The organism is Streptococcus sp. V869, assembly GCF_054353515.1.
In genome coordinates this window covers 688749-919434 of the sequence record NZ_JBTHHW010000001.1, presented here as the reverse complement: position 1 = coordinate 919434, position 230686 = coordinate 688749, and the positions used below count along the sequence as shown (strand labels likewise).

At 39.7% G+C, this 230686-nt stretch carries 214 protein-coding genes, 2 tRNA genes, 1 other RNA gene and 1 pseudogene (2 of these 218 only partly in view); 184 read left to right on the top strand and 34 right to left on the bottom strand.

Going from position 1 to position 230686, the window contains the following annotated elements; translation table 11 throughout:
• Positions 1 to 131, top strand: the 3' end of a protein-coding gene (locus ACXYSN_RS04485) for an undecaprenyl-diphosphate phosphatase (protein ID WP_441348519.1). 715 nt of this gene lie to the left of the window's left edge; the window shows 131 of its 846 coding nt (coding positions 716–846); the start codon falls outside the window, past its left edge; its stop codon occupies positions 129 to 131.
• A 35-nt stretch (positions 132 to 166) separates the two neighbouring features.
• Here ACXYSN_RS04485 and dinB read toward each other — a convergent pair whose 3' ends face one another.
• Positions 167 to 1228, bottom strand: coding sequence for a DNA polymerase IV (gene dinB, locus ACXYSN_RS04480; protein WP_458636302.1), 1062 nt, complete (start codon positions 1226 to 1228; stop codon positions 167 to 169).
• Positions 1229 to 1467: 239 nt separating this feature from the next.
• Between dinB and pflB the strand changes: the two genes are divergently transcribed.
• The gene (gene pflB, locus ACXYSN_RS04475) at positions 1468 to 3783 is read left to right on the top strand and encodes a formate C-acetyltransferase (protein ID WP_458636301.1); all 2316 of its coding nucleotides are present in this window, start codon (positions 1468 to 1470) and stop codon (positions 3781 to 3783) included.
• Positions 3784 to 4184: 401 nt separating this feature from the next.
• Positions 4185 to 6287, top strand: coding sequence for an AAA family ATPase (locus tag ACXYSN_RS04470; RefSeq protein WP_458636300.1), 2103 nt, complete (start codon positions 4185 to 4187; stop codon positions 6285 to 6287).
• A gap of 55 nt (positions 6288 to 6342) precedes the next feature.
• Here ACXYSN_RS04470 and ACXYSN_RS04465 read toward each other — a convergent pair whose 3' ends face one another.
• Complete coding sequence (locus ACXYSN_RS04465; RefSeq protein ID WP_235083837.1) at positions 6343 to 6825, bottom strand: S-ribosylhomocysteine lyase; 483 nt, start codon at positions 6823 to 6825, stop codon at positions 6343 to 6345.
• 201 nt (positions 6826 to 7026) lie between these two features.
• Between ACXYSN_RS04465 and ACXYSN_RS04460 the strand changes: the two genes are divergently transcribed.
• The gene (locus ACXYSN_RS04460; RefSeq protein WP_458636299.1) at positions 7027 to 9003 is read left to right on the top strand and encodes a peptide ABC transporter substrate-binding protein; all 1977 of its coding nucleotides are present in this window, start codon (positions 7027 to 7029) and stop codon (positions 9001 to 9003) included.
• Between the two features lie 76 nt (positions 9004 to 9079).
• On the opposite strand, the gene pbp1a is transcribed toward ACXYSN_RS04460, so the two are convergent.
• Positions 9080 to 11227: a penicillin-binding protein PBP1A gene (gene pbp1a / locus ACXYSN_RS04455; RefSeq protein WP_441348516.1), complete on the bottom strand. Its 2148-nt coding sequence runs from the start codon at positions 11225 to 11227 to the stop codon at positions 9080 to 9082.
• On the bottom strand, positions 11224 to 11820 hold the full coding sequence (gene recU, locus ACXYSN_RS04450) for a Holliday junction resolvase RecU (RefSeq protein WP_441348515.1): 597 nt from the start codon (positions 11818 to 11820) through the stop codon (positions 11224 to 11226). The genes pbp1a and recU overlap by 4 nt, the downstream gene beginning before the upstream one ends.
• 67 nt (positions 11821 to 11887) lie before the next feature.
• Here recU and ACXYSN_RS04445 point away from each other — a divergent pair, with 67 nt between their 5' ends.
• The 15 genes from ACXYSN_RS04445 to tig all read left to right on the top strand — a co-directional run bounded on the left by ACXYSN_RS04445 (position 11888) and on the right by tig (position 25942).
• Entirely contained in the window at positions 11888 to 12415 is a 528-nt protein-coding gene (locus tag ACXYSN_RS04445; protein WP_441348514.1) for an SLOG family protein, read from the top strand.
• Between the two features lie 69 nt (positions 12416 to 12484).
• Entirely contained in the window at positions 12485 to 12820 is a 336-nt protein-coding gene (gene gpsB / locus ACXYSN_RS04440; protein ID WP_441348513.1) for a cell division regulator GpsB, read from the top strand.
• A gap of 18 nt (positions 12821 to 12838) precedes the next feature.
• Positions 12839 to 13220, top strand: an RNA gene (rnpB, locus tag ACXYSN_RS04435) — RNase P RNA component class B.
• Positions 13221 to 13302: 82 nt separating this feature from the next.
• Entirely contained in the window at positions 13303 to 14481 is a 1179-nt protein-coding gene (locus ACXYSN_RS04430; protein ID WP_458636298.1) for a THUMP domain-containing class I SAM-dependent RNA methyltransferase, read from the top strand.
• Positions 14474 to 15913 carry a cell division site-positioning protein MapZ gene (mapZ, locus tag ACXYSN_RS04425; RefSeq protein ID WP_458636297.1) on the top strand — a complete coding sequence of 480 codons (1440 nt, stop codon included), beginning with the start codon at positions 14474 to 14476 and terminating at the stop codon, positions 15911 to 15913. Before ACXYSN_RS04430 ends, mapZ begins: the two co-directional genes overlap by 8 nt.
• Positions 15914 to 15989: 76 nt before the next feature.
• Positions 15990 to 17414, top strand: a complete 1425-nt coding sequence (gene gndA / locus ACXYSN_RS04420; protein ID WP_458625286.1) for an NADP-dependent phosphogluconate dehydrogenase — start codon at positions 15990 to 15992, stop codon at positions 17412 to 17414.
• Positions 17415 to 17425: 11 nt separating this feature from the next.
• A complete protein-coding gene (locus tag ACXYSN_RS04415; RefSeq protein ID WP_458625285.1) occupies positions 17426 to 18115 on the top strand; it encodes a response regulator transcription factor in 690 nt (229 codons plus the stop codon).
• 206 nt (positions 18116 to 18321) lie between these two features.
• Positions 18322 to 19200 carry a mevalonate kinase gene (mvk, locus tag ACXYSN_RS04410; protein WP_458625284.1) on the top strand — a complete coding sequence of 293 codons (879 nt, stop codon included), beginning with the start codon at positions 18322 to 18324 and terminating at the stop codon, positions 19198 to 19200.
• Complete coding sequence (mvaD, locus tag ACXYSN_RS04405; protein WP_458636296.1) at positions 19182 to 20135, top strand: diphosphomevalonate decarboxylase; 954 nt, start codon at positions 19182 to 19184, stop codon at positions 20133 to 20135. Before mvk ends, mvaD begins: the two co-directional genes overlap by 19 nt.
• Positions 20122 to 21135 carry a phosphomevalonate kinase gene (locus tag ACXYSN_RS04400; protein ID WP_458636295.1) on the top strand — a complete coding sequence of 338 codons (1014 nt, stop codon included), beginning with the start codon at positions 20122 to 20124 and terminating at the stop codon, positions 21133 to 21135. The genes mvaD and ACXYSN_RS04400 overlap by 14 nt, the downstream gene beginning before the upstream one ends.
• Positions 21113 to 22114, top strand: a complete 1002-nt coding sequence (gene fni, locus ACXYSN_RS04395; RefSeq protein WP_458636294.1) for a type 2 isopentenyl-diphosphate Delta-isomerase — start codon at positions 21113 to 21115, stop codon at positions 22112 to 22114. Before ACXYSN_RS04400 ends, fni begins: the two co-directional genes overlap by 23 nt.
• Before the next feature lie 94 nt (positions 22115 to 22208).
• The gene (gene liaF, locus ACXYSN_RS04390) at positions 22209 to 22907 is read left to right on the top strand and encodes a cell wall-active antibiotics response protein LiaF (protein WP_458636293.1); all 699 of its coding nucleotides are present in this window, start codon (positions 22209 to 22211) and stop codon (positions 22905 to 22907) included.
• The gene (locus ACXYSN_RS04385) at positions 22904 to 23902 is read left to right on the top strand and encodes an envelope stress sensor histidine kinase LiaS (protein WP_458636292.1); all 999 of its coding nucleotides are present in this window, start codon (positions 22904 to 22906) and stop codon (positions 23900 to 23902) included. Before liaF ends, ACXYSN_RS04385 begins: the two co-directional genes overlap by 4 nt.
• Positions 23903 to 23913: 11 nt before the next feature.
• Positions 23914 to 24546 (top strand): response regulator, encoded by a 633-nt coding sequence (locus ACXYSN_RS04380; protein WP_458636291.1) that lies wholly within the window; start codon positions 23914 to 23916, stop codon positions 24544 to 24546.
• 112 nt (positions 24547 to 24658) lie between these two features.
• A complete protein-coding gene (tig, locus tag ACXYSN_RS04375) occupies positions 24659 to 25942 on the top strand; it encodes a trigger factor (protein WP_458636290.1) in 1284 nt (427 codons plus the stop codon).
• Positions 25943 to 25988: 46 nt separating this feature from the next.
• Here tig and recD2 read toward each other — a convergent pair whose 3' ends face one another.
• The 3 genes from recD2 to rnhC form a co-directional block, all read right to left on the bottom strand.
• On the bottom strand, positions 25989 to 28355 hold the full coding sequence (gene recD2, locus ACXYSN_RS04370; RefSeq protein ID WP_458636289.1) for an SF1B family DNA helicase RecD2: 2367 nt from the start codon (positions 28353 to 28355) through the stop codon (positions 25989 to 25991).
• 89 nt (positions 28356 to 28444) lie between these two features.
• Complete coding sequence (lepB, locus tag ACXYSN_RS04365; RefSeq protein ID WP_025169989.1) at positions 28445 to 29059, bottom strand: signal peptidase I; 615 nt, start codon at positions 29057 to 29059, stop codon at positions 28445 to 28447.
• A 3-nt stretch (positions 29060 to 29062) separates the two neighbouring features.
• Positions 29063 to 29944 carry a ribonuclease HIII gene (rnhC, locus tag ACXYSN_RS04360; protein ID WP_458636288.1) on the bottom strand — a complete coding sequence of 294 codons (882 nt, stop codon included), beginning with the start codon at positions 29942 to 29944 and terminating at the stop codon, positions 29063 to 29065.
• An 86-nt stretch (positions 29945 to 30030) separates the two neighbouring features.
• Here rnhC and zapA point away from each other — a divergent pair, with 86 nt between their 5' ends.
• From zapA to ACXYSN_RS04335, 5 genes are all read left to right on the top strand, one after another.
• Positions 30031 to 30333, top strand: coding sequence for a cell division protein ZapA (zapA, locus tag ACXYSN_RS04355; protein WP_004252047.1), 303 nt, complete (start codon positions 30031 to 30033; stop codon positions 30331 to 30333).
• Complete coding sequence (locus ACXYSN_RS04350; protein ID WP_458636287.1) at positions 30330 to 30878, top strand: CvpA family protein; 549 nt, start codon at positions 30330 to 30332, stop codon at positions 30876 to 30878. Before zapA ends, ACXYSN_RS04350 begins: the two co-directional genes overlap by 4 nt.
• A gap of 109 nt (positions 30879 to 30987) precedes the next feature.
• Entirely contained in the window at positions 30988 to 33324 is a 2337-nt protein-coding gene (locus tag ACXYSN_RS04345) for an endonuclease MutS2 (RefSeq protein ID WP_458636286.1), read from the top strand.
• 198 nt (positions 33325 to 33522) lie between these two features.
• Positions 33523 to 34419 carry a TDT family transporter gene (locus ACXYSN_RS04340; protein WP_458636285.1) on the top strand — a complete coding sequence of 299 codons (897 nt, stop codon included), beginning with the start codon at positions 33523 to 33525 and terminating at the stop codon, positions 34417 to 34419.
• Between the two features lie 102 nt (positions 34420 to 34521).
• The gene (locus ACXYSN_RS04335) at positions 34522 to 35355 is read left to right on the top strand and encodes a metallophosphoesterase family protein (protein WP_458636284.1); all 834 of its coding nucleotides are present in this window, start codon (positions 34522 to 34524) and stop codon (positions 35353 to 35355) included.
• 63 nt (positions 35356 to 35418) lie between these two features.
• Here the strand turns inward: ACXYSN_RS04335 and ACXYSN_RS04330 are convergent, their stop codons facing one another.
• Entirely contained in the window at positions 35419 to 36228 is an 810-nt protein-coding gene (locus ACXYSN_RS04330; protein ID WP_458636283.1) for an amino acid ABC transporter substrate-binding protein, read from the bottom strand.
• 230 nt (positions 36229 to 36458) lie between these two features.
• Between ACXYSN_RS04330 and ACXYSN_RS04325 the strand changes: the two genes are divergently transcribed.
• From ACXYSN_RS04325 to brnQ, 5 genes are all read left to right on the top strand, one after another.
• Positions 36459 to 37064, top strand: a complete 606-nt coding sequence (locus tag ACXYSN_RS04325; protein ID WP_458636282.1) for a nitroreductase family protein — start codon at positions 36459 to 36461, stop codon at positions 37062 to 37064.
• Positions 37065 to 37073: 9 nt separating this feature from the next.
• Positions 37074 to 38480: a dipeptidase PepV gene (gene pepV, locus ACXYSN_RS04320; protein WP_458636281.1), complete on the top strand. Its 1407-nt coding sequence runs from the start codon at positions 37074 to 37076 to the stop codon at positions 38478 to 38480.
• Between the two features lie 52 nt (positions 38481 to 38532).
• A complete protein-coding gene (locus tag ACXYSN_RS04315) occupies positions 38533 to 39123 on the top strand; it encodes a uracil-DNA glycosylase family protein (RefSeq protein WP_254726407.1) in 591 nt (196 codons plus the stop codon).
• The gene (locus tag ACXYSN_RS04310; protein WP_458636280.1) at positions 39120 to 39401 is read left to right on the top strand and encodes a rhodanese-like domain-containing protein; all 282 of its coding nucleotides are present in this window, start codon (positions 39120 to 39122) and stop codon (positions 39399 to 39401) included. Before ACXYSN_RS04315 ends, ACXYSN_RS04310 begins: the two co-directional genes overlap by 4 nt.
• A gap of 162 nt (positions 39402 to 39563) precedes the next feature.
• Entirely contained in the window at positions 39564 to 40889 is a 1326-nt protein-coding gene (brnQ, locus tag ACXYSN_RS04305; RefSeq protein ID WP_458636279.1) for a branched-chain amino acid transport system II carrier protein, read from the top strand.
• 40 nt (positions 40890 to 40929) lie between these two features.
• Here brnQ and ACXYSN_RS04300 read toward each other — a convergent pair whose 3' ends face one another.
• Positions 40930 to 41469 carry a DUF1307 domain-containing protein gene (locus ACXYSN_RS04300; protein WP_235083865.1) on the bottom strand — a complete coding sequence of 180 codons (540 nt, stop codon included), beginning with the start codon at positions 41467 to 41469 and terminating at the stop codon, positions 40930 to 40932.
• 133 nt (positions 41470 to 41602) lie between these two features.
• On the opposite strand from ACXYSN_RS04300, the gene ACXYSN_RS04295 reads away from it, so the two are divergent.
• The 12 genes from ACXYSN_RS04295 to ACXYSN_RS04240 all read left to right on the top strand — a co-directional run bounded on the left by ACXYSN_RS04295 (position 41603) and on the right by ACXYSN_RS04240 (position 55364).
• The gene (locus ACXYSN_RS04295) at positions 41603 to 42640 is read left to right on the top strand and encodes a M42 family metallopeptidase (protein ID WP_458636278.1); all 1038 of its coding nucleotides are present in this window, start codon (positions 41603 to 41605) and stop codon (positions 42638 to 42640) included.
• A 1-nt stretch (position 42641) separates the two neighbouring features.
• The gene (locus ACXYSN_RS04290) at positions 42642 to 43103 is read left to right on the top strand and encodes an HIT family protein (protein ID WP_458636277.1); all 462 of its coding nucleotides are present in this window, start codon (positions 42642 to 42644) and stop codon (positions 43101 to 43103) included.
• An 11-nt stretch (positions 43104 to 43114) separates the two neighbouring features.
• The gene (ldcB, locus tag ACXYSN_RS04285; protein ID WP_303943459.1) at positions 43115 to 43831 is read left to right on the top strand and encodes an LD-carboxypeptidase LdcB/DacB; all 717 of its coding nucleotides are present in this window, start codon (positions 43115 to 43117) and stop codon (positions 43829 to 43831) included.
• A gap of 277 nt (positions 43832 to 44108) precedes the next feature.
• Complete coding sequence (gene pheS / locus ACXYSN_RS04280; RefSeq protein ID WP_006150230.1) at positions 44109 to 45155, top strand: phenylalanine--tRNA ligase subunit alpha; 1047 nt, start codon at positions 44109 to 44111, stop codon at positions 45153 to 45155.
• Positions 45155 to 45664 carry an N-acetyltransferase family protein gene (locus tag ACXYSN_RS04275; protein WP_458636276.1) on the top strand — a complete coding sequence of 170 codons (510 nt, stop codon included), beginning with the start codon at positions 45155 to 45157 and terminating at the stop codon, positions 45662 to 45664. The genes pheS and ACXYSN_RS04275 overlap by 1 nt, the downstream gene beginning before the upstream one ends.
• Before the next feature lie 77 nt (positions 45665 to 45741).
• Positions 45742 to 48147 carry a phenylalanine--tRNA ligase subunit beta gene (gene pheT, locus ACXYSN_RS04270; RefSeq protein WP_458636275.1) on the top strand — a complete coding sequence of 802 codons (2406 nt, stop codon included), beginning with the start codon at positions 45742 to 45744 and terminating at the stop codon, positions 48145 to 48147.
• 196 nt (positions 48148 to 48343) lie between these two features.
• Positions 48344 to 49237 carry an ABC transporter ATP-binding protein gene (locus ACXYSN_RS04265; RefSeq protein ID WP_458636274.1) on the top strand — a complete coding sequence of 298 codons (894 nt, stop codon included), beginning with the start codon at positions 48344 to 48346 and terminating at the stop codon, positions 49235 to 49237.
• Complete coding sequence (locus tag ACXYSN_RS04260) at positions 49234 to 50433, top strand: ABC transporter permease (protein WP_458636273.1); 1200 nt, start codon at positions 49234 to 49236, stop codon at positions 50431 to 50433. Before ACXYSN_RS04265 ends, ACXYSN_RS04260 begins: the two co-directional genes overlap by 4 nt.
• A gap of 177 nt (positions 50434 to 50610) precedes the next feature.
• Complete coding sequence (gene rpoE, locus ACXYSN_RS04255) at positions 50611 to 51186, top strand: DNA-directed RNA polymerase subunit delta (protein ID WP_458636272.1); 576 nt, start codon at positions 50611 to 50613, stop codon at positions 51184 to 51186.
• Between the two features lie 280 nt (positions 51187 to 51466).
• On the top strand, positions 51467 to 53074 hold the full coding sequence (locus ACXYSN_RS04250) for a CTP synthase (RefSeq protein WP_458636271.1): 1608 nt from the start codon (positions 51467 to 51469) through the stop codon (positions 53072 to 53074).
• A gap of 96 nt (positions 53075 to 53170) precedes the next feature.
• Positions 53171 to 54124, top strand: a complete 954-nt coding sequence (locus ACXYSN_RS04245; RefSeq protein ID WP_458636270.1) for a class I SAM-dependent methyltransferase — start codon at positions 53171 to 53173, stop codon at positions 54122 to 54124.
• A 49-nt stretch (positions 54125 to 54173) separates the two neighbouring features.
• On the top strand, positions 54174 to 55364 hold the full coding sequence (locus tag ACXYSN_RS04240) for an acetate kinase (protein ID WP_235083873.1): 1191 nt from the start codon (positions 54174 to 54176) through the stop codon (positions 55362 to 55364).
• A 60-nt stretch (positions 55365 to 55424) separates the two neighbouring features.
• Here the strand turns inward: ACXYSN_RS04240 and birA are convergent, their stop codons facing one another.
• Positions 55425 to 56360 (bottom strand): bifunctional biotin--[acetyl-CoA-carboxylase] ligase/biotin operon repressor BirA, encoded by a 936-nt coding sequence (gene birA, locus ACXYSN_RS04235; RefSeq protein WP_458636269.1) that lies wholly within the window; start codon positions 56358 to 56360, stop codon positions 55425 to 55427.
• A 214-nt stretch (positions 56361 to 56574) separates the two neighbouring features.
• Here birA and ACXYSN_RS04230 point away from each other — a divergent pair, with 214 nt between their 5' ends.
• Entirely contained in the window at positions 56575 to 57765 is a 1191-nt protein-coding gene (locus ACXYSN_RS04230) for an O-antigen ligase family protein (protein WP_458636268.1), read from the top strand.
• A 50-nt stretch (positions 57766 to 57815) separates the two neighbouring features.
• Here the strand turns inward: ACXYSN_RS04230 and ACXYSN_RS04225 are convergent, their stop codons facing one another.
• Positions 57816 to 58364, bottom strand: coding sequence for an NADPH-dependent FMN reductase (locus ACXYSN_RS04225; protein WP_458636267.1), 549 nt, complete (start codon positions 58362 to 58364; stop codon positions 57816 to 57818).
• 262 nt (positions 58365 to 58626) lie between these two features.
• Here ACXYSN_RS04225 and ACXYSN_RS04220 point away from each other — a divergent pair, with 262 nt between their 5' ends.
• The 5 genes from ACXYSN_RS04220 (at position 58627) to ACXYSN_RS04200 (ending at position 64043) form a co-directional block, all read left to right on the top strand.
• Positions 58627 to 59115, top strand: a complete 489-nt coding sequence (locus tag ACXYSN_RS04220) for a cell wall elongation regulator TseB-like domain-containing protein (RefSeq protein WP_458636266.1) — start codon at positions 58627 to 58629, stop codon at positions 59113 to 59115.
• Positions 59112 to 60290, top strand: coding sequence for a pyridoxal phosphate-dependent aminotransferase (locus ACXYSN_RS04215; protein WP_458636265.1), 1179 nt, complete (start codon positions 59112 to 59114; stop codon positions 60288 to 60290). The genes ACXYSN_RS04220 and ACXYSN_RS04215 overlap by 4 nt, the downstream gene beginning before the upstream one ends.
• 150 nt (positions 60291 to 60440) lie before the next feature.
• The gene (gene asnS, locus ACXYSN_RS04210) at positions 60441 to 61784 is read left to right on the top strand and encodes an asparagine--tRNA ligase (RefSeq protein ID WP_414259647.1); all 1344 of its coding nucleotides are present in this window, start codon (positions 60441 to 60443) and stop codon (positions 61782 to 61784) included.
• Between the two features lie 224 nt (positions 61785 to 62008).
• On the top strand, positions 62009 to 63208 hold the full coding sequence (locus ACXYSN_RS04205; protein ID WP_458636264.1) for an MFS transporter: 1200 nt from the start codon (positions 62009 to 62011) through the stop codon (positions 63206 to 63208).
• Positions 63209 to 63275: 67 nt separating this feature from the next.
• Complete coding sequence (locus tag ACXYSN_RS04200) at positions 63276 to 64043, top strand: epoxyqueuosine reductase QueH (RefSeq protein WP_254724449.1); 768 nt, start codon at positions 63276 to 63278, stop codon at positions 64041 to 64043.
• A 76-nt stretch (positions 64044 to 64119) separates the two neighbouring features.
• On the opposite strand, the gene ntdP is transcribed toward ACXYSN_RS04200, so the two are convergent.
• From ntdP to ACXYSN_RS04185, 3 genes are all read right to left on the bottom strand, one after another.
• The gene (gene ntdP / locus ACXYSN_RS04195) at positions 64120 to 64653 is read right to left on the bottom strand and encodes a nucleoside tri-diphosphate phosphatase (RefSeq protein WP_004252157.1); all 534 of its coding nucleotides are present in this window, start codon (positions 64651 to 64653) and stop codon (positions 64120 to 64122) included.
• Between the two features lie 87 nt (positions 64654 to 64740).
• Positions 64741 to 65517, bottom strand: coding sequence for a recombination regulator RecX (recX, locus tag ACXYSN_RS04190; RefSeq protein ID WP_458636263.1), 777 nt, complete (start codon positions 65515 to 65517; stop codon positions 64741 to 64743).
• A gap of 10 nt (positions 65518 to 65527) precedes the next feature.
• Entirely contained in the window at positions 65528 to 66304 is a 777-nt protein-coding gene (locus ACXYSN_RS04185) for an aminoglycoside 3'-phosphotransferase (protein ID WP_458636262.1), read from the bottom strand.
• A gap of 55 nt (positions 66305 to 66359) precedes the next feature.
• Between ACXYSN_RS04185 and rlmD the strand changes: the two genes are divergently transcribed.
• From rlmD to whiA, 13 genes are all read left to right on the top strand, one after another.
• Entirely contained in the window at positions 66360 to 67727 is a 1368-nt protein-coding gene (gene rlmD, locus ACXYSN_RS04180) for a 23S rRNA (uracil(1939)-C(5))-methyltransferase RlmD (RefSeq protein ID WP_458636261.1), read from the top strand.
• A 117-nt stretch (positions 67728 to 67844) separates the two neighbouring features.
• The gene (gene tpiA / locus ACXYSN_RS04175; RefSeq protein WP_006150433.1) at positions 67845 to 68603 is read left to right on the top strand and encodes a triose-phosphate isomerase; all 759 of its coding nucleotides are present in this window, start codon (positions 67845 to 67847) and stop codon (positions 68601 to 68603) included.
• A gap of 124 nt (positions 68604 to 68727) precedes the next feature.
• Positions 68728 to 70464 (top strand): ABC transporter ATP-binding protein, encoded by a 1737-nt coding sequence (locus tag ACXYSN_RS04170; RefSeq protein ID WP_458636260.1) that lies wholly within the window; start codon positions 68728 to 68730, stop codon positions 70462 to 70464.
• Positions 70465 to 70474: 10 nt separating this feature from the next.
• The gene (locus ACXYSN_RS04165; RefSeq protein WP_458636259.1) at positions 70475 to 72256 is read left to right on the top strand and encodes an ABC transporter ATP-binding protein; all 1782 of its coding nucleotides are present in this window, start codon (positions 70475 to 70477) and stop codon (positions 72254 to 72256) included.
• Positions 72257 to 72404: 148 nt separating this feature from the next.
• Complete coding sequence (locus ACXYSN_RS04160; protein WP_303943439.1) at positions 72405 to 72923, top strand: Dps family protein; 519 nt, start codon at positions 72405 to 72407, stop codon at positions 72921 to 72923.
• A gap of 127 nt (positions 72924 to 73050) precedes the next feature.
• On the top strand, positions 73051 to 73557 hold the full coding sequence (locus ACXYSN_RS04155) for a dihydrofolate reductase (RefSeq protein ID WP_458636258.1): 507 nt from the start codon (positions 73051 to 73053) through the stop codon (positions 73555 to 73557).
• Entirely contained in the window at positions 73557 to 73727 is a 171-nt protein-coding gene (locus ACXYSN_RS04150; protein WP_000442255.1) for a hypothetical protein, read from the top strand. Before ACXYSN_RS04155 ends, ACXYSN_RS04150 begins: the two co-directional genes overlap by 1 nt.
• Before the next feature lie 31 nt (positions 73728 to 73758).
• Entirely contained in the window at positions 73759 to 74991 is a 1233-nt protein-coding gene (gene clpX / locus ACXYSN_RS04145; RefSeq protein ID WP_006145154.1) for an ATP-dependent Clp protease ATP-binding subunit ClpX, read from the top strand.
• Positions 74992 to 74999: 8 nt separating this feature from the next.
• Entirely contained in the window at positions 75000 to 75587 is a 588-nt protein-coding gene (gene yihA / locus ACXYSN_RS04140; protein WP_006150399.1) for a ribosome biogenesis GTP-binding protein YihA/YsxC, read from the top strand.
• Positions 75588 to 75596: 9 nt separating this feature from the next.
• Complete coding sequence (locus ACXYSN_RS04135) at positions 75597 to 75977, top strand: RidA family protein (RefSeq protein WP_001140424.1); 381 nt, start codon at positions 75597 to 75599, stop codon at positions 75975 to 75977.
• Between the two features lie 51 nt (positions 75978 to 76028).
• Complete coding sequence (gene rapZ, locus ACXYSN_RS04130; RefSeq protein ID WP_458636257.1) at positions 76029 to 76919, top strand: RNase adapter RapZ; 891 nt, start codon at positions 76029 to 76031, stop codon at positions 76917 to 76919.
• Positions 76916 to 77893: a YvcK family protein gene (locus ACXYSN_RS04125; protein ID WP_458636256.1), complete on the top strand. Its 978-nt coding sequence runs from the start codon at positions 76916 to 76918 to the stop codon at positions 77891 to 77893. The genes rapZ and ACXYSN_RS04125 overlap by 4 nt, the downstream gene beginning before the upstream one ends.
• On the top strand, positions 77890 to 78801 hold the full coding sequence (gene whiA, locus ACXYSN_RS04120) for a DNA-binding protein WhiA (protein WP_006150403.1): 912 nt from the start codon (positions 77890 to 77892) through the stop codon (positions 78799 to 78801). The genes ACXYSN_RS04125 and whiA overlap by 4 nt, the downstream gene beginning before the upstream one ends.
• A gap of 31 nt (positions 78802 to 78832) precedes the next feature.
• On the opposite strand, the gene ACXYSN_RS04115 is transcribed toward whiA, so the two are convergent.
• Positions 78833 to 79801, bottom strand: coding sequence for an NAD(P)/FAD-dependent oxidoreductase (locus ACXYSN_RS04115; protein ID WP_006154695.1), 969 nt, complete (start codon positions 79799 to 79801; stop codon positions 78833 to 78835).
• 134 nt (positions 79802 to 79935) lie between these two features.
• Here ACXYSN_RS04115 and cdaA point away from each other — a divergent pair, with 134 nt between their 5' ends.
• From cdaA to ACXYSN_RS04055, 12 genes are all read left to right on the top strand, one after another.
• Positions 79936 to 80793 carry a diadenylate cyclase CdaA gene (gene cdaA / locus ACXYSN_RS04110; RefSeq protein ID WP_458636255.1) on the top strand — a complete coding sequence of 286 codons (858 nt, stop codon included), beginning with the start codon at positions 79936 to 79938 and terminating at the stop codon, positions 80791 to 80793.
• Positions 80780 to 81559 carry a CdaR family protein gene (locus ACXYSN_RS04105; protein WP_458636254.1) on the top strand — a complete coding sequence of 260 codons (780 nt, stop codon included), beginning with the start codon at positions 80780 to 80782 and terminating at the stop codon, positions 81557 to 81559. Before cdaA ends, ACXYSN_RS04105 begins: the two co-directional genes overlap by 14 nt.
• A 32-nt stretch (positions 81560 to 81591) precedes the next feature.
• Entirely contained in the window at positions 81592 to 82941 is a 1350-nt protein-coding gene (gene glmM, locus ACXYSN_RS04100) for a phosphoglucosamine mutase (RefSeq protein ID WP_458636253.1), read from the top strand.
• A 66-nt stretch (positions 82942 to 83007) separates the two neighbouring features.
• Positions 83008 to 83382: a DUF1149 family protein gene (locus tag ACXYSN_RS04095; protein ID WP_235083894.1), complete on the top strand. Its 375-nt coding sequence runs from the start codon at positions 83008 to 83010 to the stop codon at positions 83380 to 83382.
• Between the two features lie 3 nt (positions 83383 to 83385).
• The gene (locus ACXYSN_RS04090; protein ID WP_458636252.1) at positions 83386 to 84234 is read left to right on the top strand and encodes a DegV family protein; all 849 of its coding nucleotides are present in this window, start codon (positions 83386 to 83388) and stop codon (positions 84232 to 84234) included.
• Between the two features lie 262 nt (positions 84235 to 84496).
• Positions 84497 to 85264 carry a 4-hydroxy-tetrahydrodipicolinate reductase gene (gene dapB, locus ACXYSN_RS04085; protein ID WP_458636251.1) on the top strand — a complete coding sequence of 256 codons (768 nt, stop codon included), beginning with the start codon at positions 84497 to 84499 and terminating at the stop codon, positions 85262 to 85264.
• Positions 85261 to 86460 (top strand): CCA tRNA nucleotidyltransferase, encoded by a 1200-nt coding sequence (locus ACXYSN_RS04080; RefSeq protein ID WP_458636250.1) that lies wholly within the window; start codon positions 85261 to 85263, stop codon positions 86458 to 86460. Before dapB ends, ACXYSN_RS04080 begins: the two co-directional genes overlap by 4 nt.
• Positions 86457 to 88325: an ABC-F family ATP-binding cassette domain-containing protein gene (locus ACXYSN_RS04075; RefSeq protein WP_458636249.1), complete on the top strand. Its 1869-nt coding sequence runs from the start codon at positions 86457 to 86459 to the stop codon at positions 88323 to 88325. The genes ACXYSN_RS04080 and ACXYSN_RS04075 overlap by 4 nt, the downstream gene beginning before the upstream one ends.
• Entirely contained in the window at positions 88325 to 88918 is a 594-nt protein-coding gene (locus ACXYSN_RS04070) for a hypothetical protein (RefSeq protein ID WP_016466653.1), read from the top strand. The genes ACXYSN_RS04075 and ACXYSN_RS04070 overlap by 1 nt, the downstream gene beginning before the upstream one ends.
• 126 nt (positions 88919 to 89044) lie before the next feature.
• Entirely contained in the window at positions 89045 to 89557 is a 513-nt protein-coding gene (locus tag ACXYSN_RS04065; RefSeq protein ID WP_001049312.1) for an adenine phosphoribosyltransferase, read from the top strand.
• A 191-nt stretch (positions 89558 to 89748) separates the two neighbouring features.
• Complete coding sequence (gene metA / locus ACXYSN_RS04060) at positions 89749 to 90693, top strand: homoserine O-acetyltransferase MetA (protein WP_458636248.1); 945 nt, start codon at positions 89749 to 89751, stop codon at positions 90691 to 90693.
• An 8-nt stretch (positions 90694 to 90701) separates the two neighbouring features.
• Positions 90702 to 91376 (top strand): DnaD domain-containing protein, encoded by a 675-nt coding sequence (locus tag ACXYSN_RS04055; protein WP_458636247.1) that lies wholly within the window; start codon positions 90702 to 90704, stop codon positions 91374 to 91376.
• Between the two features lie 46 nt (positions 91377 to 91422).
• Here the strand turns inward: ACXYSN_RS04055 and ACXYSN_RS04050 are convergent, their stop codons facing one another.
• Positions 91423 to 92874: an alpha-amylase gene (locus ACXYSN_RS04050; RefSeq protein ID WP_458636246.1), complete on the bottom strand. Its 1452-nt coding sequence runs from the start codon at positions 92872 to 92874 to the stop codon at positions 91423 to 91425.
• Positions 92875 to 93134: 260 nt separating this feature from the next.
• On the opposite strand from ACXYSN_RS04050, the gene ACXYSN_RS04045 reads away from it, so the two are divergent.
• The 28 genes from ACXYSN_RS04045 to ACXYSN_RS03910 all read left to right on the top strand — a co-directional run bounded on the left by ACXYSN_RS04045 (position 93135) and on the right by ACXYSN_RS03910 (position 121144).
• Positions 93135 to 94298 carry a class I SAM-dependent rRNA methyltransferase gene (locus ACXYSN_RS04045; protein ID WP_458636245.1) on the top strand — a complete coding sequence of 388 codons (1164 nt, stop codon included), beginning with the start codon at positions 93135 to 93137 and terminating at the stop codon, positions 94296 to 94298.
• On the top strand, positions 94295 to 94972 hold the full coding sequence (gene aroD / locus ACXYSN_RS04040) for a type I 3-dehydroquinate dehydratase (RefSeq protein WP_006150082.1): 678 nt from the start codon (positions 94295 to 94297) through the stop codon (positions 94970 to 94972). Before ACXYSN_RS04045 ends, aroD begins: the two co-directional genes overlap by 4 nt.
• The gene (locus ACXYSN_RS04035; protein ID WP_458636244.1) at positions 94962 to 95816 is read left to right on the top strand and encodes a shikimate dehydrogenase; all 855 of its coding nucleotides are present in this window, start codon (positions 94962 to 94964) and stop codon (positions 95814 to 95816) included. The genes aroD and ACXYSN_RS04035 overlap by 11 nt, the downstream gene beginning before the upstream one ends.
• An 18-nt stretch (positions 95817 to 95834) precedes the next feature.
• Positions 95835 to 96902 carry a 3-dehydroquinate synthase gene (aroB, locus tag ACXYSN_RS04030; protein ID WP_458636243.1) on the top strand — a complete coding sequence of 356 codons (1068 nt, stop codon included), beginning with the start codon at positions 95835 to 95837 and terminating at the stop codon, positions 96900 to 96902.
• Positions 96903 to 96911: 9 nt separating this feature from the next.
• Positions 96912 to 98078, top strand: coding sequence for a chorismate synthase (gene aroC, locus ACXYSN_RS04025; RefSeq protein WP_458636242.1), 1167 nt, complete (start codon positions 96912 to 96914; stop codon positions 98076 to 98078).
• A 9-nt stretch (positions 98079 to 98087) separates the two neighbouring features.
• On the top strand, positions 98088 to 99191 hold the full coding sequence (locus ACXYSN_RS04020; RefSeq protein WP_458636241.1) for a prephenate dehydrogenase: 1104 nt from the start codon (positions 98088 to 98090) through the stop codon (positions 99189 to 99191).
• Between the two features lie 11 nt (positions 99192 to 99202).
• Positions 99203 to 99541, top strand: a complete 339-nt coding sequence (locus tag ACXYSN_RS04015; protein ID WP_458636240.1) for a YlbF/YmcA family competence regulator — start codon at positions 99203 to 99205, stop codon at positions 99539 to 99541.
• Positions 99542 to 99630: 89 nt separating this feature from the next.
• Positions 99631 to 100914, top strand: a complete 1284-nt coding sequence (gene aroA / locus ACXYSN_RS04010; RefSeq protein ID WP_458636239.1) for a 3-phosphoshikimate 1-carboxyvinyltransferase — start codon at positions 99631 to 99633, stop codon at positions 100912 to 100914.
• Positions 100907 to 101383 (top strand): shikimate kinase, encoded by a 477-nt coding sequence (locus ACXYSN_RS04005; protein ID WP_458636238.1) that lies wholly within the window; start codon positions 100907 to 100909, stop codon positions 101381 to 101383. The genes aroA and ACXYSN_RS04005 overlap by 8 nt, the downstream gene beginning before the upstream one ends.
• Positions 101380 to 102228, top strand: a complete 849-nt coding sequence (gene pheA / locus ACXYSN_RS04000; RefSeq protein WP_441348458.1) for a prephenate dehydratase — start codon at positions 101380 to 101382, stop codon at positions 102226 to 102228. Before ACXYSN_RS04005 ends, pheA begins: the two co-directional genes overlap by 4 nt.
• The gene (locus ACXYSN_RS03995; protein WP_458636237.1) at positions 102225 to 103553 is read left to right on the top strand and encodes an LCP family protein; all 1329 of its coding nucleotides are present in this window, start codon (positions 102225 to 102227) and stop codon (positions 103551 to 103553) included. The genes pheA and ACXYSN_RS03995 overlap by 4 nt, the downstream gene beginning before the upstream one ends.
• Before the next feature lie 142 nt (positions 103554 to 103695).
• A complete protein-coding gene (locus ACXYSN_RS03990) occupies positions 103696 to 104532 on the top strand; it encodes a LicD family protein (protein ID WP_458636236.1) in 837 nt (278 codons plus the stop codon).
• A complete protein-coding gene (locus ACXYSN_RS03985; protein ID WP_458636235.1) occupies positions 104522 to 105625 on the top strand; it encodes a glycosyltransferase in 1104 nt (367 codons plus the stop codon). The genes ACXYSN_RS03990 and ACXYSN_RS03985 overlap by 11 nt, the downstream gene beginning before the upstream one ends.
• 1 nt (position 105626) lies before the next feature.
• Positions 105627 to 106613: a glycosyltransferase family 2 protein gene (locus ACXYSN_RS03980; RefSeq protein WP_458636234.1), complete on the top strand. Its 987-nt coding sequence runs from the start codon at positions 105627 to 105629 to the stop codon at positions 106611 to 106613.
• Between the two features lie 15 nt (positions 106614 to 106628).
• Positions 106629 to 108095 carry an O-antigen polysaccharide polymerase Wzy family protein gene (locus ACXYSN_RS03975; RefSeq protein ID WP_458636233.1) on the top strand — a complete coding sequence of 489 codons (1467 nt, stop codon included), beginning with the start codon at positions 106629 to 106631 and terminating at the stop codon, positions 108093 to 108095.
• Complete coding sequence (gene tarQ / locus ACXYSN_RS03970; RefSeq protein ID WP_006150222.1) at positions 108088 to 109125, top strand: teichoic acid biosynthesis protein TarQ; 1038 nt, start codon at positions 108088 to 108090, stop codon at positions 109123 to 109125. The genes ACXYSN_RS03975 and tarQ overlap by 8 nt, the downstream gene beginning before the upstream one ends.
• A 153-nt stretch (positions 109126 to 109278) precedes the next feature.
• A complete protein-coding gene (locus ACXYSN_RS03965; protein WP_458636232.1) occupies positions 109279 to 110766 on the top strand; it encodes an oligosaccharide flippase family protein in 1488 nt (495 codons plus the stop codon).
• 9 nt (positions 110767 to 110775) lie between these two features.
• A complete protein-coding gene (locus ACXYSN_RS03960; RefSeq protein WP_254726312.1) occupies positions 110776 to 111579 on the top strand; it encodes a LicD family protein in 804 nt (267 codons plus the stop codon).
• Positions 111580 to 112386 carry a LicD family protein gene (locus tag ACXYSN_RS03955; RefSeq protein ID WP_195183746.1) on the top strand — a complete coding sequence of 269 codons (807 nt, stop codon included), beginning with the start codon at positions 111580 to 111582 and terminating at the stop codon, positions 112384 to 112386.
• 147 nt (positions 112387 to 112533) lie between these two features.
• The gene (gene mecA, locus ACXYSN_RS03950; RefSeq protein ID WP_006150176.1) at positions 112534 to 113271 is read left to right on the top strand and encodes an adaptor protein MecA; all 738 of its coding nucleotides are present in this window, start codon (positions 112534 to 112536) and stop codon (positions 113269 to 113271) included.
• A 146-nt stretch (positions 113272 to 113417) separates the two neighbouring features.
• Positions 113418 to 113981: a TIGR01440 family protein gene (locus ACXYSN_RS03945; RefSeq protein WP_458636231.1), complete on the top strand. Its 564-nt coding sequence runs from the start codon at positions 113418 to 113420 to the stop codon at positions 113979 to 113981.
• Between the two features lie 164 nt (positions 113982 to 114145).
• Positions 114146 to 114706 (top strand): TlpA family protein disulfide reductase, encoded by a 561-nt coding sequence (locus tag ACXYSN_RS03940; protein ID WP_458636230.1) that lies wholly within the window; start codon positions 114146 to 114148, stop codon positions 114704 to 114706.
• 9 nt (positions 114707 to 114715) lie between these two features.
• Positions 114716 to 115831 (top strand): peptide-methionine (R)-S-oxide reductase MsrB, encoded by a 1116-nt coding sequence (gene msrB, locus ACXYSN_RS03935; protein ID WP_458636229.1) that lies wholly within the window; start codon positions 114716 to 114718, stop codon positions 115829 to 115831.
• A gap of 72 nt (positions 115832 to 115903) precedes the next feature.
• The gene (gene pabB, locus ACXYSN_RS03930; RefSeq protein WP_458636228.1) at positions 115904 to 117625 is read left to right on the top strand and encodes an aminodeoxychorismate synthase component I; all 1722 of its coding nucleotides are present in this window, start codon (positions 115904 to 115906) and stop codon (positions 117623 to 117625) included.
• A complete protein-coding gene (locus ACXYSN_RS03925) occupies positions 117626 to 118249 on the top strand; it encodes an alpha/beta fold hydrolase (protein WP_458636227.1) in 624 nt (207 codons plus the stop codon).
• A 49-nt stretch (positions 118250 to 118298) separates the two neighbouring features.
• Positions 118299 to 119144, top strand: a complete 846-nt coding sequence (locus ACXYSN_RS03920) for an excalibur calcium-binding domain-containing protein (protein WP_458636226.1) — start codon at positions 118299 to 118301, stop codon at positions 119142 to 119144.
• Positions 119145 to 119246: 102 nt separating this feature from the next.
• Positions 119247 to 120206, top strand: a complete 960-nt coding sequence (locus tag ACXYSN_RS03915; protein ID WP_458636225.1) for an ROK family glucokinase — start codon at positions 119247 to 119249, stop codon at positions 120204 to 120206.
• A gap of 98 nt (positions 120207 to 120304) precedes the next feature.
• Positions 120305 to 121144, top strand: a complete 840-nt coding sequence (locus ACXYSN_RS03910; RefSeq protein ID WP_458636224.1) for a thymidylate synthase — start codon at positions 120305 to 120307, stop codon at positions 121142 to 121144.
• Positions 121145 to 121188: 44 nt separating this feature from the next.
• On the opposite strand, the gene ACXYSN_RS03905 is transcribed toward ACXYSN_RS03910, so the two are convergent.
• Positions 121189 to 121359, bottom strand: a complete 171-nt coding sequence (locus tag ACXYSN_RS03905) for a DUF3042 family protein (protein ID WP_001051780.1) — start codon at positions 121357 to 121359, stop codon at positions 121189 to 121191.
• Positions 121360 to 121481: 122 nt separating this feature from the next.
• Here ACXYSN_RS03905 and miaA point away from each other — a divergent pair, with 122 nt between their 5' ends.
• The 21 genes from miaA (at position 121482) to manA (ending at position 150006) form a co-directional block, all read left to right on the top strand.
• On the top strand, positions 121482 to 122366 hold the full coding sequence (miaA, locus tag ACXYSN_RS03900; RefSeq protein WP_458636223.1) for a tRNA (adenosine(37)-N6)-dimethylallyltransferase MiaA: 885 nt from the start codon (positions 121482 to 121484) through the stop codon (positions 122364 to 122366).
• Entirely contained in the window at positions 122359 to 123597 is a 1239-nt protein-coding gene (hflX, locus tag ACXYSN_RS03895; RefSeq protein WP_458636222.1) for a GTPase HflX, read from the top strand. The genes miaA and hflX overlap by 8 nt, the downstream gene beginning before the upstream one ends.
• Positions 123590 to 124213, top strand: a complete 624-nt coding sequence (locus ACXYSN_RS03890) for a cystathionine beta-lyase (protein WP_458636221.1) — start codon at positions 123590 to 123592, stop codon at positions 124211 to 124213. The genes hflX and ACXYSN_RS03890 overlap by 8 nt, the downstream gene beginning before the upstream one ends.
• A gap of 14 nt (positions 124214 to 124227) precedes the next feature.
• Positions 124228 to 125157 carry a ribonuclease Z gene (gene rnz, locus ACXYSN_RS03885; RefSeq protein WP_458636220.1) on the top strand — a complete coding sequence of 310 codons (930 nt, stop codon included), beginning with the start codon at positions 124228 to 124230 and terminating at the stop codon, positions 125155 to 125157.
• A 20-nt stretch (positions 125158 to 125177) separates the two neighbouring features.
• Positions 125178 to 125933 carry an SDR family NAD(P)-dependent oxidoreductase gene (locus ACXYSN_RS03880; protein ID WP_458636219.1) on the top strand — a complete coding sequence of 252 codons (756 nt, stop codon included), beginning with the start codon at positions 125178 to 125180 and terminating at the stop codon, positions 125931 to 125933.
• A gap of 157 nt (positions 125934 to 126090) precedes the next feature.
• Entirely contained in the window at positions 126091 to 127839 is a 1749-nt protein-coding gene (locus tag ACXYSN_RS03875) for a glycoside hydrolase family 13 protein (RefSeq protein WP_458636218.1), read from the top strand.
• A gap of 15 nt (positions 127840 to 127854) precedes the next feature.
• Positions 127855 to 128412 (top strand): SMI1/KNR4 family protein, encoded by a 558-nt coding sequence (locus ACXYSN_RS03870; RefSeq protein WP_458636217.1) that lies wholly within the window; start codon positions 127855 to 127857, stop codon positions 128410 to 128412.
• Positions 128413 to 128669: 257 nt separating this feature from the next.
• Complete coding sequence (gene bgaA / locus ACXYSN_RS03865) at positions 128670 to 135539, top strand: LPXTG-anchored adhesin/beta-galactosidase BgaA (RefSeq protein WP_458636216.1); 6870 nt, start codon at positions 128670 to 128672, stop codon at positions 135537 to 135539.
• A gap of 262 nt (positions 135540 to 135801) precedes the next feature.
• Complete coding sequence (gene murD / locus ACXYSN_RS03860; protein WP_458636215.1) at positions 135802 to 137154, top strand: UDP-N-acetylmuramoyl-L-alanine--D-glutamate ligase; 1353 nt, start codon at positions 135802 to 135804, stop codon at positions 137152 to 137154.
• A 1-nt stretch (position 137155) separates the two neighbouring features.
• Positions 137156 to 138214 carry a UDP-N-acetylglucosamine--N-acetylmuramyl-(pentapeptide) pyrophosphoryl-undecaprenol N-acetylglucosamine transferase gene (locus ACXYSN_RS03855; protein ID WP_368910251.1) on the top strand — a complete coding sequence of 353 codons (1059 nt, stop codon included), beginning with the start codon at positions 137156 to 137158 and terminating at the stop codon, positions 138212 to 138214.
• 9 nt (positions 138215 to 138223) lie between these two features.
• A complete protein-coding gene (locus ACXYSN_RS03850; protein WP_458636214.1) occupies positions 138224 to 139531 on the top strand; it encodes a cell division protein FtsQ/DivIB in 1308 nt (435 codons plus the stop codon).
• A 240-nt stretch (positions 139532 to 139771) separates the two neighbouring features.
• A complete protein-coding gene (gene pyrF / locus ACXYSN_RS03845; RefSeq protein ID WP_458636213.1) occupies positions 139772 to 140473 on the top strand; it encodes an orotidine-5'-phosphate decarboxylase in 702 nt (233 codons plus the stop codon).
• Between the two features lie 31 nt (positions 140474 to 140504).
• The gene (gene pyrE, locus ACXYSN_RS03840) at positions 140505 to 141137 is read left to right on the top strand and encodes an orotate phosphoribosyltransferase (RefSeq protein WP_458636212.1); all 633 of its coding nucleotides are present in this window, start codon (positions 140505 to 140507) and stop codon (positions 141135 to 141137) included.
• A gap of 243 nt (positions 141138 to 141380) precedes the next feature.
• Complete coding sequence (gene lctO, locus ACXYSN_RS03835; protein ID WP_235083939.1) at positions 141381 to 142517, top strand: L-lactate oxidase; 1137 nt, start codon at positions 141381 to 141383, stop codon at positions 142515 to 142517.
• Positions 142518 to 142735: 218 nt separating this feature from the next.
• The gene (locus tag ACXYSN_RS03830) at positions 142736 to 143131 is read left to right on the top strand and encodes a CopY/TcrY family copper transport repressor (protein WP_458636211.1); all 396 of its coding nucleotides are present in this window, start codon (positions 142736 to 142738) and stop codon (positions 143129 to 143131) included.
• Between the two features lie 10 nt (positions 143132 to 143141).
• Positions 143142 to 143513: a cupredoxin domain-containing protein gene (locus ACXYSN_RS03825; RefSeq protein WP_414289714.1), complete on the top strand. Its 372-nt coding sequence runs from the start codon at positions 143142 to 143144 to the stop codon at positions 143511 to 143513.
• Between the two features lie 9 nt (positions 143514 to 143522).
• Complete coding sequence (locus tag ACXYSN_RS03820) at positions 143523 to 145745, top strand: heavy metal translocating P-type ATPase (RefSeq protein WP_458636210.1); 2223 nt, start codon at positions 143523 to 143525, stop codon at positions 145743 to 145745.
• Between the two features lie 218 nt (positions 145746 to 145963).
• On the top strand, positions 145964 to 147739 hold the full coding sequence (gene spxB, locus ACXYSN_RS03815) for a pyruvate oxidase (RefSeq protein ID WP_458636209.1): 1776 nt from the start codon (positions 145964 to 145966) through the stop codon (positions 147737 to 147739).
• 109 nt (positions 147740 to 147848) lie between these two features.
• A complete protein-coding gene (locus ACXYSN_RS03810; protein WP_458636208.1) occupies positions 147849 to 148196 on the top strand; it encodes a VOC family protein in 348 nt (115 codons plus the stop codon).
• A gap of 147 nt (positions 148197 to 148343) precedes the next feature.
• Positions 148344 to 148922: a DUF3592 domain-containing protein gene (locus ACXYSN_RS03805; protein ID WP_458636207.1), complete on the top strand. Its 579-nt coding sequence runs from the start codon at positions 148344 to 148346 to the stop codon at positions 148920 to 148922.
• 139 nt (positions 148923 to 149061) lie between these two features.
• Complete coding sequence (gene manA, locus ACXYSN_RS03800; protein WP_458636206.1) at positions 149062 to 150006, top strand: mannose-6-phosphate isomerase, class I; 945 nt, start codon at positions 149062 to 149064, stop codon at positions 150004 to 150006.
• Between the two features lie 42 nt (positions 150007 to 150048).
• Here manA and ACXYSN_RS03795 read toward each other — a convergent pair.
• The 4 genes and pseudogenes from ACXYSN_RS03795 to ACXYSN_RS03780 form a co-directional block, all read right to left on the bottom strand.
• Positions 150049 to 151437: pseudogene (locus ACXYSN_RS03795) on the bottom strand (sodium-dependent transporter).
• Between the two features lie 221 nt (positions 151438 to 151658).
• Positions 151659 to 152114: an NUDIX domain-containing protein gene (locus ACXYSN_RS03790; protein WP_458636205.1), complete on the bottom strand. Its 456-nt coding sequence runs from the start codon at positions 152112 to 152114 to the stop codon at positions 151659 to 151661.
• 20 nt (positions 152115 to 152134) lie between these two features.
• Positions 152135 to 153310, bottom strand: a complete 1176-nt coding sequence (locus tag ACXYSN_RS03785) for a BaiN/RdsA family NAD(P)/FAD-dependent oxidoreductase (RefSeq protein ID WP_458636204.1) — start codon at positions 153308 to 153310, stop codon at positions 152135 to 152137.
• Between the two features lie 56 nt (positions 153311 to 153366).
• Positions 153367 to 154212 carry a DegV family protein gene (locus ACXYSN_RS03780; protein WP_458625184.1) on the bottom strand — a complete coding sequence of 282 codons (846 nt, stop codon included), beginning with the start codon at positions 154210 to 154212 and terminating at the stop codon, positions 153367 to 153369.
• A 124-nt stretch (positions 154213 to 154336) separates the two neighbouring features.
• Between ACXYSN_RS03780 and ACXYSN_RS03775 the strand changes: the two genes are divergently transcribed.
• The 26 genes from ACXYSN_RS03775 (at position 154337) to ACXYSN_RS03650 (ending at position 174865) form a co-directional block, all read left to right on the top strand.
• A complete protein-coding gene (locus ACXYSN_RS03775; RefSeq protein ID WP_004252362.1) occupies positions 154337 to 154894 on the top strand; it encodes a TetR/AcrR family transcriptional regulator in 558 nt (185 codons plus the stop codon).
• An 18-nt stretch (positions 154895 to 154912) separates the two neighbouring features.
• Positions 154913 to 155380, top strand: a complete 468-nt coding sequence (locus ACXYSN_RS03770; RefSeq protein WP_006150202.1) for a deoxycytidylate deaminase — start codon at positions 154913 to 154915, stop codon at positions 155378 to 155380.
• Between the two features lie 88 nt (positions 155381 to 155468).
• Positions 155469 to 156098 (top strand): uracil phosphoribosyltransferase, encoded by a 630-nt coding sequence (gene upp / locus ACXYSN_RS03765; RefSeq protein ID WP_006150334.1) that lies wholly within the window; start codon positions 155469 to 155471, stop codon positions 156096 to 156098.
• 137 nt (positions 156099 to 156235) lie between these two features.
• On the top strand, positions 156236 to 156862 hold the full coding sequence (gene clpP / locus ACXYSN_RS03760; RefSeq protein ID WP_255260882.1) for an ATP-dependent Clp protease proteolytic subunit ClpP: 627 nt from the start codon (positions 156236 to 156238) through the stop codon (positions 156860 to 156862).
• A gap of 75 nt (positions 156863 to 156937) precedes the next feature.
• Positions 156938 to 157207: a YlbG family protein gene (locus ACXYSN_RS03755; protein ID WP_006150148.1), complete on the top strand. Its 270-nt coding sequence runs from the start codon at positions 156938 to 156940 to the stop codon at positions 157205 to 157207.
• A gap of 88 nt (positions 157208 to 157295) precedes the next feature.
• Positions 157296 to 158456, top strand: a complete 1161-nt coding sequence (locus tag ACXYSN_RS03750) for an ABC transporter substrate-binding protein (protein WP_458636203.1) — start codon at positions 157296 to 157298, stop codon at positions 158454 to 158456.
• Between the two features lie 105 nt (positions 158457 to 158561).
• Entirely contained in the window at positions 158562 to 159431 is an 870-nt protein-coding gene (locus tag ACXYSN_RS03745; RefSeq protein ID WP_006150094.1) for a branched-chain amino acid ABC transporter permease, read from the top strand.
• Positions 159432 to 159434: 3 nt separating this feature from the next.
• A complete protein-coding gene (locus ACXYSN_RS03740; RefSeq protein ID WP_458636202.1) occupies positions 159435 to 160391 on the top strand; it encodes a branched-chain amino acid ABC transporter permease in 957 nt (318 codons plus the stop codon).
• A complete protein-coding gene (locus ACXYSN_RS03735) occupies positions 160391 to 161155 on the top strand; it encodes an ABC transporter ATP-binding protein (RefSeq protein WP_049503117.1) in 765 nt (254 codons plus the stop codon). The genes ACXYSN_RS03740 and ACXYSN_RS03735 overlap by 1 nt, the downstream gene beginning before the upstream one ends.
• The gene (locus tag ACXYSN_RS03730) at positions 161155 to 161865 is read left to right on the top strand and encodes an ABC transporter ATP-binding protein (RefSeq protein WP_000062228.1); all 711 of its coding nucleotides are present in this window, start codon (positions 161155 to 161157) and stop codon (positions 161863 to 161865) included. Before ACXYSN_RS03735 ends, ACXYSN_RS03730 begins: the two co-directional genes overlap by 1 nt.
• A gap of 315 nt (positions 161866 to 162180) precedes the next feature.
• On the top strand, positions 162181 to 162837 hold the full coding sequence (locus ACXYSN_RS03725) for a CBS domain-containing protein (RefSeq protein ID WP_458636201.1): 657 nt from the start codon (positions 162181 to 162183) through the stop codon (positions 162835 to 162837).
• Positions 162838 to 162965: 128 nt separating this feature from the next.
• Entirely contained in the window at positions 162966 to 163256 is a 291-nt protein-coding gene (gene rpsF / locus ACXYSN_RS03720) for a 30S ribosomal protein S6 (RefSeq protein ID WP_458636200.1), read from the top strand.
• A gap of 11 nt (positions 163257 to 163267) precedes the next feature.
• Positions 163268 to 163738: a single-stranded DNA-binding protein SsbA gene (ssbA, locus tag ACXYSN_RS03715; protein WP_178895252.1), complete on the top strand. Its 471-nt coding sequence runs from the start codon at positions 163268 to 163270 to the stop codon at positions 163736 to 163738.
• Between the two features lie 31 nt (positions 163739 to 163769).
• Positions 163770 to 164009: a 30S ribosomal protein S18 gene (gene rpsR / locus ACXYSN_RS03710; protein WP_000068664.1), complete on the top strand. Its 240-nt coding sequence runs from the start codon at positions 163770 to 163772 to the stop codon at positions 164007 to 164009.
• A gap of 287 nt (positions 164010 to 164296) precedes the next feature.
• A complete protein-coding gene (locus ACXYSN_RS03705) occupies positions 164297 to 164806 on the top strand; it encodes a GNAT family N-acetyltransferase (protein WP_458636199.1) in 510 nt (169 codons plus the stop codon).
• A 356-nt stretch (positions 164807 to 165162) separates the two neighbouring features.
• A complete protein-coding gene (gene wecB / locus ACXYSN_RS03700) occupies positions 165163 to 166317 on the top strand; it encodes a non-hydrolyzing UDP-N-acetylglucosamine 2-epimerase (RefSeq protein ID WP_458636198.1) in 1155 nt (384 codons plus the stop codon).
• Positions 166317 to 167093 carry a hypothetical protein gene (locus ACXYSN_RS03695; protein WP_458636197.1) on the top strand — a complete coding sequence of 259 codons (777 nt, stop codon included), beginning with the start codon at positions 166317 to 166319 and terminating at the stop codon, positions 167091 to 167093. Before wecB ends, ACXYSN_RS03695 begins: the two co-directional genes overlap by 1 nt.
• A 142-nt stretch (positions 167094 to 167235) precedes the next feature.
• Complete coding sequence (locus ACXYSN_RS03690) at positions 167236 to 168546, top strand: glycosyltransferase family 2 protein (protein ID WP_458636196.1); 1311 nt, start codon at positions 167236 to 167238, stop codon at positions 168544 to 168546.
• Between the two features lie 8 nt (positions 168547 to 168554).
• A complete protein-coding gene (locus ACXYSN_RS03685; RefSeq protein WP_458636195.1) occupies positions 168555 to 169658 on the top strand; it encodes a glycosyl hydrolase family 8 in 1104 nt (367 codons plus the stop codon).
• A gap of 141 nt (positions 169659 to 169799) precedes the next feature.
• Entirely contained in the window at positions 169800 to 171200 is a 1401-nt protein-coding gene (locus ACXYSN_RS03680; RefSeq protein WP_458636194.1) for a bifunctional Cof-type HAD-IIB family hydrolase/peptidylprolyl isomerase, read from the top strand.
• Position 171201: 1 nt separating this feature from the next.
• Entirely contained in the window at positions 171202 to 171564 is a 363-nt protein-coding gene (locus ACXYSN_RS03675) for a S1 RNA-binding domain-containing protein (protein WP_025169983.1), read from the top strand.
• 48 nt (positions 171565 to 171612) lie between these two features.
• Positions 171613 to 172362 carry a tRNA1(Val) (adenine(37)-N6)-methyltransferase gene (locus tag ACXYSN_RS03670; RefSeq protein ID WP_235083955.1) on the top strand — a complete coding sequence of 250 codons (750 nt, stop codon included), beginning with the start codon at positions 171613 to 171615 and terminating at the stop codon, positions 172360 to 172362.
• The gene (locus ACXYSN_RS03665) at positions 172352 to 172636 is read left to right on the top strand and encodes a GIY-YIG nuclease family protein (RefSeq protein WP_235083956.1); all 285 of its coding nucleotides are present in this window, start codon (positions 172352 to 172354) and stop codon (positions 172634 to 172636) included. Before ACXYSN_RS03670 ends, ACXYSN_RS03665 begins: the two co-directional genes overlap by 11 nt.
• Before the next feature lie 84 nt (positions 172637 to 172720).
• Complete coding sequence (locus tag ACXYSN_RS03660; protein WP_458636193.1) at positions 172721 to 173656, top strand: manganese-dependent inorganic pyrophosphatase; 936 nt, start codon at positions 172721 to 172723, stop codon at positions 173654 to 173656.
• 62 nt (positions 173657 to 173718) lie between these two features.
• Positions 173719 to 174231, top strand: coding sequence for a YiiX/YebB-like N1pC/P60 family cysteine hydrolase (locus ACXYSN_RS03655; RefSeq protein ID WP_458636192.1), 513 nt, complete (start codon positions 173719 to 173721; stop codon positions 174229 to 174231).
• Complete coding sequence (locus ACXYSN_RS03650) at positions 174215 to 174865, top strand: DUF1803 domain-containing protein (RefSeq protein ID WP_458636191.1); 651 nt, start codon at positions 174215 to 174217, stop codon at positions 174863 to 174865. The genes ACXYSN_RS03655 and ACXYSN_RS03650 overlap by 17 nt, the downstream gene beginning before the upstream one ends.
• Positions 174866 to 174899: 34 nt before the next feature.
• Here the strand turns inward: ACXYSN_RS03650 and ACXYSN_RS03645 are convergent, their stop codons facing one another.
• Positions 174900 to 176345 carry a UDP-N-acetylmuramoyl-L-alanyl-D-glutamate--L-lysine ligase gene (locus ACXYSN_RS03645; protein WP_458636190.1) on the bottom strand — a complete coding sequence of 482 codons (1446 nt, stop codon included), beginning with the start codon at positions 176343 to 176345 and terminating at the stop codon, positions 174900 to 174902.
• A gap of 105 nt (positions 176346 to 176450) precedes the next feature.
• Between ACXYSN_RS03645 and ACXYSN_RS03640 the strand changes: the two genes are divergently transcribed.
• From ACXYSN_RS03640 to nadE, 17 genes are all read left to right on the top strand, one after another.
• Entirely contained in the window at positions 176451 to 178073 is a 1623-nt protein-coding gene (locus ACXYSN_RS03640; protein WP_458636189.1) for a putative polysaccharide biosynthesis protein, read from the top strand.
• A gap of 188 nt (positions 178074 to 178261) precedes the next feature.
• Positions 178262 to 180220 (top strand): peptide ABC transporter substrate-binding protein, encoded by a 1959-nt coding sequence (locus ACXYSN_RS03635; RefSeq protein ID WP_458636188.1) that lies wholly within the window; start codon positions 178262 to 178264, stop codon positions 180218 to 180220.
• A gap of 142 nt (positions 180221 to 180362) precedes the next feature.
• On the top strand, positions 180363 to 181457 hold the full coding sequence (locus tag ACXYSN_RS03630; RefSeq protein WP_458636187.1) for a cystathionine gamma-synthase: 1095 nt from the start codon (positions 180363 to 180365) through the stop codon (positions 181455 to 181457).
• A gap of 7 nt (positions 181458 to 181464) precedes the next feature.
• Positions 181465 to 182631, top strand: a complete 1167-nt coding sequence (locus ACXYSN_RS03625) for a MalY/PatB family protein (RefSeq protein WP_458636186.1) — start codon at positions 181465 to 181467, stop codon at positions 182629 to 182631.
• A gap of 92 nt (positions 182632 to 182723) precedes the next feature.
• Positions 182724 to 185822: a DEAD/DEAH box helicase gene (locus tag ACXYSN_RS03620; RefSeq protein WP_458636185.1), complete on the top strand. Its 3099-nt coding sequence runs from the start codon at positions 182724 to 182726 to the stop codon at positions 185820 to 185822.
• Positions 185823 to 185868: 46 nt separating this feature from the next.
• The gene (locus tag ACXYSN_RS03615; RefSeq protein ID WP_458636184.1) at positions 185869 to 186462 is read left to right on the top strand and encodes a cystathionine gamma-synthase; all 594 of its coding nucleotides are present in this window, start codon (positions 185869 to 185871) and stop codon (positions 186460 to 186462) included.
• A gap of 11 nt (positions 186463 to 186473) precedes the next feature.
• The gene (gene murC / locus ACXYSN_RS03610) at positions 186474 to 187808 is read left to right on the top strand and encodes a UDP-N-acetylmuramate--L-alanine ligase (RefSeq protein ID WP_458636183.1); all 1335 of its coding nucleotides are present in this window, start codon (positions 186474 to 186476) and stop codon (positions 187806 to 187808) included.
• Between the two features lie 519 nt (positions 187809 to 188327).
• Complete coding sequence (locus ACXYSN_RS03605; protein ID WP_441348406.1) at positions 188328 to 188822, top strand: GNAT family N-acetyltransferase; 495 nt, start codon at positions 188328 to 188330, stop codon at positions 188820 to 188822.
• An 82-nt stretch (positions 188823 to 188904) separates the two neighbouring features.
• Complete coding sequence (gene mltG / locus ACXYSN_RS03600) at positions 188905 to 190542, top strand: endolytic transglycosylase MltG (protein WP_458636182.1); 1638 nt, start codon at positions 188905 to 188907, stop codon at positions 190540 to 190542.
• Positions 190543 to 190618: 76 nt separating this feature from the next.
• Positions 190619 to 191101, top strand: coding sequence for a transcription elongation factor GreA (gene greA / locus ACXYSN_RS03595; RefSeq protein ID WP_004252406.1), 483 nt, complete (start codon positions 190619 to 190621; stop codon positions 191099 to 191101).
• A gap of 82 nt (positions 191102 to 191183) precedes the next feature.
• Positions 191184 to 192557: an amino acid permease gene (locus ACXYSN_RS03590; RefSeq protein ID WP_458636181.1), complete on the top strand. Its 1374-nt coding sequence runs from the start codon at positions 191184 to 191186 to the stop codon at positions 192555 to 192557.
• 98 nt (positions 192558 to 192655) lie between these two features.
• Complete coding sequence (locus tag ACXYSN_RS03585; protein WP_458636180.1) at positions 192656 to 193066, top strand: GNAT family N-acetyltransferase; 411 nt, start codon at positions 192656 to 192658, stop codon at positions 193064 to 193066.
• A 52-nt stretch (positions 193067 to 193118) separates the two neighbouring features.
• A complete protein-coding gene (locus ACXYSN_RS03580; protein ID WP_458636179.1) occupies positions 193119 to 193715 on the top strand; it encodes an HAD family hydrolase in 597 nt (198 codons plus the stop codon).
• 148 nt (positions 193716 to 193863) lie between these two features.
• The gene (locus ACXYSN_RS03575) at positions 193864 to 194073 is read left to right on the top strand and encodes a helix-turn-helix transcriptional regulator (protein WP_006150074.1); all 210 of its coding nucleotides are present in this window, start codon (positions 193864 to 193866) and stop codon (positions 194071 to 194073) included.
• Positions 194063 to 194551 (top strand): DUF6773 family protein, encoded by a 489-nt coding sequence (locus tag ACXYSN_RS03570; protein WP_414353865.1) that lies wholly within the window; start codon positions 194063 to 194065, stop codon positions 194549 to 194551. Before ACXYSN_RS03575 ends, ACXYSN_RS03570 begins: the two co-directional genes overlap by 11 nt.
• A gap of 107 nt (positions 194552 to 194658) precedes the next feature.
• Complete coding sequence (locus tag ACXYSN_RS03565) at positions 194659 to 196119, top strand: nicotinate phosphoribosyltransferase (RefSeq protein ID WP_006150417.1); 1461 nt, start codon at positions 194659 to 194661, stop codon at positions 196117 to 196119.
• Positions 196116 to 196940 (top strand): ammonia-dependent NAD(+) synthetase, encoded by an 825-nt coding sequence (gene nadE / locus ACXYSN_RS03560; RefSeq protein ID WP_458625158.1) that lies wholly within the window; start codon positions 196116 to 196118, stop codon positions 196938 to 196940. The genes ACXYSN_RS03565 and nadE overlap by 4 nt, the downstream gene beginning before the upstream one ends.
• Positions 196941 to 197285: 345 nt before the next feature.
• Here nadE and ACXYSN_RS03555 read toward each other — a convergent pair whose 3' ends face one another.
• The 4 genes from ACXYSN_RS03555 to ACXYSN_RS03540 all read right to left on the bottom strand — a co-directional run bounded on the left by ACXYSN_RS03555 (position 197286) and on the right by ACXYSN_RS03540 (position 202118).
• Complete coding sequence (locus ACXYSN_RS03555; RefSeq protein ID WP_303942374.1) at positions 197286 to 198368, bottom strand: M24 family metallopeptidase; 1083 nt, start codon at positions 198366 to 198368, stop codon at positions 197286 to 197288.
• 115 nt (positions 198369 to 198483) lie between these two features.
• On the bottom strand, positions 198484 to 199266 hold the full coding sequence (gene gatD / locus ACXYSN_RS03550; RefSeq protein WP_458636178.1) for a lipid II isoglutaminyl synthase subunit GatD: 783 nt from the start codon (positions 199264 to 199266) through the stop codon (positions 198484 to 198486).
• Entirely contained in the window at positions 199266 to 200609 is a 1344-nt protein-coding gene (gene murT / locus ACXYSN_RS03545; RefSeq protein WP_458636177.1) for a lipid II isoglutaminyl synthase subunit MurT, read from the bottom strand. Before murT ends, gatD begins: the two co-directional genes overlap by 1 nt.
• Before the next feature lie 192 nt (positions 200610 to 200801).
• A complete protein-coding gene (locus tag ACXYSN_RS03540; protein WP_458636176.1) occupies positions 200802 to 202118 on the bottom strand; it encodes an FAD-containing oxidoreductase in 1317 nt (438 codons plus the stop codon).
• A 342-nt stretch (positions 202119 to 202460) separates the two neighbouring features.
• Between ACXYSN_RS03540 and ACXYSN_RS03535 the strand changes: the two genes are divergently transcribed.
• From ACXYSN_RS03535 to ACXYSN_RS03460, 16 genes are all read left to right on the top strand, one after another.
• Positions 202461 to 204035 (top strand): DEAD/DEAH box helicase, encoded by a 1575-nt coding sequence (locus tag ACXYSN_RS03535; protein WP_458636175.1) that lies wholly within the window; start codon positions 202461 to 202463, stop codon positions 204033 to 204035.
• A gap of 273 nt (positions 204036 to 204308) precedes the next feature.
• Positions 204309 to 205097 carry a GTP-sensing pleiotropic transcriptional regulator CodY gene (gene codY / locus ACXYSN_RS03530; RefSeq protein WP_458636174.1) on the top strand — a complete coding sequence of 263 codons (789 nt, stop codon included), beginning with the start codon at positions 204309 to 204311 and terminating at the stop codon, positions 205095 to 205097.
• The gene (locus ACXYSN_RS03525) at positions 205097 to 205672 is read left to right on the top strand and encodes a cysteine hydrolase family protein (protein ID WP_142557803.1); all 576 of its coding nucleotides are present in this window, start codon (positions 205097 to 205099) and stop codon (positions 205670 to 205672) included. The genes codY and ACXYSN_RS03525 overlap by 1 nt, the downstream gene beginning before the upstream one ends.
• 77 nt (positions 205673 to 205749) lie before the next feature.
• Positions 205750 to 205835: transfer RNA gene (locus ACXYSN_RS03520), tRNA-Leu, on the top strand.
• A gap of 136 nt (positions 205836 to 205971) precedes the next feature.
• Positions 205972 to 207249: an ABC transporter permease gene (locus ACXYSN_RS03515; RefSeq protein WP_458636173.1), complete on the top strand. Its 1278-nt coding sequence runs from the start codon at positions 205972 to 205974 to the stop codon at positions 207247 to 207249.
• Between the two features lie 13 nt (positions 207250 to 207262).
• A complete protein-coding gene (gene vex2, locus ACXYSN_RS03510) occupies positions 207263 to 207910 on the top strand; it encodes an ABC transporter ATP-binding subunit Vex2 (RefSeq protein ID WP_235083981.1) in 648 nt (215 codons plus the stop codon).
• Between the two features lie 45 nt (positions 207911 to 207955).
• Positions 207956 to 209335 (top strand): ABC transporter permease subunit Vex3, encoded by a 1380-nt coding sequence (vex3, locus tag ACXYSN_RS03505; RefSeq protein WP_458636172.1) that lies wholly within the window; start codon positions 207956 to 207958, stop codon positions 209333 to 209335.
• A gap of 70 nt (positions 209336 to 209405) precedes the next feature.
• Entirely contained in the window at positions 209406 to 210062 is a 657-nt protein-coding gene (locus ACXYSN_RS03500; RefSeq protein WP_458636171.1) for a response regulator transcription factor, read from the top strand.
• Positions 210059 to 211390 (top strand): sensor histidine kinase VncS, encoded by a 1332-nt coding sequence (gene vncS / locus ACXYSN_RS03495; RefSeq protein WP_458636170.1) that lies wholly within the window; start codon positions 210059 to 210061, stop codon positions 211388 to 211390. Before ACXYSN_RS03500 ends, vncS begins: the two co-directional genes overlap by 4 nt.
• 135 nt (positions 211391 to 211525) lie before the next feature.
• Positions 211526 to 212407 (top strand): class II fructose-bisphosphate aldolase, encoded by an 882-nt coding sequence (locus tag ACXYSN_RS03490; protein WP_001019005.1) that lies wholly within the window; start codon positions 211526 to 211528, stop codon positions 212405 to 212407.
• Positions 212408 to 212537: 130 nt separating this feature from the next.
• On the top strand, positions 212538 to 213470 hold the full coding sequence (locus ACXYSN_RS03485) for an alpha/beta hydrolase (RefSeq protein WP_458636169.1): 933 nt from the start codon (positions 212538 to 212540) through the stop codon (positions 213468 to 213470).
• Positions 213471 to 213770: 300 nt separating this feature from the next.
• On the top strand, positions 213771 to 214763 hold the full coding sequence (locus tag ACXYSN_RS03480; RefSeq protein ID WP_458636168.1) for an ABC transporter ATP-binding protein: 993 nt from the start codon (positions 213771 to 213773) through the stop codon (positions 214761 to 214763).
• A gap of 1 nt (position 214764) precedes the next feature.
• Positions 214765 to 215583 carry an ABC transporter permease gene (locus ACXYSN_RS03475; protein ID WP_045613968.1) on the top strand — a complete coding sequence of 273 codons (819 nt, stop codon included), beginning with the start codon at positions 214765 to 214767 and terminating at the stop codon, positions 215581 to 215583.
• A 1-nt stretch (position 215584) separates the two neighbouring features.
• Entirely contained in the window at positions 215585 to 216370 is a 786-nt protein-coding gene (locus ACXYSN_RS03470; RefSeq protein ID WP_458636167.1) for an ABC transporter permease, read from the top strand.
• A gap of 100 nt (positions 216371 to 216470) precedes the next feature.
• A tRNA-Thr gene (locus tag ACXYSN_RS03465) sits at positions 216471 to 216542 on the top strand.
• A 175-nt stretch (positions 216543 to 216717) separates the two neighbouring features.
• Positions 216718 to 217032 carry a hypothetical protein gene (locus tag ACXYSN_RS03460; protein ID WP_458636166.1) on the top strand — a complete coding sequence of 105 codons (315 nt, stop codon included), beginning with the start codon at positions 216718 to 216720 and terminating at the stop codon, positions 217030 to 217032.
• Between the two features lie 155 nt (positions 217033 to 217187).
• Here the strand turns inward: ACXYSN_RS03460 and ACXYSN_RS03455 are convergent, their stop codons facing one another.
• From ACXYSN_RS03455 to ACXYSN_RS03445, 3 genes are all read right to left on the bottom strand, one after another.
• Positions 217188 to 217802, bottom strand: coding sequence for a hypothetical protein (locus tag ACXYSN_RS03455; RefSeq protein ID WP_458636165.1), 615 nt, complete (start codon positions 217800 to 217802; stop codon positions 217188 to 217190).
• A gap of 165 nt (positions 217803 to 217967) precedes the next feature.
• Positions 217968 to 219638, bottom strand: coding sequence for an N-acetylmuramoyl-L-alanine amidase (locus ACXYSN_RS03450; RefSeq protein ID WP_458636164.1), 1671 nt, complete (start codon positions 219636 to 219638; stop codon positions 217968 to 217970).
• 118 nt (positions 219639 to 219756) lie between these two features.
• Positions 219757 to 220116 carry a DUF3397 domain-containing protein gene (locus ACXYSN_RS03445; protein ID WP_025170012.1) on the bottom strand — a complete coding sequence of 120 codons (360 nt, stop codon included), beginning with the start codon at positions 220114 to 220116 and terminating at the stop codon, positions 219757 to 219759.
• A 245-nt stretch (positions 220117 to 220361) separates the two neighbouring features.
• On the opposite strand from ACXYSN_RS03445, the gene ACXYSN_RS03440 reads away from it, so the two are divergent.
• Together ACXYSN_RS03440 and ACXYSN_RS03435 are read left to right on the top strand one after the other, a co-directional pair.
• The gene (locus ACXYSN_RS03440) at positions 220362 to 221612 is read left to right on the top strand and encodes a dicarboxylate/amino acid:cation symporter (RefSeq protein WP_458636163.1); all 1251 of its coding nucleotides are present in this window, start codon (positions 220362 to 220364) and stop codon (positions 221610 to 221612) included.
• A gap of 14 nt (positions 221613 to 221626) precedes the next feature.
• Positions 221627 to 222568 carry an ATP-grasp domain-containing protein gene (locus ACXYSN_RS03435; RefSeq protein WP_458636162.1) on the top strand — a complete coding sequence of 314 codons (942 nt, stop codon included), beginning with the start codon at positions 221627 to 221629 and terminating at the stop codon, positions 222566 to 222568.
• Between the two features lie 169 nt (positions 222569 to 222737).
• Here ACXYSN_RS03435 and ACXYSN_RS03430 read toward each other — a convergent pair whose 3' ends face one another.
• Genes ACXYSN_RS03430 through ACXYSN_RS03410 form a run of 5 tightly spaced genes read right to left on the bottom strand, consistent with a single transcriptional unit; the run spans position 222738 to position 227445 of the window.
• Positions 222738 to 223601 (bottom strand): YihY/virulence factor BrkB family protein, encoded by an 864-nt coding sequence (locus tag ACXYSN_RS03430; RefSeq protein ID WP_458636161.1) that lies wholly within the window; start codon positions 223599 to 223601, stop codon positions 222738 to 222740.
• A 42-nt stretch (positions 223602 to 223643) separates the two neighbouring features.
• Entirely contained in the window at positions 223644 to 225698 is a 2055-nt protein-coding gene (locus tag ACXYSN_RS03425) for a cation:proton antiporter (protein ID WP_458636160.1), read from the bottom strand.
• 11 nt (positions 225699 to 225709) lie between these two features.
• Positions 225710 to 225964: a hypothetical protein gene (locus tag ACXYSN_RS03420; RefSeq protein ID WP_006150587.1), complete on the bottom strand. Its 255-nt coding sequence runs from the start codon at positions 225962 to 225964 to the stop codon at positions 225710 to 225712.
• The gene (locus ACXYSN_RS03415) at positions 225957 to 226514 is read right to left on the bottom strand and encodes a tRNA (mnm(5)s(2)U34)-methyltransferase (protein ID WP_458636159.1); all 558 of its coding nucleotides are present in this window, start codon (positions 226512 to 226514) and stop codon (positions 225957 to 225959) included. The genes ACXYSN_RS03420 and ACXYSN_RS03415 overlap by 8 nt, the downstream gene beginning before the upstream one ends.
• Positions 226498 to 227445 (bottom strand): TIGR01212 family radical SAM protein, encoded by a 948-nt coding sequence (locus ACXYSN_RS03410; protein ID WP_006150582.1) that lies wholly within the window; start codon positions 227443 to 227445, stop codon positions 226498 to 226500. The genes ACXYSN_RS03415 and ACXYSN_RS03410 overlap by 17 nt, the downstream gene beginning before the upstream one ends.
• Positions 227446 to 227636: 191 nt before the next feature.
• Between ACXYSN_RS03410 and ACXYSN_RS03405 the strand changes: the two genes are divergently transcribed.
• Positions 227637 to 229823 carry a PTS transporter subunit IIBC gene (locus tag ACXYSN_RS03405; protein WP_458636158.1) on the top strand — a complete coding sequence of 729 codons (2187 nt, stop codon included), beginning with the start codon at positions 227637 to 227639 and terminating at the stop codon, positions 229821 to 229823.
• A 52-nt stretch (positions 229824 to 229875) separates the two neighbouring features.
• Positions 229876 to 230686, top strand: partial view of an endonuclease/exonuclease/phosphatase family protein gene (locus ACXYSN_RS03400; protein ID WP_458636157.1) — the 5' portion only. Its footprint extends 8 nt past the window's final position; the window shows 811 of its 819 coding nt (coding positions 1–811); the start codon lies at positions 229876 to 229878; the stop codon falls past the right edge of the window.

Here is a 230686-nt window from a genome sequence, read left to right as displayed (position 1 = left end):
CAGTCAGCATGGTTGCTATTCGTTTCTTAACCAGCTATGTCAAAAAACACGACTTTACAATGTTTGGTAAATACCGTATTGTTCTTGGTAGTGTCTTGCTGCTTTATAGCTTTGTTCGATTATTTGTGTAAGCAAAAAACCTTGAGGGAAGTTTCCTTCAAGGTTTTTAAAATCCAGTCACTGTGACTCCCAATAAACGGACTCCTTTATCCTTATCACTGAGTGTTTCGTAGAGTTGAATAGTGCATTGAGCGATTTGGTCTGAATCTTGTGTTTGCTGATCTAGGGTTTTTCGCTTAGTCAAAGTAGAAAAGTCAGCGTAGCGAATTTTTAAGATGACAATCTTACCACTTTTTTCATATTTTTGAAGACTAAGAGCGATTTTTTCCGAAAGGAGAGTTAGCTCTTTTTTGATATCTTCTTCCAGACTAAGAATTTTACTATAGGTTTTTTCTTTACCAATAGACTTACGAATACGGTCAGATTTAACGGGAGAATTATCAATCCCACGAGCTTTTCGGTAAAGGTCAAATCCAAGTCGTCCAAAACGATCAATAAGCGTAATTTCAGAGATTTCTAAGAGATCAGCTCCCGTGAATACACCCATTTGATGCAATTTCTCAACAGTTTTCTTGCCAACGCCGTGGAATTTAGCAATTTCCATTTGTTTGAGGAAATTTTCGGCTTCTTCAGGGAGAATAACCGTCAAACCACGAGGTTTTTGATAGTCACTAGCCATTTTAGCTAAAAACTTATTATAAGAAACCCCGGCAGAAGCGGTCAGATGGAGTTCTTGCCAAATATCCTGCTGAATTAAGCGAGCAATCTTAACGGCAGATTTGATACCGAGTTTGTTTTCAGTTACGTCTAGATAGGCTTCATCGATACTCATAGGCTCAATTTTATCTGTATATCGTTTGAAAATAGCTCGTATCTGTTGACCGACAGCAGTATATTTTTCGTAGTTTCCAGAAATGAAAACGGCTTGCGGACAACGCTCATAGGCCTCTTTGGAACTCATAGCTGAGTGGATGCCAAAGGCTCTCGCTTCATAACTACAAGTCGAAACAACTCCGCGACCTCCTGTTTTTCTTGGGTCGCTACCAATAACAACGGGTTTCCCTTTAAGCTTAGGATTGTCTCTAATTTCTACCGCAGCAAAAAAAGCATCCATGTCAATATGGATGATTTTACGAGATAAATCATTCATCAGTGGAAATATGAGCATGGACTGTCCTTTCTTTGGTAGAATTACTAGCTATATTATAACCTTTTTCAGAAAAAATAGAAAATAGGTAAATCTTTTTTCAAAACTATAATACAGTTGTTGCTAAAACAACAACTGTATTATAAAAGAAAGTGGAAAAAATTACTTATTTTAGTTGTTGAAATCGTTTACTGTGTGGTATACTGAATACATGAATGTAACAGATGGCTGTTACTAGAAAGATAAAAGAGGACATTAACATGGTTGTTAAGACAGTTGTTGAAGCACAGGACATTTTTGACAAAGCCTGGGAAGGCTTTAAAGGTGTTGACTGGAAAGAAAAAGCAAGTGTATCACGCTTTGTACAAGCTAACTACACACCTTATGATGGAGATGAAAGCTTCCTTGCAGGACCAACAGAGCGTTCACTTCACATCAAAAAAATCGTAGAAGAAACTAAAGCACACTACGAAGAAACTCGTTTCCCAATGGATACTCGTCCAACTTCTATTGCTGATATTCCAGCTGGATTTATCGACAAAGAAAACGAATTGATCTTCGGTATCCAAAATGATGAACTCTTCAAATTGAATTTTATGCCAAAAGGTGGTATCCGTATGGCTGAAACTACTTTGAGAGAAAACGGTTATGAGCCAGATCCAGCTGTTCACGAAATTTTCACTAAATACGTTACAACAGTAAACGATGGTATCTTCCGTGCATATACTTCTAACATTCTTCGTGCTCGTCACGCCCACACTGTAACTGGTCTTCCAGACTCATACTCACGTGGACGTATCATTGGTGTGTACGCACGTCTTGCTCTTTATGGAGCTGACTTCTTGATGCAAGAAAAATTGAATGATTGGAATGCTATCAAAGAAATCGATGAAGAGACAATCCGTCTTCGTGAAGAAATCAACCTTCAATATCAAGCATTACAAGAAGTTGTTCGTTTAGGTGACCTTTACGGAGTTGATGTTCGTAAACCAGCGATGAACGTTAAAGAAGCTATCCAATGGGTAAACATTGCCTTCATGGCTGTCTGCCGCGTTATCAACGGTGCAGCTACATCTCTAGGTCGTGTGCCAATCGTCTTGGATATCTTTGCTGAACGTGACCTTGCTCGTGGTACATTTACTGAATCAGAAATCCAAGAGTTTGTTGACGATTTCGTTATGAAACTTCGTACAGTTAAATTCGGTCGTACAAAAGCTTATGACCAATTGTACTCAGGTGACCCAACCTTCATCACAACTTCTATGGCTGGTATGGGTAACGACGGTCGTCACCGTGTTACTAAGATGGACTACCGTTTCTTGAACACTCTTGACAACATCGGTAACTCTCCAGAACCAAACTTGACAGTTCTTTGGACTGACAAATTGCCATACAACTTCCGTCGCTACTGTATGCACATGAGCCACAAACACTCTTCAATCCAATACGAAGGTGTTACAACAATGGCTAAAGATGGATACGGTGAAATGAGCTGTATCTCATGTTGTGTGTCTCCACTTGACCCAGAAAACGAAGAACAACGTCACAACATCCAGTACTTCGGTGCTCGCGTTAACGTTCTTAAAGCTCTTCTTACTGGTTTGAACGGTGGTTATGACGATGTTCATAAAGACTACAAAGTATTTGATATCGAACCAATCCGTGACGAAGTTCTTGAATTTGAATCAGTTAAAGCTAACTTCGAAAAATCTCTTGACTGGTTGACTGACACTTATGTAGATGCTTTGAACATCATCCACTACATGACTGACAAGTACAACTACGAAGCTGTTCAAATGGCCTTCTTGCCAACTAAACAACGTGCTAACATGGGATTCGGTATCTGTGGATTCGCCAACACTGTTGACACATTGTCAGCTATCAAGTACGCTACAGTTAAACCAATCCGTGACGAAAATGGCTATATCTACGATTATGAAACAATCGGTGAATACCCACGTTGGGGTGAAGATGACCCACGTTCAAACGAATTGGCAGAATGGTTGATCGAAGCTTACACAACTCGTCTACGTAGCCACAAACTTTACAAAGACGCAGAAGCTACTGTATCACTTTTGACAATCACATCTAACGTTGCTTACTCTAAACAAACTGGTAACTCACCAGTCCACAAAGGTGTATACCTCAACGAAGATGGTTCAGTGAACTTGTCTAAACTTGAATTCTTCTCACCAGGTGCTAACCCATCTAACAAAGCTAAAGGTGGATGGTTGCAAAACTTGAACTCACTTGCTAGCCTTGACTTTAGTTACGCAGCTGATGGTATCTCATTGACAACTCAAGTTTCACCACGTGCTCTTGGTAAGACTCGTGACGAACAAGTTGATAACTTGGTAACAATCCTTGATGGTTACTTCGAAAACGGTGGACAACACGTTAACTTGAACGTTATGGACTTGAACGATGTTTACGAAAAGATCATGTCAGGTGAAGACGTAATCGTTCGTATCTCTGGATACTGTGTAAACACTAAATACCTCACTCCAGAACAAAAAACTGAATTGACACAACGTGTCTTCCACGAAGTTCTTTCAATGGATGATGCATTGAGCTAAGATTCATAAATAGTAAATAAAAACCAGTCATTTTGACTGGTTTTTTGGTATAAAAAAATTTTTAAAAAAAATTAGTCAATTTTGGTCAAATCTCTTGACTAATACTGACCAAAGTGATATACTAAGAATATAAGGATGAGGAAATCCTTAGAAAACCTTGATTTTAAGGTGATTGTGTAATTTATCTTAAAATTAAAGTATGGGTAAAACCTAGAAAGAGGTGCAACCTATGTTTACCATTAGTATTTTAGAAAATCCAATTACAAAATCTGTATTGGATAAAGAGAAACCTGAAATTATACGTAGAGTAGCAAATTGCTAGTCTAAAATTTTTAAAACAAAGGTCAGAGAAAGTCAAATTAATTTGACTAACTAATTTTGAATTTAACGAGGTATGAAATATGAATAACAACTTTAATAACTTTAACAACATGGATGATTTGTTTAACCAATTGATGGGTGGTATGCGTGGATACAGTTCTGAAAATCGTCGTTATTTGATTAACGGTCGTGAAGTAACACCTGAAGAATTCGCGATTTACCGTCAAACAGGTAAACTTCCTAGCGAAGGAAGTGATCAAGCTCAGTACGTTCAAGGGAAAGGTATGAAACAAGACGGTATTCTTGCTAAACTTGGACGTAATTTAACTGCTGAAGCTCGTGAAGGGAAGCTAGATCCGGTTATTGGACGTAACAAGGAAATTCAAGAAACTTCTGAAATTCTTTCTCGTCGTACAAAAAACAATCCAGTTCTTGTCGGTGATGCTGGTGTTGGTAAAACTGCTGTAGTAGAAGGCCTTGCACAAGCTATTGTGAATGGTGATGTTCCAGCAGCAATCAAGAACAAAGAAATCATTTCAATTGATATTTCTGGACTTGAAGCTGGTACTCAATACCGTGGTAGCTTTGAAGAAAATATTCAAAACTTGGTAAACGAAGTCAAGGAAGCTGGGAATATTATCCTCTTCTTCGACGAAATTCACCAAATCCTTGGCGCAGGTAGCACAGGGGATGGTCAAGGATCTAAAGGACTTGCTGATATCTTGAAACCAGCTCTTTCACGTGGGGAATTGACCGTGATTGGTGCAACAACTCAAGATGAATATCGTAATACAATCTTGAAAAACGCTGCTCTTGCTCGTCGTTTCAACGAAGTAAAAGTTAATGCACCATCTGCTGAAGATACTTTCAAGATTCTCCAAGGGATTCGCGATCTTTATCAACAACACCACAATGTTATCTTGCCAGATGAAGTATTGAAAGCGGCTGTTGATTACTCTGTTCAATATATTCCACAACGTAGCTTGCCAGATAAGGCTATCGACCTTGTTGATGTGACAGCTGCTCACTTGGCAGCACAACACCCAGTGACAGATGTACATGCTGTGGAACATGAAATTGAAGAAGAAAAAGCTAAACAAGAAGCTGCAGCTGCTAAAGAAGATTATGAAGCGGCTTTAAATGCAAAAGTTCGTATCGAAGAACTTGAAAAGCAAATTGCTAACCATACAGAAGATCACAAGGTTACAGCGACTGTAAATGACGTAGCTGAGTCTGTAGAACGTATGACAGGTATTCCTGTTTCACAAATGGGTGCAACTGATATTGAACGTTTGAAAGATATGGGCCACCGTTTGCAAACTAAGGTTATCGGTCAAGACAAGGCTGTTGAAGCCGTTGCCAAAGCGATTCGTCGGAACCGTGCAGGTTTTGATGAAGGAAATCGCCCAATCGGTAGCTTCCTCTTTGTAGGACCTACTGGTGTTGGTAAAACAGAATTGGCTAAACAATTGGCACTTGATATGTTCGGTACTAAAGATGCCATCATTCGTTTGGACATGTCAGAATACAGTGACCGCACAGCCGTTTCTAAATTGATTGGTACAACAGCTGGTTATGTTGGTTATGATGACAACAACAATACTTTGACAGAACGTGTTCGCCGTAACCCATACTCAATCGTCCTTCTCGACGAAATTGAAAAGGCTGACCCTCAAGTCATCACTCTTCTTCTTCAAGTATTGGATGATGGTCGTTTGACAGATGGTCAAGGTAACACTGTAAACTTCAAGAATACGGTGATTATCGCAACTTCAAATGCAGGATTTGGCTATGAAGCGAACTTGACAGAAGATGCTGATAAACCAAAACTTATGGATCGTTTGAAACCTTACTTCCGTCCAGAATTCCTCAACCGTTTCAATGCTGTTATTGAATTCTCACATTTGAGTAAGGAAGATCTTTCTAAGATTGTTGATTTGATGTTGATTGATGTCAATAAGACTCTTTCTAAGAAAGAAATCGACTTGGCAGTGAGCGATGCAGCCAAAGAATACATGACTGAAGAAGGTTATGATGAAGTGATGGGTGTTCGTCCACTCCGTCGAGTAGTTGAACAACAAATCCGTGACAAAGTAACAGACTTCCATTTGGATAATCTTGATGCTAAACACCTTGAAGCTGACATGGAAGATGGTGTCTTGGTCATTCGTGAAAAAGCCTAAATCAATGTTTTGTGAATCAAAAAAGGAACCAGCTGAAAAGCTGGTTCTTTTTTTGTTAAATGACATGACGCTCAAAAGCATCGTCTGAAATTCCTTGTTCAAGAATCAATTTTGCCCACTCCTTAGCAGAGAAAAGGCTATGATCCTTGTAGTTACCACAAGACTCAATGGTTGTTCCAGGAACATCTTCCCAAGTTGTAGTCTCAGCGATTTCCTTTAGTGAATCCTTGATGACAGCAGCAATTTCAGCGCTAGTATGACGTCCCCACATAATCATATGGAAACCTGTACGACAACCAAATGGGGAACAATCAATCATGCCGTCAATGCGAGTACGGATAAGCTTAGCCAAGAGGTGCTCAATCGTATGGAGGCCGGCAGTAGGGATAGAGTCCTCATTTGGTTGAACCAAGCGGATATCAAAGTTAGAAATGATATCTCCTTTTGGACCTGTTTCTTCTCCGATTAAACGGACATAAGGTGCTTTAACAATGGTGTGGTCAAGTTCAAAACTTTCAACAATAACTTCTTTTGTCATAGTATTTCCTTTCAACTTTCTTCTTTCATTATATCATAAAGATTTATTTGATAATTGTCAAAAAAAGAACTTTGTATCAGATGTTTATTGAAAAGTTAGAAATAGGAAAAAATATTTTCAAATCAATTTGAAAAATTCAATTGTATTGACACTTGGCGAAAAAGGGACTATAATGTATAAAAAGTCATAAAGGAGTTTATTATGAAATTTTCAAAAGTAATGGCCCTAGCAGGAGTGACTCTGTTAGCGTCAGGTGTTTTGGCAGCTTGTTCAGGTTCGAGCGCAAAAGGTGAGAAAACTTTTTCTTACACGTATGAAACCGACCCAGACAACCTCAACTATTTGACAACTGGTAAAGCAGCAACTGCTAATATCACTAGTAACGTCATTGACGGTTTGATGGAAAATGACCGCTACGGAAACTTTGTGCCATCAATGGCAGAAGATTGGTCTGTATCTCAAGATGGTTTGACTTACACTTACACAATCCGTAAAGATGCTAAATGGTATACTTCTGAAGGTGAAGAGTACGCAGCTGTGAAAGCTCAAGACTTTGTAACAGGTCTTAAATATGCAGCTGACAATAAATCAGAAGCACTTTATCTCGTTCAAGATTCTATTAAGGGTCTTGATGCATATGTGAAAGGTGAAGTTAAAGACTTTTCTGAAGTTGGAATCAAGGCAATTGATGATCAGACAGTTCAATACACTTTGAACAAACCTGAAAGCTTCTGGAACTCTAAAACAACTATGGGTGTTCTTGCACCGGTCAATGAAGAATTCCTTACTTCACAAGGAAGTAACTTTGCCAAAGCAACTGATCCAAGTAGTATCCTTTATAACGGTCCGTACTTGTTGAAATCATTGGTAGCTAAATCTTCAGTAGAATTTGAAAAAAATCCAAACTACTGGGATAAGGACAATGTTCATATTGATAAAGTAAAACTCTCATTCTGGGATGGTCAAGATACAAACAAACCTGCAGAAACCTTTAAGTCTGGTGGTTTCTCAACGGCTCGTCTATTCCCAACAAGTGCAAGTTATCCTGAAACTGAAAAAGAGTTTAAAGACAATATCGTTTATACACCACAAGATTCTTCAACTTACTTAATTGGTACCAATATTGATCGTCAGTCTTATAAATATACTTCTAAGACTACAGATGAGCAAAAAACTTCAACTAAGAAAGCTCTCCTTAACAAAGACTTCCGTCAATCGATTGCCTTCGGTATTGATAGAACAGCTTATACTTCTCAAATCAATGGAGAAAGTGGAGCAACAAAACTTCTTCGTAACTTGTTTGTGCCACCAACATTTGTTCAAGCAGATGGTAAAAACTTTGGTGATTTAGTCAAAGAAAAATTGGTAACTTATGGTGATGAGTGGAAAGATGTTAATCTAGATGACGCTCAAGATGGTCTATACAGTCCAGAAAAAGCAAAAGCAGAATTTGCTAAAGCTAAGACAGCTCTCCAAGCAGAAGGTGTTCAATTCCCAATTCACTTGGATATGCCGGTTGACCAAACAAGTACTACAAAAGTACAACGTGTTCAATCATTGAAACAATCACTTGAAGCAACATTAGGAACTGATAACGTAGTCGTTGATATCCAACAACTTCCAAAAGATGAAGTTCTCAATGTCACTTACTTTGCAGAATCAGCTGCTGGGGAAGATTGGGACCTTTCAGATAACGTTGGTTGGACTCCAGACTTTGCAGACCCATCTACTTACCTTGATATCATCAAACCATCAGTCGGTGAAAACACTAAAACTTACCTAGGATTTGATGCAGGAACAAATAATGCTGCTGCCAAACAAGTTGGTTTGGAAGACTACGAAAAGATGGTTGTTGAAGCTGGAAATGAAAACACTGACGTTTCAAAACGTTATGACAAATATGCTGCAGCTCAAGCTTGGTTGACAGATAGCGCTTTGATTATTCCAACATCTTCTCAAACTGGACGTCCAATGTTGTCTAAGATGGTACCATTTACGCTTCCATTTGCTTACTCAGGTAACAAGGGAACAACTGAACCTCTCTTGTACAAATACCTTGAACTTCAAGATAAACCAGTAACTGCTGATGAATATCAAAAAGCTCAAGATAAATGGAAGAAAGAAAAAGAAGAATCCAATAAAAAAGCGCAAGAAGATCTTGCAAACCATGTAAAATAAAAGAAAGTGGAGTTAGTGATTAACTCCACCTTTTTTAAATACAAAAAACCTAGGAATAGTTTCCTAGGTTTTTTGATTATTGTTGTCCTCGAGGATTTTGATTTTGTCGAGGATTTTGTTGAGGAGGTTGATTCGTATTTGGTATCGAAGGATTTTGGGTGGTATTAGAGTTAGTAGCTTCAGTGACAGAGGTTTGGTTTTCTGTTGTTGCGTTTGAAATTTCTGTAATAGGCTGTTGAGGAGTTTGAGTTATCCAATTATTACGTGCACCATTCTTAAAGATGTAATCTCCACTTCTATAGAGTCCTTCTGGCATGGTCCAATCACCGGGATGGTCATCCTCGGCTAGATACTGCATCATTGAACGATAGATGCTAGTGGCAACAGTAAAGCCATCACCAACGATTGGAGTAAGGCGGTTTGAGTAACCGGTCCAGACTGCCATTGAATACTTACGGGTATAACCAACAAACATTTCATCAGGAGCGACATATTGATCGGTTTTGATATGATTCTCAATTTCAGCATCAGTATAGTTTGATGTACCAGTTTTACCGGCTTGAGGTAACCAAGAAATGTAAGCACCAGTACCGTTTCCATAATATAGTACTGTTTTCATCATCTCGGTCATCATATAAGCTGTTGTTTCTTTCATAGCACGAGTACCTTGATCAGAAAACTCTTTTGAACTACCGTCGCTAAAGACAATTTTATTGATATACATTGGTTTGTGATAGATACCACCGTTAGCAAATGCAGCATAGGCGGCAGCCATTTTTTCACTACTTGCACCGTACTGTTTACCTGATTCAGTCGTATTACTTGAAATTGCGTTTGCATATACCATGGTTGGATAATCAATGCCAAGTCCGTTTAAGAATTTTTTGGCTTTATCGAGTCCAACTCTATCGAGAGTTTCAACTGCTGGTACGTTACGAGATTGTTGGATAGCAGTTTGAAGAGTGATGTTACCATAATAGCCACGATCCCAGTTGTAGACTGGAGTGCTAGTACCTGGGAAGTTATATGGTACATCCTTAAGCATATAAGCAGTTGAGTCATAGATATCGTACTCAAGTGCAGGTGCATAGTCCGTAATTGGTTTCATAGTTGAACCCCAGTCACGGTTTGTTTCCACTGCTTGGTTAGTACCAAAGGATACATTGCTAGCTTGGTGACGAGATCCGAGTTGGGCAATAACTTTACCATTTGATACATCAATGATAGTAGAAGCTGCTTGGATATCATCATCAGGATAGTTTACGTATTGATCAGTATTATAGACGTCCCAAAGGTGTTTTTGTACCTCTTGGTCGACGTTTGTATAGACTTCCATACCTGTTGTTAATAGATTATAACCTGTCTCTTGTTCTACTTGGTCAATAACCTCTTTAAGATAGTTATCCATGTACTGTGGATAGCTATTAACAGATTTTAGACTTTGAAGTCCATCTGTGATTGGAGTATTGATGGCTGCTTCATATTGTTCGGCTGTAAGGTATCCTTGTCTTTGCATTTCTGACAAAACAAGGTTTCGTCTTTCAAGGGCAGCTTCAGGATGAGAATAAGGATCGTATTGATTTGGAGCCTGTGGCATACCTGCTAAGAGTGCTAGCTGAGGAATGGATAAGTCTTTGAGGTCCTTACCATAATAGTTTTCCGCAGCTGTCTGCATACCATAGTTACCGTTTGACATGTAGACCTTATTGATGTAATAGGTCAAGATCTCTTGCTTAGTCGCAGTTCGTTCTAGCTGGATAGCTAACCAAGCCTCTTGAACTTTACGGGATAGGGTTTGATCAGCTGTCGATGTTGAAAAGTAAGTTAATTTAATTAACTGCTGAGTCAAAGTTGATCCACCTTGAAGACCACTATTGCTTCGAAGGTTACGAAGGAATGCTCCTGCTATACGAATGCTATCAATTCCTCTGTGGTTAAAGAAACGGTGATCCTCGATAGAGACAATCGCATTGACAAGATCAGTAGGAATATCACTACTTTGAGCATTAACACGACGTTCCGAACCTAAATCTGCGATTAGTTCATTTTTGCTATCATAAATTTTACTTGATGTAGTTGCAACAAGTTTACTCTCGGAAAGTTCAGGAGCTTTGTTTGCATAGTAAAGAAATACACCACCACCAAGTAGGAAAGCTGCGATAAATAAGCTAATTACACCAATGCCAAGGTATTTAGCGATGCGTAAGATAGTTTGTTTGTTCATATTGTTTTACCACCTAGTAAATGTTGTTTGACTGTATCAAGGTAAGGAATTTGTGGAAAGGCAGACTGCTCAATCACATAACCGAATTCTTTGATATAGTCAAGCGGCATTGACTTTTTACCCATATCCTGATGATAAAAACGGATGAGGTCAAGTGCCGGCAATAAATACGTTTCTTGATAAGAAGAAAAATGAAGAAGGACAAAGCAAATCCCTTTTTGATCAAGGACTTGTTCCATATGCCGAATCTGATGAGGATGGAAGTTCTTCATCGGAATCGCATGTTTTTGCTTGGTTTCCTTGGCTTCGAAATCGATGTAAAACCCTTCATAAACTCCAGAATAATCGGTAGTTGATGCTTGTCTAAAATAAGCTTCAACAATCTTAGCACGACTACGCTGAGGATAGTCTACGCGGACAATCTGAACAGGAGTTGGTTTTTTATGGATGACAGCCAAACCGTGTGTCAGATAATACTCGTTTGTAGCATTGATCATCTTTTCAAAGGTCATCCCACGATTTGCGAAATTTTTAGTTTGTGAGGAGACTTGTTGTTTTTTTTTTGATGAAAGTTTATGAGGATAGTTGACCATAATTCTCCTTATTGGTACAATAACATCACTCTATTATACCATAAAGGTGCACAGAAAGGGTGAAAAAATGCATACAGCCTTGGTTTTAGGATACTCAGCTTTTGATTTAGGATTGTTAAATGAAAAGGATATTCGGTTAAAAATTATCAAAAAAGCCATTCGTAGAGATTTGGAAAGATTAGCTGAGGAAGGGTTAAAATGGCTAGTTTTCACAGGCTCTCTTGGTTTTGAACACTGGGTCTTAGAAGTAGCTAGAGACATGAAGGAGGCCTATGGATTTCAACTAGCGACTATTTTTGATTTTGAGACACATGGATCAAACTGGAATGAGGCTAACCAGGTCAAATTGAGTGATTTTAAACAGGTCGATTTTGTCAAATATGCCTATCCAACTTATGAGCACAAAGGCCAATTGAGAGATTATCAGATTTTTTTACTCGAAAATACGGATGGCGCCTATATTTTTTACGACGAAGATAACGAAACAAAAATGAGATTTTTTTACGAACTGATGAAAAAGAAAGACAACTATATGACAAAAAGATTAACATTTGAGGAATTAAACGAAATAGCCGAAAATTTTTCCGAAAATTGAGGCTTTGACCTTGCTTTTTGTTTGCCTTTTTTTATATAATAATACTAGTAACTGAGAATGGAGAGAGACATGGCAAGTATTATTTTTACAGCAAAGGATATTTTTGAGCAGGATTTTGGAAGAGAAGTACGTGGATACAGTAAAGCAGAGGTAGATGAATTCTTAGATGACGTTATCAAGGACTATGAAACCTATGCAGCGTTGGTTAAATCACTACGTTTGGAAGTCGCAGAATTGAAAGAGCAATTGGCGAACAAACCTCAGGCGGCACCTGTATCTGTAACGTCTGAACCTGCTGAGTTTGGAAGTACGACTTCTATGACTAATTTTGATATCCTGAAACGCTTGAATCGTCTTGAAAAAGAAGTATTTGGCAAACAAATTGTAGAAAATTCTGATTTCTAAGAATTATACAGTTGTGCAATTTTTGGATAATCGCGTGGAGAGTTTATCTTTTCATGAGGAAAGTCCATGCTAGCACAGGCTGTGATGCCTGTAGTGTTTGTGCTAGGCGAAACCATAAGCCTAGGGACGAGAAATCGTTACGGCGAGTGAATAGACTAAGTTTTCGGATATGTTTTAGTAGCTCTGAAAGTGCCACAGTGACGAAGTCTCTCTGGAAACAGAGAGAGTGGAACGCGGTAAACCCCTCAAGCTAGCAACCCAAATTTTGGTCGGGGCATGGAGTGCGCGGAAACGAACGTAGTACTCTGACTGCTAGCAGCTTCTAGCTGTTAGTGGTAGACAGATGATTATCGAAAGAAGTGGTCCTAGTCGCTTCTGGAACAAAACATGGCTTATAGAAAATTGCATATAGGTTGGGGCTGAGAAATTTTCTCAACCTCATTTTTTAAAGGTGAACAAGAGAAAGGTCTTTAAAGACTGACATGAAACAAACATTTAACTTAATAGCGACTGCTGCAGCAGGCTTAGAGGCTGTTGTAGGTCGTGAAGTGCGTGCACTTGGCTATGATTGTCAAGTTGAGAATGGTCGCGTTCGCTTTGAAGGAGATGTGAAGACAATTGTTGAAAGCAATCTGTGGCTACGAGCTACAGATAGGATCAAGATTGTTGTTGGGACTTTTCCCGCAAAAACATTTGAAGAGCTTTTTCAAGGAGTTTTTGCCTTAGATTGGGAAAACTATCTTCCACTCGGAGCACGTTTCCCAATCTCTAAGGCTAAGTGTGTCAAATCAAAACTTCATAACGAACCTAGTGTCCAGGCTATTTCTAAAAAGGCAGTTGTCAAGAAATTGCAGAAACATTATGCTCGACCAGAAGGTGTTCCGCTGATGGAAAATGGTCCAGAGTTTAAAATAGAGGTTTCAATTCTTAAAGATGTTGCGACTATCATGATTGACACAAGTGGCTCTAGTCTTTTCAAACGAGGTTATCGTACTGAAAAAGGTGGTGCTCCTATTAAAGAGAACATGGCAGCAGCAATTCTGCAATTATCAAACTGGTATCCTGATAAACCCTTGATTGATCCGACCTGCGGTTCAGGAACCTTCTGTATTGAGGCAGCTATGATTGCTCGTAATATGCCGCCAGGCTTACGCCGTTCCTTTGCTTTCGAGGATTGGAACTGGGTTAGCGACCGGTTAATTCAGCAAATTCGTACGGAAGCTAGCAAGAAGATTAATCGTGAAATTGAGCTAGACATCATGGGCTGTGATATCGATGGCCGCATGGTGGAAATTGCTAAGGCAAATGCTCAGGCTGCGGGAGTTTCTAAGGATATCCACTTTAAGCAGATGCGCGTGCAGGATTTGCGAACGGACAAGATCAATGGAGTTATTATTTCGAATCCACCGTATGGAGAACGCTTGTCAGATGATGCAGGAGTAACCAAGCTCTATGCTGAGATGGGAGAAGTATTTGCCCCCCTTAAAACATGGAGTAAATTTATCCTGACTAGTGATGAAGCTTTTGAAAGTAAATATGGTAGTCAGGCAGATAAAAAACGGAAACTCTATAACGGTACCTTGAAAGTTGATTTATATCAATATTTTGGTCAACGAGTGAAAAGACAAGATGTCAAATTAGAAAGGAATGCAAATGAGTAAGAAAAGACGTAACCACCATCATAAGGGTGAGCAAGAATCTAAATTTGAATTTGAAGAAGCGAAAGATTTAACGGTTGGTCAGGCCATTCGTAAGAACGAAGAAGTTGAGGCAGGTGTAACTCCAGAAGATACGGTCTTGGACAAATATATTAAACAACATCGTGAAGAAATCGAAGCTGATAAGTTTGAAAATTTACAAACAAAAAAAGACCAGCCTGCTCAAAGCTTGGATGATATGATTCAAGAAGTGAGAGAAACGACTGAAAAAGAAAATACATCAAGTTCAGAAGGGGAAACAATTGCAGATGCAGTAGCTGCAGAGACCACGGAGATTGTAGCTCAAGAAGTTGATGCTGAAGAAACAAAAGTTCTCGAGCAACCTTTTAAAGACGAATTGGATGCTGTTGAAATGGCTGAAGTTGCTAATTCGCAAGCTGCAGTAGTTGATGAAGAAACTGACGAACAACTGCAACCCTTGTCTCGTTCTGATCAGCCTATTGAGAAGCCAAAAAGTAAGAAAAAATTGGCAATCCTGTCAGTCATTATTTTAGTCTTCCTCTTAATTTTGGGAGGTTCATATTACGTTTATCGCCAAATTTCTCGTTCTTCTCAAGAAATTCAAACGAAAGCGGCAGATTCAGGTCTGGTAAGTAATCAGTCAGTTTTGGAACAATTTAATACTCTCTACGATACATTCTATACCGATGAAAACAAAACGGCTCTTAAAAATAGCCAGTTTAGTCAACTGAATCAATTGAAGGAGCTTCTGGATAAACTTGAGGGAGCGAGAGAATACACTCTTGCCAAATCAAAATATGATAGCTTGGAAACTCAGATAAAAGCAATTCAAGAAGTTAATTCTCAATTTGAAACTCCAGCTATTACAGATGGTGTCTTGGATACAAACGCAAAAATCAAAGCAGACGCGAAATTTACAGATATCAAAACTGGAAATACAGAAATTGATAAATTGCTAGATAAAGCAATCAGTCTTGGTAAGAGTCAACTAGCAAGTACGACGACAGATTCGACAACAGCAGCGAGCCAGGAAGTGTCAAGTCCAACTACAGAAAGCAGTCCCTCTACTTCAATAAGCGATTCTTCTGCATCTACTAATGGTGGCTTATCGAGTGAAGGCGTTAATTTGCAAAGAGGTGTGAGCCGAGTACCGTACAATCAATCAGCTGTTAATGACAGCAGTAACCCTGCTTGGACATTTGCAGATGGTGTCCTTGAAAGAATTCTTGAGACATCACGTGCGCGTGGATACATCACTGGAAACAAATATATCTTGGAACGTGTGAATATTGTTAATGGCAATGGTTACTACAATCTTTATAAACCAGATGGAACTTATCTCTTTACCCTTAACTGTAAGACAGGTTACTTTGTAGGGAATGGTTCTGGCCATGCTGATGATTTAGACTACTAGTTAAATTGTTATAAAATTCTTTCTTTTCACAGATAAACATGATAAAATAAAACATATTAAATAAGAGGAGTGTCACATGACAAAAGCTAACTTTGGTGTTGTTGGTATGGCCGTAATGGGTCGTAACCTTGCCCTTAATATCGAATCTCGTGGTTATACAGTTGCTATTTATAACCGTAGTAAAGAAAAAACTGAAGATGTGATTGCTTGCCATCCTGATAAAAACTTTGTGCCAAGCTATGATATCGAAAGCTTCGTAAACTCTATTGAAAAACCACGTCGTATTATGCTTATGGTTCAAGCAGGACCTGGTACAGATGCAACAATCCAAGCCCTTCTTCCACACTTGGATAAAGGTGATATCTTGATCGATGGAGGGAATACTTTCTATAAAGATACTATTCGTCGTAATGAAGAATTGGCGAACTCAGGTATCAACTTTATCGGTACAGGTGTTTCTGGTGGTGAAAAAGGTGCCCTTGAAGGTCCTTCTATCATGCCTGGGGGACAAAAAGAAGCTTATGACTTGGTAGCAGATGTTCTTGAAGAAATCTCTGCTAAAGCACCAGAAGATGGAAAACCATGTGTAACATACATCGGTCCTGATGGAGCTGGTCACTACGTGAAAATGGTCCACAATGGTATCGAGTACGGTGATATGCAATTGATCGCAGAAAGCTACGATCTTATGCAACACTTGCTTGGTCTTTCAGCAGAAGATATGGCTGAAATCTTCTCTGAGTGGAACAAGGGTGAATTGGACAGCTACTTGATTGAAATCACAGCTGATATCTTGAGCCGTAAAGATGATGAAGGTCATGAAGGACCAATTGTAGACTATATCCTTGATGCTGCAGGTAACAAGGGAACTGGTAAATGGACTAGCCAATCAGCACTTGACCTTGGTGTGCCATTGTCTCTTATCACTGAGTCAGTATTTGCGCGTTACATCTCTACTTACAAAGAAGAACGTGTTCATGCTAGTAAGGTTCTTCCAAAACCAGCTGCTTTCAAATTTGAGGGTGACAAGGCTGAGTTGATCGAAAAAATCCGCCAAGCTCTTTACTTCTCAAAAATCATTTCTTATGCACAAGGTTTTGCGCAATTGCGTGTAGCTTCTAAAGAGAATAACTGGAACTTACCATTTGCTGACATCGCTTCTATCTGGCGCGATGGATGTATCATCCGTTCTCGTTTCTTGCAAAAGATCACAGATGCATACAACCGTGATGCAGATCTTCCTAACCTTCTTTTGGATGAGTACTTCTTAGATGTCACTGCTAAGTACCAACAATCAGTTCGTGATATCGTAGCTCTTGCTGTTCAAGCTGGTGTACCAGTACCAACATTCTCAGCAGCCATTACTTACTTTGATAGCTACCGTTCAGCTGATCTTCCAGCGAACTTGATCCAGGCACAACGTGACTACTTTGGTGCCCACACTTACCAACGTAAGGATAAAGAAGGAACATTCCACTACTCTTGGTATGACGAAAAATAAGTAGGTCAGCCATGGGGAAACGGATTTTATTACTTGAGAAAGAAAGAAATCTAGCTCATTTTTTAAGTCTGGAACTCCAAAAAGAGCAATACCGAGTTGATCAGGTAGAAGAGGGGCAAAAAGCCCTTTCCATGGCTCTTCAGACAGACTATGACTTGATTTTACTGAATGCTCATCTAGGGGATATGACAGCCCAGGATTTTGCAGAACAGTTGAGTCGGACCAAGCCAGCCTCGGTTATCATGATTTTGGATCATCGAGAAGAATTGCAAGACCAACTTGAAACAATCCAGCGTTTCGCTGTTTCGTATATCTATAAACCAGTCATTATCGATGATTTGGTCAGTCGTATTGCAGCGATTTTCCGAGGTCGGGACTTCATTGATCAACATTGTAGTCAGATGAAGGTTCCTACATCCTATCGCAATCTGCGTATGGATTTAGAAAACCACACTGTCTATCGTGGCGATGAGATGATCGCTTTGACTCGGCGTGAGTATGATCTTTTAGCAACCCTTATGGGAAGCAAAAAGGTCTTAACTCGTGAGCAGTTGCTGGAAAGTGTTTGGAAGTATGAAAGTGCGACCGAAACCAATATTGTGGATGTTTATATCCGTTATTTACGTAGCAAGCTTGACGTAAAAGGTCAAAAGAGCTACATCAAAACTGTGCGTGGTGTTGGGTATACCATGCAAGAGTAGAAAAAGTAGTTGCAGTTATGTAACTGCTTTTTTAATATCTAAACAAGTTCAAACCGTTTTTTAAGTTAATCATTAAATATATTTCTTGCTCGGTGAAACTGAAAGGAAACAATCGCTTTTTTTGTGAAAATATAATAAAATAGAAAGGAATAAAGTTCTAAAATTTTATCTAGAAACAGACGCTTTTCGTCTGATAGTAGGATTAAATGACAAAAGAAGTTGGTGTCGGTCAGGCACATAGTAAAATTATTTTAATCGGAGAGCATGCAGTGGTTTATGGCTACCCAGCCATTTCTTTGCCTCTTTTAGAGGTTGAAGTGACTTGTCGAGTGGTACCAGCGGCGACACCATGGCGTCTGTTTGAAGAGGACACCTTGTCTATGGCTGTTTATGCGTCTCTCGAGTATTTAAATATCAAAGATGCTTGCATCCGTTGTCAAATCGACTCGGCTATTCCTGAAAAACGTGGGATGGGATCTTCAGCAGCCATAAGTATTGCAGCCATCCGTGCAGTATTTGATTATTACCAGGCAGAACTTCCGCATGATGTTTTAGAGATTTTGGTCAATCGGGCGGAGATGATTGCCCATATGAATCCTAGTGGTTTAGATGCTAAGACTTGTCTTAGTGACCAACCTATCCGTTTTATCAAGAATGTTGGTTTTGAAGAATTAGCTATGGATTTGTCAGCTTATCTGATCATTGCAGATACTGGAGTTTATGGAAATACTCGTGAAGCTATCCAAGTCGTAGAGAACAAAGGTAAGGAAGCTCTGCCTTTCTTGCATGCATTAGGAGAATTAACCCAAGAAGCAGAAGAAGCAATAAAAACAAAAGATGCCGTGAAGCTAGGAGAAATTCTAACCAAAGCTCATGGAAATTTAAAAGAAATTGGAGTTAGTAGCCCTGAGGCAGATGCCTTGGTTGAAACTGCCCTTGAACATGGTGCCCTAGGTGCCAAGATGAGTGGTGGTGGTCTAGGAGGTTGCATCATTGCTTTGGTTGCTAATGTAAGCCAAGCGCAAGAACTAGCAGAAAGATTAGAAGAGAAAGGAGCTGTTCAGACATGGATCGAAAGCCTGTAACAGTACGTTCCTATGCCAATATTGCTATTATCAAATATTGGGGTAAGAAAAAAGAAAAAGAGATGGTTCCCGCGACTAGCAGTATCTCTCTGACTTTAGAAAATATGTATACGGAGACGACACTTTCACCTTTGCCAGCAGATGCAAGCTCGGATGCTTTCTACATCAATGGTCAGTTGCAAAATGAAGCTGAACATAAAAAGATGCGTAAAATCATTGACCGCTACCGTCCTGAAGGAGCAGGTTTTGTTCGTATCGATACCAAGAACAATATGCCAACAGCAGCAGGCCTTTCTTCAAGTTCCAGTGGTTTGTCTGCTCTAGTCAAAGCTTGTAATGCCTATTTCCAACTTGGGCTGAACCGCATAGAATTGGCCTTGGAAGCTAAGTTTGCATCGGGTTCCTCATCTCGTAGTTTTTATGGCCCCTTGGCAGCCTGGGACAAGGATAGTGGAGAAATCTATCCTGTCGAAACTGACTTGAAATTAGCTATGATTATGTTGGTCTTGGAAGACCAGAAAAAACCAATTTCCAGTCGAGATGGGATGAAGCTCTGTGTGGAGACTTCGACAACTTTTGATGAGTGGATTCGTCAGTCTGAACAAGACTACAAGGATATGTTAGTCCATCTCAAGGAAAATGACTTTAAGAAAGTTGGAGAATTGACAGAGAAGAACGCGTTGGCTATGCATGCTACGACAAAAACTGCAAATCCGCCGTTCTCTTATCTGACAGATGCGAGTTATGAGGCTATGGATTTCGTTCGTCAGCTTAGAGAACAAGGTGAATCTTGTTACTTCACCATGGATGCGGGGCCTAATGTAAAGGTTCTTTGTTTAGAAAAAGACTTGGAACATCTATCAAAACTTTTAGGTCAACGCTATCGCTTAATCGTTTCAAAGACAAAGGATTTGAGCCAAGATGACGATTGTTAAAACTTGTGGGAAGCTCTATTGGGCTGGGGAGTATGCCATTTTAGAACCAGGACAGTTGGCGCTAATAAAAGCTATTCCCATCTATATGACAGCTGAGATTGAGTCCTCAGAAGTTTATCGACTTTACTCAGATATGTTTACTTATAGTGTAGATATGCGACCGGATTCTTCTTATGCCTTGATTCAAGAAACAGTAGCTTTGGTGGAGGAGTATTTGACTGCCCAAGGAGTTGACTTGCGTCCTTTTTCCATAGATATTCGCGGGAAAATGGAGCGTGAAGGTAAGAAGTTTGGTCTGGGTTCTAGTGGTAGCGTCGTTGTATTGGTTATCAAGGCTATGCTTGCTTTTTATGAAAGGCCAGCCGAAAGAGACCTTTTGTTTAAACTGGCGAGTGCTGTACTTCTCAAACGTGGAGACAATGGTTCCATGGGTGACATCGCCTGTATCGTTTCAGAAGCCCTGGTACTCTATCAGTCATTTGATCGGGAGAAAGTGGCACAATGGCTAGAAAAGGAAGACTTGCCAACTGTATTAGCACGTGATTGGGGCTTTTCTATTAGGAGTGTTGAACCGGCCTTGGACTTTGATTTTCTGGTAGGTTGGACCAAGGAAGTAGCGGTGTCTAGTCACATGGTTAAGCAAATCAAGAACAATATGAATGCTAGTTTTTTGCAGGCTTCAAAAGAAACTGTAGGCTCTTTTGTGCAGGCTTTGCATGAAGGCCAAGAAGAAAAGATAATGGAGCTACTAGAACAAGCTAGTCAACTCTTAGAAAACTTGAGTTCAGATATTTACACCCCTTCTCTCAGACAATTAAAAAATGCCAGTCATGACTTGAAAGCTGTTGCTAAAAGTAGTGGTGCTGGTGGTGGAGACTGCGGCATTGCCCTTAGTTTTGACCAAGATTCGACCACATTACTGAAAAAACGCTGGGCTGATCTAGGGATTGAGCTCTTATATCAAGAAAGGATAGGACATGACGATAAATCGGAAGGATGAGCACATCCGCTATGCCCTTGAACAAAAAAGTTCTTATAATAGTTTTGATGAGGTGGAGTTAATCCACTCCTCTCTACCCTTATATGACTTAGATGAAATTGATCTTTCGACAGAATTTGCAGGGCGTAAATGGGACTTTCCTTTTTATATTAACGCCATGACAGGTGGGAGTGATCGGGGCAGAGAAATCAATCAAAAATTAGCCCAGGTGGCAGAGGCCTGCGGGATTTTATTTGTGACAGGTTCTTACAGTGCTGCTCTTAAGGATCCATCGGACAATTCTTTCTCTGTCAAGTCAAATCACCCTGACCTTCTTTTCGGAACCAATATTGGTTTAGACAAGCCTGTAGAACTGGGGTTGCAGACGGTAAAAGAGATGAATCCCCTTCTCTTGCAAGTTCATGTCAATGTTATGCAGGAATTGCTCATGCCAGAAGGTGAGCGTCAATTTAGATTGTGGCAAAGTAATCTGAAAGATTATGCTGAACAAATCTCTGTGCCCCTTGTTTTAAAAGAGGTCGGCTTTGGCATGGATGTAAAGACCATTGCTAAGGCATACGAGATAGGCATACGTACGGTTGATTTGTCTGGCCGTGGGGGAACTAGTTTTGCCTATATCGAAAATCGTCGTAGTGGTCAACGGGACTACCTCAATGATTGGGGGCAATCGACCATGCAGGCTCTTATCAATGCCCAAGACTGGAAAGATAAGATGGAGCTTCTGGTAAGCGGAGGTGTTCGCAATCCACTAGACATCATCAAATGCTTGGTCTTTGGAGCCAAGGCTGTTGGACTCTCACGCACCATGTTAGAGCTGGTTGAGAATTACTCAGTTGATGTCGTTATTTCCATTGTTGAAGGTTGGAAGGAAGACCTACGCTTGATTATGTGTGTCCTTAATTGTGCAAGGATTGAGGATTTGCAAAAGGTCGACTATCTCCTTTATGGGAAATTAAAAGAAGCAAAAGATCAACTATAAGGAGGTCGGGATTTTGATCCCGGTCTTTTTATCATTCCTCAGACTGATGTGACATTTTGGTTTTGTGATACAATAAAATAGAGAGGACGGTTACATGAGAAAATTTCAAATTTTTCTATTTATTGAAGCTTGTTTATTGACAGGAGCTCTGATTATGATGGTATCAGAGCATTTTTCCCGTTTTCTGCTGATCTTGCTCTTGTTTTTACTGCTGATTCGATACTATATTGGAAGGCAGGGTAATAACTTCATTTTAGTAGCAGTGAGCATTCTATTTTTCTTTATCATCATGCTCAATCCCTTTGTCATTTTAGCCATCTTTGTAGCCTTGATTTACAGTCTGTTCTTACTTTATCCTATGATGAACCAGGAAAGAGAAGATACTAATCTGATTTTTGAAGAAGTAGTGACAGTAAAGAGGGAGAAAAATCGCTGGTTTGGAAATCTCCACCACTTCTCAAGCTACCAGACTTGCCGCTTTGATGATATCAATCTTTTTCGTCTCATGGGGAAGGATACCATTCATCTAGAGCACGTGATTTTGAGCAATCATGATAATGTCATCATCTTGAGAAAACTAGTCGGCACAACCAGAATTATTGTACCAGTGGATGTGGAAGTCAGCCTTAGTGTTAATTCTTTGTATGGAGATTTAACCTTCTTTGATCAACCTAAACGTGCTTTACGCAATGAACAATTCCACCAAGAAACCAGAGATTATCTCAAGAGTCCAAAGAGTGTTAAGATTCTTTTGACAACTATGGTTGGAGATGTTGAGGTGGTGCGAGGATGAAAAAACAGCCCTATATTTTAATTGGTATCACTTCATTCCTCTTTGTCGCCTTTCTATTTCGAAGCATTTTTAAGGTTCTGAATTTAGAGTGGAGCTCTCTCTTCCAAGATTTAGAAAAGACAGAAAAAGTCCTATTTCTGGCTTTGATGTTTAGTTTTGCCCTAGCCTTTTTGATTGTCCTATTCTGGACAATGGTTGACGAAATTTCAAGAAGAAGAATCCAATCAAATCTTAAACGTCTGCTAGCCGGTAAAGATATTAAAAGTCTTGGAGATGCAGATTTAGACACAAGTTTTAGAAACTTGTCAGGAAAGCTTGGCTTGTTGACAGAAGCTATCCAAAAAGCAGACAATCAGACCTTGGTCAAGGAAGAAGAAATTGTTGAAAAGGAGCGCAAGCGAATCGCGCGTGACTTGCATGATACGGTTAGTCAAGAAATTTTTGCTGCCCATATGATTTTATCAGGCCTCAGTCAACAAGCTTCCAAGTTAGACAGAGTGAAGATGCAGACACAACTCCAGAGTGTGACTGCTATTTTAGAGACAGCCCAAAGAGATTTGCGTATTCTACTATTGCATTTGCGTCCTATTGAACTGGAACAAAAGAGTTTGGTGGAGGGGATTCAGATACTCCTTAAAGAACTAGAAGAAAAAAGTGATCTAAAGGTAAGCTTTAAATATCAGGTAACTGCATTACCTAAAAAGATAGAAGAGCATATTTTCCGTATTGTCCAAGAATTGATCAGTAATACCCTTCGGCATGCGCAGGCTTCTTGTCTGGATGTTTACCTTTATCAAACGGAAACTGAATTGCAGTTGAAGGTGGCAGACAATGGGCGCGGTTTTCAACTAGATGATGGAGACGAACTGAGCTATGGTCTGCGAAATATCAAAGAACGTGTAGAAGATATGGCTGGGACTATACAATTATTAACAGCGCCCAAGCAAGGGTTAGCTGTTGATATCCGTATTCCTTTGCTTGATTTGGATAAATAAGAGGAAGTAAGATGAAACTATTATTGGTAGATGACCATCAAATGGTGCGTCTGGGTTTAAAAAGTTATTTTGAATTACAAGATGATGTAGAGATTGTAGGAGAAGCAACCAATGGTGCGGAAGGAATTTCTATGGCCTTGGAGCTGCGTCCTGATGTGATTGTCATGGATATTGTCATGCCTGTAGTCAATGGGATTGACGCTACCCTAGCTATACTCAAGGAATGGCCAGAGGCTAAAATCCTGATTGTGACCTCTTACTTAGACAATGAAAAAATCATGCCGGTTTTGAATGCTGGAGCTAGAGGTTATATGCTCAAGACTTCGAGCGCAGATGAGTTGCTACATGCTGTTCGTAAGATAGCAGCTGGTGAGTTCGCTATTGAACAAGAGGTGAGCAAGAAGGTGGAATACAACCGTAATCACGTCGAACTACATGAAGATCTGACAGCTCGTGAACGGGATGTCCTTCAGCTAATCGCTAAGGGCTATGAAAATCAGCGAATTGCGAATGAGCTTTTTATCTCCCTAAAGACTGTTAAAACTCATGTTTCGAACATTCTGGCTAAACTTCAGGTTAGTGACCGTACACAGGTAGCTGTTTACGCCTTTCAGCATCACCTGGTAGCTCCTGACGAATTTTAAGGAAGCTAAGATGTAACTCAAGCATGGATGAAAAGCGCATCCATTACTTGAAAAAATTCGCTACTATATGGTATAATGGACTGTATTAAAAATTTTAAGGAGAAATGACAGAATGTCTGTATCATTTGAAAACAAAGAAACAAACCGTGGTGTCTTGACTTTCACTATCTCTCAAGACCAAATCAAACCAGAATTGGACCGTGTATTTAACTCAGTAAAGAAAACTCTTAACGTTCCTGGTTTCCGTAAAGGTCACCTTCCACGTCCTATCTTCGACCAAAAATTTGGTGAAGAAGCTCTTTACCAAGATGCAATGAACGCTCTTTTGCCAGACGCTTATGAAGCAGCTGTAAAAGAAGCTGGACTTGAAGTCGTTGCTCAACCAAAAATTGACGTAACTTCTATGGAAAAAGGTCAAGACTGGGTTATCACTGCAGAAGTTGTTACAAAACCTGAAGTTAAATTGGGTGAATACAAAAACCTTGAAGTATCAGTTGATGTAGATAAAGAAGTAACTGACGCTGATGTAGATGCACGTATCGAACGTGAACGCAACAACTTGGCAGAATTGGTAATCAAAGATGGTGCTGCTGAAGACGGCGACACTGTTGTTATCGACTTCGTTGGTTCTATCGACGGTGTTGAATTTGACGGCGGAAAAGGCGAAAACTTCTCACTTGGACTTGGTTCAGGACAATTCATCCCTGGATTTGAAGACCAATTGGTTGGACACTCAGCTGGTGAAACTGTTGACGTTATTGTAACATTCCCAGAAGACTACCAAGCAGAAGATCTTGCAGGTAAAGAAGCTAAATTCGTAACAACTATCCACGAAGTAAAAGCTAAAGAAGTTCCAGCTCTTGACGATGAACTTGCAAAAGACATCGACGAAGAAGTTGAAACTCTTGACGAATTGAAAGAAAAATACCGCAAAGAATTGGCTGCTGCTAAAGAAGAAGCATACAAAGATGCCGTTGAAGGTGCAGCAATCGATAAAGCTGTAGAAAACGCTGAAATCGTTGACCTTCCAGAAGAAATGATCCACGAAGAAGTTCACCGTTCAGTAAATGAATTCCTTGGCAACTTGCAACGTCAAGGTATCAACCCTGACATGTACTTCCAAATCACTGGAACTACTCAAGAAGACCTTCACAAACAATACGAAGCAGAAGCTGAGTCACGTACGAAGACTAACCTTGTTATCGAAGCAGTTGCGAAAGCTGAAGGATTTGACGCTACTGAAGAAGAAATCCAAAAAGAAATCGAGCAATTGGCTGCAGACTACAACATGGAAGTTGCTCAAGTACAAAGCTTGCTTTCAGCTGATATGTTGAAACACGATATCACAATCAAAAAAGCTGTTGAATTGATCACAAGCACTGCAACAGTAAAATAATCTGAAAAGATAAAAAGCCCACCGAATAGGTGGGCTTTCTTATGCTTTATTTTCCGAAAAATTCTTGAAGATCATCCTGGCTAATCCCAATCATTGCTGGAATACTGGTCCAGTTCTCTTCGGTCAGAATGTAGGATTGCTGAGAATCAGTCTGATCAGTGGGTTCAAGAATAGACTCATTTACTTCTTCAGATGTTTCGGTTAAATCACTAAAACGTTCAATCAGATAGGTCTTGCGAGCTGTTCCGATGTGCTTGGTTGCATAGTCAAAGGCCTGCAGTTCACCAAGTAGGATAAGTTTGCTTTTGGCGCGAGTGATAGCAGTGTAGATGAGATTACGCTCCAGCATGCGCTTGCTAGCACTGGTAATCGGTAAAATCACAACTGGAAACTCACTACCCTGAGACTTATGAATACTCATAGCATAGGCGAGGCGTATCTTGTACCATTCATTTCGAGGATAGGATACCTCGTTGCCATCAAAATTGATCATGATTTCATCTTGCTTGGATTCAGTGTATTTTCCAGGAATCAGGTCTGTAATATAGCCTAAGTCTCCATTAAAGACATTGACTTCTGCGTCGTTAACGAGATGAATGACCTTATCGCCTGTGCGATAATGAAACTGACTTGCTTCAAAACTAATTTGTCCCTTTTGAAGAGGATTGAGCAGTTCTTGCATGAGTTGATTGATGGCATCAATCCCTGCTGTACCACGGTACATAGGAGCTAGAACTTGGATATCACGAGCAGAAATGCCACTTCTGATAGCAGCATCTAGGATTTTTTCAATGGTCGCAGGGATATGGCTACTAGCGATTTCAAAGTAGGAACGGTCTGCTTTTTTCTGAGTGAAATCTGCAGGTAAAATTCCCTGACGAATCTGACTAGCAAGGGTGACGATGGTTGATTCTTCGCTCTGACGGTAGATTCTTTCCAAGCGTGTTTGAGGAATGCTTGGAATTTGGAGTAAGTCAGCCAGGACTTGACCAGGGCTAACCGATGGCAGCTGGTCACTATCTCCGACAATGAGAATTTTACTGTTAGAGGAGATATTGGAGAAGAGTTGATTGGCTAGCCAGGTATCCACCATAGAGAACTCGTCTACAATGATAAAATCAGCATCTAGATAATCCTCCAAATGACTGGTATCATCGTCTCCAGTCATACCCAAGTGGCGGTGAATCGTTGCACTAGGCAAGCCTGTCAGTTCATTCATGCGACGTGCTGCACGACCGGTTGGAGCAGCAAGGAGAATCGGTAGACTACTTTTTTTCCGAAGGTCGAGCCCCTCTAATAGGGCATAAACACCAATAATCCCATTGATAACAGTGGTCTTACCTGTACCAGGTCCACCTGTCAGGATAAAGACCTTGTTTTGGATAGCGTCGCAGATAGCCTGCTTTTGAATGGCATCGTATTGGATGCCTAATTCCTTCTCAACAGTTGCGATATGCTCCTGGATAGTTTTTATTTCGTGTTTATTGGGGTCTTCTTTTTCAAGAATACGAATGAGGTGATTGTGAATTCCTTCTTCAGCGAAAAAGAGACTGTTGTCAAAGATTTTCGTATCAACCTGCTGAACTTTTTCTTCTTCAATGAGATTGGATAATTCTTGTGCAAGTTGACTGGGTTCTAATTCCACAGGTCGTGAGGATTCAAGTAGGGTTAGAGTCTTTTCTAATAGATCTCTGGCTTCAACATAAGTATCTCCACTTTCCATACATGCATTTAGAAGGCTATGAACAAGGCCAGCTCGAAAGCGTTCAGGTGCCTGACTTTCAATCCCCAATTCCTGCGCCAATTGGTCAGCGATGGTAAAGCCCAAACCCTTGATATCTTCTACCAACTGATAAGGATAATTTTCAACGATATCGATGGTTTCCTCTTTATAGGTATCCTGGATTTGAATAGCTAATTTATTAGGAATCCCGTAGTTTGCAAGCTTGGCCAAAACCATTTCAGTTCCGTAGTTGAGACGAAGTGTAGAAACGAAGGCCTCACGACTTTTAGAAGATAGTCCTGAGATGGTTTCGAGTTTCTCAGGATGCTCCAGGATTTCATCAATGGTATTTTCTCCATAGAGTTCCACAATCTTTTGGGCAGTTTTGAGACCAATCCCTTTGAAATGGCTACTTGAGAAATACTTGACTAAGCCCTTACTAGTTGGTTTTGCTCTTTCGTAACGGGTAATTTGTAGTTGCTCTCCGTATTTGGAGTGTTGGACAATCTGCCCCCAAAAAGTGTATTCCTCTCCCTCGATGACATCAGCCATAGTTCCTGTCACAATGATCTCGAAATCATCAAAGTCCTCAGCATTGGTATCCTCTATATCTAAGAGGAGAATACGGTAAAAATTGCTGACATTTTCAAAAATAATACGTTCAATCGTACCTGTAAAATAGACTTCCATATAATTCCTTTACATTCATGAATGAGAAAAGATCATTCAGAATAGAATGAGAAGAGGCTGAGATTGGTATTCTCGGCCTCTTAGTATTTTTAAACTGTTCCGATACGTTTGAGTGGCCAGAAACGGAATTTTGCCTCTCCAATGATATCTTTTGCTTTAAAAGTACCAACGTGTCGGCTATCACTAGATACCAGACGGTCATCACCAAGTAGGAGGTATTGCCCCTCTGGAACAGTGAAGGTGAAGCTAGTGTTGTAATTTACATCTAAGGTGAATGCTTGAGCTTTTTCAGCAAGACTTCTGAAGTACTCGCCTTTTTTCCCATCCCAACTATCTCCAGTATAAGTGCTTTGGAGTTTATCTTCTTTAAAGCGTTTGAGATACTCTGCTAGATAAGGTTCATCGGTTTCTTGTCCATTGATATAAAGCTTATCATTTTCATAACGAATGGTATCACCGGGTAATCCGATTACCCGTTTCACAATATCTTTATTTCCCTCATCTTCATGAGCAACCACAATATCAAAACGATTGATTGGGAGATGTTTTACCACAAAGAGGATTTCTCCATCTGCTAGAGTAGGGTCCATTGAGTGTCCTTCTACACGCACATTACTCCAGAGAAAGAGACGACTAAGCCCTACTAGTGCGATAAGTAGAATGATAACTCCCCATTCTTTTAAAAAATTTATAATGTATTTCATAATTTACCTTTCTAGCATTTTTTTTGCTTTTTCAGTATTTTTAAAGTGTAGTTTGGCGCAGAAGTTGAGTCCCTGCATACCGTAAGCTTGAAGGACTTGGCTAGCTATCTTATCAGAAGCCGTTCCAGCCCCGCTTGGAAGTTGAAAACCAAGTTCTCGTCCTAGATTTTCAAGATTTTCTAGGAAGAGGTCACGCGCGATGATGGAGCTAACAGCTACAGCCAGGTATTTACTTTCAGCTTTTTCCTCAAGTGTAACTGGATTTGAGAAATGATTGGCTTCATTTTTTAAGTACTTATCATAGTTTTGAGCACTCGTAAAGGCATCAATGACAATCTTTTCTGGCTCAACTCCCTTTTGAAGGAGGAGAAAAATTGCTTGATTATGGAGAGCCACTTTGACAGAAACAGCGTTGTAGCGCTCTCCAATGACTTCGTTATACTTACTTGGAGAAAGCAGTAGTGCCTGATGTTGGATCTTTTCCTTAAGAAGGGGAGCTATCTGACGAATCTTCTGATCTGTCAGTGTTTTAGAATCCCCAACGCCGAGTTTTCGTAAAAAATCATGCTGGTCAGGGGTCACAAAGGATGCTACAACAGCTAGACCACCAAAGTAGGAACCATTTCCAACCTCATCTGTTCCAATCAAAGGGAAATCTTGCCCGCTAGTAACTTGTGCTACTTGATAACCAAATAAGCTGGCATAGTTTTCAGCAGCTTCACCTTGCAAGAGGACTTTCCCAGATGTATAGACGGAAACACTGGCTTGAGGAAGCTTGAAAAAGTAGCGAATATAAGGATTTTTACTTGGAGCGAGAGCTTGCTCATGCTTTTGAACAAAAGCTTGAATTTCCTTTTCACTCGGTGTTAATGTGATACTTGCCATAGTCTCTATTGTACCATAAAAGCAGTAAAATTGGTTAAAACTGACAAACTTAGTGAAATTTGGTATAATATCGTGAGGTGAATTTTATGGCAAATTTAAATCGATTCAAGTTTACATTTGGGAAAAAAACATTAACGCTGACAACTGAACATGACAATCTTTTTATGGAGGAGATTGCCAAGGTTGCGACGGAAAAATATGAAGCAATTAAAGAACAAATGCCTGGAGCTGATGATGAGACAGTAGCTATCCTCTTAGCAGTTAACTGCTTGTCTACCCAGCTTAGCCGTGAGATTGAGTTTGATGATAAGGAGCAAGAGTTAGAATCACTCCGTTATAAGGTGGTTGCGGCTAAACAAGAACAGAGTAAGATTGAGGATTCCCTATGATTTCTATCCTACTCTTATTAATTCTTGCTTGGGGCTTTTATATTGGCTATCGCAGAGGAATCGTGTTACAAGCTTTTTATCTTGTAGCGACGATTGTTTCCGCTTATTTAGCAAGCAAGTCTTACCAGTCTTTAGGACAGAAGTTCAACTTGTTAATTCCTTATGCCAATCCCCAGGAAGGACAGGGAACTTTCTTTTTCCCATCCAATCAACTTTTCCAATTGGATAAGGTTTTTTATGCGGGTATCGGTTTCCTCTTGGCCTTTACAGTCTTTTATTGCATCAGTCGTTTGCTTGGTCTTTTTGTAAACCTGGTGCCAACTAAGATACTTGATGGGAAATACTACCGTATCGGTGCGGGTGTTCTATCAGTCGGAGTAACCTTATTTGTTCTCCAGATGATGCTAACGATCCTCGCGACTGTACCATTGCAAATTGTTCAAAATTCACTTGAAAATAGCTTTGTAGCTAGACATATCATCCAAAGCATTCCATTCACGACCAGTTTGATTAAGCAGCTTTGGGTTACCAAATTAATCGGATAAAAAGGGCGGGAACTATTCCTAGCCTTTTGTTTACAATTTCAAAAGTAAGAGATTGATTTAAAAACTTGAAAATGAAAAAAAGCCATAACTTTTTTACTAAGGAAATAAGATGAATACAAAAATACTAGAAACGTTAGAATTTAACAAGGTCAAGGCTTTATTTGAGCCTCATCTTTTGACCGAGCAGGGACTAGAGCAGTTAAAAGAACTTGCTCCAACGGATAAAGGTGACAAGATAAAACAGGCTTTCGCAGAGATGAAGGAGATGCAGGAGCTTTTTGTGGAGTATCCTCATTTTAGCATTTCAGCAACAAAAGACATTGCCGCAACCTGCAAACGTTTAGAGATGGGTGCTGACCTTAATATCGAGGAATTTCTCCTTCTCAAACGTGTCATATTTGCCAATCGTGAATTGAAAAGCTTCTATGACAATCTTGAAAATGTACGCTTGGATCACCTAGCAAATTGGTTTGAGAAACTTCATGATTTCCCACATCTGCAAGGTAACCTTCAAGCCATCAATGAAGCAGGATTTATTGAGAATTTTGCCAGTGAAGAATTAGCACGAATCCGCCGTAAAATCCATGACAGTGAGAGCCAAGTTCGTGATGTCTTGCAAGACCTTCTCAAGCAGAAGGCGCAGATGTTGACAGAAGGGATTGTCGCTAGTAGAAATGGTCGCCAAGTTCTTCCAGTTAAAAACACCTATCGGAACAAGATTGCTGGGGTCGTTCACGATATTTCTGCCAGTGGGAACACTGTTTATATCGAACCTCGTGAAGTAGTTAAGCTAAGTGAGGAAATTGCTAGTCTTCGTGCAGATGAACGCTATGAGATGATGCGTATCCTTCAAGAAATCTCTGAACGAGTAAGACCGCATGCGGCTGAAATTGCCAATGATGCCTGGATTATTGGACGTTTGGATTTGATTCGCGCCAAGGTGCGTTTTATCCAAGAGACCGGAGCAGTGGTCCCTCAAGTATCTGAGGAACAGGAAATCCAACTCCTCCATGTTCGCCATCCTTTGGTTAAGAATGCTGTCGCAAATGATGTGCACTTTGGGAAGGATTTGACAGCCATCGTCATCACTGGTCCTAATACTGGTGGTAAGACCATCATGCTGAAGACCTTAGGATTGACGCAAGTCATGGCTCAGTCTGGACTGCCAATTTTAGCTGATAAGGGTAGTCGTGTAGGGATTTTCGAGGAGATTTTCGCAGATATCGGAGACGAGCAGTCCATTGAGCAAAGTCTCTCAACCTTCTCTAGTCATATGACCAATATCGTCGATATTCTGGGTAAGGTCAACCAAAACTCGCTCTTGCTACTTGATGAGCTTGGAGCAGGAACAGATCCCCAAGAAGGTGCAGCCCTTGCCATGTCTATCCTAGAAGACTTACGCCTGCGTCAGGTCAAGACCATGGCAACCACTCACTATCCTGAACTTAAAGCCTATGGTATTGAAACGGCCTATGTTCAAAATGCTAGTATGGAGTTTGATACAGCTAGCCTGCGCCCAACCTATCGCTTTATGCAGGGAGTTCCAGGTCGAAGCAATGCCTTTGAAATTGCCAAACGTCTAGGCTTGTCAGATGTCATCGTAGGTGATGCCAGCAAGCAGATTAATCAAGACAATGATGTCAATCGCATCATTGAGCAATTGGAAGAGCAGACACTTGAAAGCCGTAAACGTCTTGAGAATATTCGCCAAGTCGAGCAAGAAAACCTCAAGATGAACCGTGCCCTAAAAAAACTCTACAACGAGCTCAATCGTGAGAAGGAAACAGAACTTAATAAGGCGCGTGAACAAGCTGCTGAGATTGTTGAATTAGCTCTGGCTGAAAGTGATGATATTCTTAAAAACCTTCACAGCAAATCTCAACTAAAACCACATGAAATTATTGAAGCCAAGGCCAAGCTCAAGAAGTTGGCACCTGAAAAAGTTGATCTTTCTAAAAATAAGGTCCTTCAAAAGGCTAAGAAAAAACGAGCTCCAAAAGTTGGAGATGATATCATCGTTTTAAGATATGGTCAACGAGGTACCTTGACCAATCAACTCAAGGATGGTCGTTGGGAAGCCCAAGTTGGCTTGATCAAGATGACCCTTGAGGAAAAAGAATTTGACTTGGTACAAGCTCAGCAAGAAGCACCAGTCAAGAAGAAACAAGTCAACGTGGTCAAGCGCGCTGTTGGTAAAGCACCGCAGGCTAGACTTGATCTTCGTGGCAAACGCTATGAGGAGGCTATGGAAGCCTTGGATGCCTTTATCGACCAAGCCCTGCTCAACAACATGGCTCAAGTAGACATCATCCATGGTATCGGTACAGGAGTCATCCGTGAAGGTGTAACTAAGTACCTCCAAAGAAACAAGCAAGTCAAGAGCTTTGGCTATGCGCCACAAAATGCAGGTGGTTCTGGAGCGACTATCGTTACCTTTAAAGGCTAACCAAGCTATAGAATGAAATGTTAAAAGAGTACCTATCAAGTGATAGGTACTCTTTTGATGAATTTATTTTAATCATTATTGTTAGTGAGTATTTTAAAAGGGGACAATCGTTTTATAGCAAAAAAAAATTGATGAAGGCTTGTCTAGCTGAGCTTTAATTATGCTATACTGATAGTAACGTTATTTTCGGAGGTTAGCATGAAGAAACTCCCCTTAGCCTTTTCAGGTTGCTTATTGGGATTAGCTGGTGCAGGAAATCTTATCTTAGATACCTTCCCATTTCTTTCTCATTTGCTTAGTTTGTCAGGCTTGATTCTATGGTTTTATTTTCTTTACAGTCATCTTAGTGATTGGCAAGAAAGCAAGCAAGAACTGAAGAAAGCACCCGTCTTGTCAGGAATGGCGACCTTTCCCATGGCAGGGATGATTTTATCGACTTATTTATTGCGAGTATTACCTATGAGCTTGAGTATCACTGCGCAAATTCTTTGGTGGTTTGCCTTTCTACTGGATGTAGGTTTAATTATCTACTTTACTATCAATTACGTTCAGACTAAGCCAAGGGCTAGTGCTACACCGACTTGGACTGTTCTTTATGTAGGAATAGCAGTAGCAAGCTTGACCTACCCCGTGGTGGGGATAGTTGGTATTGCCTATGGAGCTTGGATTTTTGGTTTTATCTTAACCCTCATCCTGTATCCTCTCATTTATCAAGATTTGAAAAGAAATCCATTGCCACTAGCTTTAATGGGTCAAGAAGGAATCTATTGTGCTCCATTTTCTCTCCTGTTGGCAGCACTGGTTCGGATAGGAGGCCCAGGTCTTCCTAGCTGGGTTTTACTGGTCATGATTCTTGCATCACAGACTTTCTTTTTCTTTGTCCTTAGTCGCTTGCCGAGAATTCTAAAACAGGGATTTCAACCATCCTTTTCAGCTCTAACTTTCCCAACCATCATCACGGCAACTTCCTTGAAAATGGCTCAGGGAATCCTACAGTTTCCAGTCCTCAACCTCCTCGTTTGGATAGAAACTATCATTTGTTTAACAATCCTCATCTACGTATTAGTAGAATATGTGAGATATTTAAGAAAATAACAAAACCCCTAGCACGGAGAAGTGAGATGAAGAAAGGTGCAGACCTATAACGGTATAAGGGATAGCTAGAATAAATAAATACTAATAAAGAGAGTGTGTAAAATGAACCATAAGATTGCAATTTTATCAGACATTCATGGCAACACGACAGCCTTAGCTGGAGTGCTTGAGGACGCTAAAAAGTTGGGAGCAACTGAATATTGGCTCTTGGGAGATATTTTTCTTCCTGGGCCGGGAGCAAATGACTTGGTGGATCTTTTGAAAGACCTACCCCTTACAACATCCGTTCGAGGAAACTGGGATGATTGTGTTTTAGAGGCTTTAGATGGGGAATATGGTCTAGAAGATCCCGAAGAAATTCAGTTTCTCAGGATGACTCAGTATCTGATGGAGGACCTAAAGCCAGAGTATATTGATTGGTTGAGAAAGCTACCTATGGTAGCCAAGAAAGAAGTCGATGGCTTGCGCTTTTCTCTTTCTCATAATTTGCCTGAGAAAAATTATGGTGGTGATTTGCTGGTTGAAAATGATACCGAAAAATTTGACCAGCTACTTGATGAAACTACTGATGTAGCCGTCTATGGTCATGTTCACAAGCAGTTGCTTCGTTATGGTAGTAGAGGTCAACAAATCATCAATCCAGGTTCGATTGGTATGCCTTATTTTGACTGGGAAGGGCTAAAAAATCACCGAGCCCAGTATGCCTTACTTGAAGTTGAAAATGGTGAATTGGTCAATATCCAATTTCGTAAAGTTGCCTATGATTATGAAGCAGAGTTAGAATCAGCCAAGGGAAAAGGCCTTCCTTTTATCGAAATGTATGAAGAGTTGCGACGAGAAGACAATTACCAAGGCCATAACAGAGCTTTATTGGCTAGCCTTAATGAAAAATATGGCTATGTCGAGGATGTCAAAAACTATTTTGATTTTTTGTAAGAGTTACTTTAACGAACAAATACTAAAAAAACGATTGGACTAGCCAATCGTTTTTAACATATCTTATTGTAATTGAGATTGGTCCGGCAGGTAAGAACCACCGAGATAGGTTTTGCTGAGTTTTTCAAGGGTTCCGTCTTGGTAGAGTTCTTTGAGGACCTTGTCAAATTGCTCTTTAAATTCTTTTTGGTCACTTGAGAAGATAATGTAGTTGTTTGGATTATCGTTGCTTTCCAAGTCGACTACGTTCAAGTCTAAACCTCGATCTTGGATAATCTTTTGAACAGAGATTTTATCAAAGATTAGGAAATCAAATTCACCGTTAGCGAGGTCAGTCAGACGTTTAGCGACATCTTCACCAGAGTATTGGATGGTTGCAGGATTGTCGGAGTTGCTTTGATTCCAGTCTGTAACGACTTTGGCAGTAGAAGTTCCTGTATCATCTTGAGTTGTTTTACCAGCGATATCTTGAAGAGAAGTAAGAGCCTTGTCTTTTCTGCTTACAAGAACCAAGGGATTTTTAGCGATAGGTAGTGAGTAGAGGTATTTATCTGCTCTCTCTTTGGTATAGCTCAAGTTGTTGGCAGCAGCTTGGTAACGGCCAGCATCCAATCCAGGGAAGATACTTTCCCAGGCTGTTTTTTGGAATTCAATCTTGTATTGGTCTAGTTTTTCATCGACTGCTTTTAAAACTTCAACATCATATCCAGTCAGGTTTCCATCTTTTTCAAAGTCAAAAGGTGGGATGTCTCCGGCAGTTGCTACGACAATGGTTTTAGGACTAGCAGTGGAAGTAGAAGTACTTTCTTGTTTAGATTGTCCACAGGCAACCAACAAGGGACTAATAGCAAATAATAAGAATAATTTTTTCATAAGAGTCTCCTTTACTTAATGCTTTCTAGCTTACCAGACAATCGATCAAATAGCCAATATATATTTTTTATGGACGTGATAGAAAAATATTATAATTTCCAGTTTGAGTCTATAATCTAAAATTCAAAGCAGATAAGAAAAGATAATTTATTCCGCCAATGAAAAATCTCTGCAAGCTCTTTCAGAATGTGGTAAAATGGAAGCAGTAGAAATAGAAAAGGAACTTGCTTATGAAATTTCTTGAGTTAAATAAAAAACGTCATGCGACTAAGCATTTTATTGATAAACCTGTCGATCCGAAAGATGTTCGTACAGCTATTGAAATCGCTACTTTGGCACCAAGTGCCCACAACAGCCAGCCTTGGAAATTCGTCGTGGTTCGTGAGAAAAATGCTGAACTAGCAAAATTGGCTTATGGTTCAAACTATGAGCAAGTAGCCTCTGCACCTGTAACCATTGCCTTGTTTACAGATACAGACTTAGCCAAACGCGCTCGCAAGATTGCCCGTACTGGTGGTGCCAACAATTTCTCAGAAGAGCAACTTCAGTACTTCTTGAAAAATCTTCCAGCTGAGTACGCACGTTACAGCGACCAACAAGTTAGTGACTACTTGGCTCTTAATGCAGGACTAGTAGCTATGAACTTGGTCCTTGCACTGACTGACCAGGGAATTGGTTCAAACATTATCCTTGGTTTTGACAAATCAAAAGCCAATGAAGTCTTGGAAATCGAAGAACGTTTCCGTCCAGAACTTTTGATAACAGTGGGTTATACAGACGAGAAGTTAGAACCAAGCTACCGCTTGCCAGTAGATGAAATTATCGAGAAGAGATAGGGAGAAAAAATGACAGTTATTGATTTTACAGCAGAAGTAGAAAAACGCAAAGAAGACCTCTTGGCTGACTTGTTTAGCCTTTTGGAAATCAACTCAGAACGTGATGACAGCAACAGCAAGGCAGATGCGCAGCATCCATTTGGACCTGGGCCAGTAAAAGCCTTGGAGAAATTCCTTGAAATCGCAGACCGTGACGGATACCCAACAAAAAATGTCGACAACTATGCCGGACATTTCGAGTTTGGTGAAGGAGAAGAAGTTCTCGGAATCTTTGCCCACATGGACGTAGTGCCAGCAGGTAGTGGTTGGGACACTGACCCTTACACTCCAACTATCAAAGATGGTCGTCTTTATGCGCGTGGTGCTTCTGATGACAAGGGGCCAACTACAGCATGTTACTATGGTTTGAAAATCATCAAAGAATTGGGACTTCCAACTTCTAAGAAAGTTCGTTTCATCGTCGGAACTGACGAAGAGTCAGGTTGGGCAGATATGGACTACTACTTTGAGCATGTAGGACTTGCAAAACCAGACTTTGGTTTCTCTCCAGATGCTGAATTCCCTATCATCAATGGTGAAAAAGGAAATATCACAGAATACCTTCACTTTGCAGGTGAAAATACTGGTGCAGCTCGTCTTCATAGCTTCACAGGTGGTTTGCGTGAAAACATGGTACCTGAATCAGCAACAGCAGTTGTTTCAGGTGACTTAGCTGATTTGCAAGGGAAACTAGACGCCTTCGTTGCAGAGCACAAACTCAGAGGAGAAATCCAAGAAGAAAACGGTCAGTACAAGGTGACTGTAATTGGTAAATCAGCTCATGGTGCTATGCCTGCTTCAGGTGTCAATGGTGCGACTTATCTCGCTCTCTTCCTCAGCCAATTTGCTTTTGAAGGACCTGCAAAAGACTACCTCGATATTGCTGGTAAGATTCTCTTGAATGACCACGAAGGCAAGAATTTGAAGGTTGCTCATGTGGATGAAAAAATGGGTGCCCTTTCTATGAATGCGGGTGTCTTCCGCTTTGATGAAACAAGTGCTGACAATACTATTGCCCTCAATTTCCGTTATCCAAAAGGAACAAGCCCAGAGCAAATCAAGTCAGTTCTTGAAAGCTTGCCAGTTGCTTCAGTCAGCCTTTCTGAACATGGACACACTCCTCACTATGTGCCAATGGAAGATCCACTCGTTCAAACCTTGTTGAATGTTTACGAAAAGCAAACAGGTCTTCAAGGTCACGAACAAGTCATCGGTGGAGGAACATTTGGACGTCTATTAGAGCGTGGTGTAGCCTACGGTGCTATGTTCCCAGATTCTATCGATACTATGCACCAGGCCAATGAATTTATCGCCTTGGATGATCTCTTCCGTGCAGCAGCCATCTACGCTGAAGCTATTTATGAATTGATCAAATAATGATCTAGAAGTCTGAGATTTTATGCTTGGACTTCTTTTTGGAGGGAAACAGATGTCTCAAATCGAAAAAATCAAGCAAGCCATCATGGCTGATCCACAGAATGCCAGCTATACTGAGCAAGGCATCGAGCCTCTTTTTGCAGCACCAAAGACAGCTCGTATCAATATCATTGGGCAAGCTCCTGGACTCAAAACTCAAGAAGCAGGACTTTACTGGAAGGATAAAAGTGGGGACCGCTTGCGAGAGTGGCTAGGTGTGGATGAAGATACGTTTTATAACTCAGGTTATTTTGCAGTCATGCCTATGGATTTCTACTTTCCAGGTCATGGTAAATCGGGTGACCTACCACCACGTCCAGGTTTTGCAGAAAAATGGCACCCAAAACTTTTGAAGGAGTTGCCAGATATTCAATTAACCCTCTTGATTGGCCAGTATGCTCAAGCATATTATCTGCATGAAAAGGTCAGTGGTAAGGTAACGGATCGTGTGCATCGCTTTAAGGATTATTTGCCTGATTATTTCCCGCTGGTGCATCCGTCACCACGTAACCAAATCTGGATGAAAAAAAATCCTTGGTTTGAAGAAGAAGTGGTTCCTGATTTGAAAGATAGAATCCAAAAGATTCTTGGAGAAACAAAATGAAAGACATTACTTTTAACGATTTTTATCAACTTTACCAGAATAGCCCACTTTCTTTGCTGGATATGAGAGAAGTAGAGGAATTTGAAGCTCTTCATTTAGAAGGTGCTCGTAATTTCCCTCTCAGTCAACTGGCTGATACTTATAAACAACTGGACAAAGACCAGCTTTATTACGTGATTTGTAAATCAGGAATGCGTTCAGCACGCGCTTGTCAATTTTTGACAGAACAAGGCTATGAGGTTACAAATGTCCAAGGTGGCATGGATGCCTTAGAATAAGAAAAACTCCCTTTGAGACTGAAATAGAAAAGGTCTCGAAGGGAATTATTTTGATCTAAAATTCCGAAAATTGAAAACATTTTAGAATTATTTCGAGATAGCCTTTTCATGCCTTTAAACATGTTATACTAAGAAAGTATTTTAATTTTATAAGGAGAGTTTATGGCTAAAAAAGGTGCTTTAACAGGATTACTTCTGTTTGGAATATTTTTTGGAGCAGGTAACTTGATTTTCCCTCCAACTCTAGGCGCACAGTCTGGAGAAAACTTCCTTCCTGCCATTGCAGGATTTGTATTTTCAGGTGTTGGGATTGCCGTCCTAACTTTGATTATTGGGACCCTTAATCCTAAGGGTTATATCTATGAGATTTCTAAGAAAATTTCTCCATGGTTTGCGACGATTTATCTTGCAGCTTTGTACTTGTCGATTGGTCCATTCTTTGCCATTCCACGTACAGCAACAACATCGTTTGAGGTCGGTATTAGTCCCCTCCTGGCCGAAGCAGATAAGGGGTTAGGTTTGATTGTCTTTACCATTCTCTACTTTGTTGCAGCCTATTTAATCGCCCTTAACCCTTCAAAGATTTTGGATCGTATCGGACGAATCTTGACTCCAGTATTTGCGATTTTGATTGTTGTTTTGGTTATCCTTGGGGCCTTTAAATATGGTGGGAACGCACCGCAAGCCGCATCAGGTGCCTATCAAACTTCAGCTTTTGGTGCAGGTTTCCTTGAGGGATATAATACACTTGATGCGCTTGCTTCTGTTGCCTTTAGTGTTATCGCTGTTCAAACCTTGAAACAGCTTGGATTTTCAAGTAAGAAAGAATACATTTCAACTATTTGGGTCGTTGGAATCGTTGTAGCTTTAGGATTTAGTGCTTTATACATTGGCCTAGGTTTCCTTGGAAATCATTTCCCAGTACCAGCTGAAGTGATGAGCGAAGGAACTCCAGGAGTTTATATCTTGTCACAAGCAACGCAAGAAATCTTTGGCTCGACAGCACAGCTTTTCCTTGCAGTCATGGTAACGGTGACTTGTTTCACAACAACTGTAGGCTTGATTGTATCAACAGCTGAATTCTTCAACGACCGCTTCCCACAAATCAGCTACAAGGTTTATGCGACTGTCTTTACCTTGATTGGTTTTGCTATCGCAAATCTTGGTTTGAGTGCCATTATCAAGTATTCAGTACCAGTGTTAGTTGTCTTGTATCCAATCACGATTGCCATTGTCATGATTGTGATTGTTAATAAGTTTATCGCCCTATCTAAACCAGGTATGCAGTTGACTGTTGGGTTTGTCACAGCCATTGCTATTGCCAGTGTACTAGGATCTACATTTAAGATTGACTTTCTTGCAAATATCGTTAACGCGCTACCATTCGCGGATTCTTCTCTACCGTGGTTAGTACCAGCAATTGTTGGGATCTTACTTTCTCTCGTTCTTCCAAATAAACAAGAGAGTGAAGCATTTGAAATGGAATAATAAAAAACCTTGGCTTATGCCAAGGTTTTTTCAATTACTCTTAGTTAGTTTTTTCAGTATATCCAAGATCTTTTAACATTTTTTCAGAGGCGCTAAAGCTAACACTGTCACCAATACCAGAGTATTCATCTGGTAAGGCTTTTTTAAGTTCGTCAAGACTTGCAACTGTGAAGTCAATTTCAGTATGTTGAACGACTTTTCCGTCTTTAATCTCAATGCTATGGGTAACACCTTTAAGACCTTCATAACCTTTATAAGCTTCTTCAACAGATGTTTTGAGTTTTTCTGCAGTAGTACCGATAGCTTCTGGGTCATAGACGTTATGACCTGAATGTTTCAATACGTTATCTCCATCTACAGTGTATGTTAAAGTAGAATTAAGATCACTATGAGTATCATTTACAAAGGTCACTGTTTTTACTTCAGATTTGTTTTCTGTAGTTTGTTGGCTAGTAGAGTCTACCTGTGTAGTTTCACCTTTTGCTGAGCTAGTTGATGAAGATGATGATTGTTTTGAACATCCCAACAAGATAGCTAATGGTAAAGCTACACAAAGAGTCATTTTAAAATATTTGTTCATGTCTTTTCCTTTCATAATTAAGAACTAACTTCATTATATCACAGCTTACTTTTGCAATCAAATTATCTAAGTTTTTCATTTTTGCTCAACCTAAAAAGGGAAAAGTGATATAATATTAGGAAGAGGTGAAGAAATGAATCAAACTGTAGAATATATTAAAGAACTAACTGCTATCGCGTCGCCAACAGGTTTTACGCGTGAAATTACGAATTATTTGGTTGAGACGCTTGAAAAACTAGGTTATCAACCAATCCGAACTGCTAAAGGTGGTGTCAACGTAACAATCAAAGGTAAAAATGACGAACAACAACGCTATGTGACTGCCCATGTGGATACCTTGGGAGCTATCGTTCGCGCTGTTAAGCCAGACGGTCGTCTCAAAATGGACCGTATCGGTGGCTATCCTTGGAACATGATTGAAGGCGAAAACTGTATGGTCCATGTGGCTAGTACAGGAAAAACAGTTTCAGGTACGATTTTGATCCACCAAACTTCTTGTCATGTCTACAAGGATGCTGGGACAGCTGAACGTACTCAGGACAATATGGAAGTACGTTTGGATGAAAAAGTAACCAATGATAAGGAAACACGCGCACTCGGTATTGAGGTTGGAGACTTTATCAGCTTTGACCCACGAACTGTCGTGACTGAGACAGGCTTTATCAAGTCTCGTCATTTGGATGACAAGGTGAGTGCAGCTATTCTCCTCAATCTCCTTAAAGTCTATAAAGAAGAAGGGATTGAGCTTCCAGTTACTACTCATTTTGCCTTTTCAGTCTTTGAAGAAGTGGGGCATGGTGCTAACTCAAGTATCCCTAGTCAAGTTGTCGAATATCTAGCTGTGGACATGGGAGCAATGGGAGATGATCAGCAGACAGACGAGTACACAGTCTCTATCTGTGTAAAGGATGCTTCAGGTCCTTATCACTATGAATTCCGCCAACACTTGGTAGCTCTAGCAAAAGAGCAAGACATTCCATTTAAACTAGATATCTATCCATTTTACGGTTCGGATGCTTCTGCAGCTATGTCAGCAGGAGCAGAGGTCAAGCACGCTCTTCTTGGTGCAGGTATTGAGTCTAGTCACTCTTACGAGCGGACTCATGTTGATTCTGTAGTGGCTACTGAGCGTATGGTAGATGCTTATCTTAAGAGTGACTTGGTAAACTAAAATGTGCTTGATTTGTGATCGAATTGAATTGATTAAGGCAGGGGAAAATCCCTACTTTGTAAAAGAACTGGAAACAGGCTATGTTGTCATCGGAGACCACCAGTATTTTGAAGGCTACACTCTTTTTCTAGCCAAGGAACATGTCACAGAATTACATCATCTACATCCAACTGTCAAACTCCGCTTTTTAGAGGAAATGAGTCTGGTTCAGGAAGCTGTCTCTAAGGCTTTTTCTGCTGAAAAGATGAATGTAGAGTTGTTGGGAAATGGAGACGCTCATGTTCACTGGCATATTTTTCCAAGACGAGCTGGTGATATGAAGGGACACGGACTTAATGGGCATGGTCCAGTCTGGTGGGTTCCTTGGGAAGAAATGGCAGCAGAAGATTGCCAAGTGCAACCAAAACAATTACAAAACTTAATCCAATTGTTATCTGTTGAATTGGATAAAGTTATCATATGAGAGGATAAACCATGAAAAAAAGATATCTTGTCTTGTCAAGCTTATTAGCCTTGACATTGGCAGCTTGTTCACAAGAAAAAACAGAGACTTCTGACGCAAAAACTTCTTCAGAGCAATCGACTGTACAAGAAGGAACTGTTGGTAGCAAGTCTCAGGAAGCTAGCCAAAAGAAGGCAGAAGTAGTAGACAAAGGAGATCACTACAGTATTCAAGGTAAGTATGATGAGATTGTTGTAGCTAACAAGCATTATCCTATGTCCAAAGATTATAATCCTGGAGAAAATCCTACCGCAAAGGCAGAACTGTTAAAACTTATTGCAGCAATGCAGCAAGCAGGATTCCCGATTAGCGACCACTATAGTGGATTTAGAAGTTATGAAACTCAGGTTAAACTGTATCAGGATTATGTAAACCAAGATGGCAAGGCTGAGGCTGACCGCTATTCTGCAAGACCTGGCTATAGTGAACACCAAACTGGGCTTGCCTTTGACCTAATAGGAACAAATGGAAACTTAGTGACAGAAGAAAAGGCTGCTCAATGGCTTTTAGACCACGCCGCAGACTATGGCTTTGTCGTTCGTTACCTCAAAGGTAAGGAAAAAGAAACTGGTTATATGGCTGAAGAATGGCACCTTCGCTACGTTGGCAAAGAAGCCAAAGAAATTGCTGCAAGTGGCCTCAGTTTGGAAGAGTATTACGGCTTTGAAGGTGGAGACTATGTTGATTAGTCGCAAAATACCTTGCAAGAATGCTTGAAATTTGATAAAATATTTAGTAATTAAATAGGAATCTGCAAGACTAGTATCTCAGGGGAAGTATATCAGGGAGGAGAGCCGTGACTGAAAGCTCTCTATATGAAAGCTGGGTGAATTCACTTGCGCAGGGATTCAGAAATAAAGGTCTGACTTGTCAGATGAAAACGGATGGTACCGCGTGTCAACGCTCCGAGTGGAGTTTTTGGCATGTGGTTTTCTTTTTTTCTGATAATCGACTGATGGAGGAATTATGTCAACTATTGAAGAACAATTAAAAGTGCTTCGTGAAGAAACGCTAGCTAGCTTGAAGCAGATTACTGCTGAAAATGAAAAAGAGATGCAAGAATTGCGTGTCTCAGTCCTTGGGAAAAAAGGGTCACTGACTGAAATCCTTAAAGGGATGAAAGACGTTTCTGCAGAAATGCGTCCTGTTATCGGAAAACACGTAAATGAGGCTCGTGACGTCCTAACAGCTGCCTTTGAAGAAACAGCTAAGCTCTTGGAAGAAAAGAAGGTTGCAGCTCAACTAGCAAGTGAGAGCATCGATGTGACGCTTCCAGGTCGTCCAGTTGCGACTGGTCACCGTCACGTTCTTACACAAACTAGTGAAGAAATCGAAGATATCTTCATCGGTATGGGTTACCAAGTCGTGGATGGATTTGAAGTAGAACAAGACTACTACAACTTCGAACGTATGAACCTTCCAAAAGACCACCCAGCCCGTGATATGCAGGATACTTTCTACATCACAGAAGAAATCTTGCTCCGTACCCACACATCTCCAGTTCAGGCGCGTGCGATGGATGCCCATGACTTTTCTAAAGGTCCTTTGAAGATGATCTCACCAGGGCGAGTATTCCGTCGTGATACAGACGATGCGACCCACAGTCACCAATTCCATCAAATCGAAGGTTTGGTTGTAGGAAAAAATATCTCTATGGCTGACCTACAAGGAACGCTTCAGTTGATTGTCCAAAAAATGTTTGGTGAAGAGCGTCAAATCCGTTTGCGTCCATCTTACTTCCCATTTACAGAGCCTTCTGTTGAGGTTGACGTCTCATGCTTCAAGTGTGGTGGAGATGGCTGTAACGTATGTAAGAAAACAGGTTGGATCGAGATTATGGGTGCCGGAATGGTTCACCCACGTGTCCTTGAGATGAGTGGTATCGATGCAACTGTATACTCTGGCTTTGCCTTTGGTCTTGGTCAAGAGCGTGTAGCTATGCTTCGTTACGGAATCAACGATATCCGTGGATTCTACCAAGGGGATGTCCGCTTCTCAGAACAGTTTAAATAATGATTAGAAAAGTAGAAAAGGCAGATGTTGGGGTGTTGTCCCAGATTGCCAAACAAACCTTTCGTGAAACATTTGCTCATGATAATACGGAAGAGCAGTTACAGGAATACTTTGAAGAGGCTTATAGTCTGAGAGTTTTGTCAGCTGAGTTGGAAAATCCTGAATCAGCGACCTATTTCATTTTGCATGAAGAGGAGATAGCTGGTTTTCTCAAAGTCAACTGGGGGAATGCTCAAACCGAGAGAGAATTAGAGAACGCCTTTGAAATTCAACGCCTCTATGTGCTACAAACATACCAAGGATTTGGACTTGGTAAGCAACTATTTGAATTCGCTTTGAAACTTGCCGAAAACAATGGTTTTTCCTGGGCTTGGCTAGGTGTTTGGGAGCATAATACAAAAGCTCAAGCATTTTATAATCGATATGGTTTTGAAAAATTTAGCCAACATAGTTTTATGGTTGGGCAAAAGGTAGATACGGATTGGTTACTGAAAAAGAAATTAAGGTAAGAAGATAATTCTTCTATATGAAATGATAGGAAAGGAAAAAAACTAGAGTGGCAACGGTCATTCTGGGAAACTAAATTATGTTAGTATCATACAAATGGTTAAAAGAATTGGTGGACATTGATGTGCCATCACAAGAGTTGGCTGAGAAAATGTCAACTACAGGGATCGAAGTAGAAGGTGTGGAATCACCGGCTGCCGGTCTCTCAAAAATTGTTGTCGGTGAGGTCTTGTCTTGTGAAGATGTGCCAGAAACTCACCTCCATGTTTGTCAGGTTAACGTTGGCGAAGAAGAAGCTCGTCAAATCGTCTGTGGAGCACCAAATGTGCGTGCAGGCATCAAGGTCATGGTAGCTCTTCCAGGTGCTCGCATCGCGGACAACTACAAGATCAAAAAAGGGAAAATCCGTGGCTTGGAGTCACTTGGGATGATCTGTTCCCTTGGTGAATTGGGGATTTCTGACTCTGTTGTACCGAAAGAATTTGCAGATGGGATCCAAATCTTGCCTCAAGATGCTGTTCCAGGAGAAGAAGTCTTTTCTTATCTCGACTTGGATGACGAAATTATTGAACTTTCTATCACTCCAAACCGTGCAGACGCTCTTTCTATGCGTGGAGTCGCTCATGAAGTGGCAGCCATCTATGACAAGGCAGTCAACTTCAAAGAATTTACCTTAACAGAAACCAATGAATCTGCAGCTGACGCTCTTTCTGTCAGCATTGATACAGACAAGGCGCCATACTATGCCGCTCGTATCTTGGACAATGTTACCATCGCTCCAAGTCCACAATGGTTGCAAAACCTTCTCATGAATGAAGGAATCCGTCCGATTAATAACGTGGTGGACGTGACCAACTATATCCTTCTTTACTTTGGTCAGCCGATGCATGCCTTTGACTTGGATACCTTTGAAGGAAGCGAGATCCGTGTGCGTGAAGCACGTGCTGGTGAAAAATTGGTAACCTTGGACGGTGAAGAACGTGAGTTGGAAACAAATGACTTAGTGATCACTGTCGCAGACAAACCAGTTGCTCTTGCAGGTGTTATGGGAGGTCAGGCTACAGAAATCTCTGAAAAATCTAATCGTGTCGTCCTTGAAGCTGCTGTCTTCAATGGCAAATCTATCCGTAAGACCAGTGGTCGCCTCAACCTTCGTTCTGAATCTTCTTCTCGCTTTGAAAAAGGCATCAACGTGGCAACTGTCAATGAAGCCCTTGATGCAGCAGCCAGCATGATTGCAGAGCTTGCAGGTGCAACAGTACGTAAGGGCATTGTTTCAGCAGGTCAGCTTGACACTTCTGATGTGAAAGTTTCTTCAACTCTTGCTGACGTCAACCGTGTCCTTGGTACAGAGCTTTCCTACGCGGATGTAGAAGATGTCTTCCGTCGTCTTGGATTTGGCCTTTCTGGGAATGCAGATAGCTTCACAGTAAGCGTACCACGTCGTCGTTGGGATATCACTATCGAGGCTGACCTCTTTGAAGAAATCGCTCGTATCTATGGCTATGATCGCTTGCCAACTAGTCTTCCAAAAGATGATGGGACAGCCGGTGAATTGACTGCTACTCAAAAATTGCGTCGTAAAGTTCGCACCATTGCGGAAGGAGCAGGACTGACTGAAATCATTACCTACGCTCTGACAACTCCTGAAAAAGCGATTGAATTTACGACTACACCAAGCAACTTAACAGAGCTTATGTGGCCAATGACTGTTGATCGTTCAGTCCTCCGTCAAAATATGGTTTCAGGTATTTTGGATACCGTTGCTTACAACGTAGCTCGTAAGAACAAAGACTTGGCTCTTTACGAGATTGGAAAAGTCTTTGAGCAAACGGGTAATCCAAAAGAAGAATTGCCAAACGAAATCAATAGCTTTGCCTTTGCTTTGACTGGCTTAGTTGCTGAAAAAGACTTCCAAACACCAGCAGTCTCTGTTGATTTCTTCTATGCTAAAGGAATTCTTGAAGCCCTCTTTGCTCGCTTGGGTCTTGAGGTGACTTATACAGCAACACAAGAAATCAAGAGTCTCCACCCAGGACGTACAGCCTTGATCTCACTCGGTGATCAAGTGATTGGTTTCCTCGGTCAAGTGCATCCAGTTACGGCCAAGGCTTATGATATTCCAGAGACGTATGTAGCAGAGCTCAACCTTTCAGCTATCGAAGCAGCCCTTCAACCAGCCGCTCCATTTGTGGAAATCACCAAGTTCCCAGCGGTGAGCCGTGATATCGCCCTTCTCCTCAAAGCTGAAGTGACCCACCAAGAAGTGGTCGATGCCATCAAAGCTGCAGGCGTGAAGCGTTTGACTGATATCAAACTCTTCGATGTCTTCTCTGGCGAAAAACTAGGACTTGGTATGAAGTCAATGGCATATAGCTTGACCTTCCAAAATCCAGAAGATAGCTTGACTGATGAAGAAGTCGCACGCTACATGGAAAAAATCCAAGCTTCTCTCGAAGAAAAAGTGAATGCAGAAGTGCGTTAAGAACCTTCAATCCATCCCTTGGGATGGATTTTTTTATCTTGGTAAATGCATGGTATTGGAAAGATAAATAAATGTGAATTTTATTATTTTTTGTATAAAAAATTCCTAGCAAATTCTACTTATAAAAATGTACATAAATCCTTGTAATGGCTAAAAAAAGGAGTATAATGAGGATAAGATTCGTAGGAGGTGGAACATGTTAGAAATCCGCAATCTTGAAAAAAGCTTTGGTCCTAAACAAGTTTTATTTGGTGTAGATTGTCAAGCACGGTCAGGACGTATTTTGGGTCTGATTGGGAAAAATGGAGCTGGGAAAACAACTATTTTCCACAGTATTTTGAAATTTTTGGATTATCAGGGAGAGATTCAGTTTGATGGCCAGGAAATTCGTCAGGAAACCTATGCTCGGATTGGCTATTTACCCGAAGAACGTAGTCTCATGCCTAAGCTGACAGTTCTTGAACAAGTGCGTTATTTGGCAACATTAAAAGGCATGGATGCAAAAGAGGTCAAAGAAAAACTCCCTCAATGGATGGAAAAGCTGGAAGTTAAAGGAAAATTGACAGATAAAATCAAGAGTCTCTCAAAAGGGAATCAACAAAAGATTCAGCTCATCATTACTTTAATGCATGAACCAGATTTGATTATTCTCGATGAACCCTTTAGTGGTTTAGATCCAGTTAATACCGAGTTGCTCAAGCAGGTTATCCTCAAAGAAAAAGAACGTGGAGCGACCATTATCTTTTCTGACCATGTCATGACAAATGTCGAAGAGCTGTGTGATGATATCCTGATGATTCGTGATGGGCGTGTAGTCTTACATGGACCAGTCCAAGATGTCCGTAATCAATACGGTAAAACGCGACTTTTTGTTGCAAGTGAAAAAACTCAGGAAGACTTGGAAAATCTCCCTCATGTCACTCATGCTAGCTTGACCAAGCAGGGGATTTGGAAGCTTATTCTAGATGACGAAAATGCTGGTCAGGAGCTTTTTGCAATCTTGACACAAGGACATTACATTGCCACCTTTGACCAACAAGCTCCGACAATCGATGAAATCTTTAAACTAGAATCAGGGGTAGAAGTATGAGAAATATGTTGGTTGTAATCAAAGAAACCTATCTACGTCATGTCAAATCCTGGAGTTTCTTCTTTATGGTAATCTCGCCATTTCTCTTTATCGGCTTGTCTGGAGGAATCGGGTATCTCCAAGGTTCCTCCCTAACTCAGAATAATAAGGTGGCAGTTGTTAGTTCGGTCCCTGCTGTAACAGAGGGTCTTAAATCGACAAATGGCATTAACTTTGACTATAAGGATGAAGCTAGTGCCCAAGAAGCCATCAAGGATGAGAAAATAAAAGGTTATCTGACCATTGATCAAGAAGATAGTGTACTTAAGGCGGTCTATTATGGAGAGACTTCACTAGAGAGTGGCATTAAATTAGCTGTGACTGCTAAGTTGAATGAACTTCAATCCCAACTCAACCGTTCAGAAGCAAATTTGTCTCAGGAACAGGAAAAACGTTTGGCGCAAACAATTCAATTCACAGAGCAGATAGATGAAGCCAAGGAAAATAAAAAGATGGTTCAGACCTTTGCGGCTGCAGGACTAGGTTTGTTTCTTTATATGATTTTGATTACCTATGCTAGTGTCACTGCTCAAGAGGTAGCTAGTGAAAAAGGAACAAAAATTATGGAAGTGGTATTTTCAAGTATTCGTGCTAGCCATTATTTCTACGCACGGATGATTGCCTTACTTCTTGTCATTTTGACTCATATTGGTATCTATATTGTAGGCGGACTTGGAGCAATCTTATTCTTTAAAGATATGCCCTTATTAGCAAATTCAGGTATTTTAAGCCATTTGGGAGAAGCCTTTTCGGTCAATACCTTATTGTTTGTCTTAGTCAGTCTCTTTATGTATGTGGTTTTGGCTGCCTTTCTAGGTTCGATGGTTTCTCGGCCTGAAGACTCTGGTAAAGCCTTGTCGCCTTTGATGCTTTTAATTATGGTAGGATTTATTGGAGTAACTGCCTTAGGAACATCTGGAGATAATTTGGTTTTGAGGATTGGCTCATATATCCCATTTATCTCAACTTTCTTTATGCCTTTTAGAGCTATTAATGGTTATGCAAGTAGTTTAGAAGCATGGATTTCGCTTGCTATAACAGTTGTATTTGCCGTGACTGCAACAGCCTTTATCGGACGTATGTATGCCAGCCTAGTCCTTCAAACAGATGACTTAGGCATCTGGAAAACCTTTAAACGAGCTTTGAGCTATAAATAAAGTAGTGGACCTGAGAGTGTATCTCCCAGGTCTTTCAATTAGCTGAAATATTTCACATTAATTTCTTCTAAACCTTTGACTAATAAAGAAAATTATCGTACAATAAAGAGTACGTGATAAAATGAGACCAGAGTTTATTTGCTCTGGCGTTAGTAGTAAAAAAAGAGGAGAAACGCTTTGGAATTAGAAGTATTTGCTGGGCAAGAAAAAAGTGAACTATCTATGATTGAGGTGGCTCGTGCCATCTTGGAACAACGTGGTCGTGATCACGAGATGCATTTTAGCGATTTGGTTAATGAAATCCAAAACTATCTTGGTACCTCTAATAGCGATATTCGCGAAGCACTACCTTTGTTCTATACAGAGTTGAACTTTGATGGTAGCTTCATCTCTCTTGGAGATAACAAATGGGGTCTTCGTTCATGGTATGGAGTAGATGAAATTGACGAAGAAATCATTGCGCTTGAGGAAAGTGATGATGAGGAAGTAGCTCCTAAAGCTAAGAAAAAACGCGTTAATGCCTTCATGGACGGAGATGCTGATGCCATTGATTATGGCGCAGATGATCCAGAAGATGAAGATGCCTACCAAGAAGATCCAGCTCTTTCTTATGATGATGAAAATCCAGATGATGAGAAGAACGAAGTAGAAGCATACGACGCTGAAATCAACGAAATTGCACCAGATGATCTTGGAGAAGATGTCGATCTTAATGAAGAAGATGACGAAGATTCTGAGGATGAAGAAGAATAATACAAAAAAGCAAGGGAAATTTCCTTGTTTTTTTAATGATTGTTCATACTTGAAGGTAAGACACTAAAATCTGATAGTCAATTTGATTTGACAAATGAGTCAAATTGAGGTAAGATATTGTTCGGGCACCTCTTTTAGAGGTCGGAGCTCCCTAGTTATTAGGGAGCTATTTTTGATTTTCCAGGAACTTTTATCCTGGATTGTGGTTATTGATGAAGGTCTTGTTTTCTATCTCCCCTACTAGTGAGCAGGACCTTGAGCATTTTAGAAAGAGGAATCTATGTCTACGAAATATATTTTTGTAACTGGTGGAGTGGTGTCGTCTATTGGGAAAGGGATCGTTGCAGCGAGCCTTGGACGTCTTTTAAAAAACCGTGGTTTGAAGGTGACCATTCAAAAATTTGACCCTTATATCAATATAGACCCAGGGACCATGAGCCCATATCAGCATGGGGAAGTCTTTGTAACTGATGATGGGGCTGAGACAGATTTGGACTTGGGTCACTATGAACGTTTCATCGATATCAACCTCAATAAATACTCAAACGTGACAACTGGTAAAATCTACAGCGAAGTTCTTCGTAAGGAACGCCGCGGTGAATATTTGGGTGCAACTGTCCAAGTTATTCCTCATATTACAGATGCCTTGAAAGAAAAAATCAAGCGTGCTGCTCTTACGACAGACTCTGATGTCATTATTACAGAGGTTGGTGGAACAGTCGGCGATATCGAGTCCCTTCCATTCTTAGAAGCTCTTCGTCAGATGAAGGCAGATGTCGGTGCTGATAATGTTATGTATATCCATACAACTTTGCTTCCTTACCTCAAGGCAGCTGGTGAAATGAAAACCAAGCCAACTCAACACTCTGTTAAAGAATTGCGTGGTTTGGGTATTCAACCAAATATGTTGGTCATCCGTACTGAAAAGCCAGCTGGACAAGGGATTAAAAATAAACTAGCCCAGTTCTGTGATGTGGCACCAGAAGCAGTTATTGAGTCCTTGGACGTGGATCATCTTTACCAAATCCCACTTAATCTGCAAGCACAAGGTATGGATCAAATCGTTTGTGACCATTTGAAAATTGATGCACCTGCAGCAGATATGACAGAGTGGTCAGCTATGGTTGATAAGGTCATGAACCTCAAAAAACAAGTCAAGATTGCTCTTGTTGGTAAATATGTTGAGTTACAAGATGCTTACATTTCCGTTGTTGAAGCCTTGAAACACTCTGGTTATGCCAATGATGCAGAAGTGAAGATTGATTGGGTTAATGCCAACGATGTGACAGCTGAGAATGTGGCAGAACTCCTATCGGACGCTGACGGCATCATCGTTCCAGGTGGTTTTGGTCAACGTGGAACAGAAGGTAAGATTGAAGCGATTCGCTATGCGCGTGAAAATGATGTACCAATGCTGGGAGTCTGCTTGGGTATGCAGTTGACCTGTATCGAGTTTGCCCGTAATGTCTTAGGTCTTCAAGGAGCTAATTCAGCAGAGCTAAATCCTGATACCAAATACCCTATCATCGATATCATGCGTGATCAGATTGATGTTGAGGACATGGGAGGTACCCTTCGTTTGGGACTTTATCCTTCTAAGTTAAAACGTGGTTCTAAGGCAGCTGCAGCTTATCATAACAAAGAAGTGGTGCAACGCCGTCACCGTCACCGTTATGAATTTAACAATGCTTTCCGTGAACAGTTTGAAGGAGCAGGATTTGTCTTCTCAGGTGTTTCACCAGACAATCGCTTGGTCGAAATTGTTGAAATCCCAGAAAACAAATTCTTTGTGGCTTGTCAGTACCATCCAGAGCTTTCAAGTCGCCCAAACCGTCCAGAAGAACTCTACACTGCTTTTGTGACAGCTGCAGTTGAAAATCGTAAATAGTAGAATAAACCTTTGAGAGTCAACTCAGAGGTTTTTATTTGATTTCAGTATCATGAAAATCTGGAAAATCAGCTCTGAATTTGGTAAGATAAGATTATGGATTTTGAAAAAATTGAACAAGCATATACCTATTTATTAGAAAATGTCCAAATCATTCAAAACGATTTGGCGACTAGCTTTTATGACGCCTTGATTGAACAAAATGGGATTTATCTAGATGGTCAAACCAATCTGGAACAAGTCAAAAAAAATAACCATGCCTTAAAACGTTTGGCACTTCGAAAAGAGGAGTGGCTACGGACCTATCAATTTTTGTTAATGAAGGCAGCGCAAACAGAACCTCTTCAAGCCAACCACCAGTTCACGCCAGATGCCATTGGTCACTTGATGATTTTTATCATAGAACAGCTTTGTCCTACTGAAGATCTAAGTCTGTTAGAGTTAGGTTCTGGAATGGGCATTCTGGGAGCTATCTTCTTAACATCCATGAACAAAAAGGTTGATTACCTTGGAATAGAGCTAGATGATCTCTTGATTGATTTGGCAGCAAGCATGGCTGAAGTTATGGATCTACAAATGGGCTTTGTCCAAGGAGATGCAGTGCGTCCACAAGTATTAAAAGAAAGTGATATTATTGTGAGCGATCTACCGGTCGGCTACTACCCAGATGATCAGACAGCCTCGCGTTATCAAGTAGCAGCTAAAGATGAACATACCTATGCTCATCATCTGTTAATGGAACAATCACTCAAGTATCTTAAGACAGGTGGTTATGCAATTTTTCTAGCTCCAACGGACCTTTTGACGAGTCCTCAGAGTGAACTTTTAAAATCATGGCTGACTGAAAAAGCCCAACTAGTAGCAATCATAGCTTTACCAGATGATCTCTTTGCACACGGAGCTCAGTCTAAAACAATTTTTGTTCTACAGAAGAAGACGGGAGAAGCGATTGAACCATTTGTTTATCCACTTACGAGTCTTCGTGCCCCTGAAATTTTGATGGAATTTAAGGAAAATTTTCAAAATTGGTGTCAAGAACATGAAATCTAATGTAAATTTTGATATAATAGTTGAAAACGCTTAAAAAAGGGGAAAAATTATGTCTAAAACAATTGCAATTAATGCCGGTAGCTCAAGTTTGAAATGGCAACTGTATCAAATGCCAGAAGAACAGGTTCTTGCTAAAGGTTTAATTGAACGCATTGGTTTGAAAGATTCTATCTCAACAGTTAAATTCGATGGTCGTGCTGAAAAAGAAATCACTGATATTGAAAATCATACTGTTGCTGTTAAAATTTTGCTTGATGACTTGATTCGTTTTGATATTATCAAATCTTACGATGAAATCACAGGAGTTGGACACCGTGTTGTTGCTGGTGGTGAAGTCTTTACAGACTCTGTAGTAGTAGAAGGTGACGTATTGGCTCAAATCGAAGAGTTGGGTCTACTTGCACCACTACATACTCCAGCTAACGTAGCCGGAATTCGCGCCTTCAAGGAATTGTTACCAAACGTAACTAGTGTTGCTGTTTTTGATACATCTTTCCACTCAACTATGCCTGAGAAAGCTTACCGCTACCCACTGCCAACTAAATATTACACAGAAAATAAAGTTCGTAAATATGGTGCTCACGGAACTAGCCACCAATTCGTAGCTCAAGAAGCAGCAAAACTGTTGGGACGTCCACTTGAAGAATTAAAATTAATTACATGTCATATCGGTAACGGTGGTTCTATTACTGCGGTTAAGGGTGGAAAATCTGTTGATACATCTATGGGATTCACACCACTTGCAGGTGTGATGATGGGTACACGTACTGGTGATATCGATCCAGCTATCATTCCTTACCTTATGGAACATACAAATGATTTTAATACACCAGAAGATATAATCAATGTATTGAACCGTGAGTCAGGTTTACAAGGTATTTTTGGTAAATCTAGTGACATGCGTGATGTAGAAGCAGCGATGGAAGCAGGTGATCCTGATGCAACCTTGGCTCTTGAAATGTACGTTGACCGTATCCAAAAACATATTGGACAATACTTGGCAGTCCTAAACGGAGCTGATGCTATCATCTTTACGGCTGGTGTTGGTGAAAATGCAGCTGATGTACGTGAAAAAGTTATCACTGGTATTTCTTGGTTCGGTTGTGATGTAGATCCAGAGAAAAATGTTTTTGGTGTAACTGGAGACATCTCTACAGATGCTGCAAAAATTCGTGTCCTTGTCATCCCAACTGATGAAGAACTTGTTATTGCGCGTGATGTTGAACGTTTGAAAAAATAAACGATAAGAAAATCGACCTTCTCAATAGAGAGGTCGATTTTTTATATTGTTGACGAGTATTTACCATTTGGTAAGCGAAACTTCACCGCTATTGAGCCAGATTTTTTCACCAGTGGCTAATTCTATCTGCAGTTGGCCCTGATCCGAAATGTCACATGCTTTTCCTGAGATGATTTCCTGATCCTTCTTGAAGGAAACTCCTTTTCCTAAAACAATTGATTGTTTTTTATAAAGATAAAGTAGCTCATCGGCATCTGTTTCGTAGAAACATTTCCAAATTTCAGCAATCAATTCATTGCGAGTAATGGGGCTGCTTTGAGAAAAGAGACTTCCAGCTTTTCCTTGCAGATTTTTGGGAAAATCAGCGATAGAAAAGTTGATTCCAACACCAATAATAACATCTGTAACAAGTCCGGTTTCGATAGAAGTAATGGCTTCTGTTAGGATACCGGCTATTTTTTTCTGATTTAGATACAGATCATTTACCCACTTGATGTCTAAATCAATTAAGCTCAAATTTTTAACAGCCTTATAAATAGCAGCTGCAGTCAAGAGTGTGTAAGCTGGTAAATCTAGATAAGAAAGATTAGGTTTTAGGTGGAGGGACATATAGATTCCCCCCTTGTCTGGAGAGTAGTAGGGACGCTGAAATCGACCACGGCCCATCGTTTGGCTAGTTGAGAGGTAGAGTGTATCTCCTTTGGTACCAGCTTCCATGGCCTCCTTAGCATCAGTCTGGGTCGATTTGGTGATAGGTTTAAATTGAACAGTGATAGGGCTGTTGTTTTCGATTTCTTGAGGTAAGATAAGGTCTCCACGAAGAAGTTTGTAGCCACGGTTTTTGATGCTGTCAATTTCTAAACCTTCCTGTTGGAGACGCTGAATCGCTTTCCAAACAGAAGTTCGAGAGAGGTTTAATAGTTCAGCAATTTTTTCTCCACTTAAATAATCAGTTTCACTAGCTAATATTTTATAAACTTCTTGGTAAGATTTCATGGTAGAGCCTTTCCGGGAAAATTAATTTAATTGTACCATAATTTTACAAAAGATAGACTGCTTTTATGAGAGGAATCCTCGTTTCTTATAAAGTTTTACCAAGTTTTAGTTAGGATGATATAGAAAAAGTGGTTTTCAAATTCTTTGAAAAATGGTAAAATGTTTTAATAGTTTATATATCTGAGCTCTAAGGCACAGAGAGAAAGGATCTGTTGTGAAATCAATAGGTATCATTGAAAAATTGAAAGGCTTCTCTAAGCAAGAACTTATCTTGCTAGCTGTTATTCTAAGTATTTTCTTGCCTTTTTATATTTTCGTCATTATTTTTATCGCTTATTTAATAGGTCTGATATTTACAGGAGAAATGAAGGGGATTCTAAAACGACTCTCTAACCATGCTATTCTTCTTTTATTTATTGGCTATAGTGGTGTCATCTCTCTTCTGGCTCAAAATGTCATGGGGATGGTTGCTACTTTAGGAATGTTCCTCTTTGCGATTTTCTTTTACTATTACCAGGCTCATCTAACTCCTAAATTTTTTAGATTGGTATTACAAGGGATTTTATCGCTTAGTGTGTTAGCCTCAGTTTTCGCAGCTCTAGAGCATTTTCAAATTGTTAAGAAATTTGATTATACCTTCTTATCACCAAAGATGCAGGTTTGGCATCAGAATCGGGCTGAAGTAGCCTTCTTTAATCCTAACTATTATGGGATTATCTGTTGTTTCTGTATCATGATTGGTTTTTATCTGATAAGTACGACTAGATTAAGATGGTTGAAAATCTTCTCAGTGATTGCAATCTTTGCGAATTTATTCGGGCTCAACTTTACTCAAAATAGAACGGCATTTCCAGCTATCATATTTGGTGCGATTATTTATCTTTTCACTACCATTAAAAACTGGCGTGCTTTCTGGTTAAGTATTGGAGTCTTTGGTATCGGCTTGGCCTTTCTCTTCTCGAGTGATTTAGGAGTTCGAATGGGAACACTTGATTCATCTATGGAAGAACGTGTGTCTATCTGGAATGCGGGGATGACCTTATTCAAACAAAACCCTTTCTGGGGAGAAGGTCCACTAACCTATATGCACTCTTATCCACGTATTTTTGCACCTTATCATGAACATGCCCACAGTATCTATATCGATACGATCCTGAGTTACGGTGTAGTAGGGACGGTATTATTAGGGATTGCCTCTTCAGACCCAATCCGAAAATTAATTGATATGAGTCAAGTACCAAGTAAACGACCGATTCTTGGACTCTATCTTTCATTTTTAACAGTCGTAGCTGTGCATGGAATATTTGACTTGGCCCTCTTCTGGGTTCAGTCTTCATTTATCTTCCTTCTAGTGATGTGTAGTCTACCACTCAAACATAGTATGATTGCAGAACTTGTTGATTAACAAAAAAAGATAGTAGAAATTTCCATATCTACTATTTCTTTTTGTTGCAATTATTGAATAGCCTGAAGCAAGTCTTCTGCTTGTTGTTTCAAAGAAGCAGTAACGCTGTCTTCGAGAACTAATTTACCATCTGCCCAAGCAGAATCATTGATACTAGCTGCAGTAAATTCACCTACGATTTGCGTACGGATGAATGGCAAGAGGTCTTTGTAAATCGCAAAGAGCTGATCATGACCTGCATTCGCAACTGAAGATACTGTAACAATCTTATCTTGAAGAGCAGATGCTCCACGGGTATCAGACAAGTCGATGGCACGTGAAAGCCAGTCAAGCAAGTTTTTCACTGTTCCAGGAATTGAGAAGTTGTAGACTGGAGAGAAAATCCAGATGGCATCAGCAGCTAAAACAGCTTCACGAGCAGCCGCAACAGATGGAAGAGTTGGAACTTCAAGTTCTTGGTTGAAGAGAGGAATGGCTGAGTAGTCAAGGTAGCTTACCTCAGCTTTTCCAGCAAGAGCTTTTTCAGCTTCTAGGGCCATTTGGTGGTTAAAAGAACCTTCACGAAGTGAACCAACGATAAATAATACTTTTTTAGACATAGGATGTCTCCTTTAAATTTTAATCAGAGTTTTATCTGTTGTTACAATATATGTTACAACAAATGATAATCATTTGCAAATCATTTGCTCACAAATTAAAAATCAATGAATTGTAAGATTAAATTTCTAAATGACGCATGCAGAAAAGCCTGTGGAATCAATGGTTAGTGCTTTAGTTTGAAAGTCTAACAACATCTGGGATATCAAGAAGCCCTCCCTTTATTCACTTGTAATTCACTTGGATAGATGGTAAAATAGACGAGTGAAAAAGAGACAAAAAAAAGAAAAAAATTCCCTATTATTTCAGTATACTATTGGGCTAACCTTGCTGGCTCTAGTTGTGACTTCTTCCTTTCTCTATTTGGTATGGCTTAGTATGAAACCTTATCAAACTGCAAAGGTAGAAGGTGAAAGACTTGCTAAGCAGTATGCGAATCTAGAAACGGTTAACCAGATTGATATTTTTAATGGTTTAGAAAGCTATTACAGTGTTCTTGGTCAAGATAAGAATCAGAAACCCATTGCTGTTTTAATAGAAAAAAGCAACAACAATATTTATGTTTACCAACTAGAAAATGGAACTTCTCAAGAAAAAGCAGAAGCAGTTGTCAAAGAAAAAGGAGCAACTGAGATCGACAAGATTACTTTCGGACGGTACGCTAATAAACCTGTCTGGGAAATCAAGTCTGGAGGAGACTATTATCTAGTAGATTTTGAATCTGGTACCCTAATCGAAAAGGAGAAGCTATGAAACTATCCAAGCGTGTATTAGAAATGGAAGAAAGTGTCACTCTGGCTAGTGATGCAAGAGCAAAGAAGTTAAAGGCTGAAGGAAAAGATGTTCTTTTCTTAACTTTAGGTCAGCCCGATTTTCATACTCCTGAAAATATTCAAGACGCTGCTGTTGCAGCCATTCGAGATGGGCGTGCTTCTTTCTATACGGTAGCGTCGGGTTTGCCTGAGTTAAAAGCAGCAGTCAATACCTATTTTGAACGTTATTATGGCTATTCTGTGGCAGCAAATGAAGTCACTTTTGCTACAGGTGCCAAGTTCTCCCTTTATACTTTCTTTATGGCTGTGGTCAATCCAGGCGATGAGGTCATTATTCCAACACCATACTGGGTCAGCTATGGTGACCAGGTGAAAATGGCTGGTGGTGTTCCAGTCTTTGTCCAAGCCAAGGAAGACAATCACTTTAAAGTAACTGTAGAGCAATTAGAAGCAGCTCGAACAGATAAGACCAAAGTCTTGGTACTAAACTCACCCTCTAATCCGACTGGGATGATTTATTCTCGTGAGGAACTCTTAGCCATCGGAAACTGGGCAGTTGAACACGATGTTCTCATTCTTGCAGACGATATTTATGGTCGTTTGGTCTATAACGGGAATGAGTTCGTCCCAATCTCAAGTCTGTCAGAAGCTATTCGTAAGCAAACCATTGTCATCAATGGAGTGTCTAAGGCCTATGCTATGACAGGATGGCGTGTTGGTTATGCAGTGGGTGATCCAGAAATTATTGCTGCCATGAGTAAATTGACTGGTCAAACAACTTCTAACCTAACTGCTGTATCTCAATACGCAACAATCGAGGCCTTAACTGGACCGCAAGACTCTGTAGAAACCATGCGCCAAGCTTTTGAAGAACGTTTGAATACCATCTATCCTCTCTTGTGCCAAGTCCCTGGATTTGAGGTTGTCAAACCGCAAGGAGCTTTCTACCTCTTCCCAAATGTTAAAAAAGCTATGGAGATGAAAGGATATACAGACGTAACAGCATTTACAACGGCTATTCTTGAGGAAGTTGGTCTGGCCTTGATTACAGGAGCTGGATTTGGAGCACCAGAAAATGTCCGTCTCAGCTATGCGACAGACTTGGAAACTCTTAAAGAAGCCATTCGTCGTTTGCACCAATTTATGGAAAAATAAGAAGCTTAACCTCCGTCTTAATAACGGAGGTTTTTATTTTTAAAAACTTATGAATTTCTGTCAAACTAGCTAGCTATCAGGCATTATTTGTGGTACAATAGTGGGTAATAATGTCTTTGGACAAGTTAAACGAATAAAGGAAGATAAATGATGACAAAACGTGTAACAATTATCGAAGTAAAGGACTACGTTGGTCAAGAAGTGACTATCGGTGCTTGGGTTGCTAACAAGTCAGGAAAAGGGAAAATTGCCTTCTTGCAATTGCGTGATGGAACAGCCTTTTTCCAAGGTGTAGCTTTTAAACCAAACTTTATCGAAAAATTTGGAGAAGAAGTAGGTCTTGAAAAATTTGACACCATCAAACGCCTAAGCCAAGAAACTTCTGTTTTTGTGACAGGGATTGTTAAAGAAGACGAGCGTTCTAAATTTGGTTACGAGCTCGATATTACAGACATCGAAGTTATCGGTGAATCTCAAGATTACCCAATCACTCCAAAAGAACACGGTACAGATTTCTTGATGGACAACCGTCACTTGTGGTTGCGTTCACGCAAACAAGTAGCTGTCATGCAAATCCGTAATGCTATTATCTATGCAACTTATGAGTTCTTTGATAAAAATGGCTTCATGAAGTTTGATAGCCCAATTCTTTCAGGAAATGCAGCGGAAGATTCAACTGAATTGTTTGAAACGGACTACTTTGGAACACCAGCTTACTTGAGCCAATCAGGTCAACTTTATCTGGAAGCTGGTGCTATGGCCCTTGGTCGCGTATTTGACTTTGGTCCAGTATTCCGTGCTGAAAAATCTAAGACTCGTCGTCACTTGACTGAGTTCTGGATGATGGATGCAGAGTATTCATACTTGACCCACGATGAGTCACTTGACTTGCAAGAAGCTTATGTTAAAGCGTTGCTTCAAGGTGTTCTAGATCGTGCTCCTCAAGCCTTGGAAACCTTGGAACGTGATACAGAGCTCTTGAAACGCTATATTGCTGAGCCATTCAAACGCATCACTTACGATCAAGCCATTGATCTCTTGCAAGAGCATGAAAACGATGAAGACGCTGACTATGAACATCTCGAGCATGGTGATGACTTCGGTTCACCACATGAAACTTGGATTTCAAACCACTTTGGTGTACCAACCTTTGTCATGAACTACCCAGCAGCTATCAAGGCCTTCTACATGAAGCCAGTCCCTGGTAATCCAGACCGCGTTCTTTGTGCAGACTTGCTCGCACCAGAAGGTTACGGAGAAATCATCGGTGGCTCTATGCGTGAGGAAGACTACGATGCCCTTGTTGCGAAGATGGAATCTCTTGGCATGGATCGTACAGAGTATGAATTTTACCTTGACCTTCGTAAATACGGTACAGTACCACACGGTGGATTTGGTATCGGTATCGAGCGTATGGTAACCTTCGCAGCTGGTACAAAACACATCCGTGAAGCCATTCCATTCCCACGTATGTTGCACCGTATCAAACCTTAATAACTATAAAAACGCCGTCTGGCGTTTTTATACTCTTCGAAAATCAAATTCAAACTACGTCGGCTTCACCTTGCCGTACTCAAGTACAGCCTGCGGCTAGCTTCCTAGTTTGCTCTTTGATTTTCATTGAGTATTACTTTAAATGAAAGAGGTGGAGAAAATGTAGGCAACTCTAGGTAAGTCTTTTAGAAACAATCATATTACTTATTGAAAGAGAGAAAACAATGTTTAAAAGAACTTACAAACGCAACATTCCACTCCTAGCAGGACTGGAATTTACATCTTATTTTGGGATTACCAGTTTTTGGATTTTATTTTTCATTCAGAATGGCCTTTCCTTGCTTCAAATCGGTCTCTTAGAGAGTATCTTTCATGGGACAAGTCTCTTATGTGAAATCCCTTCTGGTATGTTGGCCGATCGATTTAGCTACAAGACTAATCTCTATTTGGCTCGCTTGGCCAGTATTGTATCCTCTATCTTGATTTTGTTTGGTCAGGGGAATTTTTGGATCTATGCTCTTGCTATGATGGTCAGTGCTTGGTCCTATAATTTTGACTCGGGAACCAGCACCGCTTTCTTATATGATTCTGCGGTAGAAGCGGGTCAAAAGGACCGATATCTTCAGATTTCGAGCTTTTTGTCTGGTGTGGCAGAAGTCACCCGAACCCTAGGTACAGTTGTGGCAGGCTTCTTTATTCACGGAGCATTGGCTTGGACCTATCTAATTGCTATTGGATTATCATTTCTTTCTATCATTTTGATTTATTTTATGAAAGAACCAATGGCTAAGAGAGAAAAAAATGAAGTCTTAACCTTTAAAACGATTGTCCTGCAAGTTCGAAAAGAATGGCATGAAAAACCAGTACTCTTTTATTGGATGATGACTTATCAGCTAGTCGGAACACTCATGTGTATGTTTTACTTTTACTATCAGCAGAAAATAAGTGACTTAGCAGGATGGCAGGTATCGCTGGTCATGCTGATTGGTAGTGGCTTAAATCTTATAGCAGTTTATGTAGCTAGTCAAATTGGTAAAAAATGGAATAGCAATCGAGTTTTTCCGACTCTTGTTGCACTAACGGGCTTGGCCTTACTATTGGTGTTTTTTGGAACTCCCTTTGCATTTCTTCTCGTATATCTTTTAACCGATACACTCTATGCAGTCTATCAACCAATCTATTTCAATGATTTACAAGGCTATTTACCGTCTAGTGTAAGAGCAACTATGCTTAGTATCAATTCTATGCTCTTTAGTCTTTCAATGATTGTTATATTTCCACTGACAGGCTGGATGATTGATCGTTGGGGTCTTGTAGCGGTCTTTTTAGTTCTAGGTCTTATCTTGCTTTTAACCTACCCTATCTTAATAATCGGTCTAAAAAGGATGGGCAAGGTATTGGACAAGGACTTAAAAACTGAGTAAAGCACGAAAACCTATTTGCTCAAAGAATCATCCTGTGGTACAATAGCAAGAGGAAAAGGAGAAGAGCATGATTGATGTAGAAGAAATTCTAAGCAAGATGAATCCCAATCAAAAGATCAACTATGACCGTGTCATGCAAAAGATGGTTCAAGTTTGGGAAAAAAATGAAGAAAGACCAACGATTCTCATGCACGTCTGTTGTGCTCCATGTAGCACTTACACTCTAGAGTATTTGACCAAATATGCAGATGTGACCATCTATTTTGCAAATTCAAATATCCATCCCAAAGCTGAGTATCACAAGCGTGCCTATGTAACTAAAAAGTTTGTCAGTGATTTCAATGAACGAACTGGTAACCATGTCCAATACCTAGAAGCACCTTATGAACCAAACGAATATCGTAAACTGGTTCGAGGTTTGGAAGAAGAACCTGAAGGTGGGGACCGTTGCAAGGTCTGTTTTGATTATCGTTTGGACAAGACAGCACAAGTGGCTATGGACTTAGGATTTGACTACTTTGGCTCAGCCCTAACCATCAGTCCTCACAAAAATTCACAAACCATCAATAGTATTGGGATTGATGTGCAGAAAATCTACACCACTCACTATCTTCCGAGTGATTTTAAGAAAAATCAAGGCTACAAACGCTCTGTAGAAATGTGTGAAGAGTACGACATTTATCGCCAATGTTACTGTGGCTGTGTCTATGCAGCTCAAGCTCAAAATATTGACTTGGTACAGGTCAAGAAGGATGCAACAGCCTTTATGGTAGATAAGGATATCGAAAAAGACTATTCGCATATCAAATTTACTGTTACGAAGTTAGATATTTAAAGGAAAACCTGCCTCAAGGCAGGTTTTTTGCTTATAAAAAACGAGGTCAGGATTTTGTTCCTGACCTCTGACAACTTTACCGATTCTTTAGTTCTACGTAGCGTTTGTACCAAATGTTGACATAGGCTTCTGAGAAGGGGCCTCGTTCATTGTTGATCCAGTCAACAAGAATTTTAACATGCTCTTTCAAAATATAGTCTAAATCATCAGGATAATTCATCTTACGCTTATGACGTTCATACTCTTCGACGTCCAAGAGGCGTTTCTCACCATCTGTAAAAACTTTAACATCTAAATCATAATCGATGTATTTTAAAGCTTCTTCGTCTAGATAATAAGGGCTTGCCATGTTGCAATAGTAGGAAATCCCATTATCACGGATCATGGCGATGATATTAAACCAATATTTTTTGTGAAAGTAAACAATAGCCGGTTCTCGAGTCACCCAACGACGACCGTCACTTTCGGTAACAAGTGTGTGGTCGTTGACGCCGATAATAGCGTTCTCTGTTGTTTTTAGTACCATGGTGTCTCTCCAAGTACGGTGGAGACTCCCATCATGCTTATAACTTTGAATTGTAATAAAGTCGCCTTCTTTTGGAAGTTTCATAACTAACCAACTTTCTACAATTTATAAGTTTATCGTTTACTATTGTATCACATTTTTGTTTAAAGTTCTTAGTTTTTCATGAAAAAGTTAAAGATATTCTCTGAGAGCGCTGGCTATATCCGAAAAATCGTAGCCTTTTCTTGCTAAAACTTGTGTCAAACGTTGTTTCAGTTCGTATCCTTCATACTTTCGTGAATATTTTCGATATTGCTTGTCCAACTCTTTAAAAATTAGTTCCTGAACAGTTTCTTCTTCGACTTGGCTATCTAGTTGGTCAAAGGCTATTTTGGCCTCAGTGTATGAGAATCCTTTATTGGTTAGGCTTTGGATAATCTTATCTTGTAGAGCGCGGGCAGGTAATTTACCCTGATATTTTTTCAGTAGTTTTTCGGCTGTACGCTCTGCGACATCCGCCATATCAAATTCTTGTAAGACTTCTTGGATGATGGATTTAGCAACTCCCTTTTGAGAAATCTTCTGCATCAGCATATAGCTTCCCTTATCTCCTGATAGCTGATTGGAGTTGATAATAGCATAGGCATATTGTCGGTCATTTATCCAGTTGTCATCTTTTAGAGATTGGATGACTTTAGGTATGATGTTCTCATCGATTTCATGTTTACTTAGATAATCTCGGACTTCTTTTTCAGTACGAGCCTTGAAGGATAAGTGGTAGAGTGCTAGATTTTTACCGTAGGAAAATTGTGCAAAGGTCTGAATTTCTGCAAACTCTTCGGGACTAATGTCCTTATCCTTGGTCAGCATAAAGCGAACAATGGTATCCTCTGTAATATAGCAGGTTTGCTCCTTGTCAATTTCTAGCAGATAGAGTCTTTTTTTCTTTTCTAGTTTTGTGATTTTCATGGTTTTCCTTTTATCCGAATACTTCAAAGGCAGCAACGAGTCGAAGTTTGTTGCTATCAATCAGCTCTCTCCCGTAATAGTCGAGAAATAGTTCAGCGTATTTAGGGTCCTTCAGGTTATAGTTTAGGGACCAAACTGCCCAAAAGAGATCGATATGTCGGTCACTAAAATCAGCCAAACCAAGGTCAATAAAACAAGAGAAATGGCTGGCATCTTTAAGAATAAAGTTTGGTAGACAGGCATCTCCGTGAATAAAGGCATCTGTTTCTAAAAGGTGCCCTTGTTCTTGGATGAGTTGAAAGGCATCTTCGCGACTGTTAATCTGGAATTGGGGTAGGAGCGCCTTGACATAGAACTCCCCTTTTTCATAGTTTTTAAAGGCTCTTTCTTTATAGGCTTTTAAATGATTTTCTGAAGGAAAATTTTGTGGGTTTAAGTTGTGAAGCTTTTTAAGAGCCTCTGCCATTGTTCGGCAGATTTTTTCTGGCTGGTCTAAAAAAGCGAGTGCATTATGACCAATAGCTTCTTTCGTCAGAAGATAGTCTTTATCTGTAGATAGATAGTGGATGACTGGAGTTCCTATTCCTTCTTGTTCAAAGCAATTCGCAATGTTAGCTTCTCGCTCTAAACTTCCCTTTCGATCTATTTTCAAATAGTAACCTGAGTCAAGATAGAGAACCGTTGCTCTTGAATGAGAAGAGCTGTCAGAAAGGGTTGCCCCCTCTATATAAGTTCGTAATTGCTCAGGAAAATCCAATGGGGAAAAATGAGATGTCTCTGTATTCATGGTTTTATTGTAACATATTCTTAACCATTGAGAAACTACGTGGTATAATAGACTTATGAGTCTTAAAGTCAAACAAAAAATTCCATTAAAAATCAAGCGCATGGGGATTAACGGGGAAGGTATCGGATTTTATCAGAAAACCCTCGTTTTTGTCCCAGGAGCTCTCAAGGGTGAAGATATCTATTGTCAGGTGACTTCTGTTAAGCGTAACTACGTTGAGGCAAAACTGCTTGAGGTCAATAAAAAATCTAAGTTTAGAGTGGTTCCAGACTGTACTATTTATAATGAGTGTGGTGGCTGTCAGATCATGCATCTACATTATGATAAGCAGCTGGAGTTCAAGACAGATCTTCTCCATCAAGCTCTAAAGAAATTTGCCCCTGCTGGCTATGAAAACTTTGAGATTAGACCAACTATTGGCATGCAGAAACCAAAATATTATCGAGCTAAACTACAATTCCAAACTCGAAAGTTTAAGGGCCAGGTCAAGGCAGGATTATATGCTCAAAATTCCCATTATTTGGTCGAGTTAAAAGACTGCCTGGTTCAAGATAAGGAGACACAAGCAATTGCTAATCGCATTGCTGAACTCTTGACCTATCATCAAATTCCGATTACAGATGAACGGAAAATTCTGGGTGTTCGGACCATCATGGTTCGTCGCGCACGGAAAACTGGGCAAGTTCAGATTATCATTGTGACTAATCGCCAATTGAACCTGATTCAATTTGTGAAAGATTTAGTCAAGGATTATCCTGAAGTAGTGACTGTCGCAGTCAATACCAATACCGCTAAAACTAGTGAGATTTATGGGGACAAGACAGAGATTATTTGGGGACAGGATAGTATTCGTGAGGGTGTATTAAACTATGAGTTTTCTCTCTCACCACGAGCTTTTTACCAACTCAATCCTGAACAGACTGAAATTCTCTATAGTGAAGCCGTTAAGGCCTTGGACGTAAATGAGAATGACCATCTGATTGATGCCTATTGTGGTGTTGGAACCATTGGTTTTGCCTTTGCCAAAAAAGTTAAAAGTCTGAGGGGGATGGATATTATTCCAGAAGCTATCGAGGATGCTAAGGCAAATGCCCAGCGTATGGGGTATAGTAATACCCACTATGAGGCAGGTACAGCAGAAGAAATCATCCCTCGTTGGTACAAGGAAGGCTATCGTGCCAATGCCTTGATTGTAGACCCGCCTCGTACCGGTTTAGATGATAAGCTCTTGGATACCATCGTCAAATACGCTCCTGAAAAGATGGTCTATGTTTCCTGCAATGTATCTACCTTGGCGCGTGATTTAGTCCGTTTGGTAGAGGTCTATGACCTGCATTATATCCAGTCCGTTGATATGTTTCCGCATACGGCTAGGACGGAAGCAGTGGTCAAATTGACCAAGCGCGAATCATCTTCTAAATAGAAAAGATGACTGGAAAGTATTTGAAAAGAAGACTTCTAGTTACAGAGTAAGATTTGCAAGCTCCCTCTATTTATGATAAAATAAGTAGAAAATAAAATGAAAAAAGAGGTATGTGAAATGTCACGTAAACCATTTATCGCTGGTAACTGGAAAATGAACAAAAACCCAGAAGAAGCAAAAGCATTCGTTGAAGCTGTAGCATCAAAACTTCCTTCATCAGACCTTGTTGAAGCAGGTATCGCAGCTCCTGCAGTTGACTTGACAACTGTTCTTGCTGCTGCTAAGGGTTCAAACCTTAAAGTTGCTGCTCAAAACTGCTACTTTGAAAATGCAGGTGCTTTCACAGGTGAAACTAGCCCACAAGTTTTGAAAGAAATCGGTACTGACTACGTTGTTATCGGTCACTCAGAACGTCGTGACTACTTCCACGAAACAGACGAAGACATCAACAAAAAAGCAAAAGCAATCTTTGCGAACGGTATGCTTCCAATCATCTGTTGTGGTGAGTCACTTGAAACTTATGAAGCTGGTAAAGCAGCAGAATTCGTAGGTGCTCAAGTTTCAGCTGCTCTTGCTGGATTGACTGCAGAACAAGTAGCTTCAACAGTTATCGCTTATGAGCCAATCTGGGCTATCGGTACTGGTAAATCTGCTTCACAAGACGACGCACAAAAAATGTGTAAAGTTGTTCGTGACGTTGTAGCTGCTGACTTCGGTCAAGAAGTAGCTGACAAAGTACGTGTTCAATACGGTGGTTCAGTTAAACCTGAAAACGTTGCTGAATACATGGCTTGTCCAGACGTTGACGGAGCTCTTGTAGGTGGTGCATCACTTGATCCAGAAAGCTTCTTGGCATTGCTTGACTTTGTAAAATAAGCCTCAAATATCTGAGACAGACAGTTTCCTCTCTTGAGGTTAAGACTGCCTGTCTTCTTTTTGGTAAAATGGCGTGCGAAAGCACGCTCTTTTCTGCATTTTAGAAGAAAAAGAAAGGAGAATTATGCTTTATATTTGGTCTTATCTCAAACGCTATCCCAAGTGGTTAGTGTTAGACTTTCTCGGGGCAATTTTCTTTGTCATTGTCAATCTAGGTTTACCAACAGTTTTGGCCCGCATGATTGACCAGGGAATCAACCAAGGTGATCAGGATAAACTCTATTTTTGGGCCATCATCATGTTGGTTATTATCGTCTTGGGAACATGTGGGCGGATTGTTCTAGCCTACGCTGCTAGTAAACTGACCACCAATATGGTTAAGGACATGCGAAATGATGTCTATGCTAAATTACAAGAGTATTCTCATCATGAGTATGAACAAATTGGAGTATCCTCACTAGTTACTCGTATTACCAGTGATGCCTTTGTCCTCATGCAGTTTGCAGAACAGACGCTTAAGTTGGGTGTTATCACTCCCATGATGATGCTGTCGAGTATTCTCATGATTTTCTTGACGAGTCCTTCACTAGCCTGGATTGTCGCTTTTTCCGTACCTTTTCTAGCTGTTGTTGTCATTTATGTGGCGGTAAAAACGCGCCCCTTATCTGAAAAGCAACAGAAAACACTGGATAAGATTAACCAGTATGTACGTGAAAATTTGATGGGTTTGCGAGTGATTCGTGCCTTTGCTCGTGAAGACTTTCAAGAAAAACGTTTTGAAGAGAAAAATGCAATTTATGCGGATAATTCCAATCGCTTGTTCAAATTGACTGGTTTGACAGAGCCTCTCTTTGTGCAAATTATTATCGCTATGATTGTGGCTATCGTTTGGTTTGCCCTTGATCCACTGAAGCATGGAAATTTGCAGATTGGGGATTTGGTGGCCTTTATCGAGTATAGTTTCCACGCTCTCTTGTCCTTCCTCTTCTTGTCAAACCTCTTTACCATGTATCCACGTACTGCTGTATCTAGTGAACGTTTGAAGGAAATCATGGACATGCCCATTTCCATTGATCCAAATGAGGATGGAATTCAAGAAACAGAAACTCATGGATATCTAGAATTTGATAATGTGACATTTGCCTATCCTGGGGAAACAGAAAGCCCTGTCTTACATAACATTTCCTTTACTGCTAAACCGGGAGAAACCATTGCTTTTATCGGTTCGACTGGGTCAGGTAAGTCTACTCTGGTTCAATTGATTCCTCGTTTCTACGATGTTACGCTAGGTAAAATAAAGGTCGATGGTGTTGATGTTCGGGATTACCGTCTCAAATCACTCCGTCAGAAGATTGGATTTATTCCACAAAAGGCCTTGCTTTTTACTGGGACTATCGCAGACAATCTCCGTTACGGGAAAGAGGATGCCAGTCATGAGGACTTGCACCAGGCAGCTGATGTGGCCCAAGCCAAAGACTTTATCGAAAGTCGAGAAGAAGGTTTTGCGACGCATCTAGCTGAAGGGGGAAGCAATCTATCAGGTGGTCAGAAACAACGTTTGTCGATTGCTCGAGCAGTCATCAAGGGTCCAGATATCTATATCTTTGATGATTCTTTCTCAGCCTTGGACTACCGTACAGATGCTATCTTGCGCCGTCGTCTCAAGGAAGTGACTCAAGATGCAACAGTATTGATTGTTGCGCAACGTGTTGGAACCATTATGGATGCGGACCAGATTATCGTCCTTGATAAGGGCGAAATCGTTGGTCGTGGACGTCATGAAGAATTGATGGAGACTAATGATATCTATCGAGAAATTGCTGAGTCGCAGCTGAAAAATGCGTCTCTAACAGAAGAATAGGAGGTAAAGGATGAAACAACAATCTAGTCTAGCTCGTCTATGGAGCTATTTGAAAGCCTACCGTTTTTCTGTTTTCTTTGCAGTCTTCTTGAAAATAGTCAGCGTCATTATGAGTGTTATCGAGCCATTCGTATTGGGGCTTGCTATCACTGAGTTAACCAGCAACCTCCTTGCCATGGCAAATGGTGTTGCAGGAGCAGGTATTAATACCCCTTATATCGCAATGATTCTGGTTATCTATCTCTTGCGTGGTCTTCTCTATGAGTTGGGGTCATATTATTCAAACTACTTTATGACCAATGCGGTGCAGTCCATGATACAGGATTTGCGAAATGAAATGAGCGAAAAAATCAATCGCATCTCTGTGTCCTACTTTGACAAACACCAGTTTGGAGATTTGTTAGGTCGTTTTACCAGTGATGTTGAAACTGTTTCAAACGCTCTTCAACAATCCTTCCTACAGATTGTCAATGCAGTCTTTACCATTCTTTTTGTTATGGGAATGGTCCTCTATCTAAATCTTCAGTTGGCTATTGTTGTCATCTTGTCGATTCCAGTGACTTACTTTGGGGCTAAAACCATTCTAAATCGCTCCCAACCATACTTTAAACAGCAAGCAGCTATTCTGGGACAAATGAATGGATTTGTACAGGAAAGCTTGACTGGTTTCAATGTTCTTAAACTTTTCGGACGTGAAGAGAAATCTCAAGAGGGATTTGAAAAGATTACGGATGAATTGCAACAAATTGGATTCAAGGCTAGCTTCATTTCAGGTTTGATGATGCCTGCCTTACACATTGTATCTGACTTAACTTATTTGATAGTCGCTGTCCTAGGAGGATTGCAGGTTATTGCAGGACGCTTAACGATTGGTAATATGCAAGCTTTCGTTCAGTATGTGTGGCAGGTCAGTCAACCAATCCAAAATATTACTCAATTAGCGGGACAAATGCAAAGTGCTAAATCTTCGCTTGACCGTGTCTTTGAAGTTTTGGATGAACAGGAAGAAGTTCAAACTGCTAAAGTAAAAGAACTGCCACCATTAACAGGACAGGTTAGCTTCAAGAATGTTGATTTCCAATATGTAGAAAACAAACCATTGATTCGCAATTTCAATCTGGATGTTGAACCAGGAGAGATGGTAGCTATCGTTGGACCTACTGGGGCAGGTAAAACAACCTTAATTAACCTTCTCATGCGTTTTTATGATGTAACTGCTGGAGCTATTTTAGTGGACGGTCAAGATATTCGTGACCTGTCTCGTCAGGACTATCGTCGCCAGTTTGGTATGGTCTTACAGGATGCCTGGCTCTATGAAGGCAGTATCAAGGAAAATCTTCGATTTGGGAACCTTGAAGCAACAGATGAGGAAATCGTTGAAGCAGCTAAGGCTGCCAATGTAGACCACTTTATCCGCACTCTTCCTGGGGGCTATAACATGGAGATGAACCAAGAGTCAAGTAATATTTCTCTTGGTCAGAAACAGCTTTTAACCATTGCGCGTGCCCTCTTAGCCAATCCAAAAATTCTAATCCTTGATGAAGCGACATCATCAGTTGACACCCGTTTAGAACTCTTGATTCAAAAGGCCATGAAGCGTTTGATGAAGGGAAGAACAAGCTTTGTCATTGCTCACCGTCTTTCGACAATTCAGGAAGCTGATAAGATTTTGGTACTTAAAGATGGACAGATAATTGAACAGGGAAATCATGAAAGCCTCTTGGCTGCAAAAGGATTTTATTATGACCTTTATCAAAGCCAATTCTCTCGGAAAGATACTGAAAATAACTAAAAAGATATCTGCTCATTTTCTTAAATTATCAGTCTATTACAACTTTTTTAATATGGGTTAATTTTCTTGCTTTTGTCTACTAGGTGTAGTATACTGAGATAGTAATCAATAAATATGGTTGCAAAAATAATATTATGAGGTGAGAAAAATGGTAGAATTGAAAAAAGATGCATTAAAAGATGTAGCAACATTATCTAAACCAGCGGCAGAAGCGCTAGTAAATACAAAGGAAGTTTTGAATCAAGCAGTAGCAGATTTGTATGTAGCCCATATTGCTCTACATCAAGTACACTGGTACATGCGTGGACGTGGTTTTATGGTATGGCATCCTAAGATGGATGAATACATGGATAGCCTTGATGGTTACCTAGATGAAATCAGCGAACGCTTGATTACACTCGGTGGTAAACCTTACTCTACTTTGACAGAATTCCTTCAACACAGTGAAATCGAAGAAGGTGTTGGAGAGTTCCGTAACGTAGAAGAAAGCTTGGAACGTGTCCTTGAAATTTATCGTTACCTCATCAATCTGTTCCAAAAAGCATTGGATGTTACTGATGAAGAAGGTGATGATGTAACCAATGATATCTTCGTTGGTGCTAAGGCAGACCTTGAAAAAACTGTCTGGATGCTTGCAGCAGAATTAGGACAAGCACCTGGTTTGTAAGATACTCTATTTTGTCAAAAATCCGTAGAAACTTTCTACGGATTTTTTCTATTTCGGAGGGCATTCCAAAACAGTCTTTTTTCAAGATTTTTGATAAAATAGAACTATCAATGAAAAGGATGAAAGCATGACAAAGAAAATTGTAGCCATTTGGGCTCAAGATGAAAAGGGTGTAATCGGAAAAGATGACCGTCTTCCTTGGCATTTGCCAGCAGAGTTAAAACATTTTAAAGAAACAACCTTGAATCATGCCATCTTAATGGGTCGTGTAACCTTTGATGGAATGGGACGACGTTTACTTCCAGGGCGTGAAACCTTGATTCTGACGCGGAATCCCGAAGAAACAATCGATGGGGCTCAGGTTTTCCAAAATGTTGAGGATGTTTTAGACTGGTATCATCATCAGGATAAAAATCTGTACATCCTTGGTGGCAAGCAGATTTTTCAGCTTTTTGAAACCTATCTGGATGAGATTATTGTGACACAAATTCATGCTCAAGTTGAAGGGGATACCTATTTCCCAGAAGATTTTGACTTGACTGCTTTTGAGACCGTTACAAGTAAATCTTATAGCAAAGATGAAAAAAATGCCTATGATTTTACCATCGAATATAGAAAGAGAAAGGAAGTCTAATGGAGCGCAGTATTTTTGGATTTTTTACAGCTCTTTTGTGTGCTGTCTGTCTAGTAGCTGGAACACACGCTTTTCGTAAAAAGCGCTTTGGACTTGCTACTCTACTTTGGCTTAATGCCTTTACAAACTTGGTAAATAGCATTCATGCTTTTTATATGACCTTATTTTAGAGAGAATGAATAATTAGAACGGAAGGGAATCATGCCTACAAATAGGAAAAATGATATGATGGTTTATTGCTCATTTTGTGGCAAAAGCCAAGAAGAAGTTAAAAAAATAATCGCTGGGAACAACGCTTTTATCTGTAATGAGTGTGTGGAGTTGGCCCAAGAAATCATTCGTGAGGAGTTGGCAGAGGAAGTCCTAGCAGACTTGTCTGAAGTACCAAAACCAATCGAACTCTTAAACATCTTGAACCACTATGTGATTGGTCAAGATCGTGCTAAACGTGCTTTGGCAGTGGCTGTATATAACCACTACAAACGTATCAATTTCCATGATACTCGTGAAGAGTCAGAAGATGTGGATTTGCAAAAATCAAATATTTTGATGATTGGCCCAACTGGTTCAGGGAAGACTTTCCTTGCTCAAACACTTGCTAGAAGTTTGAATGTACCTTTTGCCATTGCAGATGCAACAGCTCTTACTGAGGCTGGTTATGTTGGTGAGGACGTGGAAAATATTCTCCTCAAACTCTTGCAGGCAGCTGACTTTAACATCGAACGTGCAGAACGTGGAATAATCTATGTAGATGAGATTGACAAAATTGCCAAGAAGAGCGAGAACGTGTCTATCACACGTGATGTTTCTGGTGAAGGGGTACAACAAGCCCTCCTCAAAATTATCGAAGGAACTGTAGCCAGCGTACCACCTCAAGGTGGACGCAAACATCCACAACAAGAAATGATTCAAGTGGATACAAAAAATATCCTCTTTATCGTGGGTGGTGCCTTCGATGGCATCGAAGAGATTGTCAAACAGCGTCTGGGTGAAAAAGTGATTGGTTTCGGACAAAACAACAAGGCTATTGACGAAAATAGTTCTTACATGCAAGAAATCATCGCAGAAGATATTCAAAAATTCGGTATTATTCCTGAGTTGATTGGACGCTTGCCTGTCTTTGCAGCCTTGGAGCAGTTGACTGTAGATGATTTGGTTCGCATCTTGAAGGAACCAAGAAATGCTTTGGTTAAACAATACCAGACCTTGCTTTCTTATGATGATGTGGAGCTTGAATTTGACGACGAAGCTCTCCAAGAAATTGCAAACAAAGCCATCGAACGTAAAACGGGTGCGCGTGGTCTTCGCTCAATTATCGAAGAAACCATGCTAGATGTTATGTTTGAGGTTCCAAGTCAAGAAAATGTGAAAACTGTTCGTATCACAAAAGAAGCAGTTGACGGAACGGCTAAGCCAATTCTAGAGACAGCCTAGAGGTGACTATGGAAATCAATACACACAATGCTGAGATTTTGCTGAGTGCAGCCAACAAGTCCCACTATCCAGAGGATGAACTTCCTGAGATTGCTCTGGCAGGTCGCTCAAATGTGGGGAAATCAAGCTTTATCAACACCATGCTCAATCGTAAGAATCTAGCTCGTACTTCTGGAAAACCAGGAAAAACACAACTACTCAATTTCTTTAATATTGATGACAAGATGCGTTTTGTGGATGTGCCTGGTTATGGTTATGCCCGTGTTTCCAAAAAGGAACGTGAAAAATGGGGTCGTATGATTGAGGAGTACTTGACTACTCGAGAAAATCTTCGAGCGGTTGTTAGTCTCGTTGACCTTCGTCATGATCCGACGGCAGATGATGTGCAGATGTACGAATTCCTTAAATATTACGAAATTCCTGTCATCATTGTGGCGACCAAGGCAGACAAGATTCCGCGTGGGAAATGGAATAAGCACGAATCAGCTATTAAAAAGAAATTAAACTTTGATCCAAGTGATGATTTTATCCTCTTTTCATCCGTAACAAAAGCAGGAATGGATCAAGCTTGGGATGCTATTTTAGAAAAATTATGAGGAATACATATGGCAAAAACAATTCATACAGATAAAGCTCCAAAAGCAATCGGACCTTACGTTCAAGGAAAAATCGTTGGCAACCTTTTGTTCGCTAGCGGTCAAGTACCTCTATCTCCTGAAACTGGAGAAATCGTAGGAGAAACAATCCAAGAACAGACAGAACAAGTCTTGAAAAACATTGGAGCTATTTTAGCAGAAGCAGGTACAGATTTTGACCATGTTGTTAAAACAACTTGTTTCTTGAGTGATATGAACGACTTTGTACCTTTTAATGAGGTATACCAAACAGCCTTTAACAAGGAATTTCCAGCTCGTTCAGCTGTGGAAGTAGCTCGTCTTCCTCGCGATGTAAAAGTCGAAATTGAAGTCATCGCAGAGATTGGATAAGCTAGTAGAAGTTTGGTTCTTCCAAACTTCTTTTGATATAAGGAGACTATGATGACAAAGAAACAACTTCACCTGGTGATTGTGACAGGGATGAGTGGTGCAGGGAAAACGGTAGCCATTCAGTCCTTTGAAGATTTAGGATATTTTACCATTGATAATATGCCGCCTGCTCTCTTGCCAAAGTTTTTGCAGTTGGTCGAGACCAAGGATGATGACCACAAGTTAGCTTTAGTGGTTGATATGCGTAGTCGTTCTTTCTTTTCAGAGATTCAGGCTGTCTTGGATGAGTTGGAAAACCAAGATGATTTGGACTTCAAGATCCTCTTTTTGGATGCGGCAGATAAGGAATTGGTGGCACGCTATAAGGAAACTAGAAGAAGTCACCCTCTAGCAGCAGATGGTCGTATCTTGGACGGTATCAAGTTGGAACGCGAACTCTTGGCTCCATTAAAAAATATGAGCCAAAATGTGGTTGACACAACAGAGTTAACTCCTCGTGAACTTCGTAAGACTATTGCAGAGCAATTTTCAGACCAAGAACAAACGCAGTCCTTCCGTATCGAGGTCATGTCTTTCGGGTTTAAATACGGAATTCCAATTGATGCTGATTTGGTATTTGATGTTCGCTTTTTACCAAACCCTTACTATCTGCCAGAACTTCGTAATCAGACAGGTGAAGACCAGGCAGTTTATGACTATGTGATGAATCATGAAGAATCTGAAGATTTCTACCGTCATTTGTTAGCCTTGGTTGAACCAATCCTACCAGGCTATAAAAAAGAAGGCAAATCTGTCTTAACGATTGCGATTGGTTGTACTGGTGGACAGCATAGAAGTGTTGCTTTTGCCAAGCGTTTAGCAAATGACCTATCTAAAAGTTGGTCTGTAAATGAAAGTCATCGTGATAAAGACCGAAGAAAGGAAACGGTAAACCGTTCATGAGAAAACCCAAAATTACGGTGATCGGTGGAGGAACCGGAATCCCTGTTATTTTAAATAGTTTACGGGAAAAGGATGTCGAAATTGCAGCCATTGTAACCGTTGCTGATGATGGAGGTTCTTCAGGAGAGCTTCGTAAAAACATTCAACAGTTGACACCTCCAGGAGATTTACGTAATGTCCTTGTGGCCATGTCAGATATGCCAAAATTCTATGAAAAGGTCTTTCAATACCGTTTTTCTGAGGATGCAGGTGCTTTTGCTGGTCATCCATTAGGAAACATTATCATAGCTGGATTATCTGAAATGCAGGGTTCGACCTATAATGCCATGCAATTGCTGAGTAAATTCTTCCATACTACAGGGAAGATTTTCCCATCAAGTGACCATCCTTTGACGCTCCATGCTGTCTTTAAAGATGGATCAGAAGTTGCTGGGGAAAGTCACATTGCAGATCATCCAGGTATGATTGACCATGTCTATGTTACCAATACTCTGGATGATGAAAAACCACAGGCAAGTCGCAGAGTAGTCAATACCATTCTCGAGAGTGATATGATTGTTTTGGGACCAGGTTCCCTCTTTACATCGATTTTGCCCAATATTGTCATTGAGGAGATTGGACAGGCACTTCTTGAGACCAAGGCAGAAATTGCCTATGTCTGCAACATCATGACCCAGCGAGGAGAGACAGAACATTTCTCAGATAGTGATCACGTAGAAGTCTTACATCGTCATTTGGGCCGTCCATTTATCGATACCGTTCTTGTTAATATTGAAAAGGTTCCGAGAGATTATATGGATACCAACCGTTTTGATGAATATTTGGTGCAGGTTGAGCATGATTTTGATGGTTTGCGCAAACAAGTACCTCGTGTCATTTCATCAAACTTCCTACGTTTGGAAAATGGTGGAGCCTTCCATGATGGAGATCTAATCGTGGACGAGTTGATGCGAATTATACAGGTGAGAAAATGAGTTTCACAGTAGCAGTAAAAGAAGAAATCCTAGGTCAGCACCATCTGAGTCGCTATGAGTTATCAGCTATTATCAAGATGTCTGGTAGTGTAGGTTTATCTAGCTCTGGTTTGACATTATCCGTCATTACAGAAAACGCTAAGTTAGCTCGTCACCTCTATGAATCTTTCCTGCACTTCTATGGTATTAAGTCGGAGATTCGTCATCATCAGAGAAGTAATCTTCGGAAAAATCGTGTTTATACCGTGTTTACTGATGAGCGAGTTCAAGAACTTTTAGCGGATTTGCGTTTGGCTGATTCTTTCTTTGGTCTAGAAACTGGGATTGATCCAGATATTTTAGGAGATGAGGAAGCTGGACGTGCTTACCTTTGTGGAGCCTTTTTGGCAAATGGGAGTATTCGGGATCCTGAGTCAGGAAAGTATCAGTTAGAAATTAGTTCCGTCTATGTGGACCATGCGCAAGGGATTGCTTCGCTATTGCAGCAGTTCTTGTTAGATGCTAAGGTTATCGAACGAAAAAAGGGAGCAGTAACCTATCTCCAAAGAGCAGAAGATATAATGGATTTCCTGATTTTGGTGGGAGCCATGCAGGCGCGTGATACTTTTGAAGGGGTCAAGATTCTCCGAGAAACTCGAAATGATCTCAATCGTGCTAATAATGCAGAGACAGCTAATATTGCACGTACGGTTTCTGCAAGCATGAAAACCATTAACAATATCAGTAAAATCATGGATACTGTTGGTCTAGATAGTCTACCAGTCGATTTGCAGGAAGTAGCACATCTGCGTATCCAGCATCCAGACTATTCTATTCAACAATTGGCTGACAGTTTGACAAATCCACTCACCAAAAGTGGTGTCAATCATAGATTGCGAAAGATAAATAAAATTGCAGATGAACTTTAAAACCACGAATCAAAGGATTCGTGGTTTTTTCTTATAGACTAGTAGAGTGTTTTGGTTGTACTTTTTGCTCTGGGTCAATGTAGTTAATGGCATTATTGACAGCAGTTGGTGCTTCACCAAGACCTGTCGCAATCAAGTCAATCTTACCTTCGTAGTAGCAACAGTCACCGATGGCGTAAATTCCTTCTTGACTTGATTCTTGCTTGCTATTGACGATAATCTTATGACGATTCAGTTCTAATCCCCAATTTTTAAGATTACCGACAGAAGATTTGAAACCATAGTTGACAAAGAGGTGGTCGAGTTCAATGGTTTCAGTCTCATCGGATTTGACTTTTGTAATTTCAAGCTTATCTAAAGTTTTTCCATCTCCAAGGAGTTGACTTGGCACAAATGGTGTTTTGATACTTACAGATGATTCTTTTAGGGCTTGTACACTATGTTCAAGGGCACGGAAGTTATCTCTACGGTGAACAAGTGTAGTAGGGGCAATCTTTTCAAAAGCTAAGGCCCAGTCCACAGCAGAATCTCCACCACCCAGAATAGTTACTTTCTGACCAGCATATTGTTGAATGTTAGAAACGTGATAGTGGATATTTTCATAACCTTCAACGCCTTCTAATTCAAGTGGACGAGGTTTAAAGGCGCCACCACCCATAGCTATAATGACAGCTTTGGAAGTATGAGTGCCTTTAGTAGTTGTAATCTTAAAAACACCATCTTCTTTTTCAATCTCGAGAACGGTTTCGTTGAGGTGAAAAGGTGTCTCGAATCCTTCGAGTTGTTCCAAGAGACGGTTAGTCAATTCTTCCCCTGTAAGGTTTGGGAAACCTGGCACATCGAGAATTTGTTTTTCAGGATAAAGGATAGCAGGTTGACCACCTAGTTGTGGGAGAGAATCAATGATTTGTACTTTAGCTTGACGAAGGTGAGCGTAAAAGGCTGCGAAAAGACCAACAGGTCCACCACCTACAATGGTGATATCATATAGTTCAGACATGGCTTCTCCTTAATTCATTTCTGTCTTTTTATTCTATCATATTTTCTACCAATTTAAAATCAAGTAGGGGGAGAAAATTTTCATAGAAAATGGTATAATGAAGAGAAGCTTTTTTTATGGAGAGGAGTCCCAGGATGAATTTTCAGCAATTATCTAATCTTCAATACTGGTCTAGTTTGTTTTCCAGTCCTTGGAGTATTGTGATAAATGTGATTGATATTCTAATCGTTGCTTATATCTTATATCAATTTACAAAATCAATTGCAGGAACCAAGATTATGATTCTGGTTCGAGGTGTTTTAGTTTTTATCTTAGCTCAGATTGCGGCTAATTTTTTGGGCTTGACGACTATTTCCTGGTTGATTAACCAATTGATTACCTATGGAGTTATCGCAGCGGTTGTTATCTTTTCTCCAGAAATTCGAACAGGTTTGGAACGATTAGGTCGAGCTACGGACTTCTTTTCAAATACTCCTATGAGTTCAGAAGAGCAGATGGTACAGGCTTTTGTAAAATCGGTTGAGTATATGAGTCCGCGAAAGATTGGAGCTTTGGTAGCTGTTCAACGTGTGAGAACCTTGCAGGAGTATATCGTTACAGGAATTCCTTTGGATGCAAAGATCTCTGCTGAGTTATTGATTAACATCTTTATTCCTAATACGCCTCTCCATGACGGTGCAGTCATTATCAGTGGAGATCGGATTGCAGTAACTTCTGCTTATTTACCACTGACTGAAAACACAGGTATTTCCAAAGAGTTCGGAACTCGTCACCGTGCAGCCATTGGTTTATCAGAAGTTTCAGATGCCCTTACTTTTGTAGTATCAGAAGAAACTGGGGGTATATCCATCACCTACAATGGAGTCTTCAAACATGATCTAAGTTTGGAAGAATTCGAGGAAGAACTACGTCGTATTCTAATTCCTAAGGATTCACAAGAACCAAGCTTAAAAGAACGTTTATTAGGAGGGTGGAATAATGAAAAGAAATAGTCTTTATATCATCTCCTCGCTCCTCTTTGCATGTGTCCTGTTTATCTATGCAACATCAATCAATTATCAAAACAATACCAACGCAAGACAAACTAAAACTGAAACCTATACCAATACAGTAGTCAATGTACCGATTGATATTCAGTATGATAGTGAGCAATATTTCATCAGTGGTTTCAGCTCAGAAGTAACGGTGTTTCTAACGGGTTCAAATCGAGTGGCCTTGGCTAGTGAGATGCAGGAAAGCACTCGTAAATTTAAAGTGACTGCTGATTTGACCCAGGCTACAGAAGGAACGATTGAAGTTCCCTTGACCATTGAAAATCTTCCAAGTGGTTTGACAGCTGTAGCAACGCCACAAAAGATCACAGTCAAGATTGGTAAGAAAGTTACTCGAGATAATGTACCTGTTGTACCTCAAATTGATTCTAGTCAAATTGATGAGAAGATTATAATCGAACGTGTGACTGTTTCTGATGAAAAAGTTTCAGTAACTAGCGATGCGGATACACTATCTAAGATCGATCGGATTGTTGCAGTTTTACCAACGAGTGAACAGATTACAGGGAACTATTCTGGATCAGTTCCTTTGCAAGCTGTTGATAAAAATGGAGCTGTCTTACCAACAGTGATTACACCTTTTGAAACTACTATGAAAGTAACGACCAAAGCTGTAAGAACAACAAGTAGTACAACCTCAACAAGTAATGGTTCGTCTACCGAAAACTCTTCAACGACAGCAGTAGAAACGAAGTCAGAATCTTAAAATAAACATTAAACTAGAAAAGGAATGATAAAATGGGTAAATATTTTGGAACGGACGGAGTCCGTGGAGAAGCAAACGTAGAATTAACGCCAGAATTGGCCTTTAAATTGGGTCGCTTCGGAGGATATGTCCTCAGTCAACATGCGACAGAAGCGCCTAAGGTTTTTGTTGGACGTGACACTCGTATCTCAGGTCAAATGCTAGAAGCAGCTTTGATTGCTGGCCTCCTTTCAGTCGGAATTCACGTTTATAAGCTTGGTGTACTTGCTACGCCTGCAGTAGCATATTTGGTGAAAACTGAAGGAGCAAGTGCAGGTGTTATGATTTCAGCTAGCCACAACCCAGCCCTTGATAACGGAATTAAATTCTTTGGTGGTGACGGCTTTAAACTTGACGATGACAAAGAAGCAGAAATCGAAGCCTTGCTTGACGCCAGTGAAGATACTCTCCCACGTCCAAGTGCTGAAGGATTAGGTACTGTTGTTGATTACCCAGAAGGATTACGAAAGTATGAAGCCTACCTGGTTTCAACTGGAACAGCTCTTGAAGGGATGAAGGTAGCCTTGGATACTGCAAATGGAGCAGCTTCTACAAGTGCTCGTCAAATTTTTGCAGATTTGGGTGCTCAAATCACTGTCATTGGAGAAACTCCAGATGGTTTGAACATTAACTTGAATGTTGGTTCGACTCATCCAGAAGCCTTGCAAGAACTTGTAAAAGAAAGTCAATCTGCCATTGGCTTGGCCTTTGATGGCGACAGTGACCGTCTGATTGCGGTTGATGAAAATGGAGAAATTGTCGATGGTGACAAGATTATGTACATCATCGGTAAATATCTCTCTGAAAAAGGCCAATTAGCACAAAACACAATTGTAACAACAGTTATGTCCAACCTTGGTTTCCATAAAGCCTTGGATCGTGAAGGCATTAATAAAGCTGTCACTGCTGTTGGAGACCGCTATGTAGTTGAAGAAATGAGAAAATCAGGCTACAATCTCGGTGGAGAACAGTCAGGTCACGTTATCTTGATGGACTACAATACAACTGGTGATGGTCAACTTTCAGCAGTTCAATTGACTAAGATCATGCAAGAAACAGGTAAGAGCTTATCTCAATTGGCTTCAGAAGTAACAATTTACCCACAAAAATTGGTTAATATCCGTGTGGAAAACACCATGAAAGACAAAGCCATGGAAGTACCAGCTATCAAGGCTATTATCGATAAGATGGAAGAAGAGATGGCAGGTAACGGACGTATTCTCGTTCGCCCAAGTGGAACTGAGCCACTCTTGCGTGTCATGGCTGAAGCTCCAACAACTGAAGAAGTAGATTACTATGTGGATACAATTGCTGAAGTTGTGAAAGCAGAAATCGGAATTTAGGAAAGTTAGCAGAAAATAAGAAAATATGTTACAATGTCAAAGTAAATTGTAACCATGGAGAATATGATGAATTTAAAACGTGAACAAGAATTTGTTAGTCAGTATCACTTTGATGCACGTAATTTTGAATGGGAAAATGAAAACGGAATTCCTGAAACAAAGGTTGATGTCAACTTTCAACTACTTCAACATGATCAAGAAAACCAAGTGACTTCTCTCGTAGTTGTTTTGAGCTTTATGATTGTCTTTGATAAATTTGTTATCAGTGGTACTATTTCTCAAGTCAACCACGTTGAAGGTCGTATCGTTGATCAACCAAGTGACTTTAGTCAAGAAGAAGTTGAGACACTTGCTCGTCCTTGTTTGGATATGCTAAACCGTTTGACTTATGAAGTGACGGAAATTGCACTAGATTTACCAGGAATTAATTTGGAGTTTTAAAGAATGAAATTAGCGGTCATAACAGACTCATCTGCTTTTCTACAAGCGGAAATCTTGCGGAAAGAAGATTTATTTGTGCTAGACATTCCTGTGAATATCGACGGACAGGAGTATGTTGAAGGTGTAAATCTAACCGCTCAAGAATTTTATGAAAAAATGGCTCGTTCATCTGAACTACCTAAAACAAGTCAACCAAGTATTGCAAAGTTGGATGAAATTTTATCATCATTAAAAGAAAAAGGCTATACTCATGTTTTGGGTCTCTTCCTTTCTTCTGGAATCTCAGGATTTCACCAGAATATCCAATATATGACGGATGAGTTTGAAGGTCTAACCATTGCTTTTCCTGATACTCGAATTACAAGTGCACCACTAGGTTTCATGGTGGAAAGTGTGTTTCAGTGGTCTGAGCAAGGTGATGACTTCCAGTCTATACTAGTTAAGTTAACAGAACAGATTGAAAATACTTCTGCCTTTATCATGGTAGATGATCTTGATCATTTGGTTAAAGGTGGTCGTTTATCAAACGGCGCAGCCATTTTAGGAAATCTTCTTAGCATTAAACCAATTCTATATTTTAATGACCAAGGTGTTATCGAAGTTTATGAGAAGGTTCGTACAGAGAAGAAAGCAACAAAACGTTTGGTTGAAATTGTCAAAGATGTGACAAGTAACGGAAACTACCAGATTATGGTAATTCATGGGAATGCCTCTCAAAAAGCAGCCGATTTACGTCAGCTATTGCTAGATAGTGGAGTAGCTACAGATGTTGAGATTGCAACCTTTGGTAGTGTCATTGGAACCCACCTGGGAGAAGGAAGCATCGCTTTGGCATATACACCAATCGTCTAGATTGTTCTTACAGTCTTGGTATCTTAAAATTGAGCACGGACTATCTGCCTCTTGAAAAAAGATGCCAGTCTTGCCTTTTATGGAAAGTCGGCGCCATTCCCTATTTTTCATGGGCAGCTAACGTCCTTTGTATCTTAGAATTGAACACGCCTGGAACCCTGTGTGAAAAAGATAGTTCTTCCAAGGAGAAGAAAGTCCTTGATCAGAACTCCTATTTTCACTTTGTGTTCTTACAAGCTTTGTATCTTAGATAGGAGTAAAGATGAGTATTCGAGTAATTATCGCAGGTTTTAAGGGAAGAATGGGCCAAGCTGCTTGTCAGATGGTTTTGTCTGATCCTGAACTTGAATTAGTAGCCGTTTTGGATCCTTTTGAGTCTGCATCTGAGTGGCAAGGAATTCCTGTTTTCAATAATAAGAATGACTTGGCAGGTTTTGAGGCAGATGTTTGGGTAGACTTTACCACACCAGCTGTCGCTTATGAGAATACACGTTTTGCTCTTGAAAATGGCTTTGCTCCAGTAGTAGGAACGACAGGTTTCACCAGTCAAGAAATCGAAGAATTAAAAGAATTGTCTCGTTCCAAAGACTTGGGTGGCTTGATTGCTCCTAACTTTGCTTTGGGTGCTGTCTTACTCATGCAATTTGCAGCACAGGCAGCTAAATACTTCCCAAATGTGGAGATTATTGAACTTCACCATGATAAGAAAAAAGATGCGCCGAGCGGGACAGCTATCAAAACAGCTGAGTTGATGGCTCAAGTTCGTGAGTCTATTCAACAAGGTGCTAGCGATGAGGAAGAACTCATTGCAGGTGCACGTGGAGCTAATTTTGATGGTATGCGAATTCATTCGATCCGTTTACCTGGTTTGGTAGCCCATCAGGAAGTCATTTTTGGAAATCAAGGAGAAGGTTTGACTCTGCGTCATGACTCCTATGATCGTAGCTCCTTCATGACAGGGGTGAATTTGGGAATCAAGGAAGTTGTCAAGCGTCATGAGCTTGTCTATGGATTAGAACACTTATTATGAGATTAACACAAATGCCTTCTGAATTTCAGAAGGCTTTACCAGTATTAGAAAAAATTAAAGAAGCAGGATTTGAGGCTTATTTTGTTGGTGGATCCGTTAGGGATGCCCTGCTCAATCGTCCTATCCACGATGTGGACATCGCGACGTCATCCTATCCAGAAGAAACCAAGCAGATTTTTCCACGCACAGCTGATATCGGTATTGAGCATGGGACCGTTTTGGTTTTAGATGGAGATGAAGAGTACGAGGTCACCACTTTTCGAACAGAGGATGTCTATGTAGACTATCGGAGACCAAGTTCCGTTTCTTTTGTTCGTTCACTCGAAGAAGATCTCAAACGCCGAGATTTCACAGTCAATGCCTTTGCCTTGGATGAGACAGGGGAAATCGTCGATTTATTTGACGGTCTCAAAGATTTAGAAAATCAGGTCCTGCGAGCTGTCGGTGTAGCTAGTGAACGCTTCAATGAAGACGCGCTACGCATCATGCGTGGCTTTCGTTTCCAAGCTAGTCTTGGTTTTGAACTCGAGCAAGAAACGTTTGAAGCGATGAAGACCTTAACACCACTCTTAGATAAAATCTCTGTGGAGCGCACCTTTGTCGAGTTTGATAAGCTTTTACTGGCTCCCTATTGGCAAGTAGGTTTATCATCTATGATTGAGAGTCAAGCTTATGATTATCTTCCAGATATGGCTGGTAGTCAGGGCAAGCTCCAGTCTTTATTTGACTTAAAAGATAATTTCACCTTTGAATCTTCTGAGCAAGCTTGGGCAGCACTTTTATGGGTTTTAGAAGTGGAAGATGCTCAAAAGTTTTTGAAACATTGGAAGACTTCACGCCAATTTGCTAAGCAGGTACAGGATTTGCTGTCTATTTTGGCTCTCCGAGAAGAAGGGGAGCTAGGTAAACGTGATTGTTACCGTTTTGATTTGGACTTGCTTCTACAGGCTGAAAATCTTCGCAGAGCTCAAGGGAAGGAAGTCAACCCACAAGCGATCACAGAAACCTACGAGAGCTTGACTATTCATGATAAGAAAGAGATGCAAATTAATGGTGGCATTCTCATCAAGGAATATGGCTATCATCCAGGTCCTGAATTAGGGGATGTTTTAGAGGAAATTGAGTACGCTATTGTGGATGGTAATCTAGATAATGAAGTGGAAGCCATTCATGCATACTTAAGGGAGAAAAAATGAGTGATTTTATCGTTGAAAAACTAAGTAAATCCGTTGGTGACAAGACCGTTTTTAAAGATATTTCTTTTATCATCCACGACTTAGATCGCATCGGTCTTATTGGGGTCAACGGAACTGGGAAAACGACCCTTCTAGATGTGCTTTCAGGTGTTTCAGGTTTTGATGGCAATATTAGCCCTTTTTCAGCAAAGAGTGATTACAAGATTGGCTACCTGACTCAGGATCCAGATTTTGATGACAGCAAGACTGTCTTGGATACTGTCTTATCAAGTGATTTGAAGGAAATCCAGTTAATACGTGAGTATGAACTGCTCATGCTTAACTATAGTGAGGACAAGCAGGCTCGTTTAGAACGGGTCATGGCGGAGATGGATTCCCTCCAAGCATGGGAAATCGAGAGTCAGGTCAAGACGGTTCTCAGTAAACTAGGCATTCAGGACTTATCTACTCCTGTTGGGGCTTTATCTGGAGGGTTACGTAGACGGGTTCAGTTGGCGCAAGTCCTTCTGGGCAACCATGATCTTTTGCTTCTTGATGAGCCTACCAACCACTTGGATATTGCGACCATTGAGTGGCTAACCCTCTTCTTGAAAAATTCCAAGAAAACAGTATTATTTATCACCCATGATCGCTATTTCCTAGATGCTCTTTCTACGCGAATCTTTGAGTTGGACAGAGCAGGTTTGACAGAATATCAAGGAAATTACCAAGATTATGTTCGTCTCAAGGCGGAACAGGATGAGCGCGATGCAGCTCTTCTTCACAAAAAGGAACAACTTTACAAACAAGAATTAGCTTGGATGAGACGGCAACCTCAAGCTCGTGCAACCAAGCAACAAGCTCGTATCAATCGATTCCATGACTTGAAAAAGGAAGTTTCAGATACTAGCCTTGAGACAGACTTGAGCATGAATTTTGAAACTAGCCGTATCGGTAAAAAAGTTATCGAGTTTAAGGATGTTTCCTTTGCCTATGACGATAAACCGATTCTGAAACATTTTAATCTTTTGGTACAAGCCAAAGACCGTATCGGAATCGTCGGGGACAATGGTGTTGGGAAATCAACCCTTCTTAACCTTATTGCAGGAAGACTTGAAGCTGCTGAAGGACAAGTTATCATCGGTGAAACGGTTCGTATCGCTTATTTCTCTCAACAAATCGAAGGCTTGGATGAAAGCAAGCGGGTTATCAATTACCTGCAGGAAGTTGCAGAAGAGGTTAAGACTAGCGGTGGTACTACGACTTCAATCGCTGAGTTACTAGAACAATTTCTCTTCCCACGTTCAACTCACGGCACCTTGATTGATAAGCTGTCAGGTGGAGAGAAGAAGCGTCTGTACCTCCTCAAATTACTCCTTGAAAAACCCAATGTGCTTCTCTTGGATGAACCAACAAATGACCTAGACATTGCGACCTTAACAGTTCTAGAAAATTTCTTACAAGGTTTTGCAGGACCAGTCTTGACAGTTAGTCACGATCGCTATTTCCTTGATAAGGTAGCAACTAAGATTCTTGCTTTTGAAGATGGAACCATCCGTCCTTTCTTTGGCCATTATACAGATTATCTAGATGAAAAGGCCTTTGAAGCAGAAGCAGTAACTCAAATCCAAAAGGCTGACAAGGAAAAAGTCGTCAAAGTCCGTGAAGAGAAGAAACGGATGACTTACCAAGAAAAGCAGGAATGGGCAAGTATTGAGGGTGACATCGAAGCCTTGGAAAACCGCATCTCTTCTATAGAGGAAGAAATGCTAGCAAATGGGTCTGACTTTGGGAAACTAGCTACCCTTCAAAAAGAATTAGACGAGAAAAATGAAGACTTGCTGGAAAAATATGAACGCTATGAATATTTAAGTGAGTTAGTATAATGGAAGAAACAATTATTAAATGGAGTAGTAAGAAAATCGTCTTGAGCCTTATTCTTTACCTACTAGAATTGGCTCTTCTACTTTGGATTTTTTCGTTTTTGATGAGCTATCCCGAAGAAGCACCTGCGGGATTGGTGGCTTTAATTCTCTTTATTGGTTTCTTAATCATCATCGTTGGCTTCATTTTGTATCAACATTTGCGACGGCTTTTTTCTGATAAAGAGTATTTGAAATGTACGGCTCAAGGATTTTCCTATAAACCATATCCAAAGAAAGACTGGCAGTTTTATTCCTGGGGACAGGTAGAAAAGTTTGCTCTCACGAAAATTAAGGGTAGTAGAAATGCAAGGGATTTTTATATAATTGAGGTTCAGTTTTATGACAAGGAACTTTTAAAATCCAACTTTTTCTGGTATCGTCTTCGAAGTAGATTTACAAGTTCAAAACATTCTAACGTTTTGAAAATCCCAATCTATTTACTGGATGTTGGATTACCTCGTAGAGTATTTGAAACCATGGCCTACTATGAGCGAGAGTGGCGCATCCAACAAAATCGTCAACGCAACCAAAACTCTAAAAGCAAAAAGAAGTAAGTACTTCTAGCAACAATTGAAGAAAAAATGAGAAGTCTTGAACCAAGTATCAAGGCCTCTTTCTATTTTGCTTTTCTAGGAATTATGGTATAATAGGGAGTAAAAACTTTAAAAGAAAGAAACGCTATGAACTTAAAAGACTACATTGCAAGTATTGAAAATTACCCACAAGAAGGCATTACGTTCCGTGATATCAGCCCTTTGATGGCTAACGGAAATGCCTACAGCTATGCTGTTCGTGAAATTGTTCAATATGCTACTGACAAAAAGATCGATATGATCGTAGGACCAGAAGCACGTGGATTTATCGTTGGATGTCCAGTCGCTTTTGAGTTGGGAATTGGTTTTGCACCAGTGCGCAAACCTGGAAAATTACCACGTGAAGTCATTTCAGCGGACTACGAAAAAGAATATGGGGTTGATACTTTGACTATGCATGCAGATGCTATCAAACCAGGCCAACGTGTTCTTATCGTAGATGACCTCTTGGCAACAGGTGGTACTGTTAAAGCAACCATCGAAATGATTGAAAAATTAGGTGGTGTCGTAGCTGGTTGTGCCTTCTTGATTGAGCTTGATGAGCTAAAAGGTCGTGAAGCTATCGGAGATTACGACTATAAAGTGCTGATGCATTATTAATGAAAAACAGTCCCTAGGGCTGTTTTCTCTTCATTTGATATAAAAATAAGCTATATCTAGTTAGAGAAAAACTATAATTGAAAACTATATCTTCATACAGTATAATAAAGGGAAAGAGAAACGTCAGCATTTTTCCCCGTTGACGATACCATGTTTACTTGAGTCCAATATGATACAGTAAGGAGATTTCTATGCCGATTCGAATTGATAAAAAATTACCAGCAGTTGAGATTTTACGAACGGAAAATATTTTCGTCATGGATGACCAGAGGGCGGCTCATCAGGATATTCGACCACTGAAAATTCTGATTTTAAACTTGATGCCACTGAAAATGGTTACAGAAACTCAGCTTTTACGCCATTTAGCCAATACTCCTTTGCAGTTAGATATTGAATTTTTATATATGGAAAGTCATCAGTCGAAAACAACTCGTTCTGAGCATATGAAGACTTTTTATAAGACCTTCTCAGAAGTTCAAGACCAGTATTTTGATGGCTTGATTATTACAGGTGCTCCAGTTGAACATCTCCCTTTTGAAGAAGTGGACTATTGGGAGGAATTTACTAAGGTTATCGATTGGTCTAAGGCTCATGTTTTTTCAACCCTGCATATTTGTTGGGGGGCACAGGCGGGTCTATACTATCGCTATGGCGTAGATAAATACCAGATGGACCAGAAACTTTCTGGGATTTATCCTCAAGATGTTTTGAAAGAAGGTCATCTCCTATTGAGAGGATTTGATGATTTATATGTATCTCCTCATTCTCGCCATACAGAAGTCCACAAAGAAGATATCCTGAATAAAACAAATCTAGAGATTTTAGCATCAGGAAAAGAGGTGGGAATCTCTATCCTTGCGAGTCGAGATTTGAGAGAAGTATATAGCTTTGGGCATTTAGAGTATGATCGCGATACGCTTGCAAAGGAATATTTTAGAGATCTAGATGCTGGTTTAGATCCCCATATACCAGAAAATTATTTCAAAAATGATGACATTCATGAACTCCCATGTATGAGGTGGAGTTCATCTGCAGCCCTCTTCTTTAGTAACTGGGTAAATTATGCAGTTTACCAAGAAACACCGTTTGAGTGGAAGAGTGTGGAAGATGATGTGTCTCATTTTGGATATTTATAAGAGGAATTATGACATATTTAGATGCTTTCAAATCAGGAAACTTGGTCTTACCGAGTGACTTGCTCTTACATTACAATCAACTCTTCTCGTCAAGCGATGATTTCTTGATTTGGCAATTCTTTTACCTACAAAATACAACGGCTTTGGGTGAGTTGTCGCCAAGTCAAATCGCTGAAAAAATTGGCAAAGAGGTCACTGAAGTCAATCAAGCCATTTCACGATTGACCGATAAAGGATTACTCCAATATCGTACAATTGAGCTAAATGGAGAGATTGAAGTTATTTTTGACGCAACCCTTGCCTTGGAGCGCCTAGACCAACTATTTGAAAAACAAGCTCCAAATCAAGTGAAACCAGCTCAGAATGACTTGAAGAGTTTGGTGGAAACTTTCCAACAGGAGCTAGGTCGTCTCTTGAGTCCCTTTGAAATCGAAGATTTGGAAAAGAGTTTGAAAGAAGATGGGACGAGTGCGGATTTGATAAAAGAAGCTCTACGTGAAGCTGTTTTGAATGGAAAACCAAACTGGAAATATATCCAAGCAATCCTACGAAACTGGCGACATGAGGGTATTAAGAGTGTAGCCCAGGTAGAGGCAAAACGTCAGGAAAGAGAAGCAACCAATCCTCAAAATGTTCAAGTTTCTTCTGACTTTAAAAATGCCATGGATCTTTGGAAAGACTAATAATTAATATAAAAAAACTTGCCTAATGGCAAGTTTTTTTATGCTCTTAATAACTAAGCCCCCACACACTGACTGAACGCTCAGCAACTGGGAAGTCGCCGTATCCTTCGGCAGTAATAGTTACTTGTTCTGGATGGTTCCCAAGAAAATCAACAAATGTTTGATTTGCCCACTCTTGACCGACATACATGGTTTTGTAATTTTCTTGAGCGTTTGAGATAAGAACGGCGATAGGTGATTGGTCGTCAGTACTAGAACGGACCCAACCGATACAATTAGGGTCATCAAAGTAGTCCGTTTGCTCACCGTAAGCTAACTCTTTTCGGATAGTTAGCAAACGGTTAAGGACATCTTTAAAGTCTTGCTGGGCAAATTGACCAGAAATACCGTAGTAGTCTCCGTAAAAGACACAGGGAAGACCCTGTTCACGCAAAAGAATAAGAGCATAGGCTGCTGGCTTAAACCATTCTTCAACAGTAGATTCGAGGGCTTGACCGCGTTGTGTATCATGGTTTTCGACAAAGGTCACAGCTCGATCCGGATTGATTTGAGCCAGACTATCATCAAAAATAGTTGTTAAATCATAGTCAGCTCCTGCCCGGCTTGCCTCAAAGAGATTCATATGAAGGCGAACATCAACAAGATCAAAGCGTTCTTCAATCTTTTCAAGATAATCCAGATTAGCTTCCTTATCAGGATTCCAGAATTCTCCGAAAACATAGAAGTCTTGACCATATTTTTCCTTGATATCGCGTATGAAATTGCGCATAAAGAAAGAGTCAATGTGCTTAACTGCATCTAAGCGGAAACCCGTTACACCAGTCGTTTCGATAAACCAATCTGCCCAGTCATAGATATTCTGGATGACTTCGGGGTGTTTGAAATCCAGGTCTGCGTACATGAGATAGTCGTAATTTCCGTTCTCATTGTCGACTAATTCTTCATGAGCCCAACCTTTATTCTCTCCCTGAATGAGATAGATGCCAGACTTACGACGTTTAGCATCGTAGTCAGTTCCTGTGAAGTGGTACCAGTGCCAGTGAAAATCGTTGTAGGTGTTTTGTCTACCATCAAAAGTAAAACCGGTCCAACCATTGATGGTGAAAGGTTCTCCTAGTTCGATTGTGCGGTCTTCTGGATCCACTTCAATAACTTGAAAGGATTCTAAATGATCTGCAGCCGCCTTGTGGTTTAAGACGACATCGGCCATCGGTTGGATTCCATGAGATTTCAGTGTTTGAATGACTTGGAGATAATCTTCTTTGAAGCCATACTTGGTACGGACAGTTCCTTTTTGGTCAAATTCACCAAGGTCAAACAGATCATAGACTCCATAACCAACATCTTTTTCGTTTGTAGCCTTAAAAGCGGGCGGCATCCAGATGTGACTAATTCCTAAGTTAGCAAGGTGTTCAGCATCGTTAGTTAGTCGTTCCCAGTGTTTTCCGTCATGGGGGAGATACCACTCAAAATATTGCATTAGGGTTTGATTTTTCATAGAAAGTCCTCATACTTAACAATTTGACAATCATTTTACCACAAAGCTGTGCAATACGCAAACGTTTGCGCTGTAAAATATACGGGTGATATTTTATGTCCATTTTTTATCTTAGACATTGGAAAAATATAAAAGGGGAGACTGTTTGTTGAAAGCGATTGATGAAAATGAAGGATAAAGGGCCATCTTTCCTATGAAATCAATGTAGAAAACCAGTTTCTGTTTTGTGAAATTTCAACAAATTTGATATAATTGTATCTATGAAAAAAGTATTCGTCAGCCGGCGTGTCGAAAAAAAACTGAATAAGGGTCAGATGGTTTTGGAAGAGATTGACTTTCCAGAGCTATCTGAAACTGATCAAGAAGTTGAGCTTTTCAATCAAAGTAAACAGTTTTTAGGGAAGGCTTATTTATCCCGTCAAAATAAGGGAATTGGATGGTTTGTATCTAACCAGAAAGTTTCTTTTGACCAATCCTTCTTTGAAAGTTTGTTTGAAAAAGCCAAACAAAGACGCGCTACCTACTATCAAGATGAGTTGACAACTGCCTTTCGTTTGTTTAATCAAGAAGGCGATGGATTTGGTGGCATGACACTGGATCTTTATGGAGATTATGTTGTTTTTTCTTGGTATAACTCCTATATCTATAGCCTTCGTCAAGAGATTATAGCCGCCTTTGCTCAGGTGTTTCCAGAAGTCCTAGGTGCCTATGAAAAGATTCGTTTTAAAGGTTTGAATTATGAGTCTGCTCACGTCTATGGGCAAGAAGCAGCTGATTTTTTCACTGTTCTTGAAAATGGAGTCTTGTACCAAGTCTTTATGAATGACGGTCTTATGACAGGGATTTTCTTGGATCAGCATGAAGTTCGTGGTAGCCTGGTTGATGGTCTAGCTATGGGGAAATCCTTACTCAATATGTTTTCCTATACAGCAGCCTTCTCAGTTGCTGCAGCCATGGGAGGTGCCAGTGAAACGACTTCTGTGGATCTAGCCAAGCGTTCGAGAGAACTATCAGAAGCTCATTTTCATGCTAATGGACTGAGTCTTGATCATCATCGATTGATTGTCATGGATGTCTTTGAATACTTTAAATATGCTAAGAGGAAGGGGTTGAGCTACGACGTGATTGTTCTGGATCCGCCTAGCTTTGCCCGAAATAAAAAACAAACCTTCTCTGTAGCGAAGGATTATCACAAGTTGATTTCCCAAAGCCTAGAGATTTTAAACCCCGGTGGAATCATTATCGCTAGTACCAATGCGGCTAATGTTTCTCGTCAAAAATTCACAGAACAAATCAACAAAGGATTTGCAGGAAGAAAGTATCAGATTTTAAATAAATATGGACTTCCAGCAGACTTTGTCTACAACGAAAAAGATGAAAGTAGTAATTACCTCAAAGTGATTACCATGAAGGTTAGTAAATGAAATTAATTGTTTCCGTAATGCCAAGAAGTTTAGAGGAGGCTCAGGCTATTGATGTGATGCGGTACCATGATGCCGATATCATTGAGTGGCGAGCTGACTTCTTACCAAAGGAAGCTATTTTGCAGGTAGCACCCGCTATTTTTGAAAAATTCGCGGGTCGTGAGCTTGTTTTTACCTTGCGTACTCGTGCTGAGGGTGGTCAAATAGAACTCTCGTCAGAAGAATATGTTCAAATTATCAAGGAAGTAGCCCAGCTTTATCAACCAGATTATATTGATTTTGAGTATTTTAGCTACAAGGATGTTTTTGAGGAAATGTTGGAATTTCCAAACCTTGTCTTAAGCTACCATAATTTCCAAGAAACACCTGAAAATCTAATGGAAATCTTGTCCGAGTTAACAAGTTTAAATCCTAAAGTTGTAAAAATCGCGGTTATGGCTCATACAGAACAAGATGTATTGGATTTGATGAACTTTACACGTGGCTTTAAAACATTGAACCCAGAACAAGAATATGTGACGATTTCTATGGGGAAAATGGGTAAGGTTTCTCGTATCACTTCAGATGTGACGGGTTCTAGCTGGTCTTTTGCGAGTCTGGACGAAGCCAGTGCTCCAGGACAGATTTCACTTTCTAGCATGAAAAAAATTCGGGAGATACTAAATGAAGATTGATGGCTACACACGTTTAGCAGCTGTAGTCGCCAATCCTATCAAACACTCCATTTCACCCTTCATTCACAACAGAGCTTTTGAAGCAACCAATACCAATGGGGTTTATCTTGCTTGGGAGATAGAAGGAACTGACTTGGCAGAAACAGTTGCCAATATTCGTCGTTATCAGATGTTTGGAATTAATCTTTCTATGCCCTACAAGGAGCAGGTCATTCCTTATCTGGATCAATTGAGTGAAGAAGTTCGTTTGATTGGTGCTGTCAATACGGTTGTGAATCGAGAGGGAACTTTAATTGGATATAACACAGATGGCAAGGGATTCTTTAAGAGCTTGCCTTCTTTTAAAATATCTGGAAAAAGAATGGTTCTGTTAGGGGCAGGTGGTGCAGCTAAAGCAATTTTGGCGCAGGCAATCTTAGATGGGGTCAGTCAGGTTTCTGTCTTTGTACGATCGGCTTCAATGGGAAAAACACAACCTTACTTAGAGAAGCTACAGCATGAAACAGGATTTAGAGTAGATTTGTTTGCCTTAGAGGATGCTCAAGAGCTCCAAGAAAACATAACTCAAGCTGACCTCTTGGTCAATGCGACCAGTGTGGGGATGGATGGGGCATCTCAGCCAATCCCAACAAGTATTGTTTTACCAGAGAAGCTATTGGTAGCAGATGTGATTTATCAACCCTTTGAAACACCATTTCTAAAGTGGGCAAGGAGCCAGGGAAATCACGCTGTTAATGGCCTAGGCATGTTGCTGTATCAAGCTGCGGAAGCTTTTCAGTTATGGACTGACAAGGAAATGCCAACAGATCAAATCTGGGAATTATTAACACAAAAATATCAATAAAGAAAAAGGAGAACTGCGATGAAAATCAGAATAGACCTTCCTCACCATCCTTATGATATTCAGATTGAAAAAGGATGCTTGTCTCAAGCAGGAAAATGGTTGCGGGAACTTTGGCAACCGCAAAAAGTCGTTATCATTACCGATAACCATGTGGCTTCTCTCTATGCAGAAAAAGTTAAATTGAGCTTAGAGGATGCTGGTTTTCAAGTGGCAGTTTTTGACTTTCTAGAGGGTGAAGAACGAAAAAATCTAACTACGGTTCAAAAAGCTTATGAATTTTTGGTCAAGCAAGATTTGACTCGTAGCGATGGTATCGTAGCCCTAGGTGGTGGAGTAGTTGGTGATTTGGCTAGTTTTGTAGCTTCAACTTACATGCGAGGTATTCACTTTGTCCAAATTCCTACCAGCTTGACTGCCCAGGTAGACTCGTCTATTGGTGGTAAGACAGGGGTGAATACACCTTTTGCCAAGAATATGGTGGGAACTTTTGCTCAGCCAGATGGTGTTTTGATTGATCCAACGGTTCTTGAAACCCTAGGTAAGCGAGAGTTGATTGAAGGAATGGGTGAAGTCATCAAGTATGGCTTAATTGAAGATCCAGAACTCTGGGATCTATTATCTGAGATGGATGGTTCTGTAGAGAGTATTTTGGAGCAGTCAGAAAGTTTGATTGAACACTCTTGCCAGGTCAAGCGCAAGATGGTGGTTGAGGACGAATTGGACAATGGTATTCGTTTGTATCTCAACTTTGGTCATACAATCGGCCATGCTATCGAAGCGACTGCTGGTTATGGACGTGTCATGCATGGAGAAGCTGTAGCCATGGGAATGGTTCAGGTCTCTAAGGTAGCCGAACAAAAAGGCCTCATGCCAGCGGGAATAACCCAGTCTATCCGAGAGATGTGTCAGAAGTTTGGTCTTCCTGTTGATTATGAAAACTGGGACCTTGATAAACTCTATCAAGCTTTGACTCATGATAAAAAAGCGCGTGGCAATACCATGAAATTAGTTTTGGTGCCAGAACTTGGTTCAGCGACGATTCACCCAGTTTCTCTCGAAGAAATGAAAGATTACTTAGTAAAATAAGGAGAATGTATGAGATATTTAACAGCAGGAGAGTCACATGGTCCTCGTCTGACAGCAATTATTGAAGGAATTCCAGCAGGACTGCCTTTGACTGCAGAAGATATCAATGAGGATCTCAAACGTCGCCAAGGTGGTTACGGGCGTGGTGGACGCATGAAGATTGAGACTGACCAGGTTGTCTTCACTTCTGGGGTCCGTCATGGTAAGACGACAGGGGCTCCTATCACCATGGATGTCATTAACAAGGATCATCAAAAATGGCTAGATATCATGTCTGCTGAGGATATTGAGGACAAACTCAAAAGTAAACGAAAAATCACACATCCTCGTCCAGGTCACGCAGACTTGGTTGGGGGCATCAAATATCGCTTTGATGATTTGCGAAATTCTTTGGAACGTTCATCTGCCCGTGAAACGACCATGCGAGTGGCAGTTGGAGCTGTTGCTAAGCGTTTATTAGCTGAGCTTAATATCGAAATTGCTAACCATGTTGTTATCTTCGGTGGTAAGGAAATCAATGTTCCAGAAAACTTAACAGTCTCAGAGATTAAGAAACTAGCTGCCCAGTCTGAAGTTTCTATCGTCAACCAAGAACGTGAGCAGGAGATCAAGGACTATATTGACCAAATCAAACGCGATGGTGATACCATTGGTGGTGTTGTTGAAACTGTTGTCGGTGGTGTTCCGGTTGGTCTGGGTTCATACGTCCAATGGGATCGGAAGCTAGATGCGAGACTAGCTCAAGCTGTTGTTTCTATCAATGCCTTTAAGGGTGTGGAGTTTGGTCTTGGTTTTAAAGCAGGCCATCTTAAGGGCAGCCAAGTCATGGATGAAATCCTCTGGTCATCAGAAGATGGCTATACTCGTCGGACTAATAACCTTGGAGGTTTCGAAGGTGGTATGACCAACGGCCAACCGATTATTGTCCGTGGGGTTATGAAACCAATTCCAACTCTCTATAAACCATTGATGAGCGTTGATATTGAAACCCATGAGCCTTATAAAGCAACAGTAGAGAGAAGTGATCCGACTGCTCTTCCAGCAGCAGGCGTCGTTATGGAAGCAGTTATAGCAACGGTCTTGGCTCAGGAAATTCTAGAGAAATTCTCCTCAGATAATCTGGAAGAGTTAAAAGAAGCTATCACAAAACATCGGGAGTATACAAAGAATTATTAAGGAGTTCTTATGGCAAAAACCATCTATATCGCAGGGCTTGGTTTGATTGGTGCTTCGATGGCACTGGGAATCAAGCGGGATCATCCTGATTATAAAATTTTAGGATATAATCGCAGTCAGGCATCTAGAGATATTGCCTTGGAGCGAGGAATGATTGATCGTGCGACGGATGATTTTGCCAGTTTTGCTCCACTTGCAGACGTCATCATTCTTACCCTGCCAATTAAGCAAACCATTACTTTTTTACAAGAATTGGCAACTTTGGATTTGAAAGAAGGTGTCATTATTTCTGATGCTGGATCGACCAAGTCAGCTATCGTGGCTACAGCTGAGAACTGTTTTGCAGATAAGCCTGTTCGCTTTGTAGGAGCTCATCCTATGGCAGGGAGTCATAAGACAGGAGCAGCTTCTGCCGATGTTAATCTTTTTGAAAATGCCTACTATATCTTTACGCCATCAATTTTGACTAGTCCTGACACGCTTGAAGAAATGAAAGACTTGCTGTCAGGTCTGCACGCTCGTTTCATTGAAATCGATGCTACAGAGCATGACCGAGTGACTTCTCAGATTAGTCATTTTCCGCATATCTTAGCATCAGGATTGATGGAACAAACTGCCAGTTATGCTGAAGAGCATGAGATGGCCCGACGTTTTGCGGCAGGTGGTTTTCGTGATATGACTCGGATTGCCGAAAGTGAGCCAGGAATGTGGACTTCTATCCTCTTATCCAATCGAGAGACCATCATTGAGCGTATTGAGGATTTCAAGCGACGTTTAGACGAGGTTGGACAAGCTATTAGTAAGGGTGACGAAAACCAAATCTGGAACTTTTTTAATCAAGCGCGTGAACAACGTCAAGCTATGGAAATCCATAAACGTGGCGGTGTAGATAGCTCATTTGACCTCTATGTAGACGTTCCCGATGAGGAAAACGTCATCTTGCGCATCTTAGAATTGCTAAGAGGAACTTCCTTGGTCAATATCCATATCAATGAGGAGAACCGTGAAGATATTCACGGGGTTCTGCAAATTTCCTTTAAGAATGCTCAGGATTTAAAACGTGCTGAGCAAGTCATTACAGAAAATACGAATTACACAGTCGTTATTAAATAAGGAGGACAATTATGTCAAATATTTATGATAGTGCAAATGCACTTAGTCGTGGACTGCGCGAATTGCCAGAGTACAAGGCAGTAAAAGAAGCTAGAGATGCCATACAAGCAGATGCAGAAGCAAGCAAAGTTTTTGCAGATTATATTGCTTTTCAGCATGAAATCCAAATCATGGCACAAACTGGTCAAATTCCCGATGCTTCTTTCCAGGAAAAAATGGAATCTTTTGGTAAGTTGATTCAAGGGAACGCCCTCTTGTCAGAATTCTTTGCCAAACAGCAACAACTTTCTATCTACCTTTCTGATATTGAAAAAATTGTCTTTGAACCAATTTCAGAACTTCTAAAATAAGAATTTACCTCATAAAGTCAGGAATTTTTAAGAAATTTCTGACTTTTTATGATAAAATAAGAAAAAGTATTGTCAGTATGAGGTCCTGAATGAAATTAAAAACAAACATTGGGCACTTAAATGGCTCTATCCGAGTTCCAGGGGATAAGTCTATCAGTCATCGCTCTATCATTTTTGGGAGCTTGGCTGAGGGTGTGACCAAGGTCTATGATATTTTGCGTGGTGAAGACGTGCTCTCAACTATGCAAGTTTTTCGTGACCTTGGTGTTAAGATTGAGGACAAGGACGGTGTCGTTACCATTCAAGGTGTTGGTATGGATGGTTTGAAAGATCCTCAAAATGCTCTCGATATGGGGAATTCTGGGACCTCTATTCGTTTGATTTCAGGCGTCCTTGCTGGTGCAGATTTTGAAGTGGAGATGTTTGGAGATGATAGTCTTTCCAAACGCCCGATGGACCGTGTGACCCTTCCTTTGAAAAAAATGGGAGTTAGTATTTCTGGTCAAACAGAGAGAGACTTGCCACCTTTGCACTTAAAAGGTACGAAAAACTTAAAACCTATTCATTATGAATTGCCAATTGCCTCTGCTCAAGTTAAGTCAGCCTTGATTTTTGCGGCTTTGCAGGCTCAAGGTCAGTCTGTCATCCTTGAAAAGGAGTGCACTCGTAATCATACAGAAGATATGCTGCGTCAATTTGGAGGAGACTTGAGTGTCGATGGTAAGAAAATCACTGTCCAAGGACCACAGAAACTAAGTGGACAAAAGGTTGTTGTGCCGGGAGATATTTCTAGTGCAGCCTTTTGGTTAGTCGCAGGTTTGATTGTTCCAAATTCTCGTGTGGTGCTTAAGAATGTCGGTATTAATGAAACTCGTACAGGGATTATTGATGTTATTCGTGCTATGGGTGGGAAACTAGAACTTACTGATATTGATCCAATTGCCAAGTCTGCAACCTTAACTGTCGAAACTTCAGCTTTAAAAGGAACTGAGATTGCTGGAGCCTTGATTCCACGCTTAATTGATGAATTACCAATTATCGCTCTTCTTGCTACCCAAGCTCAAGGGCAAACGGTTATCAAAGATGCTGAAGAACTTAAGGTCAAAGAGACAGACCGTATTCAAGTTGTTGCTGATGCTTTAAATAACATGGGGGCAGCTATTACTCCTACAGCAGACGGAATGATTATTAAAGGAAAATCTGCTCTTCATGGAGCCAGAGTCAATACATTTGGTGACCACCGTATCGGCATGATGACAGCCATTGCAGCTCTTTTAGTTGCAGATGGAGAGGTCGAATTGGATCGTGCAGAAGCTATTAATACTAGCTACCCAAGCTTCTTTTATGATTTGGAGACTTTGATTCATGGCTAAGGTTTTACTTGGATTTATGGGAGCAGGAAAATCTACCATTGCTAGAAATCTAGCACCTGACTTCGTCGATATGGACACCCTGATTGAAGAACGTTTGGGGATGCCGATTGCTCGTTTCTTTTCAGAAAAAGGAGAAGCAGCTTTTCGTCAGATAGAAGAAGAAGTTTTGGCTGATCTGCTAAAGACAGATCAAGTTATCTCCACAGGAGGAGGAATCGTTATTTCTCCTCGAAATCGTGCCTTGCTCAAGCAAAATCCAGATAACATTTACCTAAAAGCGGATTTTGAGACCCTTTACCAGCGAATTTCAGCTGATAAAGACAATCAACGCCCGCTATTTCTAAACAATAGCAAGGAAGATTTAGCTGCTATTTTTGATGAGAGACAGGCTTGGTATGAAGAAGTAGCTAGTCAGATTGTAGACGTGTCAAGCTTAAGCCCAGAAGAAATTATAGAGGAACTAAGATGAAAATTGCTTATCTAGGTCCCAAAGGATCTTTTTCGCACCATGTTGTGCAAACGGCTTTTCCTCATGAGGAACTAGAGCCATTTTCAAATATTACGGACGTTATCAAGGCCTATGAACAGGGATTAGCAGACTATTCAGTAGTGCCGGTTGAAAATTCCATTGAAGGTAGTGTCCATGAGACTCTGGACTATCTTTTCCACCAGGCTCGCATTCAAGCTGTGGCAGAGATTGTTCAGCCAATCCATCAACAGCTGATGGCAGTATCAGGACAGTCTAAAATAGAGAAAATCTTTTCTCATCCGCAGGCCTTGGCTCAAGGGAAGAAATTTATCGATGAACATTTTCCAGACGCTCAATTAGAGGTAACGGCAAGTACAGCCTACGCTGCGCGATATGTTTCTGAGCATCCTGATCAACCATTTGCAGCCATTGCTCCAAAAAGCTCTGCTGAGGAATATGGATTAGAACTAGTCGCTCAAGATATTCAAGAAATGGAAGCCAACTTTACTCGCTTTTGGGTTTTGGGGCCTAACTTACCACAAATCCCTTTGGAAGCAAGTTCTGAAAAGATGAGCCTGGCCTTAACCTTGCCGGATAATCTACCAGGTGCATTATATAAGGCACTTTCTACCTTTGCTTGGCGCGGGATTGACCTGACTAAGATTGAGAGTCGTCCCCTTAAAACAGCCTTGGGTGAATACTTTTTTATCATTGATGTGGACTATGCTGATAAAGAATTGGTCTATTTTGCTCAAAAAGAATTAGAAACGATTGGTATCCAGTATAAAATACTTGGAGCTTACCCTATCTATACCATACAGGATAAAGGGAAGGAGAAGGAATGACTAGAGAAAATCCGCTGACACACCATGAAAAATTACGTTATGACTATCTCTTGAAAAATATTCATTATCTCAATGAAAAGGAAAGAAGAGAGTTTGCTTTTTTGCAAGCTAAATTAGATGGTCAACAAAACGTACGTACAGTTGTAACAGAAGAGGCAGATGATGTAGCCTATCAAGAAATTACTGAATCTAACATAGGCCTACCTAGTTATACAAATCGTAGTCGTGCAAGTCGTCGTACTGGCCAACCCCAACCAAAAGCTAAGCTTCCAAAGCAAAAGAAACCTAAGAAAAAAAGAGTTTTTCGAATCAAACGTATTCTCGCATGGTTAGGAATGCTTTTGATTTGTGCGGCGGTTGGAATGATTTTCATGTTCTTAAAGGGATTCCAATCAGCGAATCCAAATAGCTCAAATGGACCGAAAGATGCCAAAGCCGCACAGGTTGAAGTTTTCAATGGGCAGGATACCCGAGATGGTGTCAATATTCTTATTTTGGGAACAGATGGCCGTATCGGACAGAATAGTTCAGAAACACGGACGGATTCTATCATGGTTCTGAATGTTAGTGGTAAAGATAAGAAGCTTAAGCTGGTTAGTTTTATGCGAGATAACCTAGTTTATATCGATGGCTATAGCCAAGTTATTAACGGTCAAAAACAAGCAGACCATAAGTTGAACCTGGCCTACGAATTAGGTGAGCAAGAAGGAAAACAAGGAGCTGAAATGGTCCGTAAGGTCCTAAAAGATAATTTTGACTTGGATATCAAATACTATGCCCTTGTCGATTTCCAAGCCTTTGCGACTGCTATTGACACGCTATTCCCTGATGGAGTGACCATTGATGCTCAGTTTTCAACCCTAAACGGAGTTCCAGTTACAGAAGCTACAGTTGGAGATGATTTGCATGCCACAGAAACTGAATCACCAACCCAAACCATTAAAGTTGGGACACAACAAATGAATGGTTCAACACTTCTCAACTATGCACGTTTTCGTGATGATGATGAAGGGGACTATGGACGTACTCGTAGACAGCAACAAGTCATGACAGCTGTTTTACAGCAAATTAAGGATCCTACAAAACTTTTCACAGGTTCAGAAGCTTTAGGTAAAGTATTCGCTATGACGTCTACCAACATTCCTTATACCTTCTTACTGACTAACGGTTTATCAGTCCTCGAAGGCGGTCAGAATGGTATTGAAAAACTAACAATACCAGAGCTTGGTGACTGGGTAGACGATTACGATGTCTACGGAGGTCAAGCCCTTCGAGTGGATCAAAAGGCTTATCAGAACAAGCTAGCCCAAATGGGATTTAGATAATATGTAACAATCAATCAAAGCTTGAAACATCTAATAAAATAGGTGCTTCAGGCTTTGATTTTTCACATAATCAGATGGATTTTTTGACCATTTTTATGGTATAATGAAATGATCTAATTCTATAGAAGAGGAAGAGAATGGGATGAGTGATTTAAAGGCAATTCAAGCTCGTAGTTTAGAGATGGCTGAATATTTTGTCGCCTTTTGTAAAGAACATGGCTTGCTCTGTTATTTGTGTGGTGGAGGAGCGATTGGAGCTTTACGACATAAAGGGTTTATCCCCTGGGATGATGACTTAGATTTCTTTATGCCGCGCAAGGATTATGAAAAATTAGCTGAGTTATGGCCTCAATACGCGGATGAGCGATATTTCTTATCAAAGAGTGATAAAAACTTTGTCGATCGCAATCTCTTTATCACTATTCGAGACAAGGAAACAACATGCATCAAGCCCTATCAACAGGACTTGGACCTTCCGCACGGCTTGGCCTTGGATGTTCTTCCCTTGGACTACTACCCTAAAAATCCAACAGAGCGCAAGAAACAGGTCAGTTGGGCTTTGATTTATTCCCTCTTCTGTGCACAAACCATTCCAGAAAAACATGGAGCTCTCATGAAATGGGGCAGTACGATTTTATTAGGATTAACTTCTAAATCACTACGTTATCGTATCTGGAAAAAAGCTGAGAAAGAAATGACCAAGTATGGACCAGCAGAAAGTGATGGTATCACAGAATTATGCTCAGGTCCAGGATACATGAAGAAGAAATATCCAATTCAGGCCTTTGAAGATAGTATTTTTCTACCATTTGAAGGGACAGAGATGCCTATTCCAGTTGGGTATGATGCCTATCTCAGTACAGCTTTTGGTGATTATATGACACCACCACCAGCAGAAAAACAAGTGCCTCACCACGATGCCATTATAGCAGATATGGATAAAAGCTATACAGAATATAAGGGAGAATATGGTGGATAAGAAGAAAATTCTATTTTTTATGTGGTCCTTCTCTCTAGGTGGAGGTGCAGAAAAAATCCTTTCAACGATTGTTTCAAACTTAGATCCGGAAAAGTATGATATTGACATTCTTGAAATGGAACATTTTGATAAAGGATACGAATCTGTTCCTGAAAATGTAAAAATTTTAAAAGCTTTTCAAGATTATCGCCAACCAAGATGGTTAAGAGCGCTTTTATGGAGATTGAGAATTTATTTTCCGAGACTTACAAGACGTTTACTTGTAAAATATCAATATGATGTAGAGGTTTCCTTTACAATCATGAATCCTCCTCTTTTATTTTCTAAACGAAAAGAAGTGAAGAAGATTTCTTGGATTCATGGAAGTATTGAAGAATTCTTAACAGATAGATCAAAGCGTGAATCTCATAGACGACAATTGGATGCTGCTGATACGATTGTGGGGATTTCAAAGAAAACCAGCAATTCTATCAGAGAAGTTTATCCAGAATACTCACAGAAATTGACTACAGTCTATAATGGTTATGATTTTGAAAGTATTTTAGAAAAATCAAAAGAGAAAGTAGCAATAGACATAGCTCCTCAAAGTATCTGTACCATTGGACGTATTGAGGAAAATAAAGGTTCTGACCGAGTAGTAGAAGTTATACGACTGTTGCACCAACAAGGTAAGAAATATCACCTCTACTTTATAGGTGCTGGAAAGATGGAAAGTGAATTGAAAAAAAGAGTGCTAGAATACCAACTTGAAGACTACATTCATTTTTTAGGCTATCAAAAGAACCCTTATCAGTATCTCTCTCATATGAAAGTCCTATTATCCATGTCCAAACAGGAAGGTTTTCCTGGGGTCTATGTTGAGGCCTTGAGTCTAGGGGTCCCCTTTGTGTCTACCGAGGTTGGCGGAGCAGAAGAATTATCTCAGGAAGGTCGATTTGGTAAAGTCATTGATAGTAATCAAGAAGCAGCTCAAGCGATTGATAACTACATGACAGGTGTATCAAGTTTTGATGTTAATGAAGCTAGCCAATTTATTCAACAGTTTACAATTGCTAAACAAATTGAACAAGTAGAAAAACTAATAGAGGAGTAGCATGGAAACTGCATTAATTAGTGTCATTGTTCCAGTCTATAATGTGGCGCAATACCTTGAAAAATCAATAGCGTCCATTCAGCAACAAACCTATAAAAATCTCGAAATTATTCTTGTTGATGATGGGGCGACAGATGAAAGTGGTCGCTTGTGTGAACAAATTGCTGAGCAAGATGAAAGAGTTTTGGTCTATCACAAAGAAAATGAAGGCTTATCTCAAGCTCGAAATGATGGATTGAAGCAAGCGCACGGGGACTATGTTATTTTTATAGATTCGGATGATTACATTCATCTTGAAATGATTGCTAGTTTATATCAACAATTAATCAAAGAAGATGCTGACGTTTCCAGCTGTGGGGTTATGAATGTCTATGCCAATAGTGAGAGTCCCCAAACTGAAAACCAGGATGATTATTTTGTATGTGATACTGAAACATTCCTTAGAGAATATTTAATTGGTGAGAAAATACCTGGTACTATTTGTAACAAACTTATCAAGAAAGAGATTGCAACACAGTTAAGTTTTCCAAAGGGCTTGATTTATGAAGATGCCTATTATCATTTTGATCTCATTAAAGTAGCTAAAAAGTATGTTGTAAATACCAAACCATACTATTACTATTTCCACCGAGGAGACAGTATTACTACCAAACCATATGCGAAAAAAGATTTAGCCTACATTGATATTTATCAAAAATTTTATAATGAAGTGGTTAAAAACTATCCAAGCTTAACAGAAGTAGCTTTCTTTAGACTTGCATATGCGCATTTCTTTATTTTAGATAAGATGCTCTTAGATGATAATTTCAAAGAGTTTAAAGACTATCCAAGAATTTATCGTTATTTGAAAAAACATGCCTTTGCTATTTTCAAAAATACCATTTTTAGAAAAGGAAGACGTATTAGTGCTTTAGCATTATTTGTAAATGTAAGATTGTATAGAATATTATTGTTCAAAAATATTGAGCAATCGAAAAAAATTAATTAGAAAAGGAGGGTAGAGATGATTGATGGCAAACGAATGTTGCTAACTGTTACAATTTTTAGTTATATCATAACCATAATAAGCGGTTTTGCTTATTTGTTCACCAGTAATAACGTTGGACTACTGACAACTTTACTTTTACTTTTAATTAGTAGTCTGTTACTTTGCTGGAATAATATCAAATATTATTTGATTCACTTTATATTCTTTATTACAATTTTTATATTTTTGGTTTCTAGACCTACTATTGATTATTTCAGGAATGGAGCACTAGATACCTATCAACCGATTGCTTATCGATTTGCTTTCTTAGTTGTTATCGTATCCATTTTAGGACTGACAGTAGGTGGCTTTATAGCAAGTTATTATCTTACTCGAAACAGCAAAACTGATGTAAGAGTGGAAAAAAAATCAAATGTCAATTATGTAAAAAATTTGCGATTTGTTTCATTGAGTGTATTTTTGCTTACCTATCCTTTTTATTTCCTTAGACTATTTGAGCGCTTGCTATTCCGTTTGCAAACTTCTTATTACAATTATTATGCAAATTTTGAAAGTCAACTGCCCTACTTTACTTATATCTTGTCGACTTTCACAGTTTATGCTATGTGTGTGTACCTAGCGACAAAACCTAAAAAGTCACATGCGACAATGGTATTAGTAGCTTTTATCACAGCTAACTTAATCCACTTAGTAATTGGTACCAGAAATCCCTTCATTCTAAGTTTGATTTTTGCCTTTGTATACTACTTTATGCGTGAACAAACGGAGAAAGGTAAATGGATTGGTTTCAAAGAAAAAATAGCCATTTATCTTGGGACACCGGTTCTCATGCTTGCGATGGGAGCACTAAACTATGTTCGTGATAATGCTCAAGTGTCCCATAGTGGAGTTTTTGATCTATTACTCGATTTCATTTATAAACAAGGAACTAGTTTTGGAGTTTTAGCCAGAGGATTCTTGTACAATAGTAGTCTTCCGTATAGAGACTTCCGTAATTTCACTTTTGGTCCGATTGTCGACTATTTTGCAAGAGGTAGTATTGGAATCATCTTCGGTGCTAAACCATTTGAACATACGACAAATAGTATCGAACTAGCGATTGACAGTAATAGTTACGCCCATAATCTGTCCTATCTCGTTTTAAATAAAGAATACTTAAAAGGGCATGGGATTGGAAGTAGTTACATCATGGAATTGTATACTGATTATGGTATGTTGGGACTATTTCTACTAAGTTTGTTACTTGGTATGCTCTTTATAGCTATGCTACAAGTAGCTTATCGCTCAAGACCAATCCTATTTGCTTTATCTTTGTTAATCTTGAATAATTTATTCTTTATGCCTAGAAGTAGTTTCTCAGAAAGTTTCTTTAACCTTTTTACAATGCAGTTCTGGGCAATCGTACTTCTTATCATTTTCGTAGCAAAAATGCTTACAAAAGAAAATCATCACTTAATCAAAAAAGGGGAAATACATGTTTGAACATTATTCTGTAGCTGATTTGTTTGCAAATCTTTATAAAAAACGTAAAGTGAATTTACTAGCTTTACTAGCCTTATTTGCTCTCATAGCTGTACCATTTACTTTAAAAGCTGTTAAAAATAAAAATACAGTCAAAGATTCTACTAGCTATTCAACTTATATTACCTATAAGATAACTGCTCCAGAAGAATCATCAAAAACAATTTTGAATCATCAAGTTGGTGGCTATAGTGACTTCTATGCAAAACTAATTGATGGTAATCTAAACGGTGCCTTTCTTTTCAACGATGTTGATTCTGCTAAAATGAAAGAAATCGCAAATGATTTAGATACAACAGAAACAGCATTAAAAAATTCTGCAAGTGACTATTGGACAAAAAAATTAACGATCAATCCATTAATTGATGATGCAGGTGTAACTGTTAAAATTTTAACTCCAAGTAAGGAAGTAAATGATTTCCTTGAAAGCAAATTTGACTCTTTGATTGATAAGTTTAAGTCTACTTTTACAGATGTTAAAATTGAAAAACTTGAAACAGTTAACTCTACAGAATTGACTCCGAATGGAGAAGTTGCGCTTGGATTTAACTTGAAAAACCTTATTTTACGCTTAGTGATTATTGGTATCCTCTGTGTAGTCTTAGTTATTTTAGCAAATATCCTAGTATATCTCTTTAATCCAACTATCAATCGTGCAGGTGATTTTTCTGCTTATCAAGTAGATTTCGTTTCAACTATTACCACTGTTGAAAATCTTTCTGAACTCCTAAGTTATATGTGCCAAGGCCAACCATTAGCAATTGTAAGTTCAGATAATCATATCTTGAATAAATTGAAGTCAGAATACAAGTTGAATCTTGAAGGAGTTCAGTTTGTTAATTTGCAGAATGTCAAAGAACTTTTAGCATTTGAGAATGTACTATTTGTAGAAGAATATGGTGTCACTCGCTATAAGAAATTTGAAGAAAGTTTGCAAGAAGTGAGAAATCTCAATCGTTCTGTTTTAGGTGTTATTGCTTTTGCGCTCTAATATCAATCATCAAGGAAAAATTAAGAATACAGAAAAAGAGGACTGAAGGTTCCTCTTTTTTTCACCGATCATCATCGAGTAAGAAATAGGATTTTAAGCTAAGTAGGCTTTTTAACTAAGTTTATGATATAATAAATCAACGAGGTAAATTGAATGAAAAGTATTAAGTTAAATGCCCTGGCTTATATGGGTATTCGTGTTTTAAATATCATTTTTCCAATTTTGACGGGTACTTATGTCGCGCGTGTTTTAGATCGTACAGATTATGGTTATTTTAACTCTGTCGATACTATTCTGTCTTTTTTCTTGCCTTTTGCGACCTATGGAGTCTATAGTTACGGACTTCGTGCTATTAGTAATGTAAAAGACAATAAAAGAGAACTAAATAAAGTCTTTTCAAGCCTTTTTTATTTATGTGTAGTTTGTACGATTTTAACAAGTATTGTCTATCTGTTCTCCTATCCCTTATTCTTTAATAGCAATCCTGTTATCAAAAAAATCTTTTTGGTAATGGGAGTTCAGCTGATTGCTCAAATATTCTCAATCGAATGGGTCAATGAGGCGCTTGAAAATTATAGTTTTTTATTTTATAAAACAGCTTTCATCCGTATTCTCATGCTTGTATCCATCTTTGTGTTTGTAAGAAATGAGCATGATATTGTTGTGTATACACTAATTATGAGTCTATCAACTCTCATTAATTATCTTATTAGTTATTTTTGGATTAAAAAAGATATCAAATTTGTAAAGGTTTCCTTGGGGGAATTTAAGCCTCTCTTTCTTCCTTTGACGGCCATGTTAATCTTTGCAAATGCCAATATGTTATTTACTTTCCTAGATCGTCTATTTCTGGTAAAAACTGGAGTTGATGTAAATGTCAGCTACTATACAATCGCACAACGCATTGTGACTGTCATTGCTGGTGTAGTTACAGGTGCGATTGGAGTCAGTGTCCCTCGCTTGAGCTATTATCTAGGAATCGGGAAAAAAGAAGAATATGTAAATTTGGTGAATCGAGGAAGTCGGATTTTTAACTTCTTCATCATCCCTCTTAGTTTTGGCTTGATGATTTTAGGACCCTATGCAATCCTTTTATATGGTAGTGAAAAATATATTGGTGGTGGAATCTTAACATCCCTCTTTGCATTTCGTACCATTATTCTTGCCCTAGATACGATTTTAGGATCTCAAATTCTTTTTACAAATGGATTTGAAAAAAGAATTACGGTTTATACGATATTTGCTGGTGGATTGAATTTAGTTATGGATAGTCTTCTCTATTTTAATAACATTATTACACCAGAGTATTATCTGATTACGACTATGATATCAGAAAGTTTTCTACTAATTCTTTATGTTATCTTTATTCATAAGACTAAGCTCATTAGTTTAGGACATATTTTCAAATATACTCTACGTTATTCTCTTTTCGCATCGACATTTGTTCCTATCTACTTTTTAGTTAATCTTGTTTATCCAGTTAAAATGGTTATCAACCTATCCTTCTTAATCAATATGCTGATTATCATGGTCTTATCAGCTCTTAGTTATATTAGTTTACTTGTTTGGACAAAAGATAGTATCTTTTATGAATTTTTAGGACATTTTGTTTCGCTTAAAAGACGTATAAAAAAATCTTAGGAGGATTAGATGAGAAAATTAAGCATTGAAGAAGCTAAGCAGATTGAGCTTGATATTTTAGCCTATATTGACTCTTTTTGTAAGAAGCATAATATTAACTATTTTATTAATTATGGTACCTTGATTGGGGCTATCCGTCACAAAGGTTTTATTCCTTGGGATGATGATATAGACCTCTCTATGACACGAGATAACTACGAACGCTTTATCCAGTTATTTAATCAAGAGCAGTCTAAGTATAAGATTTTAGCATTAGAAACTGATGAAAGATACTATAATAATTTTATTAAGGTTGTAGATACGACAACAAAAATAGAAGATACTCGAAATACGAAAACTTATGAATCTGGAATTTTCATTGATATTTTTCCAATGGATTCTTTCAATGATCCTAAAGTTATCGATGTGTGCTATAAGTTGGAAAGCTTTAAATTATTGTCTTTCAGTAAACATAAGAATATTGTTTATGGAGATAGCAAGTTAAAAGACTTGATTCGTACCTTCTTCTGGTTTATTTTTCGTCCTATTTCTCCCCGTTATTTTGCAAGTCAAATTGAAAAGCAAATTCAAAAGTATAGAGTAAAAGATGGGAAATATATCGCTTTTATTCCTTCCAAGTTTAAGGAAAAAGAAGTTTTTGCCAAAGAAGTTTTTGAAGATTTAATTGAAGTTCCTTTTGAACATCTGATGCTTTCAGCACCGAAACAATACGATACTATTTTGAAACAGTATTATGGTGATTATATGACTCTCCCACCAAAAGAAAAACAGTTTTATAGTCACGAATTTGAAGCCTATCAATTGGAGGATTAAATGCAGTACTTAGAAAAAAATGAAATTAAAGAAATTCAACTAGGTATTCTGGACTATGTTGATGAAATTTGTAAAAAAAATGACATTCCTTATTTCCTCAGCTATGGAACCATGTTGGGAGCTGTTCGTCATAAGGGAATGATTCCTTGGGATGATGATATCGATATTTCACTGTATAGAAAAGACTATGAGCGTCTATTAAAAGCGATTGAGGAAGATAATCATCCTATTTATCGAGTTCTTTCTTACGATACTTCTTCATGGTATTTCCATAATTTTGCAGCTATTCTTGATACATCAACAGTTATTGAAGATAACGTAAAATATAAGCGTCATGATACGAGTTTGTTTATTGATGTCTTTCCAATCGATCATTTTTCAGATTTGAGCATCGTTGATAAGAGCTATAAATATGTTGCCTTGCGTCAGCTTGCCTATATCAAAAAAGAACGTGCAGTACACGGAGATAGCAAATTAAAAGATTTCCTTCGTTTGTGTATCTGGTATCCTCTTAGACTTGTTAATCCGAGATATTTCTATAAGAAAATAGATCAATTAGTTAAAAATAGTGTGACAGAAAATCCTGCATATGAAGGAGCCATTGGAGTTGGGAAAGAAAAAATGAAAGAAGTCTTTCCAGCAGGAACTTTAAAAGAACTGATTTTAACAGAGTTTGAAGGTCGGATGGTACCTATTCCAAAGAACTATGATGCTTTTCTAACACAGATGTATGGGGATTATATGACTCCGCCATCAAAAGAAATGCAGGAGTGGTATAGCCATAGTATAAAAGCCTATCGAAAATAAACATTTTATAGGCTAGATAGATGTTCTAAAGATGCTCGCTTGATTCATCAAGTGAGCATCTTTAGACTCAATTCCAACGCCATTCTTTTGATAAAATCATTTAAATCTTGTATAATAGATAGAACTGAAAGTATGAGGTTACGAACTATGAAAATGAAACAAATCAGTGATACGACTTTAAAAATCACGATGTCTCTAGAAGATTTGATGGATCGTGGAATGGAAATCGCTGACTTTCTCGTTCCACAAGAAAAAACAGAAGAGTTTTTCTATGCAATCTTGGATGAGCTAGAAATGCCAGACAGTTTTTTAGATACAGGAATGCTTAGCTTCCGAGTAACACCGAAGCCTGACAAGGTTGATGTCTTTGTAACGAAATCTAAGATTGACCAGAACTTGGATTTTGAGGATTTAGCAGATCTTCCAGATATGGATGAGTTGGCGAAAATGTCTCCAGATGAGTTTCTGAAAACATTGGAAAAAACCATGGCAGAAAAAACAAAAGAAGATATTGAAGCTATTCAATCTTTAGAACAGGTTGAAAAAGAAGAGGAAGCAGCGATTGAGGAAATTTCTGAACTTGAAGAAGGAAAAAGAGAACCTTATATCTATTACATCTTACGATTTGACGACTTAACTAGTTTGGTCTCTTTTGCAAAGACAGTCGATTACCAAATGGAGACTTCAGAACTTTACAAAATGAATGACCAATATTATCTAACAGTTTTGGTAGATGTAGAGGATCATCCAAGTCTTTATCCAGCTTGGTTATTGGCACGGATGCGCGAATTTGCGGATGATAGTGATATCAGTCGCTCAGTCCTTCAAGAATATGGACAAGTCATCATCAATCATGATGCCGTCCAAGGACTTCAAAAAGTATAACTATGTTTATAAATGAGGCAGAGAGAATTTCTCTGTCTTTTTCGATTTGAATAATATGGAACAGTCTATTGGAAGTAGGACTATGTTCCCAGCTTGATTAAATGATAAAAAAACGATATCATAGAAGGAAGTAAGCGAGGTAAAGTATGGACCAAGGACATTTACAAAAAGAGGTAGAGGAAATCCTAGAAGATGTACTGGAAAAGGCTTCTCTCCATGAGGGAGCTCTCTTTGTTTTGGGCTTATCTTCTAGCGAGGTGATAGGAGGTCGCATTGGGAAAGACTCCAGCCAAGAAATTGGGGAATTAATTGTTCAAAAAATCTTAGAGATCTTGTCAGCAAGAGGGATCCATCTAGCAGTTCAGGGATGCGAACATGTTAACCGTGCCTTGGTAGTGGAACGAGAGGTCGCAATCAAATACAATCTGGAGATTGTAAGTGTTTTACCGACTCTGCATGCAGGAGGTTCTGGTCAATTGGCAGCCTTTCGTTATATGAAAGACCCAGTTGAGGTTGAATTTATCAAGGCAGATGCAGGAATCGATATTGGTGACACAGCTATAGGGATGCATATCAAGCATGTTCAAGTGCCTATACGTCCAGTCTTGAAATCAATCGGCCATGCACATGTAACTGCCCTTGCTAGTCGTCCGAAATTAATCGGTGGGGCGCGTGCTCAATATCCACAAGACTTTATCAGAAAAATATAGTAAAAAACGAAATCTCTCATCTGCTCAGCAGGTGGGAGTTTTTTGTAATCAAGAAGCGTCATTAATTTCCGAGCAGATTCTAAGTATTTTTAGGAAGGTAGGTATATAATAGAGCTATAAAATTATTATCTATATTCATATATATAATAAGAAAGGTGATGAAAATGAAAATATGGCAAGTATCTGTATTGGTCTGCGCTAGTCTGGTTTGTCTATCGGCTTGTAAAAATCAGACGACGAGCGAGGCTGATAAACAAAATGGAGACAAACAAGCGCAAGTCAGCTCTCAAACTGCAAAAAAAGGAGAAGAAGTTCCAGACTTTGAACTCACGGGAGTTGATGGTAAAACTTATCGCCTATCGGATTACAAAGGTAAAAAGGTCTATCTCAAATTTTGGGCTTCTTGGTGTTCTATATGTCTAGCTAGTCTACCTGATACCGATGAACTGGCAAAGGAAGCTGGCGATGACTTTGTAATTTTGACGGTTGTTTCTCCAGGTCAAAAAGGAGAGCAAGCAGAAGAAGCCTTCCAAAAATGGTATCAGGGTTTGGACTATAAAAATATCCCTGTACTTCTAGACCCTTCTGGAAAACTCTTAGCAAGTTACGGAGTTCGTTCTTATCCGACTCAGGCCTTTATTGATAAAGAAGGAAAATTGGTGAAGACTCAACCAGGCTTTATGGACAAAGAAACTATTTTACAGACCTTAAAGAGTATAGATTAGAGGTTGATTATGAATGAAAAATTAAAAACAATATTCTTAATTGGGGTTATCATTTTCATCATCATAGGAATTTTGTTTCTTTTGGAAAAAAGAAACTCTATCAATACCGATACCTCTCAAATTGAGAAGGCAGCTGTTAGCCAAGGTCAAGGTGCTAAGAAAAAAACGGTGCCAGCTAAAGATGCTGACCTGCATGAAATCTATCTAGCTGGAGGCTGTTTCTGGGGAGTCGAAGAGTATTTTTCAAGAGTAGCAGGTGTGACAGATGCAGTTTCTGGCTATGCTAATGGGAGAGGAGAAACAACCCAGTATGAGTTAATCGGCCAAACCGGGCATGCTGAGACTGTTCATGTGACCTACGATGCCAATCAAATTACTTTAAAAGAAATCTTGCTCCATTATTTCCGCATTATCAATCCAATCAGTAAGAATAAGCAGGGAAATGATGTGGGGACTCAGTACAGAACGGGAGTTTACTATACTGATGAAAAAGACTTAGAAGTCATCAATCAAGTCTTTGATCAAGTTGCTAAGAAGTATGACCAGCCTCTAGCGGTTGAAAAAGAAGCCTTAACTAATTTTATCGTGGCTGAGGACTACCACCAAGACTATCTCCAGAAAAATCCTAATGGATATTGCCATATCAATGTCAATCAAGCAGCCTATCCTGTCATTGATGCTAGCAAGTATCCAAAACCGAGTGACGATGAATTGAAAAAACTCCTATCTCCAGAGGAGTATGCAGTGACTCAAAACAGTCAAACAGAACGAGCCTTTTCAAATCGTTACTGGGATAAATTTGAAGCAGGAATTTATGTGGATGTAGCAACTGGAGAACCTCTCTTTTCTTCGAAAGATAAATTTGAATCGGGCTGTGGTTGGCCTAGCTTTACCCAGCCTATCAGTCCAGATGTTGTGACCTATAAGGAAGACAAGTCATACAATATGGTTAGAACGGAAGTCAGAAGTAGAATTGGTGATTCCCATCTAGGACATGTCTTTACAGATGGACCTAAGGACAAGGGAGGGCTACGCTATTGTATCAATAGCCTCTCCATCCATTTTATTCCTAAGGATCAAATGGAAGAAAAAGGTTATGGGTATTTGTTAGATTATGTTGAGTAAGTTTTTTCATCCATATTAGGTAAAAAGCCAGATCTCCTGTTTGGGGTCTGGCTTTTATGGTATACTTAGGATATGCATAGAAAAACAGTGATTGATTTTAGGGCTTTGGGCGAGAGATACATCTTCACCCAGCCTATCAAAGAGTTAAAAACTAGAGATTTAGCAGAAGTAACGGATTTGTTAGCACAAGTGGAAAGCTACCAAGAGCAAGGCTATTATGTGGTAGGTTATGTCAGCTATGAGGCTGCACCTGCTTTTGAAGAAAAATTAGCAGTCTACTCAGGTACCTTACTGGGAGAGTATTTCCTCTATTTCACCGTTCATGATAATGTTGAAACCTCTAGCATTCCTCTAACTTATGAGGAGGTGGATTTGCCATCAAACTGGCAGGAAGTAACATCTGCTGAGGACTATGAAAAGGCGATTGCCCAAATTCACCATCATTTACGACAAGGGGATACTTATCAGGTAAATTATACTGTCCAACTCAAGCAGAATTTAAGTGCCAATCCTTTTGCTATCTACAATCGTATGGTGGTGGAGCAGGAAGCAGGCTACAATGCCTACGTAGAGCATGATGACATGGCAGTGATTTCCATGAGTCCAGAGCTCTTTTTCGAGCAAAATGGGCGTGAGTTGACCACTCGTCCTATGAAGGGGACAACTAAACGTGGTCTGACTGATGCTGAAGACTTGAAAGAGGCGGCTTGGTTGGAACAAGATCCCAAAAATCGCTCAGAAAACATGATGATAGTGGACCTCTTGCGAAATGACATGAATCGTATTTCTGAGGTTGGTAGTGAGCATGTGGAACGTTTATGCCAAGTGGAGCAGTATTCTACAGTGTGGCAGATGACTTCAACTATCAAGAGTCAGTTACGACCAGATGTTGACCTAGTTGAAATTTTCCGTTCTCTCTTTCCATGTGGCTCCATTACAGGTGCACCCAAGATAGCGACAATGGAAATTATCAAGGACTTGGAGCCGCAAGCAAGAGGGGTCTACTGTGGGACGATTGGTCTATTACTTCCCAATGGGCGACGAATTTTCAATGTAGCTATTCGAACTATTCAACTGCATCAAGGACAAGCCATCTATGGAGTCGGTGGAGGCATTACTTGGGATAGTACTTGGGAGTCAGAATACCGTGAAGTCCATCAAAAAGCGGCAGTTCTCTATCGTAAACAGCCTCGTTTTCAACTGATTACAACAGGGAAAATTAGCCATAAAACCTTGCTCTTTGAAAATCAACATCTGGAAAGACTGCAAAAGGCTAGTCGTTATTTTGCCTTTCCATTTGACCAAGAAGTTTTGAGACAAAAGTTAGAGAAGGAGTGCCAGACTTGTGAACTTCATCAAGACTACCGTTTGCGAATCAGTATCAGCAAGTCTGGAGAAATAGAAAATGATCGACAAGTATTGACACCGCTTAGCTCTAGTTTTTATCAGGCCAAACTTTGTCTACAGGAAGCTGATTTGCAGCAGGCCTTTACCTACTTTAAGACGACACACCGACCACATTTGACAGTGGGAAATCAGGAAATCATTTATCACACTGCTGATGGAAAATTGCTTGAAACCTCTATTGGGAATCTGGTCTTAAAAATTAATAGCAAGCTCTATACCCCACCTAGTACTCTGGGCATTTTACCAGGGATTTATCGCCAGCATTTACTTGAAAGCGAGCAGGTGGAAGAGAAGGTCTTGACTTTATCAGATTTGAAAGAAGCAGAAGTTATTTATGCCTGCAATGCGGTTAGGGAATTGTATGAATTGTCAGTAAAGGAGAACTAATTGAAACTCATATTTTTACACGGTTTGGGACAGTCAGCAGATAGTTGGAAAGAAGTTCAGGATTTGCTGGCAGATTATCCCTCTGAAGCACTGGACTTATTTCCTTCAGGAGTTGGGACCTACCAAGAAGCCAAAGAGCGCATTTATCAGCACTTATCAGAGGAGACAGAACCTTTTGTCCTAGTCGGTTTGTCTTTAGGGGCTGCACTTGCATTAGAATTGTCAAGTTACGATCTGCCAAATCTTCAGGCCTTGGTTTTATCAGGTTGTCCATTGAAATTAGCGGGAAACATCCCTTTTTATATTCAATCTCTGATATTTAAACTACTCCCAAAAAGGATATTTGAGAAGCAGGGAGCAGACAAATCGCTTTTAGTTGGAGTATCTGAAGAATTAAAAACACTTGATTTAAGAGAGATTGCAAAGAATTGTTCATATCCAACTTTGTTAATCTGTGGTAGTCAGGATAAGCCTAATCTAAAGTCTATGAAAGGTCTGCAACAACTGATTCCAAATTCTCAGATTCAGATTATTCCTGATGGACCTCATGTTCTGAATAGGGCCAAACCAAAAGAGTTTGCAGAAATAACTAGAAGTTTTCTTGAATTGCAGAAACAAGTTTGATAAAATAATATTGAGATTGATATTGATATTATAATTTTAGGAGAAAATTATGAACAAACGTCATTTATTAAAACTAGGCCTAGTTTCTTTACCTGTCCTTACTCTGTTTTTACAACCTGTTGTGGCAGATGAAAGTATCCATTTTTCGAGCTGTAAGGAAGCTTGGGAGAATGGATATGCAGATATTCATAAGGGAGAATCAGGTTATTCTGCTACTCTGGATAAGGATCATGATGGAATCGCTTGTGAATCGAAGAATGCGCCTAAGGGAGTTTTAAAAGAGAAAAAGACGAGTACATCTCAAGCTAACAACAATGTAGCACCAAATAGTGCAGCACCTGCTCCTAGTGCAGAAGCTGTAAGTGGTTGGGTTCGTCAAAATGGATCTTGGTACTATTTTTCTGCAAATGGGAAACCAGTAACAAATACTTGGCAGGGTGCATACTACCTCAAATCAGATGGAAGAATGGCTGAGAATGAGTGGGTATACGATAACTATTACCAAGCTTGGTATTACCTCAAATCAGATGGTTCCTATGCCCGCAATACATGGCAAGGAAGTTACTATCTCAAATCAGATGGTAAGATGGCTCAGAATGAATGGATTTATGATTCTTACTACAAAGCCTGGTATTACCTCAAATCAGATGGATCTTATGCGCATAATGCTTGGCAAGGTGCATACTACCTCAAGTCAAATGGTAAAATGGCTCAGAGTGAATGGGTTTATGATTCTTCTTACCAATCTTGGTACTATTTAAAATCAGATGGTTCTTATGCTCGTAATGCATGGCAAGGAAACTACTACCTCAAATCAGATGGTAAAATGGCAAAAAATGAGCGAGTTGATGGCGGACGCTACTATGTAGACGCCTCTGGTTTGTGGAAACCATAGAATAGAAAAAATTTGGGAAATCAATGCAAACCTTTGCACTGATTGGCAGATTTTGTTATACTAGTACTGTAAGCATTTTCAATTGAGAATAAGGAGAAAAAGATGAGTCAAAAGATTATTGGGATTGACCTTGGTGGGACATCTATCAAGTTTGCTATTTTAACGCTGGAAGGAGAAATCCAAGAAAAATGGTCTATCAAGACTAACATTTTGGATGAAGGAAGCCATATCGTAGACGATATGATTGAATCGATTCAACACCGTTTGGGCTTGCTTGGATTGTCTGCTGCAGATTTTCGTGGAATTGGTATGGGTTCACCTGGTGTGGTTGACCGTGAAAAAGGAACTGTTATCGGTGCCTATAACCTTAACTGGAAAACTCTTCAACCAATCAAAGAAAAAATGGAAAAAGCCTTGGGTATTCCATTCTTTATCGACAATGACGCCAACGTAGCTGCTCTTGGTGAGCGTTGGATGGGTGCTGGTGAAAACCAACCAGACGTTGTCTTTATGACACTTGGTACAGGTGTTGGTGGCGGTATCGTGGCAGAAGGAAAATTACTTCACGGTGTTGCAGGTGCTGCAGGTGAACTTGGACATATCACAGTTGACTTTGACCAACCAATCACATGTACGTGTGGTAAAAAAGGCTGTCTTGAGACAGTAGCTTCAGCTACAGGGATTGTCAACTTGACTCGTCGTTATGCAGATGAATACGAAGGCGATGCAGAATTGAAACGCTTGATTGATGACGGAGAAGAAGTAACAGCTAAAACTGTCTTTGACTTGGCAAAAGAAGGGGATGACCTTGCTTTGATCGTTTACCGTAACTTCTCACGTTACTTGGGTATTGCATGTGCCAATATTGGTTCAATCCTAAACCCATCAACAATCGTTATCGGTGGAGGGGTATCAGCTGCAGGAGATTTCCTTCTTCAGGGAGTGCAAAAGGTTTACGATGAAAATACCTTCCCTCAAGTTCGTACAACCACTAAATTGGCTCTTGCAACTTTAGGAAATGACGCTGGAGTTATCGGTGCTGCGTCCCTTATCTTGCAATAAGAAATAAAAAGGAGAAAATCACTTTCTTGAAGCGAGTGATTTTCCTCCTTTCTTTTTTTGTGCTATACTAGTTAAGACAATAATTGAGGTGAGAGTAAATGACAAAAGCAGATAAAATTTTTAAAGAAAATATTGAGCGAATTCTCAATGAAGGTGTCTTTTCCGAACAAGCTCGTCCCAAGTATAAGGATGGATCAGTGGCTAACTCTAAGTACATCACAGGTGCTTTTGCAGAGTATGATTTGTCTAAGGGTGAATTTCCAATCACGACCTTGCGTCCCATTGCTATCAAATCAGCTATCAAAGAAGTGCTCTGGATTTATCAAGACCAGACAAATAGCTTAGAAGTTCTCAATGACAAGTACAATGTTCACTACTGGAATGATTGGGAAGTGGGAGACACAGGTACTATTGGGGAGCGTTATGGGGCTGTGGTTAAGAAGCACGACATCATCAATAAAATCCTCAAACAGTTGGAAGCCAATCCTTGGAACCGTCGCAATATCATCTCGCTTTGGGATTATCAGGCCTTTGAGGAGACAGACGGCCTCCTTCCATGTGCCTTTCAGACCATGTTTGATGTCCGTCGAGTAGATGGGGACATCTATCTAGATGCGACCTTGACCCAGCGTTCTAATGATATGCTGGTAGCTCACCACATCAATGCCATGCAGTATGTGGCGCTTCAAATGATGATTGCTAAACACTTTGGATGGAAAGTAGGGAAATTTTTCTACTTCATCAATAACCTTCACATCTATGACAATCAATTTGAACAAGCGGAGGAACTGCTTCGTCGTGAACCTTCAAACTGCCAACCACGTTTGGTCTTGAATGTACCAGATAAGACCAACTTCTTTGATATTAAAGCAGAAGATTTTGAGTTGGTTGACTACGATCCAGTGAAACCGCAGTTGAAGTTTGACCTAGCTATTTAAGAACAAAAAAAGAAGTTGGATTTCCCAACTTCTTTTTTTGTTTATTAGCGTGATACGCGACGGCGAGCTGCTTTTTTACGGTTTTCTTCGATGAAAGCTGCTTTTTGTTCTTCTGGTTCAATCACTTTCTTTTTGAATGCGTATACTGCACCTGCAACAGCAGCAACAGTTCCTGCAACACCTGTTACGAGACCTTTAGCAAATCCTTTAGCCATGAGTCTTCCTCCTTTTATTTATAAATCAGACGGAAATAGCTCAAGAAATAGCATTTTTCTGCCTGTCCATTTTGTGATATAATAATAGTAACGAAAAAATGGGAATTTTTCAAGGAAAAACGATGAAAACAAAAATAATTGTGATTGTTGGTCCAACAGCTGTTGGAAAGACTTCACTTGCCATTGAAGTTGCTCAGCGATTTAATGGAGAAGTAGTTAGTGGAGATAGCCAACAAGTCTACCGAGGCCTAGATATTGGGACTGCCAAGGCTAGTCCGGAGGAGCAGGCAACTGTCCCTCATCATTTGATTGATGTGAGAGATGTAACCGAGTCTTACTCGGCTTTTGATTTTGTTTCAGAAGCTAAAGTAGCCATCGAGAATATTCAAAGTCGAGGTAAGCTTGCTATTATTGCAGGTGGGACAGGTCTTTATATCCAGAGTCTGCTAGAAGGATATCATTTAGGTGGGGAGACACCACATGAGGACATTTTAGCTTATCGTGCTAGTCTAGAGCCTTTTTCAGATGAGGAGTTAGCCCAGCTCCTAGATCAAGCAGGCCTTGAAATTCCCCAATTTAATCGTCGTCGTGCCATGCGTGCCTTGGAAATTGCCCATTTTGGTCAAGATTTGGAAAATCAAGAAAGTTTATATGAACCACTGATTATTTGCTTGGATGATGAGCGCAGTCAACTCTATGAACGGATTAACCACCGTGTGGATTTGATGTTTGAAGCTGGATTATTGAATGAAGCTAAGTGGTTGTTTGACCATTATCCAGATGTGCAGGCAGCCAAAGGTATTGGCTACAAGGAACTTTTTCCTTATTTTAGAGGGGAGCAAAGTTTGGAGGAGGCTAGTGATAGTCTCAAGCAGGCGACTCGTCGTTTTGCCAAGCGTCAGTTGACCTGGTTCCGTAACCGCATGCAGGTAACCTTTTATCAGATTGGAGAATCTGGTGTGAAAGAGCGTATTTTCAGCCAGATTGAGGAGTTTTTAAATGATTGAAACGGAGAAAAAAGAAGAGCGTGTCCTGCTGATTGGTGTTGAACTCCAGGGCATGGATAATTTTGACCTTTCCATGGAAGAACTGGCTAGTTTGGTTAAAACGGCAGGGGCAGTTGTAGTCGATAGTTACAGACAAAAACGTGAAAAATACGATTCCAAGACCTTTGTCGGATCTGGTAAGTTGGAAGAGATTGCTCAAATGGTGGACGCAGAGGAAATCACGACAGTCATTGTCAACAACCGTCTGACACCTCGTCAAAATGTCAATTTAGAAGAAGTTCTAGGGGTCAAGGTTATTGACCGTATGCAGTTGATTTTGGATATCTTTGCCATGCGAGCTCGAAGCCATGAAGGGAAACTTCAAGTTCATTTGGCTCAGCTCAAGTATCTCTTGCCCCGTTTGGTTGGTCAGGGGATTCTGCTTAGCCGTCAGGCAGGGGGGATTGGCTCCCGTGGTCCAGGAGAAAGTCAGCTGGAGCTTAATCGTCGTAGTGTTCGCAATCAGATCACAGACATTGAGCGTCAACTCAAGGTCGTTGAGAAAAATCGAGCGACAGTTCGAGAAAAACGATTGGAGTCAAGCACCTTTAAGATTGGTTTGATTGGCTACACCAATGCTGGGAAATCAACCATCATGAACACCTTGACCAGTAAGACCCAGTATGAAGCAGACGAGCTCTTTGCGACCCTGGATGCGACGACAAAGAGCATCCATCTGGGGGGCAATCTTCAGGTTACATTGACCGACACCGTTGGGTTTATTCAAGACTTACCAACTGAGTTAGTGTCTAGTTTCAAGTCAACCTTGGAAGAAAGTAAGCACGTAGATCTCTTGGTTCATGTTATCGATGCCAGCAATCCTTATCACGAGGAGCATGAAAAAACGGTCCTCTCTATTATGAAAGACTTGGACATGGAGGATATTCCTCGCCTAACCCTTTATAACAAAGCAGATTTGGTAGAAGACTTTACACCTACTCAAACGCCATACGCTCTGATTTCTGCTAAATCTAAGGATAGTCGCGAACAGTTGCAGACTTTACTGCTAGATAAGATCAAGGAAATATTTGAAGCCTTTACTCTACGGGTGCCTTTTTCTAAGTCTTACAAGATTCATGATTTGGAAAGTGTTGCGATTCTTGAAGAACGTGACTACCAAGATGATGGCGAGGTCATCAAAGGCTACATTGCTGAGAAAAACAAATGGAGATTAGAGGAATTTTATGACTGATATCAAAACCTTAGCTCTAAAATATGGTGGCTATACAAGTCTAGACAAGGTCTATTTGGACCAGCTTCTAGCTGGTAGGTCTGAAGAGGAGCAGCTAGCTCTCATCACCCCTCCACCAAGCGTAGTTAATGCCTACTTTGCAGAACTCTACCAGAAAAAAAGTCCTCAAGCTGCGACAGATTATTTTGCAGAACTTAGTCAGGAACTGAACCTCTACAATGCTGAGCCAAGTTTCGCTTTGGAAAGCAAGCCCTTTATTCGCCTCAATCTATCTGGTAAATCCTTTGGATTTTGCTACGAGAGGAGCGACCTTGGCCGCATTTTCTCAGAACACGAGGAAGCAATCACAGCTGACTTGCTCTTTGAAATTGCACAAATTTTTCCCCATCAACTGGTTTTTGAGGAGTTTGGAAAGATTTATATGAAGGCTGTCGGAGAAGAGGATGTTGTTAACGTAGAAAATCTCACAGCTTTAACTGACTTGGAGAACCTAGCAGATGGTCGCAAGCGTCTAAAAGGTTATAGTCAAGAGGATTTGCTACAAGAAGCTAAATCTTTCTCTGGCAAGTTTTATTACCGCTCGGAAAACCGCACTGCTATGTTATATTTTGATTAATTAGAAAGTATCGAATGGATATTCAATTTTTAGGAACGGGGGCTGGTCAGCCCTCTAAAGCCCGCAACGTTTCAAGTCTCGCTCTGAAACTCTTGGACGAGATTAACGAAGTTTGGCTTTTTGACTGTGGAGAAGGAACGCAAAATCGCATTCTGGAAACTACGATTCGACCACGGAAGGTAAGCAAAATCTTTATCACACACTTGCATGGAGATCATATCTTTGGTTTGCCAGGTTTCCTCTCCAGTCGTGCTTTTCAAGCCAATGAAGAGCAGACAGATTTGGAAATTTATGGTCCCAAAGGCATCAAATCTTTTGTCTTGACCAGCCTACGAGTGTCAGGTTCACGCCTGCCCTATAAGATTCATTTCCATGAATTTGACCAAGCTTCTCTAGGGAAGATTCTTGAAACAGATAAATTTACCGTTTATGCAGAAGAGTTGGATCACACTATTTTCTGTGTCGGCTATCGTGTCATGCAAAAGGACCTAGAAGGGACCTTGGATGCTGAAAAACTCAAAGCTGCCGGTGTACCTTTTGGACCGCTCTTTGGAAAAATCAAAAACGGTCAGGATGTCATCCTAGAAGACGGCACCGAGATTAAGGCAGCAGACTATATCTCAGCGCCACGTCCAGGTAAGATTATCACTATCTTGGGTGATACTCGAAAAACGGATGCTAGTGTGCGTCTGGCTGTCAATGCAGATGTCCTTGTCCATGAGTCCACTTATGGTAAAGGTGATGAGAAAATTGCCCGCAATCATGGCCACTCAACCAATATGCAGGCTGCACAGGTTGCAATAGAAGCAGGAGCTAAACGCCTCTTACTCAACCATATCAGTGCTCGTTTTCTTTCAAAAGATATCAGCCAGCTTAAGAAAGATGCTGCAACGATTTTTGAAAACGTCCATGTAGTTAAAGACCTAGAAGAAGTGGAAATTTAGAAGCTTGAGAAAGGATTAGTATGTCTACGATTCTGATTACCGGAGCTAGCGGTGGCTTAGCCCAAGAAATGGTCAAACTCCTGCCCAATGACCAACTCATCTTGCTTGGTCGAGATAAGGAAAAATTAGTTCAGCTATATGGAAATCAACCACATGCAGAATTGGTCGAGAAGGATATTACCAATCCTCAAGCCTTAGAAGGACTGGTGACCGAACTCTATCAACGTTATGGCAAGATTGATGTCTTGATTAACAACGCTGGCTACGGGATCTTTGAAGATTTTGACAAGATTTCTGATCAAGATATTCATCAGATGTTTGAGGTTAACACCTTTGCTTTAATGAATCTGTCTCGGTTGGTTGCTTCTCGTATGAAGGAAATCCGAAAAGGCCATATCATCAATATCGTTAGTATGGCTGGTTTGATAGCAACTGGCAAGTCCAGTCTCTACTCAGCGACCAAGTTTGCGGCTATTGGTTTTTCAAATGCCTTACGCCTTGAACTTATGTCCTATGGAGTCTATGTAACAACAGTCAATCCAGGACCTATCCGTACAGGATTTTTTGACCAGGCAGACCCAGATGGGACCTACCTCAAATCGGTCGACCGCTTCCTACTCGAGCCAGATGCAGTAGCTAAAAAAATTGTTAAGACCATAGGAAAAAACAAACGCGAGCTCAATCTCCCAGCCTTGCTAAATTTAGCCCATAAATTTTATACTCTCTTTCCTAAGTTAGCAGATAAGTTAGCTGGGGAGACTTTTAATTATAAGTAAAATCTCACTCACACCTCAAAAGTTAGTCTAAAAAACTGGCTCTTGGGGTGTTTTTTGTGAAATTTCACCAAGTATTGCAAATCAATTCTTAAAGTAGTATACTAGAAATATCGTTTATGAAAACGTTTGCGTTTTTATTGATTATAGGAGACAAGACATGGAATTAACAGCCATTTATCATAGACCAGAATCGGAGTATGCTTATCTTTATAAAGAAAATCAGTTGCATATCCGAATCAGAACAAAGAAAGATGATATTCAAAAGGTCATTTTGCATTATGGTGATCCCTTTATTTTCATTGAGGATAAGTATGAAGCCAAGAAAGAAATGACTAAAGTGACCTCAGATTCCCTATTTGACTATTGGCAGGTTACGGTATCGGTTGATTTTGCACGGATTCAGTATCTCTTTGAACTCCTTGATGAAGAAGGTCAGGGTGTTTTCTACGGTGATAAGGGTTGTGTAGAATATACTCAAGAAAACTTAGATGCTGAAGGAAATGGTTTCAAGCTTCCTTATATTCACGAAATTGACGGTTGCCAAGTTCCTGACTGGGTTTCAAATACCGTTTGGTATCAGATTTTCCCAGAACGATTTGCTAATGGAAATTCTAATCTAACTCCAGATGGAGATCGAGAGTGGGATGCTGCCATTGCACCTGATAGAGATGATTTTTTTGGTGGAGATTTACAAGGGATTATCGACCATTTAGACTATCTTAAAGATTTGGGAATCACTGGACTTTATCTATGTCCGATTTTTGAAGCTACGACCAATCACAAGTACGATACGACGGATTATTTTGAAATTGACCGTCACTTTGGAGACAAGGCAGTCTTTGCTAATTTAGTCGAGGAAGCCCACAAACGTGGTATCAAGATTATGCTAGATGCAGTATTTAATCATATTGGCAACCAGTCAGTCCAATGGCAGGATGTTCTAAAAAATGGAGAAAACTCAGTTTATAAAGATTGGTTCCATATCCAAGAATTCCCAGTTACTGAGGATAAACTTCAGAATCCAAGACAACTCCCTTATCATACTTTTGCCTTTGCTAACTATATGCCTAAGTTAAATACAGCAAATCCTGAGGTTAAAGCTTATCTTTTAAGTGTTGCGACCTACTGGATTGAGAATTTTGATATCGATGCTTGGCGTTTGGACGTTGCTAATGAAATTGACCACCAGTTCTGGAGAGATTTCAGAAAGGCAGTTCTTGCTAAAAAGCCTGATTTGTATATTTTAGGTGAAATCTGGCATACGTCTCAACCTTGGCTAAAAGGGGATGAGTTCCACGCGGTTATGAACTACCCGCTCTCTGAAAGTATCAAGGATTATTTCTTACGTCAGCATAAAAAGACAGAGCAATTTATTTCAGAAATCAATAGCCAGTCGATGTACTACAAGCAACAAATCGCTGAAGTGATGTTTAACCTTTTAGATTCTCATGATACAGAGCGTATCCTCACAACTGCCAATGGGAATATCCAGCATGTCAAGGCTGCCCTAACTTTCCTCTATCTTCAAAAAGGGACTCCTTGTATCTATTACGGAACAGAGCTAGCACTAATTGGTGGACCAGACCCTGATTGCCGTCGTGTCATGCCTTGGAACCGTGTGTCTGAGGACAATGATATGCTGAATTTCATGAAGCAATTAATCAAGGTCCGTAAGGAAGTTGCAAGCATTATTCAGCATGGTTCATATAGCTTGCAAGAAGTGAAACCAGATGTTATTGTCTTGGAATGGACCTACGAACGAAAAGAAGTTCAAGCTATCTTTAATCAGTCTAAGGAAAATTTTGTCTTGGACAGAGATTCAGTTGATTTGTCTAGTCATTGTCAGGTTAAGGAGGGACAACAAATCATCTTACCAGATGGATTTGTGGTCTATATTTCTGAGTAAAAAAGGATTAAAATAATGGCACTCAAGGAAGTTTATGATTATTTTCGTCACTATGATAAGGACACTTATCAAGTTGTCGCCTGTATGGGCAATGAACCATCGGAAGAAGATGTTCAGGATTTTGAAACTCAATGTGGCAATTCACTTCCAGAAGATTTCAGAGAATTCACCATGTCAGCTCTTGGAGGTCTCTTTATGGAAGTCAGGGAAGAGCTATGGCCAAGAGCCAAGGCATATGACGTAGCTCCTTTTTGGACCTTCTACCGAGGTATTAAGGTTTTTGGAATTGCAAATGGCATCCCAGACTTCTTAGACATTCGAATTAAAACCAAGGAATTACATGATTTAGGATTTGTTGATTATATTCCATTTCTGTCTATCATCGGTGATGGAGATGTAATTTTCTGCTTTGATAAGGACAATCATATAGTAGCTCTAGATTGGTATAACAGTGGAGAAACGGAAGAGCTTGAATGTGATTTTTCAGGACTTTTACTCCAGCAAATTGCAGAGTTAGAAATGCGTAAAAATGAGATGTTCAAGATGTTGAAAGAAAAGAAGGATAATCAGTAACCGAAGGTAAATTCATAATAGTTTTTCAGTAACAGCTGTTTCTATAAGTGAAACAGCTTTTTGGGCGAATTGATCTAAATGCACATTTTAAAATTTAAGCTTTTCTACAAATTATAGAAAAATAAATCAAAAGTATGATTTTTATAGGGACTCTATTGAAGTATCTTATGTTATTTAATAAAATAGAAATAATAAAAACAAAAAAGTATAACGTTTTCACAAAAAAATGGAAGCGGTTCCTTAATAAGGAGAAGCCTATGGGAAAAGATCATTGGAATCGAAAAAGAGTCTATAGCATCCGTAAATTTACGGTCGGGACATGCTCAGTGCTTATCGGAACATGCGCTATTTTATTTGGAACCAATCTAGCTAATATAAGTGCTGTATCTGCAGATGAAACTCCAGTCGCTGTTGCTACAGAAAATGTGGATAAGGAAATCACTAAAGAAGAAGCTGTTGTTGAAAAGGATCCTGAACAACCTGTAACAACAGAAACTGTTACCAGTGAAGCAGTAGAAACCAATCATGAAGGAGAGAAAAAAGAGGAGGCTCCAACTACTGGAGCTACTGCTGAGAAGAAAGAAACTTCCGAAGTAGAGAAACAAGCTCCAGCTGTGACTCAAGATCAATCTGCTCAAACAGAGAAACCAGAGCTCAAATCTGCAACTAATGATGAGGTAAAACAGTTGATTGAGGATAGAAAAGTAGAATTTAACCAAAACTGGCATTTTAAACTCAATGCCAATGCAAAAGATGCTATCAAACCAGATGCCGATGTATCAAGCTGGAAGAAATTAGACCTTCCTCATGACTGGAGTATTTACAATGACTTCGACCATGATTCTCCTGCCCAAAACGAAGGTGGGCAACTCAATGGTGGTGATGCTTGGTATCGTAAGACCTTTAAACTTGATGAAGAAGACCTCAATAAGAATGTTCGTATCACATTTGATGGAATTTATATGGATTCTCAGGTCTATGTCAATGGTCAGCTAGTAGGTCACTATCCAAATGGTTATAACCAATTCTCATATGACATTACTGGCTATCTCCATAAAGACGGTCGCGAAAATGTCGTCGCAGTCCATGCCATTAATAAACAACCAAGTAGTCGTTGGTATTCAGGAAGTGGTATTTACCGTGATGTTAACCTTCAAGTTACAGATAAGGTCCATGCTGAAAAGAATGGAACAACCATCTTAACACCAGACCTTGAGAAACAACAGAATGGCAAGGTTGATACTCATGTAACAAGTAAGATTGTCAACACCGATGACAAAGACCATAAAATTCTTGCTGAATACCAAATTATTGAACGTAACGGTCAAGCTGTAACAGACTTGGTTCGTACAGATAGCCAAGTCTTGAAAGCACATCAAACAACAAGCTTAAATGCTATTTTACAAGTTGAAAAACCAAAACTCTGGACAGTTCTTAACGATAAACCAGCCCTTTATGAATTAGTGACTCGTGTTTATCGTGATGGTCAATTGGTCGATGCTAAGAAGGACTTGTTTGGTTACCGTTACTATAACTGGACACCAAATGAAGGCTTCTCTTTGAATGGTGAACGCATTAAATTCCATGGAGTTTCTCTTCACCACGACCACGGAGCTCTAGGGGCTGAAGAAAACTATAAGGCAGAATACCGTCGCCTGAAACAGATGAAGGATATGGGTGTGAACTCTATCCGTACAACCCACAACCCAGCTAGTGAGCAAACTTTGCAGATTGCTGCAGAACTAGGTTTGTTGGTCCAAGAAGAAGCCTTTGACACTTGGTATGGTGGTAAGAAACAATATGACTACGGACGTTTCTTTGACAAGGACGCCACTCACCCAGATGCTAAAAAAGGTGAAAAATGGTCTGACTTTGACCTACGTACTATGGTCGAAAGAGGAAAGAATAACCCTGCTATCGTCATGTGGTCTATCGGTAACGAAATCGGTGAAGCAGACGGGAAAGCTCGTTCTCTAGCAACTGTTAAACGTTTAGTTCAAGTGATCAAGGCAGTTGATAAGACACGCTATGTCACTATGGGAGCAGATAAGTTCCGCTTTGGTGATGGTAGCGGTGATCATGAAAAGATTGCAAATGAACTTGATGCCGTTGGATTTAACTACTCAGAGGATAACTACAAGAAGCTTCGTGCGAAACATCCAAATTGGTTGATTTACGGTTCAGAAACTTCTTCAGCAACTCGTACACGTGGCAGCTATTTCCGTCCAGAAAGTGAGTTAGTTCACAGTAACCAAGCTTACCGTCATTATGAGCAATCAGACTATGGTAATGACCGTGTTGGTTGGGGAAAAACAGCTACAGCGTCTTGGACTTTTGACCGTGATAATTCTGGTTATGCTGGTCAGTTTATCTGGACAGGTACCGACTATATTGGTGAGCCTACTCCATGGCACAATCAAAATCAAACTCCAGTTAAGAGTTCTTACTTTGGTATCGTAGATACAGCTGGAATTCCAAAGAATGACTACTACTTGTACCAAAGCCAATGGGTTTCTGCTCAGAAGAAACCAATGGTTCACCTTCTTCCTCACTGGAATTGGGAAGATTCTACCCTAAAAGAAAATGTAGCTGATGCTGATGGTAAGATCCCTGTTCGTGCATTTTCAAATGCTGCAAGTGTGGAACTATTCTTGAATGGTGAGTCCCTAGGTAAGAAAATTTTTAACAAGAAACAAACAAGTGATGGACGTACTTACCAAGAAGGTGCCAATGCGAATGAACTTTATCTTGAGTGGAAGGTCGAATATCAACCTGGAACCTTGGAATCAGTAGCGCGTGATGAGGAAGGAAATATCATTGCTCGGGATAAGATTACGACTGCTGGAGAACCTGCAGGGGTTCGTTTGGTCAAAGAAGAAAATGCTATCGCAGCTGACGGGAAAGACCTCACTTATATCTACTACGAAATTGTTGATAGTAAAGGTAATGTAGTTCCCACTGCCAATAACCTTGTACGCTTCCAGTTGCACGGGCAAGGTCAGATTGTCGGTGTGGATAACGGGGAACAAGCAAGCCGTGAACGTTACAAAGAACAAGCAGATGGTTCATGGATTCGAAAGGCCTTTAATGGTAAGGGTGTTGTGATTGTTAAATCAACCGAGCAAGCAGGTAAATTCACCTTGACAGCTCACTCTGATTTCTTGAAATCTGGTCAAACAACTATCTTTACAGGTAAGAATGACCAAGCAGAAAAAACAATTCTTGGTACAGAGGTGCCTAAAGTACGTACAGTTATCGGTCAAGCAGCGAAAATGCCTTCAAAAGTAGGGTTTATCTACAGTGATGGCAGCCGTGCAAAACATCCTGTAGAATGGTCAGCAGTTGATGTTAACAAACCAGGTATTGTGACGGTGAAAGGTGTGGCAGATGGACGCGACGTCGAAGCGCGTGTTGAAATCTTGGCACTCGAAACAGAATTACCTGTAGTTAAGAGAATTGCACCAAGTACCGACCTAAGTGAAGTTGACAAATCTGTTTCCTATGTAGTATCGGATGGTACTTTAGGAAGCTATGATGTTGATAGATGGGAAGTGGCAACTGAAGATCAAGCTAAACTAGCGATCCCAGGATCTCGCATCCAAGCTAAAGGAATTTCTGGTGAAGATGAAATCGCTGCTACATTCGTAGTTGCAGAAGAAGTGGCTAATCCGGTAATACCAAGTGTAACTGTGGCGGATCAAGCGGTTGAAGGTCTTTCAACTGACCAGCCTGTAAAATACCACAAGCTTGCTTATGGAGTAGCTTTGCCAGAGGTCAAAGCTACAGCTGAAAATGCTCAAGTGACAGTTATCCAAGCTAATGAAGCAAATGGTATGCGTGCAAATATTTATGTTCAACCAAATGATGGTGAGCCACTTCAAACTTATGCTATCCAATTCTTACAAGAGGCTCCTCAGATTGAACGTTTGAGCCTAGAGGTCGAAAATGCAGCTATTCTGAAAGAAGACCAAACAGTTGGCATCAAGGTAGCGGCACACTATCAAGATGGTACTCAGGCTATCTTAAAAGCTGACAAAGTGGCTTTTTCAACTACAGGTGAAGGAGATGTAGCAGTTCGTAAAGGTATGCTTGAATTGCACAAACCTGGTCAAGTAACTCTGAAAGCTCAATTTGAAGGAGCTGAAGGTCATATTGACTTGAACATTCAAGCAAATATAGAAAGTAAAGTTGTCAAAGCCATTCGTCCAGTTAGCGTCGTGACAGGTTTGAACCAAGAACCAAGTCTACCTGATACAGTAACCGTAGAGTACGATAAAGGATTTCCAAAAGTTCACAAGGTGACTTGGCAAGCAGTTGCTAAGGAAGACCTTGCTAAATACCATAGCTTTGATGTTCTAGGTAAAGTAGAAGGAATTGCAGACGAAGCTCATGCTAAAGTTTCTGTAGAAGGTATCATTGCAGTCGAAGAAGTGACTACAACAACTCCGGTTTCAGAAGCTCCTCAATTACCAGAAAGTGTTCGTACTTACCACTCAAACGGCCAAGTATCTTCAGCTGAAGTGACTTGGGATGCTATTGACCCAAGCCAATATGCAAATGAAGGTAGCTTTACAGTGACAGGACGTGTGGAAGGTACTCAGTTACCAACAAAACTTCATGTTCGTGTAGCTGCTCAAACAGAAACTGGTGCAAATATTTCTGACCAGTGGACTGGTTCAGAATTGCCACTTGCCTTTGCATCAGACTCAAATCCAAGTGACTCAGTAGCCAATGTCAATGACAAACTAATTTCATATAATGATCAACCAGCAAATCGCTGGACAAACTGGAATCGGACAAACGAGGCATCTGTAGGAATTCTCTTTGGTGATTCTGGTATTATGTCTAAACGTTCAGTTGATAACTTCAATGTAGCCTTTCACGAAGACTATGGTGTTGGTGCACCCAAGTCCTATGTCATTGAATACTATGTAGGAACAGATGTTCCAACAGTTCCTAAGAATCCAAGCTTTGTAGCTAGTGAAGACCATGTCTTTAATGACGACAATAACTGGAAAGAAGTAACAAACCTTAAAGCTCCAGATCAAGTAAGAGCTGGTGAAATGACCCACTTTAGTTTTGATAAAGTCAACACATACGCAGTTCGTATCCGTATGACAAATCCTGATGATAAATGGGGTACTTCTATCACAGAAATTCAAATCTTCTCTAAACAAGTAGCTGCAGCCAAGAAAGCTCAAGCACAAATCCAAGTAGATGGAAAAGATTTGCCAAACTTTAATCCAGGCTTGACTGACTACTATCTTGCAGCAAGCCAAGGAAAAGCTCCGGCTGTTACAGCAAGTGTCACTGAAAATGGTATTGCAACAGTTGTACCAAGCGTACGTGAAGGAGAACCAGTCCGTGTTGTTGTCAAGGCTGAAAACGGTGATATCCTAGGTGAATACCGCCTACACTTCACAAATGATAAAGATTTGCTCGCGAGTAAACCTGTTGCTGTTGCCAAATCATCTCGCTTGGTTGCTAAAGGACAAACCCTTGAGTTACCAGCAAAAGTTCCTGTCTACTTCACCGGGAAATCTGACTATGAAGTCAAAGACTTGGCTGTTGACTGGGAAGCAGTTCCAGCAGAAAATCTAACAAAAGCAGGTGAATTTACAGTTCATGGTCGCGTTTTGGGTACTGATTTAACTGCTGAAATGGCTGTTCGAGTAACAGATAAACTCGGTGAAAATCTTTCAGACAACCCAGACTTTGATGACGATAGCAACCGCTCATTTGCTTCAGCAACTAACGATATTGATCCAAACTCTCATGACCGTGTAGATTATGTTAACGATGGTTCAGATGATGAAGCCCGTCGTTGGACTAACTGGTCTGCAAGTCCATCTGACAATCCAGAAGTTTCAGTAGGAGTTATCTTTAAAGAAGCTGGTAAGATTGTTGAACGTACAGTAGCTGAAGGAAGCATTCGATTCTTTTCAGATGGTGGAACAGACGCACCTTCTAAACTCGTTCTAGAACGCTACGTTGGTCCAAACTTTGATGCACCAGAATACTATTCTAACTATCAACCATACGATCCGGAACATCCATTCAATACACCTTCTAACTGGGAAAAAGTTGAATACCGTGCAGATCAAGAAATTGAAGCCGGAACCGATATCCATGTCACCTTCGAACCTGTTAAAACCAAAGCTATGAGATGGCGTATGGATAGAAAAGCTGATAAGAAGGGTGTTGCAATCACTGAAATGACCTTCATTGCCCCAAGTGAAGCGCCAAAAGACAATACAGCTTCTAAACTTCTAGTAGATGGTAGAGAGCTTGCTGACTTCTCTGAAGCTCGCAAGGACTATCAAGTAACCTATAGTGGAAACCGTCCTAAAGTAACTGTTGAAGCTAGTGAAAACGTAGCGGCAACAGTTGTCGATAGTGGAGATGATAAACTCCCAGTCTTGGTACGTCTCGTTTCAGAAAGTGGTAAACACGTTAAGGAATACCGTATCCAATTGACTAAAGAAGAAGTTGAAAGTGCCAAGACAGAACCAGCCGTATACGATATTCCAGAATATACTGGAGGTGTGAACGGAGAAGAGGAAGCCATTCTTGAAGTTCCAGAATTTACAGGTGGAGTGAATGCAGTAGAAGCAACAGTCAATGAAGTTCCAGAATTTACAGGTGGAGTGAATGCAGTAGAAGCAGCAGTCAATGAAGTTCTAGAATTTACAGGTGGAGTGAATGCGGTAGAAGCAGCAGTCAATGAAGTTCCAGAATACACTGGCGGTGTGAATGCAGTAGAAGCAGCAGTTAACGAAGTTCCAAAATACACTAGTCAGGTAAATGGAGTAGAAGGTGTTACTCATGATGTTCCACACTTCAAAGGTAGCTTTCATGGTAGAGAAAAAGCTGCACACCAAGTTCCAGAATTTACTGGACGTGTGAATGGTTCAGCCCCAACTACCCGTGAAACTCCAGCATACGGAGATGAGCAGTCGCAAGTAGCTCTTGCTATGTCTCAAGATAAGACTTATCAAGCGCCTGCTAGCCATCAACATATTCTCCCAGAAACAGGTACTAAAGAAAATGCGACTCTTGCAACAGCAGGCCTTGTAGGTATGCTTCTTGGGTTGTTTACAATGGGGAAGAAAAAAGACCAAGACTAGAATGATTTAATATCATCTAAATCCTAGAGATTGGGTGGCTGAACCCATCTCGACAATAAAAAGTGGACAAAGCTAGTTCCTTAATGATAGGACTAATATTTGTCCGCTTTTTTATGTTTCTTCGTATAAAAATACCTAGGCACAGATGTTAAAGTTGATTACCAACTTCATAAATAACAAAAAACAAATAAGAAAGCCCTTTGTGGCTTTTTTATTTTCATAAAAATGGTAAAATAGTAAGAGTAGAAATGGAGTTCTAGAAATGAAACGTATTGATCAATTTAAAAATAAGAAAGTATTAGTCCTCGGTTTGGCCAAATCTGGCGAGTCTGCAGCTCGTCTCTTGGACAAGTTAGGTGCCATTGTGACGGTTAATGATGGTAAACCTTTTGAGGAAAATCCAGCAGCTCAGAGCCTTTTGGAAGATGGGATTAAGGTTGTAACTGGTGGCCATCCCTTGGAATTGCTAGATGAAGATTTTGCTCTCATGGTGAAGAATCCAGGAATCCCTTATAGCAATCCAATGATTGAAAAAGCACTAGGAAAAGGCATTCCAGTCTTAACTGAAGTTGAGTTGGCTTACTTGATTTCTGAGGCACCAATCGTCGGTATTACTGGTTCAAATGGTAAGACAACGACGACAACCATGATTGGAGAAGTATTGACTGCAGCTGGGCAAAATGGCCTCTTATCAGGTAACATCGGTTATCCCGCAAGCCAGGTAGCTCAGACTGCAACAGATAAGGATACCCTTGTCATGGAACTTTCTTCTTTCCAATTAATGGGAATCCAGGAATTCCATCCTGAAGTTGCTGTTATCACGAATCTTATGCCAACGCATATTGACTATCACGGTTCTTTTGAAGCTTATGTGGCAGCCAAGTGGAATATCCAAAGCAATATGACAGCAACTGATTACCTAGTATTGAACTTCAACCAGGAATTAGCTAAAGAACTTGCGACAAAGACAAATGCGACTGTAGTACCGTTCTCAACACTTGAAAAGGTTGATGGAGCTTATCTTGAAGATGGTCTTCTTTACTTCCGTGGTGAAAAAGTCATGGCAGCTGATGAAATCGGTGTTCCGGGTAGCCACAATGTGGAAAATGCTCTTGCAACCATTGCTGTAGCTAAACTTCGTGGTGTTGACAATGAAACCATCAAGGAAACATTGTCAGCTTTTGGTGGTGTGAAACACCGTCTCCAGTTTGTAGACCAAATCAAGGGTGTAAAATTCTACAATGATAGTAAGTCAACCAATATCTTAGCAACTCAAAAAGCCTTGTCTGGATTTGACAATAGCAAGGTTATCTTGATAGCTGGTGGTTTGGACCGTGGCAATGAATTTGACGAATTGGTGCCAGATATTACTGGACTTAAGAAAATGGTCATTCTCGGTCAGTCTGCAGAACGTGTCAAGCGTGCAGCAGATAAAGCCGGTGTTGCTTATGTTGATGCAACGGACATAGCAGATGCAACCCGCAAGGCTTATGAACTTGCAGAAGAAGGAGATGTGGTTCTCCTCAGTCCTGCTAATGCAAGCTGGGATATGTATGCTAACTTTGAAGTACGTGGAGATCTTTTCATCGACACTGTAGCGGAGTTAAAGGGATAATATGAAAAAAATAGTATTTACAGGTGGGGGAACGGTTGGACACGTTACCCTCAACCTTTTGTTAATGCCTAAGTTCATCGAAGATGGTTGGGAAGTCCACTATATTGGAGATAAAAATGGGATTGAGCATCATGAAATCCTCAAGTCAGGTCTAGATGTCACTTTCCATTCTATTGCAACAGGAAAACTACGTCGTTATTTCTCATGGCAAAATATGGTTGACGTCTTTAAAGTTGCGTTTGGAATCCTTCAATCGCTCTTTATCATGTTACGTGTTCGTCCGCAGGCCCTCTTTTCTAAGGGAGGATTTGTATCTGTTCCGCCTGTTATCGCGGCACGAGTTTGCAGAGTACCAGTTTTTATCCATGAGTCTGATCTCTCTATGGGCTTGGCCAATAAAATTGCCTATAAGTTTGCGACTAAGATGTACTCTACTTTTGAACAAGCGTCTAGTCTCACTAAGGTAGAGCATGTAGGAGCTGTGACCAAGGTTTCTGGTCCAGTTATGGAAGAACCTGAAGAAATGGTGGATATCCGAACTTCTTTCAACGACAAGTTACCAACTCTTCTCTTTGTTGGAGGTTCTGCTGGGGCGCGTGTCTTTAACCAACTAGTTACAGACCACAAGGAAGAACTGACTAGTCGCTATAATATCATCAACCTGACAGGTGATGCTAGTTTAAATGAACTCAGTTCAAACCTCTATCGTGTTGACTATGCGACGGAACTCTATCAACCACTCATGAATCTGGCTGATGTGGTCATCACTCGTGGTGGTGCCAATACTATTTTTGAACTCCTTGCTATGGCTAAATTGCACGTCATTGTGCCACTGGGTCGTGAAGCTAGCCGTGGAGATCAAATCGAAAATGCAGCCTATTTTGTGAAGAAAGGCTATGCTGAGGAGTTGCAAGAGAGTGACTTGACCTTGTCTACTTTGGAAGAAAAAGTAAATCAACTTTTGACCAACAAAGAGATCTATCAAAACACGATGAAGAATTCTCAGGAATTAAAATCTGTGGCAGATTTTTATGAGCTACTAAAAAAAGATTTATCATAAGGAAAATTGATGTCAAAGGATAAAAAGAATCAAGACACTCAAGGCAAGGAATTGTCAGAGTGGCAAAAACGAAATCAAGAATATCTTCAAAAAAAGGCTGAAGAAGAGGCAAAACGAGCTGCGGAAGAAGCTCGTGAAAAAGAAGAACAAGCAGCAAAGTCTGCTTCTGAAAATACTCAAGAATTGTCAGAATGGCAGAAACAAAACCAAGAGTATTTGAGTAAAAAAACAGAAGAGGAATCTGTAAGTTCTGAAGAAGTGGACCAAGAGTCTGAAAAAACTGAAGAGAAAAATTCGGATACTAGTGATGAAGCTTCAGTTGAAGAAACTGAAGATAAGAACACGGAGGAAACAAAAACTTCTCAAGAAGAGTCTAAGAACCAAGATAAAGTAGAGCCTGAAAAAGGTGAAGCAAAGGTTAAGGAAGATAAAAAGAGGAAAATAAAAAATAAAACCCCAAAACCTCCTATTCCATCTGTCCATATCTGGCGAGCAGTTACAATTCTCGTTCCTAGCTTTCTAATCTTATTCTTATCTATTTATCTTCTGAGCCCTCTGGCTACAATGAAACATATTGAGGTTATGGGTAACGTTCAGACAAGTGCAGACCAAGTCAAGGAAGCTTCTGGTATTCAGGATAGTGACTATACGATTAGCTTGCTTTTAAATAAAGATAAGCATGCTGAAATGGTTAAATCAGATAACTGGATTGAATTGGCTAAGATAGTTTATCATTTCCCGGTTCACTTCACCATTGAAGTGAAGGAATTTGAAATTGTAGCCTATTCTGTTTCAGGTGATAACTATTATCCAATCTTATCTAGTGGAAGTATTGAATCAACAGCTGTTAATGCGACTAACTTACCTGAAAAATACATATCTGTTCTCTTCAACGATGAGGAGCAGATAAAAACCTTAATTTCTCAGTTAAATGATGTTAGTCCAGAAATTAAGCAAGAGATTCAGAAGATTGAACTTGCACCAAGCAAGGCAACTAGTGACCTTCTAAAGATTACCATGTATGATTCAGATGAAATTTTAGTTCCTCTATCAGAACTTGGGAAAAAATTGCCTTACTATAGTAAAATTAAGCCACAGTTAACAGTTCCTAGTGGGATTGATATGGAAGTCGGTATTTATAGCTATAGTTTGGCAGATAAAGCTCTAGAAGAAGAAAGAATCAAAGCTCAAGAAGAGGAAAAGAAGAAAAAAGAAGAAGAGGAAAAGAAAAAGCAGGAAGAAGAAAAGCAAAAACAAACTGAGCAAGGCAATCAAGGTCAAACAACACAAACGACTCAAACCACACGAAGTCGTTAAGCATCAAGCGATGTTACTCAGTTTGATGACTGATAATGTTTTAGACTAATTCAGTTACTTGTTTTTACTTGACAAGTACCGCTTTAAATAATAGAATAGTAAAAAACCTTTAAAGCAGTCCAGAGAGGCAGCTAAGGTTAACGGTGAAAGGGTGAATTCTACCCATTTTTCGTGGAACCTTGCTGTAGGCAGGTTCCTTTTTTCATACTCTCTTGCGAACAAAGATAAAAGGAGAAAAGTATGCGCGAATCTCGTCCGGTTATTGCTCTTGATTTTCCAAGTATTGAGGCAGTCAAGCAATTTTTAGCTCTTTTTCCAGCAGAAGAGAGCCTCTATCTGAAAGTTGGTATGGAGCTCTATTACGCTACAGGTCCAGAGATAGTTTCTTATTTGAAAGGCTTGGGACATAGTGTTTTTCTAGATCTCAAACTTCATGATATTCCCAATACAGTTAAGTCAGCCATGAAGGTTTTGTCTCATCTGGGTGTTGACATGACCAATGTTCATGCCGCAGGTGGTGTAGAGATGATGAAGGCTGCGCGTGAAGGTCTTGGAAAAGAAGCAAAATTGATTGCTGTTACCCAATTGACTTCAACTTCTGAAGAGCAAATGAGAGATTTTCAAAATATCCAAACCAGTCTTCAAGAATCGGTCATTCATTATGCCAAGAAAACTGCTGAAGCCGGTTTAGATGGTGTGGTTTGTTCAGCTCAGGAAGTCAAGCTTATCAAAGAAGCAACAAGCAAAGATTTTATCTGCCTGACACCAGGTATTCGACCTGCAGGAGCCGCAGTTGGGGACCAAAAACGAGTCATGACACCAGCAGATGCCTATCATATCGGTAGTGACTATATTGTTGTCGGACGCCCAATTACTCAAGCCACTGATCCAGTAGTAGCTTATCATGCTATCAAGGATGAATGGACACAAGACTGGAAATAAGAATAAAGTATAAAATACAAAGGAGAATCCCATGACACTTGCTAAAGACATTGCTAGCCATCTATTGAAAATTCAAGCCGTTTACCTTAAACCAGAAGAGCCCTTCACTTGGGCATCAGGTATCAAGTCGCCGATTTATACGGACAACCGTGTGACGCTTGCTTATCCAGATACTCGTACCTTGATTGAAAATGGTTTTGTGGAAGCTATTAAAGCAGAATTCCCAGAAGTAGAAGTGATTGCAGGAACAGCGACTGCGGGTATCCCACATGGTGCCATTATAGCTGACAAGATGAACCTGCCATTTGCTTACATCCGTAGCAAACCAAAAGACCATGGGGCTGGAAACCAAATCGAAGGCCGTGTAGCCCAAGGCCAAAAAATGGTCGTTGTTGAAGATTTGATTTCAACTGGGGGCTCAGTTTTAGAAGCCGTTGCTGCTGCCAAACGTGAGGGAGCAGATGTTCTTGGTGTTGTGGCTATTTTCAGCTATCAATTGCCAAAAGCAGATAAGAACTTTGCAGATGCTGGTGTCAAACTAGTAACCCTTTCAAACTACAGTGAGTTGATCCATCTGGCACAAGAAGAAGGCTACATCACACCAGAGGGACTTGCTCTCCTTAAACGCTTTAAAGAAGACCAAGAAAATTGGCAAAATGTATAAATAGAAAGACACTCAGGTATTCATAGAACTCCCTGAGCTTTTTGTCTAATGGAAGGTTTATAACCATAGTCTCTGTTTAGAGTAGGATAGGCGGAGTGAATCTGTATCATCTTTAACTTCTAGTTCTTAATCTGTTTACCTTTATGATGAAAAGTACAGACAAATTTTTTGAAAACATCATGAAAAAGGTTTAAACTATTCTAGTAAACAAAAGTAAACGTTTACGTTTAAGGAGGACTATTGATGTCATATAAAACAAGCAATGCAGAAGGACCTGTAGATTTTATAAATACCTATGATTTGGAGCCTATGGCCCAACAAGTTATTCCCAAAGCTTCTTTTGGGTATATTGCAAGTGGTGCAGAGGACACTTTTACTTTGAGAGAGAATATCCGAGCTTTTAACCACAAACTCATTGTTCCTCGGACCTTATGTGATGTGGAAAATCCAAGCACAGAGATTGAATTTGATGGTGAAAAACTATCTTCACCAATCATTATGGCACCTGTTGCAGCCCATAGACTAGCTAACGAGCAAGGAGAAGTTGCGACTGCGCGTGGAGTACACGAGTTCGGTTCACTCTATACAACTAGTTCCTACTCAACAGTTGACCTACCTGAAATTTCTCAAGCCCTTCAAGGAACACCTCATTGGTTCCAATTCTACTTTAGTAAAGATGATGGTATTAACCGTCACATCATGGATCGCGTCAAGGCAGAAGGCTATAAGGCTATTGTCTTAACTGCCGATGCGACAGTAGGAGGTAACCGTGAGGTAGATAAACGAAACGGTTTTGTGTTCCCAGTTGGCATGCCTATCGTAGAAGAATACCTACCTCAAGGTGCTGGTAAGTCAATGGACTATGTCTATAAATCAGCTAAACAACGCCTATCTCCACGAGATGTAGAGTTTATCGCAGAATACTCAGGACTTCCTGTTTATGTCAAAGGTCCACAATGCCGAGAAGACGTTGAACGCTCCCTGGATGCAGGGGCTTCAGGTATTTGGGTAACCAACCACGGTGGTCGACAGATTGATGGTGGACCGGCTGCTTTTGACTCGCTACAAGAAGTGGCTGAAGCAGTAAATAAACGTGTGCCAATCGTTTTTGACTCTGGTGTTCGTCGTGGTCAGCACGTCTTTAAAGCCTTGGCTTCTGGAGCTGACTTAGTAGCCATTGGACGACCTGTCATTTATGGTTTAGCCCTTGGTGGTAGTGTTGGTGTACGCCAAGTCTTTGAACATTTGAATGATGAATTGAAGACAGTTATGCAGTTATCTGGAACACAGACAATTGAAGATGTGAAACGATTCAAGCTCCGTCACAATCCATATGATCCAAGTTTCCCAGCTGATTCACATGATTTAAAATTGTATTAGTAGTAAAACAAACCTCCACTTCAAGTGGAGGTTTTTGAGTTATGTCTTTGTAAACATGAAAGAGAACTTAAAAAGTAAACTTAACGAGTATATAAGAAAAAATTTTAATACATTTTAAACTATTTTAAAAATTTTTAGGAAATTTAGTTGACAAATGTAGATTTTGAGAGTATACTGATATTTGTAATTGACAAATGTAGATTTTGGAGGAGATAAGAATGCAGATTTCGGACGCAGAATGGCAGGTCATGAAGATTATTTGGATGCAGGGAGAGCAGACTAGTAGCGATCTTATCAAAGTATTAGAGAAAAGGTTTAGCTGGTCTAAGTCCACGATTCAGACACTCTTGGCCCGTTTGGTTGAGAAAGAATGTTTGACTAGAGAAAAGCAGGGCAAGTCCTTTATCTATTCAGCCCTGTTGACACAGGAAGATAGTAGGAAGTTACTTGTCCAAGATATCAAAGACAAGCTTTGTTCTCGAAGAATAAAGCTCTTACTAGCTGACTTGATTGAAGAATGTGACTTTACCCTAGCTGATTTGGAAGGCTTGGAAGAAGTGATTTCAAAGAAAAAAGCCAGTGCTGTAACAGAAGTAAAATGTAATTGTATGTAAAGGAGACGCTATGTTAAATCTATTTGTATCTATTATTGTTCTAGGAATGATTGCTTTTATCCTCTTTTGGTTTTTCCAAAAACCTCAAGAAGACGGAAAGAGAGCCCAACAAAAGAATGGCTATCAAGAAATTCGAGTGGAAGTCATGGGGGGCTATACTCCAGGAACCATTATCCTCAAAAAATCGCAACCAGCTCGCATTATTTTTGATCGAAAAGATCCGTCACCTTGCTTAGACCAAATCGTATTTCCAGATTTTGGTGTGCATGCAGACCTACCTATGGGAGACCAATATGTGGTTGAAATCACTCCTGAAGAAGCGGGAGAATATGGTTTCTCTTGTGGAATGAATATGATGCACGGTAAGATGATTGTAGAATAGGAGAACAATATGACCGAAATTGTAAAGGCAAGTATTGAAAATGATGTTCAAAAAATCCGAATCACAGCAGAAAAAGGCTATCATCCGGCCCATATTCAACTACAAAAAGGAATTCCTGCTGAAATTACCTTTCACCGTGTGACACCGTCAAACTGTTATAAAGAAATTCTCTTCGAAGAAGAAGGAATTCTAGAACCAATCGCTCAAGACGAAGAAAAAGTCATTCGCTTTACTCCTCAAGACTTAGGTGAGCATGAATTTTCATGTGGTATGAAGATGCAAAAGGGAACCTACACCGTTGTTGAAAAAACTAAAAAATCTCTCAGTCTTTTGCAACGTTTTTGGATTACTAGCATTTTTACTCTACCATTAGTCCTCCTCATGATTGGCATGATGACTGGCAGTATCAGTCACCCAGTCATGCACTGGGGAACCTTCTTAGCTACGACACCTATTATGCTGGTAGCTGGAGTTCCTTATATCAGAAGTGCTTGGGCTAGCTTTAAGAAACATAATGCTAACATGGATACCTTGGTTGCTCTAGGAACTTTGGTAGCTTATGTCTATAGTTTATTTGCTCTCTTTGCAGGCTTACCAGTATATTTTGAAAGTGCAGGTTTTATCCTCTTCTTCGTTCTTTTAGGTGCAGTATTTGAAGAACGCATGCGCAAAAACGCTTCGCAGGCAGTTGAAAAATTATTAGACTTACAAGCAAAAACAGCAGAAGTCTTGCGTGATGATGTTTATGTTCAAATCCCTCTGGAACAAGTCAAAGTTGGTGATCTCATTCGCGTTCGACCAGGTGAAAAAATTGCCGTTGATGGAACTGTAGTAGAAGGAGAAACTAGTATTGATGAATCAATGGTGACTGGGGAAAGTATTCCAGTAGACAAGTCTGCCGGTGATACTGTCATTGGTTCAACCATCAATAATAGTGGTACGATCATTTTTAGAGCTGAAAAAGTTGGTTCTGAGACTATGTTGGCTCAGATTGTGGACTTTGTGAAGAAAGCTCAAACCAGTCGTGCTCCGATTCAAGATTTGACAGACAAGATTTCAGGGATTTTTGTACCAGCAGTTGTCATTTTAGGACTTCTTACTTTTTGGATCTGGTTTGTTTTGCTTGGAGAAAGCTTTGTGACTTCTCTTCTCTACGGAGTTGCTGTTTTGATTATTGCCTGCCCTTGTGCTCTTGGGCTTGCGACACCGACAGCACTTATGGTAGGAACAGGGCGAAGTGCTAAGATGGGGGTTCTTCTCAAAAATGGTACAGTTCTACAGGAAATCCAAAAAGTTAAAACGGTTGTTTTTGATAAGACTGGAACCTTGACAGAAGGAAAACCAGTAGTGACAGATGTTATCGGAGATGAAAGAGAAGTGTTAAGTTTGGCTGCTTCACTAGAAGATGCCTCTCAACACCCGCTAGCTCAGGCTGTTGTCAATCGTGCGTCTGAATTAGGAATCAGTCTTTATCCCGTGGAAAACTTCCAAGCCTTGCATGGGAAAGGTGTGACTGGGACTATTAATGGGAAACAAGTCTTGCTTGGAAATGCCAAACTCTTAGCTGACCTTGCTATTCCGAGTGACTATCAAGAACGATTTGATTTGCTTGAGAAAGAAGCGAAAACAGTTGTCTTCTTATCCGTAGATGGTCAGCTAAAAGGCTTACTTGCACTGCAAGACGTCCCTAAGGAAAATGCTCGAGAAGCCATTGCTAAATTGAAAAAACGTGGCCTCAGAACAGTCATGCTTACTGGAGATAATGCTGGAGTAGCCCATGCTATTGCAGAGCAAATTGGGATCGAAGAAGTGATCGCAAATGTCTTGCCAGAGGAAAAAGCGCATGAGATTCACAAGCTTCAAAAGAATGGGAAACTTGCCTTTGTTGGAGATGGAATCAATGATGCGCCAGCCCTCAGTGTAGCGGATGTTGGAATTGCCATGGGCTCTGGAACAGATATTGCTATCGAATCAGCAGATCTTGTCCTTACAAGCAACAATTTACTAGGATTGGCACGTGCTTTTGATATGAGTAAGAAGACCTTTAATCGTATTCTACTCAATCTTTTCTGGGCCTTTATCTACAATCTCATCGGTATTCCAGTTGCGGCAGGAGTTTTTTCAGGACTTGGTTTAGTACTCAATCCAGAACTTGCAGGATTGGCCATGGCCTTTAGTTCAGTCTCTGTTCTAATCAGCTCTCTCATGCTTAATTTTACTAAAGTCGATTAAAAAGGCGGTCTTAACCGCTTTTTTGCTATTCTAAAACAGATTTTCAAAACGCTTTCAAACTGTACTGTAATAGAGAATGGAGTATTCTGAGCATATACTTAGAAATCTAAAATCAAATGTGATAAATTAGGATTGTAAATTTACAGAATCGTTTTCAATTACTATATAAAAGCGTTTTTTGTAAATATATGAAATTATTTTGAAGGAGAGTTATCATTATGACTCAAGGGAAAATTACTGCATCAGCAGCAATGCTCAACGTATTGAAAACATGGGGCGTAGACACTATCTACGGTATCCCATCAGGAACACTCAGCTCACTTATGGACGCTTTGGCTGAAGACAAAGATATCCGTTTCTTGCAAGTTCGTCACGAAGAAACAGGTGCTCTTGCAGCGGTTATGCAAGCTAAATTTGGTGGATCTATCGGTGTTGCAGTTGGTTCAGGTGGACCTGGTGCAACTCACTTGATCAATGGTGTTTACGATGCAGCTATGGATAACACTCCATTCCTTGCTATCCTTGGATCACGTCCAGTTAACGAATTGAACATGGATGCCTTCCAAGAATTGAACCAAAACCCAATGTACAACGGTATCGCTGTTTACAACAAACGTGTAGCTTACGCAGAGCAATTGCCAAAAGTAATCGACGAAGCTTGTCGTGCTGCCGTTTCTAAAAAAGGTCCAGCTGTTGTTGAAATTCCAGTAAACTTCGGTTTCCAAGAAATCGATGAAAACTCATACTATGGATCAGGTTCATACGATCGTTCATTCATCGCTCCTGCTTTGAACGAAACTGAAATTGACAAAGCTGTTGAAATTTTGAACAATGCTGAACGCCCAGTTATCTACGCTGGTTTCGGTGGTGTTGGTGCTGGTGATGTGATCACTGAATTGTCACGTAAAATCAAAGCCCCAATCATCACAACTGGTAAAAACTTCGAAGCGTTCGAATGGAACTACGAAGGTTTGACAGGTTCTGCTTACCGTGTTGGTTGGAAACCAGCCAACGAAGTAGTCTTTGAAGCAGACACTGTTCTCTTCCTAGGTTCAAACTTCCCATTTGCTGAAGTTTATGAAGCATTCAAAAACACTGAAAAATTCATCCAAGTGGATATTGACCCTTACAAACTTGGTAAACGTCATGCCCTTGACGCTTCAATCCTTGGTGACGCAGGTCAAGCAGCTAAAGCTATCCTTGATAAAGTAAACCCAGTTGAATCTACTCCATGGTGGCGTGCAAACGTTAAGAATAACCAAAACTGGCGCGATTACATGAACAAGCTTGAAGGTAAAACTGAAGGTCCATTGCAATTGTACCAAGTTTACAACGCTATCAACAAATATGCTGATGAAGATGCAATCTACTCAATCGACGTAGGTAACTCTACTCAAACATCAACTCGTCACCTTCACATGACACCTAAGAACATGTGGCGTACATCTCCACTCTTTGCGACAATGGGTATTGCCCTTCCTGGTGGTATCGCCGCTAAGAAAGACAATCCAGATCGCCAAGTATGGAACATCATGGGTGATGGTGCATTCAACATGTGCTACCCAGACGTGATCACTAACGTTCAATACAACCTTCCAGTAATCAACGTTGTCTTCTCAAATGATGAATATGCCTTCATCAAGAACAAATACGAAGACACAAACAAACACTTGTTTGGTGTAGACTTCACAAATGCTGACTACGCGAAAATCGCTGAAGCTCAAGGTGCTGTAGGATTTACAGTAAACCGTATCGAAGACATCGACGCAGTCGTTGCAGAAGCTGTTAAATTGAACAAAGAAGGTAAGACAGTTGTCATCGATGCTCGCATCACGCAACACCGTCCACTTCCAGTAGAAGTACTTGAATTGGATCCAAAACTTCACTCAGAAGAAGCAATCAAAGCCTTCAAGGAAAAATACGAAGCTGAAGAGCTCGTACCATTCCGCCTCTTCTTGGAAGAAGAAGGGTTGCAATCACGCGCAATCAAATAATTCCTCTCATGGAAAATCAAATGTAAATATTGTAGATTATATTCTTTGATTTTATAGAGAGAAACTTAAAAAGATCGGAGTAATCCGGTCTTTTTATGGAGGATAGTAAATGAATTTAAATCAACTAGATATTATTGTTTCAGATGTTCCCCAAGTCTGTGCTAGCTTGGAGCGTATTTTGGATAAGAAGGCAGACTATGTTGATGATGGTTTTGCTCAGTTCACGATTGGCAGTCACTGCCTCATGTTATCACAAAATCATTTGATACCTTTGGAAAATTTTCAGTCAGGAATCATTCTACACATTGAAGTTGAAGATTTGGAACAGAATCAAAAGCGTGTGAAAGAATTAGGGATTGAGATTTTACATGGGCCAGTTGTAACTGATTGGGGGACCGAATCCCTGCTAGTAAGTGGCCCTGCTGGTCTAGTCATTGATTTTTATCGTATGAAATAGGATGCTTAGTCATTTGAAGTTAACCATAATGATTCTTAAAAAAGAATATGCGCATATGAACTATTAAAAGATCGGAGCAATCCGATCTTTTTGTTTTATATCTTTTCTGTTAAAATAGATTCATTAGGATATTTTAAGGAGAAAAAGATGCCAACAACTTTCTTTCTATTATTTGGCTTAATGAGTTTAGGCTTTGCTGCCTTCACCTATTTCATGTTCGACTTTTTTATCTTGAGTAATTACAGAAATGCCAAGAGATGCACCGAAAGAACGGAAGGAGTTATTATTAGATACTCTTATGCTCTTTATAACGGGATAAGCCTCCCTGTGGTTGAGTACACTGTCGACGGGAACCAATATAAGGTCGTCGGACCAAAATTTCTATCTGCGATTTCAAATACAATCAGTACTCCCTTAGGTTCGATTGTATCTGATGTCAAAATGGATAATTTTGAAGATGGGGAAATTCCTCAGGTGTTAAGATACAAAATTTATAGGAACAGTTTTATCTCTTTAACAAAATCACCTTTAATGGAACGATTTCCAATTGGGGGAAAGGTAACTGTTTATTATGATCCTAAAAAACCAAAACATTCCTATGTAGAAAGACCTTTAAAACCAGGTCGTTATGCATGGTTGACTAAATGTGCTGTCTATCTCCTTGTTTTTATGATGATTGCCTTGGCATTCTTTATAGTGTTCATTCTTCCAAATCTTGTCAATTAAGTCTTTCGATATAATAAGAAGTCTATATCGTTACTATTTTTATAAAATCTTCTCCCTACTTTATAAGATAAGAAAAAGAGTTCAATTAGGACTCTTTTTTTGCTATAATGAGGGTGAAAAATTAGACAGGAGATGTAACATGTCAGAACCGTTATTTTTAAATTCCGTAATGCAAGAAAAAATCTGGGGAGGTACCAAACTTCGTGATGAGTTTGGCTACGACATTCCAAGCGAAAAAATCGGAGAATATTGGGCAATTTCAGCTCACCCAAATGGTGTTTCTAAGATAGCCAATGGTCGTTTTGAGGGAACAGACCTAGCTACATTGTATGCGGAACACCGTGAATTGTTTGGTAACCGTCCAGAACCTGTATTTCCACTCTTGACTAAAATCCTTGATGCCAATGACTGGCTCAGTGTTCAAGTCCACCCAGACGATGCTTATGGACTAGAGCATGAAGGCGAACTTGGAAAGACAGAGTGCTGGTATATTATAGCTGCAGATAAAGGTTCAGAGATTATTTATGGTCACAATGCCAAGTCAAAAGAAGAACTTCGTCAGCAAATCGAAGATAAAAACTGGGATGCCTTGTTAACAAAAGTTCCTGTAAAAGCTGGAGATTTCTTCTATGTACCAAGTGGAACCATGCATGCTATCGGAGCAGGTATCTTGATCCTTGAGACGCAACAGTCTAGTGATACAACCTACCGTGTCTATGATTTTGACCGTAAGGACGATAATGGCAACTTGCGCGAGCTTCATCTTGAAAAATCCATCGATGTTTTGAACATTGGTGAGCCTGCTAATAGCCGTCCTGTGACTGTTAAAGCAGATGATTTGCGTTCAACTCTTCTTGTATCTAATGATTTCTTTGCAGTTTACAAGTGGGAAATCACAGGAAAAGTTGACTTTGAAAAAACAGCTGACTACAGCTTGTTGAGTGTCTTAGCTGGTCAAGGGAAATTGACTGTAGACGGTAAGGAATATCCTATCCAAAAAGGTAGCCATTTTATCTTGCCAAGTGATGTTGAAGCTTGGACTTTGGAAGGATCAGATTTAGAATTGATTGTAAGCCATCCATAAAAAGAAAAGACTTGAGATTGATTCTCAAGTCTTTTTTAATGATTACATAAATTGGGCAATAAAAACCACGATGATGATGATTGGTATAATATAACGAAGAAGGAAGAGCCAAACTTTGAAAAGTCCTCGTTTCCATGGTGTTTCATCTAGGTGAAGTTCTTTCATAGCCAATGCTTTTTTGAAGATATAGCCTGTAAAAAGTGATAAACAGAGGGCACCAAAAGGCATGAGGAGGTTGGAAACCAAGAAATCCATGGCATCAAAGAAGGTCTTTCCAAAGATATGGACATCAGCCATAACACCATAGGATAGAGCCGAAGGGATACCAAAGACAAAAGTCAATCCACCTAAAATCATACTCCACTTAGCACGTTTACGATTGTCCTGATTGGTGATGTTACCAACGTTGATCTCAAGCATGACGACTGAAGAGGTTATCGTCGCAAAGAGGAAAAGCAAGAGAAAGAGAATATAGAAAATAGTACCAAACGGCATATTGTCAAAGAGTTGTGGTAAAACGATAAAGAGGAGACTAGGTCCACCTTCAGACTGGATATTAAAGGCTGACATAGCAGGGAAAATCGCAAGTCCTGCCATGATCGATACAGAAATGTTCAAGGCTACGATGGAAATTCCTGATTGGACCAGATTGGTCTTCTTGTCCAGGTAAGAAGCGTAGGTCAGCATGGCTGTAACTCCAAGGGATAGAGCAAAGAAAGATTGGCCCAGTGCATAGAGGAGTCCAGCACTTGTCAGTTTTGAAAAGTCCGGTTTGAGGAAGTAAACGACACCATTCATTGCATTTGGCAAGCTGAGAGAACGCCCGATAATAACAACAAAGATAATAAAGAGCAGAGGCATCATGATCTTTGAAGCTCTTTCAATTCCTTTTTGAACGCCGTGTGAAACGATGAAAATATTCAAGAAGATAAAGGCTGCTTGGGCTCCTAGGGCAATAAATGGATTAGAAATGATGGAAGAGAACTGCTGGGCATAATCTCCAATTCCGATTAGGTGGAATAATCTTCCAATTTCGATACCAAGGTATACCAGAATCCAACCCCCAATAACACTATAAAATGAAAGAAGGATGAAAAGGGCAAAGGCGCCAATCCAACCAATAAAATTGTATTTATGATTGTTTCCAAGCTTACCAAAGGTTTTGATTGCTGATACTCCAGCGCTTCGACCAAGGGCAAATTCAGCCAGTAAGAGAGGAAATCCAATCAAAAGTGTCGAGATGAGAAAGACTAGTAAAAATCCTCCACCACCATTGGCAGCAGTCATGTATGGGAACTTCCAAACAGCTCCAAGACCAATAGCAGAGCCAGCAGACGCAAGAATGAAGCCCAGTTTCGAGCCCCATTGCGATTTTTCAGACATAGTTAAAACTCCAATCTATTTTCTAAAATAAGAAAAGGCTACTTGAATTGTCAAATAGCCTTCTCTCAATTGCTCTGAATGAGCTTTTTATTTGATTGATAGACTTGATTATCCTATCATGTTTTCTGAAACCTGTCAAGAAAGCGATTTTCATATTTTTACAGTTTTACCTTTGCAATCTTCTATAGTTTTTAAATAAATGTATCAGGTATCGATGATGATAGAATTTCAAAGAGACAAAAAACGGTAGAGTAATCTCTACCGTTTTGTTATTTTAGGTCATAAAGCCAATCGTTACCTTCTTTGTAGTAAAAGAACTCACTTAGATCTTCTTCAAGAAAAACACGAAGCATATCAGACATATCCTCAGTAGCTAGTTTAAGATGAGATAAATTTTCAAAATCCTCCCACCAGACTTTTCCTTCGTCTGAAGACTGGAGTTCACCAGTAAAGTGTTCTGTCTTGTAAAAAAGTACGACATAGCGAAAATCAGCATCATCATACCAATCTTTGATACCACAGAGTTGGGGTTTGGAAATGGTCAGACCAGTTTCTTCTTTCACTTCACGAATGACAGCATCGACAAAGGACTCGCCACGTTCAACATGACCACCAGGAAAAGTAATGCCAGGCCAGTCAGGATTAACTCGGTTTTGAACTAGAACCTTGTCTCCGTTTTGAATCATACACATGTTAACAAATTCGACTGATTCTCTTCTGTTCATAGGCTTCTCCTTCGTATTTCTTAATCAAAATGTAGACTTCCTGCCACCCATCCGGTACAGAGGGCAGAAGTAATGTTAAAGCCACCCGTATGGGCATTGATATCCAGCACCTCCCCTGCAAAGTGAAGACCAGGTACCAGTTTACTTTCCAGAGTTTTGGGATTGATTTCTTTGAGACTAACGCCACCTTTAGTTACAAATGACTTGGCAAGGGACATCTTTCCAGTCACAGGAATCTTGAGGGACTTGATAGATTGGAGAAGTTGCTCTCGCTCTTTTTCAGTTAGTTGTTTAACTTTTTCTGGGTATCCTTGCGAGAAGAAATCAGCCAAGCGTTCTGGCAATAAAGATTTCAAGGCATTTTTCAAGGATTTTTCACGGTTTTCTTCTAGAAAATTTACTAAGTCGCCTTCAGAAAGTTGTGGCAAGACATCCAATGAGAGAACCTCTCCACCCTTGACAAAACTAGACATACGAAGAGCAGCGGGACCTGATAAACCAAAGTGAGTAAAAAGTAGGTCATGAGTAATGACATGCTTGCCATAGCTTAGAGTCACATCGTCTAGTGAGATTCCCTGCAAAGCCTTGTGTGGAAAATCTGTCAGCAAAGGACTCTCGGCCGCTTCAAGTTCGGTAATGGTATGTTTAAAGTGACGAGCAATCTCATGGCCAAAACCAGTCGAACCAGTGGAAGGATAGGACTTGCCACCTGTTGTGACAATGAGTTTATCACAAGTGAAAGTCTGGTCTGCTGACTTGAGGACAAACTGGTCGTCTACCTTTTTAACAGAAACAATCTCTATTTGAGTCATGACTTGTCCGCCCAATTCAGAGATTTTCTTTTCTAAAGCTTCGATAATAGTCCGAGATTTGTCGCTAGCAGGAAAGACACGCCCGTGATCCTCTACCTTTAGTTTGACGCCATTTTCCGTAAAAAAGTTGATAATATCATGGTTATCAAACTGGGAGAAGACGCTGTAAAGAAAGCGCCCATTTCCAGGAATGCCGGCTAATAGGTCATCCAGGGTTCCGTTGTTAGTGACGTTGCAACGACCACCACCAGTTCCAGCTAATTTTTTTCCAAGTTTTCTATTTTTTTCGATGAGAAGTGTTTTCTGCCCGTAAAAGCTACTGGAAATAGTAGCCATCATTCCAGCAGGACCACCTCCGATGACAATCGTATCAAAATGTTTCATAAAAGTATTGTACCATAAAAAAACAAGAGATGATAAGTCATCCCTTGTTTGATTGATTAACCAATTTCATATCCCATGAGAAGTCCACCTTCTTCTGCATAAAAACTGCAGAGTCCAGAAGTTGGGAGAATTTTAATATTCGCTGCTGGGAATTTTTCACGCAAGAGCTCTGAGAGCTGCTGGCAGAATTTTTCATTACTGCGGTGAGCCATGACGATACGGCCACCGGCATAGCCAGCTTTAATCAACTCTTCATAGGCAGCTTGGAGGGATTTTTTAGCACCACGAGCCTTTTGAAGCAATTCTAAGGTTCCAGTTTCACTTGCTTCCCCAACCATACGGATATTGAGGAGCCCAACAACTGTACCAATAAGCTTACTCAAGCGACCGTTTTTAACCAGGTTATCAACCTTAGCAAGAACGAACAACAACTTCGTTTTTTCTTGGTAAGTAGTAATAACTTCAACCACTTCTTCAAAAGAAAGTCCTTGGTTGATCAAGTCATTGATTTTCTCAACAATTAGGTCAACTTCCCCACCAGCAGACAAACTATCAATAACGTGAATCTGAGTATCAGGGTGTTCTTCGAGATAGATATTCTTAGCTAATTGAGCGCTATTGTGGCTACCAGAGAGAGTTCCGGTGATGGTTACTACAAAAATATGTTTGGCACCTTCAAATGCTCGTAAATAATCATCAGGACTAGGGCAAGCTGATTTAGAAGCTTCAGAAGTCGCATACATAGTTTCCATCATCTGATCAATATCCAGATTGGCATCATCGACAAAGACCTGGTCCGCTACTTGAATCGTTAATGGGACACTGACAAATTCAGTATCAAAAGCAGGATTTGCCAGTTGACGATAATCACAACCAGAGTCAGCAATAATCTTCCAAGTCATAGAATTTCTCCATCTTTATCACTTATACATTGACAAAGGTTCTGTCTTTTTTTACAATTATATCATGAAAGCCCTTGAAACAAAAGTAGTACCTCTCTGTTGTCACAAGTAGAAAGAAATTGTTATGTCTGAACGTAAAATATCTGAAAAATCGCTTGAAAATCTTAGAAAGTCCAATCAAGAATCTAATTTGCTAACCAGAGAAGCGATTGAAACAGCTCTTTTGCAACTCTTGGAGAAAAAGGAGTTAGCTAAGATTAGCATTTCTGAGCTAGTCAAACGTGCTGGCGTTTCTCGTGCAGCCTTTTATCGTAACTATGATTCCAAAGAAGAGATTTTAGAAAGTGTCTTTAAACGTAGCGTCCATAACATCATGGAGCAACTAAGTCATTACGATGTCAAGACGGATCTCTATCTAGTTTGGGTTCATCTTTTCCGAGAAGCCAAGAAAGAAGCCAAGGTTATTCAGCTTGCCCTGGACTATCACTTGGAAAAAATCTTTGTGCAAGCTATGCAAGAGTTTCTAGAAAAATACTATGGAAAATCAAAGGGTGTTAGCAGTTATCTGCATTCTTTTTGGAGTTCTGCTATCGTATCCGTTTTGCTAAAATGGATCAAGGACGGAATGAAGGTTCCTGCTGAGAAAATTGCAGATTTACGCTTGCCATTTTTCAAAAAATAAGTTAAGAGGAGAAAAACTATGACAGAAAAAAGACTGGCTTGGGATGAGTATTTCGCTGCTCAAGCTCTATTGATTGCCAATCGTTCAACCTGTAAACGTGCCAAGGTAGGAGCCGTTTTAGTTAAGGATAACAAGGTTGTTTCAACAGGCTATAATGGCTCTGTATCAGGAACAGAACATTGTATTGACCACGACTGCCTGGTGATAGAGGGCCACTGTGTCCGCACTCTTCATGCAGAGGTAAATGCTATTTTACAAGGGGCAGAACGTGGCGTTCCTAAAGGCTTTACAGCTTACGTTACTCATTTTCCATGCCTCAACTGTACCAAGCAACTGCTTCAGGTAGGATGTGAACGTGTTGTTTATATCAATCAATACCGTATGGATGACTATGCCCAACATCTTTATCAAGAAAAGGGAACAGAATTAACTCACCTACCACTTGAAACAGTACAAGCAGCTCTCCAAGAGGCTCACCTAATCTAGAAATTATAAAAAATAAATGGTTTAGAAAGCTTTTTAAGCCATTTTTTGATATAATAAGAAGAATAAATTGAAAGAAGGAATTCTGAAAATGGGAAAACTTGAAGTTATTAATCATCCACTGATTCAACACAAATTGTCAATCTTGCGTCGCACTGACACTTCTACAAAAGCTTTTCGTGAGTTAGTTAACGAGATTGCAATGTTGATGGGATATGAAGTACTTCGTGATCTTCCACTTGAAGACGTTGAAATCGAAACACCTATCACAAAAACAGTTCAAAAACAATTGGCTGGTAAAAAATTAGCGATTGTTCCAATCTTACGTGCAGGTATTGGAATGGTTGATGGATTGTTGAGCTTGGTTCCAGCAGCAAAAGTTGGGCACATCGGTATGTATCGTGATGAAGAAACCCTTCAACCAGTAGAATACTTGGTAAAATTACCTGAAGATATCGACCAACGTCAAATCTTTGTGGTTGACCCTATGCTTGCAACAGGTGGTTCTGCAATCTTGGCTGTTGATTCCCTTAAAAAACGTGGGGCTTCAAACATCAAATTTGTCTGCCTGGTATCTGCTCCAGAAGGTGTAAAAGCTCTTCAAGAAGCTCACCCAGATGTAGAAATCTTTACTGCAGCTTTGGATGAACGTTTGAACGAACATGGTTATATTGTTCCAGGTCTTGGAGACGCAGGAGATCGCTTGTTCGGTACAAAATAAGATTCTAAGCATAGACTAAAACTGTTCATTGGTTTTAGTTTCGAAAGGAGGTTGAATTTTTGTGTCTGTTTATAAGAATGGAGCAAAAATTTGACCTTTTTTGACCAAAAAGATATAATAATCCTATATCGAGTCGTTTGACTAAGAAATATTGCAATCAGAAGGAGAAAAGAATGATTCCTGTAGTTATTGAACAAACAAGTCGTGGAGAACGTTCATATGACATTTACTCACGTCTTTTAAAAGATCGTATCATCATGTTGACTGGACCAGTCGAAGACAATATGGCAAACTCAGTCATCGCCCAATTGCTCTTCTTGGATGCCCAAGATAGTACAAAAGATATTTACCTTTATGTAAATACACCAGGTGGGTCTGTATCAGCTGGTTTGGCAATCGTTGATACCATGAACTTTATCAAGGCAGATGTCCAAACTATCGTTATGGGGATGGCAGCTTCAATGGGAACAATTATTGCCTCAAGTGGAGCAAAAGGCAAACGTTTCATGCTTCCAAATGCAGAGTACATGATTCACCAACCAATGGGTGGTACAGGTGGTGGTACTCAGCAAACAGATATGGCCATCGCTGCTGAACATTTGCTTAAAACTCGTAAGACTTTAGAGCAAATTCTTGCAGATAACTCTGGTAAATCAGTTGAGCAAATACATGCAGATGCTGAACGTGATTACTGGATGAGTGCTCAAGAAACACTTGAATATGGTTTCATTGATGAAATTATGGCCAATAATTCTTTGAATTAATCTACTAAAGCAAACTCGACTGAGTTTGCTTTTTTTGGTATAATAAGAGGAAGATTACTAGAAGGAAGATGAATTATGTTTCAAAAAGAAAATCGGTCTGGTCTGATTATCTACCTATACTATAATCGTGATGCAAAAAAACTCGCAAATTATGGCGATATTTGTTATCACTCAAAAAAACACCGTTATCTACAACTTTATGTTCCAACAGAAGAAGTAGAAGACCTGGTAGGTCGTTTAGATAAAGAAAAATTTATCAAGAAAGTGAGACGATGTCACATCCAAGAATTAGAAACTCCTTTCGTTGGTAACCTCTATAAAAATACCGAAAACGTTATCATTTAAAAAAAGAGATAAACTTGTTGACAATTTTCTGATAATTCGGTATATTCTTAACATGTCATTAAAAATGAATTTAAGAAGGAGACAATTTATGAAGAAAAAATTCGCATTATCGCTTGTTGCACTTGCAAGTGTCGCTGTATTGGCAGCCTGTGGGGAAGTGAAATCTGGAGCTTCTAATGCAACTGGTAACCCAGTAGACGAAAAAGTTATCAAGATTGGTTTCAACTTTGAGGAAACTGGTGCTGTCGCTGCTTACGGTACTTCTGAACAAAAAGGTGCTCAACTTGCAGTTGATGAAATCAATGCTGCTGGTGGTGTTGATGGAAAACAAATCGAAGTAGTAGACAAAGATAATAAATCTGAAACTGCTGAAGCAGCTTCTGTTTCTACAAACCTTGTTACTCAATCAAAAGTAGCAGCTATTGTAGGACCTGCGACTTCTGGAGCAACTGCTGCTGCAGTGGCAAACGCTACTCAAGCTGCTGTGCCATTAATCTCGCCAAGTGCTACTCAAGATGGTTTGACCAAAGGACAAGACTTCCTATTTATTGGAACATTCCAAGATAGCTACCAAGGTAAAATCATCTCAAACTATGTAGCTAATAAATTGAGTGCTAAGAAAGTTGTTTTGTATACTGATAACTCAAGTGACTATGCTAAAGGTGTTGCAAAAGCTTTCCGTGAATCATTTAAAGGTGAAATCGTAGCTGATGAAACATTTGTATCAGGAGATACTGACTTCCAAGCAGCTCTTACAAAAATCAAAGATAAAGAATTTGATGCAATCGTATTACCAGGTTACTACACTGAAGCAGGTAAAATTGTAAACCAAGCTCGTGGTATGGGTATTGACAAACCAATCATCGGTGGTGATGGATTTAATGGTGAAGAGTTTGTTCAACAAGCAACAGTAGAACGTGCATCAAACATTTACTTCATCTCTGGTTTCTCATCAACAGTTGATGTTTCTGATAAGGCAAAAGCCTTCCTAGAAGCTTACCGTGCTAAATACAATGAAGAGCCTTCAACTTTTGCAGCTCTTGCATATGACTCAGTTTACCTTGTAGCAAATGCAGCAAAAGGTGCTAAAACATCTGTAGAACTTAAAGATAATCTTGCTAAAACTAAAGACTTTGAGGGAGTAACAGGAAAAACAAGCTTCGATGCAGATCACAACACTGTTAAAACTGCATTCATGATGACTATGAATAATGGTAAAGTTGAAGCGGCAGAAGTCGTACAACCATAAATTAAAGATAACGAGAATGGGGAATGAGCTTTTTACTCACTCCCTGTTTCGGTATTTTAGAAGCAATTTATATCCTAAAAATTATTATTAGAAAGAGTGAACTATATGCTCCAACAACTTGTTAATGGTTTAATCCTGGGTAGTGTTTATGCATTATTAGCCCTTGGATATACCATGGTTTATGGAATTATCAAGCTCATCAACTTCGCCCACGGCGATATTTATATGATGGGGGCTTTTATGGGCTATTTCTTGATTAATTCCCTACAATTAAATTTCTTTTTAGCCTTAATTTTATCGATGATTGGTTCAGCTATTCTCGGTGTTATCATTGAGTTTCTAGCTTATCGCCCACTGCGTCATTCAACTCGTATCTCTGTACTGATTACAGCTATCGGGGTATCCTTCTTATTGGAATACGGAATGGTCTATCTGGTGGGTGCCAATACACGTGCCTTCCCTCAAGCAATCCAAACTGTACGATACGACTTGGGACCAATTAGTCTTACAAATATCCAATTGTTGATTTTGACTGTCTCAATTGTCTTAATGATTCTTTTGCAACTTATCGTACAAAAAACCAAGATGGGGAAAGCTATGCGTGCCGTTTCTGTAGATAGCGATGCTGCTCAGTTGATGGGGATTAACGTGAACCGTACAATCAGCTTTACCTTTGCTTTGGGTTCAGCTTTGGCTGGAGCAGCAGGTGTCTTGATTGCCCTTTATTACAACTCTCTCGAACCATTGATGGGAATGACTCCAGGTATTAAATCTTTCGTTGCTGCCGTTCTTGGTGGTATCGGTATCATCCCTGGTGCAGCTCTTGGAGGTTTTGTAATTGGTCTATTGGAAACTTTTGCAATTGCTTTTGGATTGTCAGATTTCCGTGATGCCATCGTGTATGGAATCTTGCTCTTAATCTTGATTGTTCGTCCAGCTGGTATTCTTGGTAAGAATGTGAAAGAGAAGGTGTAAACAATGAAAGTAAATGTAAAAGCTAATATTCTCTGGATATTCCTTTTGTTGCTTGGATATGGTATGATTAGCCTCTTAGTTTCACTTGGTATTTTAAACCTTTTCCATATTCAAATTCTGGAACAAATCGGTATTAATATTATTCTTGCAGTAGGACTTAACCTAATCGTTGGTTTCTCTGGCCAATTTTCACTTGGACATGCTGGATTTATGGCTATCGGTGCCTATGCAGCAGCTATTATTGGATCAAAATCTCCAACTTATGGTGCCTTCTTTGGAGCTATGTTGCTCGGCGCCATCATTGCTGGTTTGGTTGCCCTCATCGTAGGAATTCCTACCCTTCGTTTGAAGGGGGATTATCTTGCAGTTGCTACACTTGGGGTTGCTGAGATTATTCGTATCTTGATTGTCAATGGTGGTAGCCTAACTAATGGAGCTGCAGGTATTTTAGGAATTCCAAACTTCACTAACTGGCAAATGGTATATATCTTTGCCGTGATTACAACTATTTTAACACTGAACTTTTTACGTAGTCCAATCGGTCGTTTAACCTTGTCTGTTCGTGAAGATGAAATTGCGGCTGAGTCAGTAGGGGTCAATACAACAAAAATCAAAATTATTGCTTTCGTATTTGGAGCTATGACTGCAAGTATTGCAGGATCACTCCAAGCAGGATTTGTCGGTTCAGTTGTACCAAAAGATTATAGTTTTATCAACTCTATCAACGTTTTAATCATCGTTGTATTTGGTGGTTTGGGATCAATCACAGGATCAATTGTCGCAGCCATTGTTCTTGGAATTTTGAACATGTTACTCCAAGACGTTGCTAGCGTTCGTATGATTATCTATGCTTTGGCTTTGGTACTTGTTATGATTTTCAGACCAGGTGGACTCCTTGGTACATGGGAATTGAGCCTATCACGTCTCTTTAAAAAAGGTAAGAAGGAGGGACAAAACTAATGGCATTACTTGAAGTAAAAAACTTAACCAAACATTTTGGTGGTTTGACGGCTGTTGGAGATGTAACTCTCGAATTGAATGAAGGTGAACTTGTTGGCTTGATTGGACCGAATGGAGCGGGGAAAACAACTCTTTTCAACTTGCTGACAGGAGTTTATGAACCGAGTGAAGGAACTGTTACTTTGGATGGGCACCTACTAAATGGAAAGCAACCTTATAAAATCGCATCCCTTGGTTTAGGGCGTACCTTCCAAAATATTCGTCTTTTTAAAGACTTAACTGTTTTAGACAATGTTCTCATTGCATTTAGCAATCATCATAAACAACATGTATTTGCTAGTTTCTTACGCTTACCAGCTTTTTACAAGAATGAAAAAGAATTGAAAGCTAAAGCCTTAGAATTACTAAAAATCTTTGATTTGGATGGAGATGCTGAAACTTTAGCAAAAAACCTAGCTTATGGTCAACAACGTCGTTTGGAGATTGTTCGTGCTCTTGCTACAGAGCCTAAAATCCTTTTCTTGGATGAGCCTGCAGCTGGTATGAACCCACAAGAAACGGCAGAATTGACTGAGTTGATTCGTCGGATAAAGGATGAATTCAACATTACCATTATGCTGATTGAACATGATATGAACTTGGTCATGGAAGTTACTGAACGTATCTACGTTCTTGAGTATGGTCGTTTGATTGCTCATGGTACACCAGATGAAATCAAGAGTAATAAACGTGTTATCGAAGCTTATCTTGGAGGTGAAGCCTAATGTCTATGTTAAAAGTTGAAAACCTCTCAGTACACTATGGTATGATTCAAGCTGTACGTGATGTGAGCTTTGAAGTTAATGAAGGAGAAGTTGTTTCTCTAATCGGTGCTAACGGTGCAGGTAAAACAACTATTCTTCGTACTCTATCAGGACTTGTTCGCCCAAGTTCTGGTCGAATTGAATTTTTGGGCCAAGAAATCCAAAAGATGCCTGCTCAAAAGATTGTGGCATCAGGACTTTCTCAAGTGCCAGAAGGACGTCATGTCTTCCCTGGTTTGACAGTTATGGAAAACTTGGAGATGGGAGCCTTTCTTAAGAAGAACCGTGAAGAGAACCAAGCAAATTTGAAGAAAGTCTTTTCACGTTTTCCACGTTTGGAAGAACGTAAAAACCAGGATGCAGCAACCCTATCTGGAGGTGAGCAACAGATGCTTGCTATGGGACGTGCACTTATGTCGACTCCTAAACTCCTTCTTTTGGATGAGCCATCAATGGGGCTGGCACCAATTTTCATTCAAGAAATTTTTGATATCATCCAAGATATTCAAAAACAAGGGACAACCGTTCTTTTGATTGAACAAAATGCTAATAAAGCACTTGCCATTGCAGATCGAGGATATGTTCTTGAAACAGGTAAAATCGTTCTTTCAGGAACAGGTAAAGAACTCGCAGCTTCAGACGAAGTCAGAAAAGCATATCTAGGTGGCTAAAACAATCCAGTGGATTGTTTTAGTCGGCGGATAAGGATTGCGTAGTAATCTTCGTATAGTCTGGGAGACTAGTTTAGGTTGCGGATAAGGATTGCGCAAGCAATCCACATTATTCCGGGGGACCTTTTTAGTCGGCGGATAGAGATTGCAAAGCAACCATAGAATCCACATAAGTAAATGATTAAGAGCTCTTAGGTGGAGCTCTTTTTCGTAAAGTTCACCAGATTTTTCTGAATCTTGAAAAAGAGATGAAAGCGTTTGATAGCTTTCCGTAAAAAGTGTATAATAAAACTATAAACATAAAGGAGATTTCCTATGGCAGTTAAAGATTTTATGACTCGTAAGGTCGTTTATATTAGTCCTGATACAACTGTTGCGCATGCAGCAGATTTAATGCGTGAACAAGGCTTGCACCGTCTTCCTGTTATTGAGAATGATAAATTAGTAGGCTTGGTAACAGAAGGTACAATCGCTGAAGCTAGTCCTTCAAAAGCGACTAGTCTTTCGATCTTCGAGATGAATTATCTGCTTAATAAGACAAAAGTAAAAGATGTCATGATTCGTGATGTTGTTACTGTTTCAGGATATGCAAGCTTGGAAGACGCCACTTATCTCATGCTCAAAAATAAGATTGGTATCTTACCCGTTGTGGATAATGGACAACTGTATGGAGTGATTACAGACCGAGATGTATTCAGAGCCTTTCTAGAAATTGCTGGTTATGGTGAAGAAGGTATCCGTGTTCGTTTTATCACAGAAAATGAAGTTGGGGTGCTAGGTAAGATTGTTTCTCTAATCGTTGAAGAAAATCTTAATATTTCTCATACCGTTAATATCCCTCGTAAAGATGGTAAGATTGTCATTGAAGTTCAAATTGAGGGAACAATTGATCTTACTTCTTTGAAAAAGAAATTCGAACAAGAGAATATTCTGGTTGATGAAATTACCCAGACTTCTGCAAAGAAACTCTAAAAAGTAAACAATTATTGTTTTATACTTGCGAAAAAAATTTTTTTCTAGTATAATAGTTTATTGTGAGCAAACCTCACTTACCCCATGCAAAGACTTGGGGTCATTAGACCAAAAGGAGGAACATATCAATGGCTAAATACGAAATTCTTTATATCATTCGTCCAAACATTGAAGAAGAAGCGAAAAACGCTTTGGTAGCACGTTTTGACTCTATCTTGACTGACAACGGTGCAACTGTTGTTGAATCAAAAGATTGGGAAAAACGTCGTCTTGCATACGAAATCCAAGATTTCCGTGAAGGACTTTACCACATCGTTAACGTTGAAGCAAACGATGACGCAGCTCTTAAAGAGTTTGACCGTCTTTCAAAAATCAACGCTGACATTCTTCGTCACATGATCGTCAAAATTGACGCGTAAGAAGGTAGATTATGATTAACAATGTTGTACTTGTAGGGCGTATGGTACGTGACGCTGAGTTGCGTTATACCCCATCAAATGTAGCAGTAGCTACTTTTACTCTTGCAGTAAACCGTACATTCAAGAGTCAAAATGGTGAACGTGAGGCTGATTTTATCAATGTCGTAATGTGGCGCCAACAGGCTGAAAACCTTGCTAATTGGGCAAAAAAAGGCTCACTTATCGGGGTTACAGGTCGTATCCAGACTCGTAGTTACGATAACCAGCAAGGACAACGTGTCTACGTGACTGAAGTCGTAGCTGAAAATTTCCAAATGTTGGAAAGCCGTAGCGTGCGTGAAGGTCAAACTGGTGGAGGTCATTCAGCACCAAGTTCAAATTATTCAGCACCTACCCAATCAGTACCTGACTTTTCACGAGATGAAAATCCATTTGGAACAACCAATCCATTGGATATTTCAGACGATGATTTACCATTCTAATGGACAATTAATACTATAAAGGAGAAAAAACATGGCTCAACAACGTCGTGGCGGATTCAAACGCCGTAAAAAAGTTGATTACATCGCAGCAAACAAAATTGAATATGTTGATTACAAAGATACTGAGCTTCTTAGCCGTTTCGTTTCAGAACGTGGGAAAATCCTTCCTCGTCGTGTAACTGGAACTTCAGCTAAAAACCAACGTAAAGTAACAACAGCTATCAAACGCGCTCGCGTAATGGCTTTGATGCCTTTCGTAAACGAAGATTAAAGAAAAGACCCTCACGGGTCTTTTTTTTATGAGCATGGAAATATGAGAGCGAGTTGAGGTCCGGTGGAGCTCTTTTTCATGAGCTTGGAAATGTAAGAGCGAGTTGATGTCCGGGTGGACCTCTTTTTCATGAGCTTGAAAATAAGAAAGTGAATTAATATCCCAACGAGTCTTTTTTCAGGTCCAGTGGACCTCTTTTTCATGAGCTCAGCGAGTAAGACCTGGCTGTTTTTTTTCTTTCTCTAAAACGTGCTATAATGATAGTAGTAATTCTAAAGGAGTATCTTATGAAGGGAAACGCTATTATTAGAAAAATGATTGAATCGGATATCCAACACCTGTCCCAAGGTTTTATCAATCAGGGTTGGCCTGTTAGAGAGGAAAATTTAACTCGATACTTTAAGGAGCAAGAAAGTGGGGAGAGAGAAGTCTTAGTTGCAGAGGTCGATAGTGCTGTAGCGGGCTACATTACCATTTTGCCCTCTGCTAAACATGGTCCTTTTGCAGAAATCTATCCAGAACTTTCAGATTTCAATGTCTTTGAGACTTTTCAAAATCAAGGTATTGGAAATCTCTTGATGGAAGAAGCGGAAAAACGAGTTAAACTCGTATCGGATAAGGTGACGCTTGGTGTTGGACTCCACTCAGGTTATGGACCTGCCCAGAGATTGTACATCAAACGAGGTTATATTCCAGATGGTTCGGGAGTTTGGTATCAGAACTATCCAGTGGCGATGAATGCTACTTGTGAAGATATCGGTGATCTTGTTTTATATCTGTCAAAAGATTTGATTTAAGATAGATTTTATAAAGTTTAACTTTAAAATAGCAAGAAGTCGTAAACTCCTTTTTCATTCGAAAAAGGGATTTTTTTGTTTGTAATTTTGAAAACAAATCATCGGAATTCAATATATTTTACTATATTAATATACACAGTCCAAGAGTTTTCGAAAGGTTGCTGAAACCCTTTATTACAAAAGGGTTTCATAGTGTTACAAAACCATTAAAAGCATTAGTGGATTCTAAAAAAATTTGACATTTAAATTAATTGCCGGTAAAATAATTAAGACAATCAAATTAATTGATTCTTGAAATATTCTATATTCGAATCAATATTATGTGTCAAATTTTATGATGTTTAAAGGAAACCATAATGGAAAAACTTAAAGTGATGGTTGTTTTTGGAACACGTCCAGAAGCCATCAAAATGGCCCCTTTAGTGTTGGAATTGCAAAAGCATAGTGAACGTATTGAAACAATCACCGTTGTAACTGCACAACACCGTCAAATGTTAGATCAGGTTCTTGAAACCTTTCGTATTCAACCAAACTATGATTTAGATATTATGGGGAAAAATCAGTCGCTTTTAGATATCACTGGGAAAATTCTCCAGAAGTTCGATCCTATTGTTAAGAAAGAACTTCCAGATATGATTTTGGTACACGGTGATACTACAACAACTTTTGTAGCAAGTCTGGTAGCTTTCTATAATCAAGTTCGCATCGGGCATGTTGAAGCCGGGTTAAGAACCTTTGATAAATATTCTCCATTTCCAGAAGAGATGAATCGTCAAATGACTGATAATCTAGCAGATCTTTATTTCGCTCCAACGAGTGAGAGTAAAGAAAATCTTCTAAAGGAAAACCATCCGGAATTTTCCATTATTATCACTGGGAACACTGCCATTGATGCATTAAAATTAACGGTTCAATCTGATTACTATCATGAAGTTCTAGATCAGTTGGATCCGTTAAAAAAATTAGTTTTGGTAACAATGCACCGTCGTGAAAACCAAGGTCAACCCATGCGAGATGTTTTTACTGCCTTGCGCGAAATGGTAGATGTTCACTCTGAATTGGAAGTTGTCTATCCTGTCCACCTTAGTCCTGCAGTGCAAGAGGCTGCTAAGGATATCCTCTCTGGCCATGAGAGAATCCATTTGATTGAACCTTTGGATGTACTGGATTTCCATAATTTGGCATCTAAAAGTTATTTTATCATGACGGACTCTGGTGGTGTTCAAGAAGAAGCTCCTTCTCTAGGGAAACCAGTTCTTGTGCTTCGTGATACAACTGAGCGTCCAGAAGGAGTGCGAGCGGGAACCTTAAAATTAGTTGGAACAGATCCTAACCGCGTAAAAGAGGCAATGTCAGCCCTATTAACAGATGAAAAACTCTACAAAGATATGTCTCAGGCTCCGAATCCTTACGGTGACGGAAGAGCTTCAGAACGAATTGTAAAAGCAATTCAACATTACTTTGGATTGACGGAAGCTGCACCTGAATTTAGAGAAGGAGATGAAGCGTAATGAAAAGTTGGATTAAATTTAGGAACTGGTCTATTGCTTTAATTGGATTTGAGTTATTTCTCCTAGTGTTTTGTGGGCTTTATGCTAGACAACTCTTGCTTGAACAAATCTTATTTTTCTTCTTAGCTTTGTTTGCTGCCTTGGTATTATCTGATTTGTTGTTGACTTGGACAATACTGTTAAGCTTTGGTCTAGGTATTATCTTTTTAGTTCTGGGAATTGTGTACATTCCTAGTCTTCAAATTTTTATTTTTCTCTTTAGTTTTCCTGTTTTAATCGGAATTTTAATTAAGATTCGTTATTATATCTTTAAGATGGTTTCCAAAGTACAGGATCAAGAAAAAGAAGCTTCTGCAGACTATGAATCTATGCTTTCTTCTCAAAACGAAGGAATACAGGCTCTCTTAATTCATTGGTCACACGAAGATTTGTTCTTCCAGATTAAACCTAAAGAATACAATCGTATGCTTAGTCGGATTCGAGATGTCATTTCGCAAAAACTGATGTACAATGATAAACTCTATTATATTTCAGAGGGGAATTTCCTTGTTTTGTCTGATAGCAATCAACATTCCTTGAAGGAAATCTATTTCAATGATTTGAAGGAAAAATTAGAAGAGTTGATTTTTCATGGAGAAGATGGGAATCAAGCAATTCAATTTCAAACGGGTTACTTGGTAGTTGACTCAGAAAATAGAGACAAAAATCAACACTACTCTGATATCATTAGTCATTTAAAACGTCAGTTAGAGACGGATGTAATTGTGGAATATTAGGAGGAAAAAATGAATCTGACAGATACATTCTGGGGAATTGCTTTTGGAGTAAGTCTCGTATTTGGCATTTGTTTTGTCATATTATTTGTTGCATACAAAGTTTTATACCATCGAGTGAATAAAAATTTTAAGGCGGTGAATCATGATTAGTCAAATATTGATGATTTTTACCTTGATTTCTATCTGGGTTTCCTTAGCCTGGGGCTTGGTCATTCTCTTTTCAGCGGTTCACTTCTGGTTCAAGCATAGTGATTTTCGTGTAGATACAACACCATTACCATACTATCCTAAGGTGACGATTGTCGTTCCAGCCCATAATGAAGATGTGGTTATTGCACAGACAGCTAAAGCTATCCTAGATTTGAATTATCCTCATGATCGTGTGGAATTGCTCTTGTTTGCAGATAATTGTTCAGATAACACTTATGAAGAGTGTCTAGCTGTTAAAGCGATTCCAGAGTATGCTGAAAGAAATCTGACCATTATCAATCGTAGTGGTACAGGAGGTAAAGCCGGAGTTCTTAATGATGCTTTGGAGATGGCTACTGGAGATTATATCTGTGTCTATGATGCTGACGCTATGCCTGAAAAAAATGCTCTTTATTTCCTTGTCAAGGAAGTCATGAAGGATCCAGAACGTCATGTGGCATCTTTTGGTAGAAATAAGACGCGTAATGCAAATCAGAATTTCTTGACACGTTGTATCAACCAAGAAATCGTCGTTACCCAGCGCGTTCACCATGTGGGTATGTGGCATCTCTTTAAGATTGGTCGTATCCCAGGAACAAACTTTATCATTCAGACTGAGTTTGTAAAAAGTATTGGTGGTTGGAGAAATGGTGCCTTAACAGAAGATACCGATATCTCCTTTAAGATTATGCAGAGTGGGAAATTGATTGCCCTTGCTTATAATTCAGAGGCTTTCCAACAAGAGCCAGAAACTTTAAAGAGTTACTATATGCAACGGAAACGTTGGGCTAAAGGGAACTATGAAGTAGTGCTATCAAACTTTAAACACTTGTTTGGTAAAGGAAACTGGCGTGTTAAGTTAGAAGTCTTTAACTATTCTTGTATCTTCTTTTGGTTTAACTTTGCCATTGTTCTTTCGGATTTGATTTTCCTTGCTAATATAATCGCAATGCTTGTGCGTATATTTGTCCCTGACTTTGATATTCCATTTGCCTTTGATGCAAACAATATTTACATTACTCAATTAATGCTTTTCAACTGGATTCTGATGATTGGTCTATATCTGATGCAGATTATGATTGCATTAGCCAGCCAATTTGGACAAGCAACAAGCAAGCAGGTTTGGTTGGCCTTGCTGGCCTATTTCACTTATGCTCAACTATTTATCATAGTATCTATTGATTCGATTACTTCAATTGTCATGGACAAGATTCTTCGCAGAAAAGAGACTAAGTGGGTTAAAACCAAGCGCTTTGCAGGTTAGGAGGAATTATGAAACTGAATAAATTAAAATATGTATGGTTTGTTCTCATCCTTTCAATCTTTTGCCTAACCTTGTTCTTGGCAAGAGGAAGGAGCAAAATCGAAATGCGTAATCGTATCTACCATCAATGGAGTCAGCAGTTCCTCGTTTCAAATGGGGATCAAACTTATGTTCGTACGACTAGTAGTGGCGATGAGACAACTGTTTTATCAGAAGCTCAGAGTTACGGTATGCTCTTGACAGTTTATGCAGCTCAAAAAGGACAAGCCAATCAAGAGAATTTTGATAGCCTGTATCGTTACTATAAAAACCATCGACTAGAGGGGACTCAGTTGATGTCTTGGAAGCAGGTTATCAAGAATGGACAAGAAACTGTTGAAAAGCACAATGCTACAGATGGCGATCTCTATATTGCTTATTCCTTGATCGAAGCTGCTAAGCAGTGGCCAGATAAGGCTCAGGAATATGAAGGTCAAGCAAAAAGTATCTTGATTGATATTCTTCGATTCAATTATAACGAGGATACTGGTGTTCTAAAGGTAGGAAATTGGGCCCAAAAAAATACGGATTTTTACTATTTGATGAGAACATCTGATACACTACCTCATTATTTCCAAGTATTTTATAATCTAACTGGAGATAAACAATGGCTCGATATTAAGGATAAAATGCTTGGGCAATTGGAGCAAATCAGTTCTCAATCTGAGACAGGTCTCTTGCCAGACTTTATCTGGGTAGAGAAGTCAGGTGTGCGTGTTGCTGATGCTAATACCATTGAATCTCAATACGACGGAGCTTACTCTTATAACGCTTGTCGTTTGCCTTACCACTTGGCACAAAGTCAGGATGAAAGAAGTCAGAAAATCGTTCAAAAGATGATGAATTTCTTTATGAAAGAGAAACGGATCTATGCAGGTTATGATCTTCAAGGTCATGCTTTAAATCAATATCAAGCAGGAAGTTTCTTGGCACCAATTACTTATGCGGCCAATACTGTCGAAGGAAATCTTAAACTCCTTCAACAGAATAAATACATTTTTACGCAAGATTTACCATTGGATAATTATTATGATGCGACTATGATTACCATGATTGCTCTTGAACTATTCTAAAATGTAAAGAGGAGACTAGTTTTACTAGTTCTCTTTTTTAGTGTTTTTTGGACTTAGTTGCAGAATTTCATCTTTTTTTAAGAAAGGAATTTACTAGTGTTTATGGTATAATGGAAAGAGTGAATTAAAGGAGGTCTTACAATGGATGCCAAGTTAAGATACAAGGCTAAGAAGATTAAGATTATCTTTTTTGATATAGATGATACTTTACGAAATTCAAAGACTGGCTTTATTCCAAGCACTATTCCAACAGTGTTTCAACAATTACGCGAGAAGGGAATCTTGACAGGAATTGCGACTGGTCGAGGTATTTTCGGCGTCGTACCAGAGATTAAAGCCCTCAAACCTGATTTCTTTGTAACCTTGAATGGTGCTTATATTGAGGACAAAAAGGGTAATGTCATATATAGTAATAAAATTGCTAGAGATAAGGTTGAAGAGTATATTGCTTGGACTAAGGAAGTTGGGATTGACTACGGTTTAGTTGGTAGTCATGAGGCTAAACTATCTAGACGAACAGAAATGATTAGCCAGGCTATTGACCCAATTTATCCTGATTTAGATGTGGACCCTGATTTTTATCAAAAAGAAGATATTTATCAGATGTGGACCTTTGAGGATCAGGGAGATGACTTGACGTTGCCTGAAAACTTATCATCGACTTTACGTCTAGTTCGTTGGCATGAACATTCGTCAGATGTGGTGCCTATTTCGGGCTCAAAAGCAGCTGGAGTTGCCAAAGTGGTAGACCAATTAGGTTTAAAACCTGAAAACGTCATGGTTTTTGGAGACGAACTTAACGATTTAGAACTCTTTGATTATGCAGGTATTTGTGTTGCTATGGGAATTTCTCATGACATAATCAAAGAAAAAGCAGATTATGTTACAAAAACATTAGAAGAAGATGGCATTTTTGATGCCTTAGAAGGATTTGGTATGGTAGAAAAAGAATTACATTTTCCACAAGTAGACATTGAAGCAGTAGATGGTCCAATTGCGACTATTAAGACAAATCATGGAGATATGCGCATCAAGCTTTTCCCTGAGCATGCACCAAAAACAGTAGCCAACTTTATTGCTCTATCAAAAGATGGTTACTATGACGGTGTCATTTTCCACCGTATTATTAAAGACTTTATGATTCAAGGTGGAGACCCAACTGGTACTGGTATGGGGGGCGAATCTATCTATGGTGAGTCATTTGAAGATGAATTTTCAGAAGAGCTTTACAATGTTCGCGGAGCTCTTTCTATGGCAAATGCTGGACCAAATACAAATGGTAGCCAGTTCTTTATCGTACAGAACCAACACTTGCCATATTCTAAGAAAGAAATTGCTCGTGGTGGCTGGCCAGAACCAATTGCGGAAATTTATGCTGAACAAGGTGGAACTCCTCACCTAGACCGTCGTCACACAGTATTTGGTCAACTTGCGGATGAAGCTTCTTATGAAGTTCTGGATGCAATTGCAGGTGTCGAAACAGGTGCAATGGACAAGCCAGTTGACGACGTAGTCATTGAAACTATTGAAATTGAGGACTAAAATGAAAATCGGTGATAAGCTAAATGGCCGTATTACTGGGATTCAGCCCTATGGAGCTTTTGTTGAGTTAGAAACAGGAGTGACAGGACTGATTCATATCTCAGAGATTCGGACAGGATTTATCGAAAATATTTACGAAGTTTTAAAAATCGGTGATGAAGTCCAGGTACAGGTAGTAGATTTTGACGAATATACAGGAAAGGCTAGCCTTTCCATTCGTACCTTGGAAGAAGAAAAACATCAACTTCCTAGACGAAGACGTTTTTCGAATGACCGCATCAAACATGGTTTTGCACCGCTTGGTCGCATGATGCCTATTTGGACTCGAGAAGCCTTGGAGCATTTAAAGAAAAACAGTAATTGATAAATTTCTAACCATCTTTGATGTTATTTAATTTGTGGCAATAGAAGTATGAACGAAGAACAATTATTAAAATCAGGAGAGCGCATTAACCAACTCTTCTCTACAGATATCAAGATTATTCAAAATAGAGAGGTTTTCAGCTATTCAGTGGATAGTGTTCTCCTGTCTCGTTTTCCTCGTTTTCCTAAAAATGGGTTGATAGTGGATTTCTGTGCAGGTAATGGAGCTGTTGGACTATTTGCCAGTAGTCGTACCAAGGCTAAAATTCTCTCTGTAGAAATCCAAGAACGCCTAGCTGATATGGCTGAACGGTCGGTTCGTTTAAATGGCTTAGAAGAGCAGATGCAGGTTATTTGTGATGATTTGAAAAATATGCCTAGCTACATTCAGGGGAGCAAGGTCGATTTGATTTTGTGCAACCCTCCCTATTTTAAGGTGGACGCAAATTCTAATCTGAACGAAAGCGAACACTACTTATTGGCTCGGCACGAAATTACGACCAATCTAAAAGAAATTTGTCGTAGTGCCCAAAGTATACTCAAATCTAACGGGCGTCTAGCCATGGTTCATCGTCCTGATCGTTTGTTAGATATTTTAGAAACCCTTCAACAACACAATTTAGCTCCAAAGCGGCTGCAATTTGTCTACCCTAAACGGGAAAAGGAAGCCAATATGCTTTTGATTGAGGCTATCAAAGACGGCTCCACTAGTGGCTTTAAGGTTTTACCACCACTCATTGTTCATAATAGTGATGGTTCCTACACACCAGAAATTCAAGAGATTTATTATGGATCATAAGGCTTATATGTATGTAGTTGAGTGCCGTGATGGTTCCTACTATACAGGCTATACAACAGATGTGAAGAAACGAGTTGCTGTCCACAATAGTGGTAAAGGTGCCAAGTATACACGAGCTCGTTTGCCGGTGACACTTATCTATGTAGAAGGTTTTGATAGTAAGGAAGAGGCCATGTCTGCTGAAGCTCTTTTCAAGCGCAAGACACGTATGCAAAAAGAACATTATCTCAAAGAGTATCAAAATAGAAATTTAGTCGATACTTTTGACATGTAGCGAGGAGTCATTTGACTCCTCTTATTTTTGTCAAAAATTGAAAAAAATGCTACAATAAAGAGAATAAAGAAACGAGGTATTATCATGTCTAAGATTCTAGTATTTGGTCACCAAAATCCAGATTCAGATGCTATCGGTTCATCTGTAGCCTTTGCTTATCTTGCTAAAGAAGCTTATGGTTTGGATACAGAAGCGGTAGCTCTTGGAACTCCAAACGAAGAAACAGCTTTCGTATTGGACTATTTTGGTGTTGAAGCACCACGCGTGATCACATCTGCTAAAGCAGAAGGTGCAGAACAAGTTATTTTGACTGACCACAATGAATTCCAACAATCAGTTTCAGATATCGCTGAAGTAGAAGTTTATGGTGTTGTGGACCACCATCGTGTAGCTAACTTTGAAACTGCTAGCCCACTTTACATGCACTTGGAACCAGTTGGATCATCATCTTCTATCGTATACCGCATGTTCAAAGAACACGGTGTAGCAGTGCCAAAAGAATTGGCAGGTTTGATGCTTTCAGGTTTGATTTCAGATACCCTTCTTTTGAAATCTCCAACAACTCATCCATCTGATAAAGTGATTGCGCCTGAATTGGCTGAATTGGCTGGTGTGAATTTGGAAGAATACGGTCTTTCAATGCTCAAAGCTGGTACCAACTTGGCAAGCAAATCAGCAGAAGAATTGATCGGCATCGATGCTAAGACTTTTGAACTCAACGGAAACAATGTTCGTGTGGCTCAAGTCAATACAGTTGATATTGCTGAAGTCTTGGAACGCCAAGCTGAAATCGAAGCAGCCATTCAAGTAGCAAATGCAGCTAACGGCTACTCTGACTTTGTTTTGATGATTACTGATATTGTGAATTCAAACTCAGAAATTTTGGCTCTTGGTGCTAATATGGACAAGGTAGAAGCAGCTTTCAATTTCAAACTTGAAAACAACCATGCCTTCCTTCCAGGTGCCGTTTCACGTAAGAAACAAGTGGTACCACAATTGACAGAAAGCTTTAATGCATAATGATAGGTGGGGAAACCCATCGTTAAAAGGAGTTTCGACTCCTTTTTTGCTAGGAGGAGATCATGTTAGAAAATGGCGATTTGATTTTTGTGAAAGATGGTTCAGATATGGGACAGGCCATCCAGGAATCTACTGGTCACTATAGCCATGTGGCCATCTTTTTGGACGGTTCCATTTATCATGCAACGGTGGAAGGTGGCGTCCTTGCCCAATCTCCTGAAGATTTCTTTGAAGTTGAGAAAGTCTATGACCTTTATCGCTATCCGAAAATCGATCACAAAGAAGTCAAAAAGCAGGCAGAGAGCCTTTTGGGTTCGCCCTACAATTCTTCCTTTTATCCGGATGGAGATGGTTTCTATTGTTCCCAATTTATTGCAGAAATCCTCCCTATTTTTGAGACCATTCCTATGAAGTTTGGGAATGATACACAGGAAATCAGTGATTTCTGGAGTGAATATTATAGAGAACTAGGACTTCCTGTACCTTTGAATCAGCCTGGCACTAACCCGAGTCAATTAGCAGCATCACCACTTTTAGTATGTAAAGAAAGGAATCTTCATGATTCAGATTTTTAATCCATCTCGTTTGACACGACAACCATTCTTTAGAAATTTGGTTGATTATCTTGATCAGCATGATGATGTTATTCTCCGTGAAATCAAGGCTCAGTTTCCAGGGGTTGCAGTTGATAAGTACTTGGAGGAATATATTAAAGCTGGTTTCATTCTTCGTGAAAACAAACGCTATTCTCTCAATCTCCCATTTCTAGAATCTACAGAATCTCTTGAACTAGACCAAGAAGTCTTTGTGAGAGATGATAGTCCTGTTTATCAAGAAATCCTGGAGAAAGATTTTCAGACTGAATTACGTAATCAAACCAATGCAGCTATCCTAGAAGAGTATACGGATTTTGCTAGGGAAAAGATGACCTTGTCTAATTACTTTTATAAGGTTAAGCACCAGTATCCGCTGACCGATGATCAGCAGGCACTCTATGCTATTTTAGGAGATGTCAATCCTGATTATGCTCTCAAGTATATGACAACCTTTTTGCTTAAATTTCTCAAAAAAGATCAGCTTATGCAGAAACGTCGTGATATCTTTGTCGATAGTTTAGTTTTGTTAGGCTACATCATTCAAAATGTAGAGGGGAAATATGAGTTAGCTGTAGAATTTGATAAAGAAAGACTCATCTTTATAAAAAAATAAAGGCTAGGAATTTTCCTAGCCTTCTTTTAATTTATTATAGATAACGTTCTGCAACAGCAGCATCTCCAGGATAGTCTTCTTTCTTACCTTGGATGATTTGGTAGCAATCAGCTCCTTTACCAGCGATAATCACAGCGTCCAGTTCTTGACTTGTGATAGACATAGCAGCCTTGATAGCCTGCTCACGATCGACAATCTTTTCAACAGGATGATGGATATAGCTACTGATTTCATCTGCAATGGCCATCGGATCTTCATAGTTTGGATCATCAGCTGTTAGAAAGACTTGAATTTCAGGATGTTGATCGAGGAGAAGCCCAAAGTCCTTACGACGGCTTTCTCCCTTGTTTCCAGTTGAACCAAGTACTAGAGCAATCTTTCCAGTTTGATGAGTTTCAACGACAGAGATTAGTTTTTTAAGACTGTCACCATTGTGGGCGTAGTCGATGAAAACTTTTGCACCATTTTTCTGGGTGAGAACTTCCATACGACCAGGAACACGAGTAGTCGCAATCCCTTTTTTGATGTCATCCAGACTAGCACCTAGACGAAGACAGGCAAGTCCTGCAGCGACAGCGTTTTCTTGATTGAAGTGCCCGATCAACTGAATATCATAGTCTCCAGCTAATTTACCAGTAGCTGAGAAGCTAAAGGCTTTGGAGTTCTCGATTTGGTTACTTGATTGGCTACCGTAGAAGTCATGGTCTTGGTTCTCAACTTGTTCTTTCAGAACAGAGAAGTGATCCATATCGCTATTAATGACAACTGCTCGACTATTTTTCATCAAGAGACGCTTGTGGTAGAAATAATCTTCAAATGTCGGATGTTCAATAGGACCAATATGGTCAGGACTGATATTGAGGAAAACTCCTACATCGAAAGTGAGACCGTAGACTCGCTTAACCAAGTAGGCTTGACTAGATACTTCCATGATAAGATGGGTTCTTCCATTATCAACTGCCTGCGCCATCATCTCAAAGAGATCAATACTCTCAGGAGTAGTCAGGGCAGATTTAAAGAAAGTCTTGCCGTCTAAGGTCGTATTCATGGTTGATAACATAGCTGGACGATGTTGTTGATTTAAGATGTTGTAGGCGAAATAAGCTGCGGTTGTTTTTCCTTTAGTACCAGTGAAAGCAAGTAATTTTAATTTCTCCTGAGGGTTGCCATAAAACTCCATGGCAATCAAACTCATGGCTTTCTTAATATCGCTAACGACAATAACGGGAATACCGACTTCATAATCCCGTTCCGCTACATACCAACCGATCCCTTGTTCAATTGCCGAAAGGAGAAATTCTTTTTTGAAGGCTGCTCCTTTGACAAAAAAGAGACTATTTTCTTGAGCTTTTCGACTATCGTAGCAGATGCTATTAAAAACGACATCACTGTATAAATAATGGTAATGTTCTTGGTCGATAATCTCGCGGAAGAGATCATCTTTTTTTAAAATATCTAATACGGTTTCAATCTTTATCATACTTTCTATTGTAAACCGAAAGTCTGAATTTTACAAGTAACAAGGAAAAGTTTATAATGGAAGATAAGGAACATTTCCTAGTTATTAAAATTGAATGAGGAAGTTATGTCTAACGAAAATAATCATCAGCAGGCCCAGATGTTACGAGGGACTGCCTGGCTAACAGCAAGTAACTTTATCAGTCGCCTCCTCGGGGCTATCTACATTATCCCATGGTATATCTGGATGGGGACTTATGCTGCAACGGCTAACGGTCTCTTTACCATGGGCTATAATATCTACGCCTGGTTCTTGTTGATTTCGACAGCAGGTATTCCAGTTGCAGTTGCTAAGCAAGTCGCTAAATACAATACCATGCAAGAAGAAGAGCATAGTTTTGCCCTGATTCGAAGTTTCTTGGGCTTTATGACTGTGCTGGGACTTGCCTTTGCCTTGATCTTATACCTCTTTGCACCTTGGTTGGCGGACCTTTCCGGAGTCGGTAAGGACTTAATTCCAATTATGCAAAGTTTAGCGTGGGCGGTCTTGATTTTCCCATCTATGAGTGTTATCCGTGGATTTTTCCAAGGGATGAATAATCTCAAGCCTTATGCTATGAGCCAAATCGCTGAGCAGGTTATCCGTGTTATTTGGATGCTCTTAGCGACCTTTATCATTATGAAGCTTGGTTCAAAAGATTATCTATCAGCAGTTACCCAATCTACCTTTGCGGCTTTTGTGGGAATGGTAGCTAGTTTTACAGTCTTGTTTTATTTCCTTTATAAAGAAGGGTTACTTCAAAAAGTTTTTGAAACCCGAGATAAGATTGATAGTAAGAGTCTGCTGGTTGATACGATTAAGGAAGCTATTCCATTTATTATAACAGGTTCAGCTATTCAACTTTTCCAAATCTTGGACCAAATGACCTTTATCAATAGCATGAAGTGGTTTACCAACTATAGTAATGAAGATTTGGTTGTCATGTTTTCTTATTTCTCTGCCAATCCTAATAAAATCACCATGATTTTGATTTCCGTAGGAGTATCAATCGGTAGCGTTGGTTTGCCCCTCTTGACCGAGAACTATGTCAAGGGTGATTTACCAGCAGCTTCTCGGTTGGTGCAAGATAGTATTACCATGCTCTTCTTATTCCTACTACCTGCAACGGTTGGAGTAGTCATGGTAGGGGAACCCCTCTATACAGTCTTTTACGGTAAACCTGATAGTTTGGCTTTGGGCTTGTTTGTCTTTGCAGTCTTGCAGTCAACAATCCTAGGTTTGTACATGGTCTTGTCTCCAATGCTTCAGGCTATGTTCCGTAACCGTAAGGCAGTTCTATATTTTATCTATGGTTCGCTTGCTAAGATCGTTTTACAACTACCATCAATAGCGATTTTCCACAGTTATGGACCATTAATTTCAACGACCATCGGTCTCATCATCCCAATTGTTTTAATGTACCGTGAAATCTGTCAGATTACAGGTGCTCGCCGAAAGATTATCTTGAAGAGAACAATCTTAGTCACTATTTTAACTTTAGTCATGTTTATTCTGGTTGGATTCTTGCAATGGATTTTTGGACTTGTCTTCCATCCAACTGGACGTTTATGGAGCTTCATATATGTCGCCTTAATTGGTACAATTGGTGGTGGGCTCTATGGAGTCATGAGTCTATATACTCGACTCTTGGATAAGGTTATTGGTCAGGCAAAAGCGGACCAGTTACGAGCGCGCTTAAAATTATCATAATATTTAATAAATAAAACGAACGATTTGAACTTTTTACGTAAAAAGGTCTAAATTGTTCTTTTTTTCTTGAAAAAATACAAAAAAATATAAAAAATATAGAAAAAAATAAATTTTTAGAGAATAAGACTTGACTAAAAAAAACAATAGCTGTATAATGATACAAAAATTTAAATTTGGAGGTTCTGTTTATGAAAAAGTCTAAGGCAAAATATCTGACGCTAGCAGGCGTTGCCCTAAGTGCCGGTCTGCTATTGGCGGCTTGTAGCAACTCAGCTAGTTCTACAAAGACATATAATTATGTATATGGTAATGACCCCTCAAGTCTTAACTATCTCCTAGAAAACCGTGCAACAACAGGTGATGTTGTGACAAACTTGGTTGATGGTTTGATGGAAAATGATCAATACGGGAACTACATTCCTTCATTGGCGGAAGATTGGACTGTTTCCAAAGATGGTTTGACTTATACTTACAAACTTCGTAAGGACGCCAAATGGTATACAGCAGATGGTGAAGAGTATGCACCAGTGACAGCACAAGATTTTGTGACAGGATTGAAGTATGCTGCGGATAAAAATTCAGAAGCCTTGTATCTAGTGCAAGATTCTGTTGCTGGTTTGGCAGACTATGTTAGCGGAAAAACTACAGACTTTTCAACAGTTGGAGTGAAAGCTATTGACGACCAGACTGTTCAATATACTTTGACACAACCAGAACCTTATTGGAACTCAAAAACAACTGCGACTATTCTGTTCCCCGTAAATACTGATTTCTTGAACTCAAAAGGGGATGATTTTGGTAAGGTGGACCCAGCAAATATCTTGTATAATGGTCCGTTTATTCTCAAATCATTCACATCTAAGTCTGTTATTGAATACAAGAAGAATCCAAATTACTGGGATGCAAAAAATGTATTCGTAGACGAAGTGAAGTTGACTTACTACGATGGAAGTGACCAAGATGCCTTGGCACGTAACTTCATGGAAGGGGTTTACAGTTACGCCCGACTCTATCCGAATAGTTCGAGCTTCGAAGGGATTAAGGAAAAGAACAAAGATAATATTATCTACAGCATGCAAAATGCCACTTCTTTCTACTTTAACTTTAACCTAGATAGAAAATCATATAATCACACCTCAAAAACGACAGATGCTGAAAAGACAGCTCAACAGGAAGCGGTCTTGAATAAATCTTTCCGTCAAGCTATGAACTTTGCCTATGACCGTACTGCTTATGGTGCCCAATCTCAAGGGGAAGATGGAGCAACTAAGATCGTCAGAAACTTGCTTGTCCCACCGACATTCGTTACTCTTGAAGGGAAAGATTTTGGTGATGTCGTAGCTTCTAAGATGGTCAATTACGGTGAAGTATGGCAAAATATGAACTTTGCCGATGCCCAAGATGCTTACTATAATGCCGATAAGGCCAAAGAAGCTTTTGCTCAAGCCAAGAAAGAATTGGAAGCCAAAGGTGTTCAATTCCCAATTCACCTGGATTTACCGGTTGACCAAACCTTTAAGAAGGGTGTGTTAGAGGCAAGTTCCTTCAAACAATCGGTTGAATCTGTCCTAGGTGCAGAAAATGTGGTCATTGATATTCAAATGTTGACTACTGATGAAATGAATAGTATTGGTTATCTAGCCAATACAGCTGCTCAAAAGGACTATGACCTCTACAACGGTGGTTGGGGACCTGACTATCAAGACCCGTCAACTTACCTTGATACTCTTAGCCTAACAAGTGGTGGTTCATTGCAAAACCTTGGATTAGAACCTGGTGAAAGTAATACTAAAGCAACTGCAGTTGGTTTGGATACCTATACTAAGATGCTGGAAGAGGCTAATGCTGAACAAGATTTGAACAAACGTTATGACAAATATGCTGAAGCTCAAGCATGGTTGGTGGACAGCTCTCTAGCAATTCCAAACGTATCTCAAGGTGGAACACCTACATTGAGAAAAACAGTTCCATTCTCTGCTGCCTTCTCTCAAGCAGGTAACAAGGGTGTTGAATCATACAAATACGTTAAGTTGCAAGATAAGGTTGTCACAACGGCTGAGTATGAAGAAGCTAGACAAAAATGGCTGAAAGAAAAAGAAGAATCTAACAAGAAAGCTCAAGAAGAATTAGCTAAACACGTTAAATAATGACTCTAAATTTAAAAACGGTAACCTTTGATGAGGTTATCGTTTTTCATATAGTTTTAAACTATAACTAGCTCTTGAAAACAAGAAAACGAAGGATCCAAAATAAGTGGTACAATAGTTACTATAGAATCGGAGGTATTGTATGAGTAAAAATTTCCACATAAATACAATTTTAGCCCAAGCAGGGATCAAGTCTGATGAAGCAACAGGTGCTTTGGTGACACCTATTCACTTTTCAACGACTTATCAGCATCCAGAATTTGGTCAATCAACTGGATTTGACTATACCCGCACCAAAAACCCAACTCGTAGCAAGGCAGAGGAAGTCTTGGCAGCTATTGAATCAGCCAAGTACGCTTTAGCGACTAGTTCAGGTATGTCGGCGATTGTGTTGGCCTTTAGTGTCTTCCCAGTAGGAAGTAAGGTTTTGGCTGTTCGTGACCTTTACGGTGGTTCTTTCCGCTGGTTCAATCAAGTTGAGCAAGAAGGTCGTTTCCACTTTACTTATGCAAACACAGAAGAAGAGTTAATTGCCGAACTAGAAAAGGATGTGGATGTACTCTATATTGAAACACCAACCAACCCTTTGATGTTGGAATTTGATATTGAAAAATTGTCAACATTAGCTCATGCTAAGGGTGCTAAAGTTGTCGTGGACAATACCTTCTACAGTCCAATCTATCAACGTCCAATTGAAGATGGTGCAGATATCGTCCTTCATTCAGCGACAAAATACCTTGCAGGACATAATGATGTTCTAGCTGGTGTGGTTGTGACAGATAGTGCGGATTTATACGAAAAACTCTTTTACAATCTCAACACAACAGGGGCTGTTTTGTCACCATTTGATAGTTATCAATTGATTCGTGGTCTTAAAACCTTGTCACTTCGTATGGAGCGCTCAACAGCTAATGCTCAAGAAATCGTAGCCTTTTTGGAACAATCACCTGCTGTCAAAGAAGTTTTGTATACAGGTCGTGGGGGGATGATTTCCTTTAAAGTGGCTGATGAGCAGCGTATTCCTCATATCTTAAACACCTTGAAAGTGTTCTCTTTTGCTGAAAGTCTGGGTGGTGTAGAAAGTCTGATTACTTACCCAACAACTCAAACCCATGCAGATATTCCTGCAGAGGTTCGTCATTCTTATGGATTGACAGATGACCTCTTACGCTTGTCTATTGGTATTGAGGATGTTAGAGATTTGATTGAAGACTTGCGTCAAGCCTTGGAAGGATGATAAAACTATGGGAAAATATGATTTTACGACCTTGCCCAATCGTTTTGGACATCATACCTACAAATGGAAAGAAGCAGAGACTGACCGTCAAGTATTGCCAGCCTGGATCGCTGATATGGACTTTGAAGTCTTACCTGAGATTCGTCAGACAGTCCATGACTATGCTGAGCAATTAGTTTATGGCTATACCTATGCTAGTGATGGATTGATTGAAGCTGTTCAAAATTGGGAGGAAAAGCAGCATGGTTATCGCTTTGATAAGGATGCCCTAGTCTTTATCGAGGGAGTGGTACCTGCCATTTCAACAGCCATTCAAGCTTTCACCAAGGAAGGTGAAGCAGTCCTCATTAATACACCGGTTTATCCTCCTTTTGCTCGCAGTATTAAGCTCAATAATCGTAGACTAATCACCAACTCTCTAGTAGAAAAAGACGGACTTTTTGAGATTGACTTTGATCAATTGGAGAAGGATTTTGTCGAAGAGGATGTGAAACTCTACGTTCTCTGCAATCCTCATAATCCTGGTGGACGTGTTTGGGAAAAAGAGGTTTTGGAGAAGATTGGACAACTTTGTCAAAAACATGGAGTTTTGTTGGTATCTGATGAGATCCACCAAGACTTAGCCTTGTTTGGACATAAACACCAGTCATTCAATACAGTAAATGAAGATTTTAAAGAATTTTCTCTGATTCTAAGCAGCGCTACCAAGACCTTTAATATTGCGGGAACAAAGAATTCCTACGCCATTATCGAAAATCCAAAGTTGAGAGTGGCTTTCCAAAAACGTCAGCTGGCTAATAATCAACATGAAATCTCAGGTTTAGGATATTTGGCAACAGAAGCAGCCTATCGCTATGGGGAAGATTGGTTGTCAGAACTCAAAGAACTAATCGAGAAACACATCAATTATGTAGTCGATTTGTTTGATAAAGAAACTAAAATCAAGGTCATGAAACCTCAAGGGACCTATCTTATTTGGCTTGATTTTTCAGCCTATGAAATTAGCGATGAAGAACTAAGAAAAGTCTTAAGAGACGAAGCCAAGGTTATCCTGAATAGGGGCTTGGACTTTGGTGAAGAAGGAGCCCTTCACGCTCGCTTGAATGTAGCCATGCCTACATCTGTCTTGGAAGAAGTTTGTCAACGAATCATTGCCACTTTTTCAAATTATTAAAAATCTAGCCTTTTAGGAGAAAAGTACTCCTAGAAGGCTATTTTTATAGGCAGAAATGTGGTATAATTAAGAGATAAAGTAAAGGGGAAACTATGGCTAAATTGATTCCAGGAAAGCTTCGAATGGAGGGAGTAGAACTCTACGAAACTGGTCAGATTGAAATCATCAAAGAACAAGAGTATCGTATCTATGCGCGTGTAGCGGATGAAGAAATTCGCTATAGTTTGGATGACGATTTGATTTTTTGTACCTGTGCTTTTTTCAAAAAAAGAGGTTACTGTGTTCATTTAGCGGCATTGGAATATTACCTAAAAAATGACCAACTAGGACAAAATATTTTACTTAATCTGGAGGCTAATCAGGAAGAGAAGGAGACTGTTGAGACGCAAGTGACTTTTGGAGGAGAATTCTTAAAGTCTATCCAAATGCCATGTCAATCCAACATTTATCAGCTTTCTGCACAGGGTCAGGTAGAAGCAGGAACTAATCGTATTATCTGGACCTTAAGAATTGGTCTTTCTAAGCAAGAAAAGTTTTATGTGATTAGGGATATCCCTCTTTTCTTAAAAGTCATAGAGCTTTCAAAACCTTACATGATAGGAAAACATTACGAGTCTTCATTAAGACTTGAACAATTTGATAAAGCCAGCCAAGAAGTTTTGAGTTTCTTGCTAGGCTTGATTGAGGAGAAAAGAGACAATCCTACTTTTTTCCAAAATCAAGGGCGACATCTCTATTTCCCTAAGACTTTTTTTGAGCAAGGTGTCAGTCTTCTGATGGGCTTAGATGTATTCCAATTTGATCACCAGCTTACAACATATCATCATCTTCTTTTCCAAGATTTTGATGGTCAAGCAGGTTTGTTTTCTTTTGAGATTAAAGAACAATCCAACTATTATGAGATGGAAATCCTCGAACGGACAGGGGTCAATGTCTTTTATGGGGGACAAGTCTTATTCTCTAAAGGCAAATTTTACCTGATGACGAAAAAACAGGCTAGTTTATTAGATGCGCTTAGAAAAGTTCCTTTAGATCATAGTGGCAGGAAAATCTTGCAGTTTGATAGTAGCGTTCGAGATCGCTTAGCATCAACCTTATCACGCTTTAAAAACCTTGGAACAGTTGCTATTCCTGATGGTCTTCAAATCCACTCTTTCCGTCCTTCTTTCTACATGGAACGAGAAGAAGATGGTTCAATTCGTCTAGATATGCAGTTTCAGTATGAAACTTGCTTAGTTAGGAACCGTAATGAACTGGAGAACCTCCCTTTTGCTAGTGATATTCAACTAGAGAAACAGATTTTTCAATTGGCTCTATCAGCAGGCTTTGAAGCGGAATTTCAATCATGGCGTCAAAGCCTAAAAGCAGAAAGTGTCCATGCTTTCTTTCAGGAAGTTTTACCAGCCTTTGCAGCCCTTGGAGAATTAAAGATTTCTGAGAGCTTGCAAAATCTTTATCAGGTTCAGAAACCTCAAATTCATATCTCATCCAAGGGGAGTCTTTTAGAAATTCAATTTGATTTTCAAGATATAGATCAAGAAGAAATCAATCGAGCAATGAAGGCTCTGGTTGAAAAGCAAGATTATTATATTTCTTCCACTAACCAGGTTTATTATTTCGACGAAGAGACCAAACGTATCCGTCAGGATTTGGATGATTTGGGAATGGAAGAGATAGAGAGTGATTCTTTCCATGCACGCAAATCTTTGGCTTATACCCTTTCTCATCTTTTTAAGGATCAAGACCAAGTAACATTTACCGAAGAATTTCGTCATTTGGCCCACGATTTGACGCATCCAGAGGATTTTCCGATGACAGCTCTGAATATCAAAGCTGATCTCAGAGATTATCAGAAAAAGGGGATTCAATGGCTTCAAATGCTTCACCATTATGGATTTGGTGGGATTTTAGCGGATGATATGGGACTTGGTAAGACCTTGCAAGCTATTGCCTTTCTGAGTAGCCAGCTTCAGGAGAATAGCCGTGTCTTGATTCTTGCTCCATCGGGTCTCATCTATAATTGGGCCGATGAGTTTCAAAAATTTGCACCAAATTTGGATGTAGTTGTTGTGCATGGATTGAAGCCTTATCGCGAGACTATTTTAGCAGAAAAACATCAGATTTATGTGACTAGTTATGCTACTTTCAGGCAAGACAGCGAGATTTATCAGGATTTATCTTTTGACTTTCTATTTCTAGATGAAGCCCAGGTGATGAAAAATGCCCAGACTAAAATTGCGAAAACGTTGAGAAAGTTTGTGGTACCATCAGTTTTTGCTCTATCTGGAACACCGATTGAAAATAACATTGGCGAATTGTGGTCTATTTTTCAAATAGTCTTGCCAGGACTTTTACCAGCAAAAAAAGACTTTATGAAATTACCGGCTGAGAGAGTGGCTCATTTTATCAAACCATTTGTCATGCGTCGTAAAAAAGAAGAAGTCCTAACTGAATTGCCTGACCTGATAGAAGTCGTTTATAAAAATGAACTGGAAGATCAGCAAAAGGCCATCTATCTAGCTCAACTGCAACAGATGCAAGAACGTATAGAGCATGTGACAGCTGCAGAATTTCAACGAAATCGTGTCGAAATTTTAACAGGCCTCATGCGTCTCCGCCAGATTTGTGATACTCCAGCCTTATTTATAGAGGATTACAAGGGAGATAGCGGGAAACTTGATAGTTTACGAGATTTGCTGAGTCAGATTGCTGAAGGAAATCATCGTGTACTCATCTTTTCTCAATTTAGGGGGATGCTAGACCGCATTGAAGAGGAGTTACCACAGCTTGGCTTAACTTCCTTTAAGGTTACAGGTTCAACTCCTTCACAGGACCGCCAAGAAATGACCAAGGCTTTTAACCAAGGAGAATGCGATGTATTTTTGATTTCTCTAAAAGCTGGTGGAGTTGGTCTCAATCTTACTGGTGCGGACACAGTTATTTTGGTCGACCTATGGTGGAATCCAGCAGTTGAATCGCAGGCTATTGGTAGGGCTCATCGTATGGGACAAGAACAAGCTGTTGAAGTATATCGCCTAGTAACTCGAGGAACAATTGAAGAGAAGATTCAAGAGCTACAAGAGCAGAAAAGAAATCTGGTCTCAGAAGTCTTGGACGGAACAGAGTCTCGTGGAAGTCTCACACTTTCTGAAATTCAAGAAATATTAGGAATTTCTGAAGCCAAGACTTGAAAAATCAAGACTTTACGCTATAATGGAGTATTGAAAGGAAATAAAAATGAAGCTAGAACGATTTCCAATAGTGTCAGATGATGAAATTATGCTGACAGAGATGCCATTTATGAATTTATATGATGAGTCGGATCTCATTAGTAACATCAAGGGAGAATACCAAGATAAAAATTACTTGGAGTGTTCCCCAATTACTACTGAAAAAAAGTCACTGACTAAAGCGCCAGAGAAACTGTCTGAACACAAGGAAAAATCCTATGCTGAACTAGCTCGTGAGGAAGCAAGAGCTGATTTGAAACGAAAACGTTCAGCAAAGTATTTGACTCAAGATGTTAGTTTTACGAAACGTCATAAATCTTCAAATAATATAGTTAGACAGGCAAATCAGCCAACAACTCCTTTTCAAAAGGAAAATCCTGGTGAGCTTACCAAATATAGTGACAAACTAACTCAGAGCCATTATATTTTGGCTGAAATGACACCTCAGATGCAGCAAACTACCAAAGAAGAGCATCTCGGACCAAAAAAGAATAATTATGATTTTCTAAAGAAAAGCCAGATTTATAACAAAAAAGTAAATCAAACAGAAAAAGAACGTAAAATTGCTCAAGAATTAAACTTGACAACGATGACAGAGTAAAGGGGAAAAAGATGGCAAAAACCTATCATTTTATCGGAATTAAAGGATCAGGAATGAGTGCCTTGGCTTTGATGTTGCACCAAATGGGGCACAAGGTCCAAGGATCTGATGTGGAAAAATATTACTTTACACAACGTGGGCTAGAGCAAGCAGGAATTAAAATTTTACCTTTCGATGAGAAAAATCTTCAAGGTGATTTAGAAATTATCGCTGGGAATGCCTTTCGTCCAGATAACAACGTTGAAATCGCCTATGCAGACAAGAATGGGCTAAGCTACAAACGTTATCATGAGTTTCTTGGTAGCTTTATGCGTGACTTTATCAGCATGGGGGTTGCTGGTGCACACGGTAAGACCTCAACAACTGGGATGCTTTCTCACGTCTTGTCACACATTACTGATACTAGCTATCTAATTGGAGATGGTACAGGTCGTGGCTCTGAAAATGCCAAGTATTTTGTATTTGAATCAGACGAGTATGAACGCCACTTTATGCCATATCACCCAGAGTACTCTATTATTACTAATATCGACTTTGACCACCCTGACTATTTTACAAGTTTAGAGGATGTCTTCAACGCCTTCAATGATTATGCGAAACAAATCAGCAAAGGTTTGTTTGTCTATGGTGAAGATCCAGAGTTGCGTAAGATTACGTCTGATGCTCCAATCTATTATTATGGCTTTGAAACAGAGGGCAATGACTTTGTAGCTAGCGAACTTCTACGTTCTACGACAGGTTCAACTTTTACAGTTCACTTCCGTGGTCAAGAATTGGGTCAATTCCACATTCCAACTTTTGGTCGCCACAATATCATGAATGCAACAGCAGTGATTGGTTTACTTTATACTGCTGGCTTTGACTTGAATTTAGTACGTGAACACTTGAAGACTTTTGGTGGAGTAAAACGTCGCTTTACAGAAAAGATTGTCAATGATACTGTTATCATCGATGATTTTGCGCATCACCCAACTGAAATTATCGCAACTCTAGATGCTGCACGTCAGAAATACCCAAGTAAAGAAATTGTTGCTATCTTCCAACCACATACCTTTACTCGTACAATTGCCTTGTTGGATGATTTTGCCCAAGCCTTGAATCAAGCAGATGCAGTTTACCTCGCACAAATCTACGGATCAGCTCGTGAAGTTGACCATGGAGATGTCAAGGTTGAAGATTTGGCAAACAAGATTCATAAAAAACATCAAGTCATCACTGTTGAAAATGTATCTCCTCTCCTAGACCATGATAATGCTGTCTATGTCTTCATGGGAGCTGGCGATATCCAAACCTACGAATATTCATTTGAACGTCTTTTGTCTAATTTGACAAGCAATGTTCAGTAAGGAAAAATATGGAGTTTTCAATCAACATCAGGGAAGCTCAGTTTTCAGATATTGAACAAATTTGTTTGATACAAGAGAGTAGCCAGAATTCCCAAGATATATTGACTCGAGAAATATTAGAAGAACGTATCCGCAATTTTGCGGATACGTTTCTCTTAGCTAGTCTGAATGAGCAAGGGATTGCTTATATCTCAGCGACGATTCTCACGAACGACTCTTTAGACAAATGGATAGTAACTATTAGTAAGGAAGGTTTTAGGCGAGATAACGCAATCATCCTTGAAGAGATATCCGTACATCCAGACTTTAGAAACAAGGTTTTGGAACCTTGTTACTTGCAAGTCTCAAGGAAGTTGCCTGTCAGAAAAATAGTCCAGCTATTTATTTGCTCTGTAAAGATGAGTTGCTTTCCTACTTTGAAATGAATGGGTTTCTGGAACAAGGAATTGTAGAAGAGGAAAGGAGCAGTGAAGTTGCCTTTCTTATGTGTTGGAGAAATCCTTTTTACCAGGAGGAATTATGATTATTCGACAAGCTAGACTTAGTGACTTAGATCGTATTTTGGAAATTGAATTAGAGAATTTCTCAATTGAAGAAGCCATACCTCGCTCTGTTTTTGAAGCACATTTAAAGGAGATTAAAACTAGTTTTCTAGTTGCAGAAAAAGAAGGTGAGATTCTCGGTTATATTGAAGGTCCAGTAGTCCCTCATCGCTATTTGCAGGACCAATCCTTTACAGAAGAAATAGAAGACCACAGTCATCAAGAAGGTGGGTATATATCTGTGACATGTCTGTCTGTTGCAAAGAAGGCTCAATCCTTGGGGCTTGGAAGAAAACTCTTAACTGCCTTAAAGGAGGTGGCTCTCAAGCATGAACGTGAGGGGATCAATCTGACCTGCCACGACTACCTCATTGAATACTATGAAAAGCATGGTTTTGTGAATGAAGGCAAGTCTAAGTCTCAATTTGCTGGAGAAGAATGGTATGACATGGTCTGGGAAAATAGGAATTAGAGGGGAGAAAGGCTTATAAGGTTGCTTTTCTCTAGTTTTTAAGATATAATATTAAGGATTATCAACAAGGAGGTAAATACCTTTGAGCGAAAATTCAAATGAAGAAGAAAAGTTAAGTTTTAAAGAGCAAATTTTACGCGATTTAGAACGACTTAAAAGAGAGGCCAACGAAGCCGAACAAACTGATGATCTCTTTTCAGCTTTAGAAGATTCTTCTAAATCAACTCCAGAAAAAAAAGAACCAAGTATTTCTGAAGAAGAGTTAATTGCAAAAACAGTTTCAACTGTGGACCAATTGATTGATAATGCACCAGTTGTCCCTCCGCGTCCAACTGTTACAGAAGAAACTGCAGAAGAGGTAGTTGAGTCACCTCAAACAATCTCTGAAAAAGAAGAAAAATACTCGATTCCAACTAGGGTTTCAGTTTCTTACCAAACTCAAGATGCTTCTCCCGATGAAGATGAAGCAGTAAGCTTTGCCTCAAGAAAAGAAGAGTTTACAAATGAAAATCATGCTGAAGATAAAACTGAAGCGGCAGAACTTCCTAGAAGAAGTCGTAGAGAATCTGTAAAACCAATTAAGAAAAAGAAAAAATCTCGCTTAAAAGGATGTTTAGTAACAACGTTGGTACTATTGATTCTATTTGGTGCTGGTGGATTCTTTGGCCTTAGTTATGCTAAATCAGCCCTACAACCTGTAGACCCAAATTCTAAACAATATGTGAGAGTTCAAATTCCAGATGGAGCCAATACACAACAAATTGGTTCAGCTTTGGAAAAATCTGGAGTCATTAAAAATGGTTTGGTCTTTACAGTATATGCCAAGTATAAAAACTACACTGAATTGAAGTCTGGTTATTACAACTTGCAAAAGAGCATGAGTGTTGAGGATGTGATTAAAGAATTACAAAAGGGTGGCACACCTGAACCTCAAGAAGTTACTCTTGCAGAATTAACGATTCCTGAAGGTTATACTTTGGAACAGATTGCTCATACTGTTGGTCAACTTCAAGGTGAATTTAAAGAGCCTATGACAGCAGAAGCTTTCATGGCTAAGGTCCAAGATGAGACCTTTATTGCCCAAGAGGTTGCCAAATATCCAAACTTACTTGAAAGCTTACCAGCTAAAGATAGCGGTGTCCGTTATCGCTTAGAAGGATATCTTTTCCCTGCAACATATGCTATCAAAGAAAGCACTACAATTGAAAGCTTAATTGATAACATGCTTGCAGCTATGGACAAGAACCTCTCTCCACATTATGCGGCTATCAAGGAAAAGAACTTAACTGTTAATGAGCTCTTGACAATTGCGTCACTTGTTGAGAAAGAAGGAGCAAAAACAGAGGATCGTAAGTTGATTGCTGGAATTTTCTACAATCGCTTGAATCAAAATATGCCTCTTCAAAGTAATATTGCTATCCTTTATGCAGAAGGTAAACTTGGTCAAAACATCAGTCTTGCTGATGATGCAGCTATTGATACCTCTATCGATTCACCGTACAATGTTTATACAAAAGTAGGTCTTATGCCTGGACCGGTTGATAGTCCAAGCTTAGATGCTATCGAATCAAGTATCAATCAAACAAAGAGTGATTATCTCTACTTTGTGGCCAATGTTCAAGATGGTAAAGTTTACTATGCAACAACACGAGAAGAACATGACCGTAACGTTCAAGAACATATCAATAGTAAATTACATCAATCAAATAGCACAAACTAAAATTATGTGGTTTTCCACATAATTTTGCTTTAAAAAAGTAAAATATATTTAAAAAATTAAAAGAAAGTTGAGAAAAATGGTAGAAAAAACTTATCCAATGACATTGGAAGAAAAGGAAAAACTAGAAAAAGAATTAGAAGAATTAAAATTAGTGCGTCGTCCTGAAGTCGTAGAACGTATCAAGATTGCTCGTTCATACGGTGATTTGTCCGAAAATAGTGAGTATGAAGCAGCTAAGGATGAACAAGCCTTTGTTGAAGGACAAATCTCAAGCTTGGAGACAAAAATTCGTTATGCAGAAATCGTTAATAGCGATGCAGTTGCTCAAGATGAAGTTGCCATTGGAAAAACTGTAACCATCCAAGAAGTTGGAGAAGACGAAGAGGAAGTTTACATTATCGTTGGTTCAGCTGGTGCAGACGCTTTTGCAGGTAAAGTATCAAATGAAAGCCCAATTGGTCAAGCCTTGATTGGTAAGAAAACAGGTGATATTGCTACAATCGAAACACCTGCTGGAAGCTATGATGTTAAGATTTTAAAAGTTGAAAAAACAGTTTAATAGGATAGAAAAGAAGGAGTAGATACAGGGAAAGCGCTTCCTATCACTCCTTTTCTTCATTCTAAAAACTTGAGGAGACTAGATGAATTCAGAAAATAAACATAAAAAGAAAAGTAAAATGGAACGTGGATTAACCAATCGTCACGTTCAGGTGATGGCCATTGCGGGAACAATTGGGACTGGACTATTTTTGGGAGCTGGTCGCTCTATTAGTTTAACGGGACCTTCGATTGTCCTTGTCTATATGATTACGGGTGGTTTTATGTATCTCATGATGCGAGCTATCGGAGAGATGTTGTACCAGGACCCAGAGCAACATACCTTTATCAATTTTATTACTCGTTATCTAGGTAAGGGCTGGGGCTATTTCTCAGTTTGGTCTTATTGGTTATCGGTGATCTTTATCGGAATGGCTGAAATAACAGCCATCTCTCACTATGTTCAGTTTTGGTTTCCATCCTGGCCATCTTGGTTGATTCAGGTTGTTTTTCTAACAATTTTAGGACTGGTCAATCTGATTGCTGTTAAAATCTTTGGAGAAGTAGAATTTTGGTTTGCCATGATTAAAATTGTGGCTATTCTTGCCATGATTGCGACAGGTGTTTTTATGGTTTTGACCGGCTTTGAAACTCCTTATGGTTCAGCAAGCCTGACAAATATCAGTGAGCATTTCTCCCTTTTCCCAAATGGTGGTATGAACTTTGTCATGGCCTTCCAGATGGTTTTCTTTGCCTACTTGATGATTGAATTTATCGGTGTTACTACATCTGAAACTAAGGATCCAAGAAAAGTATTGCCTAAGGCTGTTAAGGAAATTCCTTTGCGAATTATCTTTTTCTACGGTGGAGCTCTCTTAGCTATTATGTCTATTATTCCTTGGCGTGAGCTTTCTGCAGCAGATTCACCATTTGTAACGGTATTTGAACTTGTTGGACTTAAGTGGGCGGCTGCTTTGATTAACTTTGTTGTCTTGACTTCAGCAGCTTCAGCCTTGAATTCAACCCTTTACTCAACAGGTCGTCACTTGTATCAAATTGCCCATGATTCACCCAATCGTTTCTTGAAGGCTATTAAGGCAGATACTCTCTCACGCCACAACGTTCCTCAGAATGCAATCATTGCTTCTGCCGTATTGATTGGTTTTGCTGCCTTCATCAATGTACTTCCTGGCGTATCAGATGCCTTTGCTTTGATTACAGCTTCTTCATCAGGTGTTTATATCGCTATCTACATCTTGATCATGGTAGCCCATCTCAAATATCGTAAGTCTATGGACTTTATGGCAGATGGCTATCTCATGCCCCAATATCGCTTGCTAAATCCTCTGACTATACTCTTCTTTATCTTTGTATTTGGAACTCTCTTCTTACAAGAATCAACTGTAATGGGAGCTAGAGGTTCAGCAATCTGGATTGTTGCTTTTGGGATTTACAGCCAATGGAAGTTTAGAAAATAAGTCAGAAGCTCATCAACTCAGGTTGGTGAGTTTTCTAGTTTGACAGGCCTTGGAAATAGGGCTATAATCAAGTTATGAGTATCTTCGAGGAGGTTTGGATGCACATTCGATTGGAGAATACAGAGTCTCAGAAAGCGCAAAAAATCGGAGAGTTGGTTCGCTCTTATAATCGTTCCAAAAGGGAAGCTGCTGAAAGCGAGCCACTTAATCTTTATATCGAAGATGAACAAGGTCAACTCCTAGCTGGCTTAGTAGCAGAGACTTTCGGGAATTGGTTAGAAATTGAGTATTTGTTTGTGAAGGATGACTTGCGAGGACAAGGAATTGGTTCCCAACTATTGCAGCGAGCAGAAAGTGAAGCTAAGAATAGAAATTGTCGCTACGTTTTTGTGAATACGTATCAGTTTCAAGCGCCAGCCTTCTATCAGAAACATGATTACCAGGAAGTCTTTACCTTAAAAGACTATCCCTGCACTGGACAAAGGCACTATTATCAAAAAGATTTATAAACAGACATTGGACGCTTAAAGAGATTGTTCACATAATGATGGAGGTAGGTTGATGGAGATCATACTGGATATGGGTAATGTTCTACTGGAATGGAACAAGGATAAGATTTTGAAAGCTGTAGCTAAAACCCAGAAAGATTATCTGATATTAGACAAGGCTATTTTTCAGTCGGGACTATGGGAAAGGTTGGACCTGGGGACCTTGATTCGAGAAGAATTGGTTGATAAGGTTCTTTCCCTATTAGGAGATTGCTATCAGAAAAAGGTTGAAGAAGTCATTTGGAACTGGCCTGCCTATATCGATATTTACACGGAAGTCTTTCCGCTTCTTGCACGTTTAAAGGAAAAAGGCCATCGTATTTTTGTCCTATCTAATACCTCACCAGTTTTTTATGAATTATTGAAAGATCAACTAGCACCTCTAGAAAAGATTTTAGATGGTTTCGTCCTTTCTTGTGATATTAAGGTCATCAAACCTGATCGAAAAATGTTTGAAGAAATCCTCCGTAAATATCAGTTGGATCCAGCAAATTGTGTCTTTCTTGATGATATAGCAGACAACACTAACATGGCTGAAAGTTTAGGCATCAAAGCCTATCAAGTCAAACAGAGAAGTGACGTTGTAGATATTTTGAAAAAATTTGAATAAGCTGAAAACTCTCTATCATTTAGCTGGTAGAGAGTTTTTGTTAAAAAAATCGTACAAAATGACAGATATATATTGCATAATGTAAATTATATGATATAATGAACTTGGAAAGAAGCGAAACTTTTTTAAATCTAAAAGGAGGTAAGAAGTGGCTAAGAATTTAAAATTAAAACTCGCTCGAGTGGAGCTTGAACTGACACAAGGTGACTTGGCAGAAGCTGTGGGTGTGACTAGACAAACTATCGGTTTAATAGAAGCTGGGAAATACAATCCTAGTCTTTCCCTTTGCCAATCCATTTGTAGATGCTTAGGGAAAACTTTAGATCAATTATTTTGGGAGGAAGAAGATGAAAAATAGATTTTATTATTATCAATTATTGGATGAAAGAGAAGAACAACTGATGAATAAAGCTGGTGCAGAGAGTTTTCATATTTCTATCGGATTATTGTTTCTAGCTTATTTCATATCAGTGTTAGCACCAAGCTTTTTTAATCCTAGCATGCTTCTCGCTATTATTATCATAGGGAATTTTTACTTTATCAATCGTGCTCGCAATCTCGGTGTGACCTACTATAGTCGTTTTCATTTTACAATTTTAGGTTGCCTACTATTAACTCTAGTGATTACAGCTACCTTGATGCTACAGAACTACCAGTTCAATATCGAAATTTATCAGCACAACCCTCTACATATTAAGTATATTTATGCATGGGTCATTACATATCTCCTCTATCTTCCTTGGGTCTTTATTGGAAACTTAGGATTAAAAAGTTATGGTGAATGGGCTCAGAAAAAGTATGAAAAAGATATGGATAAGCTCGAGAGCATGGAATAGCTTGTTAGCTTTTTATCAATATCGATAAATTGTGTTATAATAGTACTAAATTATGAGAAAAGAAGAAACATTTTCATCTTTTTACAAATAGGGAAGAAGGACAGTATATGTACCCAGATGACAGTTTAACTTTGCACACAGATTTGTATCAGATTAACATGATGCAGGTTTACTTCGACCAAGGCATTCATAACAAGAAAGCAGTTTTTGAAGTTTTTTTCCGCCAACAACCTTTCAAAAACGGTTATGCTGTATTTGCAGGTTTGGAACGAATTGTGAACTACTTAGAAAACCTGCGCTTTTCTGAGAGCGATATTGCTTATTTGGAATCACTTGGTTATCATGGTGCCTTCTTGGAATATCTCCGTAATCTCAAGTTGGAATTGACTGTACGTTCTGCTCAAGAAGGAGACTTGGTATTTGCCAATGAACCGATTGTTCAAGTGGAAGGTCCTTTGGCTCAGTGTCAATTAGTTGAAACAGCCCTCTTGAATATCGTCAACTTTCAAACCTTGATTGCGACTAAGGCGGCTCGTATTCGTTCAGTCATTGATGATGAACCTTTGATGGAATTCGGAACACGTCGTGCGCAAGAAATGGATGCGGCTATCTGGGGGACTCGTGCGGCTGTTATTGGTGGTGCCAATGGAACTAGTAATGTACGCGCAGGGAAGCTCTTTGGTATTCCGGTTTTAGGGACTCATGCCCATGCTTTAGTACAAGTTTATGGAAATGATTATCAGGCTTTCAAGGCTTATGCCTCAACGCACAAAAACTGTGTCTTTCTAGTAGATACATACGATACTCTTCGCATCGGTGTTCCAGCAGCGATTCAGGTTGCGCGTGAACTTGGTGACAAGATTAATTTCCTTGGTGTCCGTATTGACTCTGGAGATATGGCCTATATCTCTAAAAAAGTTCGTCAACAACTGGATGAAGCAGGATTTACGGATGCTAAGATCTATGCATCCAATGATCTTGATGAAAATACCATCCTTAACCTCAAGATGCAAAAAGCTAAGATTGACGTCTGGGGTGTAGGTACTAAACTCATCACTGCTTATGACCAACCAGCACTTGGAGCAGTTTACAAAGTTGTTGCTATTGAAGATGAGAATGGTCATATGCGCAATACCATTAAACTTTCAAATAATGCAGAGAAAGTTTCAACACCAGGTAAGAAACAAGTTTGGCGCATCACCAGTCGTGAAAAAGGCAAGTCAGAAGGTGACTATATTACCTATGATGGTGTCGATGTTGCTAGCATGACTGAAATCAAGATGTTCCATCCAACCTATACTTACATCAAGAAAACTGTCCGTAATTTTGATGCTGTTCCACTCTTGGTAGACATTTTCAAGGAAGGTAAGCTGGTTTATGACTTACCAAGTCTGCCTGAAATTCAAGCCTATGCTCGTAAGGAATTTGATAAGCTCTGGGATGAATACAAACGCGTACTGAACCCACAACATTATCCTGTGGACTTGGCTCGTGACGTATGGCAAGACAAGATGGACTTGATTGATAAGATGCGTAAGGAAGCTCTAGGCGAAGGAGAAGAAGAATGAGTTTGCAAGAGACCATTATCCAGCAACTAGGTGTAAAACCAGTGATTGACGCCAAGGAAGAAATCCGTCGTTCGATTGACTTTCTAAAAAGATATTTAAAGAAACATCCTTTCCTAAAAACTTTTGTATTGGGTATTTCTGGAGGACAAGACTCGACCTTGGCAGGACGCTTGGCTCAACTAGCTATAGAAGAAATGAGAGCTGAAACAGGGGATGATAGTTATAAATTCATCGCAGTTCGCCTGCCTTATGGGGTGCAAGCTGACGAGGATGATGCTCAAAAAGCCCTAGCTTTTATTCAGCCAGATGTTAGTTTGGTAGTCAACATTAAAGAGTCTGTAGATGCTATGGCAGTGGCTGTAGAAGCAACAGGGAGTGCAGTTTCCGATTTTAACAAAGGAAATATCAAGGCTCGTAGCCGAATGATTGCCCAATATGCCCTTGCAGGTGCTCATAGCGGAGCTGTTATCGGGACGGACCATGCTGCGGAAAATATCACAGGTTTCTTTACCAAGTTTGGTGACGGTGGTGCAGATATTCTCCCACTCTATCGCCTCAATAAACGCCAAGGAAAACAACTCTTGAAGGAGCTTGGAGCTGATCCAGCCCTCTATGAAAAAGTTCCAACAGCAGATTTGGAAGAAGAAAAACCAGGCATTGCAGACGAAGTAGCCTTGGGAGTCACTTACAATGAAATTGATGATTACCTCGAAGGTAAACAAGTAAGCCCAGAAGCCCAAGCAACCATTGAAAAATGGTGGTACAAAGGCCAACACAAACGCCACCTACCAATCACAGTGTTTGATACGTTTTGGGAGTAAAAAAGTCCGGGGGACTTTTTTAGCCCGAGCATGAAAATAGAGAAGCGAGGAAGGTCCGGTAACTCAAAGAGTTCGATTTCGTTGTCTCACCCCCGCAAGGCTGACTAGGCTTGAAAAAACTTGCTAAAGTGCATTTCAAGCCAGACAGCGACTGCGTCATGAAATTAGAGGGAACTGTTGTTTTCTCAATGTTTATGAGTATAGTGTTTTTACCCTGAGACTAGAAATGAGAAAGCGAAGAAGGTCCGGGGGACCTTTTTACCCTGAGCATAGAAATGAGAAACTAAATATCAGAAAAGGACGAGATTTTATATCTCGTCCTTTTTTTATCGTAAATGATTTAGCTTAATCAAAGTAAAGCAAATCTTTGCTGGTACTTGTAAAGAGGTCAAAGCCGTCTTTGGTCACAACACCACAGTCTTCGATGCGGACACCGACTTTACCAGGGATGTAGATACCAGGTTCAACTGAGAAGCACATACCTTCTTCGATGACCATATCATTTCCTTCCATGATTGAAGGGAATTCGTGGACGTCCATACCAATACCGTGGCCGAGACGGTGGTTGAAGTATTCACCGTAGCCAGCTTTTTCAATCACTTCACGAGCTGCGCGGTCTACTTCATGCGCAGTCACACCAGGTTTGATAAAGTCAAGGGCAGCTTGTTGAGCTTCCAGAGTCAAGTTGTAAATGTCTTTCTTGAATTGATCAGGTTTACCGACAGCGACTGTACGAGTCATATCTGATGCATAACCATTCACCATTACACCGAGGTCAAAGAGGAGAAGGGCATTGTTTTCAACCTTATTGGCTCCAGGAATACCGTGTGGATTTGCAGCGTTATCACCTGTCAAAACCATAGTATCAAAACTCATTTCATAGCCTTCGCGTTTCATGGCAAAATCAATCTGTGCGATAATATCAGTTTCAGTATTATCAAGAGAGATATTGTCAAAACCAACTTTGACAGACTTGTCTGCATAGACACCTGCTACCATCATCTTTTGAACTTCGTCAGCTGACTTGATCAAGCGCATACGCTGGATTAGTGGAGTCAAGTTTTCAAATTCAGCAGTTTCAAAGACAGATTTTAAACCATGGTATTTAGTCAAAATAAGGTTGTCAAACTCAACTGCGACACGTTTGAAATCAAGTTGTGGCAAGGCGTTTTGGATTTTTTTCCAAGGGTTTTCAGAGTCTACATAACCAACAACCGGGAATGAAACAGTGCTAGTTGCTCGCTCAACTTCAAGGGCTGGGACAAAGAGAAGTGGTTCCTGGTCTCCAAGGACAAAGAGGAACATTTGGCGTTCGTGTGGATCACTGTAAAAACCAGTGAGGTAATTGATAGTGACGGGGTCAGATACGACTGCGACGTCTAACTTTTCAGATTCGAGATATGTTACAATTTGTTGTAATTTAGACATATGTTACCTTCTTTCTACCCCTCTATTTTTGCAAAAATTAGTAGAAAATGCAAGAGAGAAGGGGAAAAGAGCCTAAAAAAATTCCAACAGCTAATAGCATGTTGGAATAGAAAGATTAGTTGAATTCTGCCTTGCTTTTCACATCACTATATTCTTCAGCGACTTCTTGGTTAAGGATATCTTCATAAGCTGGAAGGACAATGTCCTGACCATATTTTTTCTTGAGGGCAGTAGTGACCAAACGGTAGGCTAGATTTGCATTACGGGATAAAATAGGTCCGTGGAAATAAGAACCGAAAACATTTTTATAGTGAACACCTTCACCGATTTTTTCTTCATTATTTCCATTTCCGTAAACAACCTGACCGAGTGGTTTTTGGTCATCTGAGAGGAAGGTACGCCCTTGGTGATTTTCAAAGCCATAGTAGGTTTCATCGAATTCTTCGTTATGAATTTTAATGTCACCGATAAAGCGGTTGTTAGTTTGATTGAGAGTGTAGTGTCCCATGACACCTAGACCTTCGATACGTCTTCCAGAAGCTTCAATATAGTATTGGCCTAATAGTTGGAAGCCACCGCAGATAGCAAGGACAACACCATCATTTTGGATAAAGTTGTCAATATTATCTTTTTTAGCAGGTAAATCACCAGCAATGATGCTCTGTTCAAAGTCTTGACCACCACCAAAAAAGGCAATATCATAGTAGTTCTCATCAAAATCATCATGGAGAGAAACGATGTCAACTGTCACATGGGCACCAAGCTTTTCAGCTACGTACTTGAGCATGAGGATATTCCCATTATCTCCGTAGGTATTCATGAGGTTACCATAGAGGTGGGCGATATTTAGCTGGTAAGGATAGTTACCGTCTTTTGAGGAAAGTGAAGTATAAACCATTAGTTCATCTCCTTTCTAACAATCTGACGATTAGCTAGTAATTCTCGGAATTCAAGCATAGCTGTGTAGGTCGCAAGGATATAAGCATGTTTGCAGTCTTGGGCTTCGATCTTTTTAAGAACTTGTTCCAGACTACTTGTTTCAGTGATTTTATCAGCTGGATAACCAGTTACTCGAAGACGACGAGCGATTTCAGAATGACGTACGCCACCGGCGTTGATTTCTGGGATATCCATCTCAGTAATTTGTTCAAAATCAGCATCCCAAATCCAGCTGGTATCAATTCCGTCTGCATAATTCGCATTGAGGAGAACAGAAAGGCTAAACGGATAAGGAGCTAGTTTTATCATTTCAATAGCTTGTGTCGTACCAACAGGGTTTTTAATAAGAACCAGTGTGCATTCCTTGTCACCGATATGGAAGGTTTCTTGGCGTCCAAAAACAGCACGACTCTTGTCAAATCCTTGTTTAATCAGTTGAGAATCAGCACCAAGGTATCGAGCAATAGCAACCGCAGCCAGAGCATTATAGATATTATAAAGTCCACCGATTTGGATAGCGTATTCTTGGCCGTCAATAACAAATCGCGAACGATTGTTGGTTAACTCAACCAATTCTGTCAGACGGTAATCCAAGTCAGGGCGTTTACATCCACAATTTTTACAAATATAGGCTCCCAAGTTGGCATAAGTATTGAGTTCATATTTCAAAATACTTTGACAGTCTGGGCAGAGAATACCTTCAGTATTGTAGTGAGCAAGTTTTGCTGGACCTTTTTCCAAATCAAAACCAAAATACTGAACAGGATTTGGAATTGCAGGCTTGTAGAAAAGTGGACTGTCACCGTTAAGGAGGACAGTAGCAGTAGGAACTTTTCGAATAGCATCCAAAATCATATTGTAGGTCGTATAAATCTCTCCGTAGCGGTCCATCTGATCGCGGAAGATATTGGTGATGACGAAAAGACTAGGCTGGATGTAGTCACAGATACGTGAGAGACTAGCTTCATCGATTTCAAGCACTGCAATATTTTTTCCCGTTTTTGAAGATTTTGCAGTCAAGAAAGTCGTTGTAATCCCTGTGATCATGTTGGCACCACTTGGATTAGTTAAAACTTGACCATAAATTTCCTTAAGGATACCGACAGTGAGAGCGGTTGTCAAGGTTTTTCCATTGGTACCAGTGACCACAACAATCTCGTAGTTCTTCGCTAAATTCTGTAAAATATCTTTATCAAATTGAAGGGCAAGTTTTCCAGGTAGTGTACTTCCACGTCCAATACGACTCAAGATAAAGTGAGAAGAACGCCCAGCTAGAAGGCCCAAAGTTGTTTTTAATTTCATGTTTCTATTATATCATAAAAGCTAGAAAAGATAGATTTGAGATTTCAGTGAAGAAAAAACAGCCCGACGAGGGCTGCTTTCTAAAATTATACTCAATGAAAATCAAAGAGCAAACTAGGAAGCTAGCCGTAGGTAGTACTTGAGTACGGCAAGGTGAAGCTGACGTGGTTTGAATTTGATTTTCGAAGAGTATTAAATCGCAAACAAATCGTTTAGGTTCTCAGCCATAGTTGGGTGAGTAAAGATTTGTTTAGCCAAATCTGTGTATGGGATATGATGGTTCATAGCAAGAGTAATCAAATTGATAATTTCATGAGATTCTTGACCAAAGAGGGTCACACCCAAGATTTCCTTAGTTTCAGGGTTTACCACAGCTTTGAAGGCACCTCGCAAATCGCCATTAACATGACCACGAGGCATGCCAGCAACTGGAAGTTCCTTGACAGCAACTGGTCCACCTGCTGCTCTGGCTTGGTCTTCAGTAAGACCAACTTGTGCCAAGGGTGGGTTGAGGAACATAGCGGTTGGAACAGCTCCACGTGTTTCAAGATTATAGCTACCATCCCCTGTCAAGTAATTAAAGACAATACGGAAATCATCTAATGAAATATAAGTGAATTGAAGACCACCATTGACATCACCTACTGCAAAGACACCTGGAACGCTTGTTTCCAAATGCTTATTAACCTGGATACCACCACGCTCAGTCAAGGCAATATCGGTGTTTTCCAAGTGAAGAGGTTCAATATTAGGCTTGCGTCCTGTCGCATAAAGGAGTGCATCAAAACGGAAGTCTCCTTTATCAGTAACAACGACAACTTCATCACCGTCATTCTTAACTTCGAAAGTTTTAACACCTTGCTCAAAGACAATGCCGTCCTCTTCCATGTATTCCTTAGCCAACTTAGCAATAGATGGCTCCACACGTGGCAAGAAGCTAGTCGCTGCATCCAAGACAGTCACTTGGCTACCCAAACGGTTATAAAGGCCAGCAAATTCAAGACCGATATTACCACCACCTAAGACACCTAAACGTTTTGGCAAGGCTTCAAGGGTTTGAATACCAGTTGAATCGTAGACATGCTCAGTTGTTGTCAACCCAGGAATCGGCAAGACATTAGACACAGCACCTGTATTGATGACAATAGTTTCAGCCGTAAGCTCTTGGCGGTCATCACCAGCCACTACTTCGATGACCTTATTTGACACGAAATGTGCCTCTGCATCAATGACATCAACGCCATTGTCTGCCAACATTTTATAATTCTTAGCGTTAAGACGACCAGTCACCGCACCACGCTCTTTCATGGTATCGTCAAATGACCAGCCCTTTTCAGCTGCTACAATCATAGTCTTGGTTGGGATACAAGCAAAATTAATGCAAATACCACCATACATCGCTTTACTGCGCTCGATGACAGCAACTTTCTTACCAGCCGCATTCATCTTAGCAGCCAAAGTCTTACCGGCTTTACCAAATCCAATTACAATTAAATCGTATGTTAACATTTTTAAATCCTCCTATTTGATTTCATTCTAGCACAAGAAAAAAACTTTTGCACAAATCTGCTACGGGAAAAAATATTGGACTAAAATAGTCTAACGAAAGCTTTCGGGAATCAAGTTCAAAAAATAGAAAAATCGTTTACATGTTTTAATCAAGTGGTTAGACTATCTTTTGGCCCTCTCTTGTGATATACTAGATAAGTTGCAAAGAAAGCAGTACTTTTCTTTAGTGGAAAAGAAGCAACACGATCTTTCATATAAAGATATGAAAAACCGTCATGAAAAGAAAAGTATAAATTAAGCGCTATAGGGTGGCTTCGCACCACCTTTAGAAAGAAGAATAACGTGAAATTTAATGAATTTAATCTTTCTGCTGATTTATTAGCAGAAATTGAAAAAGCAGGATTTGTAGAAGCAAGTCCTATCCAAGAGCAAACTATTCCTTTGGCTCTTGAGGGAAAAGATGTTATCGGTCAAGCACAGACTGGTACAGGGAAAACAGCAGCCTTTGGCTTACCAACCCTTGAAAAAATTCGTACAGAAGAAGCAACTATCCAAGCTTTGGTGATTGCCCCAACTCGTGAACTGGCTGTTCAAAGTCAAGAAGAGCTTTTCCGATTTGGCCGTAGTAAAGGTGTGAAAGTCCGTTCAGTATACGGTGGTTCAAGTATTGAAAAACAAATCAAGGCTCTTAAATCAGGTGCTCACATCGTTGTAGGAACACCGGGACGTTTACTTGACTTGATTAAACGCAAGGCCTTGAAATTGCATGATATTGAAACCTTGATTTTAGACGAAGCAGATGAAATGCTGAACATGGGATTCCTTGAAGATATTGAAGATATCATCTCTCGTGTACCAGAAAATCGTCAAACCTTGCTCTTTTCAGCGACTATGCCAGATGCTATCAAATGTATTGGTGTTCAGTTCATGAAAGAACCTGAGCATGTGAAGATTGCTGCCAAAGAATTAACAACAGAATTAGTAGACCAGTACTATATCCGTGTTAAAGAACAAGAAAAATTCGACACCATGACTCGTCTCATGGATGTTGATCAACCTGAGTTGTCTATTGTCTTCGGTCGTACCAAACGTCGTGTAGACGAGTTAACTCGTGGGCTTAAAATCCGTGGTTTCCGTGCAGAAGGGATCCATGGAGATTTGGACCAAAACAAACGTCTTCGTGTCCTTCGTGATTTTAAAAATGGCAATCTTGATGTCCTCGTTGCAACAGACGTAGCTGCTCGTGGTTTGGATATTTCAGGTGTGACTCATGTCTACAACTACGATATCCCACAAGACCCTGAGAGTTATGTTCACCGTATTGGCCGTACAGGACGTGCAGGTAAGTCAGGTCAGTCTATTACCTTCGTTTCACCTAATGAAATGGGTTATCTACAAATCATTGAGAACTTGACTAAGAAACGTATGAAAGGTCTCAAGCCGGCAAGTGCAGAAGAAGCCTTCCAAGCTAAGAAGCAAGTAGCTCTTAAGAAAATTGAACGTGATTTTGCGAATGAGGAGATTCGTAGCAACTTTGAGAAGTTTGGCAAGGATGCTCGTCAATTGGCCTCAGAATTCAGTCCTGAAGAATTGGCCATGTATATCCTCAGCTTAACTGTTCAAGACCCAGATAGTCTTCCTGAGGTTGAGATTGCACGTGAAAAACCGTTACCATTTAAACCATCTGGTGGTGGCTTCGGTGGCAAAGGCAAGGGTGGTCGAGGAGGTCGTCGTGGGGATGACCGTCGAGACCGTGATCGCCGTGGCAATGGACGTCGTGATGACTATCGTAAAGGTGGACGTTCAAAGGATCGCTTTGATAAAGAGAAGCGTTACCGTAAGGATTCTAAAAAACCACGCAATACTTCAAGCGAGAAGAAAACAGGCTTTGTTATTCGTAACAAAGGAGATAAATAACAAAAAAAGCGGTTCACTGAGGTGGATCGCTTTTATATATAAGGAGACCGAGAGTCATATGAAAAAGTAATACGAGAAGTTTGTATTTATAAATTTGTTATCTTGTAATATTATTCTATCAAAAAGTCAGGAAGCTGTCAATAAGAAAATTATAAAAAATAGGAAAAATTTTCGAATACACTTGAATTGCAATTCAATAAACAATTTTCAGATAATTGTTGAAAAAGTCAGAATTTTATGATATAATGAAAGCGATTATATGCGAGGTAAAAAATGGCACATTTATTAGAAAAAACAAGAAAAATCACATCAATTTTAAAGCGTTCGGAGGAGCAATTACAAGATGAGCTTCCTTATAATGCCATTACACGTCAATTAGCAGATATTATTGACTGTAACGCTTGTATTGTGAATAGCAAGGGTCGTTTGTTGGGCTACTTTATGCGCTACAAAACTAATAATGACCGAGTAGAGCAATTCTTCCAATCAAAGACTTTCCCAGAAGATTATGTGCAAGGTGCGAACATGATCTACGATACGGAGGCCAATCTTCCAGTAGAGCATGATTTGACAATTTTCCCAACTGAGAGTCGTTCTGATTTCCCAGATGGTTTGACAACGATTGCTCCAATCCATGTCTCTGGTATTCGCTTGGGTTCATTGATTATTTGGCGTAATGATAAAAAGTTTGAAGAAGATGATTTGATTCTGGTTGAGATTGCCAGTACAGTAGTAGGAATTCAACTCTTGAACTTCCAACGTGAGGAAGATGAGAAAAATATTCGTCGTCGTACGGCAGTCACTATGGCAGTTAATACTCTTTCTTATTCTGAATTGCGAGCAGTATCAGCTATTTTAGGAGAACTAAATGGTAATGAAGGTCAATTGACAGCTTCTATCATTGCAGATCGTATCGGTATTACACGTTCGGTGATTGTCAATGCTCTTCGTAAACTCGAATCGGCAGGGATTATTGAGAGTCGTTCTCTTGGTATGAAAGGAACCTATCTCAAAGTTCTAATTCCAGATATTTTTGAAGAAGTGAAAAAGAGGGACTATTAATGGCTAAGGCACTAATTTCTATTGACTATACAGAAGATTTTGTAGCAGATCATGGGAAACTGACTGCGGGCGCTCCTGCTCAAGCAATATCTGATGATATATATGGGGTGACCCAAAAGGCTTTTGAACGTGGAGATTATATCTTTTTTACCATCGATGCCCATGAAGAAAATGATGTTTTTCATCCTGAAAGTAAACTATTCCCGCCACATAATATTATTGGGACTAGTGGACGAAACTTGTATGGCAAACTAGCCGAGTTCTATCAGGAATATGCTGATGATAGCCGTGTTTTCTGGATGGATAAGCGTCACTATTCAGCATTTTCTGGGACCGATTTGGATATTCGTCTCAGAGAGCGTAGGGTAGATACAGTCATTTTGACAGGAGTTCTTACAGATATCTGTGTCTTGCATACGGCGATTGATGCTTATAATCTTGGTTATCAGATAGAAGTTGTGAAACCAGCAGTTGCATCCATTTGGCCTGAAAATCATGCCTTTGCACTTGGACATTTTAAGAATACACTTGGTGCGAAATTGGTTGATGAAAATTTGCTTGAAATTGCAGAATAATACATTTCAAGATGAAAAAATCTGAAGAAAGTATTGACATTTTTTTTTAAAGTTGATATACTAGTAAAGTAATCGACGCGGGGATGGCGGAATTGGCAGACGCGCAGGACTAAGGATCCTGTGACCGCTTTAGGTCGTGAGGGTTCAAGTCCCTCTCTCCGCATAGTAGATGAGCTAGCTTTGGCTAGCTTTTTATTTTTTTACAATTTGAGGGCAAATTTTATTTGCTCTTTTTTTGGTATTTCATAAACATTTCATATTTGAATATTATAATGGTTTTACAAATATGGAGGTGCTATATGAATCCCACTCAAAGAGCTTGGGCTTACGTCAGCAGAAAACGACTGAGAAGTCTCATATTATTCTTGATTCTATTTGTCTTATTGGCTGGAATATCAGCTTGTTTGACGCTTATGAAGTCCAACAAAGCAGTAGAAAATAATCTCTATCGCTCATTGAATACATCTTTTTCGATTAAAAGAATAGAAGCAGATCAGACCTTTCAACTGTCTCAACTAGATGACCTTAAAAACATAAAGGGGCTTGAGAAGATTTCACCTGAGCTAGAAACAATAGCCAAGTTAACTGACAAAGAAGTTGTTACTGGAGAACAAAGTATCCAAAGGGATGATTTGACAGAAGCTGAAAAAAATCTTATCAGTTTAATTGCATTAGAAGATTCTTCCAAGGATGTTTCTTTTACAAGCTCCGCCTTTAGTCTTAAAGAAGGAAGACATCTCGAAAAAGGGGACAGTAAAAAAATCTTAATCCACGAAGATTTAGCTAAGAAAAACAATCTAAAGCTAGGAGATAAGATTAACTTAAATTCTGGACAAGTTGAAGGAAATAGTGGACAAAGGATAGACTATGAAATCGTGGGTATTTTCTCAGGTAAGAAGCAAGAAAAATTCACTGGTCTTTCGTCAGATTTTAGTGAAAACACGGTCTATACAGACTACGAAAGTAGCCAAACCCTTCTTGGAAATAAGGAAGCTCAAGTTAGCGCCGCTCGTTTTTATTTAGAAAATCCAAAAGATATGGATAGTATCATTCAAGAGGTTGAAAAGTTATCTCTGGAAACGAAAGGTTATCAAGTTGAAAAGGAAAATAAGGCTTTTGAACAAATCAAGGATTCAGTTTCGACCTTCCAAACCTTCCTACAGATTTTCCTCTATGGCATTATGATTGCTGGTGTAGGAGCGCTGATCTTGGTCTTGTCACTTTGGTTACGAGAGCGAGTCTACGAGGTTGGTATTTTATTGGCACTAGGTAAAGGGAAAATAGCAATCTTTAGCCAATTCTGCCTGGAAGTCGTCATAGTTTCATTGGCATCTATTCTGCCGGCATTTGTGGCTGGAAATGCCATTACTTCCTATCTCTTGAAGACTGTACTAGCAAGTGGCGACCAAGCTGCCCTACAAGATACGCTGGCAAAAGCAACGAATCTTTCAACAAGTCTTCTATCATTTGGAGAATCTTATATTTTCCTTCTTATAATTAGCTGCTTGTCAGTTGCATTTTGTTTCCTATTTTTATTTAGAAAATCACCGAAAGAAATCTTATCATCTATTAGTTAATGAAGGAGAAATCATGACTTTACTACAATTACAAGATCTTACTTATCGTTATAAAAATACTGCAGAAGCAGTCTTATATAAAATCAATTACGATTTTGAACCTGGCAAGTTTTATAGTATTATTGGAGAATCAGGAGCTGGGAAGTCAACACTCTTATCTCTATTAGCAGGACTTGATAGCCCAGTCGAAGGAGCTATCTTATTCGAAGGCAAGGATATTCGTGAACAAGGTTATTCTTATCATCGCATGCACCATATCTCTTTGGTTTTCCAAAACTATAACTTGATTGATTATCTTTCTCCATTGGAAAATATCCGCTTGGTTAATAAAAAAGCTAGCAAGGACACCCTTCTTGAACTTGGTTTAGATGAAAGTCAAATCAAGCGGAATGTTCTCCAATTATCAGGTGGGCAGCAACAACGTGTTGCCATTGCTCGTAGCCTTGTATCTGAAGCACCAGTGATTTTAGCGGATGAACCAACCGGAAACCTAGATCCTAAGACAGCTGGGGATATCATCGAACTCCTCAAATCTCTTGCTGAGAAAACAGGCAAGTGTGTGATCGTTGTGACCCACAGTAAGGAAGTAGCACAGGCGTCAGATATTACACTGGAATTGAAGGATAAAAAGCTGACTGAAACAAGAAAAAAAAGTAACTAAATCTTTTAAATATATGTAAGTGAAGTAAATCTAGAAAGGAATCTTATGTTACACAACGCATTTGCCTATGTCACAAGAAAATTTTTTAAGTCGCTTGTGATCTTTCTCATCATTCTCTTGATGGCTAGTTTGAGTTTGGTCGGCTTGTCTATCAAGGGTGCGACAGCCAAGGCTTCTCAAGAAACCTTTAAGAATATCACCAATAGTTTCTCCATGCAAATCAACCGCAGGGTCAACCAAGGAACTCCACGTGGTGCAGGGAATATCAAGGGTGAAGATATTAAAAAAATTACTGAAAATAAGGCCATCGAATCTTACATCAAACGGATCAATGCTATCGGTGATTTAACAGGCTACGAATTGATTGAGACACCTGAAACCAAGAAAAATCTAACGCCAGATCGAGCTCAACGTTTTGGAAGTAGCTTGATGATAACAGGTGTCAATGACTCTTCTAAAGAAGACAAGTTTGTATCAGGCTCTTATAAACTGGTTGAAGGTGAGCATTTAAAAAATGACGACAAGTACCAAATTCTCATGCATAAAGATTTGGCAGAAAAGCATGGATGGAAGGTAGGAGACAAGGTCAAACTTAACTCCAATATCTACGATGCGGATAATGAAAAAGGAGCTAAGGAAACAGTAGAAGTAACGATCAAAGGACTTTTTGATGGACATAACAAATCTGCTGTGACCTACTCACAGGAACTATATGAGAATACAGCAATCACAGATATTCACACAGCTGCCCAACTCTATGGATATACAGAAGATACAGCTATCTATGGAGATGCTACCTTCTTTGTAGCTGGGGATAAGAACCTCGATACGGTCATGCAAGAAATAGGATCCATCAATGGTATCAACTGGAAGATGTATAGCTTAATCAAGAGTTCATCAAACTATCCTGCTCTTGAACAATCCATCTCAGGCATGTACAAGATGGCTAATCTCCTATTCTGGGGTAGCTTGAGCTTCTCAGTTCTTCTACTGGCTCTCTTACTCACGCTATGGATTAATGCCCGTCGTAAAGAAGTTGGAATTCTTCTTTCCATTGGTCTTAAACAAGTAAGTATTCTGGGACAATTTATCATAGAAGCAATTATGATTGCTATTCCAGCTCTTATTTCAGCCTACTTCCTAGCCAACTATACAGCTCGTGCTATTGGAAATACAGTTCTTGCCAATGTCACATCAGATGTGGCCAAGCAGGCAAGTAAGGCTGCACAAGCTTCCAATCTTGGTGGTGGTGCAGAAGTTGACGGCTTTAGCAAAACTCTTTCAAGTCTGGATATTTCTATTCAACCTTCTGACTTTGCTATCGTTTTTGTACTTGCTTTAGTTCTTGTAGTAATTGTTATGGCGCTTGCTTCAAGCAATCTCCTCTTTAAACAACCAAAAGAACTCTTGTTGGATAGTGAATAAAAAACCTGCTACCTATTCTCATTCAAATGAGATATAATATAGGTAGCATTTTTGATAGAAAAGGATTTATATGAAAATTCTAATTGTAGAAGATGAAGACATGATCCGCGAGGGAATTAGCGACTATTTGTCGGATTGTGGCTATGAAACCATTCAGGCAGCAGATGGCCGTGAGGCATTAGAGCAATTTTCGAATCACAAAGTTGACCTGGTTCTCTTAGATATTCAAATGCCGAAACTCAATGGTTTAGAGGTCTTGTCAGAAATCCGTAAAAGCAGCCAAGTTCCAGTCTTGATGTTGACAGCCTTTCAGGACGAAGAATATAAGATGAGCGCCTTTGCATCCATGGCTGATGGATACTTAGAGAAGCCTTTTTCCCTATCCTTGTTAAAGGTACGAGTGGATGCCATCTTTAAGCGTTATTATGATGTAAGTCGTATCTTTACCTATAGGGACACCCAGGTAGACTTTGACAGTTATAGCGCTAAAGTAGCAGGTCAAGAAGTTGCAGTAAATGCAAAAGAACTAGAAATTTTAGACTATCTGGTTAAAAATGAAGGTCGAGCCTTAACTCGGTCGCAGATTATCGATGCTGTATGGAAGATGACAGAGGAGGTTCCTTTTGACAGAGTGATCGATGTCTATATCAAGGAACTACGGAAAAAATTGGATTTAGATTGTATTCTTACTGTACGCAATGTTGGTTATAAATTGGAGAGAAAATGAGACGTTCAGGGTTATTTAAAAAGATTTTTATCTATACCTTCTCGGTATTTTCTACCTTAGTCATTTGTTTGCATTTGGCCATCTATTTCCTCTTTCCTACTACCTATCTCAGTCATCGTCAGGAGAGTATCGGACAGAAGTCAACAGAAATTGCTCAAACCCTTCAAGGAAAAGACAGTCAAACTATCCAGGAAGTACTTGAACTTTATTCTCAAAGTAGCGATATAAAGGGAGTCATCAAGGGTGAAATGACTCAGGATAAGTTAGAAGTCAAGGACAATCTTCCAATTGATAGAGATCGACAGACGGCCTCCTTGGTTATTGAGGAAAGAGAGGTCCAATCTAAGGATGATCAGACCTTGACCATACAGTTTATTGCTTCTATGGATTTGCAGAAAGAAGCAGAAGATATGAGTCTGCAATTCCTACCCTATACTCTGTTAGCTTCTTTTCTGATTTCACTCCTGATTGCATATATCTATGCCAGAACTATCGTAGCTCCGATATTGGAAATCAAGCGAGTAACTCGAAGGATGATGGACTTGGATGCAGAAGTGAGATTGCGCGTGGATTCCAAGGATGAGATTGGGGATCTCAAGGAGCAAATCAATAGTCTCTATCAGCATCTTTTGACCGTCATTGCGGACTTGCATGAGAAAAATGAATCCATCCTCCAGTTAGAAAAGATGAAGGTTGAGTTTTTGCGAGGAGCTTCCCATGAACTGAAAACACCTCTTGCTAGTCTGAAAATCCTTTTGGAAAACATGCAAGCAAACATAGGTCGCTATAAAGATCGCGACCATTATCTGGGTGTTTCTTTGGGGATCGTGGATGATTTAAGCCACCATGTCCAGCAGATTTTATCCCTTTCTTCGGTGCAAGAATTACGAGATAAGAAGGAGCAAATCAACCTTCTGGATATGACCAATCTCCTATTGATGGATTATGACTTGTTAGCCAAGGAGAGAGAAATCTCTATTGAGAATCAGTTGACTAACCAGAAGGTTTATCTAAATCCTTCGGTACTCAAGCTGATTCTTTCAAATCTGATCAGTAATGCGGTGAAGCATTCTATCCAAGGTGGCTATCTAAAAATTGGGACAGAAGATGACTGGTTTTTTATTGAAAACACCTGTACAACAGAAGAGCAAGATAAATTTGAACAATCCTTTACGGCTTCTAGTCGCCAAAGTAAGGGAGCTGGTTTGGGACTATTTGTGGTCAAGAGTTTATTAGAGAACGAAGAAATTGACTATTATTTTGAAAGAGATGAGAATCACTTAGTATTTTTCATGAAGCTACCACAGGTCAATCCGGAAAGTGATTAAGAAAGGGTTTACATCAATCTGATTGGAAGAAATTCAATCTAAAGTATGGGAAAAACTAGATTTTTTTATCAAAAAGTGATAAAATGAACAATGTAAATGGGATATCCCATAAAAATATACAGGAGGCCTGATAAAATGGCAATCGTTTCAGCAGAAAAATTTGTCCAAGCAGCTCGTGACAACGGTTATGCAGTTGGTGGATTTAACACAAACAACCTTGAGTGGACTCAAGCTATCTTGCGCGCAGCAGAAGCTAAAAAAGCTCCAGTTTTGATCCAAACTTCAATGGGTGCTGCTAAATACATGGGTGGTTACAAAGTTGCTCGCAACTTGATCGCTAACCTTGTAGAATCAATGGGTATCACTGTACCAGTAGCTATCCACCTTGACCACGGTCACTATGAAGATGCACTTGAGTGTATTCAAGTTGGTTATACTTCAGTTATGTTTGATGGTTCACATCTTCCAGTTGAAGAAAACCTTGAAAAAGCTCGTAAAGTTGTAGAATTTGCGCATGCAAATGGTGTATCAGTAGAAGCTGAAGTTGGAACTATCGGTGGTGAAGAAGACGGAATCATCGGTGATGGCGAATTGGCTCCAATCGAAGATGCTAAAGCAATGGTTGCAACTGGTATCGACTTCTTGGCAGCTGGTATTGGTAACATCCACGGTCCTTACCCTGCAAACTGGAAAGGTCTTCATCTTGACCACTTGCAAAAATTGACTGAAGCTGTACCAGGATTCCCAATCGTATTGCACGGTGGATCAGGTATTCCTGATGACCAAATCCAAGCAGCTATCAAACTTGGTGTTGCTAAAGTTAACGTTAACACTGAATGCCAAATCGCATTCGCTAACGCAACTCGTAAATTTGCTCGTGACTACGAAGCAAACGAAGCAGAATACGACAAGAAGAAACTCTTCGACCCACGTAAATTCTTGGCTGACGGTGTAAAAGCTATCCAAGCATCAGTTGAAGAACGTATCGACGTATTCGGTTCAGAAGGTAAAGCTTAATCTAGCTGAACAATATAAAACGAAACCCGCCTGTGAAGGTGGGTTTTTTGTTTCTGGATTTATAGAGAATGTACGGGATAAGAACCAATCTAAAGTTGCCAAAAGAGTGTTATTTTTGTACAATAATGCTATGAAAATACTGAAAAAATCAGCCCTTGTCCTTCTAAGTTTCCTTATCTTGTTTTTAGTAGCAACATTTATCTTTCATCGTATCGGCTTAGAAAAGGAACAAGCTTCTCTAACTCCTATGGGTAAAACTGTTCTCGTTAATGGGCACAAAATCAATGTTTACGTTGAAGGTGATGGTCCAGAGACAATAGTGTTTCTATCGGGTGCTGGAATTGCCTCTCCAATATTGGACTTTAAGAATGTGTCAGATTTCTTATCAAAAAAATATAAAATTGTCGTAGTCGAGAGAGCTGGCTATGGTTATAGCGAGGATAGTAATCAATCCAGAGATGTGATGGAAGTTTTGTCTGAGACTCGTCAAGCTCTTTCTCAAGCGAATATCACTGGTCCTTTTATTATTCTATCTCATTCTATGGCTAGTCTTGAAAGTCTGGCTTGGCAGGAAAAGTATCCTGATGAAGTGAAAGCCTTGGTTGGTCTGGATTGGGCATTGCCGTCAAGTTATGAGGATTTAAAGGACAATCAAGCCTTGCTTACCGTGGCCTATTGGAGCAGCAAGATTGGTTTGTTACGCTATTTCCCAGAGTCCTTTTATATAAAAAATCCAACTCTGACAGAAAGTGAACGACAACAATATAAACTCCTAGCTTATAAGCAGTTGATATCACAAGCTATGCTTCATGAATCCCGTATGGTAAAGGAAAATGCCAAGAAAGTTCCCTCTAGCATCAATCCCAAAATCCCTACCTTACTACTGGTTTCTAACGGTCAAGATACAAGCTTTAGTCAATCTGAATGGCAGCGCTACGCAGAGAAATTTGCTAGTGAACAGTCTAATGTGAAAGTCATCTATATGGATGTACCACACGACCTTTATCATTATCAAAGTCATGAAATAGTTTCTCAGATCGAAGATTTTTTAAAGAGTAATTGAGGGGATAAAAATCATTTTGGATTAATGACAATCATTAAATGTTAAAGAACTAACAGTAGAATCGTAAATTTTTTATTAACAATAAACCTGCCCCTGAGGGTAGGTTTTTTGGGTGTTTTAAGAGAGAAATCTCACATTTCATAATCTATAAGAAAACGCTTGCATTCCTTTTTTTATTGGATTATAATAGGTTGGTATAAAGCCTTCTATAATAATATTGAGAAGGTGTAGAAAGTAAGGATTTAGAATATTTGTAGTCAAAAATACAATGTTGCTATTCCTTGTGATAGGGAGAGATTTATGGCAATGATTGAAGTGAAACATCTTCAGAAAAATTTTGTGAAGACAGTAAAGGAGCCAGGTTTGAAGGGGGCTTTGCGTTCCTTTATTCATCCTGAAAAGCAGACCTTTGAAGCGGTCAAGGATTTGACTTTTGAAGTACCCAAGGGGCAGATTCTAGGCTTTATCGGAGCTAATGGTGCTGGGAAGTCGACAACCATCAAAATGCTAACAGGGATTTTGAAACCGACATCTGGTTTTTGTCGGATTAACGGCAAGATTCCCCAGGATAATCGCCAAGATTATGTCAAGGATATTGGAGTCGTTTTCGGACAACGTACCCAGTTATGGTGGGATTTGGCACTGCAAGAGACCTACACGGTTTTGAAGGAGATTTACGATGTTCCAGACTCGCTTTTCCATAAGCGTATGGACTTTTTGAATGAAGTTTTGGATTTGAAGGAATTTATCAAGGATCCTGTGCGGACTCTTTCATTGGGGCAACGGATGCGGGCGGATATTGCGGCTTCCTTGCTTCACAATCCCAAAGTTCTCTTTTTAGATGAGCCGACTATTGGTTTGGATGTGTCGGTCAAGGATAACATTCGACGTGCTATCACCCAGATTAATCAGGAGGAAGAGACAACTATTCTCTTGACCACTCACGACTTGAGCGATATTGAGCAACTCTGTGATCGGATTTTTATGATTGACAAGGGGCAGGAGATTTTTGATGGGACGGTGAGCCAGCTCAAGGAGACCTTTGGCAAGATGAAGACTCTCTCCTTCGATCTGACGCCAGGTCAAAGTCATCTCGTCTCTCATTATGTAGGCTTACCTGATATATCCATTGATAGACAAGGAAATAACCTGACTATTGAATTTGATAGTTCCCGCTACCAATCAGCTGATATTATCAAGCAAACCTTATCTGATTTTGAAGTCCGTGATTTGAAGATGGTAGATACGGATATTGAAGATATTATCCGTCGCTTCTATCGAAAGGAGCTCTAAGATGGTCAAATTGTGGAGACGTTATAAACCCTTTATCAATGCAGGGATTCAGGAGTTGATTACCTATCGAGTAAACTTTCTTCTTTATCGGATTGGCGATGTCATGGGGGCTTTTGTGGCCTTTTATCTCTGGAAGGCTGTCTTTGATTCTTCGCAAGAGCCTTTGATTCAGGGCTTTAGCATGGCGGATATCACCCTCTATATCATCATGAGTTTTGTGACTAATTTATTAACTGAGTCAGATAGCTCCTTTATGATTGGTGATGAGGTAAAAGATGGCTCTATTATCATGCGCTTATTAAGACCAGTCCATTTTGCGGCCTCTTATCTTTTCACCGAGCTTGGTTCCAAGTGGTTGATTTTTATCTCTGTTGGACTGCCATTTTTAAGCGTTATTGTCTTGATGAAAATCTTATCTGGACAAGGCATTGTAGAAGTACTGGGATTAACGATTCTTTATCTCTTTAGCTTAGCACTGGCATACCTGATTAACTTTTTCTTTAATATCTGTTTTGGATTTTCAGCCTTTATATTTAAAAATCTATGGGGTTCTCAAGTATTCAAAGCTTCACTAGTATCCTTTATGTCAGGAAGTTTGATTCCCTTGGCTTTCTTTCCAAAGGTCATTTCAGATATTCTGTCCTTCTTACCTTTCTCATCCTTGATTTACACTCCAGTCATGATTATTGTTGGGAAATACGATGCTAGTCAGATTCTTCAAGCACTTTTGCTTCAGCTTTTCTGGCTTATAGTGATGGTGGGCTTGTCTCAGTTGATTTGGAAACGAGTCCAGTCATTCATCACCATTCAGGGAGGTTAGTATGAAAAAATATCAACGCATGCATCTGATTTTTATCAGACAGTACATCAAGCAAATCATGGAATACAAGGTAGATTTTGTGGTTGGTGTGTTGGGAGTCTTTCTGACTCAAGGCCTGAACCTCTTGTTTCTTAATGTACTCTTTCAACACATCCCCTCGCTAGAAGGTTGGACCTTTCAAGAGATTGCCTTTATCTATGGATTTTCCTTAATTCCAAAGGGATTAGATCATCTCTTTTTTGACAATCTCTGGGCTTTAGGTCAACGACTAGTTCGAAAAGGGGAGTTTGACAAGTATCTGACTCGTCCTATCAATCCTCTCTTTCACATCCTCGTTGAGACCTTTCAGATTGATGCCTTGGGTGAACTTTTGGTCGGTGGAATTTTACTAGTGACAACGGCGACTAGCATTGCTTGGACTCTTCCCAAATTCCTGATTTTTCTAGTTTGTATTCCTTTTGCGACCTTGATTTATACTTCCTTGAAAATTGCAACGGCCAGCATCGCTTTTTGGACCAAGCAGTCAGGTGCCATGATTTACATTTTCTATATGTTTAATGATTTTGCCAAGTACCCGATTTCCATTTACAATTCGTTCCTTCGTTGGTTAATTAGCTTTATTGTACCTTTTGCCTTTACGGCCTACTATCCTGCCAGCTATTTCTTGCAGGGCAAGGATGGACTCTTTAATATCGGTGGTTTGATTCTGATTTCCCTTGTCTTCTTTGTCATTTCTTTGAAACTATGGGACAGGGGCTTGGATGCCTACGAAAGTGCGGGTTCGTAAAAGGAAGAAACTCAAAGTCTCGTCTTAGGACAGGCTTTTTTTAATGGAGATAAAATTCCTTGACATCCTTCCTTATAGTGCTATACTATAAGAGTAATCTCCGATTTAGCTCAGTTGGTAGAGCAACGCACTCGTAACGCGTAGGTCACAGGTTCGATCCCTGCAATCGGCAGTGTGAAAGAAGTCCTCTCGGACTTCTTTTTTTCTTTTAATAAGATTTTGACCACATAGTCTATCATGACTACCACATAGACAAAAGTTGTTGTTTGAGTTTTTTATTTCTGTTATAGTAGTAGCCGTCAAAGGGAGATAAAACTTCCTAACAAATTAGAAAATGAGGTAATATTATGAAAAAAGTATTAGGGATCGGATTTTTAGTTATTGCAGTAGCGGTCTTGTATTTTGGTTTTGTTGGATGGATAAGTTTGGATGTCAACATCTGGGCCCTCTTTCCAGTAGGTCTATTTCTATTCTTTACACTTGAAAATCTAGTGAAAAAAGATTACAAGGCTAGTCTCATGTGCCTGATCATTGCTTTTATCATTGCAAATGCTATTCTGGATATCTTACCACTTTCAAGTGGTTTGGTTATCGGTGCTGGAGTGCTGGCTTGCGTGGGAATTGGATTTCTCTTTCCAGATAAAAATATGAAAGTAAAGTAATTTAAAGTACATAAAAAAATAATAACGCTAAAGTATACACAGAAAGATAAATATATAAATTTTATTTCTGGAAAAAGAAAAAGGAGAAAATCAAATATGATTTTCTCCTATAATTAACTTGTTAAAAATTAACTAGAATAGGTAAATTACTAAGATTATTTATTGAATCCTGCACCAAAGCGAGTGTTGTTACCAAACTCACGAGTTGCATCATTCAAAGGTTTTCCGTCAGTACCTGCAACTGGTTTAGCTGGATAGGTTTCAGCACCTGATACACTGTAAGCTTTGTCATATTGTTTTGAAACAGCATAACCAAAACGGTTGTTGGGGTTATTTGCAGCACCTGCTTCTGTAACAATTTCTGGAGCTGGAGTAGCTGGCTTAGCTGGAGCTGGAGTAGCTGGTTTAGCTGGAGCTGGAGTAGCTGGCTTAGCTGGAGCTGGAGTAGCTGATTTAGCAGCGTTAAATCCTGCACCAAAACGAGTGTTGTGTCCAAACTCACGAGTTGAATCATCCAAAGGTTTACCGTCAGTATCTGCAACTGGCTTAGCTGGATAAGTCTTAGCACCTGCAAAACTGAAAGCTCTCTTGTTTAATGGAGAAACTGCGAAACCAAAACGGTTGTTATGATTATTAGCAGCATTTGCCTTTGTAACTGTCCCAGCAGTTGAAGCAGTTACTCCTGGGATAGAAGGAACTTCAGTAGCTGCATAAGAAACGCTAGCGATTGCTGACAATGCTAATGCACTTGTTAATAAAACTTTTTTCATTGTTTTATCTCCTCTTTAATTTTTCATTTTATTTCTAAGGCGAACCTTATTATTTTGATTGTATCATATATAGATATATTGTCAAGTATTTATAATTTTTAAGAAAATTTTTTCATTCAAAATTCTTAAGCAAAAAAAGTCTCGAGTTTTCTCGAGACTTTTACTTTATTTACCTGCGTAATATTTTTGAATACCTTTGACAATCCCAGCGACCAATCTGTTTTGATAAGCATCGCTACGAATTTGTTGGTTTTCGTTGAAATTGTCAATGTAACCAAGCTCCAATAGAACTGCTGGTTTATCAGTTTCTCGAAGGACTGCAAAGCTACTTTGGAGGAGGCCAGCATCCTTAGCGCCAGTTTCAGCTAGGAGTGAAGAGTGGATATCAGCAGCAAGGCGATTGCTTTCACTGATACGATCAGGGTGATTATGCCAGTATGAATTAATCCGAGAAGGATAGCCAGCAGCTTCTTCGTAAGAATAAGTCTGAATACCAGAACGGTTAGAAGCAGGGCTTCCGCTAGCATTGAAGTGGATGCTAATGAAGATATCGGAGTTCGTATTATTGGCTATTTTTGAACGTTCGGTGACAAAGTCGACATAGACATCACTATCTCTCGAAGAAAGAACTGTATAACCAAGACCTTGGAGTTCCTTGCGTAGTTTTTGATAAACTTGCATGGTGAGGTCTTTTTCATTAGTGTTATAATAAACAGCACCTGGATCTTTACCACCGTGTCCTGGATCTAAGAAAACGGTATATGTGTATTTTCCTTTTTCAAATCCACGACTTACGGGCACTTCACCAATCCATTTTCCATTACTTTGGAACTGATGTGCTTTTCCATCGATTTTACGAGTTCCTGTGACATAGACCCCGCTATCTTCTAGGTAATACCAAGCATTATAGTAGTTATCAAAAATCCATTCATTCTTAGCCATGTAACCACCGGCCTTGAGGTAGTATGAGCCAATCCATTCACGCGCTGCATAAGTACCACCTGATTTCAAATAGAACCAACTATTGTAGTTTTTATCGAAAATCCATTCTTTTTCAGCCATGGCACCGCTAGATTTTAGGTAGAAGCTACCTTGCCATTGGTTGCTTGCCATTGTGGCATCTTTGTTAAAGTAGTACCAAACTCCACCAATTTTATCCCACTTGTTTTTGATTAAGCTACCAGAAGATTGGGCATAATACCATTTGTCATCTTGTTTAACCCAAGCGCTCTCAGCCATGGCACCACTATTGGTAAAGAGATAATCATCAAAAATGGTGTTGCTGAGCATGATACCGTCTTTATCAAAGTAGTACCATACACCGCCAATCTTTTTCCAATCTTGTTTAACGATTTTTCCAGATGGATTAGCATAATACCAGTTATCTTTAATTTTAGCCCAGCCACTACCGACCATAGCCCCGCTGCTAGTCAGAATGTACCCATCATAGATCGTATTGCTGAGCATGATACCATCCTTATCAAAGTAGTACCATTTCCCGTGAATTTTTTTCCAATTGACGGTAGCCTTGTTAGCTTCATAGAAGCGCCAGATATTTTCTTCAAATATCCAACCATCTTTTTTATCTTCTGGAACCTGGCTTTCTTCTTTCTTAGCTGAAGTTTTACTTGGGTTTGTTGTAGAAGTTGTTGGTATGCTTGAACTTGCTTCAGTAGAAGGAACTGGTTTCTTTGTTTCAACCTTGTTAGCTGTTGTAGTTTGTTGCGTCGTCTCTGCTGAAGTAGTTTGTGCTTGATTTTCTTCAGCTAAAGCTGAGCTTGTTGCGAATCCTAGATAAGTAAGCGTGATGGCACTTGCCAAGAGCGTTTTTTTCACTTGTTTCATCTCCTATTTATTTTTTAATAATCTCTTTTTAAAATGTCATTAGAAAAGCACCTCAAATGGAACGTTGGGTTGCCAACTTTGTTGAGGTGCTGGCAAAATTTGTTGCCATTTATTTCATCATGAAGATTTGAACAATCATGATGATGTAGATGAGCAATGTAAGTAGAAATCCAGCTCTCCAAAAGAATTTCAGGAATTTTGGATAATAAAAACTACGTTTTTTGCTCAAGAAGAAAAAGGCTAAAATGATAGCCAGCAAGGATAATGCTGCTCCCAAAACGGGAAGTTGATTGTGTGTAAAAACCTTAGCACTGATAAAATAATATTCAAAAATTAGAAAAGGAAAAGCCAGATCAGCAAAGTTGATGCCCCTTTTCTTTAACTTAAAGAATCTGCTCAGAATAATTGCTAAAGCCAAGGTTAATACCAAAAGCAAGACGGAAGCGAGTTTCATTAAAATCATAACAATATTGTATCATAAAACTTGAATAATAGAAAAGCATATTCTTTGATTTAACAGTGTTTTTCTAAAAATTTTTGTTTAGAAATTGATTTTTTATACTTTATACAAATTCAGTGTATGTTGGATACAAAAATGGTAATAGTTTTAGTCTTCAATATAAATCTTTTTTATGGTGACCATAGAAAATATATATTAGTCAGAAAGAAAGAATAGTAGTAGAATGAGTAGCAAATAAAACAAAGGAGTTTCTTATGAAATTAGTTACTTTATGGTCAAAACTCTCACTAGGAATCCAATTATTGGTGGCTTTGGTCTTGGGTGTGATTGCTGCGGTCATCTGGCCACAATTTGCAGGTTTTTATCAATTTTTAGGACAAGCCTTTATTAAATTGATCAATATGGTGATCATTCCACTAATCTTCCCGACTATCGTTGTTGCAGTAGCCGGCGTTATCGGGAAAAAATCTTTCGGGAAAATCTTGACCAAAAGCTTGGTTTACTTTTTCGCAGTAACAACTGCTATTACCCTATTGTTTGTATTTGCTAGTTATTATTTGGGATTTGGACAAGGTGTGAACATTGGTCAAACTGGTGGAAACCTTGATGGAATTGCCAATAATGTAAAATTTAGCGAATTTCTCCTTGGTTTTATTCCGTCAAATATCGTCAAATCTCTTTCAGATGGTGCTCTATTGCCGATTATCGTTTTTGCTATCTTTCTTGGTTATGGAATTGGGAATCTTAAGTCTGATAAATCTCAGAAGATTATCGAAGGTTTCCAAATCTGGATTGAAGCCATCTATAAGATTGTAGCAGTGATTATTAAATTATCACCGATTGGCATTTTTGGATTTATCGCTAAAGATGTTGCAACTACTGGTGTTGACAAATTGATTGGACTTGGTCAATTTGTAATTGGAACTTATTTGGCTTATGCTGTATTGGTTCTGCTTATTTTCCCCTTGATTGCTTTCTTCTTTAAAGTACCGTATTTGTCAGCCTTTCGTGAAAATTGGAGTCTCTTGACACTGGCTTTTGTTACAGGTAGTTCTAGTGTTGTCTTGCCTTCACTTCTTAAAGATTTGAAAAAACAGGGGCATGACGAGCATACGATTGATTTAGTTGTTCCTTTAGGATATACTTTTAACTTAGAGGGCGCAGCGGTTTACTTCTCAGTAGCGACGATTTTTATTGCTCATGCCTACGGTATTCAATTTTCATTATCAAGTCTCTTGTTTACTGTTTTGTTGTTGACTTTGATTGGAAAAACTGCGGCAACCGTACCATCAGGAGCTATCGTGGTTCTACTAGCTGCAGCACCTCAACTGGGCTTGCCAGTAGAAGGAGTAGCCTTGATTTTTGCAGTTGATTTCTTTGTCAATGCCGGCCGTACTATGATCAATGTTTTGGGTCAAATCTTAACAGTCAGCGTTATTGAAAAAACAGAAGGATATATTTTAGAAGAAGAAAAGGAAAGCCAACTATCAGTCAGCTTTTCTTAAGGAGATGATAAGTAATGAGTGAAGCAAAAGTTTATGTGATTCATGAGAATCTTGAATGGACCCAGCATTTGGTCAAATGGTTGGAAGAACTAGAAGTCCCTTATGAACTGTGGGATTTGTCTAGTGGAATTTTGGATCTGCAAAGTCCACCGCCACAGGGTATCTTCTACAATCGTATGTCTGCGTCTTCTCACACCAGAGGACATCGCTATGCACCAGAATTTACAGAGCAGGTGATTACTTGGTTAGAAGCCCACGGACGCAAGGTTGTGAATGGAACTGGGGCTATCAACCTAGAAATCAGTAAAGTCAAACAATATTTGAAGCTACATGAGTCTGGCATTGAGACTCCTTCGACAGTTGCAGTTTTGGGCCAAGAAAATATCATTGAAGCAGCCAGAAAATTGAACATCTATCCATTGATTACCAAGCACAATCGAGCAGGTAAGGGATTAGGAGTTCAACTCTTCCAAAATGAAGAGGAACTGGCAGCTTATGTCAATAGTCCTCTCTTTGAACCATCAGTGGACGGGATTACCTTGTTACAAGCCTACATCAAACCAAGTGATGGACGCATCCGTCGTTCAGAGTTTATCAATCAGAAGTTTCTCTATACTGTTTCAATCGATTCTTCAGATGGATTCCAACTTTGTCCAGCAGATGGTTGTCAAATTGGCAAGAGACCAGAACAACTAGAAACGTCTGAAAAATTCCAGATTACAGAACCTTTACCAGATTCTCGAAGAGAAGCTTATGAGAACTTCCTTAAGAATGCTCAGATTGAAGTTGCTGCTATTGAATGGGTTCAGTCAGAGAGTGGTGATATTTATGTTTATGATGTAAATACCAACACAAACTACAATCCTACCGCAGAAAAAAATGCCAATATTTTTGCTCACCAACATTTGGCTCAATATCTAAAATCAGAGTTGCAAGCCCTAACGAGAGGACAATAAAGTACTAAAGAAAATCCCCCAGTATTAAATGACTGGGGGATTGATTTGTTTATACTCTTCGAAAATCTCTTCAAACAACGTCAGCTTCGCCTTGCCGTACTCAAGTACAGCCTGCGGCTCGCTTCCTAGTTTGCTCTTTGATTTTCATTGAGTATTAATCGATAAAAAATTATTGATTAACCTTGAAGTCTGGATCTTTAAGACTTTGGACACTGGCATTGATCACTGCACCGACAATCAATAACTTGGCAATGATAATGAACCAAAACATCATGACAACAACGATGATGGAACTGAAAAACCGAACGTCGACAAGATAGTTGACATAGTTATTGAAATAAGCTGAAAAGATAGTTAACAATGAAATAAGAGTGACGAATACGAATAGACTTCCAGGAAGGACGTAACGAAGACGACCGATTTTCACGTTTGGAAGTAAGTAATAAATCATGATGAGGATTGCAAAGAGGAATACATAAACTAAAGGCCCTGTAAAATTTTGTAAGTAACTAAATAGGGAACTCTCAGATTTCCAGTAGTTCTTAAGAAAGTCTAGTAACATATGACCAAACATACTAAAGAAGAGAATGATGGCAAAGAGAATCTGTAGACCCAAACTTACCAGGATACTCATCAGTTGATGAGAAATAAGACCTCTGTTCTTAGCGATTCCATAAGCTTTATTAAAAGCCTTTTGGAGGAAATTCATGGATTTTGAGAAGGTCCAAAGGGCTGATATCACCGCAAAACTCAAGAGTCCAGCAGATGGTTGTGTCAGTACTTCGCGGGCAATCTTTGCTACTACGTCATAGATTGTATCTGGTAAAAATTCCTTCAGTGAAATCAAAAAATCAGAGATTGGAATCTGAAAATAGGGAAGGATATTGACCACTATCATGAGAAGTGGAAAGATTGAAATCAACCAATAATAGGCCACAGCTACACTGGTTAATTCAATATCTGAAACACGATAATAGTGTAAAAAAGCTTTTAATAAGGGCCTATTAGTTAGTTGTTTCCACAACTCTTTCATTGCATAATCCTCCACAATAAAAATTCTCTTTTAACCTAAATCTTAATTTCTGCGAACTAATTCCATCATATCATAAGGTAGCGTGTTGGCTGATTCTTTTAGGGAATAAGTTTCTAGGTTGTTTACATTTTGTCGTAGTTTTTTAGCATACTGGGCTGAGATGAGTTTTTGTTTCTCGTACTCAAAGATACACTTACGTTCTAGATAGTAGCCTCTCAACATTTCATCGATGTTATTGGGTTTAATACGATTGATAACCCGCTCTACAAAGGCACCACTGGTAATATGACTGGTTTCACGTAGACGAGATTCCTGCATAAAGCTAATTAGAGAACTCTTATAAATCCCTTTGAGGTTTTCCAAACTTTCGATAATGATTTCAGTGTTGGCTAGGTAGAGTTCAGCAATCTGGTCATAGTCAATGGCCAGAAGTCTTTGAGTTTCTTTGTTCTTCAAGGAACGGAGGGTTTTGCCAAATGTAAGCAACTCATGTAGGAGAAAACGTACAATTCGAATAGAAACAAGGAAGTAGTAGGTCAGTCGAGAAGCGAAGTTTCGTTTAATATTTTTCTCCATGCTTTTCAGATAACGTTGGTAGACACGATATCCTCTTTCGCCGATTTTTCCTTCTTCGTAAGCCTGCTCCAAACCATCGCTCTCGATACTGAGAATCAATAGTTTCAGAGCTTCCCAGTCTTCCTGGATTTCCTTATTTTCCTGACTGAGGATGAGGTTTTCAATCCGTCCATGATAATTATCGAGCGCCGCATAGAGGGGAACCTTATTTTTGGTATTGTCCAAATCTTTCTCTAGTTCAATAGCAACATCATTTAGGATAGCGATGTGCATGAGATGATCCTTAGATGGTTCTTGCTCTTCAGAAAGGTGTGGCAAAACTACTAAACCAGTAAGAAAACTGACCAGGGTTATACCTGCGACAAGAAAGAGAAGGAGAGGATATTCTTGCTCAAGATTTGACGGTATCAAAAGGATAGTAGCAATAGAAACTGTTCCTTTAACTCCAGAAAATGTCAAGAGAAGCATATCTTTAACATACTTGTGGAAACTTTTTTGAAGTTTCTTAATACGCAAAGCGTAAAAGCCGTAAATCATCACAAAGCGGATGGCAAAGAGTAGGAAGGTTAAAAGAAAGACTGTGACGAGAAGAAGCACTTTGTTGTAAAATGCACTCTTAAGAATTGGTTCAGCAATCATTTCCAGTTCCATCCCAAGAATGACAAAGACAGAACCATTGAGCATGAAGGTTACAGTGTGCCAAACGGTCTCGGTAACAGTATCAACCTGGGCTTCAAGAAGATTTATCTTTTTAAAACGACTCGCTTTTAAAATACCAGCAACAACGACTGCGATAATTCCAGAAACATGAATTCCTTCAGCGATGAAGAAGGTTAGAAGTGGTAAACTAAGATCTAGCAGCAGTTCACTGGCTATGTCAGTAGCACGGACACTTAGAAGAAAGGAGTGGAGGAATCGGTTGATTAAAGCCGTCATAAGACCAACTGCAAGCCCTCCAACGATAGAGATAGCCAGAGATAACCCTGCTTGAGTGATTGAAAAAGTTCCCGTTGTCCAAGCGATGAGGGCTACACGAAAAGCAATCAGCCCAGAAGCGTCATTTAACAGGCCTTCTCCTTTTAAGATATTTGAAATGCGTTTTGGAAAGGTAAAACGTTCAGAAAGGGAAGCAAAAGCAACGAGATCTGTAGGACCAAGTGCAGCACCGACTGCGACGCAGGCAGCTAATGGCAAGCCAATCCAAAGGACATGGGCAAGGCCTCCCATACTCAATGTTGATACAAAGATAACAGGGAAAATCAGATAAAGCACAATTTTCCAGTGTTTTAAGATAGAAGTTACATCTGCTTCTTGAGCCTCACGAAAGAGGAGCGGGCCGATTACCAAAGCTAAAAACAACTCAGTGTCTAAGTGATACTGGTTATTCGGTAAGCACAGACCAATCCCGATACCCAGCAAAATCTGAATCAGGGGCATGGGTAAAAAGGGAAGCAGTTTATTGGTCGTACTAGAAACAATGAGAACAAGTAAAAATATCAAGAGATAAAAAAGTAAATCCATCTTCTACCTCCTTATTTTTGTTTTCGACAAGCTTCAAAAAGTTCCTTTTGTTCTTGGATTTTTTGATCAATCTTCGAGCAGTCTTTGTGCTCGATTTTCTTCTGACAACGCTCCATTTCAAGTGTTATCATTTTTTTCTTGATTTTCAGCATCTTTTTGCTCATATGAGCTTCATCTAACATACCAACTGCCCGTTCATGTTGGGTTGATTCAACGAATTTGTGGCGAAGCCCTTCTATTTTATCTCGTAGGTATTGTTTATCCATGGCGATACCTTTCTAATTTTTCAATCATAACTAAAAATGGTGGATTGTTGATTTGGTTGAGGGTACGATAGATCGTAGCGGTATATTCTTGTTGTGGCAACTGACTGACAAAATCTAAGACAGCATCTCGCTCTATATCTCCCCCTTCATGCCCGTAGTATATCATGATGGCTATCCGTCCGCCCTTAACGAGCACCTGACAGAGTTTTTCTAGTGCCTCAAGGGTTGTCTGAGGTTGAGTGATAATGCTTTTATCAGCAGAAGGCAGATAACCTAGATTGAAGATAGCCGCCTTGACTTCTGTCACATATTGATCCACAGTTTCGTGGCCCTGCAGGATTAAGTCTACATTGGTCAAACCTGCTTCTTGGATACGTTGACTTGTTTTTTCCAGAGCTTGTTCTTGGATGTCAAAAGCATAGACTTGTTTAGCCAATTTGGCAAGAAAAAGTGTATCGTAGCCATTTCCCATGGTCGCATCCACAACAATATCCTCTGGGGTAATGACTTGGGCAAGAAAATCATGCGCCATTTCAAGTGGTCTTTTCATTCATAAACTCCTGTTTTACAGCCTTGCAACCTTGTACACTTCCTCGACGTCTCATTTCGGCTTCAATGCTATTTAGAACTTCCCATTTATTGAGACTCCACATAGGACCAATCAACATATCTCTAGGCGCATCTCCTGTTATTCGATGGATAACGATATGCTTGGGAATAATTTCTAGCTGGTCACAGATGACCTTGACATATGCATCTTGACTCATCAGTTGCAAGCGCCCTTCATGATAATCCCGTTGCATTCGAGTGTTGGTCATGAGGTGAAGTAGGTGAAGCTTAATCCCTTGAATATCATTATCTGTCACACAACGGCGAACATTTTCAACCATCATCTCATGGGTTTCACCTGGCAAACCATTAATCAAGTGAGCAACAATCTCAATCTTAGGATATTTTCTTAAGCGTTTGACAGTCTCCACGTAGAGTTCATAGGAGTGGGCACGGTTAATCAATTCAGAAGTTTCTTCATAAGTAGTTTGTAAGCCTAACTCTACAGTAACATGCATTCGCTCTGATAGCTCTGCTAAGTATTCAATCGTTTCATCAGGAAGACAGTCAGGTCGAGTACCGATATTGATACCGACAACCCCCGGTTCATTGATGGCTTGCTCATAACGCTCGCGAATCACTTCCAACTTTTCATGTGTATTGGTGAAATTTTGGAAATAAACCAAATACTTTTTGACATCAGGCCATTTACGATGCATAAAGTCAATCTCTTTATAGAATTGCTCGCGAATCGGAGCATCAGGAGCAACGATTGCATCTCCAGAACCAGAAACCGTACAAAAAGTACATCCTCCATGGGCTACGGTACCATCACGGTTGGGACAGTCAAAACCTGCATCGATAGGAACTTTAAATGTCTTTTCTCCAAATAAATTTCGATAATAATCATTCAAGGTATTATAAGATTTCATAGCTCATATTATATCAAAAATCACCAGCAAACTCAAAATCAGCAAATAAGTGAGAGATATTGAAATGATTGGACAGAAAAAATTTTTAAAAAAAGCCTTTACAAAAAAATAAAAAGTGGTATAATTAAGTCACAAACAAGTGCAAACGTTTTCGTAAAACGTTTGCCTAAAAAATATAAAAGGAGATTTGAATGATGAAAGATACATTCAAAAATGTCTTGTCTTTCGAATTTTGGCAAAAATTCGGTAAGGCTTTAATGGTGGTTATCGCTGTTATGCCAGCGGCTGGATTGATGATTTCAATCGGTAAGTCACTTGCATTGATTGACCCAAACCTTGCTCCCCTAGTTATTACTGGTGGTGTCCTAGAGCAAATTGGTTGGGGAGTTATCGGTAACCTTCACATTTTATTCGCCTTAGCTATCGGAGGAAGCTGGGCTAAAGAACGTGCTGGCGGTGCTTTTGCCGCTGGGCTTGCTTTTATTCTTATCAACCGCATCACTGGTACAATCTTTAGTGTAAGTAGTGATATGTTGAAAGATCCTAACGCTATGGTTTCAACAATCTTTGGTAACTCTATCAAAGTTTCTGATTACTTTATCAGTGTGTTTGAAGCTCCAGCCCTTAACATGGGTGTGTTTGTAGGGATTATTTCTGGTTTTGTAGGGGCAACTGCCTTTAACAAATACTACAACTTCCGTAAATTGCCTGATGCACTTTCATTCTTTAACGGAAAACGTTTTGTACCGTTTGTTGTTATCCTTCGTTCAGCGATTGCAGCGATTGTTCTTTCAGTTGCTTGGCCAGTTGTACAAACAGGTATCAACAACTTTGGTATTTGGATTGCTAACTCACAAGAAACAGCTCCAGTTCTAGCACCGTTCTTGTATGGTACTTTGGAACGTTTGCTCTTGCCATTTGGACTTCACCACATGTTGACTATCCCAATGAACTACACAGCTCTTGGTGGTACTTATGATGTCTTAACTGGTGCAGCAAAAGGAACTCAAGTATTTGGTCAAGATCCACTTTGGCTTGCATGGGTAACAGACCTTGTCAACCTTAAAGGAACAGATCCAGACCAATACCAACACTTACTTACAACTGTAACTCCAGCTCGTTTCAAAGTTGGACAAATGATTGGTTCATTCGGTATTTTGATGGGTGTGGCTGCTGCTATTTACCGTAATGTTGAAGCAGACAAGAAACACCAATACAAAGGTATGATGATTGCGACAGCTCTTGCAACTTTCTTGACTGGTGTTACTGAGCCAATTGAATATATGTTCATGTTCGTTGCAACACCTCTTTACCTTGTCTACGCTGTTGTTCAAGGTGCTGCCTTTGCTATGGCTGATATTGTTCACCTTCGTGTGCACTCATTCGGTTCAATTGAATTCTTGACTCGTACACCATTAGCTATCAATGCTGGTCTAGGTATGGATATCATTAACTTTATTTGGGTAACAGTACTTTTTGCAGTTATTATGTATGTTATCGCTAACTTCATGATCAAGAAATTCAACTACGCAACTCCAGGACGTAACGGAAACTACGAAACTGCTGAAGGTTCATCAGAATCTGCTGCTTCTGGTGAGTCAAAAGTTGCAGAAGCTTCTCAAGCTGTTAACATCATTAACCTTCTTGGTGGACGTGCCAACATTGTCGATGTAGACGCATGTATGACTCGTCTCCGTGTTACTGTTAAAGAAGCTGATAAAGTCGGAACTGAAGAACAATGGAAAGCTGAAGGAGCTATGGGACTTGTCATGAAAGGACAAGGTGTCCAAGCTATCTACGGACCTAAAGCTGACGTTTTGAAATCAGATATCCAAGATATCCTTGACTCAGGTGAAGTGATTCCTGAAACTCTTCCAAGTCAAATGGCATCTTCTCAAAAAGACGCTGTTGTATACAAAGGTGTGACTGAGGAAGTTTACTCAGTTGCTGACGGTCAAGTTATTGAATTGGAACAAGTGAAGGATCCTGTATTCGCACAAAAAATGATGGGTGATGGATTTGCAGTAGAACCAGCTAACGGAAACATTGTATCTCCAGTATCAGGTACTGTATCAAGCATCTTCCCAACTAAACATGCTCTTGGTCTTGTGACTGAAGCAGGCCTCGAAGTACTTGTTCACATTGGTTTAGACACAGTAAGTCTTGAAGGAAAACCATTTACAGTTCGTGTTGCTGAAGGACAACAAGTTGCTGCTGGTGATCTTCTTGTCACAGCTGACTTAGGTGCTATTCAAGCAGCAGGTCGTGAAACTACAACTGTAGTTGTCTTTACAAATGGAGACGCGATCAAGTCAGTTAAATTAGAACAAACAGGTTCTCTTGCAGCTAACACAGCAGTTGCAAAAGTAGAATTGTAATCGTTTAGGGGTTGGAAGTTTTTTCCAACCTCTTGTTTATAGGAGAAAAAGTATGAAATTTTTAACCCTTAATACTCATAGTTGGATGGAAAAAAATCCTGAAGAAAAATTTCAGCTCTTATTAAAAGACATCCTTGAAAACAATTATGATGTGATTTGTTTTCAGGAAATTAACCAAGAAATCACCTCAGAGCAAGTAGAGGCTGGTCCACTTTATCAGCCATTACCATCTGCTGAGCCAATTCATCAAAACCACTATGTTCGTCTCTTGGTAGAGAAATTAGCTGAAAAAGGACTCAAATACTATTGGACATGGGCTTATAACCATATCGGTTATGACCGCTATCATGAAGGTGTTGCAATCTTATCTAAAACACCGATTGAAGCGCGTGAGATTTTAGTTTCAGATGTGGATGACCCGACAGATTACCACACACGACGAGTTGCTTTAGCAGAAACAGTAGTTGAAGGTAAAGAACTTGCTGTTGCGAGTGTGCATCTCTCTTGGTGGGATAAAGGCTTCCAAGAGGAATGGGCGCGTTTTGAAGCAGTTTTGAAAGAATTAAATAAGCCTCTCTTACTAGCAGGTGATTTCAATAATCCTGCAGGCCAAGAGGGTTACCAAGCAATTCTAGCTAGTCCACTAGACTTACAAGATGCATTTGAAGTTGCAAAAGAAAGAAGTGGTAGTTATACTGTTCCGCCTGAAATTGATGGTTGGAAAGGAAATACTGAACCTCTACGAATTGATTATGTCTTTACAAGTAAAGATATTCAGGTAGAGCGTCTGCAAGTAGTTTTCGATGGCAAACAAAGTCCTCAAGTTAGCGATCACTATGGTCTTCAGGCAGAACTCTCATGGA

What these genes read in the sequence shown, in the direction of transcription:
- ACXYSN_RS03985 (WP_458636235.1), top strand. Translation starts at nt 104,522, where the DNA reads ATGGTGGATAAGAAGAAAATTCTATTTTTTATGTGGTCCTTCTCTCTA.
- ACXYSN_RS04415 (WP_458625285.1), top strand. Translation starts at nt 17,426, where the DNA reads ATGGGGAAACGGATTTTATTACTTGAGAAAGAAAGAAATCTAGCTCAT.
- tpiA (WP_006150433.1), top strand. Translation starts at nt 67,845, where the DNA reads ATGTCACGTAAACCATTTATCGCTGGTAACTGGAAAATGAACAAAAAC.
- ACXYSN_RS04465 (WP_235083837.1), bottom strand. Translation starts at nt 6,825, where the DNA reads ATGACAAAAGAAGTTATTGTTGAAAGTTTTGAACTTGACCACACCATT.
- recD2 (WP_458636289.1), bottom strand. Translation starts at nt 28,355, where the DNA reads ATGGAAGTCTATTTTACAGGTACGATTGAACGTATTATTTTTGAAAAT.
- upp (WP_006150334.1), top strand. Translation starts at nt 155,469, where the DNA reads ATGGGAAAACTTGAAGTTATTAATCATCCACTGATTCAACACAAATTG.
- ACXYSN_RS04240 (WP_235083873.1), top strand. Translation starts at nt 54,174, where the DNA reads ATGTCTAAAACAATTGCAATTAATGCCGGTAGCTCAAGTTTGAAATGG.
- rpsF (WP_458636200.1), top strand. Translation starts at nt 162,966, where the DNA reads ATGGCTAAATACGAAATTCTTTATATCATTCGTCCAAACATTGAAGAA.
- ACXYSN_RS04095 (WP_235083894.1), top strand. Translation starts at nt 83,008, where the DNA reads ATGAATTTAAAACGTGAACAAGAATTTGTTAGTCAGTATCACTTTGAT.
- ACXYSN_RS04335 (WP_458636284.1), top strand. Translation starts at nt 34,522, where the DNA reads ATGAACCATAAGATTGCAATTTTATCAGACATTCATGGCAACACGACA.
- ACXYSN_RS04295 (WP_458636278.1), top strand. Translation starts at nt 41,603, where the DNA reads ATGAATCAAACTGTAGAATATATTAAAGAACTAACTGCTATCGCGTCG.
- ACXYSN_RS04430 (WP_458636298.1), top strand. Translation starts at nt 13,303, where the DNA reads ATGAAACAAACATTTAACTTAATAGCGACTGCTGCAGCAGGCTTAGAG.
- ACXYSN_RS04125 (WP_458636256.1), top strand. Translation starts at nt 76,916, where the DNA reads ATGAGAAAACCCAAAATTACGGTGATCGGTGGAGGAACCGGAATCCCT.
- ACXYSN_RS04385 (WP_458636292.1), top strand. Translation starts at nt 22,904, where the DNA reads ATGAAAAAACAGCCCTATATTTTAATTGGTATCACTTCATTCCTCTTT.
- ACXYSN_RS04205 (WP_458636264.1), top strand. Translation starts at nt 62,009, where the DNA reads ATGTTTAAAAGAACTTACAAACGCAACATTCCACTCCTAGCAGGACTG.
- tarQ (WP_006150222.1), top strand. Translation starts at nt 108,088, where the DNA reads ATGTTTGAACATTATTCTGTAGCTGATTTGTTTGCAAATCTTTATAAA.
- ACXYSN_RS04020 (WP_458636241.1), top strand. Translation starts at nt 98,088, where the DNA reads ATGGCAAAAACCATCTATATCGCAGGGCTTGGTTTGATTGGTGCTTCG.
- ACXYSN_RS04315 (WP_254726407.1), top strand. Translation starts at nt 38,533, where the DNA reads ATGTCTCAAATCGAAAAAATCAAGCAAGCCATCATGGCTGATCCACAG.
- vex2 (WP_235083981.1), top strand. Translation starts at nt 207,263, where the DNA reads ATGACTTTACTACAATTACAAGATCTTACTTATCGTTATAAAAATACT.
- ACXYSN_RS03460 (WP_458636166.1), top strand. Translation starts at nt 216,718, where the DNA reads ATGAAAAAAGTATTAGGGATCGGATTTTTAGTTATTGCAGTAGCGGTC.
- recX (WP_458636263.1), bottom strand. Translation starts at nt 65,517, where the DNA reads ATGAAAATCACAAAACTAGAAAAGAAAAAAAGACTCTATCTGCTAGAA.
- ACXYSN_RS04055 (WP_458636247.1), top strand. Translation starts at nt 90,702, where the DNA reads ATGACATATTTAGATGCTTTCAAATCAGGAAACTTGGTCTTACCGAGT.
- ACXYSN_RS03805 (WP_458636207.1), top strand. Translation starts at nt 148,344, where the DNA reads ATGCCAACAACTTTCTTTCTATTATTTGGCTTAATGAGTTTAGGCTTT.
- ACXYSN_RS03770 (WP_006150202.1), top strand. Translation starts at nt 154,913, where the DNA reads ATGACAGAAAAAAGACTGGCTTGGGATGAGTATTTCGCTGCTCAAGCT.
- glmM (WP_458636253.1), top strand. Translation starts at nt 81,592, where the DNA reads ATGGGTAAATATTTTGGAACGGACGGAGTCCGTGGAGAAGCAAACGTA.
- pheA (WP_441348458.1), top strand. Translation starts at nt 101,380, where the DNA reads ATGAAAATTGCTTATCTAGGTCCCAAAGGATCTTTTTCGCACCATGTT.
- metA (WP_458636248.1), top strand. Translation starts at nt 89,749, where the DNA reads ATGCCGATTCGAATTGATAAAAAATTACCAGCAGTTGAGATTTTACGA.
- ACXYSN_RS03485 (WP_458636169.1), top strand. Translation starts at nt 212,538, where the DNA reads ATGAAAATACTGAAAAAATCAGCCCTTGTCCTTCTAAGTTTCCTTATC.
- ACXYSN_RS04075 (WP_458636249.1), top strand. Translation starts at nt 86,457, where the DNA reads ATGAGTGATTTTATCGTTGAAAAACTAAGTAAATCCGTTGGTGACAAG.
- ACXYSN_RS04265 (WP_458636274.1), top strand. Translation starts at nt 48,344, where the DNA reads ATGTTAGAAATCCGCAATCTTGAAAAAAGCTTTGGTCCTAAACAAGTT.
- rlmD (WP_458636261.1), top strand. Translation starts at nt 66,360, where the DNA reads ATGAGTCTTAAAGTCAAACAAAAAATTCCATTAAAAATCAAGCGCATG.
- ACXYSN_RS03640 (WP_458636189.1), top strand. Translation starts at nt 176,451, where the DNA reads ATGTCTAACGAAAATAATCATCAGCAGGCCCAGATGTTACGAGGGACT.
- ACXYSN_RS03875 (WP_458636218.1), top strand. Translation starts at nt 126,091, where the DNA reads ATGGAATTAACAGCCATTTATCATAGACCAGAATCGGAGTATGCTTAT.
- ACXYSN_RS04035 (WP_458636244.1), top strand. Translation starts at nt 94,962, where the DNA reads ATGAAGATTGATGGCTACACACGTTTAGCAGCTGTAGTCGCCAATCCT.
- ACXYSN_RS03590 (WP_458636181.1), top strand. Translation starts at nt 191,184, where the DNA reads ATGAATTCAGAAAATAAACATAAAAAGAAAAGTAAAATGGAACGTGGA.
- ACXYSN_RS03420 (WP_006150587.1), bottom strand. Translation starts at nt 225,964, where the DNA reads ATGGATAAACAATACCTACGAGATAAAATAGAAGGGCTTCGCCACAAA.
- ACXYSN_RS03565 (WP_006150417.1), top strand. Translation starts at nt 194,659, where the DNA reads ATGTACCCAGATGACAGTTTAACTTTGCACACAGATTTGTATCAGATT.
- yihA (WP_006150399.1), top strand. Translation starts at nt 75,000, where the DNA reads ATGGAAATCAATACACACAATGCTGAGATTTTGCTGAGTGCAGCCAAC.
- codY (WP_458636174.1), top strand. Translation starts at nt 204,309, where the DNA reads ATGGCACATTTATTAGAAAAAACAAGAAAAATCACATCAATTTTAAAG.
- ACXYSN_RS04350 (WP_458636287.1), top strand. Translation starts at nt 30,330, where the DNA reads ATGATTTCTATCCTACTCTTATTAATTCTTGCTTGGGGCTTTTATATT.
- ACXYSN_RS03810 (WP_458636208.1), top strand. Translation starts at nt 147,849, where the DNA reads ATGAATTTAAATCAACTAGATATTATTGTTTCAGATGTTCCCCAAGTC.
- ACXYSN_RS03620 (WP_458636185.1), top strand. Translation starts at nt 182,724, where the DNA reads ATGGCTAAATTGATTCCAGGAAAGCTTCGAATGGAGGGAGTAGAACTC.
- ntdP (WP_004252157.1), bottom strand. Translation starts at nt 64,653, where the DNA reads ATGAAACTTCCAAAAGAAGGCGACTTTATTACAATTCAAAGTTATAAG.
- ACXYSN_RS03905 (WP_001051780.1), bottom strand. Translation starts at nt 121,359, where the DNA reads ATGGCTAAAGGATTTGCTAAAGGTCTCGTAACAGGTGTTGCAGGAACT.
- msrB (WP_458636229.1), top strand. Translation starts at nt 114,716, where the DNA reads ATGAATGAAAAATTAAAAACAATATTCTTAATTGGGGTTATCATTTTC.
- ACXYSN_RS04250 (WP_458636271.1), top strand. Translation starts at nt 51,467, where the DNA reads ATGTCTACGAAATATATTTTTGTAACTGGTGGAGTGGTGTCGTCTATT.
- ACXYSN_RS03630 (WP_458636187.1), top strand. Translation starts at nt 180,363, where the DNA reads ATGAGTAAAAATTTCCACATAAATACAATTTTAGCCCAAGCAGGGATC.
- dinB (WP_458636302.1), bottom strand. Translation starts at nt 1,228, where the DNA reads ATGCTCATATTTCCACTGATGAATGATTTATCTCGTAAAATCATCCAT.
- ACXYSN_RS03855 (WP_368910251.1), top strand. Translation starts at nt 137,156, where the DNA reads ATGAAAAAAATAGTATTTACAGGTGGGGGAACGGTTGGACACGTTACC.
- ACXYSN_RS04245 (WP_458636270.1), top strand. Translation starts at nt 53,171, where the DNA reads ATGGATTTTGAAAAAATTGAACAAGCATATACCTATTTATTAGAAAAT.
- ACXYSN_RS03695 (WP_458636197.1), top strand. Translation starts at nt 166,317, where the DNA reads ATGAAAAGTTGGATTAAATTTAGGAACTGGTCTATTGCTTTAATTGGA.
- ACXYSN_RS04325 (WP_458636282.1), top strand. Translation starts at nt 36,459, where the DNA reads ATGAAATTTCTTGAGTTAAATAAAAAACGTCATGCGACTAAGCATTTT.
- ssbA (WP_178895252.1), top strand. Translation starts at nt 163,268, where the DNA reads ATGATTAACAATGTTGTACTTGTAGGGCGTATGGTACGTGACGCTGAG.
- ACXYSN_RS03825 (WP_414289714.1), top strand. Translation starts at nt 143,142, where the DNA reads ATGTTAAATCTATTTGTATCTATTATTGTTCTAGGAATGATTGCTTTT.
- greA (WP_004252406.1), top strand. Translation starts at nt 190,619, where the DNA reads ATGGTAGAAAAAACTTATCCAATGACATTGGAAGAAAAGGAAAAACTA.
- ACXYSN_RS04470 (WP_458636300.1), top strand. Translation starts at nt 4,185, where the DNA reads ATGAATAACAACTTTAATAACTTTAACAACATGGATGATTTGTTTAAC.
- ACXYSN_RS03650 (WP_458636191.1), top strand. Translation starts at nt 174,215, where the DNA reads ATGATTCAGATTTTTAATCCATCTCGTTTGACACGACAACCATTCTTT.
- ACXYSN_RS04155 (WP_458636258.1), top strand. Translation starts at nt 73,051, where the DNA reads ATGACAAAGAAAATTGTAGCCATTTGGGCTCAAGATGAAAAGGGTGTA.
- ACXYSN_RS03525 (WP_142557803.1), top strand. Translation starts at nt 205,097, where the DNA reads ATGGCTAAGGCACTAATTTCTATTGACTATACAGAAGATTTTGTAGCA.
- aroA (WP_458636239.1), top strand. Translation starts at nt 99,631, where the DNA reads ATGAAATTAAAAACAAACATTGGGCACTTAAATGGCTCTATCCGAGTT.
- ACXYSN_RS03585 (WP_458636180.1), top strand. Translation starts at nt 192,656, where the DNA reads ATGCACATTCGATTGGAGAATACAGAGTCTCAGAAAGCGCAAAAAATC.
- ACXYSN_RS03775 (WP_004252362.1), top strand. Translation starts at nt 154,337, where the DNA reads ATGTCTGAACGTAAAATATCTGAAAAATCGCTTGAAAATCTTAGAAAG.
- ACXYSN_RS03425 (WP_458636160.1), bottom strand. Translation starts at nt 225,698, where the DNA reads ATGGATTTACTTTTTTATCTCTTGATATTTTTACTTGTTCTCATTGTT.
- fni (WP_458636294.1), top strand. Translation starts at nt 21,113, where the DNA reads ATGACGATAAATCGGAAGGATGAGCACATCCGCTATGCCCTTGAACAA.
- ACXYSN_RS04070 (WP_016466653.1), top strand. Translation starts at nt 88,325, where the DNA reads ATGGAAGAAACAATTATTAAATGGAGTAGTAAGAAAATCGTCTTGAGC.
- ACXYSN_RS03455 (WP_458636165.1), bottom strand. Translation starts at nt 217,802, where the DNA reads ATGAAAAAAGTTTTATTAACAAGTGCATTAGCATTGTCAGCAATCGCT.
- ACXYSN_RS03910 (WP_458636224.1), top strand. Translation starts at nt 120,305, where the DNA reads ATGACAAAAGCAGATAAAATTTTTAAAGAAAATATTGAGCGAATTCTC.
- gatD (WP_458636178.1), bottom strand. Translation starts at nt 199,266, where the DNA reads ATGGTTTATACTTCACTTTCCTCAAAAGACGGTAACTATCCTTACCAG.
- liaF (WP_458636293.1), top strand. Translation starts at nt 22,209, where the DNA reads ATGAGAAAATTTCAAATTTTTCTATTTATTGAAGCTTGTTTATTGACA.
- cdaA (WP_458636255.1), top strand. Translation starts at nt 79,936, where the DNA reads ATGAATTTTCAGCAATTATCTAATCTTCAATACTGGTCTAGTTTGTTT.
- ACXYSN_RS03405 (WP_458636158.1), top strand. Translation starts at nt 227,637, where the DNA reads ATGATGAAAGATACATTCAAAAATGTCTTGTCTTTCGAATTTTGGCAA.
- ACXYSN_RS03995 (WP_458636237.1), top strand. Translation starts at nt 102,225, where the DNA reads ATGACTAGAGAAAATCCGCTGACACACCATGAAAAATTACGTTATGAC.
- ACXYSN_RS03725 (WP_458636201.1), top strand. Translation starts at nt 162,181, where the DNA reads ATGGCAGTTAAAGATTTTATGACTCGTAAGGTCGTTTATATTAGTCCT.
- murC (WP_458636183.1), top strand. Translation starts at nt 186,474, where the DNA reads ATGGCAAAAACCTATCATTTTATCGGAATTAAAGGATCAGGAATGAGT.
- ACXYSN_RS04045 (WP_458636245.1), top strand. Translation starts at nt 93,135, where the DNA reads ATGAAAAAAGTATTCGTCAGCCGGCGTGTCGAAAAAAAACTGAATAAG.
- ACXYSN_RS03655 (WP_458636192.1), top strand. Translation starts at nt 173,719, where the DNA reads ATGTTAGAAAATGGCGATTTGATTTTTGTGAAAGATGGTTCAGATATG.
- ACXYSN_RS03730 (WP_000062228.1), top strand. Translation starts at nt 161,155, where the DNA reads ATGTCTATGTTAAAAGTTGAAAACCTCTCAGTACACTATGGTATGATT.
- ACXYSN_RS03680 (WP_458636194.1), top strand. Translation starts at nt 169,800, where the DNA reads ATGGATGCCAAGTTAAGATACAAGGCTAAGAAGATTAAGATTATCTTT.
- hflX (WP_458636222.1), top strand. Translation starts at nt 122,359, where the DNA reads ATGATTGAAACGGAGAAAAAAGAAGAGCGTGTCCTGCTGATTGGTGTT.
- ACXYSN_RS04380 (WP_458636291.1), top strand. Translation starts at nt 23,914, where the DNA reads ATGAAACTATTATTGGTAGATGACCATCAAATGGTGCGTCTGGGTTTA.
- ACXYSN_RS03820 (WP_458636210.1), top strand. Translation starts at nt 143,523, where the DNA reads ATGACCGAAATTGTAAAGGCAAGTATTGAAAATGATGTTCAAAAAATC.
- ACXYSN_RS03740 (WP_458636202.1), top strand. Translation starts at nt 159,435, where the DNA reads ATGAAAGTAAATGTAAAAGCTAATATTCTCTGGATATTCCTTTTGTTG.
- pheS (WP_006150230.1), top strand. Translation starts at nt 44,109, where the DNA reads ATGTCAACTATTGAAGAACAATTAAAAGTGCTTCGTGAAGAAACGCTA.
- ACXYSN_RS03705 (WP_458636199.1), top strand. Translation starts at nt 164,297, where the DNA reads ATGAAGGGAAACGCTATTATTAGAAAAATGATTGAATCGGATATCCAA.
- ACXYSN_RS04345 (WP_458636286.1), top strand. Translation starts at nt 30,988, where the DNA reads ATGAATACAAAAATACTAGAAACGTTAGAATTTAACAAGGTCAAGGCT.
- ACXYSN_RS03470 (WP_458636167.1), top strand. Translation starts at nt 215,585, where the DNA reads ATGAAAAAATATCAACGCATGCATCTGATTTTTATCAGACAGTACATC.
- ACXYSN_RS04185 (WP_458636262.1), bottom strand. Translation starts at nt 66,304, where the DNA reads ATGAATACAGAGACATCTCATTTTTCCCCATTGGATTTTCCTGAGCAA.
- rnz (WP_458636220.1), top strand. Translation starts at nt 124,228, where the DNA reads ATGGATATTCAATTTTTAGGAACGGGGGCTGGTCAGCCCTCTAAAGCC.
- ACXYSN_RS04165 (WP_458636259.1), top strand. Translation starts at nt 70,475, where the DNA reads ATGAAACAACAATCTAGTCTAGCTCGTCTATGGAGCTATTTGAAAGCC.
- ACXYSN_RS03745 (WP_006150094.1), top strand. Translation starts at nt 158,562, where the DNA reads ATGCTCCAACAACTTGTTAATGGTTTAATCCTGGGTAGTGTTTATGCA.
- ACXYSN_RS03435 (WP_458636162.1), top strand. Translation starts at nt 221,627, where the DNA reads ATGAGTGAAGCAAAAGTTTATGTGATTCATGAGAATCTTGAATGGACC.
- ACXYSN_RS03540 (WP_458636176.1), bottom strand. Translation starts at nt 202,118, where the DNA reads ATGTTAACATACGATTTAATTGTAATTGGATTTGGTAAAGCCGGTAAG.
- ACXYSN_RS03615 (WP_458636184.1), top strand. Translation starts at nt 185,869, where the DNA reads ATGAAGCTAGAACGATTTCCAATAGTGTCAGATGATGAAATTATGCTG.
- ACXYSN_RS03660 (WP_458636193.1), top strand. Translation starts at nt 172,721, where the DNA reads ATGTCTAAGATTCTAGTATTTGGTCACCAAAATCCAGATTCAGATGCT.
- ACXYSN_RS03975 (WP_458636233.1), top strand. Translation starts at nt 106,629, where the DNA reads ATGATTGATGGCAAACGAATGTTGCTAACTGTTACAATTTTTAGTTAT.
- ACXYSN_RS03790 (WP_458636205.1), bottom strand. Translation starts at nt 152,114, where the DNA reads ATGAACAGAAGAGAATCAGTCGAATTTGTTAACATGTGTATGATTCAA.
- ACXYSN_RS03490 (WP_001019005.1), top strand. Translation starts at nt 211,526, where the DNA reads ATGGCAATCGTTTCAGCAGAAAAATTTGTCCAAGCAGCTCGTGACAAC.
- bgaA (WP_458636216.1), top strand. Translation starts at nt 128,670, where the DNA reads ATGGGAAAAGATCATTGGAATCGAAAAAGAGTCTATAGCATCCGTAAA.
- tig (WP_458636290.1), top strand. Translation starts at nt 24,659, where the DNA reads ATGTCTGTATCATTTGAAAACAAAGAAACAAACCGTGGTGTCTTGACT.
- ACXYSN_RS03945 (WP_458636231.1), top strand. Translation starts at nt 113,418, where the DNA reads ATGGACCAAGGACATTTACAAAAAGAGGTAGAGGAAATCCTAGAAGAT.
- ACXYSN_RS03570 (WP_414353865.1), top strand. Translation starts at nt 194,063, where the DNA reads ATGAAAAATAGATTTTATTATTATCAATTATTGGATGAAAGAGAAGAA.
- ACXYSN_RS03675 (WP_025169983.1), top strand. Translation starts at nt 171,202, where the DNA reads ATGAAAATCGGTGATAAGCTAAATGGCCGTATTACTGGGATTCAGCCC.
- ACXYSN_RS03475 (WP_045613968.1), top strand. Translation starts at nt 214,765, where the DNA reads ATGGTCAAATTGTGGAGACGTTATAAACCCTTTATCAATGCAGGGATT.
- mapZ (WP_458636297.1), top strand. Translation starts at nt 14,474, where the DNA reads ATGAGTAAGAAAAGACGTAACCACCATCATAAGGGTGAGCAAGAATCT.
- whiA (WP_006150403.1), top strand. Translation starts at nt 77,890, where the DNA reads ATGAGTTTCACAGTAGCAGTAAAAGAAGAAATCCTAGGTCAGCACCAT.
- ACXYSN_RS03870 (WP_458636217.1), top strand. Translation starts at nt 127,855, where the DNA reads ATGGCACTCAAGGAAGTTTATGATTATTTTCGTCACTATGATAAGGAC.
- ACXYSN_RS03880 (WP_458636219.1), top strand. Translation starts at nt 125,178, where the DNA reads ATGTCTACGATTCTGATTACCGGAGCTAGCGGTGGCTTAGCCCAAGAA.
- ACXYSN_RS04260 (WP_458636273.1), top strand. Translation starts at nt 49,234, where the DNA reads ATGAGAAATATGTTGGTTGTAATCAAAGAAACCTATCTACGTCATGTC.
- ACXYSN_RS03670 (WP_235083955.1), top strand. Translation starts at nt 171,613, where the DNA reads ATGAACGAAGAACAATTATTAAAATCAGGAGAGCGCATTAACCAACTC.
- ACXYSN_RS03665 (WP_235083956.1), top strand. Translation starts at nt 172,352, where the DNA reads ATGGATCATAAGGCTTATATGTATGTAGTTGAGTGCCGTGATGGTTCC.
- ACXYSN_RS04445 (WP_441348514.1), top strand. Translation starts at nt 11,888, where the DNA reads ATGCATACAGCCTTGGTTTTAGGATACTCAGCTTTTGATTTAGGATTG.
- ACXYSN_RS03990 (WP_458636236.1), top strand. Translation starts at nt 103,696, where the DNA reads ATGAGTGATTTAAAGGCAATTCAAGCTCGTAGTTTAGAGATGGCTGAA.
- pflB (WP_458636301.1), top strand. Translation starts at nt 1,468, where the DNA reads ATGGTTGTTAAGACAGTTGTTGAAGCACAGGACATTTTTGACAAAGCC.
- ACXYSN_RS04330 (WP_458636283.1), bottom strand. Translation starts at nt 36,228, where the DNA reads ATGAAAAAATTATTCTTATTATTTGCTATTAGTCCCTTGTTGGTTGCC.
- ACXYSN_RS04065 (WP_001049312.1), top strand. Translation starts at nt 89,045, where the DNA reads ATGAACTTAAAAGACTACATTGCAAGTATTGAAAATTACCCACAAGAA.
- spxB (WP_458636209.1), top strand. Translation starts at nt 145,964, where the DNA reads ATGACTCAAGGGAAAATTACTGCATCAGCAGCAATGCTCAACGTATTG.
- wecB (WP_458636198.1), top strand. Translation starts at nt 165,163, where the DNA reads ATGGAAAAACTTAAAGTGATGGTTGTTTTTGGAACACGTCCAGAAGCC.
- ACXYSN_RS04340 (WP_458636285.1), top strand. Translation starts at nt 33,523, where the DNA reads ATGAAGAAACTCCCCTTAGCCTTTTCAGGTTGCTTATTGGGATTAGCT.
- ACXYSN_RS03755 (WP_006150148.1), top strand. Translation starts at nt 156,938, where the DNA reads ATGTTTCAAAAAGAAAATCGGTCTGGTCTGATTATCTACCTATACTAT.
- ACXYSN_RS04105 (WP_458636254.1), top strand. Translation starts at nt 80,780, where the DNA reads ATGAAAAGAAATAGTCTTTATATCATCTCCTCGCTCCTCTTTGCATGT.
- ACXYSN_RS03555 (WP_303942374.1), bottom strand. Translation starts at nt 198,368, where the DNA reads ATGTCTAAATTACAACAAATTGTAACATATCTCGAATCTGAAAAGTTA.
- ACXYSN_RS04460 (WP_458636299.1), top strand. Translation starts at nt 7,027, where the DNA reads ATGAAATTTTCAAAAGTAATGGCCCTAGCAGGAGTGACTCTGTTAGCG.
- ACXYSN_RS03750 (WP_458636203.1), top strand. Translation starts at nt 157,296, where the DNA reads ATGAAGAAAAAATTCGCATTATCGCTTGTTGCACTTGCAAGTGTCGCT.
- ACXYSN_RS03735 (WP_049503117.1), top strand. Translation starts at nt 160,391, where the DNA reads ATGGCATTACTTGAAGTAAAAAACTTAACCAAACATTTTGGTGGTTTG.
- birA (WP_458636269.1), bottom strand. Translation starts at nt 56,360, where the DNA reads ATGAAATCTTACCAAGAAGTTTATAAAATATTAGCTAGTGAAACTGAT.
- vex3 (WP_458636172.1), top strand. Translation starts at nt 207,956, where the DNA reads ATGTTACACAACGCATTTGCCTATGTCACAAGAAAATTTTTTAAGTCG.
- murD (WP_458636215.1), top strand. Translation starts at nt 135,802, where the DNA reads ATGAAACGTATTGATCAATTTAAAAATAAGAAAGTATTAGTCCTCGGT.
- ACXYSN_RS04080 (WP_458636250.1), top strand. Translation starts at nt 85,261, where the DNA reads ATGAGATTAACACAAATGCCTTCTGAATTTCAGAAGGCTTTACCAGTA.
- ACXYSN_RS03940 (WP_458636230.1), top strand. Translation starts at nt 114,146, where the DNA reads ATGAAAATATGGCAAGTATCTGTATTGGTCTGCGCTAGTCTGGTTTGT.
- ACXYSN_RS04090 (WP_458636252.1), top strand. Translation starts at nt 83,386, where the DNA reads ATGAAATTAGCGGTCATAACAGACTCATCTGCTTTTCTACAAGCGGAA.
- ACXYSN_RS03980 (WP_458636234.1), top strand. Translation starts at nt 105,627, where the DNA reads ATGGAAACTGCATTAATTAGTGTCATTGTTCCAGTCTATAATGTGGCG.
- ACXYSN_RS03645 (WP_458636190.1), bottom strand. Translation starts at nt 176,345, where the DNA reads ATGATAAAGATTGAAACCGTATTAGATATTTTAAAAAAAGATGATCTC.
- ACXYSN_RS03415 (WP_458636159.1), bottom strand. Translation starts at nt 226,514, where the DNA reads ATGAAAAGACCACTTGAAATGGCGCATGATTTTCTTGCCCAAGTCATT.
- pbp1a (WP_441348516.1), bottom strand. Translation starts at nt 11,227, where the DNA reads ATGAACAAACAAACTATCTTACGCATCGCTAAATACCTTGGCATTGGT.
- vncS (WP_458636170.1), top strand. Translation starts at nt 210,059, where the DNA reads ATGAGACGTTCAGGGTTATTTAAAAAGATTTTTATCTATACCTTCTCG.
- ACXYSN_RS03965 (WP_458636232.1), top strand. Translation starts at nt 109,279, where the DNA reads ATGAAAAGTATTAAGTTAAATGCCCTGGCTTATATGGGTATTCGTGTT.
- ACXYSN_RS04115 (WP_006154695.1), bottom strand. Translation starts at nt 79,801, where the DNA reads ATGTCTGAACTATATGATATCACCATTGTAGGTGGTGGACCTGTTGGT.
- mecA (WP_006150176.1), top strand. Translation starts at nt 112,534, where the DNA reads ATGAAAATGAAACAAATCAGTGATACGACTTTAAAAATCACGATGTCT.
- ACXYSN_RS03500 (WP_458636171.1), top strand. Translation starts at nt 209,406, where the DNA reads ATGAAAATTCTAATTGTAGAAGATGAAGACATGATCCGCGAGGGAATT.
- ACXYSN_RS04200 (WP_254724449.1), top strand. Translation starts at nt 63,276, where the DNA reads ATGATTGATGTAGAAGAAATTCTAAGCAAGATGAATCCCAATCAAAAG.
- ACXYSN_RS03635 (WP_458636188.1), top strand. Translation starts at nt 178,262, where the DNA reads ATGAAAAAGTCTAAGGCAAAATATCTGACGCTAGCAGGCGTTGCCCTA.
- clpX (WP_006145154.1), top strand. Translation starts at nt 73,759, where the DNA reads ATGCCTACAAATAGGAAAAATGATATGATGGTTTATTGCTCATTTTGT.
- pyrE (WP_458636212.1), top strand. Translation starts at nt 140,505, where the DNA reads ATGACACTTGCTAAAGACATTGCTAGCCATCTATTGAAAATTCAAGCC.
- brnQ (WP_458636279.1), top strand. Translation starts at nt 39,564, where the DNA reads ATGGCTAAAAAAGGTGCTTTAACAGGATTACTTCTGTTTGGAATATTT.
- aroD (WP_006150082.1), top strand. Translation starts at nt 94,295, where the DNA reads ATGAAATTAATTGTTTCCGTAATGCCAAGAAGTTTAGAGGAGGCTCAG.
- dapB (WP_458636251.1), top strand. Translation starts at nt 84,497, where the DNA reads ATGAGTATTCGAGTAATTATCGCAGGTTTTAAGGGAAGAATGGGCCAA.
- pyrF (WP_458636213.1), top strand. Translation starts at nt 139,772, where the DNA reads ATGCGCGAATCTCGTCCGGTTATTGCTCTTGATTTTCCAAGTATTGAG.
- ACXYSN_RS03480 (WP_458636168.1), top strand. Translation starts at nt 213,771, where the DNA reads ATGGCAATGATTGAAGTGAAACATCTTCAGAAAAATTTTGTGAAGACA.
- ACXYSN_RS03920 (WP_458636226.1), top strand. Translation starts at nt 118,299, where the DNA reads ATGAACAAACGTCATTTATTAAAACTAGGCCTAGTTTCTTTACCTGTC.
- gpsB (WP_441348513.1), top strand. Translation starts at nt 12,485, where the DNA reads ATGGCAAGTATTATTTTTACAGCAAAGGATATTTTTGAGCAGGATTTT.
- ACXYSN_RS03850 (WP_458636214.1), top strand. Translation starts at nt 138,224, where the DNA reads ATGTCAAAGGATAAAAAGAATCAAGACACTCAAGGCAAGGAATTGTCA.
- pabB (WP_458636228.1), top strand. Translation starts at nt 115,904, where the DNA reads ATGCATAGAAAAACAGTGATTGATTTTAGGGCTTTGGGCGAGAGATAC.
- ACXYSN_RS04015 (WP_458636240.1), top strand. Translation starts at nt 99,203, where the DNA reads ATGTCAAATATTTATGATAGTGCAAATGCACTTAGTCGTGGACTGCGC.
- ACXYSN_RS03960 (WP_254726312.1), top strand. Translation starts at nt 110,776, where the DNA reads ATGAGAAAATTAAGCATTGAAGAAGCTAAGCAGATTGAGCTTGATATT.
- mvaD (WP_458636296.1), top strand. Translation starts at nt 19,182, where the DNA reads ATGGATCGAAAGCCTGTAACAGTACGTTCCTATGCCAATATTGCTATT.
- ACXYSN_RS03915 (WP_458636225.1), top strand. Translation starts at nt 119,247, where the DNA reads ATGAGTCAAAAGATTATTGGGATTGACCTTGGTGGGACATCTATCAAG.
- ACXYSN_RS04050 (WP_458636246.1), bottom strand. Translation starts at nt 92,874, where the DNA reads ATGAAAAATCAAACCCTAATGCAATATTTTGAGTGGTATCTCCCCCAT.
- ACXYSN_RS03625 (WP_458636186.1), top strand. Translation starts at nt 181,465, where the DNA reads ATGGGAAAATATGATTTTACGACCTTGCCCAATCGTTTTGGACATCAT.
- pepV (WP_458636281.1), top strand. Translation starts at nt 37,074, where the DNA reads ATGACAGTTATTGATTTTACAGCAGAAGTAGAAAAACGCAAAGAAGAC.
- lepB (WP_025169989.1), bottom strand. Translation starts at nt 29,059, where the DNA reads ATGAAATACATTATAAATTTTTTAAAAGAATGGGGAGTTATCATTCTA.
- ACXYSN_RS04215 (WP_458636265.1), top strand. Translation starts at nt 59,112, where the DNA reads ATGAAACTATCCAAGCGTGTATTAGAAATGGAAGAAAGTGTCACTCTG.
- ACXYSN_RS04300 (WP_235083865.1), bottom strand. Translation starts at nt 41,469, where the DNA reads ATGAACAAATATTTTAAAATGACTCTTTGTGTAGCTTTACCATTAGCT.
- gndA (WP_458625286.1), top strand. Translation starts at nt 15,990, where the DNA reads ATGACAAAAGCTAACTTTGGTGTTGTTGGTATGGCCGTAATGGGTCGT.
- miaA (WP_458636223.1), top strand. Translation starts at nt 121,482, where the DNA reads ATGAAAACAAAAATAATTGTGATTGTTGGTCCAACAGCTGTTGGAAAG.
- lctO (WP_235083939.1), top strand. Translation starts at nt 141,381, where the DNA reads ATGTCATATAAAACAAGCAATGCAGAAGGACCTGTAGATTTTATAAAT.
- rnhC (WP_458636288.1), bottom strand. Translation starts at nt 29,944, where the DNA reads ATGGCAAGTATCACATTAACACCGAGTGAAAAGGAAATTCAAGCTTTT.
- manA (WP_458636206.1), top strand. Translation starts at nt 149,062, where the DNA reads ATGTCAGAACCGTTATTTTTAAATTCCGTAATGCAAGAAAAAATCTGG.
- ACXYSN_RS04160 (WP_303943439.1), top strand. Translation starts at nt 72,405, where the DNA reads ATGGTAGAATTGAAAAAAGATGCATTAAAAGATGTAGCAACATTATCT.
- ACXYSN_RS03780 (WP_458625184.1), bottom strand. Translation starts at nt 154,212, where the DNA reads ATGACTTGGAAGATTATTGCTGACTCTGGTTGTGATTATCGTCAACTG.
- ACXYSN_RS03440 (WP_458636163.1), top strand. Translation starts at nt 220,362, where the DNA reads ATGAAATTAGTTACTTTATGGTCAAAACTCTCACTAGGAATCCAATTA.
- ACXYSN_RS03890 (WP_458636221.1), top strand. Translation starts at nt 123,590, where the DNA reads ATGACTGATATCAAAACCTTAGCTCTAAAATATGGTGGCTATACAAGT.
- ACXYSN_RS03830 (WP_458636211.1), top strand. Translation starts at nt 142,736, where the DNA reads ATGCAGATTTCGGACGCAGAATGGCAGGTCATGAAGATTATTTGGATG.
- ACXYSN_RS04400 (WP_458636295.1), top strand. Translation starts at nt 20,122, where the DNA reads ATGACGATTGTTAAAACTTGTGGGAAGCTCTATTGGGCTGGGGAGTAT.
- ACXYSN_RS03515 (WP_458636173.1), top strand. Translation starts at nt 205,972, where the DNA reads ATGAATCCCACTCAAAGAGCTTGGGCTTACGTCAGCAGAAAACGACTG.
- ACXYSN_RS03580 (WP_458636179.1), top strand. Translation starts at nt 193,119, where the DNA reads ATGGAGATCATACTGGATATGGGTAATGTTCTACTGGAATGGAACAAG.
- rapZ (WP_458636257.1), top strand. Translation starts at nt 76,029, where the DNA reads ATGACAAAGAAACAACTTCACCTGGTGATTGTGACAGGGATGAGTGGT.
- pheT (WP_458636275.1), top strand. Translation starts at nt 45,742, where the DNA reads ATGTTAGTATCATACAAATGGTTAAAAGAATTGGTGGACATTGATGTG.
- ACXYSN_RS03430 (WP_458636161.1), bottom strand. Translation starts at nt 223,601, where the DNA reads ATGAAAGAGTTGTGGAAACAACTAACTAATAGGCCCTTATTAAAAGCT.
- ACXYSN_RS03685 (WP_458636195.1), top strand. Translation starts at nt 168,555, where the DNA reads ATGAAACTGAATAAATTAAAATATGTATGGTTTGTTCTCATCCTTTCA.
- zapA (WP_004252047.1), top strand. Translation starts at nt 30,031, where the DNA reads ATGGCAAATTTAAATCGATTCAAGTTTACATTTGGGAAAAAAACATTA.
- ACXYSN_RS03690 (WP_458636196.1), top strand. Translation starts at nt 167,236, where the DNA reads ATGATTAGTCAAATATTGATGATTTTTACCTTGATTTCTATCTGGGTT.
- ACXYSN_RS04135 (WP_001140424.1), top strand. Translation starts at nt 75,597, where the DNA reads ATGGCAAAAACAATTCATACAGATAAAGCTCCAAAAGCAATCGGACCT.
- ACXYSN_RS04290 (WP_458636277.1), top strand. Translation starts at nt 42,642, where the DNA reads ATGTGCTTGATTTGTGATCGAATTGAATTGATTAAGGCAGGGGAAAAT.
- ACXYSN_RS04225 (WP_458636267.1), bottom strand. Translation starts at nt 58,364, where the DNA reads ATGTCTAAAAAAGTATTATTTATCGTTGGTTCACTTCGTGAAGGTTCT.
- aroB (WP_458636243.1), top strand. Translation starts at nt 95,835, where the DNA reads ATGAAAATCAGAATAGACCTTCCTCACCATCCTTATGATATTCAGATT.
- ACXYSN_RS03785 (WP_458636204.1), bottom strand. Translation starts at nt 153,310, where the DNA reads ATGAAACATTTTGATACGATTGTCATCGGAGGTGGTCCTGCTGGAATG.
- ACXYSN_RS04150 (WP_000442255.1), top strand. Translation starts at nt 73,557, where the DNA reads ATGGAGCGCAGTATTTTTGGATTTTTTACAGCTCTTTTGTGTGCTGTC.
- ACXYSN_RS04310 (WP_458636280.1), top strand. Translation starts at nt 39,120, where the DNA reads ATGAAAGACATTACTTTTAACGATTTTTATCAACTTTACCAGAATAGC.
- nadE (WP_458625158.1), top strand. Translation starts at nt 196,116, where the DNA reads ATGAGTTTGCAAGAGACCATTATCCAGCAACTAGGTGTAAAACCAGTG.
- asnS (WP_414259647.1), top strand. Translation starts at nt 60,441, where the DNA reads ATGACAAAACGTGTAACAATTATCGAAGTAAAGGACTACGTTGGTCAA.
- aroC (WP_458636242.1), top strand. Translation starts at nt 96,912, where the DNA reads ATGAGATATTTAACAGCAGGAGAGTCACATGGTCCTCGTCTGACAGCA.
- recU (WP_441348515.1), bottom strand. Translation starts at nt 11,820, where the DNA reads ATGGTCAACTATCCTCATAAACTTTCATCAAAAAAAAAACAACAAGTC.
- ACXYSN_RS03605 (WP_441348406.1), top strand. Translation starts at nt 188,328, where the DNA reads ATGATTATTCGACAAGCTAGACTTAGTGACTTAGATCGTATTTTGGAA.
- ldcB (WP_303943459.1), top strand. Translation starts at nt 43,115, where the DNA reads ATGAAAAAAAGATATCTTGTCTTGTCAAGCTTATTAGCCTTGACATTG.
- mvk (WP_458625284.1), top strand. Translation starts at nt 18,322, where the DNA reads ATGACAAAAGAAGTTGGTGTCGGTCAGGCACATAGTAAAATTATTTTA.
- ACXYSN_RS04275 (WP_458636276.1), top strand. Translation starts at nt 45,155, where the DNA reads ATGATTAGAAAAGTAGAAAAGGCAGATGTTGGGGTGTTGTCCCAGATT.
- ACXYSN_RS04005 (WP_458636238.1), top strand. Translation starts at nt 100,907, where the DNA reads ATGGCTAAGGTTTTACTTGGATTTATGGGAGCAGGAAAATCTACCATT.
- ACXYSN_RS03410 (WP_006150582.1), bottom strand. Translation starts at nt 227,445, where the DNA reads ATGAAATCTTATAATACCTTGAATGATTATTATCGAAATTTATTTGGA.
- ACXYSN_RS03955 (WP_195183746.1), top strand. Translation starts at nt 111,580, where the DNA reads ATGCAGTACTTAGAAAAAAATGAAATTAAAGAAATTCAACTAGGTATT.
- murT (WP_458636177.1), bottom strand. Translation starts at nt 200,609, where the DNA reads ATGAAATTAAAAACAACTTTGGGCCTTCTAGCTGGGCGTTCTTCTCAC.
- ACXYSN_RS04170 (WP_458636260.1), top strand. Translation starts at nt 68,728, where the DNA reads ATGCTTTATATTTGGTCTTATCTCAAACGCTATCCCAAGTGGTTAGTG.
- rpsR (WP_000068664.1), top strand. Translation starts at nt 163,770, where the DNA reads ATGGCTCAACAACGTCGTGGCGGATTCAAACGCCGTAAAAAAGTTGAT.